Here is a 230,686-nt window from a genome sequence, read left to right as displayed (position 1 = left end):
CTACCCTTTGTTTATTTAGAATATTCTAAAATTTATAAATATTCGTATTGTTTTTGATTATACTCATAAATTATAATTAAATAAAATTAAAGATTTTAATGTGTAAGTAAGTAATATTAATATTAAAAAAGGGGGACGGCCATGAACATTGAACAATTGCTATATATTATTGAGGTCTCAAAGCATAGTTCTCTGACTATAGCCGCACAGAATCTTCATGTGACCCAATCCACAATTAGTCAATCCATTACCAGCTTAGAAAAGGAGTTAGGAATTAAAATTCTTAATCGCTCCCGTGGACACGGTGCTGTACCAACAGATGAAGGTAGAATCATTCTAAAACTCGCCTACGAAGTACTGAAAAAAATTGAAGAAATTAAAGAGACAGCCAACTCATTCAATTCCTTGGATGTGGGAGAACTAAGATTATCTTCTTTACCCGGATTGACGACGTTTCTGGTAAAAGCTATAGCCGCTTTTAGACAAGAATATCCACATGTGAATGTGGAGGTGTCTGAAAAAAGTGGATCTGCTGTGATTGAAGATATTCGACAGCATAAGACCGACATCGGACTAATTACATATTCAACCGATTTGAACATAAACATGGAAGGAATTGCTTTTGAAACCCTATTTGAAGGGAAACAAAAAGTATATGTTTCTAAGCATTCTCCCTTAGCGTATCTTGGTACAATAGCTCCGCATGATATACTTGATCAAACTCTCGTTACATATAACGGTGAATTTATGCAATATTTTGTTCAAGATTTCTTTAACAAATATAAGCCCTTAAAAATCCTATTTACGTCAAATAATATGGACGGAGTTCTCCAAGCCATCATTGAAAGTTTAGCTATTACATTTGCTCCTGATTTCGTAATGAAAAATTATCCCCCTGTCATCAATGGTGATATCATTCCGATTGATTTGATAAATCATAGGACTGTAAATATTTCTTTAGGGTTGGTTCGATCAGAGAATAAACATTTATCCACTTTTGCCAACAAATATATTCATTATCTAAAATCTATAATTGTTAAGAGTTAAGAACGAAAAAAGAGAAGCATCTTCGTCACATGTGAACGTCGGGCTTCTCTTTTTTTACGAATCTATCTTTTAAAATTTGGTCACATCTACAGGCTCAATTCCTTCAGCCGCGCAGTGGTCATGGTATTTTTTCAGGAATGACTCCCAATTATCTCTGGCAATAATTTCTCCATTCTCACCTAAATAGTCTAATGTTCCTTCAACAATATTCAATGTAATAACTTCTTCATCCCCTACAGCCTGAGGTGTATGTGAGGATCCAGCCGGCTCATAAACGACATCACCAGCTTTGGAGACCCAAGGATCCTCAAGATATCTCCAAGTACCTTGGACGGTATAAACAATGACCGTACCAGGATGAAAATGAGCGGGAAGTTGCATAGCCGCAGGAACTTTTAATAACGTAACCGTTTGTCCTGTCACTGGATTGGCTTTAAGCAATTTAAATTTCGCATCTCCAAAATAAGGAATCCAAGGCAAATCGTCCGGACAAATATTATTGGCATGGAATGCCGTTACCTCTTTTACACTTTTTACGTTACTCACTTATATCCCCTCTTTCATTTTTTTGAAATCCGCATATTGATAACGTTTACAATAATAAGTTAATTGAATATTGAGAATTTATTATTTTCAGTATATTTATAATTACTAATTAAGTAAAATTATTATTTTTAATATTTAATTAAGTATTATTAATTTACGCCATCAACTTGACGGTTACTTAGCGCCAAGTCCCCCATCAAGAGTCAATATTTGTCCTGTACAATAATCAGAAGCTGCTGAAGCAAAATAAAGAACTGCTCCTACTAAATCATTGTCTCTACCTAACCTCCTTACTGGAACTTGGGAGGCGATGATTGGGCCAGCCTTGTGTACAAGTGTTCCCGGTATTTCTGGGTTATTCATTCCAGTAGTGAAAACTCCAGGAGCAATAGAATTCACATGCACTCCATGGCGCCCCCACTTAACTGCAAGATCCTTTGTTAAAGTCATAACTGCCCCCTTACTTGTCGTATATCCTACAGAATCTACAGCTTCTGGGTCAGTACCTTTAAAGCCGATTGAAGAAGAAATGTTAATAATTTTTCCATATTCGTTGTCTATCATATGTTTTCCTACAGCCTGGCACATCAAAAATGTACCTGTTACATTTGTATCGAGCATAGCTTGCCATTGTTTTAAAGGCATGTCCGTAGCGGGTGTTTCAAAAACCGTTCCGCTACTGTTAACTAAAATTTCGATTTTCCCAAAATGGGAGACCGCTTTCTCCACAGCTTGAGCGACAGATTCAGGAACTGTTACATCCAATGAAATAGCAAGCGCTTGTCTCCCTAACGCTTCGATTTCTTTCACAACTTCTTCACAAACCTCCATACGACGTGAACAAACTACGACGTTTGCACCAGCCTCAGCCAATGCCAGTGCCATTACACGCCCTAACCCGCTACCGCCTCCCGTAACCATTGCTGTCTGTCCTGCTAAATCAAACAATTGTTTAGATGACATTCTTGCTTCCTCCAATTTAAATAATATTCTTAATTTTTAAAATATATCATGTTATTAATTATATTTATAAGTTATAGTTAAATAAAATTAATAATTTTAATGTGTAAGTAAGTATTACTAATATTCAAAAATGGTTACAGTCATGGATATTGAACAATTACTATAAATATGGATGGAGTTCTGCAAGTGATTATTGGAAATTTAGCTATTACATTTGCTTCTAATTCGTAATGAAAAATTATCCTCCTATCCTCAATGGTGGTATTATTCCGTTTGATTTGGTGATTCATAAGCTCTTAAATATATAGGTTGATTTAATCAGAGAATTCTTTGATTTTTTACTATCTGCGAAGCTCCCGATTTTGTTATATAAACTATTTACTTCATTTTCTACTTCAATATGATCATCAAAGTAAGTCTCGGACATCCTCTCTTGACAATTCCAGCACTCACTACGATTTCGCTCCATAATGGCTAGTTCTTCATGACAATTTACACAACGATCCATTTATGCAACCTCCTTTTCATATTTACTTATTTCTTTCCTTCATCAATCCACTCAACAATGATTTTTAAATACTCAATTGCTCCTCTGCTTTTATTGTTGTGTGACTTTGCTTTGCGGGACGTACAGCGATCCAAAACAATAATCCGATAACGAACATACCCAAAGAAGTTACTTGAAACCCATAACGATATCCCATTGCCTCAGTCGCTGCATATTGGATAAAATACCCGAATACGAGCGGGGCAATAATACTTGTTGAGCTTGCAAGAGCAACATAGGTCCCTTGTGCTTTTCCGATGTTTTTGGGAGAAAAAAAGTCCATTAATATTGCAGGTGCGAGTGAAAGAATGACATAGGCGAAACCTGGAGCAAGGGTGAAGAGCAGGATGGATATAGCAGTTGAATTTACAGTATTCGCTAGATATACACAAAGAGCGGATAGCACCATCATGAAACCAGAAAGGTTTATTCGAGCTTTACGAATATCTCCAGTTTTGCGATAAAGCCGATCTGATAGCATAGAAAATCCAATTTGGCTAATGGCAGCGAAAAGAAAAGGTAAAGATACGGCTAGTTTTAATGTTTGATCATTAAAATGTTGAATTTTCGTAAAGTATGCCGGAAACCATATCGCTTGAACGGACAATAACCAATAGGCGCAACCTCCACACAAAACGATAAAAACAAAATTTTTAGACAGAAGATGTGGAAGAAACTGACGCCAAGAAACTTTAGAGAGGGTTGATGAATGCTTCTCCTCTTGATGAAGTGAAGGCACCCCAATTTCTTCTGGACTTTCTTTACCGAAAATAACCCATAAAACGAGTACAATAAATCCAACAAGCCCCATGGCTATAAAAGCAGATCTCCATCCATATCGGTCGATCAATGAGATTAATAATGGGGAAGCAATTGCAGGCCCGATTGTTGCTCCAAAGAGAACAGCACCAAAGCCTATCCCATGTCTATGTTTTGGGAACCATTTTCCTATTATTGCCGTTGATAGAGCTGGAGCTGGACCTTCGCCTGCTCCTAAGATCATTCTTGTAAACACTAGCATAGATAAACTGGAAACAAAAGGTGTAGCAAATTGAACAGTCAACCATACTACCGACATCCAAGTTAACATTTTTTTGGTGTTTTTAGAATCAGCCATGCCGCCAAGAATGATAGAAGAAAAGGTAAAGAACCAAAAGAAGGAGCTTCCCACCAATCCCCATTGTGAAGGACTTAAATGCAATTCTTTCATTACGGAAACGGAAGCCAAACCAATGACAATTTTATCAACTTGGTTGATCATACCAGAAGCAACTAGAAATAATAATATAATCCAAGAATATTTTGGGGTATTCAATATAAAAATCTCCCCTTACTTTTTACTATTTAAGGAAAACCATTATTTACATTCTGAAAGGTACTCCCCATCACATGAACGAATTGTTTCTCTTATGAAACGATTTTTAAAGATAAATCCCCAAGGTTTGAGCCCGTAGCTATACTCCTGATATTTATTAAATTCGTTATCTAATGTTTTCTACAATACCACCAGCTGTTTTTCCACGTACGGGAATACCGCCGCGACCCGCTTTACCTGTTTTCTCATCAATAAACATCGCAAAATCAGGTGCGATTTCTCGGCCATTTGGCATCGTGAGCCATAATCTAAGTAAATGACGTTTGCGTTACCGGAATACCTAGATGAAGTCCGAGACCCCAGTAAATGATGCTCGCTTCTTCATCTGTATATTTTTCCAATAGTAATCCACGAATTAATAGGAATTCCTTTCCATCCCCTAACTCTCCGATAAAATAAGTAATTTCCTCAGAAAGATCCGGAATCGGAAAGTCCTCCTTATTTAAATGAGGTGCTTGTAAATCCTTTTGTTTAACAAAATATAAAGCGCTTTCAAGAAATGCTATCGTTTTCTCGGACAAGTAATAAAACCATGAATCACCTTTAGCTAGATTAATACCTTTCCATGCTACTGGTCCTTTAATTTTCTCCTTTAAAATGAACGGCATAGATACGCCTCTTTCGTTTTCTAATGCAATTTTTAAATTTCCCCTATTGTTTTCTTGGGTAACTCTTTTAAAAATTCCACTTGTCTAGGAAGCTTGTACTTTACCAGCTTATCATGATAGAAACAGTCATTTATGACCAAGTTTTGATGAGATAATATCGCAAACTTTTCTTTATTGGTTATTCCTTATGTGTATAGAATTACTGCAAGTCTTTCTAAGAATGAATATCCCTTCATAAACAGGATAGTTTGTTTCCTAGTAAAAGAGCGATTCCATCTCCCTTCCCAATTTCTTTGTTAAATAAGTTATTACATAATTAAATGATGTCCCCCCTTTTTACTTACATGGAAGTACTTTGAATAACAACTACTGTGATTACATTAATTGTTATTTAATTCATTATATTAATAATTTTCAGTTAAATAAAATTAAAGATTTTAATGTGTAAGTAAGTATTATTAATATTCAAAAAGGATTACAACATATTATTAAATTTACAAAACATAGTTCTCTGGCTACAATAGCATGGAATCTTCAGTTGGCTCCATTCACGATCTGCCAGCTTAGAAAAGAAATTAAGACTAAAGTTTTTTAATCACTCACGGGGACACGGTGCTCTAGCAACCGATGGAAGGTAGAATCATTCTAATACTTGCCTTTGAGGTACTAAGAAAGCTTGAGGAAACAAAAGACACAGCCAACTTGTTCAATTCCACGAAAGTAGGGGAACCAAAGATAGCTTCTTCTCCCGGATTGATGACATTGCTGGTAAAAGTCATATTCGCTTTTACACATGATTATCCCTATGTCAATCTGTAATTGTCATGTATCTCCTCTCCTTCTATCAACAAACAAGCATAGGAGTGAGCCGCTCTCTTGAGGAACCTATTCGATTATACAAGAAAAATAAAAAACTGATACATTTTACTAAGGTTCTATTTTATTTACAAAGTAGTTTTTTCTATTTTATATTAGTAGTACTTAATTACAAATTAAAATCTTTAATTTTATTTAATTATAATTTATCAGTAGAATTAAAAGTATAAATGAGTTAATATTCCAAAAAATCACTTTCGAGTTTGGTCTTTTACGGTTAAATCGAAACAGGAGGTTGAACTATGGACTTAAAGTTATCTGGAAAAAAAGCACTTATTGTTGGAGGAAGCCGCGGGATTGGTAAAGCTACTGCTCGCCAATTGGCTCTGGAAGGTGTAGATTGCACGATTTGCTCAAGAAATGAATCCTCACTCAAAATCGCTGCTGAGGAATTAGCTCAAGAAACAAACAGAAATATCTATCCAATTGTCGCAGATACCACTGATCCTGACTCTATCCTAAATTTAGTTGAAAAATCAGCAGCAGCAATGGGAAGCATTGATATTTTGATCAACAGTGGAGCCCGTGTTGGCGGCTTTGAGCCAGAGGATTTTAATAGTATTAAAGATGAACTTATTTTGAAAGATTTTGAAGAAAAGTATATGGGCTATTTTCGTTGTATGCGAGCTGTAGCTCCTTATATGATAGAAAATAATTGGGGACGTATTATAAATATAAGTGGTCTGGCTGCTAGAATTGGCGGTAATTATTTTAGTTCCGGTCCCCGTAATGCATCTGTTGTCCATTTAACAAAATCAGCATCATTGGAATTAGGAAAGCATGGAATTAACGTCAATGCTGTTTATCCAGGGATTGTTGATACGGAAATGTTTAGAAACCGCGTCACTAACGAAGATGCTGTGCGTCAGATGGCAGGACTCAATGCACTCGGCCGCTTAATTACAGTAGAAGAAATTGCTAATGTCATTACCTTCCTAGCTTCACCTTTGGCGGCATCGATTACTGGTGATGTCATTTCAGTAACCGGCGGAATTGGAGAAACCGTTTTTTACTAAAAAGCTAGGATTGATATTGTAACTGTATCTTAGATTACCAATAATAGTGTATTTAAAAAACGGGCCTCGCTAAAAGCTGAGGCTCGTTTTTTATAACTTTTTAATCTACATCTACCCTATTGTATATTTAGCAGCATTCAAGAACTTGTCAATCTTAGAAATAGTTGATTCAATGTTCTTAGAGAAAATAGCCATATGTGCAAAAAAGCCGTGGATCATACCAAGTTCACATACATATTCAACTTGCACACCAAACTTTTTCAATCGTTCGGCATAAGCCATTCCTTCATCTCGAAGCACATCATTTTCTGCTGTGATTACGAGTGCTGGCGGGAGACCGCTTAAATCTTCAGCAACTAAAGGAGCAGCGTATTCATTATACCTGTCCTCATCATTCCTTAAATAATGATCACGGAACCAAATCAGCTGTTCGCGATCCAGACCAAAACCTTTTACAAATGTTTGATGGGATTCCGTATTAAACTCAAGATTTGTCGCAGGGCAGATTAAGACCTGTGCAGCGATGTCGGGACCTTTTCTGTCTCTCGCCATCATAGTTACTACTGTCGCTAGATTTCCACCTGAGCTATCCCCTCCGACTGCCAATCTCGTAACATCTCCGTTAAAGGAGGTCCCTTTTTCATAAGCCCATTCCAATGCCGCATATGCGTCTTCGACTTGAGTCGGGAACTTATACTCTGGAGCAAGACGATAGTTTACAGAGACAACAATACTAGCCGTTCTATTTGCTATCATTCGGCAACTTGCATCCATCACTTCAATGTCTCCTAGAACCCATCCTCCACCATGGTAGTAAATAAATATCGGGAAGGGCCCTTGCCCCTCCGGTATGTATACCCTACATTTGATTTCTTCGTCTTTGCTTACCGGTATCATCAAGTTCTCTACCGTTGAAACCGGATCTAATTTTACAGCAGGGCGCGGTGCCTTCGAAAGTAGCTCTCTTACTGTCTTAGGGTCCATTTTATGAATAGGCGGCATCTGATTAAATACTTGTAAATATTTTTCTGCTTGCGGATCTAAATTTGTCATGAAACATCATCCTCACTTCCATTTATTTTAAAATTAACTCGGATATTTCCTAAACCTTTATTCCGATCCTGAAACGCTCACATTCACTTCATCATAAAAAACATACAATGGTGATTTTATTCACCTTATTTCGATGAATAAAATCACCATACAACTTGATATAAGAGATATTAGTGATTAACATTGCCGCCAGCTTTTTATCTAATTACAGGTGCTCCTCCGATATAAAACTCGAAATCTGGGGCAATTTTTCGGCCATTTGGCATCATGAGCCACAATCTTAATAAATGACGTTTGCGGTCATCTTCTTCATAATCTTCAAATAATGTACGTGAATGAAAAACCGCATAATTATTAACGAATTGCATATCCCCTGGTTCCATCATCATATCAATATGAAAGTTTTTATCATGAGTAAGGGAATCTACAAAATCAAACGCTTCGATTTCTTCTTTTGACAAACAGATACCTGTTTTCATTTGTGCTGATTCGACATATTGGCGCATATATCTGCAGCTCAATTTACCATCGTAATAGCTAAAGATTGGTGATTGAACTACCGGAGATTGACCTTGTGCTTCTTCTCCACGAAGGTCATGGGCAAATGGACGAAAAAGAATTTCAAGGTACTCTGGATTCTTCTCCAGAATTTCATTATAGATAGACATTGCACTAGCGATACTGCTTAAACCACCAGATTTCGCTTTGCGAAGACATAGTAATCCGACCACATCAGCAAGATCTGTGTGATAGTCAAGATGCACATTCGTTTGGTAACCTCTTACTTTTGTATTATCATTAAAGTCTTTACCTATGTTTTTGATATGCCCTAAGAGGTCCCCAGTTTTACTTTGGATGATCGGCAGTCCCAAGTGAAGTCCGAGACCCCAGTAAATGCTGCTTGCTTCTTCGTCAGTATACCGTTCCATTGGCAATCCGCGAATCAATAGAAACCCTCTCCCATTCTCCAGTTCGTCGACAAAGTATTTGATTTCGTCAGCGAGATCAGGAATCGGGAAATCCTCCTTTTTAAAATCTGGTGCTTTTAATCCCTTTTGTTGAACATGTAATAATGCCTTATCAAGAGCAGCAATCGTTTTTTCAGACAAATAATAAATCCATGAATCATCTTTAGCTAGTTCAATGCCTTTCCATGCTGAACGCCCTTGAATTTTTTGCTTTATAATAACTGACATAAATCTTCCTCCTTTATTCATTTGGTTATTTTCTTACTTGATATGACCGAATTTTTTAGCGTTAAGAATGAAGAAAAGCGAAACATCTTAATCGCTCTTGGACCCGAACCTCTCGCTACCTCCCAAAACATTAATAGCGTTTACATAAATATTATGACTGAATATTTTGAATTTTCTTTTCTTTAGTATACTTATAATTATAAATGAAATAAAATTGTTATTTTTAATTTATAATTAAGTTGTATTAATATAGCGTCATTCAATCTCACAAACTAGCCCTTTCAAAAAACTAAGTAATAGATACATTGACCAAATCTATTAACATAGTTATGGCCATCCTACCTCAATTTGGTATATTCACTAACTAAGAAGATCCTTCATTGAAGTTATAACCGCCCTCTGATTTGCTGTATATTTTTAAATACTCACTTGTTCCTCTGCTTTTATTGTTGTGTTGCTTTGCTTTGCGGGGCGAACAACGATCCAAAATAATAATCCGATAACGAACATACCCAAAGCAGTTACTTGAAACCCATAATGATATCCGATTGCCTCAGTCGCTGCATATTGGATGAAATACCCGAATACGAGTGGGGCAATAATACTTGTTGAACTTGAAAGAGCAATGAACGTCCCTTGTGCTTTTCCGATGTTTTTGGGAGAAAAAAAATCTATCAATATTGCGGGTGCGAGTGAAAGAATGACATAGGCAAAACCTGGAGCTAGGGTGAAGAACAGGATGGATATAGCACTTGAATTCACGGCATTTGCCAAATATACACAAAAAGCAGATAGCACCATCATGGAACCGGCAAGATTTATTCGTGCTTTACGAATATCCTCAGTTTTGCGATAAATCCGATCTGATAGCATAGAAAATCCAATTTGGCTAATGGCAGCGAAAAGAAATGGTAACGACACGGCTAGTTTTAATGTTTGACCATTAAAATGCTGAACTTTAGTAAAGTATGCTGGAAACCATATCGCTTGAACGGACAATAACCAATAAGCACAACCTCCGCATAAAACGGTAAAAACAAAATTTTTAGACAACAGATGCGGAAGAAACTGACGCCAAGAAACTTTAGAGAGAGTTGATGAATGTTGCTCCTCTTGATGAAATGAAGGCAACCCGATTTCTTTTGGACTTTCTTTACCGAAAATGACCCATAACACTAGCACAATAAGTCCAACAATCCCCATAGCTATAAAAGCAGATCTCCATCCATATCGATCAATCATAGAGATTAATAATGGTCAAGCAATCGCTGATCCGCCTGTTGTTCCTAACAGAACAGCACCAAAACCTATACCATGTCTATGTTTCGGGAACCATTTTCCCATGATAGCCGTTGATAGAGCTGGAGCTGGACCTTCGCCTGCTCCCAAGATCATTCTTGTAAACACTAGCAGGGACAGACTAGAAACAAAAGGTGTGAGAAATTGAACAATCAACCATGTAAGTGACATCCAAGTTAACATTTTTTTCGTGTTTTTGGAATCGGCCATACCACCAAGAATAATAGAGGAAAAGGTAAAGAACCAAAAGAAGGAGCTTCCCACCAATCCCCATTGTGAAGGACTTAAATGTAACTCTTTCATTAGGGGAACGGAAACCAAACCAATAACAATTTTATCAACTTGGTTAATCATACCTGAAGCAACTAGAAATAATAATATAATCCAAGAATATTTTGGAGTGCTCAACGTATAAATCCCCCTTATTTTTACCATCAAGGGAAAACCTTTTCCCGACATCTGAAAAGGTGTCCCTATCATATTAATCAATTGGTGTTCTTATGAAACGGTTTATAAAGGTAAGTCTTGCGGATTTAAACCCAATTACTTCAAGTTTTCTACAATACCGCCAGATGTTTTTCCACGGACGGGAATACCGCCGCGACCCGCTTTACCTGTTTTCTCATCAATAAACATCGCGAAATCAGTTGCAATTTCTCGGCCATTTGGCATCGTGAGCCACAATCTTAATAAATGACGTTTGCGTTCCGGCTCTTCATAGTCTTCGTATTGAGTACGGGAGTGAAGGACAGTATAATTATTGACGAATTGCATATCACCTGGCTCCAACATCATATTAAAATGCATGTTTTCATCATGAAGGAGCGAATCCAGTATGTCTAACGCTTCAATTTCAACTTTTGACAAATGGATACCTGTTTTCGCTTGTGCTGATTCTATAAATGTACGGACATATCTGCAGCTCAATTTACCATCATAATAACTAAAAATTGGTGATGTAAATACTGGAGATTCACCTGGTGCTTCCTCACCACGACGATCAAAGATGAATGGACGACAGAGAATTCCAAGATACTCTGGATACTTCTCAAGAATTTCATTATAAACAGCCATTGAACTTACGATACTACTAAACCCCCCAGATTTTCCTTTTCGAAGGCTTAATAATCCGACGACATCAGATCCATCTGCGTGAAAAGGAAGATGGAGTTTCGTTTGGTAACCGCGTACATTTGAATTCTCTAAGCTAAGACCCTGATCAATGACGTGCCCTAAGAGGTCACCATTTGCGTTTTGCGATACTGGAATACCCATGTGAAGTCCGAGGCCCCAGTAAATGATGCTCGCTTCTTCATCCGTATACCTTTCCATTGGTAATCCACGAATTAATAAGAACCCCCTCCCATTCTCTAGCTCTTCAACAAAGTAAGCGATTTCATCAGAAAGATCAGAAATTGGGAAGTCCTCCTTGTTAAAATTAGGTGCTTGTAAACCCTTTTGTTTAACATAAAATAAAGCATTTTCAAGAGATACGATCGTTTTCGCAGACAAATAATAAACCCATGAATCATCTTTAGCTAGATCAATACCTTTCCACGCTACTGGTCCTTGAACTTTTTCCTTTAAAATGGACGACATACATAATCCTCCTTCAACAATATAGTTAGTTAGTTTCTTACTTAACTTCAATCAATTGTCTTAACTCTCTGCGCAAGATTTTCCCTGTTGCATTTTTAGGTAACTCTTTAGAAAATTCCACTTGTCTAGGAAGCTTGTACTTCACCAGCTTACCCTGACAGAATTGAATAATGTCATTCATAGTGATTTGTTCATCCTTAACTACGACATAAGCTTTTACGTTTTCTCCGTATTCTCCATTGGAAACTCCGATTACGGCTGCCTCTACAACAGCTGGATGTTGATACAGAACTTCCTCCACTTCACGAGGATATACATTGTATCCACCAACAATAATCATATCCTTCTTTCGATCAACGATGTAGATGTATCCTTCTTCATCCATTGTTGCTAGATCACCAGTGTAAAACCATCCATCTATAAAGGCAGCTGCTGTAGCTTCCGGCATCCCCAAATATCCAATCATTACATTTGGCCCTTGAACTACTAATTCTCCGACTTCTCCTCTCGGCAATTCTTTTCCTTCCTCATTGACAATTTTACTCTTGACTCCTGGTATATCTAGACCGATAGATCCTGGCTTGCGGGTTCCATTTAAAGGATTAATAGCAACGAGAGGCGAAGTTTCCGAAAGCCCATACCCTTCCAAGATAAAAACGTTATACTTGTTTTCAAATTTTTGTAGCAGCTCGACTGGAATCGAAGCACCTCCAGAAATACACAAGCGAATGGATGAGAAATCTTCCGCAGTGGATTTAGGAATTTGAAAGATAAAGTTGTACATCGTAGGAACTCCAGCAAACACTGTTGCCTTGTTTTCTCGAATGGTACGGACCACATCAAGAGGGCTGAATTTAGGTATGATCAGGACAGTTGCCCCGCAAGCAATTGGCGCATTCAGGCAAATAGTCATACAAAAAACATGAAACATTGGTAGAACAGATACTACACAATCTTTATCATGGAGTTCAATTAATTCTGAAATGGCATCTGCATTCGAAGCCAAATTCCGATGCGATAACATAGCACCCTTTGGTTTCCCTGTTGTTCCTGATGTGTATAGAATGACTGCAGGATCTTCCTGATCAATAAAAGGACTTAGGCAAACATCATTGCTTGTTTCCATCAGTTGCTCCCATTCCCGATCCTCGGCATCTGTATAAATGACTAGCTTTAGATTTTTCAATTGTCCCTTTACTTCTGATAACTTCGGTTCTACAGATACGTGAGCAATAACCGCTTTAACCTGACTATCCTCTAAAGTGTAATTGATTTCCTCTTTGGTATACATAGGATTCATCGGAACAACAAATGCACCTAGTCGTAAAATGCCATAGTACGTAATGAGAAATTCAGGGCTATTTCCTAATAAAAGGGCCACTCCATCTCCCTTCCCGATTCCTCGGGCAGACAAACCAGCAGCTAATCGATCCACTTGCTGATTTAGTTCTGTATAAGTAACACTTTTATCCCTATAGATATAAGCGATACTATCTGGGAAATTACTTGCACTTCTTTTCAAATTTTCGTCTAAATTATAACTCATTAAATGATTCCCCCCCCTTTTTACTCACGTAGAAGTATTCAAACAGCTACTATTGTGAATATTCAAAATATTATTACAATAAGTATACTCATAAATAATAATTAAATAAAATTAAAGATTTTAATTTGTAAGTAAATATTACTAATATTCAAAAAGGGATGCAGCCATGATGTTGGGAGTCCTTCAGCATATGTGATATGTGGGAAAAATTAAAAGATCATCCTGTATATACTGAAGGGCATATGAAGATTAAAAACGTTATTAGTTGATATAAGAACTATTTTTGACTCTTAAATAACATTTTTCGAAGTTTGTTTAATGCCCCAAAAAACAAAATAGAAAACCAAAAAATCAAGTAATAAACCTAATATTCCAAAACTAAATCGTATTTCTCCGTAATATCCCAACCACTGAGCTGGAATGCCAAATAAAAAATGGGATCCTTCAATTCGAATCCCGATTTAAAGAATGAAAGAAAAAATGATAGTTGTAATGAGACTAAGAAGATATAACACTCTTTTTTCATTTAACAATTTCATATTCTCTCCATGCTGTTAGCTTTTTTACAATTTTACAGATTTTAATCGCAAGGAATATTAAGTATTGATAAAATGCAGGCTTAAATGATTATTCCGACTATAATACTGTTATAACCAGCGTTATTTTTTTCATTATTCCAAAAGGTTAAATGCCATCGACAACTTTTCAGAAAAAATTCTTTAACTCCGCCACTACCGGAAGTTATCTACATATTCACACAGAAAATCGTCTAGTGTGCGGGGCTTTCTACCAAGCAAATGCTTCACAGTGTCAATAGGTTTTTCCGGCAGCGTCACCGACATAGCCTGAATTTCCACAATATGATTTGCGAGCCAAGGAGGCATATGTTCATGTTCGATTAGATTGCGTCGTAATACTTGAGAATCCATGTTAACATAGCGAATTGACCTCCCTAGCAGAACGGATAGTTTACTTGCAATCTGTGGATAGCTGAATACCTCAGAACCGGTAAGTGTGTATACTTTGCCAGTTAACCTACTGTTAGTCAAAGCTTCGGCAGCAACATCTGCAATATCTCGGCAATCAATGAAGTTACATGCGATATCATCCATGGAACCATAGAAAACATCTTGGGCTATAATCGTCGGTGCAAAGCGCAGTAAGTTTTGCATAAACGCATACGGGCGTAACACCGTATGCTTAATACCCGATTTAAACAAAATTCTCTCAATTTCATGATGCCAACCTGCTACTGCCACTGGAGCATTTCGGTCAAAAACTGGACTGGATATCTTTACGATGTGCTCTATTCCGACTTCCGTGGCAATATGAATAATAGAAGTCTCTAATTCAATTTGTCTTGGACTGTTGGACATCGCCAGGAAGAGCTGGCTTGCTCCTGTAAACGCACGGCGCAGCGATTCAGGATCAGTTGCATCAGCCCATGCGATTTCAATAAGTGACTGGTCTAAATCGCCAATCTGCATAAATACCTTCTCAGGATCCCTGCTCAGCGCTCGAACAGGAACACCAAAATTAACTAAACGTTTCAAAAGTGCTCTACCAATTGTACCCGATGCCCCAATAATGACAATCATTTTCTATCCTCTCCTTTGAATGCAAAAATTTTTTTAACATTAAGACGCCATTGCCATGTTATAATTGTGCTCGCAATCATTGCAGATATCGGAAAATCAATCCATACCCGATCGAACCAAATAAAGTGATTAAACGGCTCTAGTAAACAGGATGCCGACCACGCAGCGAACAGTCCAAACATAGTCCCTATTAAAGCAAAAATCCCCACAACAACTAAGTGATTTGCACCGATGATCCAGCGATTATGAATCCATCGGCTTCGTAACCAAAGGCCAAGCATCCAGGCTACTATGGCTGATGTCCCTCCAATCGTTGTTAGTGCTCCAATCTGTAGACCCTTGTCGGCAGTAATCAATCCCCCAACCCCTGCCATGATGGCAGGGGCAACATAAGCCATCAACACTTCACGCCACAATACAAAAGGCTTTACATTGGAACCCACATTCGTAATAGCATATACACCTTCTGTTTTATCCGGATATTTCATGTTCCTCATATATTCACCTCCTTTCTTTTTTTGAAATCATTTAGCAATCTATTCATATCATATAATTAGGAACCTAACTATATGAAGGTGAAAATAGGCTAGCTTTACTAGCCCTTTCTAGCTGTTGTTCATAAGTTTTTTCTATTCGTCTAGTTCATCCGTAAGTGCTGAGATGCCTTCTGTCACTCGGCCAAGCAGGTCAAGAAATACACTGCGCTCCTCGATACTAAGTAAGCCGACCATAGCTTCTAGCCTTGCGAAATGCTCTGGAGCCATTTCACGAAGCTTCTTCGCTCCTTGCTCTGTTAAAATGACCGATTTTTGACGCCCATCTTTTGAGCTAGGTCGACGGGATACGAGGCCATCTCGCTCAAGGGTATCAATTAGACCTGTCACTGTAGCACGTGTCACACCTAAATGTTCAGCTAATTGCGAAGGTAATGCTTCTCCTTCGTTATCTTCAAGGTCTGCCAGTAAACGATAGCGTCCTGTTGATAAACCAAATCTGGAGAAATGAATCTCCGTAGCATGTCCAAGCTTAGTTCCTGCTGCCATTAGCCTAACTGCAACGAGAACAGCTTGGGCGTCAATATCTAAATTATAACGATCAATTTGACGCTTAGATTGTATAAGTGTAGGAACCGCATCATTGTAATTTATTATTTTAGTATCGGAACCAGCAGGCGGATCAATATAAACATCTTCCGTTTTTTCCGAATCTTTCATATTGCTCATGTATGTACCTTCTTTCTTCTTTTAAATCATTAAGCAGTTACTTTCAGTACATATAATTAGCGGGCTAATTATATGGTGATGAAAATGGGCTAGCTTTACTAGCCCGCATTATAATCATATATATAGTATGGCACCTAATCATTTTTTATGTCAACAAGTTTTATTAACATATTTTCAATTTTAAAATGTTCAGTCTCGAATGATTCCATGACTTGATCCTAGCATTACTTCTTTCCCATTTTGATTGCGATATACTGACTTTATTTCTACCCTTTTAAAACCTTCCATTTGTTCAACATTTGTAAGAGTTATTTCGCATGTAATGGTATCTCCAGTAAAAACAGGTCGAATAAATTCAGTTACCATTTCTCTTGCGATGTAATTTACATCACCACCAATTTTCGTTCCTATACTTGCAGTTAATAAACCTTGTACCATTAAACGACCTTTTTCATCATACTCAATATGATGCCTACCTTGGTCACCTGAAAAACTTCCGAACTGTAAAACATCTTCTTTAGTAAAAGTTCTTTCCCATGTAAAAACGTCACCTGTTTTAATAATCATATTCCCCTCCTTATTTTTGAATATTCTGTATTTTTATTTTAGCACAAAAATGAATGAATGACCATTCGTTTTTAATAGTTTCACTACATTGCATACATTAATTTAATAAGAAAAAATCCTGCATGAAACAGGATTTTTAATCATTTCTTTTACGAATTATTAATCTTTATTCAAAAGCCACAATGTTTTCTTCTACTCTATTTAACCACTCGTTTATTAATGAATGGAATAAAACATCCTGCTCAATCTGCAAGTTATGTCCTGCCTTATCTAAAACAGCAAAAGTAGCTCGAGGGAATTTATCAAGAATCTTCCAGGCGTCCTTGTATCCTGTTACTGAATCCTGTTTGCCCAATAAAAAGAGACTTGGTTTTTCATACAGGGATAGCTGATTATCTACATCAAATGAAAAAGCATATTGCTTCTGTATTTTTGTTAAAAATGCCTCATCTGCTATTTTAATCCCCGATATAATCTCTTCAAGATAACGTTGCCAATTATTTTCGTTAAGCTCTACAAAATTCAAGCTGAAATTCTCACATTCCTCCGTACTTAACTGAGATAAAAACTTTTCATCTCGGTAAATGACAGTATGCAGAGGAAGCTGTCTCTTGTTTATATCCGGAATAATCATAGGACAAATAAATGCTGCGCCATCTATTTTTTCTTTTCTTTTGGATATAACTCCTCTTGTTATGTATCCACCATATGATTCACCTGCAATTAAGAAAGACTCGTTTGGAATAATCGTATCGATGAATTTTAAAACAAGATCTAACATTCCATCTGAGTTTTGAATAGATTCGTTCCCCTTCGTTTGTCCCATTCCTGGTAAATCAATATAAATTCGTTTCCAACCTTTTCTTTGTACAAAAACAGGTTCCATGCATCCTAACATTAGTCTATGATCAGGAGAAAAACCATGAAGCATGATAATTGGTTTTCCGGAACCATACATCTCATAATGAACTTTTACATCCCCTATTACGCATTCCATAATAATCCACTCCGAATTTTCAGTATTTTTAATACTATAATAGAATAAAAGTTCTAACTTTCAAAATATTAGGCTCATACTTCTTATTATTAGTTAAAGAACATTTTTATCTCTTTACATCTCGCATGTAGTTTGCATAATGTATTTATATAGTATACGTTTCTTATTAACTACTTGCAAAAACGTTTCTAAAAGCTGTTTTATTTCTTCTATAGAACATCCTTGACTAGACACCTCATACATACCATTAGCTTTCGTGCTATATTTGTGATCATAATTTTCAAAGTGCCCATAATAAAGTGAATGAAAATATAGAAACGAACTGTTTTTATACATCCCAATGTCTATATTTATTTACCTCACTCTTTTTTCTAAATGTATCTTCTAAGTCAATATCGAGTTTGTTAGCAAGATCAAAAAGATTCCACACCACATCGTATATTTCAAAACCTAACTGTTCCTTTAGTTCATTAATATTATCAGAATCCGGCTTGGAAGAGATTTTTAAGACTTCTTGAGCGACCTCTCCAATTTCTGTAACCAAAAATAAGGTTCTTTCTTCAATCGTTGAGTTCTCAAAACCTTTATTTTTACTAAACTCTCTAACCTCTCTTTGTAATGCAGATATTTTCACTTTGCCAACCCTCCCTATTTTGAAACTATTCAAAATCTGTTTTGGAATTTAACTGTTCTTCTTGTACTAGCTAATAATAGAACATTTATTGTAAATTGAATCCTCAACATCTTATTACTCTTCTTCAAATAACTTCAACTCTTTCTCCACAAACTCCATTAACTCTTTAATCGTTTGCGACGAAAAATCAAAACGAATGCCTGCTGCTTCATACACTTCTTTTACTGATCTTGTACTTCCTAAAGATAGCGCCTTTTTATAATTAATTAAAGCTTGTTTTCGATTCTCTTTATATTGTTTATACATCTGTAAGGCACCTATTTGTGCAATTGCGTACTCAATATAGTAAAAAGGAACTTCAAAAATATGTAAAATAGACAACCATTTTGTCGCTAACCAGTTTTCATAACCTTCCCAGCTCACAAAGTTAGAGTCATATGTTCTTGCAAGTTCTTGAAACTTTTCCTTTCTTTCCACATGCGTATGATTTGGATTTTCATACATCCAATGCTGAAATTGATCAACTACGATAATAATAGGTAAATACTCTACCATTAACCTAAGCTGCTCACGCTTTGCCCTGTTAAAATCAGCTTTATTTGTATAGAATGTATCCCAATACTCCATTGTCAGGAGTTCCATTGTTGTACTCGCCAATTCTGCTGATTCCATCGGTACATTTCGATATTGTTGAATTTCGATATCTTTTATAAGCTCATTATGAATGCAATGACCCATTTCATGTAAAAGCACCACTACATCATCTTGGGTGTTGCAACAATTCATAAAAATAAATGATTGTTTAGAAGTAGGTAAGTATTCACAAAAACCACCTGGAGCTTTCCCTTTACGGCTCTCTAAATCTAAGTGATTATTCTCATTCATCTCCTGCAGTAATGCTGAAAAACGCGGATCAACATTTTCTAAAATATGAAAACTTCCTTTTACTAGCTCGTCTACACTTTGTACCGGCTGTAACGGTTTCTCATTTGTCGGAACAGCTCTTACATCCCAAGGTCTAAAAGTATTTACTCCCAAAGTTTTTTGTTGTTTTTCTTGAAATTTCTTCTGTAACGGGATAACATACTGACGCATTGCTTCTGCTAATTCAAAACAGTCTGCTGCTGTATAATCAAAGCGTTCATATTTTTTAAACATGTAGTCACGATAATTTTGTAAACCTACATTTCGAGATTTTTGATGTCGCAACGCAATTAACTTATCCATAATGAGTTGCAGATCCTCTTCTACCGATAATACGCTTTCTTGAATAAGAGTCATCGCATTTTTTCTAACAGTACGCTCAGAATCTTGAAGATACACCTGCATGTCGCTTAACGGCTTTTCTTCTCCTTCCCACATTACTGTTAAGTTACCTGTAATCTAGAAATACTTTGTTACTAACTCATCCTCTTCAATTTCTAAAGCTATATTTTTCTCATTGAACAAACTAATCGCATTTTCTATTTTTTTATTCAGTAAACCGAAATATTCAGGATCTAGTTGCAAACGAAATGGAGATTCATAGTATTTATTATCTATTAAGCTTTTGTAGTGTTTCACTAATGGCTGCATATGTTTTTGATCAAAATCATATGCTTCTTTCACTTGTTGGTTATAAGTGTTGCATTGAAATTGAATATAATGTTGTTTTAGTTGTTCATCCACTTCATCTAACAATCTAGACTGATGCCGCAACCAATCCTCAAGTTCCTTGCTACTTTGAATTTGTGCTTGTAGCAACTCTTCAAATTGCGATTGTAACACTCTCAAATCACTAATAACGAAATATTCAGTATTATCCATGTGCAAGACGCCCTTTCATACAATATTCTTCGCAACAAGTTTCAAATGCTCGGCAGGAATAATTTGTTTCACTGTTTCCTGTAAATCCTCTGCCATCACTTCTTCAATATGTTCCAAAGCTACTTCTAATATACTGCATTCCATTGTTTCAATATTAAGTAAAGAATAATGGTCATTTTTCTTAATCACTAAATATCTATGATTTTCTGTCACTAGCAAAGCACCCAACTGAATTCCTAGTACTCTGTTATCTTCAAAATTCATGTACAATCCTCCCATCTATAAGTATTTTACAATAAAAGGATATTGGAAGATACAAAAAATAAATAGATGTTTTACTACTACTAATTATCCTAAATAAAAAACACCTCTCATTTCGAGAGGTGTTTACTATTAAGATACTAAATCTTCTCCAATAATTTTTACTTCTGTTTCTAATTCTACGTTAAATTTAGATTTGACCGCTTCCTGCACATATCGGATAAGTTTTATATAATCACTCGCTGTAGCTTCTTCTATATTCACCATAAATCCAGCATGCTTAGTGGATACTTGGGCACCTCCTATTTGTTTTCCTTGTAAGCCACTATCTTGAATTAACTTCCCAGCAAACATACCTGGAGGGCGTTTAAAAACACTGCCACAAGAAGGATATTCTAATGGTTGTTTTGATTCGCGCAAAAATGTCAATTCATCCATTTTTTCTTTGATTTTATTGTATTCACCTTCTTGTAAATCAAATGTCGCTTCTAACACAAGATATCCTTTTCTAGAAATGGCACTGCTTCTGTATTCTAATTCTAAATCATTTGGATTTAAATTAAGAATTTCACCATCTCTAGTTAAAACTAATACACTTTCAATAACATGTGATACTTCGCCACCATATGCTCCCGCATTCATATATACTGCTCCGCCAACTGTTCCTGGAATGCCACAAGCAAACTCTAATCCAGTTAGATGATTTTTCAATGCAAATCTAGAAGTATCAATAATAGTTGCTCCGCTTTGAACAATTATCTTATTATCTTTCAATGCGATATTAGTTAATTTAGTTAAATTCAGAACAATCCCTCTAATACCGCCATCTTTAATAATTAAGTTTGAACCATTACCTAAAATAGTAAAATCAATATTATTTTGATTTGCATATTTTATTACATCTTGTACCTCTTGATACGTAGTAGGTAAAACAAAATAATCCGCATTTCCACCCGTTTTAGTGAAAGTGTATCGTTTTAACGGTTCATCTTTTTTAACTTTATTATCATCTAATATGTTCAATAAGTCGTTGTATACTTTATCCATTTTCATAACCTCTTTACTAAGAATCTTTCCTAGTCCATTATAATGTATTTAGTTTCAAAAAAACACAATAATAAAAACTACCTATTTATAAAATAGATAGTTTTCACTTTGTTGAAAAAGTCATTTGTCAACAAATAAACGACTTTTTCTATAAACTTCACTTCTCTAAATTTTGGTTTTCACTGGTCAAAAGTTACTTATTTTTGAATAAAACACCATGTTTTATCCTGAAAAATCATTTAAATTTACAACAAAATTGTTAAAAATTCACTTGACGGATTTGTTTTTCAACAGTATGAAAAACAGCAACATTTAATGTTGCTGTTTTTGGGGATTTATAACTTACCAAGTATCAGCATGGCTATATTGAATAATTTGAGTTGCTTGTTCTGATTGTGAAGGGAATGTTAATCCGAAAGATAAAATTGCAAAAAGAGATAGTCCCATTATAATTCCTGTAAGTCTTTTCATTATTTTAACGCTCCTTTTTCAAAAGTTTTTTCTTTAGCTTGGTGACTAAGATAAAAGTATTCACTTGCCTTATAATGATTATCTTCCTCATAAAACTTAATTGCTAATTTTTCAGTGTATTCTTGGGTATAGTTGAATAACTTTTCTTTATCAAAATACGGAATCACTTTAAGGATGGTTTCCTCAAGAATTTCAGCTGTTACACCTTTATTCATTAGTTCTAAAATTGAAAAATGATATTGATACTCTTGGTTTTCTATTTGTCTACAAATTGTTAGTCCTCTTTTAATTAGTTCTTCAGCAATGTTTAATTCTCCTAGCTTAAAGTGTTCTCTTGCTTCGAGAAAAATAGCTTTAAAGTGATTAGGAATCTTATGAGTAACTTCGGATAAATGGCGAATAGCCAATGTAGATAAATTTTGACTGGCATATAAAAATCCTAAATTACTACGTACTCTTAAAACCAATAAATCTTCATTTTGTTTGCGTAAGATATTTATTGCTGAATTAAAGCTTTCTTCTGCTTGTGGGAACTGTTTTATATCAACACACGCTGCACCAAAAATGTTATCACAAGCTGCTGTATTATTTTCATAACCAGCCTGTTTAGAAAAGATTTCTCTAGCTTTCATTACATGTTTAATTGCTTCTAATGGTTGGTAAGTATGAAGATAAAAATTAGCGATACGATAATTAAATTCAGCCTTCTCAAGCTCATCTAGTACATGTTTTAGTAAAGCTTCAGCTTTTTCATAATAATCTCTAGCTTCATTATTATTTGTTAGAATTGTTGCGTGTATAGCTTTAAAGAAATGATAATAATAGGATAGGGAGTCATCTGTTTGGTTATATAATGAGTCGATTCGTTCAAAGCTTGCCGGAGTAATACTCATACTATCAACTAATACTTTGAAGCGGAAATCAAGAAGTGAGTAATAAAATAATAAATTTGTATCTTCTTTAAGATCTCTCATCAATTCATCAATTTCTATTTTTAATTGTTGTGCTTTTTGGGTATGTTGAGCACGAATTTCTTGATACCAGGTATTTAATAAGTTTGTAAGCTTCTCATTTCCTATAAGCTTGATATTCATAATATCCCCCTTTTCTTCTTTTGTATATTCATATTATCAGAAAAATAACAAAATAAGGTGGTAATCTAATTTTATAAAAAATTATCTGAATATTCAATGTTTAATAGAGGTGAATATTAGTTCTTAGAACAGCAATTTCAATAATTCCATATTTCGAGGATTTTCTTTTTAAAATTGATAAGTTCATACCAAAAACGCTATTCTTTCCTATAATTCTACAGAAAGAATAGCGTTTTTTTCATTTGATGAAAGTTTGTTTTATTAGCTTGATAGCGGTGTGGCGGAACCCCATACTCTATCCCTTCACTTCATCATGCTACTTTTAAAAGTTGTTCCTCTATCTTTCAAAAGGCCTTTATTCTTTACTAGTTCATAACTCTTATCTCTCCTAAATTAGCTGTTAAATTAAATTTATAAAGTTGTTCTCCTGATAATACAGCATCTATTGCACACTTTCTAACCCCGCGTTTGTTTATTTGGACATTAGCCTTTGGTGGAATCTTAATATAAGCACCAGCTGCACCACATGAACAGTTCAAATCTCCACCTATCTCATTCATTTCCAAATTAATCTTCCCTGAAATAGACTTAACATTAGTATGCTGAATTTTTCTTAATAAACGTATATCTGCAGGACGACTCCCAATCTTTAAATCTAAAGAATCACATAAGACATCATTTACAACCAACTTTGCAGTCTTCGTGTTAACTTGTATTTTTTTACCTTGAAGGCCCTCAAGAGTCAGTTCACCAAGATCTTGATTAATAGCTAGGTATTCCATCATCTCTTCTGGAATACCTATATCTAAATAAACTGATTTTGGAAATCCAATCATAAGAATTGGAGTAATGCGAACTTCTTGTTTTAGAATTAGTCGATTCGCTAGTTGTTCTATCTCTATCCCCTTACAATGTCGTCCTAATGATCCATTAATAACTAATTTTGTTCCTTTTATTGCATGACAAAAAACAATTCCTCCTTTAATTTGAATTTCTATTTTAGTTCTTTCATTTAGCTCAACTGTTTCCTGATAGTTACTCATTGATCTCCCTCCTAAATTAATCTATTTCCATCCGATTCACTCTCTGCATCAATTCAAGAGAAACTAAGATTCCAATAGCAGCAATTATTACTAATATAATGACACTTAACATAGGATTATCATAACCAGATGCCACAGTATTCCCTAAAAGTGCAATTAAGCCGAAAGAAGAAATAATTGTAATAGGAACTGATTTTTTAATAAAACCTATTCTCATAGCAATGAGGGCTACCATACTTGTTATAAAAGCAGTAATTACTATCATTAACAATGTAGAAAAAATATCTTCCTGTGAAAGAGTATCTGGAACAATAGGAGAAACTTTTTCTGTTAAACTAAAAATAATGATAGGTATGGCACTGCAAATAATCATAGCCACCGTAGTAAAACCACTTACAATAAGTAATTTTACAAGTAAAACTTTCTTCCGATTGACAGGATAAGAAAATAACAATGTCATTTGTTTTCCTTTATATTCTTCAATAATAAAGCGAGTATACATTACAGATGATATAGTTGAAAATACAATCATCCCCATTAAGATAGTAAATTTGTGGATATTAGCATGATTCTGAAATTGAATCTCATTTGTTTGTTGTGCAACAAATGCAACAAAATAGATAAACGCAAGCAAACCAATACTCGAAATAACACTTGCTAAAATAAACGTATTTATTTTATTTTTTCCAATTTCAAGTTGGATTAAATTAAGCATGTACTTTCCCTCCTGACATAATTTTGAAGAAATATGCTTCTAACCCCTTCGGAGATTTTTTCTTTACTTCTTCTAGAAGCGCTTCCTCTACCACTATCCCATTTACAATGACTCCAATTGAATCTACAATGTGTTCCAGTTCACTAAGGATATGACTTGAAATAAGAATGGTCATCCCATAATTTTCAGATAGATCCTTAAATAACACCCTCATTTCTTGAATCCCAAGTGGGTCTAATCCATTTACTGGTTCATCCAAAATTAAAAGTTTAGGTTTATGAATGAATGCACGTGCTATGGCTAATCTTTGTCGCATTCCTAATGAAAATTTAGAAACTGGTTGATCACCTGTTTGAACAAGGCCTACCATTTTTAATACTTTAGAAATCTCCAATCCTTCAGCATTCATATAAGCCAAATGAAATTTCAAATTCTCAGTTGCTGATAAATTCTCATAAAATACAGGAACTTCAATTAAAGTTCCTATACTTTTTAGTATCAAATCGCGCTTTTTCGTTACGTCCATTCCAAAAATTTCAACCTTCCCAGATGTAGGAAGCAATAAGCCTGATAAAATTTTAAATACTGTCGTTTTACCTGCACCATTGGCACCTAAAAATCCATAAACAGTATTAGCTGTTACCGTCATCGTACTTCCTTTAATGACCTCTGAACCATCAAATACTTTTACCAAGTTGTGTGTTTTTACGGCAACATTATTCATTAATACCACCCAGTTCTATATTTGGATAATGATTCATAAGTTCTTTTATTAATTGATCACTTACAATATCAACCCCTAACTGTCTCATCATATGTTGCAAAAACTTTATCCGATTAATCGTTTCTGATTTTTTACGATTAAATAGGATTGGGTTCGTCCAAACATCCATCAAAAGCATAAAAACTTCTGCACATTCATTGGGATATTCCGTTGTAATGGAACCATCTGCTATCCCTTGTTTCATGATTTCTGTAAATATTAACGCTTCTTTATTTACACTTGCTTTTATTCCTTGCACAATAAACTGTGGATTTTTTATTTGGTAATTCAAAATATCATCAATAGAGTGAATGTTTTTATCTGATGCAATTCTTTCTAAAATTTTTGTTAACTTATCCCTACTATTTACTGAATCAATACTATTAACTAATTGCTCCAACATCTCGTAAGTATAATTAAACTGCCGTTCCATGACTGCTTCTAATATATCTTCTTTCGATTTAAAATGATGAAAAATAGCTCCTCTTGACATTCCAAGAGAATCAACAATATCTTGTATGCTCGTTTTATCAAAACCTTTTTCACTAAACAGTGTTGTGGCTACTGTTAGGATTTTTTCAATTGTTTGCTTTGAATCTTTACTTCTCATTTAAAAACCCTCTTTCATTATAAATACCGGACATCGGTATGTTAAGATTAACATTACAATATTTGTATGTCAACATGATATATTAACGAATAGTCTAAATTTTTCAACACAGGGTCTCGCCCTAACACCATTAAGTTAAGAAATTCATTATTTCCTAAGACAACAAATGAACTGGATTCCATAGACAACTATGAAGCGATAAAATTTTCGTTTTGGGGATACTTCAAAATCTTAGCTTGATGAGTATATGGTGCTACCCCTTAAAGAAACAGTAAAATGAAAAATATCGGTTCCTTAGGGTAGAGGGAACCGATTTATTTGTGTCTAAATTGTGTCCAAACGTACAATTTTCCCTAAATGGTGTTATTAGATCATGCCCATCAACTTAAGAATTTTCACTACCCCTAAGTACAAAAAAACGTTATTCTTTCTAAAGGCTCTGGTGCAAAAAATCTAAGAAGCTTGGACATACTGATATTATCAATCTATAAAGGATATGTATCCGTATGAAAAAGCCAACTATCCTGTTTGGGATACCACCGTTAGCAATCAAGCTAAAAAGAGCCAAATGTGGTAACTTCAATATTTTGTTGATTTAAGTGATATTAATAATTTGCCTATAGATAAACTATTAAATTTATATTCGTAGCTTTTGGTTTGCCCCAAAAAGAAGTAATTACAGAAAAAGCATTTGTAATGACGCCTCCTATGTGAATCGTAATTTTTGTACCGGTACAGTTAAACGAAATGTACGTTGTTACAGTGCCCCTTAAAATTTACAATCAGTATATATTATTTAAACTTATAAATTTTTAAGGGGTGCTAAATATGACAAGTTTACAAGATCAGCTTTTCGCAAGATTAAATCTAAAAAAACGTAATGAAGTAACGTTTGAAGAATTACCTACTATACTTTTTTCGTTTGCGCATACTATACCATTTGAGAATTTAGATGTTATAGCACGTAATACGAATCAAATCTCTCTGGAAAACTTACGAGAGAAAATTTTAACTAGTTCCCGTGGTGGACTTTGCTACGAATTAAATACTCTTTTTTACTATTTCTTAAAAGACTGTGGTTATGATGTACAACTGGCATTAGGTACGGTTTATAAAAATGATATAAATGCATGGGCACTTGAGGATGGCCATATAACAATTATTTTAATCTTTGATAATGTACAGTATTTAATTGATGTAGGTATAGCTTCGTTAGTACCTCTTGTTCCCGTACCTTTTACTGGTGAGTCTGTTTCTTCAAAAAATGGTTCGTACCGGGTGAGACGAAAAGATACGAGTAAAGGAAATTATGTTTTAGAAAGAATAGATGCTGATGGAGAATGGAAAGTTTGTCATGCTTTTTATAAACATATTATTGATGAGATAGTAGTAAACGATGTTCAAAGAAGAGTGATAGAAGATGAGAAGTCTATTTTTAATAAAGGACCAATTGCAGTAAAGTTGACGAACTCTGGTCATATTTCATTAACGAATACAAGTTTAACTGAAATTATTCATGGGGAAAAAACTAAGCGTGAAATTACAGAAGATCAATATAGAGAGTTTTTATATACTTTATTTGCTATTAAGTTATGAATAAACAAATAGCCGGTTCTTATTCAGAAGCGGCTATTTTTATTATTTTTGGTGTAAATGGTTTTGGTCTAATATGTTTTGGAAACTGCGGTATAGTTAATGTTTTTAATGTTTCCGCAGCTTCTTCATATGTATGAAAAATTGGTTCTTTTCCATCATCTCCTTGTAAAACTAGCCCTTCATCTCGGATTACATATGGCATAAAACCACCCCTTCTATTAAAGAATTATGTTCTTTTGCAGCAGAATGCTACGATTTAAAGTTTGATTTTCTTAATACATATAATACACTAGAACAGTATGAACAAGTATGTACAATGAATTTTGAATGTAAAGGAAGATTATTATGTCAGTTATTGATAAATTGAAACTTAATAAGTATACAAATATGGTCGTTATTAACGAACCAAGTGATTATGACATTTTTACAGGTAAAGAAACTGCATTCTGGGGTACAGACCCATGCCCATCAACTTAAGAATTTTCTCTACCCCAAAGTGTAAAAAAACGCCATCCTTTCCTATGTTGTGACCCCTATTTGTGATACGGTTTTTCGTAACAGGACAGACAGTCAATTTTCCAATTTCGTCCTACTTCTGCTTCTCTCCGACCAACCCATAGAAAAACAATTCCATCAATTGATCCATATTTCTCGTTATGCGTTCTTGATTCGACGCTTCCCAATGCCGACCCAGCTCATTTTTGTACATCGTGAAGTACAGCATAGTAATATCTTCTGTTTGATCTCTATGAATGTAACCCTCTTGCTTTCCAATCGTGACAAACTTCATAAAAAATTGCATGACCTTCTGCTCATTATAGCTCTCCAGCCTTTGCATCAACCCACTCACCTCAGAGAATGGGGATTTCTGAAACTTATCCGATAAAATTTGTAAATTTTTAGCTTCTAGCAGCATAATTTCCTTCGTCTTTTCAGGAAAGGAACACGCTGAATTCAGAATCTTCTCATACTGCTCCAACTGTTTGTCCATCCAATTTATAAGCATATCGGCATAGAGCTGTTCTTTTGTTCCAAAGTAGTTATAAATGGTAGCGGGAGAAACATTCGCATTTTGAGCGATTTCATTCACGCTTACCTTTTGAAAACCATATTTGGAGAACAATTCAAATGAGGAGCTGTATATTTGCTCAATTTTGTTCTGTTTTCGTCTTTCGAATCCGTTCATATGCTCCACCTCACTTGTAGTGTAGCTCAAGTTTTAGAGTAATTCAATAAAAGGAGTACAAATCTATTGAAATCTCAATTTTAAATATTTATAATAATTTTGTAGTAAAATAGTATATTTACTATATATCTTTTTTTATTCAACACGATGTTCGCAAACATTAACTTATGATGGGAGTGTGCTTGTATGAAACAAATTCGGATTCCTTCATTTTTACATGATGTGTTCGGTGAAAAACAAAGTATTGGGTCTATTCTAGCCATACTGTTTTTCGGTGGATTGCTAACCATTGCGTTATATTTGAGATTCCCTGAACTCACAGACAACTTGCCGATTTGGCGCAGTGCCCTGGCATTATTGTTGATATTCGATATTTTTTCTGGATGCGTAGCCAACTTTACAGCTTCAACCAGCAACTTTTATGCAGCACGCAAAACAAATCGAATCGTATTCATTGCGATACACTTTCATATCATTCTTGTTGCGCTTCTCTTACATACAGATATTTGGTATTCGATCGGGGTTTGGGCTTATACGATTGCAGGAGCATTTATCGTGAATGCTCTGATTGGGAAGCATTCACAACGATTTATTGCAGGCTTGCTCCTGTCTGTTGGTCTTGGCTGGATACCGATGCTGCCAAATATACAGCCCTATATGTTGATCATCTGCTTATTATTTATGCTTAAAGTGTTATTTAGCTTTGCCGTTGATCATTATGAGAAAACAAGCAACAACACAGGTGAAAAAGCATGAGTGCTCCGTATCGAATATCCAAGCTCACCAAACGGGAGAAGCCCTTATTCGTATCACTCATGAGCAAGGCATTTGCCAAAGACCCCTTATTCCTGCATGTATTTGGTGATTCGGAGATTGATAGAAAAGCAAGAAATAGCGTGACAGCTTTTGTGTCCTTTATGTTTGATAAAAACTTTATGCTCAATGAAGAGGTGTGGGGCTTGTATGAAAATAAAAACTTGCTTGGCGTATACACCGTTGAAAAACCGCAACCTAGCAGGCTTCAAAATATAACAGGAGGAGCATTACTAATCGGGAGGTTGATTCCATTGTTTTTTCAACTGTCTGGAAAAACTTTAGGTCTCCTCAATTCCTATATGCGAGTGACAAGATCATTTGCTCCTAAAATGGCGCATCACTACCTTATCATGATTGGAGTAAACCCGGAGAACCAGGGCAAGGGAATCGGTAAGGCTCTGCTGCAACACCTATTGCATACGGTACATACGGATAATAAATCGCAGGGAGTCGCACTGGACACGGAAAATGCTGAAAATGTAAGTTTGTACCGGAGATTCGGATTTGCTCTAAGCGGAGAAACACAAATTGACATGGTACCCGTGTATTGCATGTTCTATCAGAAAAAGAGCTCGGGCAATAGAGATTCTGAGATTTCGAATTATTTATGAAGTGGTTTTGAATTTCATACTAGGGGTCACCTTACATGCCCATCAACTCAAGAGATTTTAATACCTTCAAACACAAAAAAAAGTTATCCTTTCTAAACAAGCTAAATTAGAAAGGATGACGTTTTCTTATGAATCTCTCGATTCAAGATGAACTACTACCATTTGCAGAAGCATTACAACGATATGTTACACCTATATTTTTAGAAGAACTTGCAAGAGAAATCGGATTTATAAAGCGAAAACGTAAGTTTTCTGGCTCAGACTTAGCTACAATTTGTATTTGGATCAGTCAACGAGTAGCAAGTGATCCCTTAGTACGATTATGTAGTAGGCTTCATGCAGCTACTGGTACTTTACTCAGCCCTGAGGGCTTAAATAAACGTTTAAATGCTAAAGCAGTTTTGTTTTTACAACATATTTTTTCTTTACTGTTACAACAAAAAGTATGTGAACAAACGCAATTTTCTAATCATCTCTTCTCTTATTTTGGGCGAATTCGTATCCTAGATGCTACCTTATTCCAAGTGCCAAATGCTTTAGAGAATATATATCCAGGCTCTGGAGGGTGTGCCCAAACAGCTGGAATCAAAATTCAATTAGAATATGATCTGCACAGTGGGGAATTTCTTAACTTTCAAGTTGGACCAGGAAAAAATAATGACAAAACTTTTGGTACAGAATGCTTAGATACCTTACGACCAGGGGATTTATGTATTCGTGATTTGGGTTATTTTTCATTGGAAGACTTAGATCAAATGGATCAACGAGGTACATACCATATTTCTCGTTTAAAATTGAATACGAATGTATATGTGAAAAATCCAAACCCAGAATGCTTTAAAAACGGTGCAATTAAGAAACAATCAGAATACATACAAATAGATGTGAAACAAATTTTAAATCAACTACAGCCTGGAGAAACATTTGAATTAAAACATGCTTATATCGGTGATAAACAACAGCTGTTTGCACGTGTTATTTTTAACCGACTAACAGAAAAGCAACTTCAAAAACGACAAGCAAAAATCGCGGAAAAAGAAAAATCCAAAAATAGAACGTACTCAGAGAAAAGTAAAGTTGTAGCGGGATTAAACATGTACGTGACGAATACACCTTGGGAATGGGTTCCGATGGAACAGGTACATGAGTTATATACTTTGCGTTGGCAAATAGAGATTGTCTTTAAAACGTGGAAATCACTCTTCAAAATAGATCATTATCGTAATGTAAAACAAGAACGATTAGAGTGCCAACTATATGGAAAGCTAATCACTATTTTCCTGTGCTCCTCTACTATGTTTAAAATGCGTCAACTTCTTTTACAAAAGAAGAAAAGAGAATTAAGCGAATATAAGGCAATAGGGATGATCCAAGATTATTTATATCTTCTGTATCAAGCTATACAGAAAAACACCCAAGAAATAACAAAGATTCTAATCCGCCTATTCCACCTACTACAGAAAAACGGGCGAAAATCTCATCGATATGAGAAGAAAACAGTCTTTGATATTATGGGTGTTATCTATGAGTATAGTGGATTTAGAAAACAAAAGAAAGTTGCATAACCTTTAAAAATAATACCTACCTAGGTTTATTTGGCATGCTCATTTTTAAGGATAAAAAGTGTTTTAAGGGTTTTTTAGTTTATTTGAACGAAAGTTCATTTTGTTTCCGTTCTTAAGTTGATGGGCATGTGTTATTAGATCATTTTTAATTAATCTAAGAAAGCAATAAAAGCAATAACAACTAGTAAAACACCACTAATGAGTGTTCCAAATTGCCCAAGTGTAAATTTTCCAATCTTCACATTAGCTACTTTTTCACCTAATATAACTCCCGTCCACACAGTTATAAAACTAACTTAACACTTTATTTGTCATAGTCTTAATTCCAATTTGTTTCGCAATTGAAATAGCTGTATTGGGATGGTCCCCAGTAATCATTGCAGGCTTCACACCTAATCTATAGACTTCAAGAATACTCTTTTCTACCTCTGGTTTTGGTGGATCAATCTTTCCTACTAACCCACCAAAGATTAATTCCTGCTCTTCTAGTTTGTCAGCATCCCAATTAATAGGGCGATACGCTAAGGCTAATACGCGTAGAGCACTATTTCCAAACTCCGTATTTCTTTGCATGATTCTACTCTTTTGTTCATCATTTATTGGATACACACAGCCATTTTCTTGGTAAAATTTACAACGATCTAGTATTGTTTCTACAGATCTTTTTGAAAACATGGCATATGATGATTGAATTAACGAACGCTGAAGCATGCTCAAAGATAATAGAGTTTAGTATTGAACAAGACATTAGATCCTTTAATTAGCATTTATATCCCCAGCAAAAAAAGCGGTTTCGTAACCGCTTTTTTTAATTTTAAGATGGAGTGTATAACTCAATATATTCTAATCAAGCATATGTACAGCAGGCAGCTTCTTATTATCAAGAACAAATTTCTTTTCATCCACACTTGGGATATTAATGTACATTATATACTGAACTCCATTTCTCAGATTCGTAGTATAGATACCGTTTCTAAAACATTCATTACCAAATAGTTAAAATACCATAAGTGAAATTTTTACACGTTTATTTCTTTTAAAGAATGCAGTAAAAATGCAACCATGTATTCGCATGCTTTCTCACAAGCTAACATCTTAAATACTTTTTGTTCTTCTATTGTTTTATCATTCGCTTGATCTGAAGCAGCTTTTAAACAAAGAAATGGCTTTCCATTCACATGACAAACGTAGGAAAATGCAGCAATTTCTTGATCTACTGCAAGTGCTCCGTAAACGGTTTGAAGCAATTCTCTCGTTTCTGAACTACGAATACGTTGATCGCCTGAAATGAATGTACCATAATGAGAAGTATAAACTAGTTGTAACTTTTTCATTTCTTTTATCAAATGGCTTGGAGGTTGAATACACGCTGTTCTTCCTGTATATAAATCAAATGGGTCCGTTCCAGTTCCCGCTCCTGTTACATCATGTTGCATAACTTTAGTGGCGACAACAATATCACCATTTTTCACTTTGTTTGATAAACTTCCACAAATCCCTGTCATAAATAGCTGTTCTGGTTGAAATTCACTAATAAGAAGCTGAACACAACTTGCACATTGGACCTTACCAACTCCGGTTATGACAGAAATCAATTCAGTCCCGTTCATATTATGAAAATGAAATTCCCAAGCCGCGCGTTCTTCTTTACGATAGCTTGGATAATATTTATGTAGATAAGTAAGCTCTGGTTCCCATGCTGCAACAATTGCAATTCGCTTCATAGATAGAATTCCTTTCCTTATATTTTTTTCTTATATGTAGTACATATCTCAGCATAAGCAAACTAAGTTTAGTTGACAATAACATGATTATGTATCCTATTTTTTTTATAATACAATACGAATTAGTATTGTATTGCAGATTTTGATTTTAATAATATCGTGTAAAAGATTTGTAATATATACACAATCATTTACTTCGCTCTTTGTAACTAATCCCCTTCTTTTTTCGTTACGGCTTATTCATAAATGTCAATTTGCAGGTAGGAGAGTTATCGTAAAATTAGTAAACATTACATTTTTATTTTGAACGCATTTGCAAAGAAAAGGCAAACTTCATTATTTTTTGTATTTAGTAAATTCAACTGTTTCACATAGTAAATCAGTTCAACATAGTACAACTTTTTCATGGAAGAAATAAAAAAAGCCTTGAATGACACTATGATAGGAGTGAGTCATCCAAGGGTGTGAAAAAAATACCCAATTTGAATAATAACAATTAATATTATCCATGTATGGTAAAGCGGCTTTCGTAAATATAAACTGCGAAAAAGTTATCTTTGGAAAGAGGATTTGTCCAATGAAAAAGTAAATACTTTGTACAAAATTTAGTAATTTTAGTGTTTGATTAAGCCAAAGCGTACTTTACTCATTTACTAAATATTATAGACATATCATCAGTGCGTATCTTCCAAATCATATGATCACATCCCTCACCCCAATAATCCTTCAGCAAATAATCAGGCTCTCCAAATTTCTTCTTCCATATCTTCTGTGCATTTGTATATCCACTATCTAAACAAAATTCTTTAATATCTCTATTCAACAGGGTGAGAAACATTACATTTAAAAGTAATGTTCCTATACCACGCCTTTGATATTCTGGAAGTACAAATACAGTTCCTACCTCATATAACTCTTTCAATGCTCTATCCGTGCAAATGTTAATCAATTCACTAACTGGACCATATTCAATTGTACCGATAACTTTATTACAATTTGTATCCACAGCTATCAAAAAATATCGATTGCTCCCATTGCTATCAAAGTCACATTTCAAGTATTGTTTCTTACTTTCAATCTCTCTTTCTATATCATCAACCAACTCCGATAAACCTTCTCTAGCAAATGTATCTTTAATGGTTGTACTAAAAAATTGGTATAGTTCTTCAATATCCTCAATTCGCGGTCTTCTTATTTCAACGCTATACACCTAAAATCACTCCTTGATTCTTTAAAAGATTTTTAGTAATTAATCTATCATTTTTTTATGTTACCAATTCGGAGACTAGTATCAATTCATACAACTTTTTCTTTAAAATACCTAAAACTTCCTTTTAAAATTGAAATAAACATCCTAAAAACATGAATGAATGATTCTTAACGCTTTCCTTTTTAACATTTTTGTTTTTGAAAAAAAGAAAATAATTCTTTTATTACGTTACGTGAAATTTTAAATATGAATCTAAAATAGGGAGAGTGTTTATGTAAATGTGGTGTAAAATAAAGTAAATATGGCTATTTTAGTGAGGACCGTAAACATATGTCAACGGTCCTGCTTTTTAATAGGCACTAAATTTTCTTGAACTGCCATTTTGGCAGCTAGAGCCCTGTTTTCGACGTTCAGTTTAGAATAGATAATAGATATATAGTTTTTAATTGTGCCTACTGAAAGAAACAAAGTTTCAGCGATGGCTTTGTTTGTTAGTCCTTTAGATAGATAGTATAGAACATCTATTTCCCTATCACTCAATTTATATGGGTTATTGTATGTTTGCTCTTGTTCCGTTGTACTTTTTATGGAGTGAAATATTGTTTTTGCTATTTCTTGAGGAACAAGGGTGCCGCCATGATGAACAAGTTCAATCCCCTTTATCAAAAATTGTGGATCAACAGCTTTTAAAATATACCCTTCCGCTCCTGCTTGTAGTGCATTTGATACATAATGCACTTCTTGAAAGGTTGTTAAAATAATTACCTTCATAAAAGGATATTTTCCCTTCAAAATCCTAGTAGCTTCTACACCATCCATAATCGGCATTTGGATGTCCATCAAAACAATATCAGGATTCATCTTCGCACATATTTCCAACGCTTCTTGCCCATTGCTGGCCATTCCGATAATTTCTATATTTGCCATGCTTTCCAAGACAATTTTTAAGCTTTTTTGGATAAGTACTTGATCTTCAACTATACAAACTTTGATTTTAGTCATAAAACAGATTGCTCCTTTATGAAAGGAATTTTGCAAATAAGGATAGTACCAGAAAACCTTTTAGAACTTACTTCTAAAAAACCATGCAAAGAAGCCACTCTTTCTTTCATAGAAGTTAACCCGAAGCCATACGTAAGGGAATCGTCCCCTTCACCATCATCTTTTACACAAAGTTCAAGAGCATTTTCAGTACAATGTATCATTATATCAATATTTTTTGCTTTCCCATGATTAACTGCATTTGTTAAAGATTCCTGCAAACACCGGAGAAGTGTATGCTTAGCGATTACACTAAGTGCTCGTTCTTTTCCGTGTATGTGAAAGCTTACAATGGTACTAGTATGTTTCGAAAACTCAGTCATCATCTGCTGCAGTAACTCAGTGACATTCTTATATTCTTCAGGAACGGACATTTGATGAATGCTATTTCGCACACTCTCTAAACCAGATCTGGCCACGTTTACCAAATCCTTTACATACAATTCTGCTTCTTTCGGACTGGATTTGATTAGAAAAGGAAGTGCATCCATTCCAGTAATAACTGTTGTAAATGTATGTCCGACTGTATCATGCATATCTCTTGCCATTCGATTGCGTTCTTCTTTAATCGTTAATTGCTCGATCTGATTCGAATATTGCTCTAGTATTTTGTTTTTCTCATGAATTGAATCTAATAATTTTTTCATTTCTTCATTTTTTTCACTTAATTTCCCTAAGGCAAATCCCAGCCCATAAAAAATAATATATGCAATTACATATCCATCCATGATTTCTTTAGAGTCATTCCCTGTAATTATAGCTAAGACTGGAAATATTACCAAAAGGGCCGGAGCAGTCCAAAGGTGTGTTGTTCCTCTACTTATATATCCGATTGTCACTGCGTAAAGTGCCCAAGAGCGGTAAGCTTCAGTGAAAAAAAAGAAAAGACCCACTGCCAAAATAAAATCTGTAATCATATAAGCAGTAGGTTGATATTTTCCAGGTCTATAAAAATAAAAAGGAACTAAATAAGGAATTAATAGTATAAAAAATACCATTCCTTTAGGCACTTCATCGTCTGAATAATTGAGTGAAGTCGTATTCATAAAAATACTAAAAAACCAAATGGTGCGTATAAAAAAAATAAATATAAAATACCAATTCCAAAGTTTCAAACGTAACATGCCGGTTCACCCTCTTTTAAGAAGTATAATTTCCTTTATTTTCCCATCAGGTATTATCGGCAGTCAAACTCTATTTTAAATATGCTGGGATAGATTCGTATTTTGACGTGCTATGTTTCCCTTTTTCAGAATCCAAAAACATACCACCCCGTAAAGACCTACAACAATTATTCCACTTTCGCCTCCAAGATATTGGGCAACATTTGATTCAGAATGAGTGAATTGCTCTAATATCAAATTGAAATACACATTATGGACACTATGCATAATCGTAGCAGGCCATACACTGCCCGTAGTTATTCTCACATATCCAAAGAAAATGCCGCCAAACATAGTCATCACTACAAAAAGAGGCACAATTATAAATGGATTTCCTTCTGTCAAATAATTTCCTGCAAAAATAATTGGGAAATGAAAAATTGCATGAATGAAACCAGAAAGCCATAATGCATTCTTTGTACCTACACTTTGTAACTTAGGAAGCAAATATCCGCGCCAACCGATTTCTTCGCCCAATGCGCTGGTAATAGTATACAATACAAATACAACAAGGAGCTTTATTAAAACAAACCATAGCGGAGCGCCATCGAGGTCTTCTGGTTTTACAATAGAAGCATAAGGAGTTAACCAAAACAATATATAACTGGTTGTTAGCACAATGAGTGGGATACATATCGCAAATCTCCATTTACTAAATCCAGCCTTATGAATGCCGAGTTCCTTCCATCCCTTTTTCGTAAAAGCATCTCTTGTAACTATTAACATAATTACAACAGCTATAAGAGGTGAAAACATATATACCTCCGCTCTAACATGAAACACCAATCCCATAACAGACGCTATTATTAAAACTAATATCGTAAACATTCCTGCCTTCCCAAGATCACTTATTTTTTTAAACATCCCTATACACTCCTTTGTTTTTTCTACGACAACATCATAAGAAAAAAAGTACCGGAGCAATAGTGACCTTTGGCTAAGAAAAAGTCATAAAATAAAATTTTCATTATCATATATTTTTCACGTTTTGTTAGCAAAATCGGTAGCCTTGTTTTGAACAATTTTACTTCTCTTATTTCAACAAAAACGCCCCATTTTAACGTATACACTTAAAATGGGGCGTTTTCATGAAGAATTACACTTCATGAAGCTGCGATTCTTTATAATGTTTTTCGACTCTATTTAAAGTAATATCACGCTCTTTATCCCATACCGAATGCCACTCAAATGTTCCAGGCTCAAAGAATAGCGGAAACCTTTTTCTGAACCAATCTTGCATCGGTAAATTGAGCGCATCTTCTATATTCACCCAGACTAAATCTCCCTCAGGCGGTTCTTCAAGTAATTTTCCTTCAAAAGATGTTGCCAAATAATTAAAAACCATATAACGTAACTTCGTGTTTGGTTCACAAAACTCGGATATCCCTTTAAAAATAATGTCTTTTATAATTAACCCGGTTTCTTCACGTACTTCTCGAATCGCCCCGTCTACAATACTTTCCGGAAAGTCGACTTTTCCACCTGGAGCAATGTACCCTGGAAACCCCAAACGATCTGGACGATTAATTAACAAAACTTTGTCTCCATCTTGCACCATGCACATCGTTAACATTTTACATTCGAAATCATTCATCAAAAAACTCCTTCTCTTATGTAGATTCGTTGCTAGAGAATACTTTTTGTTTCTTACCTAAATTTTTATTAAGGATATCCTTTATTATTTTTTTCGCGCTAAATACAACGCAACAAACTGTGGTTTTTCAATGATGCCACCATGTTTTTCGATTACGTTATGAATACTATGAAACAATTTTTCTTTTATATCTTTTTGAAGTAGACGATGTACTGACTGTGTATGTATTAATGCAATATAATCATCACTTGTATACGTATCAGTCCACGTATATGTTTTCACAATTAAATCTTGGAACAAATTATGTTTCATTGTAAGACTTTTTCGTTCTTCAATTAGCTCTTCTGGCGTTGGTAACTTGTTAGGGTGTAAATGCGGGGCATATTTTTCATAGCAAGCTCCAATCTCTCGAAAAACATCTGTATTGGGTTGTATGTGATATGTCCAAAAAAATGCCATCGTCCCATGATTTCGTAACAAACTCGCCACTTTCGGATAACCAATTTCAGGATTAATAAAATGAAATGCAGTTGCGGAGAATGCAAGCGAATATTCATTATGCTGGGGAATCCATTCTTCAAAAGCACCTTGATACACTTGAACGTCTTTTTCATATTTGAATTTATCAGCTGTAAATTGAGCTAATTTCTCTCCAAGCTCAACACAATCAATACATTTATATCCTAATTGAACAAACCCTGCCGTCCCTTTTCCTGTACCGCAGCCAACTTCAAGAACAGGAGAGTCTTTTTTAATTTTCGAATAATTAATAATATCAGCGAATAGTTCTCCTGGATATGTCGGCCGTATTTTTTCATATTCGTAGACAATATCATCAAAGGTATATTTTCTTTCTTCTAAATGGCGATTCATCTCTTCGTCCCCCATAACTTTTTTACCTTGAACAATTCAATTTTCCATATAGACTTATCTGTAATTATACCAATATTGGAGTGAAAATTCGTTACCTTCATCCTCTCATATTATAATAATATTTTCTACAAAATATTGTATATGATGAAAGTAGCAACTTATCATCGGGATATTTATCGTTAAATAGAAAAACCTGCCACGAATCGAATTCGGCAGGTTTTTCTATTTATTCTTGGTCAGAAACAAATACCCTATGAGACGCAAAGAAGTTTGTCAAATCTCTTCCCGTTGATTTCTCCATAATTTGAATAAAATCTTTTGTTGTACTCACACCAAATTTCTTTTCTTTAAAGTAATCTTTCATCGCTTTGTAAAAGGCTTCATCTCCAAGTTCAAGACGAAGATCATTAACTGTTCTTGAACCGTAACCATAAATCATACTATAATATGCTCCAATTCCGCCTTCTGCAGCACGTTCAGCAAATGTTGAAACAGGATATGAAAGATGATAGTCTCCGACAGGTTCCGCTTTTAGTTGATCAAGTTCATTGCTATAGAGCGCAGCTGCAAAGCTAGCAAATGATTCGTCTAGCCATGGTTCATCGTGCTCGTTATTTCCAATAATGCCGTAAAACCATTGATGCCCAATTTCATGTGCAGTAACATGCTTGACCCATTCTTGAGAACGATTACCAGCGATACTAATCATCGTTAATTGAGGATATTCCATTCCGCCAAACCAACCTTCCATGCCAACGATATCTAATTCTGGCCATGGATACTCTCCAAAACGGTCACTGAACAGCTTGATGCTCTCAACTCCTGCCTCAACCATCGAATCAGCATATTTTGCCTGTTCATCTGTATAATACACATTAATTTTTACATTCTTTACTTTCGTTTGTTTTACTTTGTAAGTTGGATCCATTTCTATTGCAAAATCGCGAACTTGTTTAGCTTTATAATGATGTGTTGCTAAATTCCCTGAATTAACTGGTTGACCTACTTCCGTTCCTGTCGCTGCAATGACCTGGGCTTTATCAGTCGTAAGTGTTACATCAAAATCTCCAGTTAAAGAATAAAAAGATTCTCCATATGGAAAATAAGCATCTACATTCCAGCCCTCTTTATCGTAAACTGCTAGAATAGGAAACCAGTTCCCAAGTGAAACCGTGCTTTTATTCCATCCAAAACGATCTTGTTGTTCCGGAACTTGAACTACAAAATCCATCGATACAGTAGATTTTTGATCATTTGGAACTTGAACAGATGAAATATGTAATGCAGTACTATCCACGGTAAATTTTGCTGTTTTCCCATTTACTTTTACATTAGAAACAGACATACTTCCGCCATTTTCTTTAGATGTTTCTGCGTTTCCCCATAAGTTAAAATAAAGTTCGTTCAACTGCGTACGAGTATTGTTCGTAAAGGTGACAGTCATTTCTCCTTTAATAGTGTGATTGGTAGAATCATAGTAAATGTTCATTTTATAGTTTGGATTGGTTGGACCGAATATATCTTGTCCTTGCTTATTCATGAGTTGTGACTGGAATGGTGTTTTCAGCTGAACAGGAGATGTAACTGCCGGATGGTAGGCTCCTTTTACAGAATAATCCGTTTCTGCAGCACTTACAGTAAATCCAGAAGGACATAATATCCCAGTTACAAGTGTCGAAGCTGTTACCCATTTTGCAGTCTGTTTTACAAAACTCTTCATAAAAATCCCTCCACTTCCATTTTTCACCACATAAATTCGCTATAAATAGTGAAAATCCCTTCAATTTTTATTTAAAATCACTAGAGAAAGTTATCGAGGGGATTTTTAGCACTTTTAAAATCTTTAAAGTGTTTAAGATTCAGAGAAAAAAGGCGGTCTCTTACTTTCGTAAGAAATCCGCCTTTTGCTCATTCTATTACTTTGTACATCTTTTATACTCTAATAATTTCTTTGCCTTTTTCACCATAACTTATATCACCAACATATCCCCCATTCTTTGGATATGTTGGTCTTATATTTTCGTATTCTTCGACAATGTCATCAAAAGCATATTTTCTATCTTCAAAATTCACATCTATTTTTTTATTCCACCGCTTTCTTTTAAAGCTTCTAATTCAGCTATTATTTCATCTACAATAGTTGAAATATCTTTCTTTTCCTGCTTCGCCTGTATTAGTTTATTTGTCTCATACCATTTTCGACCGATAGCAATGCCTATAGGACAATCTTGCTCCCACGTTTGTAATAATCTTTCTACAGAATGACCTCTCCGTAATACAAAATCTGTCTTCAGAACAAATTGTACGATTTCAAGTTCTTTATGTGGGCCTGCAACATTCATATTTTTCCCTTGTAAATAAGCATTTCCATCTTTTAAATCGGTTGCTCCGACCAACCTATCTCTTGCAGCAAAGTGAATATTTCTAATCCCAGACATGACAATAGCACCAAAACATAACGGACATGGTTCCATCGTAGAATACAATTCATATTCCTTTCGCATTGCATTTGTTTCTAAATTGTTTATTTTTAATATCGCGTTAATTTCCGCGTGAGCAATTTTGTTATTACATATTTCATTCGGCATTGCTTTCGTCTCGTAAACTGTATTTCTCCCTTTTGAAATGATATTTTCACTACCATCTACAATAACGGCACCAATTGGAAATGAACCGTTACAATACGATAACCATGCTTGATTGAAACACTCTTTCCATGGCTTAGATAATGAATTCCACATATTATGCTTCACTCTTTCTTTATAAATTTTTGGTATGTTGCTTTAAACTTTAATGAAATTTATATTATTTCATCTCAAATAAGAGAAAGCACTTGTTTATATAAATCATCTTTCTCACCTTGAGGTATTCCTTCTATTAACCTTGCTGCCATAATCGGTAGAAACCACGATTCTATATCTTTCCACGTACCTTTTGATAAAGTTAAATATTCTTTTACATACTCCTCACAAAATGCATGGCGCAGCCTTATAATACCTTGCTTTACTGATTCTGATATACTTGCTGGTAGATAAGCATATTTTAATATAATTACAGTACGTGCAACATCAGCAAATGGATTGCCATAGCCTGTCGTCATCCAATCGATAACAATCGGTCCCTGCTCTGACATTAAAATATTATCAGGATGAAAATCCATATGACATACTGCTTGGTCCATTGGTAATGTTGACATATACGCCGCGATCTTTTCTTTTTGCTCAAGTGTAAATCGATTGCAACGATTTACATGTGAAATTAAAATTTTACGTGTATCCGAAAGTGTACTAGATTCCACGCTATGAATATGAAAATGCAATTCAGCAAATCTTTTTGCTTCTTTCCCTACATTCATAGGATCTTTAGCCAGTTGTTCGGTTAAAGTTACACCATCAATTTTTTCATAAATAATACCCGTTCTATTTTGATAAGATACCTTATTTCCTACTTTAGGAACTGGTAATCCAAGATTTTGAATTTCTTGGCTTACAAGAAACTCTTTTTCAATAAGGGATTCATGAATACTGTCATGAAACAGTTTTATAATTTCTTTTTCGTTCCACAAATAAATCTCTGCTGTAATTCCTTCACCTATTTTTTTCTTCACCGATTCTTCCTACCTTCATTATTTTTCCAACCCCTTCTATTTATTTCCTTTCCATAGACTATTTTCCCTTCTTTATTCGACAAAATTTTCTTCATACATAATGATTGTTGCTACAAAATGAAGTAACACGACTGGAGTTTTACAATTTCAACAGGAGAAAAAAGAAAAATTCTGTTTAAATTAATAGCGGATTTTTGTTCAGTTTAAAAAATGTTTTCTTTTATCTAATGATTCGAAATAAATTTTGTAGGATTTTCTCCTTTTCTGTCGAATTTGTTTGATATAAGGAGGGACACGATATGTTTATCAAAGACTTTTTTATTAATCTTTTTATTTTTGCTTTCCTAGTTAGTTCAACTATATTCATCCAAGTGTTTGTAATTAAATCCAATCAGTTCTTTGAAAAAATTTATGGGGCAATCATTGCTGTTATTTTAATGGCCTTTTCTTTTAAATACATGGGGTTTTACTATGATCTTCGAGTTGTCCCTCTCATTTTTTCATTTGTTTACTTTGGTCGTACTGCCGGTTGGATTACGTTACTTAGCATTTTTGTAATGCGTATTATTTATATGGACGGATATTGTGGACCGTATATCATTGCATTATTAGGAACAGGTATTATATTTACTATTTTTAAAACATATTTGAAAAACTTGCATCCATTTAAAGCTAGCTTTCTTTATCTAATTTGCTATATAGCTATGATTCGATTGGTAGGCGAATTCTTCATTCCTTCTGTAATATCTAATATTCTTTACATTCAAAGCTTACTATTTATAAGTTTAGGTCTTTTAATCGGACTTTTTCTGATGGAAGCGTATCAAAAATTATATTCGTTAACACAAGAATTATTTAGAATGAATCAAAAATTAGAAAAATCGAAGCAAGAACTTAAAGATACTGTTCATGAACTGCAAGGAGGGATTTTTAAATTTATTAAAGTAGATACGCATTTTATACATACGATGTGTGACGGACAATTTTATTATCAAAATGGATTTTATTCTGAACAAGTGGTAGGAAAAAGTTTACGTACTATAGATTCTTCCATTATTCCTCCCCATCTCGTTCCTCAATTACTGAAGTATTATATACAAGCATGGGAAGGGAATGAAGTTATATTTGAAATTCCCTGGCCAGATAATGAAACCATTGCTCTAATCGCACTTAGGCCAATTAAGCGAAATGGAAAAGTGATTGAAGTTGTTGGCTCTGCAATTGATATTACAGAGAGAAAAAAAGTGGAGAGCGAATTACAAGAGACCAAAGAATTACTGGAGTCATTTGTAAATAACAACATAGATGCCATTATTATCGCTGATCGAGAAGGGCATATTTTACAAGCGAATAAAGCTTATGAAACGATATTTGGTTGGTCAATACAAGAAGCGATCGGTAAAAAACTTCCTTGTGTACCCGATTTCTTACTGGATGAATCGATAGGAATCGTTCAAAATATTCTGTCTGGAAAATCTACAATGACTAGATTAGAGACCATTAGGCAACGAAAAAATGGGGATTTAATTGATATAAGCATGACAATTTCACCCATTCTAGATGTAAGAGGAAACATAATGGCTCTCTCTGCGATATGTAGGGACATTTCTGAAAGAAAACAAGCAGAAAAAGAACGACATCAATTATATCAACAATTGCAAGAAAGTGAATTAAAATATCGCGTACTATTTGAACAGGCAGCGGATGCGGTATACGTAGTAGAATTGGATAAAAATCGAACCCCCACTCGATTCATGGAAGTAAATGCGATCGGATGTGAAAGGTTTCATTTAAGTAGAGATGAAATTGTTAGTACACCATTTTCTGATCTTGTTTCTACGGATTCCCCCCTTATAAAAAGATTAATAGAAAAAATCAAAAAAGGGGAAGATTCTTTTACTTTGCAAGACGAATATGTTTTTCCTACAGGAAAGAAAATAACGACTGAATTTAGTATTCGTGTATTCAAGTTGAATGGAAAAGAAGTTTTCTTAAGTATTTCTCGAGATATTACCGAACGAATCAAGACGGAAGAATTATTAAGGAAATCTGAAAAGCTTGCTGTTGTAGGTCAATTAGCTACAGCAATTGCTCATGAAATCAAAAATCCATTAACTGCAATGAAAGGATTTACCCAATTATTAAAAACAGGGGAAAATAAAACGAATCATCTCTATATAGATATAGTATCATCAGAAATTGATCGAATTGAAAGCATTACGAATGAATTTATGGCAATCGCCAAACCTCAGGCAGTGAAAATTCAGCCTAATGATATAAGTATGTTAATGAATCAAGTTGTCATGCTACTAGAGCCCCAAGCACTCATGAATAATGTACAAATGAAAACAGAAGTTATGTCTACTATTCCAATGATACATTGTGAAGGGAATCAATTAAAACAAGTATTCATTAATATCTTAAAAAACGCCATTGAATCGATGCCAACGGGAGGCGAAATTGTCATTCAAATTGATAGAGATGATAATAATCAAATCAATATTCGATTTATTGATCAAGGATGTGGGATCCCGCAAGATCGTATACCATACCTTGGTGAACCTTTTTATAGCATTAAAGAAGATGGGATTGGCTTAGGATTAATGATTTGTTACAAAATTATTGAAATGCATCAAGGAAAGATATGGATTAAAAGTGAAGTGAATAAAGGAACAACGATAGATGTTACTCTCCCTATCTGTAAATTATAAAACAAATGTTGTTACATTTTAAAATGGATATAAAATTATCTTAGATTGATAGGCATGTTGTGTTACCCCCTGCTCATCAATCTAAGATGTTGAAGTGTCCCAAAACGAAAATTTTATCTCTCCATCGTTGTCTGTGAGAATCGAGCTTATTTTTTCGTTTTGTGGAACAATGAATTTCTTAACTTGAGAGTAATAGGATCCTGCCAACATTTTGAGATTAAGATAATTAACATTTGTTAACACTATCCCACTTATCAATAGCAAAAAAAGGTGGCTCCTTACTTTCATAAGAAGTCCGCCTTTTTCTCATTCTATTACATTATACATTCCTTTATAATTTTACACTTTCTTTTCCGTTTTCAGCATAACTCATATCACCAACGGATTCGACTTTATATTCTCCATCCTTATAGAGAATTTTAGTTACACTTGCATTTTCTAATCCAAGCTTTGTTTTACTACTATCAAGCATGTCTACTAATGTCATGATCGCAATTCCATGAGATATAACTAAAACGTTACCTCCACCATTTTTGGCAGTCTCTTCACTAATTTTATCAATTTCTTTTTTTATACGAATTGAAAAGGTTTTCCAATCTTCAGTGTAGCCTTGGAATAAAGTTTGATTAAATTAACTTAATAAACCTTGATAAAAGAGCAAATAAAAAAAGCGTGGTTCGAAAAAAGATTGTTCAAAACACGCTTTTTCTATATTCAATTGAATCATCCTTTTATAAAAAAGTTTGATAATTTTTGTGATCATTCCTCCATTAAAGCGCCCGATAACGTAATAAACACTATACTTTTAGATTTCTTTAATTGAGGGTGAGAATAAACTCCTCCATCTCTTCGCCACGTGCATTAGAAAACCCACTGTCCTCACCAGTAATCACGAAGCCACATTTTTCTAGAACCTTAAGAGATCCGGAATTGTCTTTTGCAGCCCGAGTATAAAGGGGGCGTATTGAAATTTGTTTTAAAAACTCCCATAACGCTTTAGTTGCGATTCCTTTTCCCCAATATTCCTTTTCAATCCAATAGCTTACTTCTAGTTCACCAAACTGTTCAAAGCATGAAACGTGTCCAACAACGATATCTTCGAAAATGATCGTTTGCTTAATAATGTCCTCATTCGTGAGGATTTTATTCCAGTGTGTTAAAAAACTGTCCCAATCATTTGGATCTTTACCTGTAAAGGCTGCCATATAGTTTGCTTCACGGTCCTGTTGGTGTTTGAAAAAAATAGGAAGGTCATCTTCAATCACATTCCGAAGCATTATTCTACTCATCAAACTTCCCCCTTATGTCTACTTTATTTTGGCAAAGTGTGTTTCTGTTTTTAATCAACATATTATTTAAACTGCTAAATTTCATTTGGCTTTTACTCAACAATCTGGCCCGATTGTTGAACAAAGAAATACTCTACAAAATAGATTTTTTTATCAAACTTTTTTACAAATTATCATTCTTTATTATAAATGATCAAACTTTTTTATAAATCATCGAACTTTATTTTAAATCCACATTCAGCCTGCTTCGTATGGTCTGCTGCTGCAATGAAATTAACAATTTTCTCAATAGATAACTCCATTGACTATAATAACTCCATATAACTAATCATAGCTGTGGCGTTGAACTTAAGTCGGGGTGTTTTGAATAAAGTGAAACTTCCATCAGTGTTTTTTTCATCTCCTATTGATGGAAAGCTCTCACCATCGGGCTTTTACGGACAGTTATCCCTCACCTATTTTCTTCGCTTTTCTTTGAATCTTGAGGCGGGAGTTTTACTGTCCGTTAATGCGGGATAAAGTCTTGACATTGGTAAAAAAGTTGCGATGCTCTCCCCTCTTTGGTTATGATTACCAATGAAATGCGTTTATGTCCAAAGAAGGAGAACACCTGCAGTTGAAAAATGGCTTGTATTTAAAAACACAAATAAAAATTTAATTACTATAAAATTAATTAGAAATTTATTTTTATATCGTATCCTTTCAATATAACTTGAAAGGAGAATCCCATGAGAAAATTATGTAAAGTATTAAAGAATATATTTGTTATATTAATTGCCGTTATCTTACTCGTATCAGTATCTGTTTTTATTTACCATAACTATCAATTAAGCAAAGAAGCAGCATTAATTAAGAATGAAGGAACATTAATTAATTTTAATAACAAAAAAATTAATGTATATAATGAAGGAAGCGGTGAGGATACATATGTATTTATGTCTGGCTCTGGGATAGCTGCCCCTGTTTATGAATTGAAAGGATTATATAGCAAGTTTTCAAAAGAAAACAAGATTGCTGTAATTGAAAGAGCAGGTTATGGGTACAGTGATGTTTTTCACGATGACAGAGATATTGATACAATATTAGAACAAACTAGAAAAGCGCTAATTCAAAGCGGAAATAAACCTCCGTATATTTTAGTGCCACACTCTATATCAGGTATAGAAGCGATTTACTGGGCGCAAAAATACCCAAATGAAGTAAAGGCAATTATTGCTTTAGATATTGGTTTACCTCAGCAGTACGTATCTTATAAAATGAATCTATTAGATTCATTAAAAGTAAGAGGAATAAATATTTTAACTAAAATAGGCGTACATCGTCTTGTTCCTTCTGCTACTTATAATCCCGAAGTGATTCGGCAATCTTTTTTAACTAAACAGGAAAAAGAAGTTTATAAAGCGCTAGCATATAAACAACTTTTTAATGATGATATGGAGAAAGAGCTTTTACAGAGTTACACTAATAGTAAAAAATCAGTTAACTTACCGATACCAAAAGAAACACCTATTTTATTTATAGATGCGGTTACTAATCAATATAAAAACTCAAAATATACAAAACAAAAAAATAAAGATTATAAGGAATTTGCAGACCAATTATTCATAGCAGATGTAATAAAAATAAAAGGTACGCACAGTATTTATTTATACGCTCCTGATGAGATATATAATCTTGCTATGGATTTTATCAATAAAAAAGTAGGGAAAAATTAAGAGATTTTTATTTTAAAAATGAAAGGCCTAAGTGATGAAAGGATATAACATTTTAATTGTTGAAGATGATTTAATAATTGGAGATTTATTGCAAAAAATCTTGCGACGCGAAGAGTATAATGTTTGTTGGAGAAAAGAAGGAAAAGATATTCTTGATATAATCAATGAAATAGATTTAGTCATAATGGATATTATGTTGCCAGGTGAAGATGGCTATCAAATTACAAAGAAAATAAAAAATCTTGGATTAAATATTCCAGTTATTTTTCTATCCGCTCGAAATGATATTGATAGTAAACTCCAAGGCTTGACAATCGGTGAGGATTATATGATAAAGCCTTTTGATCCTAGAGAGTTGTTACTAAGGATGCAGAAAATGCTAGATAATCAATACGGTACTTTTACGCAAATCAAACATTTATATATTGACGCAAAACATAAAAAGGTTTTCAATAACAGTTTGTATAATGAAGTTGTTTTTACAGCGATTGAGCGTAAAATATTCTTCTATTTATATGAAAATAGAGATAGAATTTTAACGAAAGAACATTTCTTTGACTATTTATGGCAACTTGAAGACAGAAATCCAAATATCATGAATGTACACATAAAAAAAATCAGAACAAAAATCAATGATAAAATGAGTGAGATTATTCAAAATATATATGGAGAAGGGTATAGATTAAATACCTATATAAAGAAATGAAATTAAAGAAGAAATACCAATTATTATTATTTTCCGCTGTTATAAGCGTACCGTTTTTATTACTATTGATTAGTATCTTTATGTCAGTAATTTATGATAGGGCCTTTAAAATAAAAAATAACGGCATTCCTTTTCATGAATCTTTTGCATATCCTACAATGCTAGTCGTATTTTTTTTATCACTTTTGTTATTAGCCTTTTTATTTTCGAAATCAATTAACTCACTATTAAATAAAATAAATATATTGAATAAAACTATTCGAAATTTAGCTAGTGATAAAAAAATCCCAAGTAAATTAGACGTTAAAAGTGATAATGAAATAGGAGAACTAATTAGGTCAGTAAATTTATTAATTGAAAGAACTACATATCGAGAATTAGAACTTAAGCAACAAGAGAAAATGAAAAAGGAACTTTTAAATAAATTAAGACATGATATTAATACACCTTTAACAGCCGTGAGGTTACAATTATTTTACTTAGAAGATCAATACAATGATCAAGCACCCATACTAGAATCTTTATATCAACAAATACAACATATTGCTGAATTAACCAATGAATTTAATTTACACTCCACTGATACGTTAGAGAATTCTTATATTTTAAATGATGAAGTGAATATACATGATTTATTAGAAACCATGGTTAAAAGGTGGGATTATTTGTATAGTATTCATGATATTGAATTAATATATAATCCACTAAATAAAGATTTGATATGGACTAGTAACGATTTGTGGATCCAAAGGTTATTTGATAATATTTTCCAAAATACATTAAAACATTCAAAAGCTAAAACACTTGAGGTAACCATTGAAAATAGTGTTGTATCTATTAGAGATAATGGAATTGGTTTCGATATTAACAGTAAAAGTGCAGGGCTAGGATTAAAAATAATTGCGGATATATCTAGAATGCTCAATTTAAAATATACTTTACAATCAAATAAAAATGGAACTATATTTTCTTTTACAACAATCGAAAAAAATATATAAAGCACACTTTTCATTACTATTTTGCGATACAATATAGACTGAGTTTAAATACCTCCCATTTGAAATGTTTGGTCAAACTTTTTATATTTAGTTGATTTACCAAGTTTCCCCTTCTTTGAAACATACGCAAAATAAGTCTTGCAACCTTGATAAATACCATGTAACAATAAAAAGAGCGAAAACCTACATTACCAATACAGGTTTTCGCTCTTTTTTATAAACAATCAAACTTTATTCTAAAGCTACAGCAGCTATCGCGATTTTTCCAGCAGCTGTTTTTATTAAGAAAACATGTAAGCAATTAATGCTCTGTTAAGCTAGATACAGGAACCTCTTGTTCATTATTTGGTTGGTTAAGAGGATAAATTCTAGCTGTTTCATTATTTTCATCTACATTTTGAATGTAGATTTGCACTCCGTTATACGTTACATTAGCCATAACTGGTGAAGCAGCAATTTCTTGTGCACGTTGTTTGTTCATAATCATAACCTCCTTTTTTTGTTTAACAATTTTAATATTGACTTCAACTCCGTCAAATATTCTTGTGAATTCATATTAAGTAAACAAAAAATAATGCGACTTTTTTATAAACAGATCAACTTTGTTTCAGACTGACAACTAATAATCACATACTAAAAAGCAAACTCCTTCATATAGGGAGTTTGCTTTTTAAAATTACAGTTGTTTTTGAGATTGTAGCCCTTGAATATAAGTTACAACCTCAGGATTCACAAGCGAAGATAAATCTCCAAGTTCTTTCCCTAAATACGCGGCTTTAATAACGCGGCGCATCACTTTCGAGTTACGTGTTTTCGGTAAATCTTCAACAACATGAATATCTTTCGGACACAATGCTTTCCCGATATGAGAGTTTACTAGACTCATTAATTCTTTTTTCAGTTCTGGTGTAAACGAAGTGCCCTCGCGTAACACAACAAAGCAATGACACACTTCACCTTTCACTTCATCTGGAACTCCAATTGCTCCAGCTTCCACGACATCATGATGTTTTACAAGAATCGATTCATACTCCGCAGGTCCAATACGTTTTCCTGCAATATTTAACGTATCGTCCGAACGACCTGTAATGATGTATTGTTCTCCATCATATAATACCCAGTCACCATGTACCCACTTGTTTTCAAAACGGGACCAGTATGTGCTTACATAACGATCATCTTCTTCCCAGAAGCTTTTCGTCATACCAACCCACGGCTTTTCTAGACATAATTCTCCGACCTCATTTTGAACTGGTGCACCATTTTCATCTAATACAACAGAGGCCATTCCTGGCAGCGATGCATTAAAACTAATTGGTGCAATCGGTTTAATAAGGACGTTTCCAAAAATACCGCCAGAAATTTCAGTACCACCAGAATAGTTACAAATTGGTACTTTCCCCTTACAAACTGTTTCAAAGAGCCACATCCATGGATCTGGATTCCATGGTTCTCCCGTGGATCCAATTACTTCTAAACTTTGCAGTGAATGCTCCTCTACCCATGAATCACCTTTTGCCATTAATGAACGAATTAATGTTGGTGAAATACCAAGGTGTGTTACTTTATAACGATCAACCATTTCCCATAGACGATCTGCTTCTGGATAATCAGGCACACCTTCATACATAACCATTGTTGCTCCGTTAATAAGAGAACCAAATAGTAGAAACGGCCCCATCATCCATCCCATATCAGTAATCCATAGTACACGATCACCTTGCTTCACATTCATACCAAAACTAGCATCAAATGCTGCTTTTAATGGAAATCCTGCATGCGTATGCACTGTTCCTTTCGGCTTACCTGTTGTACCGGATGTATAAATAAGCATAAGCGGGTCATCGCTTTTCATCTCTTCTGCATGCGTAAATGGCTTGTCTTTTTCAAGAACATTCCATGAAATATCATAATCATGCGATGCAAATTCGTTCCCCGCATGACGGACAATCACTACTTTTTCAACACTTGGGCAATGCTCACATGCTTTATCCACTTCATCTTTTAAAGAAACTGTTTTACCACGGCGTGCAAATCCGTCTGCCGTAATAATCATTTTTGATCCTGCTGCTTGTACACGCGTCATAACCGCATCTGAAGCAAACCCAGAAAAAATAGGAGAAATAATTGCACCAATTTTCATCACAGCTAACATTGCAACCACTGTTTCTGGTATCATCGGCATGTAAATTGTTACACGATCCCCTTTTTCAATTCCTAAATGCTTTAGACCATTTGCAACGCGGCTTACCCAATGATCTAACTCTTCATATGTAAAAGATTTTGATGTTCCATTTTCTCCTTCCCAAATGAGAGCCTTTTGTGTTTTCGTATCATCTTCTGCAATCCAGCGAGACAGTGCAGATTCTACGACATTACAAGTTCCATCCACATACCACTGCGCAAATGGAATACCGTTTGCCAAATCTAACACTTCAGTATACGGACGCATCCATTGGTAGCCTACCGCTCGCTCTGCTTCTCCCCAAAACCATGCTGTATCTTCGATAGACTTTTTATAAAATGTTTCATAATCATCATAGCCCAGTGATTGCATCCACTGATATAAGCGTGTTTTTGCTTTATATTCGTCTGTTGGAAACCAAACTGCTTGCTTCACTATTTTTCCCCTCCTTATTTTTTGAAAAAGAAAGCCCTTCAAAAGGGCTATTTATCTTGCTCACATAGGCAAACAAAGCATTGCCTATTACGAACTTGATTCAATCTATTTACCAGTAATGGAAAGTAAGAGACTTCCACTAATGGAAGCTCCATTTATCCCGCATTAACGGGCAGTAAAAGCCCGATTGGTTCAACTAACCCTCCGTGGGAAAAATTTCACTTTACACTGGGTAAACTGGATGTTTTCGATCCGTAAATACTTGATATTTACTCATATACATTTCAAAACGTTGCTTCAATTCCGCGCGTAATTGATTCGGATGAACAATACCATCAATCACCATTTCTGATGCAAGACGATAAATATCAATATCTTGCTTGTACTCTTCACGTTTTTGAGCAATAAAGCTTGGACGCTCTTCTTCTGGAAGTGCTGCAATTTTATTTGCATATACTGCGTTTACCGCTGCTTCTGGACCCATTACTGCAATTGAAGCTGTCGGAAGTGCAAGGCAGCAATCAGGTTCAAATGCAGGACCTGCCATCGCATATAAACCAGCACCGTATGCTTTTCGTACAACGATAGAAATTTTCGGCACAGTTGCTTCACTCATAGCAGAAATCATTTTTGCACCATGACGGATAATACCAGCACGCTCTACTTTTGTACCAATCATAAAGCCTGGTACATCAGCTAAGAATAAAAGCGGAATGTGATACGCATCGCATAATGTAATAAATTTCGCTGCTTTATCAGCAGAATCGTGGAACAATACGCCGCCTTTCATACGAGGCTGGTTCGCAATAATTCCAACTGGCATACCGTTAATACGTGCAAGGCCAGTGATAAGTTCTTGTGCAAATAATTTTTTCACTTCAAAGAGAGAGTCTTCATCAATAATACGTTTAATTAAATCAAGCATATTAAAAGGTGCATTTTGATTTTCTGGGATAATTTGTTCTAATGTTTTTTCAAATTCTTTCGGTTCTTGAGGTGCTGTCATTGGAGCTTTTTCTAAGTAGTTACTTGGAAAGTAAGAAATATATTGACGCGCTTTTGAAATTGCATCTTCTTCTGTTTTGCATAATACATCTCCGCAACCAGATACAGAGCAATGCATACGTGCGCCGCCCATTTCTTCTAATGTTACTTTTTCACCGATTACCATCTCAGCCATACGAGGTGAACCAAGATACATGGAGGCATTTCCTTCAACCATCATAACAACGTCACAGAAAGCAGGAATATATGCACCACCAGCAGCCGATGGACCAAATAGTAAACAAATTTGCGGTACTTTTCCGGATAATTTTACTTGGTTATAGAAAATGCGCCCTGCGCCGCGTCTTCCTGGGAACATTTCAACTTGGTCAGTAATACGTGCACCAGCAGAGTCCACAAGATAAAAAAGCGGTACACGTAATTTTTCAGCTGTTTCTTGAATACGTAAAATCTTTTCTACTGTTCGTGAGCCCCATGATCCTGCCTTTACAGTAGAGTCATTTGCCATTACACAAACAGTGCGTCCATTTACTTTACCAGTTGCAGTAACAACTCCATCAGCAGGCAAGCCTTCTTGTTCACAGTTCGCAAATAATGCATCTTCTACGTACTCACCGTTATCAAACAAAAGCGCTAAACGATCACGAACAAACAGTTTTCCTTTTGCTGTATTTTGCTCATGATATTTCGGTGCACCGCCTTGCTTTATCGTTTCTACGCGTTCTTCTAATGTACGAGATTGTTGTTTTTGATCTAGCATGTTTATTCCCCCTTATAAATCGGCTTCCGTTTTTCGCGAAATGCTTGTAATCCTTCTAAGCGATCTCTCGTATGAATAACTCCTTCATACGCTTGCTTTTCCATTTGTAAACCAGTCTGTAAATCTACTTGCATACCGTTTGTAATTGCTTCTTTCGCAAGACGAACAGCAATTGGACCGTTCTTTGCAATTTGTTTTGCAATTTCAATCGCTTTTTCTTCAAGTTCTTCAGCAGGAACTACATGTTCAACAAGTCCATACTCCTGTGCTTCTGCAGCTGAAATACGCCTTGCCGTATAAATTAATTCTTTTGCACGTCCAATTCCAATTAAACGCGGAAGACGCTGCGTACCACCAGCTCCTGGAATAATCGCAAGCGAAGTTTCTGTTAAGCCAAGACTTGCTGTTTCAGAAGCGATGCGAATATCACAAGCAAGACTTAATTCTGTACCGCCGCCAAGCGCAATTCCATTTATGGCTGCAATAACAGGTTGTGATAATTGTTCTACCATATCCATTGTTGAACGAATCATCCCAACTGCATGCCGCACTTGTTCTTCGTTCATATTCGCGCGTTCTTTTAAATCTGCTCCTGCACAAAATGCTTTTGCACCTGCACCCGTAATCATTACGACACGGACATCATTTTCTTCGTTAATACGACTAAGTGTCTCTTGTAATTCTTCTAAAAGAGCAAGTGATAAAGCATTTGCTTGTCGTTCACGATTTAATGTTACTTTCACAATATGAGGCGTTACGTATTCAACTGAAATATTTTGCAGCTGTAACATGGGATCACCTACTCACTGTTTTATGTTGCAAAGCACGGTATACATGGCTTGGAATCTGCATATCGAGTTTGCTTTGAATAAAATTCGTTGCCTGTAATAACTTTTCTTCATTTACATTTGTCTGCACGCCCATTTTATGAAGCATGTGAACTAAATCATTTGTTGCGACATTTCCAGACGCACCTGGTGCATACGGACATCCGCCAAGACCACCGCATGAGCTGTCAAAAGTTGTGATACCACATTCTAATGACTTTACAACATTGGCAAGTGCCATGCCGTACGTATTATGAAAGTGCATTGCAAATTTAGAAGAATCATATTTTTTGAGCAAATGCTCTAGCACACTTTCCACTTGTGCTGGATTTGCCACCCCAATCGTATCTCCAAGCGATACTTCATAAATACCGTACGAAAACAATTTGTTACAAAGTTCATCAACGGCATGAACGCTTATTTCACCCTCATACGGACAACCAAACACAGTAGATACGTAACCACGTACCGTTTTCCCAGCAAATAGCGATTGTTTCGTTATATCTTCAATAACAGAAAGTGCTTCATCAATTGATTTATTAATATTATTCTTATTATGCGTTTCACTGGCAGATAAAAAAACGTTCACCTCATCTACATCTTGCAAAAGCGCCCGTTCCAAACCATTTTGATTTGGAACGAGAGCTGCATATGTAACATGTGGTTTCCGCTCAAGCATTGTAAACACATCTTGTGCATCTGCTAAAGCCGGAATCCATTTAGGGTGAACGAAAGATGAAACTTCAATATAAGAAAGACCTGCGTCTGCCAACATATGAATCCATTTCACTTTATCTTTTGAGCCAACAATTTTCTTTTCATTTTGCAAACCATCACGCGGTCCAACTTCTTTAATAGAAGCAAAAGAAGGTAGTTTCAATCGATTACACCCCGTTTCTAATTATTCAATTTCTACTAATACATCTCCCTCATTAACAAAATCGCCTTCTTGCACAAGAATCTTCATAACTGTTCCAGATTCTTCTGCAGCGATTGGAATTTCCATTTTCATAGATTCTAAAATGACGACATCCTGATCTTCCTCTACTGTATCTCCTACACCCACTACAATTTTCCAAACGTTTCCTGCCATCGATGCATACACTTTTGTCATCATTATTTCCTCCTTTAAATTTCGTAACCTTTATTTTTTCACAAGCTGTTTCGTGACAAAGCTTGTTGTGTAAATACCACTTTGAAATACTTCATCTTCTAACACTTGCAGAAGCATTGGCGTATTTGTTTTAATACCTTCCACTTTCAATTCTTCTAATGCTACTTGCAGTTTTTGAATTGCATCTTCACGCGTTTCACCATGTGCAATTATTTTTGCAATCATCGGATCATAAAACGGTGTAATTGTTACACCATCTTCTAAGAAATGATCGACGCGAACTGATGTCGGAAGAGAAAGAGACTTGATTTTCCCCGGTGATGGGAAAAATGTTTTTGGATCTTCCGCATAAATACGAGCTTCAATGGCATGACCACTACGCTTTACTTCGTCCTGCGTAAACGAAAGCGTTTCGCCTGATGCGATGCGAAGTTGTTGCTCGACTAAATCAAGACCTGTAATTTCTTCTGTTACTGGATGCTCTACTTGTAATCTCGTATTCATTTCTAAGAAATAGAAATTTTTCTCATCATCCACAAGAAATTCAATTGTCCCTGCATTCGCATATCCAAGTGCTTTCGCAGCTTTTACCGCAACTTCTCCCATCGCCTTGCGCGTTTCTTCATCTAAAAATGGAGATGGCGCTTCTTCGATTACTTTTTGATTACGGCGCTGCACAGAGCATTCACGTTCCCACAAATACACTGTATTCCCCTGTTTATCAGCAAGTACTTGAATCTCAATATGATGCGCATTTGTAATCAATCGTTCCATATACATTTCTCCGTTTCCGAAGAAATTTTTTGCACGCGTTTGATTACTTTCAAATGCTTGAGTGAGCGCTTGTTCAGTTTCAATCACTTGCATACCAATACCTCCGCCGCCAGCGGATGCTTTTAACATAAGTGGATAACCAATTTGACTTGCAATTTCTTTCGCTTCTTCAACTGTTGGAATGCTAGTTGAAATACCAGGTACAATTGGAACTTCAGCTTCTAGCATTGCTTTACGGGACTCAATTTTACTTCCCATCTTCGCAATAACATCTTTAGAAGGACCAATAAAGACAATTCCTTCTTCTTCGCAGCGTGCTGCAAATGTTGGATTTTCTGATAGCAATCCATAACCTGGATGAATTGCCTCCACATTTGTTTCTTTTGCAATTTCAATGATCTTTTCGAGATTTAAATAACTTTCTTGGACGCGTGGACCACCAACAAGGTATGCTTCATTTGCCATTTTCACATGAAGTGCAAACTCATCAGCCTCTGAATATATCGCAACTGTACGAATCCCAAGTTTTTGACACGTTTTTATAATACGAACAGCAATTTCACCACGGTTAGCAATTAATATTTTTTGAAACATAGTGAACCCTCCTATTAACGACATCCTAAATGTCTTGAAATAACGAGACGTTGAATTTCAGAAGTACCTTCACCAATTTCTAGTAACTTTGCATCACGAATATGACGCTCTACTTCATACTCACGCATGTATCCATAACCACCATGAATTTGAACCGCTTGATTTGATACACGACTTGCTGTTTCAGATGCAAAAAGCTTTGCCATCGCAGCTTCTTTTCCAAATGGCTTATCATTATCTTTTAACCAAGCAGCTTTATGTACCATATTGCGTGCTAATTCAATTTCTGTTGCCATATCTGCCAATTTAAATTGAATTGCTTGGAAGTTTGATAGAGAACGACCAAATTGCTTACGCTCCTTTGCGTATTGCAATGCACGCTCAAATGCAGATTGAGCAATCCCTACTGCTAATGAAGCGATAGAAATACGGCCGCCATCTAACGTATATAAAAATTGTTTAAAGCCTTTATTTACATCCCCAAGGATATTTTCCTTTGGTACACGAACGCCATCTAAAACAATTTCACATGTATTTGAAGCACGAACGCCCATTTTGTCGTACGGACTAGAAATTGTTAATCCTTCGCTATTTGTCGGTACGATAAAAGCAGAAATGCGTTTCTTACCGCTTTCCTCAACGCCGTTGACAGCGGTTACAATAATCGTATTTGCATACTCAGCATTTGTAATCCAGCACTTCTCGCCGCTAATTACATATTCCTCACCATCTAATATCGCTTTCGTTTGTGTACCACCAGCATCAGATCCAGCGTTTGGCTCTGTTAATCCAAATGCACCAAGTGTTTTACCAGATGCCATTGGAACTAAATATTTTTGTTTTTGTTCTTCTGTACCAAAATAATAAATAGGAGATGCGCCCAGTGAGATTGTTGCAGCATAACTTAATCCTGTACCACCGCAAGCACGGCCAATTTCTTCAACTGCTAATGCATACGATAACGTATCGCCGCCAGAACCACCGTATTCTTCAGGGAATGGGATTCCTAACAAACCAAGTTCGCCCATCTTTTGAAACGTTTCATATGGGAATTCTGCCGTTTTGTCGTAATACACCGCTTTTGGAGCAATTTCCTTTTCAGCAAAGTCGCGTACCATTTCTTTGATCATTTGTTTTTCTCTAGTAAGAGTAAATTCCATTTGTCACACCCCTAATCGAATTCGCTATTTCGACAGCGTGCGCATATATAGTACAAATGTTGCATCGAAAAAAGAATAAACAGTAGTGAGATAATTGCTATAATTCTGTCATAATTCAATTGTAAAACAGAATCTGTACTAATGCACAAAAAAATTCCTACATTGTTCTACAACAACATAGGAATTAAAAGGTCGAATTATGTAGTTTTTTGTTTAATAATCTCTACCTTTTCCAGAATCTGTGATATCCACTAAAACTTCCGGATATGGTTCAAAATATGTTTGTTTTAGTAAATATGTTTCTTCAAACCGAAGTGCCCACGATTTTAAAATAGTGAGAATACTACTTAATGGTATTTTCTTTTCTGCATACTTACTAAGTAAAGAAAGAAAATGAGCCTTCTCTTCTTTCTTCAATTTATTTTTAAAATAGCCAAAAATATGCTGACATACGTTTATATTTGATGTATAACGCGGTGTACGCTTTAACAACTCATACAATGTTTTTTCATAATTTGCAAATACTTCATCAATCGGACATTTTGCCTGATTAGCAATGATACGCCCTAATTCTTTTTGCTTCGTTTGATTGTACGCCATGAATAAGTATTTATAATCGGATTGAAATTCAACTAAGGCCTTCATGCTTTTCTTCTTTTTTAATGTTTTAAAATGAGCAATCGTAAATAACTGCGTAAAGAAATGTTCACGAATGATGAAATTCGACAATCTTCCTTCTTCCTCAATTGCTAAATGTGAAAAGGTAGCTAATACTGCACTGCCAAATAAACCCGCACCCTTTCCTTTTGTTGGTGCTTTTCCTACCCCAGCATATATTTTCACATCACGAGTTCCGCAACTTGGAGACCTATTTTTCAAAATAAAACCATCTATATCCGGTAGAGAAGATAAAAATACATCTGAAAACTGCTGCATTTTATCCGTTAAATCGGCACCTGTTGATGGCTGAACTAATTTTTGCGTCCCATCTTGTTCGACAATACGAATGGTTTCCCTTGGAACACCGAGGCCAATTTCTACCTCTGGACAAATGGGAATGAATTCTACATATGGCTGTAAATTCTGTACTGTTGTATCAGAAATCTTGTCACCGTTATAACGACATGCTTCAAATTCTAAACATTTACTTACGACAACTGTTGGTTTTGCGAATTGCCTCATATGCTTACCTCCGAGGTGTTAGCCCGTATAAAATGAATTGAACCGTAGATTCAATCTCAGCCTCATCATCCCACTTTTCTTCTGGTAGTAATAAAAAGCGAGTTAAAATCAAACCAATAACAGGTGATAAGGTAAACCGTAATACTGCTGGTGTTGGAAGTTCAATGATTTGTCCTTGCTCCTGAAAATGATGAACTATTTTTTCAAAACGAGAGTAAATTTCTTTTGCTAATAACTGCTGAATTTCATCTTTCAATTCAGGGTGAAACGGTACTTCTTGAATTAAAATTTTCAGCATTGGAAAGTGTTTTCTTGCAAATTCAAAACGATTCCGAATGACAGTACGTAAAAAATTCTCATATGAATCATACGTATTTTCAAATATTTCTTTCGCAAAAGTTTGCACAAAAAACGGTGCAGCAAATTTCGTCAAAGTCGGCATCACAACGGCAAACAATAAATCTTTTTTCGTTTTATAGTAGCGGAAGATCGTTCCTTCCGCTACACCTGCACGCTTCGCAATTTCACTCGTTGAAGTTGCCGAATATCCCTTTTCACTAAACATATCCACTGCCGCTTCTAAAATGCGCATTTGCCGTTCATTGCGCTTATCCGTCCCAGTGGCGGCAATTAATTCCTCTAACCAATCCTCTTTCATGATAAGCTCCTTTTTTATTTCCATTATATTCTTCTATGCTTCTTCAAAGCAAATACGTTACCTACTGTAAACACAAGCGCAAATAATAATAAGACTCCAAGATCGGCAGCAATTTCGCTAAACCCTTGATTTCGAATCATAACTTGCCGCATCGCATCTGCACCGTATGTTAATGGAAATAGCTTTCCAAGAAGTTGTAACCACTTATTCATAGACTCAATCGGAAATAAACCCGAAAAGAAAATTTGCGGCACAATGACCAATGGAATAAATTGAATCATTTGAAATTCATTGTTTGCATACGCTGATAAAAATGTTCCAAGTGTTAGTGCTGTTAATGAAAGCATACATGTAATAAGTAACGTGAGCCAAGGTGAACCTGCAACATATAAATCAAGAATATACACAGAGAAACTAACAATGAGTACGGATTGTAAAAACGCAAAGATACCGAATCCAATGATATAACCCGCAACAATTTCCCAGCGTCGAATTGGGGTCGATAATAATCGTTCCAAAGTCCCGCTTAAACGTTCTCGAACGAATGAAACCCCTGATAAAATAAAGACAAAGAAAAATGTAAAGAAACCAATTAATACCGGACCTAATCCATCAAACATTGTAAAATCAGCTGATCCATGTAAATAAGAAACATCAGGATTCATAGTCGTCGGTTCTTTTTTCTCCAAACTTTTTTGCAAAACTTGCATGACAGCACGATTTTTCGATGAATCGCTACCTTCTAACGTTATTTTCATCTTGCCATAATCTACAGTAACTATCGCATCAATTGCTTGATGTTCTAATTCACTACGTGCTTTTTCCTTATCATACTCATAAAAAGAAGCATCTTGCTTTTTCATTGATTCTACAATTGGTGCTGGTACATCAACTAAAGCAATATGAGGCTTGTAATCTTTTTGTGTGAATACAAGTGAAAGAAGCCAAAGAAGCAGCATCGGTGCTCCAAACATAAGCGCAAGCGACCTTTTATCTCGGAAAAACTGACGAATAATGCGGATAACAACTCCAAATACTCTCATCACTCCACCGCTCCTTCCAGTAAAAAGACATCCTCAATACGTCCAGATGTTGTTCGCTCTTTTAATTCAACTGGGGAACCCATTGCGATTAACTTTCCTTCACGAATTAAACCAAGCCGTTCACAAAACTCTGCTTCATCCATAATGTGCGTTGTAACAATAATTGTCGTTCCTTGTTTTTTCAGCTCATAAAACTTATCCCAAATTGATTTTCGAAGAACAGGATCAATTCCAACAGTCGGTTCATCTAAAATAAGAAGCTTAGGTTCATGCAACAGTGACATAGCAAGTGATAAACGTTTCTTCATTCCACCTGAAAAATGCTGTACTTGCTTTTTTGCATCCTCGGATAACTGAACAAGCTCAAAAACTTCAGAAATGCGCTCCTTCTTTTGCTTTCCTTTTAATCCGTACATTGTCGCAATAAAATCAGCATTTTCATAAGCAGATAGTTCATCATACAATGCATCAGCTTGTGCCATATACCCAATTTGTTTCATTCCATCCAAATTTGGCATAACCGTTTGCAGTGCAGTTACTTCTCCTGCCGTTGCTTCGCTAATACCAGCAATCATTTTAATAAGTGTCGTCTTTCCCGAACCAGAAGGGCCGACTAAACCAAAAATTTCAGCTTCTCCGACAGAAAATGAAATATCTTGAATCACTTGTTTCTTTCCAAAGTACTTGGAAACACCTTTAAGCAATACTGCCTCATTTGTTGGAGACATATACTTTCCTCCTCTTCATATTTATGAGTGAGTACTCACTTTTATTTTAAACTAATGTTAATCTATGTCAAACTATTCTTTTTGTTGTTAGTTATAAACACTGTTTCCTATTAATTTCTTATTATTTCCCATAATAAAATTTATATATATAAAGAAACACGCCCTTCCTCCCTTAGCCATAAAAACAGTATGAGTGGATAACGGACAGTTACCTGCAAAAAACAACGTAATTTTTATATTGATTTAATGGTTCTGCACGAGGTAAAATTTGTAAAACCAAGATCATTAGGAGGAAGGTAGAGTGTCAAATGAAGTAAAGAGTTACCTTGACTATCCGATGGTAAAAATTCCAGAGGGAGAAATAGAATTAAGAGACGATAGAATAAAAAGTAAATGGAAAGCTGAAATAAGGCCGTTTCGTCTTGCCCGGTATCCTGTAACTATGGATCTATACTATGCTATTACAAATAAATCGCCTAATTCTTTTGACGGAGAGCTAAAACCGGTTGTGAATATTTCTTGGAATGATGCAATTTCATTTTGTAATCTACTTTCACAGAAAGCTGGATTGAAAGAGTGTTATTCTATAAGTAATGTTGGTGAAAACATAATTTGTGATTGGGAATCAGACGGCTATCGACTTCCTTCAGAAGCAGAGTGGCAATATGCATGTAAAGCAGGGACCACTGGTTATAGATACGGAGAGCTTGATAAAATTTCCTGGTATAATGAAAATTCAGGCGGCGCAATCCATGAAGTAGGAAAAAAGGAACCGAATGCTTGGGGTCTGTATGATATGTTAGGTAATGTGTGGGAATGGTGTTGGGATTTATATGATGAACAAGTGTACGGCTCCTACCGAATTTTTCGAGGAGGCAGCTGGGCTGAGGAGGCCAGAGGGTGTGGAGCTTCGTGTCGTCGTCGTAGCCATCCGTCATTTTTTATAGACGACCTTGGATTCCGTCTTGCCCAGTCTTTTTAACTTCTACAAACAAGTCAATTTCCGAAATTTTACAACTCAACTAACGGAGCGCTAATTTTAACATCTAAAAAAGCCATTGGAATTCGTAAACATAATTCCAATGGCTTTTTCACTTTACTACGTTTCACAGTAAATTCATGAAAAATTATGATTAACTACGTTTTTGTCTCTTATTTGATGAAGGTACTTTCATGGAACCTGTTTCTTGCGTAGTAGTTCCTTGCCCTTCAACTTGTGAAGAACCAAGGCCTGTTCTGGAAGGATCCTGTTTCGTTTTTCGACCCACTTTGCTCACCTCCAACGTTACTTTTTGCTTAGATCTTAGAAACTATGCAGGACAAAGTAAAAAACCCTCTTCCCTTTTAATAAACTGCTTTTTATAGTTTCTAACAGGAAAATCATGAACATTGGTTGTATATATAAAGTGAAACTTCCATCAGTGGGGGTTTTCTTCATCCCCCACTGATGGAAAGCTCTCACCAATCGGACGCATGCCAGCAGTTATCTCCCATCTATCTTCTTTGTTTTCTCAGAACCTTGAGGTGGGAGTCTTACTGCCCTAAAGTAGCGGGATAAAGTAAGCAATCCCTTTATAACGTGAAATCAAATGAAATCGGAGGAATTCTTAATGAAACATCCAGCATTACAAGCGTATGATTATCATGTATGGGCAAACAGAAGAATATTTGCACACTTAAAAACATTGCCAAAAGATATTTGGTCTACAGAGGTACAAAGTGTATTTCCCTCTATTTCACAAACATTTGTGCATATGTATATTACTGATACAATTTGGTTAGGTACTTTATTAGGCAAACCTTTTGATGAAGTGAAGACATCAGCAATACATCTTTCAGAAAAAATAAAAGGAACAAGCATGGAAGAAATGGAACAGTTATTTTTAAATTCTTCCAAAGACTATCAAACATTTTTCGCTCGTCAAGAAAACTTAGATACAGCCGTTTCTCCTGAACACCCTCATTTTGGACGGCTAGAAACGACTGTTTTTGAATTGATACAGCATGTTGTGAATCATGGAACATATCATCGCGGAAATATAACAGCTATGTTAAGACAGTTAGGTTTTACAGGGATTTCAACTGATTATATTTTTTATTTGTATGCAATGAGTGGATCAAAGAAATAATGTTTATTTTGACCTTTTCATAAGTAAAAATATTATAAGAGGAGATTTTCAACAAATATTCCTAAAACATCAAAAAGAGATAATCCCTTAAAAATTCACATCATGTTAAGGAGGAATAAAAATGGACTCTAAACAGAAAGACTATAATGTTGAATATCAATGTCCTAAAGGAATTGTGTATTACAGAAAAATACAAACGAGTGATATAGAAGAAGCAAAACAACAAATATTAGCTCAACAGCCCGACATGAAAATTAGAGCTGTTAGCCTTATTGATCCCGAATAAACAACAATAGCTAGAGTTGAGTTAGATAACTGCTACGTATTTTTTTGCTTCGTTCACATAACTGATGTTAGCGGAAGTTAATATATTATTTTTCCATTTGCCTTATAAACGCAGATATGTTTCCTAAACAACAAGAACCTTGAGGATTATTTACCTCGCATCCACAACAATTTGCTTTTATATGCATTGATATCTCTTGTATCGCTTGGCTTTTTCCCGTTTGTTTTATTTCTTCATGAATGCGTGCTCGTGTCCAAGTCAACTACCCAGCACTTAAACGCTAACGCGTTTTGAAGTGGGGGCTTGCAAAAAGCCCTGGTTGTCTAGCCTTAGTCTTTTATAGACTCCGTTCGTAGGTTGATACCCAAGAATGATTCCCTAGTTCTTGGCTCTATGGTGGCTCTGTAACAATTCTGATTGGGAAGGAACGGTCAACCACAAGCCTTCTTGCACGAGAAGTTGCCAACACCTACAAACATTGGCGAAGGGAAACAAACTCTTAGGAGGGACAAAACATGCGTGTATTTGTCAAGAATTTACGAGGAGAACCACTCATGCCTTGCAGTCCTCGTAAGGCACGGATTCTTCTCAAACAAGGAAAAGCAAAGATTGTAGGATACACACCATTTACCATTCAACTCCAATACACTACTGGAGAAACAGCACAACCTATTACAATCGGCATTGACAGTGGCGCAAAGTATGTAGGCGTTGCAATTACCACAGAAGAAAAAGTACTTGCAAAAGGAACCATTGCGTTACGTCAAGATGTCAAAGAGAATCTAACCCTCAGAGCTACACTACGTAGAAGTCGAAGACAACGTAAAACCCGCTACCGAAAAACACGTTTTCTGAACCGAAAAAAGAAAGAAGGCTGGCTCCCGCCATCCATTCAAAGTCGAATCGACAATGTCATTCATTGGATAGAGAAATTTAAATTCCTCTTACCATCTCCAAAAGTCATTGTCGAAGTAGGAAAATTTGATGTGCAAAAACTAAAAAAACCTGACATACAAGGAATCGAATATCAACAAGGAGATGCCTTTGGCTTTTGGAATATAAGATATTACGTATTTGCGAGAGATAACTATACGTGTCAAATTTGCAAGAAAAAAGGTGATATCTTGCATACGCATCATATCATCGAACGATGCAACGGTGGCTCTGATATGGCAGATAACCTTGTAACGGTACATGAAGAATGTCATGAAAAGTTACATCAAGGTAAGATCAAACATAGTTTCCAAAAGCCGAAACAATATAAAGAAGCAGCCTTTATGAATATACTTCGTTTGCAAATCATGAGACGTTTAGATTGTGAGATTACGTATGGCAGTTACACAACACCGATACGAAAAAAGTTGCGTTTACCAAAAACACATGTAAATGATGCCATTGCGATTACAAATCCAAAACGGTTACAAGAATATGACTCAAGTGGTGAATTTCGCATCAAGCAATTTAGAAAGAAAAAGCGTTCTCTCCATGAAGCGACTGCAAGAAAAGGAAGGAAAACGAAAAATACAAATGCAAATCCAAATAAGAAAAATACATCACATGTAGATGAAATCTATTTAGGTGATAAGGTGAAAGGATTTGGACAAATAGGATTCGTAACGGGGTTTACAGGGAAAATGGTATACGTACAAGATATCGATGGACACTATATACAAAATCCGACTAAATCCTATAAGCAAGTGAGAATATCGGACTTAGAATGTATCCAACATAATAATAATTGGTTGTTTTTACAAGTGAGTTAGGCTGCGCCTAACCAAAATTCATCCCCACCTTACCGCTAGGTTACTGTGAAGTGACCCCGTAAAGTTAGACAGGTTATTTCGTTATGCGGCGGTTAAGGTCTGAATTCGGTATCGCACTAGACTCAGACCTTTTAATTTCGCCTTAATTCGTTTGTGATTGTAGTAATCTATATAGTTCGCTAGTTCTTTCTTAAATTGTTCTACACTTTCAAATTCCTTCAAATATAGAAATTCAGATTTCATAATGCCAAAGAAATTTTCCATGACAGCGTTGTCGTAACAATTGCCTTTACGCGACATACTTTGCTTAATGCCACGCTCTTTTAGCGCATATCTATATTCTTTCATTTGATAGTGCCAACCTTGATCTGAATGGATAAGAAGCTCGTCATCTTCTGAAAGTCGCTCAAACGATTGTTCTAACATCTCTCATACAAGTGAATAGGTTGGCCTTGAACCAATTGTGTACGTAATAATTTTACCATTATACAAATCTAAAATTGGTAATAAATATAGCTTTTCACCAAATAATTTAAACTCCGTAATATCCGTTACCCATTTTTCATTTGGTTTTTCTGCCTTGAAATTTCGATCTAAGACATTTGATGCAATCTTGCCGACTGTACCTTTGTACGAACGGTATTTCTTCATACGCACCAGACATTTTAAACCCAATTCCTTCATAATCCGTTGCACCTTTTTATGGTTTACTCGTTGGCCTCGATTTCCGAGTTCATCTCGAATACGGCGGTATCCATAACGCCCTTCATGCTCATCATAAATCGATTGAATTAAGGTTTTCAGTTCCGCATCTTGGTCTGGTTTCTCAGCGTTTTTCACCCAGTAATAGTACGTGCTACGTGGGATATCTGCGAGTTGTAGGAGTGCTTTCACCGGGAATTCAGTCCTTAGTTCATAGACTACTTGTGCTTTGTCTTGTTTTGTGATTTTTCCTTGTTTTGAACTAGGGCATTCAACTTTTTTAAATACGCATTCTCCATACTAAACGCTCTAATTCGGCTTGTAGTGCCTCAAAAGATCCTTCAGCTGGTGCTGTTTTTTTCGCTTGTTTATTTGTTCCTTTTTTCATAGATAGACGCCCCTTTTCTTTTGGTTCTAGGGCGTCAATTCCACCAGATTCAAACTGTTTTTTCCAAGTTCGAATCATCTTCGTTGTAGAAAGGTTGAAAATCGCAGTTGTTTCTCGGATCGACGTCCCATGTTCGCTCATGTAATTCAGTACGTCTAGTTTATACTGCATAGAATACGTTGTATAGCTTTTTATAAAAGCTTTTACTCCATGATATTCATATCGTTTAATCAAAAGTAGTAAATCACTTTTATCCATGCCCATTGTCTTGGCAATCGCCTTACATGATTCGTTTCCATCTACATAACGCTGAACAGCAGCTAATTTTTCTGACTCAGAGAATTTCTGCATATAAAAAGCACCCCAATTGTTAGACTGTGTCTAACAATTGGGGTGCACTTCACTGCCTGTTACGCGCTTGTAGATGGGGACTCCTTTCGGAAATATATTAAAACAGTAACAAATAGGCACATCTTCCTCTATATCTTTTTGAAAAACAGGAACCTTAAGATCGTTTTTAATAAATACTTGCTGTTCTTTATTAAAGTACACTACGTCACATTCTTGCTCTGAACAAAAATAGTATGTTTTATCTGACTCCAATCAAGCCAAGGCATTAGCATCCAGCAAGCTTTTTAAGGTAATCAATTTAACTTGTATTCCTTTCGTTTTGGATAAAGGACAAACAACATCGTTAGTTGCATTTTTCGAAGCACTGCAGCAGTCTCCCATTTTACATGGAACCCCCTTTTACAAAATTTCACCACCAAACCAAAGTGTATATTCGTATCTATCAAATATGATACTTTAGAAAACCTTTGGACAAGTAAGTGATTTTCCATTGTCTTTGGATGTAATACTAAGTATATATGGTACAGCGACATGTGACCAAGCTTCAGGTGTTGGAGAATTTGATACATATTCTGATGCACACAAATGCAGCATCGGAGTATTGATGCTACCACCTGGATCCATTGAAACTACTGCCATTTCTTTTGGTAATTCTAATGCCATTGATTGAGTCAAACCCTCTATAGCAAACTTGGAAGCACAGTAAGGTGCAAGTTTAGCTTCGCCGGACCTTCCCCAACTAGAGCTAATGTTGATTATGACACCTCGTTTATTATGAATCATAGCTGGAACAAATGACCGTATCACATTGACTACTCCATTCACATTGATATTCATAACATTTGCAAATTCTTCTGAAGAAATAGTCCAAAGCGTTGCATTTTTATTAACGATGGAAGCATTATTGATAAGTAAATCTGGTGCGCCGTATCGCTGAAGAATATATTCTCCCCAATCCCTAACAGCCTTATCGTCCGAAACATCAACAGATTGAAAGTCATGTTTGCTATCAAATTGACTCCTAATTTGTTCTATTTTGCTTTTGGAACGGCCACATCCAACAATCAACCAACCTAGTTCAAAAAAACGGTCAATTAATGACCGACCTAAACCTTGCGTTACTCCAGTGATTACCACAAGTTTTTTATTATTTTCTCTATCCAATTGGTTTCTCTCTCCCTTCTAACATTTTGATTCTTAAATTCATTTTATATTTTTTCAATTATAGATGCTTGCTACATATTGACTAAATTTTTTACAACTTTAGTAGTAGATTGTATATTTATATAAACTAACTTGAATTCCATAAACAAAATAAGTTTTATTTTAAATCGATACCTTTTTTAAGGTAGAAAAAACAAAAGAGATGCTTTAAAGATATAAGCATCTCTCTTAACCTATAACATATTTAAATCAATGATTTCGTTTCGCGTAATACTTCAATAAAATACTCCCAGTTATTCACAACAGAAGGAATACTTACATGCTCATCTGGTGTATGAACATGAAACATATCTGGTCCAAGTGAAATTGCATCTAGTCCTGGGATTTTTTCCATAAATACACCGCACTCAATTCCCGCATGAACTGCAAAAATCTCTGCATCTGTACCGTACTTTTCTTTATGAACTTTTTCAAATAAGCTGCGAATTGAGGAGTTGGGATTATATGGCCACTCTGGGTACTCAGACTCTTTTTCAAACTGAGCTCCTACCAATTCTGCAATATGCTTAATTTCATTTACAATATGTTGTTTTAAACTTTTCACAGAACTTCTTACTTCGTTTCTTAATTTAATTTCATTATGTAACGTTTCAACAACGCCTAAGTTTGTAGAACTTTCCACTAGTCCTTTTATATCCATGCTCATGCTTTGAATGCCATTAGGGATTAAGAATAATGAAGAAATAAGCTGCTTTTGCGTTTTTTGTGCGAATACATTTTCAACTGTTTCTTCTAATTTCGTAAGTGAAACATATATATCTGGGTCCACAGCACGTAGTTCTTCTTGCAAAATGCCTGTCCACTCTTCTATTTTCTCTTCTACCTTTTGCACATCGCTTGCAGAAAGTAAAATCGTTGCTGCACTTTCACGCGGGATTGCATTTGTTTTTAATCCGCCATAAACTTCATTGATAAAAAATGAAATCTCATTCGATAAATCATGAAGGATTCTACCTAAAATTTTATTGGCATTTCCTCTTTCTTTATCAATTTCCATGCCAGAATGTCCACCTTTTAATCCCCCAACAAAAAGGCGATAAGGTAATACGTTAACTGGTGTTTCTTCCCAAACAATAGGAATTGTTTCAACTGCTTTCGCGCCTCCAGCACTACTTACTAACAATTTATGATCTTCTTCTGAATCAAGGTTTATAAAGATTTTACCGCTAAAATGGCTAGGGTCTACTGCAAAAGCGCCACCCATCGTTGTCTCTTCTTCTGTCGTAATAACCACTTCAAGAGCAGGATGTGGAATATCAGTTGCATCTAATAAGGATAATGCATATGCAACTGCAATCCCATTATCCGCACCTAACGTTGTATGATTTGCATACAGCATATCCTCGACAATTCGTAATTGAATTGGATCTTTTTCAAAATCATGGATGGTCGATTGATTCTTCTCACACACCATGTCCATGTGACCTTGAATAATAATCGTTGGCACATTCTCATATCCAGCTGTTGCTGGCTTCTTTATAATGACATTTAATGCATGATCCTGCACAACTTCTAAATTTCTATCTTGTGCAAACTTTACTAAATAATCACTAATCTCTTTCTCATTACCAGATCCTCTTGGAATCTTTGAAATTTCTGCAAAATGATGAAATACAGGATGCATAACTAATTCCTCTAAATTCGTATACATATGCTTCTCCTCTTTTCCATTAAAATAAAATTAAGTTTTGATTTTACCTACACCTTGTTACTATGTAACAAGGTGTAGGTTTATATAAGTATTGTATCATTTTCAAATGATATATAGCCTGTTTGTACCTCTTACATAGATCATAATTTCGTCAATTAACGCTTAAAATTCATACACTTTTAATATTTATACACTTCCTAGCAACACAATCCCTCTATTCCATCAACAAGAGCCTCAAAAATTACTTTATTCAACATACTACTAAAAACACTCACAATATAACTCATCTAAAAAAACAAAAATGGATGTACCTTATGACACATCCATTTTAATAACATGAAATTTTCTATTCATTTTTATGAAAGTGTTATATGCTTCGGAATTTCGCCTTCTGGTACTTCTCCATCCATGCTCAAATAATAATGTCTAATCGGTTTTAAATTATGATCTAATTCATACACAAGCGGAATGCTCGTAGGGATATTTAATGTCACTACGCCATCATCAGATAGATTATCGAAATACTTTACAAGTGAGCGAATTGTATTGCCATGTGATGAAATGATTACTTTCTCGCCCTTTTTCAATACTGGTACAATTTCTTCGTGCCAATACGTAAGCACTCGTTTTCCTGTATCTTCTAGACACTCTGTAAGAGGAAATTCATCTTCTTTGAGATATTTATATCTGGGATCTGAAACTTCATAACGCGGATCGTCTTTCGTAAGTGCTGGCGGTCTGACATTTGTACTTCTGCGCCATATATGTACTTGTTCTTCCCCATATTTTTTAATCGTTTCATCCTTATTTAAGCCTTGCAGTGCACCATAATGCCTTTCATTTAAATGCCATGTTTTATAAACAGGTACCCAAGCGAGATCCATCTCATGAAGAATAATCCATAACGTTCGAATTGCTCGTTTTAACACAGAAGTGTATGCTACGTCAAACGTATAACCATTCGCCTTTAAAATTTGTCCTGCCTCTCTTGCTTCCTGTAATCCTTTATCAGACATATCAACATCCGTCCATCCAGTAAACCTATTTTCCAAATTCCATACACTTTGACCGTGACGAAGAAGTACAATTTTAATCATGACGAATTATCCTCCTAAATAATAAAAATTTTTAACCTTACAATTGTAATCATGCTGTTTCTTTTCATTACTCCTATGATGTGCTATTACAAGATTTGTTCTATTTATGTTGTATAAATCATGTAAATGTTATCCCGATTTCGATTTAGATAATTCTTCATTAAATCCCCACACTTGTTATTATATCGGTCATTATTTTTACGCACATAAAAAAACATGAGTCCTCTATTTAAAGAATACTCATGTTAGATAATTGCTATATTTTCAACTTATCTTCCGCGATTTTTCTGTCCCGGCTTTGCGCTGCGCTTCTTCTTGCTTGGTTGACCAAAACGAGATTTCTCTGTTTTCGGTCCTTCTTTTCTATCAGGACGCCCAAATTGACCAGATTGCTTCTTCTCTTTAAACTGTTTCTTTTCTTTTGGCTTTTGCGATCTTTGTTCCTTTTTCTCAGGCTCTTGTTTGTTAGGTAGTTCTACTACTTGTCGTTGCAAAGATGCGTTAATTCCTTTTTCAATTTGCTGTAAATACATTTTATCTTTTGGCGCAACTAATGTAATCGCAAGGCCACTTCCGCCAGCACGTCCCGTTCGTCCGATGCGGTGAATGTAACTTTCTACATCTTCTGGGATGTCGTAATTAAATACATGTGTAACACCTTCTACATCAAGTCCTCTTGCTGCTACGTCTGTTGCGATTAAATATTGGCTTTCAGCATCACGAAAACGCTTCATAACACGCTCGCGTTTTGCTTGTGATAAATCACCGTGAAGTTCATCACAGTTATAGCCGTATCCTTTCAGCGCTTCATACAATTTTGTAACTCTGCGTTTCGTACGGCAGAAAATAACTGCTAAAAACGGTTGGTCTCGTTCCATAAGTTGACGCAGTGTATCTTGTTTTGCTCGGTCCGTCGTTTCAACGACGCGCTGTTTAATATTATTTACTGTAACCTCTGCACTTTGAATTTTTATAATTTCAGGTTTTCTCATATAACGCTTTGCAAGCGATTGAATTTGCTTGGCCATCGTTGCAGAAAACAACATCGTTTGTCTCTCTACAGGTGTTTGTTCAATAATTTCTTCTACCTCTGGTAAAAAACCAAAATGCAACATTTGATCTGCTTCATCTAAAACAAGCATAGATACATGTGATAATTCCATTGTCCCGCGGCGTAAATGGTCTAATAATCGGCCAGGTGTCGCCACAACAATATGTGTATTACCTTGTAACTTCTTCATTTGCTGTGAAACATCTTGCCCGCCATAAACAGCAAGCACATGAATATCCTTTACATGCACAGTCATTTTTTCAATTTCGTTTGTGATTTGCAGCGCTAATTCTCGCGTTGGCGCTACAATTAACGCCTGTACATGACTAGACTGTGGATTTATTTTTTCTAGTATCGGCAAAATAAATGCTAATGTTTTTCCAGTTCCTGTTTTCGCTTGTCCAATAATATCTTTTCCTGCTAGAACTACTGGGATTGCTTTTTCTTGAATTGGCGTTGATTCCGCAATTCCATTTTCTCTTAATGTATCATTTAACGTAGTGCTAATTCCTAATTCTAAAAAACTTTTCAAATCGATCACTTCTTTTCACTATTTTTCATATCAAATATTGATTGTACCATTTATTTAGCTAAATATGAAAAACAAAAACGTGATGTTATTGTATTTATTCAAAATAAGATTACATTTACTCTATTTTTAGTATGTAAAACAATCCCTCTCTTCAAAACGTGTTAACGTTTAAGTGAGGGATTGCTGGTAATTGAATTATATTTCCGTTTACTTTTTTCTCATTTCTTTTTGTATTTTTCTTAATGCTTTTTTAGAACCTCGATCTATATCATGTTGTAGCTTTCTCTCTTTATAACTTACAAACAACGTATTTAAATCATAGCCTTCTGGATACAACTCTGCTGCTTTCAATTCCAGAATAACGCGTTTATAATTCACTTCAATAAACTCTTCTTTGTATAGTACTACAATATTATTGAAACTATCTTTTTTCTTATATACAATACCAAAATCATTGTGATCTAATAACTTTACTTTGTCTCCAATCTCATACTCATAAGTTTCTTTCGTTTTCACGACATTCATTTCAGGCTTCTTTATTTTATTTTCTTTTACTAGCTCTAAGCTATAATCTTTATTTTCCATATAACACTGTGCTCGCTCCAAAACATGTTCCCGTAAATTCATCTTTCTAGAAATCCAAAGTGCGTTACTATCTCCAGATTCCCCAATCATCAACTTATACATCGGCTCTAATGTTTCATGATTAAATTCCATAGCCGCATTCATGAAATCACTGTGAATTTCTGAGAATCGTTTAATTTCACCATAATGAGTCGTAGCAACTGTTATACACCCCATATGATAAAACTCTTCTAAAATGGCAATTGCAAGTGCAGCACCTTCATTCGGTTCTGTACCACTGCCAATTTCATCAAATAATAACAACGTATTATTGTTAGATATTCTCATAATTTCTGAAATATTTTTCATATGTGAAGAAAAAGTACTTAAAGCATTTTCAATACTTTGATTATCACCTATATCTACAAAAATAGAATCAAAAAGGGCAATTTCAGTCTCTTCATCACCATGAATATGAAACCCTGACATTGTTGCTAACGATAATAATCCAATTGTTTTCAAGACAATTGTTTTTCCTCCAGCATTTGGTCCTGTAATGACTAAACTACGATATTCTTTTCCAATCTCAAAGTTTAATGGAACAATCTTACCTTGTAAAAGAGGATGTTTACATTCAACTAGTTTTATATATCCATGACTATTTAATTTCGGTGCTATACCGTCAATACTCTTACTAAATTTAGCTTTCGCGAAAATCATATCATATTGACTTATAAGCTCAATATTAATTTTTATATCACTAACATTCTCAAAAATCATTCCTGATAAAGTCGCTAATATTTGATACTCCTCTATCGCCTCTTCCGCTTTTAAACTCGCTAACTCACCGCTTAATTTTGAAATAACAGCAGGTTCCATAAATACCGTTGAACCTTTAGAAGAAACCTCTACAATTGTTCCTGAAACTTGATTTTTATAAGAAGCCTTAATAGGAACAGTATATCGATCATCTTTTTTACTAATAAAGAATTCTTGAATATACTCCTTGTTTGCACTACTTTTTAAAAATTTATTTAATCGATCTCCAATCTTTCCTTCTGTTGTTTCGATATGATTTCGAATTCGCTTTAATTCTTTACTTGCAGCAGAATCAACTCGATTCCCTTTAATAGAAAAGTGAATCTCTTCCTCAATATTTTGGAACTCTGACATAGAGTATGCGTAAGAACTTAAAACAGGCGCAAAAAATGCTTTACCTAGCATAAACCCCTTAATTTTTCTACACCCTCTTAAAAAATCTGATACGTTCACTAATTCAGCTGGTTCCAAAATTATCCCTTTTTCAAGCTTACCAATTATGTTCTCTATATTGGAAATTCCTACTAATGGAACATGACTTTCTGTATTTAATATTAATTTTGCTTCAGTTGTTTCATTTAAGCGATTCTTCACTACTTTCATGTTTGAGCTTGGCTGCAATTTATCTAATAATTGTTTTCCTAATCCACTTACACAATATAATTTTACAATTTCTTTTAATTCGTTATACTGCAATTTTTCAAATGTCATTGTATTCATTTTGTTCTCCTCACTATGATTTAATGATTGAATCATGTATGAAGATACCTAATAATAAGATTTCAATAAGTTTTTTAAAAGTAAAACTTCTCTTAGTGAGGATAGTTCGCCATTCATACCGAAGAACTCTTCCTCCTCAAAAGTAATGAGATAAAAATAAAAAAGCTGCGGGGATACCACAGCTTTACAGACATTTACAAGACAAGTGTAGAAACAAATATCTATCATTAAACAAACCTTTTGCAAAATAAAGGTCTAGGTTTTTAATAATAAATACCGCTACATGCTTTATAAATTGTTGTAGGTATCTTCATAGGTAACTTAAATAAATCCATAAACAAATAAGGGGTATATATTTCTAAAAAATACCCTTCATCATTGGATTTACTTAATTAAATTTTTTGCCTATTTAGATACTACTCCACTCACAAAAAGCACCTCGTCTAATTTATTTTTTTATTCTTATTGAAATCTAAATTATGGAATTATTATACTATATGTGCAAAATCAAGTAAAGGTACATAAAATTACCTATAAAGCAAATTCACCTCAATGAAGATTCTCATTTCGAAAAACAATTTTCTTATTTTGTTGTAAGTTGTACTTCAAACTCTATAATAGATTCCTCGTTTTCACCTATTCTTTCCACTGTAATTTTATCAATAGTGAATCGCATAGTACCTCGAAGTGGATGAAGATTTTTTATAACGTGAAAAGCTTCTTCTTTATCACCTTTTTTCCTACTGTAACATGAGGAATATAGGGAATTTCTCTTCGAAGAAACGGTTGAAGAAAATCTGTATATAACTTATTATGTAGCTCAATTATATTTTCTTTTCCTTCTTCTATAAGTAAAAATAAGTACTCATCCCCATTAGTTACAGCTGAATTTAATGTAATATGAAAAGTGTTCATGCTACTTATGATTGTTTCTATATGTTTTTTTAGACACTCGTTTGGCACTTCGCTCACAAAAGGAAATACTAGCGTAATATGAGGTGAAATTAGGCCAAATAAAGGATCATGTTTTCTTCTTACCGCTTCAATTTCTTCTAAATCATTATTACTCAAGAAAAGTAAAATGTTTCTCTCCATCGTAATTACACTTTCTTTCTGAAAAGAGCCGTCCAAAGAAATGATTCTCCAAACACCTCATTCGGTTGCTTAAATTCTTTCATTTTACGCAGTTCAATTACTTCAAAATCTTGAAAAACATCACGTAGTTTTTCTTCTGAATACGCAATTCCTCCCTGTAAGCTCCAGCCTCGATATACATCCCAATCTGATATTTCCGAGCCATTTTTTTCATCTAATTCTCCTGCAGCAAAGCATGTTAAACCGAAATACCCGTTCGGTTTTAACGCTCGCTTGACTAACTCCACATAATGTATTCTTCGATGAGGGGGGATATGATGTAAACAGCCAGAATCATATACGAAATCATATTGGTTCTCGGCCTGCAAATCAAAGATAGACTTACAGATAAAATGAACTGGCACGCCTTGTTCAGCCGCTCTTTCTTCTCCCCATTTAATCCCTTCTTCTGATAAATCAACTGCTTCTACTTCACATCCTATTTTTGCTAAATACAAAGCATTACGCCCCGGACCACAACCCAGCTCTAACACGTTTCCTTTCTGAATAATATTTCTATCAAAATAAGAAACTAAATTTTCATCCGGCACATTAGCAAAGAAAGGTACTTCTTTATCCCGATCAGAATAGAAATGATTCCAAAACGGCTCAGGTGATCTTAATAGAGAGTCTAACATAGTAATTACATCGTCCATACTATGTAAAGTTTCATTTTTCATTAGTGAATTTCACCTCTTATAAATTATAGTTACAATAAAATTATACCAAATATTAACTGTAATTATTTTCTACTTTTTAAATAGTTTTAAGATTCCAAATAAATAGTTACACAACTGTGAGAATAAACATTAACCAATTGTTTAGAAATATAAAATGAAACTTCCATCAGTGGGCCGATCTTTCTCTGTATACCATAACAAGATATTTCTTTATATCTATTCATGTAATTACAGTTATTATTACGGTATATGAAATTTTTAATTTTTAATCCCAAATTAAAGAAGCGAGCATTGATATATCAATGCTCGCTTCTTTAATTCTTAAATTTCTCTTTCGCTGCACGCATCTTCACTTGTAAGTCATAATCGACAGCGTTACGAATATTACGTTCTACCGCTTCCATTTCTTTTTGAAATCCTTTTAGATAGACAGCAAGTTCTTCTTCTTTTTCAGAACGCTGCGCTGTTGGAATTTGTGCAATGAGTGACAACATATCTACTAAGTCTTTCATTAAAAAAGTCTCAAGTTTATGTTGCTGTTCAAACATACGATTTTCTTGATAATACGGAATCGCATGTAAAACAGAAATTGTCACATCATCAATACTTTTTTGCAACGACGGATTTACTGAACGTTTGTACATTTCTATACCTTTTAATGCATCTGGATAACGATCATAAAAGTATAGTTTGTAAAACGAGAAATCTTTCGGCTTTGATGGTTGCTGAGATTCCTGTTTCAAGAATTCTTTTACCTTCATCGTTGTCATTTCCATATCTTCACTTGTAACTTGCTTTGTTGTTTTTACATTGTAATGTAGTTTTTTCTGTTTTTCCTTTGGCAACATTGAAAAAACCTGTTCCTTTGTGCGCTGATTAGCTGTGCAAAAAAGAACTGTAAATGCTTTTTGACTACTGCTTCCTTCCGTACGGATCCAGCGGTAAAACAACGGATGTTGTGTAAATTCTTGTAAAAATGGTACTGTGCTGTGTGATAAGCGCTCCATTGATTCTGTCGCTCGTTTATACGGTTTTGTCCATGATATATAAAGCTTTCGTCCAAAGTAAGCAAGTAAAATTACTGCGGTAAGTCCTAACAAAAGAACAATACCTATCAGTATCAAAACAAATTGAAAGAAATCCACGATTTCACCTCCTCTATTGCAGCTTATTTAGTTGGACGTTGAATGAGCTTCTTTTTCATTTCATCGTTGAACGAGTCTAGTTCTTTTACAAACATTTTACTGGATTCGATAATTCGCTCTGTTGATTTTTCAGACGCTTCAATCGCTGCAAAGACGTTTTGGAATGATTCACGAAGTTTCTCCATGCCGATTGCTGGATTTTCTAACAACTTAGTTGTTTCTTCTGTATTTTGTTTTAACGCTTGTGAGTTACTTAATATCATAGATTCAATTGCTTCGTTTGTCGCATTTACTGCGTCAATTGTTTTCCTTTGGTTCGTTAATGCCAGTTGAATAGCCGCAGATACGGTTACAACATTTTGTGTCATTGTGATTGCATTTCGAATTGCTTCTGTTAATTTCTCATTATTTTTTTTAATAATATCAACAGAGGCAATGGATTGCAGTAAGACACTCTTTGCTTGTTGCATGTTACGTGTACGTACAAGAATTTTTTCTAACGCATCGTTAATTAACGGTACATCTTTTTGCCGCTCTGGATTTTGTTTCTCTACTTCCAACATGTCCGCAAGCTTCTTACCTAAATATACTTGTTTATCAAGCGCATGAATCTTTTGCTCGGATTGTTCTTTTAACATTTCTAAGCCGACGCTGTCTTCTCGTAAATTATCACGTCCAACTAATAGTGACTTAATAATCTCTTCGATTTGTTTATCAATGGATTGATATTTATGAACATACGTTTCCATCGGATTTTTCTTAAATACTTTGTACATAATTCGTTTCATACCAGTTGCATTTAATGAATTCGGATCTAATTCTGAAACAACTTTACGTAAATCAAGCAATGTTTTAGGAATATCTTCATTTTTCCCATTCATCATCGCTGTTACTGGACGTTTTAATGCTGTTAATGTTTGTCCTGCATCACGTTGTTCTTTATCTCCTAAATCAGCAAGTTGTGCCAATACTTTTGAAAGGTCTGCATTATGCTCACTATTCAACTTTTGTACATACAAATCTGCTTCTTTATTTAGTTCAACTAAATCGTCCTCTTTAATGACTGTATCAACGACTACTTCTATATTGTCTTCTACTGATAAGGTTTCCTTCTTTTGCAATTCCGTCAACAAAATCGCTCCTTTATATGCATACACTTATAATTATGGTTAGGGTACCATATCTTTAAACGGTCTATATTGCATTCATTCCCCGTTTTATATTATAAGTATACCTACAGTATTTTTGATTGTCCTCAGACTTAAGACTGAGAAACATCCATTCTTAAGTCGGATTCTTAAGTTTACAAGCTAATAATTCTCCTTGTATGCTCTTTTCAACTATTTTTCCTCATTACATAAGCACCCATCTTAAAAGGTAGTAACACTGTTTCAAAGTTTCCCTCCTCTTCAACTAAATCAAAAAAATTCTGTAATTCTTCCGCATGCGAAGTTGCATTGTCAATGACGATGATTCCTTTAGGGATTAAAATACGTTTTAGATCTTCCCACCACCACATATATTGCGTTCGTTCTGCATCTAAAAAAATAAAATCATATGACTTGTCTAGCTGTTCTGATAAAAATGCACCAGCTTCTTGGTTATGGATATGAATATAGTTTGTGAGGTTTGCTTTCTGGAAGTTTTCAATTGCTTGTGCAACTCGTTTCGATGAGAGCTCAACTGTTGTAACAGTTCCCTTTGTTTCCTCTGCAGCATTGGCAAGCCATAACGTAGAAAATCCATTCGATGTTCCAATTTCTAATATGTGTTTTGCTTCGCACATTTTCACCAAAATAGATAAAAATTGCCCCATTTCTTTGGACACGTTGCGCAATCTTTCTTCTCTCGTTTCTTTTGTGCAATCATGTTCTAATCCGAATGCTTCAAGGTTTTGTAGTAACTTTTCTACTTCTATTCTCATGCATAATCCCCCTTATATACGCTGCATATGGATGATACTGAAAATGATATGTAGATCTATTTACAATTATATACCATTAGAAAGGCTTTTTCCTGTACAAAGGCGAACTATTATTTCATTAAGTAAAAAATAGACAAATGAAGGTGAATTTGTGAAGGAGCAACGATTATCGATTTTGCATTTGCGGTAAACATAGGAATGGCAATATATATGTCTTCAGCAAAAATGAATGGCATTGAAACGTCAATTATGATAACTCTTTCACATTTAGATATTGTTGAAATAATTATTGATTTTCATAATATTCAGCTTGAAGAAAAATGGTTGAATTTTGCTAATACTTCTAAAGCACAGATGGCAATTCATAAAGAATTGCATAGGGAATAACCTTTTTTCATATAGTTAAACCTGCATAAGATTATAAATTTTGAGCAACTAAAAGCACTAGTTGAGCAAAAAAAGAAACAATTACTTGGTATACAAAAATTACCCAGCCCAAAAAAGGAGCTGGGTTCTATCATTCTAAAACGTAAATACACAAAAATCTTACTTAATGATTCACCAAATATAATTTTATGTAAAATTAACATCCGAAATTTGTTATACTATATATCGTAATTTTCATATATATGAGGCTAATTATGGCAACAAAAGAAAGAAATAAACAAGAAAAGAAAAAACGTTTCGGCTGCGGCTGTTTTGGATGCCTTGGTATTATTATTCTATTATTAATTTTAATAGGTTCTTGCTCCAATCGTTCCAAGGATGATAGCAAAGAAAAAGTAAAAGAAACAACAACTACTAAAGAAGAAACACGTAAACAAGATGAATTGAAAAAGCAACAGGAAGCAGAACAAAAGAAACTAGAGGAAGAACAACGTAAGAAAGAAGAAGCAAAACGACAAGAAGAACTCAAAAAACAAGAAGAGGCTAAAAAGCAAGAAGAACAAGCTTCACAACAAACACAAGCTCAATCAGAACAAAACACTCAAACTAACTACAACTTTAAAAGTTGTAAAGAAGCCAAAGCAGCTGGTTTCTCAAATATTAAAAAGGGCGACCCAGCGTACTCACCTAAACTTGATCGAGACGGTGATGGAATTGCTTGTGATAAATAATTAACTAAAAATGCCGGCTTCTTTACGGAGTCGGCATTTTCATTACTTTTTGTAACTGTTATAATCTGTTTATTAAAGTAGCAAATAGGTCAATGCTTGCCAGATAGTACAATGTTTCTAATATTGGTTTAATTATTTATTAAATACTTCTGTAAATGAATTTATTTTCTCTTTTCCTTTATCCAACACTCATATTAATCCCTCATGCGTTTCCTAATATCCGATGCTACTTTAGTAGGATCATCAATTTCAAAAACAACATACTTATATTTTTCGTGACCCTCTAATTCAATCATTACGAGAGGTACTCTATTTTCATAGGAAAGAAAGTACCATACATCAGCATATTTAAAACTTCCTTCAAAGATATTAAGAGAAGAAACAGATGTTCCAGGCATCCGAAGCATCCATTGCGGAGCATCAAAATAATCAACATATACACTTTTAATAGTATAAAATGGCATTTTTAAGGATAGTTTCAACGCAAAAAAACCAGTTACTCCATTCAACTTCAAAACTACACCTTCATCATCAAAGTGTACTTCTCTTCCCATGTTCTCCCTCCTAGCTTTTTCATGCTGTATCCACCACCTAAATTATACCATGTCCATTCCGAGAATGTTCAAAGATACTATCAGAATCTAAATTTAAATCGATACTCTAAACTTCGTATATGAAACCATTTTCGTATATACATTCGTACTTTTGAACGATATAAACAGCAAAGAAAAAACATATGATACTATTAAAATCTACGATTTATAAGGAGTGAACTATTATGTCACTTAGCGAAATGATTAAAAAAGAGCTTCTTAGTTGGAACGGTGTAACTGAGAAGCCGCATCGATACGGTGGGGTTGAATTTAATTATAAAAATAAAGAATTAGGTCATGTTCACGGAGACACATTAGCTGATTTGCCATTTCCAAAATCAATAAGAGATGAGATTTTAAAGCAAGGATTAGCTCAGCCTCATCATATTTTGCCCAATTCTGGATGGGTTAGTTATTACATGAAAAGCGAAGATGACCTTCCTTTACTCATTCACCTCTTCCGTTTACAGTACGACAGAATCGTAAAAAAATTAGATAACAACCAAATGTAATTTTGTTTATGCCTAAAAAGTATTTTTCATTTCCAGTTACTAAAAATCGTAAAACATACCAAAAAAGACTTAACATTACAGAAGCAAAAGTATTAGATAAAGTGAAACTTCCCTCAGTGATTTTTTCTTCATCTTCCACTGAGGGTTAGTTAAACCAATCGCGCTCTTACTACCCTGTTAGTGCGGGAGAAAAAATCAACGATGCAGCCTTATTCGAAATACATAGCAACCGGTGAAATGATATAATTATTTGCTGTTACCAATCCAAATCCCCCTAGCAAATTTGTAGGAAATCCTAAAAATTCATTTAAAATTTCGTTTGGCTGCTTATCTACTAAATTCGAATAGTCAAGGGCATTCATTTCTTTCTTATTAATTTTTTTTGTTATTTTTCCAATAAGGGTAATTTCGACTGATGTGTCTCCTGATCCGTATTTAAAAGCCAGTTCTCCTATGCTTTCTCTTAAATAACTGTCCTTAACTGGTATTAAACAATTATTCATCTTTATAAACGAGCTAAATGGTATAGCCTCTTTAATGTATACCAACATATCTTTAATTGAATGAATCTTATTCTTTTGAACACCCACCATATTGTCGTAAGTTTTTTCTAGTTCATTCAAAAAAACAGCCCTTTGCTCTAGTGTTAATGTTTGTTCAAGGATATTTTGTACTTCTACATTTTTTGCTTCTTCTAGTTTATTAAAAAGAAACTTAATAAATTTATCATTTATCATTTTTTGAACAACATCAAAATTTATTGGTTGAAAGCTTGATGTGAATTTAATATAAGAACCTAGAGTCACTTCCTCGCTGTCCTTCTTTTCATTAAAATTAACTAAAGAAGACTTTTTAAGAAGGTAATGTTCAAATTGATTCAGAGCACTATATTGCTGCCCTAGCGTATTTTCTTTTGCCTCCATTCTTTGTTCTTGAACCTCTGTACTTTTAGTACCTGTTGATTCATTATTTATTTGTGTAATAAAAGAATATATAAAGTCCTTATCTAAATATATCAACTCTTTCAAAAATAGTTCCTCCCAAAATATTTATTTATTAAATTATTATAGTATTTTTTTCGTACGCATAGATATAAAATTATGAATTAAAATTACTATGTTTTAACAACAAGCCTTACGGATGCTATCATTTACAGGTATCAATATATTCGTCAACAAAAGTACCTTTTTAAAATTCTCATACTAATGTAAAGCGAAAAACATCGTAAAATTGTAAAAGGTATATTAGCTCTAACTAATATACCTTGATATCTACCTATCGTCTATTCTTCCTCGCTAATTATAAAGCGCAATAAGTCTTCTTCTTGATCAAATCCCCCTGCTTCAACAAAACCAAAACTTTTATATAATTGACGAGCAGCATAGTTTTCTTTATGAACTGTTAAGCGAATTTCTTTGCACTGCGTATATTGCTTTATGATCCAATTCACCATCTCTCGTAGCGCAGCTCGACCGTAACCTTTACCTTGATGCTTTTCATCAATGATAAAGCCATTGATCCAATACATATCATTAGTATTCTCTACATAAGCATGCATCACAAAACCTATCATTCCCCGCTCTTCTTCATAAATTGCAAAGGGCAGATAATTTACATTATCACCATCTGGTTTAATATACACCTTAGCCAGCGATACTGCTACAGTAGGAACAAAATGATTTTGAACATCTTTTACTTTTAATTTTAGAGCCTCTTGCCAATTCTCTCTCGTCACTGCTCCCAATTGCACTTTCATCTTATTCCCCCATCTTTAATTTAATTCTATATTTCTCTACTTCTTAAAGTTCTCCTTCTTATATGTGTGCATCTCATCACTCAGTAAGCTACAGTAAATTATTTATCCTGTATATTACATGTATTACCAAATAAACCGCATACTAAGTATAAATTTATTTAGAATAAAGTGAGGCCCATTACATGATGAAAACTCCTAAAGCTATTATTGTTATTTTTGGCGCAACAGGCGATTTAGCAAAGCGTAAATTGTTTCCTTCTATTTATAGATTGTATCGTAACGGGAATATTTCCGAAGACTTCGCTGTTGTTGGTGTTGCAAGAAGACCCTGGTCTAATGAAACATTTCGTGAAAATGTCAGACAATCTGTTAACCACTTTCCAGATGATGATGGAAGTCGGGATACATTTGCTTCCCATTTCTATTACCATCCTTTTGATGTAACAAACATATCTTCTTATCAAGAGCTTAAAAGTTTGTTAAGCACTCTGGATGAAAATTATAATACGAGTGGAAACCGCATTTTTTATTTAGCAATGGCACCTGATTTTTTCGGTACAATTGCTACAAATTTAAAATCAGAAGGATTAACTTCTACTGAAGGATGGATTCGTCTAGTTATTGAAAAGCCGTTTGGCCATGACTACGAATCAGCCGAAGAACTAAACAATCAGCTTCGCCAAGCATTTACAGAAGAACAGATTTATCGAATTGACCATTATTTAGGAAAAGAAATGATTCAAAATATTAAAGTCATCCGCTTTGCTAATGCTATTTTCGAACCACTTTGGAACAATCAATATATCGCTAACGTTCAAATTACTTCAAGTGAAACATTAGGAGTTGAGGATCGTGGACGTTATTACGAGTCTTCGGGTGCTCTCCGTGATATGGTACAAAATCATATGCTGCAAATGGTTGCACTTCTTGCAATGGAGCCGCCCATTAAATTAACAGCAGATGAGATTCGAAGCGAGAAAATAAAAATTTTTCGTGCTTTAAAACCTCTTTCTGAAGACGAAGTCGAACAATATTTTGTTCGCGGACAGTACGGACCCGGTATCGTAAATGAAGAAAATGTGATTAGCTACAGAGAAGAAAATGCAGTAGATCCAGCATCAAATACAGAAACATTTGTCTCTGCTAAGCTAATGATTGAAAACTTTAGATGGTCAGGGATTCCTATTTATATTCGAACAGGTAAACGTATGCAAGAGAAGTCGACTGAAATTGTCATACAATTTAAGGACTTACCAATGAACCTATATTTTAATAAAGAAAAAAAGACTCACCCTAACTTACTAATTATTCATATCCAACCCGATGAAGGAATTACACTGCATTTAAATGCCCAACAAACAAATAGCAGTGTTATATCAACACCAATTAGATTAAGCTATTGCAATAACTGTGCAGATAAAATGAACACACCCGAGGCATATGAAGTTCTCCTATATGATTGTATGCGCGGTGACTCAACCAATTTTGCACATTGGGAGGAAGTGGCTCTTTCTTGGAAATTTGTTGATGTTATCTCAAATGTTTGGGAAAATAAAAAAGCTGAAGAATTCCCTAACTATGAATCTGGATCCATGGGTCCTAAGGAATCTGATGCTTTATTAGAAAAAGATGGTTTCCATTGGTGGCCAACTATAACAACTCGCTTCAAAGAAGGGGACGATTATGAAAGCGTATAGTATAAAGCGCCTATTTTAGAAAGGATGACAGTTTACAAAAACAAACCTGAAAAACAGCCGAAATTTTGAGATTAACCTAAAGTTTCGATTTAACAGCAGTTGAATATAGAATTACAAAAGCCGAGTTAGAAACCTTGTAAATTGGATAGAAGCAAAAATCGTTACAACAAAAAACACTCATCAATTATAATTCGATGAGTGTTTTTTACTTGACTGCTCTAATGCAATTTTCCAGCGCTCAACTTGCCGATCCAAATACCAATTCTTCTGCTCATCAGCAGGACGTTTAAAAAGTAAGTTTATTTCAGGAACAATGTATGCACCGTATCGTTTTTCCAACTCTCTACAAATCGTTGTTTTTCCGACGGCACTAGCACCTTCTAAACATAGAATCGGCATCGTTTTCACCTACCATACTTTGAATCATTATATATGTACTATTATTGTAAACGCAGCAACAAAGTCGGTATTTTCCAACTATTCTAAACAAAAAAATTAAAATTCTGCTAAGATTGGAAACTTACACTCATTAATTTCAATAGGAATTTCGCCTCTTACCATAAAATACTTATTTGATTCATATAATTTTAATTTGAAATCTTCGACTCCTAATTGATCTGGAGAAAAATAAAAATCTATCGTATGAAATGCTTCCGGAATTACTGCACATAATTCATCTAAAACAGGCATAAATTCACTTATTACTCCGTATAACTTCAACACACCATCTACAACTTCGTATATAAGTATAGCTTTAATTTCTTCCGAAAAGTAAAGCTTATCGTTCCACTTTTGATCGTACATATGTAAATAAAAAGAAGATTGATAGTGCAGCGGTGCAAAAGCTCGCGAAAGACATTCTTTGTTTTCAAATACATCTTTTATAAGCTGCAAATCTTCTGCATCAAAAAAATCTAATTTTCGAATTGCTGATAACTGTAGTTCATTCTTTTCATACTGCATAGTTGATATGTATTCTTTCACTATTTGAAAACCAAATGATGTATACAGTTCTGGTGTTTCTGTAAATAAGAATGAATATGTATACTCTTCATCGATGCTTTTCAATGCTTCACAAAACAATTGCTTCATCAATCCTTTATTACGATAATCAGGATGTGTCATGACAGACTGAATACCAGCTGCTTTTATACGCTCTCCCCCAACCATCATTGGCATTGAAAACATAGATACATTTGCAATTGCTTTATCTTCTTCAAATAAAGTAAACGGAGAGTATGTTTCATCCCAAAACCCCTTTTTATAAAAATCTTGTAATGTATGTACTGGAATGTGAAATACTCGTTCGAACAACCCATATAATTGTTCTCTTCGTTCATTTTCAAACGCATAATTAACACAAATTGTAAGATTATCCATGTTGTTCCTCCACTTACAAATCACTACTTATATTCCCCTTATTTTTTAACATAAAATGTAAGAAGTGACATAAAGATTAAATTTTATCTTACATTATATTATCATAAATTTTAAAAAAAAGTTTATGTTCACAAAAATATAATTTCTATATGAAAAGTGGAATAAAAGGATATTTCTATATATTTATATTTAACTTTTAGGTTATCATTTCCAACAAATTCTTACTTCCATATTTAATACAGGCCCTTCATACTATTCTTCTTAATTAATAAAAAACAAAAAAACAAATTTTTCTGATTTTCATACTCACTAATCTTTGTTAAAATCTTACAATAACCCTTAAGATATTTCATTGATATTCTATTAGAAAGGAAATGTACATATATGTATCACTATGTAACAGACATTTAGTAACTTCACTTCATGTCGTGGACCTCCTCTTATATATTACAGCTATTAATATATAACTAAGGAGGAATTACAATGAAGGACACTTTTTACAATTTCATTAAACAGGCTGCTAAACCTTTTCATGGATGGAACTTCTCGTTTTTAGCAGATACTGGAAGACTAAGTGCAGAGCCTCTGCCGTGGAGTTATGCAGCAAATGTATTACACTATATACCAAAAGTAGATAACATGCTAGATATGGGGACTGGCGGCGGTGAGTTTTTATCTTTGTTAACCCCTCTTCCGGCTAGAACTGTAGCAACAGAAGGCTACCCACCAAATATAGCTTTAGCAAAAGCAAAATTAGAGCCTTTAGGTGTCTCTGTTTATCCTGTCGAAGATGATACATGTTTACCTTTCTCAGATAACCAATTTGATTTAATTATTAATAAACATGAATCATCTTCTGAGACAGAAATAAAAAGAATTTTAAAGCTAAACGGCATTTTTATCACACAACAGGTGGGTGGATTAGATAATTTAGAATTAAATCACCTGCTTCATGCAAATACCGAAAGTGAATATAGTAATTGGAACATGCAGTACGCCTCTTCACAACTAAAACAAGCGGGCTTTCAAATTCTTAAGCAACAAGAAGCATTCCCGTATCAACGCTTTTACGACATCGGAAGCATTGTGTATTATTTAAAAGCAGTTCCATGGCAAATCCCTAATTTTTCAGTATCAAAATATGAAGATCGCTTACTTTGGACTCATAACTCCATTCAACAAAATGGGTATATTGAAGTAAAAGCACATCGATTCTATTTCGTAGCTTCCTTATAATGCATCCACCTCCCTAAGCAAGTTAATCTTGCATGGGGAGGCCATTTGTTAAGACAGCTAAAAATGTTACCATCACTTGCAATATTTCTCATTTCGTTGTAAAATGAAACTGTAGAATACAATACGCAAGCAAATCCACTTCACATATTATCAAGCATCAATAGGGATGATATGCGTTCCTTATGGGTTTTTGATAATATGTGAATTTTTATTTTCTTAGAAATAAGACGGATCATATTACATTTATTTTTTCATTTTTAGGAGGCATTTACCATGACATTAACAGGTAAAGTAAAATGGTTTAACAGCGAAAAAGGTTTCGGATTCATCGAAGTTGCAGACGGAAACGACGTATTCGTTCACTTCTCAGCTATCACTGGCGATGGCTTCAAAACTCTTGACGAAGGTCAAGAAGTTAGCTTCGAAGTTGAAGAAGGTAACCGCGGACCTCAAGCTAAAAACGTTGTAAAGCTATAATTTAGACAATAAAAAGGTTGTTAACACGAACGGTTAACAACCTTTTTACTTATATAAACAAATATTTCACATAAAAGGAGTGATCTCATGTATCGTAACAAAAAGAATGACGTTGCAGAAGTAGCACCAGAAGAAATCCCAGTTTGGGAATGTGAGTCAGAAGAGTGCTTAGGATGGATGCGAAAGAATTTCGCATTTGAAGAACATCCGAAATGTCCTTTATGTGGAAGTGAAATGAAAAGCGGAGAACGTTTATTGCCTCGATTGGGATAAACCATTGGTTGCCCTTGCAGGATGTTCTCTGCAAGGCTTTTTCTTCCATCTCCCCTAATGATGATTCAAATGATTTCCAGGCATACATAATTGCTAACAACTATTGAGCTCTTTTCCTCCCTTATTATCACCAGCATAAATACATAACATTTCTAACTATATGAATCATCGAGTATTTTCTATTTTCCCCTTATACTTCATTACAACAAAAAAGCAAAGCAGTAAATAAACTGCTTTGCTTTTTTGTTGCGCTTACCTTTATGTGAGTCTTTTTCCTACACAGTACTTCCATCCCCCTTCTATATCGTATCATTGCGGATTATTGTACTTGAATAAGCTCACTTCTCCATACCTTCTATTCATTTGTATATTTTACCTATTTTATCAAAAAATAAAGTGAAACTTCCATCAGTGGGGGGTTCTTCATCCCACTGATGGTTAGTTGAAGCAATCGGGCGCATGCCAGCAGTTATCCCCCACCTAGCTTCTTCGCTTTATCTGAATCTCCAGGTGGGGGGTCTTACTGCCCGTTAATGCGGGATAAATTTAGTTTTAGAATAAAGGAGTGAGCATATTGTTTCGAAAAACAGCCGGTGAAGTACTAGTCGATTTACTAATCGAATGGGGTGTTGATCACGTATATGGCATGCCGGGTGATTCTATTAATTCTATTATCGAGCCCCTTCGTAAAGCACAAGATAAAATTAAGTTCATTCAAGTCCGTCACGAAGAAGCCGGTGCTTTAGCAGCTGCTTCTTATGCAAAATTAACTGGAAAACTCGGCGTATGTATGGCAATCGCAGGACCAGGTGCAATTCATTTACTAAATGGATTGTATGATGCCAAATTAGATCAAGCACCTGTCCTCGCTATCACCGGTCAAATTGAGTCTGATTTAATTGGAACTGGTTTTTTCCAAGAAGTAAATTTAGAAAGAATGTTTGATGATGTCGCAGTTTATAACCAGCGAATTATGTCAGCTGAACAATTGCCTGCTGTTGTAAATCAAGCAATTCGCATGGCTTATACAAAAAAAGGCGTGTCAGTTCTTACAATTCCGGATGACATTCAAAAATTTGAGGTAGATGCAAAAGCACGGATTACTACTTCTTCTTTTACGATGCCAGAATTATTTCCGCAAAAGCATGATTTAGAAAAAGCAACGGCTGCATTAAATAAAGCAGAAAAGCCCGTTATTCTAGCAGGAAAAGGCGCAAAAGATGCAAGGGAATCTTTGCTTGCTTTTGCGGAACATATTGGAGCTCCTATTGTGTTAACACTTCCAGCTAAGGGAATTATTCCAGATGAGCATCCGCTTTGTATTGGTGGTTTAGGTTTAATTGGAACGAAACCTTCATATGAAGCAATGAAAAATGCTGATACACTCATTATGGTCGGTACTTCTTACCCATTCACAGGATTTTTACCAGACAAAGCAAAAACAATTCATATCGACACAGATCCCGCACAAATCGGAAAGCGTTATCCAACTGATATTGGTCTTGCTGGTAATGCTGATAAAACCTTAACATGGCTCACACAAAATATTAAAAAACATACTGATTGCTCTTTCTTAGAACATCACCAAGAACTGATGAAGAAATGGGAAGAAAAACTGCACAATCAAGAAAACGACACTTCTATTCCAATTAAACCACAAAGAGTAATGCATGCTGTGCAGCAAGTCGCACACGATGATGCTATTTTATCAGTAGATGTAGGCAATGTAACAGTTTGGACAGCGCGCCATTTCCGTATGACAAATCAACGCTTTATTTTGTCGAGCTGGTTAGCAACACTTGGCTGTGGTCTTCCCGGTGCAATTGCTGGGCAGATTGCGTATCCAAATAAACAAGTTTTCGCAATTTGCGGAGATGGTGGATTTGGTATGACGATGAACGACTTTGTAACAGCTGTGAAATACAACCTTCCAATCATTGTAGTCGTATTAAACAACCATAAAATCGCCATGATTAAATTTGAACAAGAAGTAATGGGAAATATTGAATTTGGTACAGAACTTACAAATCCAAACTTCGCGAAATATGCTGAAGCATGTGGTGGAATCGGTTACCGGGTGGAAAAAATCGAGGAATTAATGCCTGCTTTTGAAAAAGCTGTAAAGCAAAATAAACCATGTATTATTGACATTATCGTTGATGTCAATGAAGCCCCTATGCCGGCAAAAATTACATTCGCACAGGCAGCTGGCTATACAAAGCACATGCTAAAAGAATTATTTGAAGAAGGAAAAATTGATTTACCTCCTCTGTAAAAATACAAATATAAAACAGCGGTTTATTTTTCAATAACCGCTGTTTTATATAAAAATATCGATATCTATCCTGTTATCTCATTAAAAAGTCACCAAAAATGGTTGTTTCTTTTCATCTAAACAATGTAAAATACGCTCTTTGAAATTTGTCCATGTTACCATTTGTAATGCTTCTTCAATAGGAAAATACCCTACATCTAAGCTTTCACTACTTGTTGAAAATTGTCCCCCGACTGGCTTTCCTAAGAACAAATGGTTACAAATACATTGTGAAACATTTTGATATACTCCGCAATATTTTATAATCTCAATGTCGATTCCAGTCTCTTCTTTCGCTTCTCTAATAGCACCTATTGGAATTGCTTCTCCTTCTTCCACTTGACCACCAGGGATTTCCCAGCCTCGCTTTGGACTTTTTAAAAGTAAAATTTCTTTTTTATCATTTAACACGACCGTTGCAGCCGTTACAATATGTTTCGGATATGGCATACATCCCCCTCCTTTGTATAAAGTTCAACTTCCATCACTGGCCAGTGATGGAAGTTGAACCAATCAGTAATCCCGCGAATAGCGGGATAAATTAATGAATTTTATACACAGTGAATAGGCAATACAGACCAAGAATTGACAAGTGTAACTTGTTTCCCCTCTATATGTAACAATTGTTCAGATGGGTTTGCTGTATGATGTAATTGAGGGAATATTTCTTTCACATAATGTTGGTGAGCTGCTGCATCTTTCCATAAAGACAGAACAATATAACGATTCGCAGAAAGGGATCTTCCAACAACTCCTCCCATCATTCCTTCTGCGCTTAGCATACCTGGATTCCAAACAGTTTCTTGCATATGTAAAAATTGCTTTTCATGTCCTTGCTTCACATCACATATTGCTACTCGTAAGAAGGAACTATGCGCCAGTGCTTCTACAAATGAAGTATCCGTTATATCAAATAAAGATTGATACAGTTCTGTTTCACATAATGTATATGTATCTTTTTGATTGCTATCATAAAAAATAGTATCATGTGTTTCATTCATAAACCTTTGATACGCTCGCATATTTTCCCAGCATCCTACAATATACGCCTCCGATTCATTCCATCCCCCGATTTGTCCATGAAACCCCTCTAATTCTTTCAACTCGCCCCATTGCTCTTGAGCAGTTGAAAATCGTTCCTTTTTTTCTTCGTCAACTTTACAATTAATAGACTTAATTAACATACTCGTATCCCCCTTATTTTCTCCAAAACTTTCATACAGCTCTCTCTTCATTGACATCACTAAAATCTTATATTTTTATTTTAAATAAATTAGATGAAAAAATCAAAATTATAAGAATAATAAAATCACAAAAAACAATACATTATATAAAAAAACAAGGGTCAAAATCCCCTTGTTTTTTCTGCTTAATCAAATGTAAGTTCTATTTGAATAATCTCTGATCGACTCCCAAGTCTTAAAGGTGGTCCCCAAAATCCAAATCCCGAGGAAACAATCGCATGAAATAAGTTTTTTTGTACATATCCCCAATCTAATTCGTACATTCTTCTTGTAATGATATGATTCGGTGCCATTTGTCCTCTATGAGTGTGTCCAGACAATAATACATCAACACCTGATGCTTCAGCTTGCTTTAATTCAAATGGCTGATGATCCATTGCAATGATTGGAAAACTCTTATCTACAGTGCTCATTAACTCCTCAAAACTTTTACGATTTCGATCCGTCTTATCTCTTCTTCCTACAATATAAAAAGAATCTTCAATTTTAACAACTTCATCTAATAATATATTTACATCAATCTTATCCATTTCTTGCAGAAACTCTGGAATAGCACCGCCGTAATATTCGTGATTTCCTAGCACCCCATAGATGCCAAGCGGAGCATGCATTTGTTTCATCACTTGTCCCATATTCTTTTTTATAAAATATTCTGGATGATCGTCAATAATATCTCCCGGCAAAAGTATGATATCCGGTTTCATATCGTTTACATGATCAACCAATCTTTGAAGGTGCGACAAGCCGGACAGTTTACCGAAGTGCATATCTGAAGCCATCGCAATTCGAAGTGTCTTACGATTATTAACTTTTTTAGATACGTGAATCTCGTATTTTCGAACGATTGGACTATACGCATTAAATGTTCCATAGGCAAAAATAAGAACAAAAATAAGAAGAACGATTATTCCAGTCCAAAATATAGATTGTTCTTTCGGAATAGAGAACCAATCTAAAATGAATACTGTTACATCCGCTATTGGTAATAGTATGACTGCATATTGTATGACTGCAAACCAATAAGAACCGATTGTTCTAAGAGGTGAATCAAATTTAATCAATCGATCTAGAATATACGCATATGAAAATAATCCAACTATAATCCCATAATATCCCCAAGATTGAACGTGAAAAGTCGTATGAACCCAAACCCAGCCATTCCACCCAATGTAAATCATTAACAGCGTATATAGCATAAATAAAATGAAAATATTTAATACATTTCCCGTTTTCAAAGTATCCCCCTCTTCTATATGTTTCATTATAACCGTTCATTTACGAATCCTTACATACTATATTGAATTAACAGTTATATGTAATGAGAATTTTATTTTGACATAAATACTTTTATAATTCCACTGATACGCAGCAAAATAAAAAAGAGACTAATTCAAAATGTTTTATGAATCAATCTCTTTTTTATTTTCATTTACAATTTCATATTTTATCTGGATGGATAAGCATCCGAACTAAAATAACGTTCTTTTATAATTTGACGATGATGAAGCTCATGACCAGCAATAATGTTTGCCAATGCACGAACCGTGACTTCAGAATTGTTCGCAATTCCCCTTTGTAACCAAGCTTCTTTATCTAAACTTTTAAGCAAATGCACAGTAGATTGACGAACAACTGTTAAGTTCTCAAGAAGATCTTGCATAGATTGCTTATCAAATGCAGCTCTAAGAACATACATATCATCATTATATCCAGGAAGCTCCGCTGTCTCGCCTCTCGCTATAGAAAGCAGACGATAACCCATAATACGTTCAGTATCCGCAATATGACCGATTACTTCTTTTATACTCCATTTATTAGGAGCGTATCGAAAATGTCCTTCACTTTCAGAAATATCCTTCAATAAAAGGTTCGTCTCTTTCATTTGCCCTTCTAAAATATGTACGATATCTCCCTCAGGTAATAAGTTTATGTATGTTGCATAATATGGGTTATATTCATTTGCTTCTGGTCTCTTTTGCATTTTTACCATCCTTTTTATTTTATCTTTATACATACACCTTATCATAAAATATTATCATATTAATCCGAAAAATTTAAATTCTAAAACAAAAGATCCCTATCCTTCTTTTCTTAATATTCTCTTTGTTACAATCGCTATTACTATCATTATGAAACTTACAAATAATATAGGTAAGTAAATTTTTATACTGAAGGTTTCAAAAATAAATCCATATATGACCTGCCCTATAGGTGCCATACATTGCGCAACCGCTGTAATAATTGCCATAACTTTTCCTAAATTTTCATCAGGTGTTTTCTTTTGCACAATAGTAATGACAAAGATAGAAATAATGGTCATTACTATTGCAATAAGGATTGCACACAAGATAAAGAGAATAAATGACGAGTAGTATCCAAATCTAAGAACAAGGGGCATAACGGAGACAGCCATCGGTATAATCAATAAAGCAATAATAAGTAACCACTGGTATATTGTGTTCATTTTCATCTTTTTTGCAAAGAAACCAATAGATAAAGCCCCTAAAATTGTAGCAAACTCTATAAGTCCCATCCCGATACCATACAATGTATCGCCGCTTTGCATCGTTACCCGCAAAATGATGGGACCACCTACTACAAAAAGTGGTGTAAGAATTAAGTTGAGAATTGCTGCCAGAATCATAGATTTCAATATATAAGGCGCTCTAATAGCAAAAATAAACCCAACTTTCATGTCTTTTATAATTGTTGGTACAATATGTGCGTCGATATCTCTTTTCGTAAATGGGATTTTAATAAACATTTCTAATATTGCTGATAAAAAGAAAGCAATACAGCTCATGAAAACAAGAGTTTTTAACCCTACCATACTATATAGAACTCCTCCTAAAACAGGAGCTGCCACACTTGACAATGCTTGAACACCATTTACAATTCCATTGGCCTGTTCTAACCTTTTTTCCGCAACGAGCAGCGGAATACTCGCCATAACAACGGGAGAATACATCGCACTAATAATCGCTAACAAAATCATGACAATACCAATCAATATCACAGAAGTATTGCCGATGGACAGTAACAAAAGAAAGCCGAAAATAATAATACTACTTAACATATCATATATGACCATTAAATTGCGTCGATTAAACCGATCAGCGATAGCACCACCAAGAGGAGATAACAAAAGAGGCACACTGGATATAGCATATAAAGTAGCATAAATATCTGCACGACCTGTTATATCCAAGACATAAAGCGATAAAGCAAAGCGTAAAAGGGTGGAACCTAAGATAGATACAATTTGTCCGATTACCATAAGGTTAAAATCTTTAGCAGAAGACTTTATGCTCGCACTGTTTTCCATCGTATACACACCTTTCAATAGAACGCTAGACCGACTGTCGGTCTAATAAATTTATAAAACAATTTATGCTATGACTGCCTCAGCAAAATAGCTAACATGTAATCAAAGGTACCTTTTTCAGCTCCAAGAGTGGTCTCCATCATGTTGATGAACGCCTTTGCCCTTTGCATTGCTTCGTGAGGCTGCCATTGAAACAATCCTTCATCAAATATGATTTGTGCAGACGCAATTAAAAATTCTATTGTTTCTCTGGGATATACAGTCACAAAAACCCCTTCCTTGATCCCCTGTTCAATTACCTCTGTTAAAACAGGTGTTAAATGCACAATAGCTTGCACTAAACTTTTTTGATGCATCTCTGCATTATTTGGTTGATGGAATTGTTCAATCATTTTTTCTTTATTCTCACCCGCTTTTGGCATTTGAGCCATTAAAATTTGAAACAACTTATCAATTACAGGGATATTTGGATTTGAAGCAATCTTTTTTGCTGATGCTACATCCGTATTTACAATTCTCAAAATAATAGCATCCATCACTTCCTCCTTTGATTTGAAATAATGATACAATGTTCCTTTTGCAATACCAATTTCTCGTAAAATGTCATTCACGGTGGTTTTCATATATCCTTTAGAAACGAACAGCCTTTCTGCAGTATCTAGAATTTCATTTCTACGATCTTCATATTCCTTTACAATCCTCATAAAGAAACTCCTTTCATCTAGACCGACTGTCAGTCTAATATAAATATATGTGTCTTCTATAAAAAAGTTTCATTCTTAGCTATAAAATTTATTGCACATCACAAACAGTCGATTACCCTTCCTTTTTCAATTCTTTGACTGGTCATTCCATAACCCTATGGTTGATTTGAATGTGCAAGTGTTGTTTACATAGATAAATAAATTCGGAAAAATCATCCAAATTCCTTTTTCATGTATGATTTTTATAGAAGGGTTCTCGTATGTACAGCTCGATTCCCTTGTTCTTGGTGAATAGCAAAGCCATCAAGAACATAAAAAAGACTCTGCAATTTTGCAGAGTCCAAAGTTGAAAAGTATAAACCTATTTAATCTGATTAAAAACCAAAGACGGAACGAGTATTACTAAGAAAATAAAACACGTACCGTCTCTGAAAAATTAGATAACGTATCGAAATACGTGACCAAAATTGTGACCGCTGATTAAAATCAGGCACTCTATCTATTTCACAACAAACCTAGTCTTACTACATCCATCTTTCTGCTTCCTTACTTCCAGCACTGCTGGCATTGCGTTCTTCAATTCTTGAACATGTGAAATAACCCCGATAAAACGTCCTGATTTTTGTAAGTCTATCAATGCATCTACCGCTTTTGTTAACGATTCTTCATCTAATGAACCAAAGCCTTCATCAATGAACATCGTTTCAATTGAAATACCGCCTTCGTATGATTGGATGATATCAGCCATACCGAGCGCCAAGCATAGTGATGCATTAAATTTTTCGCCGCCGGACAATGTTTTTACATCACGCGTTTGTCCTGTGTATGCATCATACACGTCTAAGCCTAAACCGCTTTGACGATTTCGTTTTTCTACGCGTTCACTTCGTTTTAAATAAAACTGTCCGTTTGATAGTTTACGAAGTCGTTCATTGGCTACTTGAACAATTTGCTCCAAATATTCTATTAAAATGTAACGCTCAAACGAAATGCGACTTTCATTGTCACCTTTCATGACTTCATATAAATCAACGAGCTCTTGGAATGCCGCTTCTTCTTCATGAATTTGTTCATCAATGCGGCGAATATTTTCATGAAGATCAGAAATATATTCATTAGCACTTTTTGTACGCTGACGTTGCTCTTTTATAATATCAAGCTGAATTTCTAGTTCCTTCAACTGTTCTTCTAGTTGCGTTAACTCTGTCCATTCTTTTCCTTGTAATTGCTCTGTTAATTCTTCAATTTGTTTTGTTAATACTTCGAGCGTCCCGTAATACGATTGAATATGGTGTTGCAAGTCCTTTCGCTCTACTTCTGACAATTTAGCCTCTGTGTATGCTTGCTGACTCACAAAACCACTTGCTTCAAGTTCTGTCATAAAACGTGCATACTTTTCTTCTTTGTTCTCATTTCCTTGTGTATATTGTTGCTGCGCTGCTTTATACGCTTCTTCAACACGAATTTTTTCACTCATGCAACGCTGAAATTCCTCTTGTGCTCTTTGCCATGTTTCGTGCAAACGACGAAGTAAAGAAGCTTTTTCTTCATACGCTTGTTGCCACGCTTCTAATGTCTGCATCTCTGCTGGAATCTTTTCTTTGTCATTTTCATACGATGTTCGAAGTTGAATCGATTCCATTTCAGAGCGATGCAATTTTTCTTCTACATTACGTTTAGTTGCTTGCAATATATCTAATTGTTCTTCTAGCTTCTGAAGCTGCGGTAATAATTGTTTACGTTCTTCTTCACTTGCTTTTAATTCATTTACTTCTGCAGCTAACTGTTTTCCTTGTTGAATTAACGTTTGATATGCATCTGCTAACTCTGATACAGAGTACCCACGAGCTTGTACTTCTTTACATAATTCTTCATATTGAGCTTTATAAAAATTATATTTTTCTTCTATTTGAACGTGCTGCTTTTCAGCTTGTGCTTTTTGTTCACGAAAAATATTTAACTGTTCTTCATCAATAGACAATTCTTGTTCAGTCGCTTTGTTTGGGTGAGAAGTACTACCACAAACAGGACATGGCTTGCCATCATGTAAATGAATTGCTAACTGACCAGCCTGTTCGCTTAACCATGATTTCTCTAGTGTTTCATATGCTTGCTGAGCAGCATTCATATGTTCTAAAGCACCTTTTCTTTCCCTCTCATACTTTTGTACTTCTTGCCATACTTGATATGCATCTTTTAATACTTTTGCATCTTCACGCATGCGACTTAACTGCTCTACTTTTGCTATATATTGCTCAAACGCTTGTTCGATCTGTTTTAACTTACTTGAAAGCTGCTGCTTTTGTGTGCTGCTGAATTCTTGCTGCTTCTCTAATTTACTTTTCTCAACCTTAAACTGCTCCATTTGTTTTTCTGAGGCAGCTAATTTTATTTTTTTATCCGCAAATGTGGCGATAACCTCTTTTAATTCTTCTAATCTTTGTACAGTTCGTTTCGCTTCTTCGCGAACTTCTTCATTGTTTTTTTCTTGTTCGTACTGCTGCTCCGCACGCTCATAGGCTAATACAAGTTGTTCTTGTTTTACAGCGATTTGTTTCATATAGTGCTGGGCTTGCTGAGCACTTTGAACCGCTTCGTTATACCACTGCTCAAACGGCAATAATCGGCTTGCTTGCTCGGCTTGTTTGAATTGCTTCTCTTTTCCTTCAATAGAAGAACGTTCCTGTTGCAATGAGTCGTAACGATTTTGTTTTGTTTGCAAATCTTGCAACCTATCATTTAAAGCCTTCGCTTCATGATATCCTGTTTCCGCTTCTTTAAATTGCTTTATCTGTATGGATTCTTGTTTTTCTAATTGCTTTTCTTGTTTTTCATAAAAAGCGATTTCTTGTTGAAGCGCTTCTACTACTTGATGTGTATTCACATGTTCTTGATTTGCTAATATTTCAAGCAGCGCACCGTCCCGCACCGGAAGTTTGAAAACGTTGCGAAAATACAATTCTCGTTCTTTTTGCTTTTCTTGCAGCACATCTTTCCATTCTTTACGCTTTTGATCTAATAACTCTCGCATTAATTTATATCGATCCGTTTTAAAAATACGGCGTAAAATTTCTTCTTTATTTTCTGTTTCAGATGTTAATAGTTTACGAAATTCACCTTGTGGAAGCATCACAATTTGACTAAATTGATGCTTACTCAGACCAATTAAATCTTCCATTTTTTTGTTTACATCTGTCACATGGAAACGATCTACACAAGGGATTTGCTCGTCATTAACGACTTCATAAAATTCAATCGCATGACCTGTAATCGTTTTGTTACCTTGCTTTTTATGACCAAGTTGCCTTTTTATACAATACGTTTTTGCCTTTAATTGAAATAGTAATTCAACGCTTGTATATACGTTATCATCAGCAAATTGACTACGAAGCATACTTGTATCATTTCGTTCTTCTCCACTCGCTTCTCCGTACAACGCATAACAAATTGCATCAAAAATCGTTGTTTTTCCTGCACCTGTATTTCCAGAAATCGCAAAGATTCGATGTTCACCTAATTCTTCAAAATCAATCGTTTCCTGCTGCTTATATGGACCAAATGCTGTCATAATAAGTTTGATAGGTCTCATGCTCTCTCACCCTCTCGCTCATGAACTGTCTTTAATACTTCTAAGAAGAGACGTTCTTTTTCTACTGATAACTCAGTCCCTTTCATTTCTTTATAAAAAGCTTTCACAAGAGAAAGGTCATCCATTTTATGACGCGAAACGACTGTAGCATTTTCATTGGCTGACTCTTTTCTTGGAATAACACGCTCTACATGCATCGCATTTGGATAAACCGAACGAATCTTTTCCATCGGCTGCAGTACAGGGTTTTCATCTAATAATTTCACAAATACGTAGTCTTCACAAACAGGATGCTGCATCAATTCATCAATTTTCGCTTCAACTGTTCTCATTCTACGTTGCGGCGTTAATAACCGTTTCTCAATTGTTATTTCTCCTGCTTCATTTAATTCAACAATGTAATATCCTTTTTTGTGATGCTCTTCCGAAATCGAATACGCGAGCGGTGAACCTGCATAACGAATTGTTTCATTACGTACGTAATGCGCTTGGTGTAAATGACCAAGCGCTGTATAATGAAAATCATCAAAATAATGACTGTTTACATATTCTGCTCCGCCAATTGATAATGGTCTCTCAGCATCACTTGTATTTTCTTCCGCTTCCCCGGACGATGTTACGAAAGCATGTCCGATAAAAACATGACGCGCCTCTTTATCCATACTTTCCGATAACTCATTCATAAAAATACGCATTGCATCATCATGACTACGAATATCATCATTTTTCATCACATGACGGACAATGCTCGGATCCACATATGGAACTAAATGAAAATGCACTTCTCCGTATTGATCATTCATTACAACAGGCTCATATGGATATTGAAATTGTCCAATTATATGCAGCCCTTGCTTCTTCATTAAGCCACTCCCAAAATGAATACGATCTGGACTATCATGATTCCCGGCTATCGCAAGTACTGGTGTCTGTAATTCAATCACAATTTTTTGTAATACTTCATTTAATAAATCTACCGCTTCTGTTGGCGGAATTGCACGATCGTATAGATCTCCTGCAATAATCACGGCATCTGGTTTTTCTTCTTCAACAGCTTGTACGAATTGTTCTAATACATAACGCTGATCTTCTGTCATATAAACACCGTGAACAAGCTTTCCTAAATGCCAATCGGCTGTATGAAAAAATTTCATTTTTTCCTTCCTTTCTTTTTATTAATTCACCGAATGAAGTGAAATAAGCTGATATAAAAGGGTTGTCTTTCCTTCTTCCCATTCCACTTTCTTCACAACTGCACTTCCAATAAGTTCTTGTCCTGCTTTATACACTGGCAATATTTCATCAACTACAAATAAATGATATCCATCTAACATTAACTGAAAGATATTATCTTCCATATGTACTCGCTTCTCTGTTTCGTTTACAATAATCTTTGTATGCATCTCAAATTTCATGCGAAAACACCCCTTTTTTATGTCTCTATTTTAATAGTATAGCGGGCATTACTGATTGACAAGAGAATCAATAAGAAAGGTATGACTTCCCTAATGAAAATCTCCTCCACTAACAACATAATAACTGCAATATATCTCCAACTTTTCATTTGTAGTATGAGAAAAGTAAGAAAAGAATATGAAAACTCCCGCCACTTATCCCATTCGAATCTTCTAGTGAGAGTTTTTCTATATACCATCTTTGGCAGACACCTTTGAAACTGCTTTTTCCAATACGTTATAGGAACCCATTTACATCTCTAATAGCATGATAGACGCAAATAATGTTGTTGATAATTTTGTTAAAATTTTGATTCCTAATACGGTATGTGAAATTAATTATTTGTTAAAAATAAAAATGCCGTTCACGGCACTTTTATTTTTGTAAATAATCCTTCATTACAAAGTATAAAACAACAAATAATAATACTGTTGTCAAAAGCCAAGAAAGAATCGCAATGTAATCATTTTGATTTACTGCAAAACTAATCGCAATTGTTAAGATAAAGACCGGGAATACAAATCGGACTTTATCTTGTATAGTATCATGCTGTGTATCTTCTTGGTGAAAATAGAAAGTTAAACCAATCATAAGAGAAGATAAAATAATGACCGATACTAACAAAGGCCCTGACATTCCGATCTCCCCTTTCTTTCCTTTCTTTGGGCACATTAGACATTCTATACTTATGATAAATAAAACTTATAAGTGAACCTAGTACATAGGACATAATAACAACAAAATAAAAAACCTAAATATAGAAAATATACTATACATATTTATTAAAACCTTTATTCTAAAAAATTACAAATTATATATTTAATAACAATTTTTCAAAACAATATTAATTTATCGTTAGAAGTTGTATATTCCTTTTTCTTTAATGAAAATCCTTCAAAAATAACTCGTCAAAATATGCCAGGTTTTCGTTTCATAAAGTGAAACTTTCATCAGTGGGGGTCTTACTGCCCATAAATGCGGGATAAATTCTCATACTTTCCTTCCTTGCATACTTTTGATTGTTTGTCACTTTTTTATTTTAAAAGATATATTCTTTCAGTCTAAAAACTTTAGCAGGATGATATACAAAACCCGAAAGAACGTATTACTATTGAACATCTCTTTTACTTTCTACAGTATACTCATTTGCTCTTCATTTTAAAACAAAAAAAGACATATAAAATAGCAGGATTCAAGAAATAAAACAAGAAATTTATATACAAAAGCCGAGCTCTTTTTACACCCTTAGACATCGATTTTCCTTGTATAATCATTACATAATATGCTCACTCTGTTTCCTTACAAAATGTCTATTTGTTTAGACGTTTAAACACTTTGTGTTCAATTCCTCCTTGTTAACGTATAACATTTGAATTGGCACAATTCTTGCAAAAAAACAGATGATCAAAAAGGAGGATGTAGATAATGGAAACTAAATTTGCAAATGTAAAAAAACAAAACTTTATTACCATAGTAGAGATAAATAATGCCCCGGCAAATGCCTTATCATCTGCGTGCATAGCTGAATTACGATCTATCTTTTCAATGCTTGCTGAAGATGACGAAACAAGAGCTATTATTCTAACTGGTGCTGGACGTTTTTTCGTAGCAGGTGCCGATATTAAAGAATTTGTTTCGGCACTGGGAGACCAAGAGAAAGGATTAGCAATGGCAACAGCAGGACAGGCACTTTGTGACGAAATAGAAGCCATGAAGAAGCCGGTTATTGCTGCCATAAACGGTCCTGCTCTTGGTGGTGGATTAGAGCTAGCTATGGGATGTCATTTTAGAATTACATCAGATAATGCTATCCTTGGTTTACCAGAATTAAAACTTGGATTACTCCCAACCTTTGGCGGTACGCAACGCCTTAGCAGAATAACAAATATGGCAACAGCTTTAGACTTAATTTTAACGAGTAAACAAGTAAGCGGAAAAGAAGCGGCCGAGCTCGGTCTCGTTCAATTAGTCGTTTCCCAAGAGGAACTGTTACAAACCGCTCTCCTAATTGCTCAATCATACTTAGATGGAAAAAGCATGACTAGCATCACTCGTGCGATAGAATGTATTACACAAGGATATAACGAAAATATGGTTGAAGGCTTGAAAAGAGAGCGCGAAAAATTCTCTGAGTTATTTGTAACTGATGATGCTAAAGAGGGCATTCAAGCTTTCGTAGAGAAGCGAAAACCTAATTTTAGACATTCATAAAAGGAGGACATATTATGACTGATCAAGTTCTATTTTCGATTCACGCAAATGGCGTAGCTACTATTACATTAAATCGCCCAAAAGCATTAAATTCAATCTCATATGAAATGATAGGACCTATTACACAAAAACTAAAAGAATGGGAATCTGATGATCAAATTCATCTTGTCATTATAAAAGGCGCAGGTACGAAAGGACTTTGTGCTGGAGGTGACATTAAAACTCTTTACGAAGCGCGTTTACATGAATCTGCCATGCAAAAAGCAGAACAATTTTTTGAAGATGAATTCCAATTAGATATGCTTGTTTATAAATTTTCTAAACCCATTGTCGCATGTTTAGATGGCTTTGTTATGGGCGGAGGCGTTGGACTCACTTACGGAGCTAGTCATAGAATTGTTACTGAGCGAACAAAATGGGCTATGCCAGAAATGAATATTGGTTTTTTCCCTGATGTCGGATCTGCTTATTTCTTAAATAAAGCGCCAGGGCATACAGGGGGTTATTTAGCATTAACAGCTTCTGTCATTAAAGCTCCTGATGTACTATATATAAATGCTGCAGACTTTTACATGACAAGTGATAATTTGAATACTTTTCTTAATCATATCGAACAAATTGATTGGCATGCAAAAGACATACATACAGCATTAACACAGCTAATCGATGACTATTCTGAGCTTCCTGCTAATGAAAGTGAACTGTCATCATTCCAAACAGAGATTAATAAGCACTTTTCTTATCATACTGTTGAAGAGATTATTCATTCTTTAGAAAAAGATGGGACCCATTTTGCAACTCAAACAAAAGAAATAATGTTGTCAAAATCCCCATTCTCCTTAAAAATAACCTTAAAACAATTTATTGATGGAGAAGAGAAGACATTAGAAGAATGCTTTGCTACTGATCTTGTGCTCGCTAAAAACTTTCTGAGACATGAAGACTTTTTCGAGGGAATACGCTCGGTTGTTATAGATAAGGACCAAAATCCGCAATATAAATATAAACATTTAGAAGATGTTTCAGAAGAGATTGTAAATAACTTCTTCAATCTTCTAAGAAGCTAATTATACAAAATAAAGCTTATGTTATTAAAAAAAGTGTCCAATATCATGGACACTTTTTTTACATTTTTCTTAAAACCAGCGCTCTGTTACTACTTTTTTACGTGTATAAAATTGTACACCATCTTTTCCATTTGTACCTAAGTCACCGTAGAAAGAAGCTTTATTTCCTGCAAATGCGAAAAATGCCATTGGAGCTGGAACGTTTACGTTTACACCAATCATCCCTGCATCGATATTATCACGAAATGTTTGTGCGTGTTTACCACTAGACGTATAAATGACTGCACCATTTGCAAATTTTGATTGGTTTGTAAGCTTAATTCCTTCTTCTAAATCCTTTACTCTCACAATGCTTAATACTGGAGCAAAAATTTCATCTTGCCAAATTTTCATATCTTGATTCACACCATCAAAGATTGTTGCTCCAACGAAATAACCTTCCCCAACTTCTTCATTAATTTTACGGCCATCTACTAATAAAGTAGCTCCATCTGCTATACCGCTATTAATATAGCCTAGTACACGCTCTTTATGAGATTCACGAATTAATGGACCTACATAATTTTCTTCATGGAAACCATCACCGACTTTTAATTTACGCGTTTCTGATACAAGTACATCAATGAATTCATCAGCAATCTCATCCACTACCGCTACAACAGAGCATGCCATGCAGCGTTCTCCACTGCTCGCAAATGCAGAACCAATGACACCTTGTACTGTCTTTTCAATATCGCAGTCCGGCATAACAATTGCATGATTTTTCGCTCCTGCAAGTGCTTGTACTCGTTTTCCATATTTTGTTCCTGTTTCGTATACATAGCGTGCAACTGGCTCAGATCCAACAAATGAAACAGCTTGAATATCTTTATTTTCTAAAATGCTATTTACAACATCTTTTCCACCTTGTACTAGGTTTAAAACCCCTTTCGGGAAGCCCGCTTCATAGAATAATTCTACTAGTCTTTCTGCTAAAAGCGGCGTTCTTTCAGATGTTTTTAATACAAATGTATTACCGCAAGCGATTGCTAATGGGAACATCCATAGTGGAATCATCATCGGGAAGTTGAACGGTGTAATACCAGCAACAACTCCAATTGGGTACCTCCAAATTGAACCATCAATTCCACCTGCAATATTTGGAAGTGCTTGCCCCATCATTAAATTTGGTGTTGATGTTGCCAGCTCTACAGCTTCAATCCCTCGCTGCACTTCGCCAGTTGCATCTTTTAATGTTTTACCATTTTCTAATGTAATGATTTTTGCAAGCTCATCTTTGTTTTCTTGTAAAAGTTGTAAATATTTATATAGCTGTCTTGAGCGATTTGGAACTGGTACTTTAGACCATGTTTCATATGCTACCTTTGCAGCTTCAACAGCACGATCCACATCTTCTTTTGGAGAAAGTGGAACATAAGCAATTATTTTCCCAGTCGCAGGATTCGGAACTGCTTCCACTTCTGTGCCAGTAGATTCTACCCATTCACCATTAATATGATTTTTCACGCGTTTAATTTCTGTTGTAATCATTGTATTCGCTCCTTTTTATTTTTTATATTTGCTAGTATTCATTGTTATTTATGACTAGAGATTAATTGTTCACTTACCTTTTGATATAAAGCAGCCATATCTTTTTCACCATATCCCGCTTTACCAGCTTCATCATACAAATTCAAAAGCATTTCACTCACTGGTAAGTGAAGCTCACCTTCTTTTGCTAAATCAACTGCAAATCCTAAGTCTTTCTTTAGTAGATTTACAGTAAATCCTGGTTCATAGTTTTCTGGCGCAATAAAGCTTTTATAATTGCGCTCATAAATTCTACTTTGTCCATAACTCACATTTAAAATATCAAACATTTTATCTAAATCCATATTGTTCTTCTTTGCTAATGTCAAAGCTTCACTAACACCTGCTGTATAAAAACCAATTAATAAGTTATTAATCAATTTTACAGTTGTACCACTATCAATTTGCTCACTCACATGAAATATATTTGCTCCCAATACTTCCATCACTGGTAAACCTTTTTCATATACTTCTTTTGGTCCACCAACCATAAAAGTTAATGTGCGGGTTTCCGCTCCAATTACTCCACCACTAACCGGCGCTGCCAAGAAATCGACTTTTTTATCCTTCGCAGCATCTGCAAGCTTTTTATTTAGTTGCGGAGCTACTGTGCTTGTATCAATTAAAACAACATTCGAATGACTATTCTCAATTAAACCTTCTTCTCCAAAATAAACAGCTTCAACAGCTCGCGGTGACGGTAAACTTGTAAAAATCAAATCGCATGTTTCTGCTAATTTTCCAATTGATAAACCGATGATTCCCCCTTCTTTCTCGAAGGAAGCTTCAGCATCTTTATTTAAATCGACTCCATATACCGTATAATTTGATTTGACTAAATTTTTAGACATTGGAAGACCCATATTACCTAAACCGATAAAACCAATCTTTCTCATACTGCTCTCCTCCTATTTAAACAATATATTTCCCGCGATTTATAATCGTTTTTGCAATTTCTCTCTTTTTCGTAAACAAGTTCGTGTATAGAGGTACTGACAGTTGACGAATTTCATCTAGAATGGCATTTCTAGTTTGCTCTTCTTGCACCGCTGCAGAAAGAAGAACAATTGCTGCTGATTCTACTTTTCGATATCCTTCTTCACAAAGCACATCCGTTATAAACTGTTTTGTACGTTCTTTTTCTTCACCATTTTTACTTATCGCTTTCCTTGTACGTAAAAATGCCGATTCCATTACATATACATCTTTCAACATGTCTGCTAACACGCGTGAATATTCTTGTTCTTGTTCGATTTTTAATTCAGGAGTTCGAGATAGCGTTTTCAAAGATTGCTTCAATAATTGTTTCGATAATAAAATATAACGATGATTTCGTTCTACATTTTCAAATGTGTCTTCATCTACTTGGTTCCCTAGTTGTTTCGTTTGTTTCATCAACATTTTCGCAACTGTTAAGCGGTTAATTTCATTCGTTCCTTCAAATATACGGCTAATTCTAGCATCACGATATAATCGTTCTACTTCATATTCCTGCATATAACCATAACCACCATGAATTTGTACCGCTTCATCTACAATATTTCCAAGTGTTTCTGAAGCATTCACTTTGTTGATCGCACACTCCATTGCAAATTGAGACATTTTCTGCATAATACCTTCATCACTCTCATGAATTGCTTCATCAATTACGCCTGCTGTTCGATAAGCTGCGCTCTCTGCACCGTATGTAGCGATAATCATATTTGCAATTTTCTCTTGAATCATCGTGAAATCAACTAATTCTGTTTGAAACTGTTTTCGTTCTTTTCCGTATTGAACAGATAGGCCAATCGCTTGCTTTGCTGTTCCAATATTTCCGAAAGCAAGTTTCAATCTAGCAAAATTGAGAATATTAAGAGCTACGTGATGTCCCTTTCCTACTTCCCCTAGTACATTTTCAGCAGGAATGACGACATCCTCTAAAATCAATGTCGCAGTTGAAGAACCTTTAATACCCATTTTCTTTTCTTCTAGGCCAATCGAAACGCCTTCACATGTTCTTTCGACAATAAATGCTGTCATTCCTTTATTTGTCTTTGCAAAAACAACATATACGTCAGCCATATGAGCATTTGTAATCCATTGTTTTTCACCATTTAATGTCCAAGCTGTTCCTTCTTCATTTAAGACAGCACTTGTTTTTGCACTTAATGCATCAGATCCAGCATTAGGTTCTGTTAAAGCATAAGCTCCAATCCATTCACCTGATGCAATTTTAGATAAGTATTTTTCCTTCTGCTCTTTTGTTCCGTAATATATATATGGCAGCGTTCCTACTCCAGCATGAATATTAAAAGAAACACTAAAGGCTCCTGCATATCCCATCTTTTCCGCCACAAGCCCAGAAACTGCTTTCCCTAATTCAAATCCACCATACTCTTCTGGAACCTCTATACTCAACAATCCAAGTTCTCCAGCCTTTTCAAACAACCTGCGGGAAACTTGATAATTGTGCTGCTCGATATTTTCAATTTGAGGAACAATTTCCTGTTTCACAAATTGTTCTGTTGTTTTTGCGATTAAATCTTCATCACTTGAAAAATCCTCAGGTGTAAAAAAGGTTGTATTAAGCTCCTGATTCAGCGAAAAAAATTCGTCCCATTGCAACTTTGTTTTCTCCATCCGTATCCCCCTATCATTTCGGTCTTCATTTTATTTATAAGCAAAATCTATGCCAATCTAAAAACTTGATAGAACAAGGGCAAAATGAAAAGAAAACGTAAAACCGTCTAGACAGTTTTACACTTGATATAATAATTGTTTAGATTTTGAATCTTGACAATTTATTATAAAGGGTCGCCCTAGAAATCCCTAGCATTGCCGCTGCTTTTGACTTATTTCCTTTTGCTTCTTTTAAAACGCGTTCAATTAATCCTTTTTCTTCCTCTTCACGCACCACTTTCATCGCTTCTTGTTTTGCTGGTAAAGACTGAATCATAGGTACTAATTTCTTTTGCTCTATATCCCGATAATAGAATTCTTCCGGTAAATCCTTAGCCCGTATATGTGCATCATCTGATAGTGCAAACAGCCTTTCTAACACATTGATTAATTCCCTGACATTACCCGGCCAATTATAATGGAACATAAGGCGTAATACCTCTTTATCAAGTGTCTTTTCTTCGGCACCATACATTTGACATAACTTTTGTAAATGTTCTTCGACAATGAGTGGTATATCTTGTTTTCGAAAGCGAAGCGGTGGAATATGAATCGGAATAACATGAAGACGATGATATAAATCCTCCCTAAAGGTTCCTTCTCTAACCATTTGTTTTAAATCTTTATTTGTCGCTGCGATTAGCCTGAAATCAACAGGAATTGGATGTGTACTACCTATTCTTTCTATTTCCCTTTCTTGTAAAACACGTAAAATTTTCACTTGTGTTAATAGGGACATATCGCCAATCTCGTCTAAAAATAATGTTCCATGATTTGCAAGTTCAAACTTCCCTGCCTTCCCATTCTTTTTCGCACCTGTAAAAGCACCTTCTGCATAACCAAACAATTCAGATTCTAGTAAATTATCAGGAATAGCAGCACAGTTCACACTAATAAATGGACCATTTTTTGTTATACCGGTATCATGTATAGCACGTGCAAATTGCTCTTTACCAACACCGCTTTCCCCAGTAATTAATACGGATGCTTTGGATCCAGCTGCTTTTCGAGCCATTTTTTTCGTTTCAGAAATTGTTTGGCTTTCTCCAAGAATATCTTCAAATCGAATCTGCTTCTTTTTCGGTTTAGAAAACGTTGGTTTGATTGTCCTATCCTTTTGATCAAATCGTTCTAGTATTTTATAAATATCTGAAATCCCCTCATGAATAAGCATCCCTACAGCACCTATCACTCTTCCATGCTTCCAAATCGGCATCCGGTGCACAACTAGATTTTGTCCTTGCAGACGGTGTACTTGATTTCTTTCTGGTACTCCTGTTTTTAATACAACTGGAAGCCGTGTATTCTCAATTACATTTTCAGCGCGCTGCCCAATTGCTTCTTCTTTCGTTACACCAACAAAGCGACTGTACGTTTCATTAAACATTTGGATAATTCCATTTTCATCTACAATTGCGATTCCTTCATATGCAGTATCAAAGCAAAGTTTAAACCACTCAATCGTTTGATGTGCACATTCGATTTCTTGAACTAAACCTTGGTGAAACGCTAATAATTCCTTGTTACTGACCACTCCTTTGAGCTCTCTGTTTTCCTCACAAGTAACGTAAAGTGGGATATTCTCCAACTCGCTTAAAGAAAACTCTTCCCGTACCTTATAGAAAGAATGCCTCAGTATAGTAACAATTGGTTCATTCCACTCTGAGTGATTCTCTAACCACTTTACACAATCAATTAGTTTCACAACTCCAATCACATGATTATTTTCTAAAACAGGGAGTTCTGTACTCTCTGATTCAGCTAGTAGTCGTAATGCTTCTCGAATCGTATTATCTTTTTTCAAAATATACGGGTCCTGCTTCATCCAGTTTCGAACAAAGTCATATTTTGCAGCCATCATAACTTGATTTCCCCTCCTCTAGAATGTCTATTCCTCTCTTTTACTATCTGTACACACGCTAGTTTCTTTCTATAAAGGAACTAATATTATGATAAAGTGGAACTACACAAATGAAGATTTTGTTTCTTCTTCGTTCAAAAACTTTTATCAATCTCATTTTTACCATCCGTTAATATGACAAAAAAGCGATGATTCATTTCACATCAAGCAGGTGTTTTTGCTAAAAATGTGTATCATCGCTTTCTTATTTTATCTCGCTATTTTGGGACAGTAAGACTCCCATCTTCCACGATTTAAAGAAGAGCGAGGAAGATAGATGGGTGACAACTGCTGGCATGCGCCCGATTGCTTTAACATATCCAGCAATGAGGGAGATGCCCCCTCTACTGCTGGAAGTTTCACTTTATCTATTGCCCCTCAGATAAGATTGTTTTTGCAATTCCTTTATCTAATTCTTCAAAATCATGATACGAAATCGTTTCATATAATTCACTTCTTGTTTGCATATCAGAAAGCCCTTCTTTTTGCGATCCTTCTTCTTTTATAAGATGAAAAATACGCTCATAAGCCTTTGCTGCTACGCGAAGAGACGTCACTGGATATATGACCATTTGATAACCGATATTAGCAAACTCTTCAGCAGTATAATACGGTGTTTTTCCAAATTCGGTCATATTAGCAAGTAAAGGTACTGTTACTTTCTTTGTAAATAAACGAAACTCTTCCTCTGACTGTAAAGCTTCTGGGAAAATAGCATCTGCACCTGCTTCTATGTAAGCAATTGCTCTCTCAATCGATGCATCTAATCCTTCAACTGCACGAGCATCCGTACGAGCTACAACAACCATCGATGGCGCTACTTCTTTTATCACTTTAATTTTTTGTTGCATTTCTTCAATGGAAACAAGTTTTTTCCCATTGAGATGTCCACACTTTTTAGGGAGCTGCTGATCTTCAATTTGAACAGCGGCTACATTTGCTTCCACCATCTCTACAGCAGTTCTCGCTACATTTAACACTCCACCAAATCCTGTATCAATATCGACAAGAAGAGGTAAATCCGTTGCTCTAACAAGATCTCTTGCTCTTTCAGCTACTTCAGTAGATGTTACAATGCCTAAATCTGGTAAACCCTTACTTGCTGTATAAGCAGCTCCTGATAAATAAAGAGCTGAAAATCCAGTATTTTTTGCAACAAGAGCAGCCATCGCATCATGTGCACCAGGAATTTGCAAGATTTCAGGTGCTTCTACTAAAGTTCGGAATCGATTGGCAAGTTCTTCTTGTGTTGACTGTTTATTTACAACCCAAGCCATTCTTATTCCCCCTATACTTAAATTAAGAAAAGATCTACAAATTCATTTACATTCATATTTTCTAATTTTTCTTCATTCAAACAAGCTTCATGAATTTTTTCTTGTTGTTTATTAGAATAATGAACAGCCATATTTGCAGAGAACTTTTGAACAACCTTTGGAATCGCTTCGTCTCTACGGAAACGGTGACCTAATGGATATTCACATTCTACGTTTTCTGTTACTGTACCATCTTTAAAATGAATTTGAACAGCGTTGGCGATTGAGCGCTTGTTCGGATCAAGGTAATCTAAACTGTATTGTTTATTTTCAACAACAACCATCTTATTTCGTAATTCATCTACGCGAGGGTCAGAAGCTACTTCATCCTCATAATCATCTGCAACAATGTCACCTTTTAATAAACCGATTGCAGTAATGTATTGCAAGCAATGATCGCGGTCAGCTGGGTTATTTAACGGACCCTCTTTATCAATAATACGAACTGCTGATTCATGTGTCGTAATTGTAATACGGTCAATTTCATCTAATCGTTCTTTCACTTCTGGATGTAATTTCACTGCACATTCTGCAGCTGTTTGAGCATGGAATTCTGCTGGATATGATACTTTAAACAATACATTTTCCATTACATAAGAATCTAAAGGTCTTGCTAATTTTAGTTCTTGCTTGTTAAACAATACATCTTGGAATCCCCATCCTGGTGCAGATAATGCTGTTGGGTAACCCATTTCACCTTTTAATGCAGTAAGTGCAAGATGAACACCACGGCTTGTTGCATCCCCAGCTGCCCATGACTTACGTGAACCCGTATTTGGAGCATGACGATATGTACGAAGACTAGAGTTATCAATCCATGCATGAGACAATGCATTAAAGATTTCTTCACGCGTGCCACCAAGCATTTTAGTAACAACTGCTGTTGTCGCTACTTTTACGTATAACACATGGTCAAGACCAACGCGGTTTAAACTATTTTCTAATGCAAGTACACCTTGGATTTCATGTGCTTTAATCATCATTTCAAGTACATCTCGTACTTTTAATGGTTCTTTTCCTTCTGAAATACGAACGCGGCTTACATAATCTGCAACAGCTAAAATACCACCTAAATTATCAGACGGATGTCCCCATTCTGCTGCAAGCCATGTATCGTTATAATCTAACCAACGAATCATACATCCGATATTAAAGGCACCGCGTACTGGATCAAGTACAAATGATGTTCCCGGTACACGTGTACCATTTGGCACAATTGTTCCTGGTACAACTGGTCCTAGTAATTTCGTACACTCTGGATATTGCAGTGCTAGAATTCCACATCCAAGCGTATCAAGTAACACATAGCGTGCCGTACTGAATGCTTCTGAGCTTGTCACCTCTTTATTTAGTACATAATCCGTAATTTCTTCTAAAATTGCATCTTTTTGTTTAATTTCATTTGTTTTAATCACGCTATCCTTCCCTTTCTGTCGACAATTCGTTATTATTAAGAATGGGTGTCGGTCAAACACCCACCTGGCGGGCGGCCTTAACAACTCCCCAGTTGTTTTTATTTGCTAAGCACATGTCGCTCGCCAATATAATTTACACGTGGGCGGAACAATCGATTATTTGTATGTTGCTCAATCACATGCGCACATAAGCCTACCGTTCTTGAACTGAAAAAGATTGGTGTGTACAGTTGAATTGGAATACCTAACATCCAATAGACTGGAGCAGCATAATAATCTAAGTTTGGATAGATTCCTTTTTCCTTCTCCATAATCTTTTCTCCAGCTTCACACATTTCATATAATGTATAATCGCCTTTCACATCACATAACTGTTTTAATGCTTCCTTCATCATGAGTGCTCTTGGATCTATCTTCTTCATGTAGACGCGATGTCCAAATCCCATAATTTTTTCTTTGTTATACAGTTTCTTTTGCAGTAATTCTTCAAATTTCTCAACAGTACCCGCTTCAAGCAGCATGTACATTACTGCCTCATTGGCACCTCCATGTAAATTACCTTTTAAAGAAGCAACCGCTCCGGTTAAAGCACCGTATAAATCTGATTGTGTAGACGCAATTACTCTAGCCGTAAAAGTAGAATTAGGCATCTCGTGTTCACTATACAGAACAAGTGATTTATCAAATATTTTTTCTTCTAATGCAGAAGGTTTCTTACCCGTAAGCATATGGAAGAAGTTCGCACTATAAGATAACTCTTGCATTGGTTCGATTGGTTCTTCATTATTCAAAATTCGATAACTGTTAGCTACTATATTCGGCACTTTACTTAACAATTTATAAGCACGTTTTTTATTAACATCCAATGAGCGATCATCAATTTCATTGTCATAGCCAGAGAGCGCAGAAATTCCCGTGCGTAACCCGTCCATCGGATGCGTTTGTTTTGGCAATGCTTTTAAAACATCAAAAACACCAGTAGGAACTTCATATTCATGCTTTAGCGTTTCTTCTAATGCCGCTTTTTCATCCGAATTAGGAAGTTTCTCCTCTAATAAAAGATGAACAATATCTAAATAACTTTTTGTTTTAGATAACTCAATCAAGTCATACCCTTGAATAACGATTTCTCCTTTTTTTGTATCAAGAAAAGAAATCTTTGTCTCTGCTGCAACTACCCCATCAAGTCCTGGAAAATAATTATTTTCAGCTCCCATTTTACCTTCCTCCCATCCAAATAGATCTTCGTTTACATTTCTGTAAGCCTTTCCAAGATTGCACAAATATATTTCCCACAATATTCTCCTCTAGCTATTTCATCCACTAATAAAGAATACGCGGTAAGCAGCGTACAAGGTTTTTCTATGTTTAGATTGTTCATAATAATAGTTTTGAAAGAGTTGAGAAATCTGGCACATGTTCCAAACAAAGAACTTCCTATAGCTCCATACTTATTAATCAATTTCGAAAATAAAAAAGCAACTTCCCAAGAAGCTGTTACTATACGAAGAGATACTAAAAAATACAGTTTCTACCTTCGCACTTAACACCTCCTATCCACATAGGCTATGATGTGTACTAAAACGGGCAAGGGCCTAACAAATACAGCTACTGGACAGCCTAACTCCCCTTTTAAAAAGCTAGAACAACCATTGTATCTCTACCCGTTTTATATCTCTTTCATTTTCTACTCAAATATATCAGACTTTTTGAACAATTACAATTTATTTTATATTATTAATTTTCTTATATTTTATCAATTTGTTTTATTAATATATTTTTCATTTTCATTTAACTTCTGGCTTTCTAATAATGAATTGCAGCTTTCGTCAATGGATAGATACCTCCTTTCATATCATGATTTTCAATAAAAAAAGATAGCTACACGCTATCCTTTTTACATATTTATATCGTATTAACGGGCAGTAAGACACCTACCTCAAAGTTGGAGCAACCCAAAGAAGGTAGGTGGAAGATAACTACCAATAAAGCCCGACTGGACGGGACTTCCATCAGTGGCGGATGTCCCCCACTGATGGAAGTTTCACTTTATACTTGTAAATTCTACTTCAACCATGACCCGACAATCGGATATTGAAAAGGTCGATCTTTTATCGCACGAATGATACCGATGATTGGAGTAATTAAGGCCATTAATCCAAAAATAATTAAGAACGGAATTCCAATTAATATCCAAGAAAAAAATACTGAAATAGCAATTAATACACCTATTACAAAATGAAATATAACTGCCTGTAATGATAAACTTTTAATTTCTCGATCGGAACTAACAAGAAATATAATAAACGGAACTAATACAGGTGCAAACCAAGTACTAGCATGAATGAATATTTTCAGTCCTTTATGCTCCATTTAAAAATTACTCCTTCTCATTTATTTTTCCTTATTATGTAATATTTTACAGTATATCCTATTCGATGTGAATGAATCTTAAGACTGATTTATATTCATTCAAAAGTTGGATAATTTTATTAGCTTTTATTAGCACTATTTTGATTGCTACGAGACCAGACAATGACTGGGATAAGCAGTAGTGAAAGGATAGCTCCGGCAAATGAAAGGGTTGCGTAACTAGAATGAGCGACGACCATGCCAGATAGCGCCCCCCCAGATGCCCCCGCCAAAGCGATTAATACATCAACAGATCCTTGCGTCTTTGCGCGAACGGTTGGAGTAGTTGCATCCACAATGAGCGCAGTACCGCTAATCAAACCAAAGTTCCAACCAAGCCCAAGCAAAGCGAGAGCGATGATGAGTACTAACATAGAATCAGTAGGTGCAACGGCGGCAAGAACACCAGCAGCAAGTAGAGTGATACCAGAAGCGATTGCCATCGCAGTACGTCCAATCTTATCTACGAGGATACCAGTCAAAAGAGATGGTAGGTACATTGCACCGATATGAAAACCAATTACCAGTCCTACCTCTTTCAAGCCATGTCCATGATGCCCCATATGTACAGGTGTCATTGTCATAATTGAAACCATGACAATCTGAGTTAAGACCATGATTGTGGCACCAACAACAATTTCTCGCTTTTTTATTGCTAGTTTACTAGAACTCTCATCTAAATGAGTACTCTCGTTCGTTCCCTGCACATCTGCAATTGCTTTCGCAACAACGAGAGGGTCTGGGCGAAGTAGAGCTAGAAGGACCAAACCAGCAAGGATATAAGCTGCAGCTGCCAAAATGAACGGACCGGCTAGTGCAGGGACTTTAATCATTATTGCAAATCGACCCATTACATCAACTAAATTTGGCCCTGCGACGGCACCTAAGGTGGTTGATACCATTGCAATACTGATTGCTGTTGCTCGCTGTGTAGAATTTGCTAAATCTGTACCTGCATAGCGAGCTTGTAAATTTGTAGCAGTTCCAGCACCATAGATGAGTAATGAAGAAAAAAGAAGTACAAGATTATTAGTTAATGCTGAAATCACTACTCCGATTGCGCCGATACCGCCAGCCAAAAATCCTGCCGCGAGTCCTAAACGTCGTCCAAAACGCTGAGAGAGTCGCCCTACAAGTAGCGCTGCCCCAGCAGAACCTAAAGTGAACAACGCAGACGGAACCCCTGCAAAACTATCTGTACCTAGCATGTCTTGTGCAAGAAGTGCTCCGACGGTTACACCTGCTGCAAGTCCCGCACCACCGAAAATTTGTGAAATAACAACGATGATCAACGTCCTTCGATATAACTGTCGCTGTTTTTCTGGAGAATCAATGTAACTTTGTAACCAAGCCGGTTGGTTTTCTAAAGCTTTTGAATCATCAACTTTTTGTAACATCACTCAGTCCACCTTTCATAGGAACTGACTTTGCATATTGTATAAACCAATTGTTAAAGTCTTCTTTCCGATAAGATCTCAATACGAATCTCTCATTTTCAGAACACAAGCTAAATTCTCTCAAATTAATTCTCCTAACCTCACATTATTTACACTTATTCACTAAACAAAAAGTTCTGATAATAACAATTTATCATATTACTTCACTACCCACTAATATTCATTTCACTTTAATCAATTTTTCAGCTATTTTGTGTCTCCTTTACATTTAACATTCTAAAAAACGCTCCAATTTTGTTCCTTGTTTTAAATGTAAAGATACACAGACTGCTGCACAATGAAATAAATAGACTCATATCATACTCCATATACCTAGACATATTCCGAAGCAGAAAGGTGGGAAAACAATGACATCTTATATAGATTACACCTCCCCTTCTATCCAATTCACTCAAGATGTAAGTAAAAGTAATTTTTTCACAAAGGATGCGCAAAATTATATAAACGTGTTAGGGATTCAACAATTAAATACATTAGATAATACATCTTTACTAGACATTTTTTTAAGCATGGATAATGTTATAGAGCCTCATGTACACCAAAATGCCGCTGAACTCGTTTATTGTATTTCTGGTGCAGCTGTCGTTTCCTTACTTAACCCATTTACGAATCAAATTCTTAATTTCCCTATAAAGCCGGGTCAAGTTACTAATGTACCGCAAGGTTGGTGGCATTATGAAATTGCCACTGTAGACAATACACACTTATTAGCCGTTTTTAATGCTCCTACTCCAGAAGTTATTTTTGGATCAGATATTTTAAGATTAACTCCATCCAACGTAATGGCTCATACTTATTGTCTCAATGAACAGCAATGGAAACAGGCGGTAGCTCCTATTCAATCTACTACTGTAATTGGCCCTCCAAAAGACTGTAATCAAAATCGAAATACAATACAGCATATACCCAATCAAAATCAAACACATACACAACATCCATCTTATTATTACCAACAACAAATTCCATTTCATCCATATTGGGGGTATTAATATAGAAAACTATTTTTAAAATCCATTAATAATATAGATATTTACAAACACTCCATACTTAACTGTTAGTTTTCCAATTTCTTTATACTTTATATAAGGACAATAATGTCAGTAAAAAAAGCTGCCTCTCATGAGCCAGCTTTTCTCATTATATATGTGAAATCCACATTCCATACCTCGAATACATTGCTTGCAACTTCGCAAATGTCTCATCACACCATGTCTTTGAATTAAAATCACCAACTGCAATGCGATGATTCCCATCATCTAGACACTGTACCCAAACACCATAACCAGGTAATACTTCTTTAATTTTTTTCACTACATCTGCAGTCCACTTAATAGAATCAAAATCCCCTACATAAATACGATAGGACTCCCTGCCTATAAACCATTCTAACGGCTTGTCCCCTGTTAATAGGTTCACATCAACTTTCCCAATCCCTTCAACATAACCATTATCACTGTATTGCCACAAGTCACTCGCATAATCAGGTTTTACCTGTGGTGTTCCGTCATTTGTTCCATAACGAGGTAACCATATGAAATCTGCATTCACATTTTGCAATCCGTAAGATCCATACATATAGTGCGATACATATAAACCTACTTTCCATCCAGCCTCCTTACATGTATCAATAAAGGTTTGTGACGCTTCTGCTAGATTAGCAGCTCCACAATTCGTTAAAGTGTCTTCCTCGACATCTAGGACTAGAAATTCAGCATTAGGGCTTACACGGTTCATAAAGTCTTTCGCCTCTACAATGGCATCTGCCGCGGTTACATAGCATCCGTAAGCATAAGCTGCATGGGGAATACCTCGTGCTTCTAAATGTTCCACATGGTCTGTATATATATCGTCTACTTTTCTGGAACCATACTGCACACGGCAGATTGCTAAGTCAATGTGCTGAGCAGCTAAATCCCAATTTATATTTTCATTCCATTTTGAAATATCTATGATATATCCCATGATTTATTTTCTCCTTGTGGATTATTGTATTCGATAGCTTGTCTCATGATCTGTATAAACGCTTAGAACAACAACAAATCCTTCTTGTTTTATTATTATCTCAGTACATCCCGCTTAATTTTGTTCTTCTTTTTTCATCAGAACACATCATACTTTATAAGCTGTTCCATTCAATATATATCTCCTCCCCTCACACTACCTTTCTACTTCAATTACATTTCTTTATATATATAAAACACTATGCTATAATTTGGTGAAACAATATTGCATTTTCTTTTAAATTCTTCACCTAGTAAACGTAATTCTTCTTGTGTAACATTAGTAAGTTTAGACATAAAATGGGTCATCCTTCCATGCAGTATGCATGGAAGGATGACCCATTTCGTTAAATTTTATTTATTTCTTTAACTTGATGGCTATAACCCGTTTTATAGATGCCTTTTTAATTCCATTACTTATATACATTAAGTATTACTGTAAAACGCTGATTTCCATGAGGTACAACTTGATGAATCTCAACGTATTGTGCTTCAAACTCACGACGAGTATTCTCATTCAATTTTAACAAAGCTTGAGTCAACGTTTCTCCTTCATGAAGTTCTAACTCATCATAACCTTGTTGTTTAATCATCCATCCCGCTCCTTTCACCAATTTAATTTACATTTTGCAAATGTTGAATTCATCAGAACGAATGGAAATGTTGCAAGTCATTTCCAAGATAGTGATTTTACATTTTTTAAACATAACATTAGTGTAACTATGCTCAATAAGATGCAAAACAGTATGACGAATACGATTATTATCACACTCGCCGTACTGGAATATGTCTTAATTTATTTTAATTAACTTCAATAATTCAAGTAAGGGAATCTTCCCCTCCGTTCAAACTAACTTTGTATTAAAAGGATTATTTTGTTTAAAAAAGCCAACTTTTTCATTGACAATAGACACGCACTTTTTAACTCCATACCACATAATGTAATGTAAATTCGCCGTGAAATTTACAACTTTTGCTCTCATTGTTTGTTTCCTCATCAAAAGGAGGAATATAGTATGGGTTTTGATGGTGGTCATAGAGGCTTCTTTGGCGGATTCGCCTTACTAATTGTGTTATTTATCTTATTAATCATAATCGGTTGCGCTTGTTGGGGCGGCGGATATGGTGGCGGATACGGATACTGCTAAGAGAAGGCACTCAATTCGAGTGTCTTTATTTATTTGTCCAGTACTTTCCACTCACTTCACTACAAAATGAAATTTTTATTTTAATCCCTTCGCAATTCCATAAATATGCAGTCGAACCCTTTCAGAGAATGAATCATATAGTGATTTAAGCAATCCCTGATAAAGTAGGTGAAAATATGCCATCTGTTGTTGGGAACTTAGTCGTTCAAAATAGTAACGGTTCTTTTAACTTAGGAGACTTCTATAATGTATCTCCGAAAGAAAATACGAAAGCTTATAATGGATCCGGTTCATCTAACGTTGCTTTTGTTCTTAATACCTTTAACGGTGTAAGCGGTACGAATACATTTGATTCAGATGTAGCTGATCAAAATCAAATTGGAACAGTCTAAAATTATTTATCCTTTTCTCTCCACTGTATAACATTTCAAATCCCGTTTATACTACAGCTAATTTTAGCGAAGCGACACCATATTTTTTTGTAGAGCAGTTATCTTTTGCTAGCTGCTCTTTTTATTGAACTTGTACCACTTTCGTTTTCCTTCATTACGATAATCCTCAAACGGATCAAATTTTACTGACATGAATAAGTTTCCATTAAACAGCTATTATTTTTTATTATTATTTACTATAAATTGTATTCAGTTCCATACGGAATCGTTGAAAAAGATATTCCATATTGTGTAACATGCATTGGGTAAAAATATTGCACCGGATAGTAAGGTTGCATACTTTGTTGCATTTGTTGCATTTGTTGCGCCTGTTGCTGTGCTTGTATTGCTTGTTGAACAGCTTGAATTGTACTTTGCGCTCCACTAGACGTTACACTAGCACCATACCCAGCAGGAGTTCTCATTTGGTTGTTAAGATAAGAATAAAACATTATTATTCAACTCACTTTCGTATAAGTTACTACAAAATATGTTATGAAGATTAATTTCGGAAAGTGTTAAGTAAAACGAATCATCTAATTCGTTTCCTTCCTACCAAATAACGCTTTTGTTATAAAAGTTTCACTAATTTTTTATCCGCACTTTCATTTAACAACGAGGGCTTAATCTTTCCCATTAGTAAATCTCCGTTTCTTTAAACAAGTTATTTTATATATTCCAAAGGTCACTATTTATATCACTGTTATATTTATATTCAATCTTTTCTTTTCCACACTTTTCACACTTATAAAAACTAGCTGTCCCTATCTGCCCTGTTTTAAAATTTTCACTATCTTCAGTTTTAATGAATTTATATTTGTGTATACATTTAGGTTCTCTTACTTTATTCATCCATTTTCCTAACATAAAGTAATCCTCTCCTTTAAAAAGTATTCCACCTGCATTTACATATTTAGAATATCCTACAAAAGATTTCCAATCAACGAACGCGTTTTCTTACTCTCTTTGCATCATATTTGACCCATGGTGTACAAAAGTGTTATTTTGTTAAGTTTTAAATATACTCGAAACAAAATTCGTTTGATGATATAACGTTTTAAATTGGAATAGAATTACTATTAAGTTAAAAAGAAAGGAGCTAACGAAAATGAATAAATGGATAATCGCTCTTATCTACTCTTTCCTCTTCACAATCCACTGTTATTTTTCAATTAAAATATTACTTCTGTCAGCTATTAATGCCACTACATTTCCTAATCCTCATTTTTTCTATAGTACATTTGTATTAATATGTGGAATTTGAATATTAGCATTTGGAATTAGAAAATATATCTCTACTTCTACAAAAGATGAAAAAGAGCGCCAGAAGCTTAAAATCATATTTTCTATCTTTTCAGCTTTATCTGGATTTACTACAATAATGATATTTTTTATTTGAGCCTAATTTTTAATTATTTTTACAATCTTCACCTTCCTCCTGAATAAATTTCAATATTCCATTCATTAATAAACGATTAATTTCTACTTATGAAATAACATTACAAGCCCCGAAAGCACTTTGTGAAAAAATACAAGAGGAAAAGAAACATTATACTTTGATTTAGTGCGTCTTATCTTTTACAGGAATCCCTACCATTTCAAAAGTTTGACACATTTGGAGAAAAAGCTTATAAAGAAAAGTGAAGTCCCTAATATCCGCTGCCACGATCTTCGGCATACTCATGCGACTTTAATGGTAAAACAAGGTATTCATTTGAAAACTGTAAGCGAGCGATTAGGAAACAAAAGAATAGGTATTACAATGGATACTTATTCTCATGTAGTTCCAGGACTTCAAGAAACCGCGGTGGACCAATCTGCAAACGAATTATTCGGAAATAAAACAGTTCGTTAGAAGTTTTGACTTTCCGACAAAATTACCACCTAAAAAACAACAAATTATAATTATGAAAAAGGAGTCAAAAACATGAAAGAAATCAAATCTGAACAAGAGTTTCGCGATCTTATCGCAAAGGAAAACCCAGTAGTAGTAAAGTTCTTTACAACATGGTGCCCAGATTGTGTACGTATGGATAACTTTATCGATGACGTAATGGAAGAGTTCAATAAATTTGAATGGTATTCTATTAATAAAGATGAGTTCCCAAGCATTGCTGAAGAATATCAAGTAATGGGAATCCCAAGTTTATTAGTGTATCAAAATGGTGAAAAACTTGGTCATTTACATAGTGCGAATGCAAAGACAGAAGAACAAGTTACTGAGTTTTTAGAAGTATATTAAAATAATATGAATAACACACAAGAAGCTCAACAAGTTTGGAATTAATACCGGACTGAATAAGTCTAAATTTAAACAGCCTACTGTATATATGCAGTAGGCTGTTTTCTTATATTTTGATTTTCTTAAGTTACTAATTTCTTCATGAATTGTTTCTTTCGATAATCAGTTGGTGTTAAACCTGTTTTCTTTTTAAAAAATGCTATGAAATAAGTTGAGTTTGGTATACCTATCTCCATTCCAATATCTGTTTAGATAAAGTGAAACTTCCATCAGTGGGGGTTTTCTTTATCCCCTACCTATTTTCTTCACTTCTCTCTCAATCTTGAGATAGGAGTCTTACTTCCCTTTAATGCGGGATAAATTTTTCTTTTTCCATCTCTCTATTTCAGTTATAGCCCCCTATTCCTTTAATCATTTAAAGATAAACCCTTACTTTTACTTGTAGTTTTAGTTGTAGCGATATAAACACCTATCAATACCATAACCATTCCTATTATTTGTTTCCAAGTTATTGTAGAACCATATAATAAAACAGAAATTAATGTTGTAACAATTGGAGTAAGATTTAAATAAATACTTGCTTTACTAGCTCCAATTTGTTCGACACCTTTATTAAAAATAATGTATCCAACAAGTGTACCGCATATAATCATGTAAAATATCTCGACCCATCCTTGCATTGAAAAATTTAAAACCTTTCCCCATCCCCCTTCAAACAGAGAACTAATCGCAAGGAAAACAGAACCCATTACTGTCATAATTGTAGTTGCGAATAATGGAGATACATCTTTCATCACCAATTTTCCAACTAAACCATAAAGAACTCCACATGTTAATGCCGCAATAAATAATAAATCTCCTATATTGAATGATAAAGAAAGAAACGTATCTAATGATCCTTTTGTAATAACAAAAACAACTCCTACTAATGATAAAACTAAACTAATGCCCACTTTACTATTCCATGTTTCGTTTAAAAATAAAATTGCTCCTAGTGTAACAAATACTGGCATCGTTGCAATAATTAAAGAACCATTAATTGCAGAAGTATAATTAAGCCCTAAAAAGAAAAACGCATTATATCCAAAGATACCAGTCAATGATACAAGTAATAAACCTTTCCATCGTTTTTTTAAAGCCTTTATATCCCATTCAGATTTAATCGTAACATAAATCATTAAAACGACTCCTGCAATTGCAAATCGAAGCGTCGCTGCAACAAGTGCTGGTATTTCTGTAACTACATGCTCAGCTGTAGAAAACGACCCACCCCAAAATAAAGGTACTAGTAACATTAACCAATACATACTGTTTGATTTATTTTTACTCTCCACCTATTAATCCTCCCCAATTTATTTTTCACTTTTCGACCATCATGTTAACAAGTTTAAACTTATAAACATGATGGTCGAAAAAATTAGTCACCACCTTCAATTGTTAAAATTAATTCTTTAATATGTTTCACAAACTCAGCTGTACTTAAAGAATAAAAAGTTTCTTTACCATTCTTACTAGAAATAATTAAACCTGCCTGTTTTAATATTTTTAAGTGATGAGATACAGCTGGTCGTGAAATATTCATTTTTTCTGTTAACTGATTTACATTGAGACTACCTTTTTCAAGTAAAATCATAACAACTTGTTGACGATTAATATCTCCCAAAGCTTGAAATATAGGAGTTGCTAATCTGAATTTTTCTAATATAACTTCCCTATTCTTGCATTCGTAAAGTTCCATAATCTACATCCTTAAAGTAATAATATATTTAAATGCGTACCACCATCTTATTTTAATTACGCGCTATCACAATTTGAATTTTATTCCAAAAGAAATAATTTGTAAATACTTTTTTCTATTCATTCAAAAAATGTAACTTTTATATGATTTTTTCAGCTAAAGTGAAATGAGCGAAATTTTTTTGCCTTCACGAAACAATGTTCTCTCTTCCTTAAAAAGCTAAAAGTACTCAACAATGTTTGTATAGACCCACACGGCTTTCATTTGATACGCTTATATGTAGAGATTCCTTGAAAGAAAGGTGAGTGAAAGGCATGGAGTCACTTTCTAACAAAGCTGCTGATAGAGGAGCAATGCTCAGCATTGTTGCATATATTTTTTTGTCAACTATTAAAATTACAATAAGCTACATAGCTGTTTCTAGCGCATTACGTGCAGATGGTCTAAATAATTTAACTGATATTGGAGCATCACTAGCTGTTTTAATTGGATTAAAAATTTCCCGAAAGCCTCGCGATCTCGATCACCCATATGGTCATTCACGGGCTGAACAAATCGCTTCACTCGTCGCGTCATTTATCATGATGACTGTCGGGTTAGAAGTTATTGTGAATGCTGTTCAATCTTTTTTCAAAGAAGGACAAACGACACCTAGTTTACTTGCAGCTTGGGTTGATTTATTTTGCGCTGCTGTCATGTATAGCGTATACATATATAATCGTAACATTGCAAAACAAACAAAAAGTAAATCTCTGGAAGCTGCAGCGAAAGATAATTTATCTGATGTTCTCGTAAGTCTTGGGGCAGTTGTTGGTATTTTTGGTTCACAGTTTCAGATGCCACTTCTTGATCCAATTGCGGCACTTATCGTTGGTATCATTATTTGTAAAACTGCATGGGATATTTTTAAAGAAGCATCACATATGCTAACAGATGGTATTGATCCAGATAAAATGGAAAAATACGTTGAAACGGTAAAAACAGTTGCAGGCGTTGAACACATTGTGGATATTCGAGCACGAATGTATGGAAATCAAACTTATGTTGACATCACAATTGAAGTAAATGCACACATGGATGTAAGTGAAAGTCATCGTATTACCGATGAAATTGAAGAAAAGTTGCAACACAATCACAATATTTGGTACACACATATTCATGTGGAACCAATGTAAAAAGAACCTATGCTCACATAGGTTCTTTTTGCATAAAGTGAAGCTTCCATCATTACCTTCTGCAATTACTTACTATCTCGATACAGAAGATTTACTATCCACTGAATGCGGGATAAATGTTTGATGAAACATAATACACAAAATAAGCCAACTTCCTCCAGCAGCCCAACCTGCTAAAATATCAGACGGATAATGTACACCTAGATATATACGACTGATAGAAATTGAAAAAATAAGAAAACAAGTAATAAAAATAATTAATATTTTTTGATGCAATTGTATACGATGTTCAGTAATCGTAATGTATGCAATAAACCCAAGAAATGCAACAGCATTCATCGAATGTCCACTCGGAAAACTGTAACCTGTCGCAGTAACAAGTTGTGATATATCAGGCCGTGGTCTTTCATACCATAGTTTTAACATATAGTTCATATGGCGTGAACCGTAAAAGTTTATCATTAACAAGATCGCTGTCATGTATCGTCTTCGAATCAAGAAATACATAAGCAGAATAAACAATACAGGAAAATATACCTTTTTTGATCCAATATAGGACATCCATATAAAGTAAGAAGTAAGATATTCATTACGAAAGCCTTGTATATAATTACTCACTGCATGATCAATCTGATCAATGAAAGGTGTTTGATAAGAAAAAGACAACACGATAAAGCAAATGAGCAAAACAAATAGTAACGTATATAAATGTCGATATCTCTTCATCTGCATAACCTCACTATATAGAAATGGAGGGGATATTTTATTTTCCCTCTCCATTTCTTTTTTATGCATGCATTATCGAGAAATATAATTGTTAATTTTTTGCTGCATTACCGGAATATCTTCACGTTTCACTGTGAAACGTAAAACTTTTTCGTTCATATCTAAAGCTTCAGCAAATAATCCAGCAAGACCTCGTGCTTTACGGTCTACTTCCATCATAATTTCTAGACTATCGTATGAGCGCGGTATGATAAGGAGCTCTAATTCATCAAGCTTTCCGTAATATTGTCCGGATACAGGAACAAATTCAAACTCTTGTGCAAATGGTACGTGATCACGCAAACGAAATGGAAGTTCTTCACATTCCGCTTGGCGAAGACGAAATCCAAGATTTTGGACTGCATCTAATACACTTTTTAACAATATATTGGGGAGTACTTGAATATAATCACGGTCACTCGGATCAATGCTGCGTTTAATATCCAAACCAGTATGCACCCAAACGGTTTTCATCCCAAATGTTAATGGTACTTCAATCGGCATTGGAAAAGAAAAGGGGATTTCTCGTTTTTCATTTATTCCAATTGTAATTGGAGTTGTTAAACGAACTTTCTTTAAATCATATGTTGAACTCATTTTTTTATCATCCACTTCACGAATATATGTCGTAGATAATGTTAAATAAATACTATCAATTTCTTGTTCTACCGATCCACCAGTAATATGTACAACCCCTGTAATTTCTTCCCCAATGAGCCATTCCTCTTGTGTTAATACAGTATCAACTTTTGCACTACCAATGCCAATGCTTGCTAAAAACTTTTGGAACATGTATTCCCCATCCTTTCAATTATACAACGCACATCTTCTATTAGCTCTTGTACATTTTCATAATATGGCTCTTTCATTTGCAGCATCCTCATGATTACATCACAACTATTTACTGATAATGTTAATTCTTTATACCAAGGCTGTTCTTCTTTTGAAGATTCATAACTAGAATACAACAAAAACAAAACAAAATGACCTAAGGCATAAAAATCACTACGATACTGAATTTCACGCATATATGCTTGTTCACCTTTATAATAATGAGCGCGCTCATCACTTTCACCAATAAATCGAGCTAATCCAAAATCAATGATAGATATATCATCATCTCTCATTAAAATGTTAGGAATTCGTAAATCACGATGAACGATACCTTGACTATGAAAATATGAAACCACATGAAGCACCTTATACAAAATAAGAAAAGTTTCTTTCTCCGTATATACTTCTCCATCTCGAAAAATAAAATCCTCAAATGTTTTCCCACACATTTCCTCCATCACAAAAAATGGTTCTTTTCTCCATATAAAACTATGAAAGAAACGAGGAATTGCATGGTGCTCTAATTGCTGTAAAATGGTTTGCTCATATGCGAACGATTTCCTTCCTGATGCATACCTCTGCTTACTTTTCCGAAGCTGTTTTAATACTTTTTTCTCACTAGACAGCATATCAGTAACAAGATATGTAAAACCATAACTTCCCATACCGAGAATACGCTTAATTTGATACCGCTGTGCAACGACGGTATCAATGGGCAGCGGTCGATCAAACCATGTCAATATTTTACGAAAAATCATCAGCTACTAGAGAAAAAACTGCGGCTTTTATGCTTTCTTTTGTAATGGTGATGCCCATATTCATGAGATGGACGACGCTTATGATAATCGCTGCTAGAATAAGAACGATGTCTATGACGATAATCACTACTGGAGTAAGAGCGATACTTTTGCTTATTTCCTAGCAAAGAATCAATAATTTTTTTAAACATCTCTTCACCTCTTTAGAAAGTTTTCACTTTTATTATACCAAATACAACACGATATAGTTATTGCTGTCTTAAAAGTGAAACTTCCATCAGTAGGGGATTTTCTTCCTCCCCCTACTAATGGTTAGTTGAACTAATCAAGCTTTTACGGGCAGTTATCCTCCACCTATCTTCTTCACTTCTCTCAGAATCTTAAGGTGGGGATATTACTGCTCACGAATAGCGGGATAAACATGGACAAGCCATGTACGATATAAAAAACGACGAGTCTATCCCGTCGTTACTTTCATTCATCATCTTCGTCAAATATTTCATCAATCATACATTTCTCTAACAAATAATCGAATGCAATATCCGCAAGATCTTCAATTTCTTCGCGCTTTGGTACATACCCTCTCACAATTAATTGCTCATAAAAAAATTCCGCAATTTCTTCCGTATCAATCACGACTTCTATTTCCTTCATGAGCATCACCCCTTTAATTCTGTTTTATGAAGAAAAATAGAAATTATGTATAAGAATAGAAAAACATTTTTCTTTTTATACTAGATATGTAGGTTATATGCAGAGAAACTTTTGCATAGGATGTAGTACAAGCTATATAAAGGAGGAAAACACAATGAAATATGAAGAAGAAATGATGCATGCAAAAGGAGAGTTCATACATGAGGACGAATGGGCGGACAAGCTTATTTCTATATTTATTATCTTTTTAACAATTGTAGGCATACCATATACAGCTTATATTTTCTTTCAATTCCTTCTCTCTTTCTAGATTATTTTTTCTCAGATAATTTGATTAAATAGTTACGTACAACTTCCATCACGATCTTATATTCTTCATCTTGAAATGTTTCATATAATGTTCTGTAATCATTAAAAATATCTAATAAACCGTCGATAATTTCTTTTCGATTCGTTTTGATACTTACTTTTTTCGAGTTATTAATAGATTTTAATTTACCTAGATCAAGCTTATTCATTCCCGCCTTATCTTGTTTTATCTTCTTTAAAATTGCATTTGCTGTTTGTGCATTCGCAATAAGCGTCAAATCTGATTCATCTGCTTCTAGCCACTCGCCATCAGTAATACGTGATAATTCATAAATTGTGTCTTCCCAAGCATCATTTTTGTAACGCCATACTTCCGTCCGGTATCCGACAACGCGAAATACATCTTTTTCATAGCCTGTTACTTGAACAAGATCGCCAAATGTAAATTTATAGCGTAGTTCAATCCATTCTGATTCGCCATCTTTCATCTCTTGTTCTGTCACAAGCTGCAATGTATGTTCAACATAAAAACCATCGTGATTGTTTACTTCATATACATAAACACCGTCTAGCATTTTTATATTTGTAACCTTACCGACCGTACCATATAACGTAATCACGACTATATCTCCTATATTATATTTGGGCTGCTTTTTTCTCATCATTTCTCTCTCCTTTTTAAGTCGTGATTTTAAGTATGTGACGCTAACAGTATATGCGGCTCACTACGAAAACGCTTATCACATGAGTTTGTATAATTGAATATTTTTTTATAAAGTGAAACTTTCATCAGTGGGGGTCTTACTGCCCGTTAATTGGGGATAAAAAAATACACTCCGCTATTGGAGTGTACATAACACAACTTGAAAATGATTAGTGATAAAATGGCCTACGAATAGACACTTCACTCTATCGTTCTTGCATATATAATTCCCATGCACAATCAAAAATGGTCATACTTTCCAATGAACCGCTCAGCTCTAAATATGAACTAATCTCATCGTAATCCTCCGACTGTTTTGGAAAACTATGATCTTCATACATTGTTTCTGCCAAGTCTGATAGTTTATCTTTCAGTAAAGAAGCACGATGCTTCATCATATAGTGATAAAATGACTTTTTCAACAATATTCCCTGCCTTTCTAACTTGGCTACATTATACAAGGCAAATAAGAAAAAAACCAGCATAAAAATGCTGGTTAAAAATCAAAATAATTTCGCTTTAATAAACGTGGACGCTCCATAAGCTCTGTATATGTGAATTGTTTTGGCAAATCTTTCGTATAAATCAAAAAGAGCTGATCTTCAATTTCTTTCACGATATCCTCTGATTGATACTGCATTCCACAATTTGGACATGCGATACAAGGTGTTTCTTGAATTGTAACTGTTTGTGTTCCATCTGGTAATTCCCAGTACACAGTGTTTACACTCTCAGTTGCTTCCTCACCTTCACACCACATACACCTCATACTGCATCTCCCTCAGTTTTTGTGCTCTCATTTAGTTTTGCCATTTGCGATTGATATTTTTTATCCTTCAACTGGTCACGCTTGTCACGTTTATCTTTTAATGAAGCATGTTCTGTATTTGTTTCGTAATCTTTTCGGCGATTCATACGCTGTAAGCCTTCTGGTACAAGATTAAACTTCTTATCGCTCATCAGTCCTGCGATTCCAACATCAGAACGCTTTTCTTCGTAAGTTGGATAAATTTCTTTAAAGTACCCTTCTGCTCTGCCTGCTACATAATTCTCTGGCTCTGGATACGTTGTAATTACACCTTCAAAGTTACGAAGAACAACTTTATCAGCGCTTTGTGAAATAATGTAGTTTGGCTGAACTGCAATTTTACCGCCGCCGCCCGGCGCATCTACAACAAATGTTGGCACTGCATAACCAGACGTATGTCCACGTAATCCTTCAATAATTTCAAGACCTTTGGAAACTGGTGCACGGAAATGGCCAATTCCTTCTGATAAGTCACATTGATAAATATAGTAAGGACGCACGCGAATTTTTACTAAATCATGCATCAATTTTTTCATAATCGGTACGCTATCATTAATACCTGCTAAAATAACAGCTTGGTTACCAAGTGGTACACCTGCATTTGCAAGCATTTCACAAGCAAGTTTTGATTCTTCCGTGATCTCAATAGAAGTATTAAAATGTGTATTTAACCAAACTGGATGATATTTCTTAAGAATATTGCAAAGATTTTCTGTAATACGCTGTGGAAACACAACAGGAGCTCTCGTTCCAATACGTATAATTTCCACATGCGGAATTTCACGTAAGTTCTTTAAAATGTACTCTAAAATATTATCGTTAATAAGAAGGCCATCACCGCCAGAAATTAAGACGTCGCGAACTTGCGGCGTTTCGCGAATATATGCAATTGCATCGTCTAATTGTTTCTTTGGAACACCCATTCCAATTTGTCCACTAAAACGACGGCGTGTACAATAGCGACAATACATAGAACATTGGTTTGTTACTAAGAAAAGAACACGGTCTGGATAACGATGTGTTAATCCAGGAACTGGTGAATCTTCATCTTCATGGAGCGGATCTTCTAAATCGTACTTCGTTTTATACAATTCCTCTGAAATCGGTACAGATTGCATACGAATCGGACAACGCGGATCATCTGGATTCATAAGAGATGCATAGTACGGTGTAATGTTTAATGGAATTGTTTTTGTTGAAATTTTAACACCTTCTTCTTCTTCCGGTGTTAAATTGATTACTTTCTTTAAATCATCTAATGTTTTAATTGTATTTGTTAATTGCCAAATCCAATCATTCCATTGTTCCTCTGTAACATCTTTCCATAATTCAATCTCTTTCCAATGACGATTTGGTTTATATACGTCGTGTAACATTGCAATTCCCCCTTTTTTTCAAACGCTCGCTATTTATTAAAGCAATTATCATGCCAACTATAACTATTAGATCTAAATTTCTATTTATCTCTACTAGTACAACCTTTGCTATTACACGTTTCTTTACTATAAAAATATCGTTTTATACAGAAACTAAACAAAATAATTAACAGAAAAAAATGAATTTTCTTTTACTTTCTATATATGTAATTGCTTTTTTATTGGTGCAAACGCACAAAAGCTGCCAATTATTCGGCAGCTTTCGCATTTTTATTTAGTTTATACTGTAAAGTTTGTCTTGGAATGCCTAACAACTTTGCAGCTTGCAGAACATTTCCTTTCGTTTCTAACATTGCTTGTTCAATCAATTCTTTTTCCGTTTCATGAAGCGCCTCTCGGAGTGGTAATATCGGCTTTTTCTGTGGATTCGGCACTTGTCGAAACGAACGCGGTAAACAAGATAACGTTAATGTTTTCCCTTCTGCAACAATGACCGCATGTTCCATCATATGCTTTAATTCACGCACATTACCTGGCCAATGATACTGAAGCAATTGCTTTTTCACATCTTCATTCATATCAATCACATGCTTTTTATATTCCTCGTTATAAGCCTTCAAAAAGTGCGGGACTAACAATAAAAGATCTTCTTTTCGCTCGCGAAGCGGTGGAATAAATAAAGAAAACACATTTAATCGATAATATAAATCCGTACGAATTTTATTTTCCCGAAGGCACTCATCTGGCGGTTGATTCATTGCTGTAATAACACGTACATCAACCTTTCTTGTTTTGTTATCACCGATGCGGCGAATGACACCATCTTCCAATACTCGCAGCATTTTTGCTTGTAAATCTAAAGGCATCGAATTTAATTCATCTAAAAATAACGTACCACCATCCGCTAGCTCAAATAAACCTGCACGTTCTATGGCACCTGTATAACTACCTTTTGTTGTTCCAAACAGTAAACTTTCAAGTAATGATTCCGGCAAAGCAGCGCAGTTTTGAGCGATAAATGGATTATTTCTTCTTTTCGAAGCTTCATGTATCGCTTGTACAAATAACTCTTTTCCCGTTCCCGTTTCACCGTAAATGAGTACGTTCGCATTAGTGGTAGCAACCTTGTGTGCAAGCTGTTTCGTCTGCAAAAAGCGCTTATCATTCGTAATAATCGTATCAAATGCTACATGCCTCTGCTGTGTTTTTTTCGCTGGTGATCGCCTCATTTTCGACTGCAAATCAGCAATACTTTCCGTCAGCTTTTGAATAGTAGAGTAATCTTTTGCAATCTCAACAGCGCCAGCAATGCGCCCTTCTATAAAAATAGGAAGCGTTGTATTTACCGTATAAACGTCTTTCCCACTTTGATTTTGATATCGCTGCACTTGATGCTGGATTGGCTTTTTTATTTGCAGTACCTTTAGCAATGTACTCGTTTCTGGCGTTAGCGAAGGAAACGCTTCTAATAAATGCTTACCAAGTACATCTTCTACATTTGATCCGTCATGTTTTGCTGCTACTGTGTTATAAAAAATCGTAACCCCATTTTCATCCACTGCATGAATAGCTTCATCAATACTACTTAAAATTGCTTCAATCACTTCTTGTGTTGAAATCGCCAGCAACGCATTTCCCTCCTTCGCTAAAAAATCAGCAATTATCGTGCCGAATTTTTAGCACCTAACGGTAAAATGAAACTCCCATCAGCAAGGGCTGTTCATCCCCAACTTATGGAAGTTGAATAAATTGATTCTTTACGAACCTTTATTTTTATTCTGTAATGTCTATTAAATACGGGATAAAGTGAAACTTCCCTCAGTGGGGGGCTTTTTCATCCCCCACTGAGGGTTAGTTGAACCAATCGGGCTTTTACGGGCAGTTATCCCCCACCTTTCTTCCTCGTTTTTCTTTGAATCTTGAGGTGGGGGGATCTTACTGCCCGTTAATGCGGGATAAAGTGAAACCTCCCTCAGTAAGGGGCTTATTGCCCGTTACTGTGGGATAGATCTTTTACCCAAACGTTCATATCCTCTAATTTATCGAAAATATAACAGTTATTCGCCAATCTGCCTGTATACGTATATCCAAGCTGATAAAACGCTGCATTCATACCAAAAGAAAGCGACCGTGCAATTGTATACGAACAAAAAATAGATCTATCTCGCAGCTCTTCTTCTAACTTCATAAGTAAGCTTTTCATGAATCCATGCTTTCGATACTCTGGTAATGTTGCGCAATTCGTCAACTCCGCGTTTCCTTCTTTTACATTCATTTCTGCTGAAGCTGTGCTAATAATCATTCCTTCCATTTCATACACATAATAAATCGTATCTTCCTTCATCGTTTTCACGATATAGTCTGCTTCGTTCAAAGGTGTTGGGTAAATCTCAAATACTTTTCCAAATACGTCCGCAAGCTGCTGTGCATCTTGTTCTGTCGCTTTTCGCAAAACAAACTGTGCTGGTATTTCCTTTTCTATTACTTTTTTTGCAATTACACCACTTATAATTTCATCTTCCTTCACCCACTGCACACTATTACGGCGTTCATCATCCCGATATTTCACCATAAAAAATGCATCATGCCCTTGGAAGTATTGAGGAATACTAGCTTCAAGCATAAAGCCAAGAGAGAGCCACGCAGGAACGTGCTCTCTTTTTCCTTTTATAATTAATTTAGTGAAAGAATGAGAGTTTGCGAGTTCTTCCACTTTACGCATTACTTGCTCGACATTTCCTTTATAATGATCAACACGAATACGTTTATTAAAATAATCTAACGAGCATTCTAATGTATAGTACTTCGTCTGTTCTACAAATTCTTCATAATATTTCATTCGTCCACCTCGCACCAGTCTAGTAATGTACATGCGATAATCTTTGCCGCCGCAATCATTTTGTCAATTTCAATATATTCATTTGGATAATGGGCAACTTTCGTTTCACCTGGACCAAACACGATAGTTGGAATATTAGCAATTTGTGTAAATAAACCACCATCTGTTCCCCATGGCGATGCCTCAACAATCGGTTCTGTGTCTTCAATATGCATAAAATTGTCCTTCAGCGTTGTAATAAGTGGATGCTTTTCCTCTAATTCGCCCGGAACCCAACGTGCGCCAAACCATTCTATTTCTACTGGGTGTTCTATAAACCATGGATCTACCTTACTTAATTGTCCTACCCAATTTTCAAATTCTATTTTTGCTTCCTCCATACTTTCATTCGGCGCAACACCATATCTGCCTTCTAAAGTAATAAAATCGGGCACAGAACTCGGCCAACTGCCACCTTCAATTTTCCCGATATTAATCGGAATTGGAATTGGAATTCCTTTATATAACGGATCTGTAATTCTTTCATTTCGTTTTTCTTCTAGCTTTCTCATATGCTCTACAACAAGCATACTTTTCTCAATGGCACTCACACCTTCATAACGCGTACCACCATGAGCAGCTTTCCCTTTTACGAATAAACGAAACCACATTGAACCTTGTTGTTTCGGAAAAAATTTCATGTTTGTCGGCTCTGGGATAATTACACCATCCGCCTCGTAACCTCGTAAAATTGCCGCAAGCGTACCTGCGCCGCCGCTTTCTTCTTCTATTACACTTTGAAAATATACATCTCCTTTTAAACGGATTCCCGTTTCTATAATGGCTTCCATCGCCAGCATGAGCGCAACATTACCGCCTTTCATATCTGTTGTGCCACGCCCATATATACGATTCCCAACTTTTTCTCCTGCATATGGATGATGATCCCACTGGTTTAAATCTCCTTCAGGCACAACATCGATATGCCCATTTAAAATCATTGACTTTCCGCCGCCGCTTCCCTTTAATGTCGCCACAATATTCGGACTATCAGTAAAGTTTGTACGCGGTGAAACGAAATATGGATGATCTTTCATTTTCGTAAATGAAGGCTCCCAAATATCCAAATCTAAACCAAGTTCACGCAACTTTTCAATCACAACCGCCTGCGCGCCGCTTTCATCCCCGCTCGTACTTTTCTCTTGGATTAAACGCTTTAATAATTTCACGCTCATATTTTCATTAATTTCAATATATTCACACACTTGTTTTTTATATTGCTCCAATTGTTACATCTCCTTTCATTCAATTACTAGTAAAGATGGACTCACATGAAAAGCAGCTTCTGTGCATTTTTTTACATCTTCTACTGTGTACGGACTCATCAATTCTTGCAGCACTAAGCCGTCCGGTGTTACTTCCATTACTGCCATGTCTGTAATAATTACATCAACACATCGTTTTGACGTGAGCGGAAGTGTACACTCTGAAACAATTTTCGCATTCCCATATTTATCAATGTGATTCATCACAACGACAACACGCTTTGCCTTTTGTGCTAAATCCATCGCCCCGCCAATACCTGGTACACGCTTACCTGGTACAATCCAGTTTGCTAAATCTCCGTTTTCACTTACTTGCAATGACCCAAGAATTGTAATATCAAGCAATCCTTTTCGAATCATCCCAAATGCCATGCTGCTATCAAAATAACTAGCCCCGGCAATAATCGATGTTGGTAATCCGGCCGCATTACATAAATTTTCATCCTCTTCGCCCTTTACTGGTGTCGGCCCCATACCAACAATGCCATTTTCCGCATGAAACATAACATGCATATCGTCTGGCAAATGGTTCGGAACAAGAGACGGAATACCAATCCCTAAATTAACAATCATTCCATTTTGAATTTCCTTTGCAGCGCGCTTTGCAATTTTATTGCGAACCTCTACTCCCATGCCCATTTCCAATTCACTCCTCCCGATGGAACAATATAATCAACAAATACACCAGGCGTTATAATCTCTTCTGGATCCAGTTCCCCAAGCGGAACAATTTCTTCAGCCTCTACAATTGTAATATCCCCAGCCATTGCAACGTGTGGATTCATATTGCGTGCGCTTTTATCAAACACAAGATTACCAAAAGGGTCTGCTTGTTTCGCAAACACAATGGACACTTCTGCCGTTAATGCTGTCTCAATTAAATATGTCTTCCCATTTATTTCAACAGTTCGTTTCCCTTCTTCTACAATCGTATCCATCCCAACATCAACAAGAACACCACCAAGCCCGACACCGCCAGCTCGAATTCGTTCTGCTAATGTACCTTGAGGAGAAAACTCAATATGCAATCTTCCTTCATTTAATTGCCGTCCTGCATTTGGATTTGAACCGATATGCGACGTAATTAACGACTTTACACGCTCATTTGTCACAAGGCGGCCAATTCCCACATCAGGAAAACCAGTATCATTACCGATTAGATGTAAATCTGTAATTCCTTTATCTAAAATCGCTTGAATTAAAGAGGGAGGAGATCCAATACCTCCAAACCCTCCAAACATAAGTGTCATCTCATCATGAAAATATGGCATAACATCTTGTATTGTTTTTAATTTCCCAAATGTATTTGTAATAGTTGTCATACGACACTATGCCCTCCTTTTTGAGCCATTTCCTCTACACTTTTCGCAAAAATATGAAGTAATTCATCAAGCTCTTCATATGTAGTAGTAAGCGGCGGCGCAACTAACAATGCGCTATCTTCCTTACCTGCTTGTCCTGATACAGCTTGATATAATAAAAGTCCATTTTTCGCCGCAACCGAAATAAGTTCAGATGATTTTGTAAACGATTGCAATTCTACTCCAATCAGCAAACCTTTCCCGCGTACATCAGCAATAATTGTCGATTCTTGCTGCACTTTTTGCAGGCCGTTGATTAAATACTCGCCTTTTTCAGCAGCAGCTTCTGGTAAACGATGCTTCTCCGTATATTCAATCACCGCTAAAGCTGTCGCAGCGGAAAGTGGATTTGCACTTAATGTATGCCCACTCATTACAGAACGAGAACCGCGCAAAATTGGTTCCATCACGCGATCACTTACCATAGTTGCTGCCATCGGTGTATAACCAGCTCCTAATCCTTTTCCTAGCGTCATAATATCCGGCTGAACACCCCAATGTTCCATCGCAAACCATGCACCAGTTCGGCCAAGCCCTGTCATGACTTCATCAGCAATAAATAAAATATCATAATGCTCACAAATGTCCTTAATCACCTTATAATAATCCTTCGGTGGTACAATTGCTCCCCCAGCTGCACCGATAATTGGCTCAGCAATAAATGCCGCAATATGCTCCGCCCCAATACGTTCAATTGCTCTCTCTAACTCTGTTGCACATGCAAGTTGACATGTCGGATACACCTTTTGTACTGGACAGCGGAAACAATATGGTGCTGGCAATGTCGGATAATCTTCCAAAATGGAAACAAAGCGTTGCCTACGCAGCGGATGTCCAGACAATGATAATGCTCCCATCGTAATTCCGTGATAACTCATCCAGCGTGACAAAATTTTATTTTTCCCTTGAATACCGCGCTCTTGAAAATGTTGAATCGCAATCTTCATTGCCGTTTCATTTGCCTCTGTACCGCTATTAACGAAAAAGCTCCAATTTAAATCCCCCATATTTAAATCGCTCAGCTTCTTCGCAAGCTTCTCTGCCGGCTCACTCGTGAACTGTGAACGATATACAAATGCAATCTCCTCTGCTTGTTGCTTAATAACTTCAGCAATCTCTTTTACGCCATGTCCGATACTTGCCGTAATTGCCCCTGACGAACCATCAAAATATTTATTGCCGTTTTGATCATATAAATATACACCTTCCCCATGTGAAATCATCGGATAAGGTTGACCAACAAGTGGTTTAATTAAGTAATCGCGCATGACGCTTCCCCCGTTTCTTCGACTCATATGTAAATATGAAGAAAATTGACTTTTCTCTCATAAAAAAAGAACTCTCTGCCTATGCAGTGAATCTATTAAAAAGCCATTATTATAGAATATAAAAATAAGTGCATAAAAATGAAATAGAAAGAAATTTCAGAAACAACTGAGCGGAAGTCAACAATATTCTCTCTACATCCCCCTCCTTACACAAACACAACCAGCAACTAAAAAATCCCTCTTACTCCTCTCTTCTAAAATAACCTTCGAAGTAAAAACATGTTGTTAATGTGTAAACTTCGACAACCCTCTAATAAATCTCCTTCCTTCTTCGTCACTTTATCTCGTATACTTTCAAATAAATTTAGACAAAATTCAACAAGGGAAAATTTTCTATTTACCAATCAGCTCCTCTCACTTCTTTCATTCTTAAAATAGAAACCGTATTGCTTCTTAGTACAAAACGAAAGAGAGCCCTATAGCAAAGAACAACAGGTTAGTATAACAATCAAATTTAATTCCCTAACTTGAGAAGTGAAACTTCGATGGTGAGGGATTTCTTCACTTGTCTCTCAATCTTAAGGTGGGACGAATAACGGGATAAATTTATTTCTTCTACCTTTCCAACGCCTATAAGTGCTAAATTACATACTATGTTCTAACTCTTATAAATAGCTAACTATCAGTGATTTCCATCCTATATTATATTTTTAATAGACATGTCATTTCATTCAGTTGATGAATTACTCCTAAAAAAAAAACGATCTTATTCTATACAATAAGATCGTTTTTCTTCTATTATATATATTACCCCACTACAACTTCTTCTCTTTTTTCTGTTTTATTCGTTAAATGTTCTACAATATGACGAGCGATGTGAACACCGCATGCGCTTGCTTGCGCTAGTCCGCGTGTTACGCCAGCACCGTCTCCACCTAAGTATAAGCCGGAAATTTCAGATTCAAAATGCTCGGTTAGTTTCGGTCTTGCGGAGTAAAATTTCGCTTCTACGCCGTAAAATAATGTATGTTCAGATGCAATACCTGGTGTGACGTGATTCAATGCTTCTGTCATTTCAATTAAACTTTTCATTGTATTGTATGGTAACACAAGACCTAAGTCACCTGGTACTGCTTCTTTTAATGTCGGCTCAAGGAAACCTTCTTGAATACGCTTCGGTGTAGAACGACGACCTTTTAAAATGTCTCCGTACTTTTGTACCGTAACTCCGCCCATTGAAATACGGTTTGCTAGACGTGATACTTCATGTGCGTATTCGTTCGGCTGATCGAATGGCTCTGAAAATTGATGTGATACTAAAAGCGCAAAGTTCGTGTTATTACTGCCAAGCGCAGGATCTTTGTATGCATGACCATTCGCTGTCATAATTCCAGAGTGGTTTTCAACAACAACGTGACCAGACGGGTTACTACAAAATGTACGTACTCGCGTTCCGACAGATGTATTGAATACGAATTTCCCTTCATAAAGATGCTTGTTGATTTCCTCCATCACAATGTTTGAAGTTTCAACGCGAACACCAATATCAACTTGGTTCGTGATCATTTTTAAACGGCGCTTTTTCATAATTTTTGTTAACCAAACAGATCCATCACGCCCTGGTACAATTACTACTTTTTTCGCAGATAGCATTGTTCCGTCTTTTAAAACAATGCCGCGTACGACATGTTCATTCTCTACTTTTTCAGTTACAATGTCGTCTACTTCTATTTTAAATTTCATATGGATTTTCTCTTTTAAATATTCGAAAATGCTTTTTAAAATTTCTAAGTTTTGTTCAGTACCTAAGTGGCGAACTTGTGCACGCAATAGTTTTAATCCAGCTGCGTAAGCGCGTTTTTCGATATCACGAACTTCATCTGTTAATGGATCTGTAATTGAAGTAGTTGCACCGTGTGCTAAGTTAATTTCATCCACATATTTGATTAAATCCATTACAGTCGATGCAGATAAATAATCTGTCATCCAACCACCGAATTCACTTGTAATGTTAAATTTCCCATCTGAATATGCTCCTGCACCGCCAAAACCATTTGTGATTGAGCATGCTGGTAAACATCCTGCATGATCTTTCTTTCCAGCAGCAGGTGGACACTTCGTTATTTTCTTCTGAAGAATCGGACAATTACGACGATAAATATCATGTCCTTTATCAATTAACAGCACTTTTGCATCTGGCATTTTAACAATTGTTTCATAGCAAGTAAAAATGCCAGCAGGACCTGCACCTACAACAATTACATCATAGTTCGTATTCATGTATTCATTCCCCCATTGCATTCCTTAGAAAATCCTTACTAAAAGTACCATGTTCTATTTGGAATGTCAACGAATTTAACGAATTATTTACAGATAAATTAACTTTAATGTTCGTGAAAATGATGTTTTCTCTTTGGATTTTGGTTAAATAAGGATATTACAAAAGAAAGAACCGATTAATATGTAATTAATCGGTTCACCATGACGCTCTTTCTAAATAACTAGAAGCGCACGCAAGTAGCTCCAATGATAATTAGTAAAATAAATAACACAACAACGATCGCAAAGCCATAACCACAGCCTCCACAGCCATAACCGCCGTAGCCAAATCCACCGCCGTAGCCACAGCCATAACCTCCACCATAACCCCACATAGTTTTTCACTCCTTACATCTATTTAAAATAGTTTACATTGACAAAATATGTAGGACAAACCTCATTTTGTATGTGTGTTTGCCTAGAAATAAAAAAAATCTCCAGCTTAGCTAGAGGTTTCATCTCCTGCAAGATGAATATTTACAGGACTATGGTTGAATTCCTCAGGTCTAATAATACATATATATATTAATTTAAGAATGTAAAATTACTGGTAAAGATAAAGTGAAACTTCCATCAGTGGGGTTTTTCTCATCTCTCCACCTATCTTCTTCGCCTCTCTCTCAATCTTGAGGTGGATCCTTACTACCCAAGAATTGCCGGATAATACAGAGACAACATTTATAACGGTAAAAGAAAAATCGCAGTTAAAGCTTTCATAAATCATTTATTTCCAAAAACTTGATGTTACAAATGCTAATTTTGTACAAAAATATTCGTTATCATTTACCATAAAAAATCAATTGTAACAGAACTTTTTTATCATCAATAGTTATCAAGTACTTATGACATTTGTACATGCATATAGTTGTAATAATGATACTAGAGGGGGGAAAATAAATGAATCCGTCTGAAGTAGAAAAGTATGCGCAGCAAGCTGCAATGTATGAGCAACTTGCCTGTTATTACAAATATATAAATCCACAAAAATATATGGAATTATATTTGAAACACTATAAAGCTATGAAACAATTTGTACAGGCTTACGAGCAAAGCAGGATATCACTACCACATTCAAGCGAACAATCGTTACCATCTCATGTTCGAATCTTGCACGCTTCTCCTGACGCATCCACTGTTGATATTGTCATAAATGGTCAAAAAGTGGTGAAAAACATTTCGTTTAAGCAACATAGTCCATACCTTTCACTTATACAAGGACAATACCGTATTGATATCATACCTGCCGGTGATGAAACTCCAATCTTTTCAGCTCTCATTCCCATAATGGGGAACCATGTATATACTCTTGCGGCAGCTGGTACTGTTGATAAACTTCAACTGTTACCTCTCATTGACAATACACCTTTACCATACGGTCAAGCAAAAATACGATTCGTCCATTTATCTCCTGATACCCCCGAAGTAGATGTAGCTTTAAAAGATGGAGAAAAACTGTTCGAAAAGGTTGCATTTAAACAGGCAACAGATTACTTGCAAGTAAGTCCCGGTGTAGCAGATATAGAAGTATCAGTTACGGGAACTAAAAACGTTGTATTAACAATTCCCGAAGTGAAAATTGAGGCAAATAAAATTTATACAATTGTTGCACTTGGTTATGCAAATAAATCACCAAAATTGGAGAGTTTATTTTTGACAAATTAAATTTTTCAAAAACATATAATCATTTCTAATTTTATAAAGCAGCCTCTAGTATGTACAATCTGGTTATTTTATTATTTAACAAATGTTGGAAACTAAATAGAAAAAGTATTCAATTTAATTTATAATTTTATGATAATCCATATATTTCCGGGGGGGGGGTGCTCATGACTCATTTTGAAGAAAATTTAAAAAAGCACGCACAATTAGTTATACAAATGGGGCTCAATATTCAAGAAGGACAAACTTAAATAAAGTGAAACTTCCATCAGTGGAAAGTTTCTTCACCTCTCACTGATGGTTAGCTGAACCAATCGGGCTTTTACGAGCAGTTGCCCCCCACCAACCTTCCTCGCTTCTCTCTGCTCTGATTCTTGAGGTGAAGGTCTTACTGCCCATGAATAACGGGATAAAGCTGACATAAAAAAATATCAACTCATTTTGTACACTTCACATTTTGATATGACAACATTCCTTTTAACAAAAACACACCGTTCTTATTTTGAACGGTGTATTTTTAACTTTAACAAACTAACGCACTATTGCATTTCTTGAAACAAATAAACGGTACAATTATCCACAGCTCTACTATAATACATTTCACTTTATTTTATATCGATTTTTCAAAAGAAATATGAAATTCTGTCCATTCTTCTGTTGACTTACATGTAATAGATCCTTTATGTTTTTCCACAATTTGCTTACAAACAAATAAGCCAATTCCAGTTCCTAACTTTTTTGTCGTTACAAATGGTTCAAATATTGTTTCAATATTTTTTGGAGGAATCATCGGGCCATTATTTTTAATAAAAATATGTATTAGTTCTTCATCTTCACACACATCAATAACAATTCTCTTACTTTCTACCACTCCTTCAAGAGCGTCAATAGAGTTCATTAAAATATTTAAAAACACTTGCCTAACTTCACTTCGATACCCGATAAATGGTATTGGATACGGCAGATTTTTCTCAATAGAAACATTTACATTCACTAAGCTCGGATATAAGAACTGGATAATATCATGAAATAAATCATTCAGCCAAAACCGCTCTGCTTCATTCCAAATTTCTTTTTTAGAAACAAGTAAAAATTGAGAAATTCTAAAATTTAATTGGTCAAGCTCATGCGAAATAATATCTAAGTACGGAAGATGGGGTTGATCTGATTGTAACAGTTTTACAAATCCCATAATAGAAGTTAGCGGATTGCGAAACTCATGAACGAAACTTGCTGACATTTGTCCCAAAATTGTCAATCTCTCTTTATGTGTTTCGTTAATAAATTGTTGCTTTTCTTCTAAATTTTTCGAGATAATTTCTGAGTATTTCAAAACTGTATAATAGATTAGGCGGTCAAAACAAGTATGTATTTTTGCCATGATTGGTTTCAATTCACGAGCACTCACATCTAATTCACACATTGCCTCAAACAATTCATTTCGCCCTATATTCGCATTATAGACAAAGTCTCCAATATTTGCATCTGCCCCCGCGCGCTCAATGGCGATTTTCTCACATAACGTCCTAATATGTTCAACTTCTTTCTCTTTCATAATGAGTTCCATCATTAATGCTAGTAAATTTTCCCCGTTTTCAATAATTTCGTCTTTAAACGGATCGTTTTCTGAAATAATAATTTTGTTTTTCCAGTTCTCTACGAATTGTTGACTATTCTTTTTTAAGTACATACAAAACATTTTACTAATATCCTTATCGATTGGAAAAACCCCCATTCCCTCCATCTCCATACGAAAAACACCCTATATATTTTGAATATTAACACAAAAAACGAATTTCGTTAAGAGAGTAATGTCACATTTTGTTATTTAATGTTGATAAAATTTTAAAATATAGTACGTGAAATTATATTTTTGCATCCTTTTCATTTCTTTCGTACAATAGAAATAGGAAAGGTGTGAAAAAAATGGGAAATAAAAATGTGGAAGATTATCTTCAAGAAGGCATTCATGGACAAAAACAAAATAAACCTGAAGAACGAAATATGTTTTTAAGCACATTGCGTGAGCGCGTAGAAATCGCATTAACAATTGGGCAAGTGATGCAAACAAACGTATATACAGCAGTAAAAGAAAGTATGGGTTCTTCTCAAGGGTTAACATTGTATGTGAACGGTAGCATCGCTTACCCACATTTATCTAAATACATTAAATTAGCAAACGAAAAACAAGTACCGTTTACAATTGTACAAAATAAAGATACAAACACACCAATCGGCCTTGTACTCGCGCATGATACAGCGGTTGAGAAAGAGCATATTTATGTAGAAGATGAGATTTATAAGCAAGAGATAAAGTGAAACTTCCTTCTGGGAACATTTTTTTCCCAGAACGTTAGTTGAACCAATCAGGCTTTTACGAGCAGTTATCCCCCACCTATTTTCTTCGATTCTCTCTCAATCTTGAGGTGGGGGATCTTACTGCCCGTTAATTCGGGATGAACTAACAAAAATAAACCTGACTATAAGTCGGGTTTATTTTTCGTATTGATGTGAAATTTTTTTACGAATGAGACGGCAATTCATCCCCACCTTAAACTGAGCTATGCCCCGCGCATTTTGAAGATGGGGTTTTCTTGCCCATTTTCCGATAAATAAAAAACCTTACCATATGGGCAAGGTTATGAGCTTACTTGTTCTTGAAGAGACACATGTTGTTCTGTTACTTCTACAGGCTGCGGTGCAATCTGCTTCGTCACTTCGATTTGTTTAATGTAATGACCATCTAACTCAACAATACGAAACTTATAATTTTCAATGTCCACAATATCACCTTGTTCAATTTCAAGATGTTCTGTTAAAATCCAACCACCAATTGTATCAACGTCTTCATCGTTAATTGAAAGCCCTAATAATGCATTGACTTCACTAACAAGTACTTTTCCTTCTAAAATTATTTTCGTTTCGCTAATGCGCTGAATCTCCGGCTTTTCATCCGTATCAAATTCATCTTGTATGTCACCAACGATTTCTTCTAATATATCTTCAACTGTTACAAGCCCAGATGTTCCGCCGTATTCATCCACTAAAATTGCCATATGTGTGCGTTCACGCTGCATTTTCACAAACAAATCATGAATAGCAATTGATTCAATAATTTGGATAATCGGACGAGCATACTGTGCAACAGTTTCTTTATTTGCACCATCATGTTTCACAAAATCTGTAAAAATATCCTTAAAATTCACAAAACCAATAACATGATCTTTATCGCCGTCAATGATAGGATACCTTGTATACTTCTCATTTGACATCAATTTCATTGCTTCCGTAACAGATTGCTCTTTTTCTAAAATTACCATCTCTGTACGTGGAACCATTATTTCTTTCGCAAGTCGATCATCAAATTCGAAAATCTTATTTACATATTTATATTCCGATTGATTAATTTCACCATTTTTATAACTCTCTGATACGAGCATACGTAACTCTTCTTCTGAGTGTGCTACCTCATGCTTATGCATTGGTTTTAACCCAAACATTCTTGTAACAATACGTGCCGAACCATTTAATGTCCAAATAAATGGATACGCTAGTCGATAGAAAAGGATAAGCGGCCTTGCAACTGCTAAACTAATTCCTTCTGCCTTTTGAATTGCCAATGTTTTTGGAGCTAACTCACCTACTACGACGTGAAAAAAAGTAATAAACATTAAAGCTAGAGAAACAGATAAGACGGATCCCAACGAGGGAGGCACTTCCAATCTTGCAAAAATCGGATCAAGCACACGTGTAACTGTCGGCTCTCCTAACCATCCAAGGCTGAGTGCTGTCACTGTAATTCCTAACTGACACGCTGATAAATACTCGTCTAAGTTTGTAATGACTGTTTTCGTCGCCGTTGCACGTTTATTTCCTTCTGCAATTAAATAATCGATGCGTGAGCTCCTAACTTTGACAATTGCATATTCAGACGCAACGAAGAAAGCAGTTAAGGCAATTAAAACAATGACCATACTTATACTAAATATGTCCAAATACATTTCCTTACTCACTTTGTAAGTAAGGAAGCCACCTCCTAATGGTTTTATTCTAAAGAAAGGACTTCTCTAACAATCTTACAAGTTTCTACACTAGCAATCACCTTTTATACATTATATGCATACATAAAAAAGATATTTACGTTTATGATAACGAAACTTATACTCTCCGTCAAATAAGAGAAACAGCTGAAATTAGACAACTTTTGTTCATTTTCGAGATGTTTCCTTTCTTACAAATTTATTTTTGTGAATAAGCACTTTCTTTGCCGATTTCCCACTTCTTTTGTCAAGCATGCAGGGAACGAACAAGCTATCACGAAACCTTCTAACAACAAGGTATGGGAGGGGTTATTGTGGAATATAAAACGCCGATGATCGCCAAAAAACTAGGTACAAGTCCAAAAGCTGTCATCCGTCTTGCACAGCAAATTGGATTAGAATTAAAAAAGAATAAATTTGGACACTATGTTTTTTACGAACAAGATTTACAACAAATGCTTGAATTTCAACGCTCTGTATCGAACCAAGAGCATGAATCATCTTCTTATCATGCTGCTCAAGCAGCACCATCCAATGAAATGCAGCAATTTATAACACAATTAAAAGACATTTCCTTACGCTTGGATCGACTAGAAGAAAAATTACAAGAAAAAGCAGATGATGTTGTGAATTATCAATTGTTACAACACCGTAATGAAATGGAAGAAATGCACGCAAAAATTGAGCAATTGGAAATGGCACTTAAACGAAAAGAATCAATTTATATTGCACCAGAAGTAGCAGCAGCAAAACAGGAGGAAAAACCGAAGCGTCGTAAAATGCTTTTAAGCATTTTTGGATTTTAATATATCATAATAAAACAAAGACGATGTTCTTCATGAACATCGTCTTTGTTTATTACGATAGCATAGCTTTCATATCTTCTTCTGCTGTTGTAATTAGTTTTAAGCGAAATGCATCTTGCAACACTTGCAGTACACCCGGTGATATAAATTCCGGCGCTTTTGGACCAATGCGAATATCTTGAATACCGAGGCTAAATAACCCAAGTAATATCGCTACAGCTTTTTGCTCAAACCAGGACAGCACAATACTGACTGGCAGCTCATTCATTTCACATTGGAACGCTTCTGCTAAAGCTACTGCAATTTTTACTGTTGAAATCGAATTATTACATTGCCCCAAATCAATATAACGCGGTATATTCGTTTCTGGTACAACACCATAATCTACATCATTAAAACGAAATTTCCCGCAAGATGTCGTTAAAATAACTGTTTCTGCTGGTAATGATGTTGCTAATTCACGGTAATATTCTCCACCTTTTCCCGGCGCATCACAGCCAGCAATTACAAAGAAACGTTGAATTTTACCAGCGTTCACAGCATCAATAATTTCTGGTGCCAGCGATAATACCGTCTCATGATGAAATCCTGTTATTAATTGTTCTTCTGATTCCATTTGTGCATCTGGAAGTTTCAATGCCGTTTCAATAAGCGGTGTAAAATCATCATTTTCAATTTTACGTACCCCTTCTAATCCTGCAACGTCATAGGAAAAGAAGCGATCTGCATATGTGCCTTTAATTGGCATAACACAATTTGTCGTTGCTAATATTGCTCCTGGGAATTTTTCGAATAAACGACGCTGATCGTACCAAGCCTTTCCGATGTTCCCTTTTAAATGTGCATATTTTTTCAACTGTGGATAACCGTGTGCTGGTAGCATTTCAGAATGTGTATAAATATTGATATTTTTTCCTTCTGTTTGCTTTAGTAACTCTTCTAGAGCATATAAATTATGCCCTGTAACAATAATCGCTTTTCCAGAGGCACGATTTTGTGTAATTTGTACTGGTTCCGGCACTCCAAAATGTTCAGTATGTGCCTTATCAAGTAGTTCCATCACGCGAATAGCAGCTTTTCCAACTTTCATTGCCATATCTAAATGTTCTTGTTCATTAAAGTTTGAATTTGTTAACGTCATATATAGAGCTTCATGTGTTACTGCATCTACAAACGGATCTGTGTACCCTAGTTGCGCTGCATGGGTACGATATGCAGCAATTCCTTTTAAAGCAAACACAATAATATCTTGTAAGCTTGCAATTGTTTCGTCTTTACCACAAACTCCAATTACTTTACATCCGCCGGTAGGCGTTTGTTCACATTGATGACAAAACATCATTCCCATCCCCTCTCTAGCAATCTTTACAATGTAAGCGTAATACAAGTCGCTATTGGAAGGTGTGATGATAATCACATAGAATGATGCAATTTTGTGACACTATTCATCTTGTTAACATAATTTTTTTACTGTTCTCTTGAATCAAAGCTTGTGCATGTGCATTTCCTTGAATCACATCACGAAACTCTTTTAAAGAATACATATGAGTTAATCCTTTCATAACATGAATGCGAACCGGTACACCTTGCAGTTTATCATTAATAGCGAACGAATCATCAATTGGTTCAATTGGAAACCCTAATGAACGTAAGTACATATACATACGCTTTGTTACAACCGCAATATACCACTCTGCTTTTACTTCTAAAGCATGTATAAATAAAATCGTCGCAAGTTGTTTAAATTGTCCACGACCGCGAGATGTTTTTGCAATACTTAATTTTCCAATTTCGTACACGTTTTTTAAACCTTGTATATATTCATTTTCAGAAAACGGGTAAAAAAACTCGGAATTTGATTGCTCAGGTGTTGTATAACTTATACATTCGACAGTTCCGATATAATGATTTTCTTCTACTAATAAAAATCTTGAAGGTGTTAAATTTCGTTCTACAAACATTAAGTTTCGTTCTTCACAAAAATCTCCCCATAATTGTTCGAACCAAAAATGGTCTTCCTTTGTTTGAACACGTTGGAACATACTCCACCGCCTTTCTCATCACCCTTTACTTTTTTGTTAGCGCTTTCACCATCTATCATATAAAAAGGAAACATGCTATGCAAGAAAAACTATTTCTTTATTTATAGTTTCCATATATGAATCATGATTCCTGTATTGCTTTTATATTTATATAAAAGATTTACAAAAAACATGACAACATCTACAAAAAGGAAACATGTTACATATAGGGAATCATATACTCACCTTAAGGTTCAGAGGAAGCAAAAAATAAGTGGAGATAAAGTCCCCCACTAATAAAATGAAACTTCCATCAGTGGGAGGGGTTTCATCCTCCCCTGATAGAAAACTCTCACCAATCGGGCGCATGCCACCAGCTATCCCTCACCTATCTTCTGTAGAAAAGCGGAAGCGGCTCACCCAGAATCGCAGGACGCCCGCGAATGGCGGGATAAAAGTTTCACTTTATTTCCTTATCTCCGCTAACCAATGCTGAAAAATATTTACTAGTTCTTTTTTCCCTGCCAGCCTCTCTTCTCCCTTTTTCGTTTTATACGGATACAATTGTAAAAATACACCACAACCTGCTTCAATTTTTTTCGCATGCATATTGCTCCCTGGATATACACATATGACTTCATAAATCGCACGGCGATGAAATAATCGTTTTCCATTCTGCTCTTCTACATATTTAATTGACCAATATTTGTACATCTGTTCGGTTGCTTTCGTATTTCCAACTGGTTGAAAAATGTTATACATCGGACTATATTTCACTTCAATAATTATAGATGATTGATATTCGTATGCGGTTTCTCCTCTTTTATAACAATCAATACGGATATCCGGCTTTTTTGTGTCTTCTCCATTATAAAAATGACTGTTTTTACTGAGCGCAATAAGCGGATGTGTTTCAATTAAATCATTAAATGCCACATGCAACTGCAAATCTTTATTGTCTAACACAATTGTTGTTCCATCTTGTAAACCGTCTAAATAAAAATAAGATTGAATTTGCTCTGCAATTGACAAGTAATCAATAAAACCAATTTCTTGAAGAATTGCAATAACAGTAAAATACGCATAGTACTCATAGATTAAAAATGTCGGCTTATAAACAAATAAAAACGATGGTTCTAATTCATTGCGATGCGGTGAAAATTCAAGCTGATGTAATAATTGATGATATACAGGAGGTAGCGAATGCGTTGTAAGCGTGGCTTCTTCCCGAACCCCTCTCCAAAACGGTGTGTATAGAAGATATGAAAAATATGTGAGTGTACTTTGCAAAATTGTATAGAGCACTTTATACTCTTGAATTTTCATTGCCATTTTACGTAGGTCAGTGTCTTTTAACAAATGAATGTTGCGATATTTTTGTTTGTCTCGTTCGGTCACAGATCCATTTCGTTCAATTGTTTGTAAAATGGTATGCACTGCTTTTTTCTCTTCTCTCCGCGTTTGTTGTTCACTCTCTAGTTTCTGAATCGTTTCGCGTAAAAATGAATCAATTTCTAATAGCTTGTTATAAAATTGCTTCGTTTTATATTTTACATAGTCATTTTCTTTACAATGCTTTTGCTCCCTAAAGCAGCGATTATACCATTTTGCATACGGCTTTTTCTCACGTGTAATGATGCTTCTTCTTGTAGGCTTTCTCTCTCTCATCTCCCATATATACTCTTGTTCGAAATTTGTTTTTTGCTGAACTTCATAATATAACTGCTTTACTTTTTTCATTTTTTGCGGCAGCGTACGGAGCATGCGCATATATGAATAATCTTCAATATCTGTAAACGTAACAAACGTCTTTTTATAATACCCACGATCTAAAATAATTCCACCTAGCACAGACTTTACATATTGTTGAATTAACTCTAGCTGATCATCAAAAAAGTTTTTCGGAACAATTTGAAATGCTCCATAAAATAGTTCTTCTCCAACCTGCACTTCAAAATGATATACACCACAGCGCCATGGATATAAATAGTCTGTTTTACCATGCTCATACAGTAAAGCAGTACGTTGCCGTCCATGGAGTTCATATTTCCATTCCATATGTTGCTTTTGTCCTTCATATACTTTATTCCAAATAAACGTAACCTTTATTGAATTTTGTGATTGTATATGTAACCGTAGCGGTTTTAATTCTTGAATTTTGTACACACACGAAGAAATTGAAATTGGCGAAGCACAAAGTTGATTCAATACAACATGCTCCCCCTTCTCTTCTGCACCTACTATTATTTTCAGTACAAAAGGAAGCCTCTCTCCTGTCTCTATAATTTCTGTTTCATACGCACTCTCATTTAACATATCCGTACAGCTCCAATTCCCGCCGTTTTTGCTTCATATACATTAGAGAATGTTCAAAAGTTGATACACGATTTGCAAGTGCTGATTGCAGCAATTGTACAAGAGACATCTCTTTTTTTCCCTCTTCACGAAGCAATGCACCAATTGTTGCTTCTGTACCACGTAACTTCGTTAAAATACGTTGTTTTATTTGAAGGTCAAATGCTTCTTCACGACTTATTAACAAAGATTGGCCTTCATCACATGGAATATTTTTTAAATAAGATGCAATTGCTGACGCAACGCGAAATGAAATTCCTTTTGAAGTATCGTGAAGAAATAACAGTTGATGCATTTTATCTAATAACTCCAACTCTTCATCTGTAAATACATCGAGCATTGCCTTACGATGAACCCAGTTCATTCGAAATTCTGATGCGGAAACAGAAAATGCAAACGGGAGATGTAACGTTTTTCGCTCCACCATGGTCATCTCACAAAATGGAATTTTTTGAAGTAATACAACGTTTACACGATCTAATAAACGGTCAGATAGCTCCTTTGTTGTTTCATCAAAATTAACTGTACCAATAAAAATGATATTATCACTAATTTCAATTTGTGATGGTATATCCTGTTCTGTTTCATTACAAGCTGCATACAAAGATAAAATACGATTTTTCCGATCTAACTGCAGGAGAGATAAAAAAGGAGTAAACCAATGCTCAATATACGACATATTCATTTCATCAAATACAATCATATATAATTGATTTGGATTTTCAGCGGCATCTAAAAGTGTTCGTACAAGTTTTGTTTCACTTTCCATATACGTTCCATTTGAATGTAGATAACCGAGTACATCATGAGGTTCTTGATAGGATGGTGACACCGGAATCCAAATAAGATTTTTTCCAAATGTTAATCCGAGTGCTTCCGCATAGGTTTGCACAAATTGTGACTTCCCAATACCAGGCATACCCCCTACTATTGTTAATAGATTTGTCTTTACACAAATATGAAAATTGTAAATATCGCTCTCATCAATATATAATTCTTTTTCTGCGATAATTTGCTTTACATACTGTAAAAATGAATGTTCACGTTCATTCCATTCATTTTCTTTCTCTTGTTTACCTATATCGATAATTTCAACTTGTTTTCCACTCTCTTTTACTTGTTTTTCTAACTGTTCATACACTTCTGTTCGAACAAAAAACAAACTATTCTCGACATTCATCTCGGCATATTGCATCCAATCGTCTACATCAAGGTAACGAACATCCCTCCTCTGCTCCCGATACATAATGGCACTATACGAAGGCTTCAAAAATATATTCCCATATATCCGTCCTTCATACCATAACAACTCTGGCGTACCGAAATCATGCGGGAATTTTGGTATCAAAAATGAAACATATCCTTTTCCAAGTTTTCTTTCCAATGCTTCTCTCGCTTTTGGAGCTGATAGTTTAGGAGAAGGAATCATTTTATAGGAATTTGCTATTTCACGTTCTTCTGCACGTATTAATTCCACATATAAAGCGCCTCCTGTATAAGAAAGACGAAATAACAACAATTGTTTTTCTCGTTTTCCTTCTTTTATAGTTGCAAAAAATTTTTCATTTTGTTTATTTTTATATAAACCCTCAAATATATAAGAACGTTCTCCAAAAGCAGCTTCAATAATGTTTGGAATCGGTGAAAGACAAACAACAAAAAACGAGCCTTTCTTCCCCTTCTGCTCTTCTACAAATTTCCCAACAAAACGCATATGCTGTAATCTTTTTACAAAGCTTGGATGAAGAGCTTTCTCTAGTTTCATCTCGCTCACCTTCTTTTTTCGATGCTTTTATCATTGTATGAACAATAAAAGCAAACTAGAAACAAAAAACCTGACGCTTATCGTCAGGTTAAATGAGAACCTTGTTTTTCTTGAAAAATTGCATTGTGGGCAATCTTCATTTTTGCTAATACATAACGTAATGTATCTTCTGCATTCTCGTCTCCTTGTATATGCATATTGGCTAAAACTTCTACAGAACACGCTAAATTCTCTACCGCTCCGCGCAGTTCGGGATGTCGATTAAAGAACGATTCTTGCACTAATAATTTCTGAACGTCTTTTGCTAACTCTACAATACGCAACAATTTTTCCTTCTCTTCCATAACAATCCCCTCCTACACACCTTATAAACTAAATATTCTGTAAATTGAAATAAATCCCTGCTATTTCTTTTAAAGTTGATACATAAGAAATCACGCAGAAGAAATGATTTCCTTTTAGATAAACCAAATTCACCAATAAAAAAGGATTTATGCTCTCACTTTAGCATAAATCCTTTTTTGGATTGATATATTTACATTCCAATCTTTCCAGTAGCTAACATGTAAATAGATGCACATGCTGCGAGTAAAATGACAATCATCACATATTGTTCAGCACGGGTAAAACAACGATTTCCTTGTTCTTTTCTTGCAGCGACATACACGATAAGTCCAATCCCATATACTAAAGAAACAAGTAATAGGTTTTTCAATCCAGCTGCATACACAAGCCAGAAACCATATACTGATGCCATAATAGCAAGTATCCCATCTTTCAATCTATTTCCTTCATATGCTTTTGTAATTACTAATTTCAACTGATATAGTGCTGAAAATACATATGGAAGTAAAATCGATGTCGATGCAATAAAATACATGATCTGATATGTGGATGCTGAAAATAACACAATAATAAATATTGTTTGGGCAACACAGTTTGAAATCCATAATGCCATATGCGGTGTATGATTTTTATTCGTTTTTGTAAATACCTTTGGAAATACACCGTCTTTTCCGGCCACGTGAGAAATTTCTGAAACGAGTAAAAACCAGCCGATTAATGTACCGATAAGAGAAACGATTAATCCTAAGTTAATAACCAATGCTCCCCATGAACCAACGACATGTTCAAGTACATGTCCCATTGACGGCGTTTCAAGTGCTGCTAGTTCCTCTCGTGACATCGCCCCTAGCGATAAAACAGAAATAAGAATATAAATACTCATTACTAGCAGTAAACCAAATACAGTTGCTTTTCCAACATCACGACTACGTTTCGCTCGTCCTGATAAAACGACGGCTCCTTCTACGCCAATAAATACCCAAAGCGTAACGAGCATCGTGTTCTTCACTTGTCCAAATACAGAAGATAATGAGACTGTTCCTTTTCCCCAAAAGTCATGCGTAAATATATCCCAACGAAACGCCGTAATCATAATTACAATAAATAGCACAATTGGAACAAGCTTACCAATTGTCGCAATAAAATTCATAATAGAGGCTTCACGAATTCCAAGTAAAATAAGAAAATGAAGCGTCCACAATACGAGTGATGCACCAATGATAGCCGGAACATTATTACCGCCTTTAAAAATTGGGAAAAAATATGCTAATGTGTTAAATAACATCATAATTGTTGCAACGTTGCCTAATATTCCAGCAATCCAATATCCCCATGCGCTGTTAAATCCAATATATTCCCCAAATCCAGCGCGTGCATAACTATAAATACCACCCTCAAGTTCAGGCTTTCGATATGCCAACGATTGATATACGAGGGTAAGCGGAATCATTCCTAGCCCTGTAATACACCAACCAATTAAAATGGAACCGCTGTTGGCTCCTGTTGCTAAATCGTGCGGTAAACTAAATGCCCCGCCTCCAACCATTGTTCCTACTACAAGTGCGATTAATGGAAAAAATCCTAATTTCTTTTCTATTGGTATCACCCCATCTGCAATTTCTTGATGTGTTCTTTCCGTTCTAACAGGCATTCATATTATGAGTCATTTATATATCAAATACGTACCCTGAAAATGACGAACTGTTTCATTTTATATTCTTTCAGAAAAACATTACTTATTCTAAAAGAAAACGAACAAAAATGGAATACTTTTTCGAAAAAAAGTATAAGTATGCACAAAAAAAGTCGTTTATTTTTGTATAAACGACTTTTCAAAGGTTATATTTGTAAATTATGTCTATTTCAACAGTCCTTCTTTTTGTAAAAATTCATGTGCTACGTTCTCTGCTGCTTTCCCTTCTACATTCACTTCATAATTCATTTTACGCATTTCTTCATCAGTAATTTTCCCAGCAAGTTTGTTTAGTGATTTTTCAATCTCTGGATATTTTTTTAACGTCTCTTCGCGTAATAATGGTGCTCCTTGATAGGGCGGAAATAACCCTCTATCATCTTCTAGTACTTGTAGACCATATTGCTGTAATTCGCTGTCTGTTGAATAAGCATCAATGACATTTACATCACCAGATTGAACCGCACTATAACGCAATTTCGGTTCCATTGTTTTTAAATTCGGAAACTGTATATTATATAGCTTTTGTATTCCTTTATATCCGTCTTCTCTATCTGCAAATTCAAGTGTAAATCCAGCTTTCATTTGAGAAGAGACGTTTTTCAAATTAGAAATAGTCTTTATGTTATACTGCTCCGCGATTTGTTTTGGCACCGCTAATGCGTATGTATTGTTATATTTCATTGGTTTTAACAGCTTCATATTATATTTCTGCTCCATGCCATTTCGCGCCTGTTCGTATACTTCTTGACGATCTGTACTTTTTGGTTCTTCTTTTACGAAAGTTGATAATGCTGTTCCTGAAAATTCCGGATAAATATCAATTTCTCCAGATTTTAATGCTTCAAATACAAAAGATGTTTTTCCAAAACCTGGTTTTGTTTCTACTTTTAAATCGGTATCCTGTTCAATTAATTGTTTATACATCTGAATTAAAATTTCCGGTTCTGAACCAAGCTTACCAGCAATTATGATATCTTTCTTCTGTGTACTCCAAAGAAAAGGTGCGATTATGATTACAACTACAGCAACTGATGCAACAGCTATTCGCCTTGGTGAATATCCTGCATGCTCAATCATGCGTAGCACTCCATCAAAGAACAATGCTAATAGTGCAGCTGGAATAGCACCTAACAAAATAAGAGCGTGATCATTTCGATCAATTCCAAGCAAGATAAGCCTTCCTAATCCCCCGCCTCCAATTAAAGCAGCTAATGTCGCCGTACCAACAATTAGTACCATTGCTGTCCGAATCCCTGCCATAATAAAAGGCCAAGCAAGTGGTATTTCTACTTTCCATAATCGTCGCCAGCCGTTCATACCCATCGCTCTTGCTGCCTCAATAAGAGATGGATCTAGTTTGCGAATACCTGTATATGTATTTCTTAAAATAGGAAGCAATGCATAAGTAACAAGAGCGATTATAGCTGGAACCTTTCCGATACCAACTAATGGAATTAATAACCCAAGAAGCGCTAAGGAAGGAATGGTTTGCATCACAGCAGAAGTACCAATAATCCATTCAGCAATGCGTTCTCGTCTTGTTAACAAAATTCCAAGCGGAACCGCGATAAGAACTGCGAAAAATAAAGCAATCAACGAAATTTGCAAATGTTCCAAAAGAGCACTTAACAGTTCCTGTTTACGCTCTTGCATCGTCTGTAATAATGCTGACACTGTCTATCCCCTTTCTTTCATTTGATTTACTATGAACGATATGTTGACTTGTTAATGTACCAATATATGTACCATTTTGTTCGATTGGTATTTCTTTTTCATGTTTTAAACGAAGTAAAGCATCTTGCAAGGTAACTTCAGTCGAAAGTGGAGTACCATCAACTCGTTTCCCTTCTTGTGCCAATATGGATACTTTATCCTCTACTTTTCTATTATCATACCAAGTTGATAATCTTGGCTTCCCAATAAATTCTTCTACAAATGCATTTGCGGGATTTTGTAAAATCACTTCTGGCGTATCAAGTTGGACAACTCTTCCATCTTTCATTATACAAATGCGATCGCCAAGCGATAACGCTTCTTGCATATCATGTGTTACGAAGACAATTGTTTTTTGAATCTTTCTTTGCAAGGCTACTAAATCACGTTGCAACTGCTCACGGCTTAAAGGGTCAAGTGCACTAAATGGCTCATCCATTAAAACAATTTTCGGATTAGCTGCAAGTGCCCGCACAACACCAACACGCTGCTTTTGACCGCCAGATAATTCATTTGGCATACGTCCCCTATATATATTAGGATCTAAACCAACCATTTCTAATAATTCATCGACACGCTTTTTAATTTTCGCTTTACTCCATTTGCGCATTTCTGGTACAACCGCAATATTTTCTGAAATTGTCATATGCGGAAATAATGCAATTTGTTGTAATACATAGCCAATATCCCATCGTAATTCATGAATGTTATAATCCCGAATGTTCTTTCCATCAATAAAAATGTCGCCTTCTGTTGTTTCAATTAATCGATTAATCATTTTCATTGTTGTTGTTTTCCCGCACCCACTCGGGCCAATCAAAACAAAAAATTCCCCTTTACGAATCTCTAACTGTAGAGAGTCTACTGCCTTCGTTCCATCATCAAATGTTTTTGAAACGCGTTCAAATTGAATCACATACACAACTCCTTTTTCATTCTCTCTTCCATTCTCACGGAAATTTAATCTTTTTTCAAATGATTTGTGTTTTCAAAATAAAAAAGAGCTCTATTTTGAGCTCTAATGATCCACTAAAATTGTTTTCATAATAGCAGCATATTCACGTATATATGCCTTTTTCTTCGAACGCTTTGGCGTTGATGCAGCAAGTGATTCCATCCTTATCCCTAAACGATTTGCAATAATTTTTGTTCGGTATAAATGATAAGTGTTGCTTACTACAACGGCATGCTTCACATCATATAAATCAATAGAAAACTTTATATTTTCATATGTACTTGTAGAACGATCTTCGAGTAAAATTCGTTCTTTTTCAATACCGTTTTCCATTAAATAACGGCACATACTAAGTGCTTCTGGAATATCCTCATCGTCTCCTTGCCCACCAGATACAACTACTTTTACTTTTGGATGCAAATGTAAATAACCGAGCGCTACGTCTAATCGATTTTGTAGTGCTAATGATGGTTTATCCCCAATTAATCTTGCGCCTAAAACTAAAACATATGGCGCTGTATGACTTACTTTTTCATTGGCAGTTTTCTTAATGCGGTATGTCATATACACAACGTATAATGGCGGCAATAACAATAGTAATAATAAAAACCATTTATTCATATAGCAGTTCTCTCCCTTTCTCCTTTATTATATAAAAGAAAGGGATTATGCAGAAGTACTTTATCTTGTGGTACACACTTGATTTCAAAAAAATCCCCACGTTCTTCCTATTAACTCTTACCCACATGGAACGCCATTTTTTTAGATATTCCACAATGTTCACATGAGTTAAAAAACACCACCAAAATAATGATATTTTTTGTCCAACTGGGAGTAACAGAAAGAATTGCTTAGCAAAGTTTAGGTAGCTAATAGAAGGGAGTGGCTTAAAAATGCTAATTTTTCTCCATAACCATTTTTCAAGGGTATCCCCTTAAAGATCAGATCCATCTTTCAGGAACATTCGTGTTATTCAGGACTATTTCTGGCTGCGCTGCATCTCCTGCATCTCCATATAACTGCGCATCTGTCGCATATATTCGGGTGCGTCCATCGGGTTCCCGGCGATCATTTCAATGATACAAAGTCTTTCGGCACGTTCCTTTTCAGCTTGGGTTATAGCTTGATCAAGCTCTCCATAGGTCCGGACCGTAACGGTAAACGCGTTGCCTCCAAAGACTTCAGCCAGCTTGGTATAAGACCATCGAGGGATTTGGTTGTACTTTTGATTCTCTGTTTTGACATTCAAATATTTCTCGATTGTATAACCATCGTTGTTCAAGACAAAGATTATGGGCCTGCAGCCGTAATAGAGCATGGAACTGATCTCCTGGGCTGTTAGTTGCAAGGAGCCGTCACCTGTAAACAGCAACACTCGACGTTCCGGTGCGGCGATAATGGCACCGAACGCTGAGGGGGTTGCGTAACCGATGGATCCCCATCCTCCTTGCCCAATATATGTTACATTGCTCGGCAGTCTCACCTCAGCCATTCCATTGTAGAACGTCCCTGTCTCGGCAATCACAATATCACCTTCTTTCAGCATGCGCTGAAAAAGAGGATAATAGCCGGCCGCCATTAGAGGCTCTTCGGCACTAGCTGTGACTTGATCGTAAGGGAATAACAAATTTCCTGCCAAACCTTGACCTATGTAACCCACCTTCTGCACTGCAAGCAGCATGTCGGCTGCAAAAACATTCGGATATTCCGCCTCAGCGACCTTGACCATGTCCGGTTGAATATTGACAGTCACCAGCGGGTTCAGCTTTGCGGTAAAATTCGCAGTGTTGGTGTCCGCCCATAACATGCCGACCGCAATGATACAGTCTGCATTTTCCACCGTACTTTGGACTTCAGAACTTCCGAAAGAACCTAGGTACATTCCGATATAATTTGGATGGGTTTCGTCGAATGCCCCCTTCCCAAACATCATCGTCACAACAGGCACATTCATAGCGTCAGCCAGCCGTCGAACTGCTGTCTGAAGGCCAAAGCGCATTGTTTTGGCATCCACCAGGATAACTGGCCTGTGAGCACGCTCTAGCAGCCGACGGACGTGATTCGCCGCAGCTTGAAGGGTTTTTAGGTTGGACGTTGGACGCGGCGGCATCGGCTCTTTTCGGGCATTGATCGGCTTGGTCACTATATCATCAGCCACAACCAGGTATACCGGCTTTTTCTTTTCCTTAGCAATGCGAATCGCAGCCGGAATTTCAATCTTGGCGTTTTCCGGCGTAAGCACCGCGATATAAACCGTAATTTGCTCATACACCTTGCGGAAGACATCAAAATTCCCATCCATTAGGGTGTGGTGCATCAGCTTGTGCTCCTTTTGATCCTTCTCAGGAGGCGCACCCACAATGTGAATGATTGGCACATGCTCGCTGTTGGCTCCCGCTATCGCATTGCAGGCGCTGAGCTCCCCGACCCCGAAGGTCGTAATAAGAGCGGACATGCCTTTGATTCTTGCGTAGCCATCCGCAGCATAACCTGAGTTTAGTTCGTTCCTTCCATTTATAAACCGGATGCCATTATACCGCTCCAGAGCATCAAGCAGTGTAAAATTATAGTCCCCTGCGACGCCGAAAATTTCGGTAATGCCCTCCATCTTCAAGCAATCGAACAAATACTGGCCAACTGTTTTTTGAGCCGTTCGGCTTGTCGAGCCAGAGCCGCCCTCCGCCATCATGTTATCCATCTCTCACTCACTCCTTATCCATTTCTTGGGCTTGTTCTGTGTAATAAGCACCCTTTTAATAGTTCCCTTTCATTGAACAGGTTATCCGGCATACAGAGCGATGAGCGATCTTCTGTGCGTTATATCCTTTCATTATTTTGTTCAAGTAATGGCAAAAGTAAGGCGTTGACGAAATGATATTATAAAAAAAAAGATAGTAGGGATGATCAATCCTTACTATCTTTACTGTTAATATTTATATGTCTTTAAATTAAATCCTCGCTATTTTTCTAGCCTTGACGCTGCCCTGCATTTTGGGCATTGCGTGCTTTCTTTGAAGAAGTATGATCTTGCGTTTGATTTCCTTTATGCTTAGCAGAACCTAATGCTTTTGTTTTTCCCATATGATTTCACACCTTTTTTAGAATGTTACATCTATATGATGTGTATTAGATTCGCCACTATACAACCGTTTTATTGGTAATATCAACTCGTTCTTGTCGCTGCACTTTCACATACAAAAATCCCATACTCGCCGCGCCAATTAATAATATGCTCAGTGCATAAAACGGAACCATAACACCAATTTGGGACACAAATGTTGTAAAAACAAGAAGAAGAATGACGCGTACACCTGTACCAACAAACCGAAATAGACTATCAACACGTCCGATTACTTCGTTTGGAACTTGTTCCATCATGAGCACATTGCGTGCAACACGTGTACCAGCGTTTCCAATCGCCATAAAAATAGCAAGGCCATATAATAAAAAGACTGATGGTTTTATAATCATTACGGTAATTGAAATTGTATAAATGAACATCGTTACTACAATTGACACTTCTGTTTTTACATATTTCATAAGAATGGGAATACCAATTCCTGCAAGCATTGCACCGATACCGTACATCATTCCTTCCGTACCATATACGGATCCACTTTCCTTTAATACATCCGAAATGTACACAGGCATTAAATAATTTGTCATCATAACACCGATAAACGGCATATATGTCGCAAATAGAAACCAAAATAATTTCTTTCTTTTCTTCATAAAATGAACGCCTTCAAAAATTTGCTTTGTGAATGGTTGTTTTCCGCTTTCTGTACTCTGTCTTGTATAAGGAATAAATAACAATAATATAAACGCGCCTACATATGCTAACATATTGATGAATAAAATCCATTTTACAGCAACAATTGTAATCATAAAACTTGCAACTGCACCAGCGATAACTTGTGTCAATTGTCCTTGTATTTCCATCGTTCCACTTAATGATTTATAATGCTCCGGTGCAAATACTTCTTGATTAAAGGCGAAAATGTTCGGATAAAATACTAAATAATAAAATGAACCTATTATATACAGCACAATGTAATGTATTGTTTCATAGGAATGACCTGTAAATCCCCAACATACCATAATACCGACCGCAATTGCTCCAATGGCTTCATTCACTAAGAGTAGCGTTTTACGAGAAAAACGATCAATACAATGTCCAATAAACGGTGTACACAAAAACATGACAAGTGTAGATATAATTGAAATATAGCCAAACATTGTATTTCCACCTGGTGATGTTACAAGTAGCCATGAAATCGTAATCATCGTAATGCCGGAGCCAATGGCCGATAAGCTATTGGCTCCAAGAATATAGTACAACCGAGAATCACGGTAAAGAGATGACATATTAATCAGCTCCTAACTGTTTTTTCAGTTCTGGAAAGATGCTCATATATCCTCTCAATTCTTTTAATAAATCCGCAATAAGTGGTTTTGCATCTTCACCTAGTTCTTCGTTCTCTACATGAAGACTATCAATGACAACTTGTTTCGGAATGACATTTGCATATACACCTCTTGCAACAATGCGCATACTATTTAATGCATTTATACCGCCTTTACCGCCGCCTGCAACTGCAAGAAGTCCAACCGGTTTATGCATAAACTCGCTACTTCCAAGAAAATCAAATGCATTTTTCAAAGCACCGCTCATTGCATTATGATACTCAGGTGTGCATAGTACAACACCATCCGCTTCTTTGACAAGCTGCTTTAACTTTGTTACTGCTTGTAATTCATATTGAGAATTTTCTCCGTTATATAATGGGAGTGCCTCAACAGCTAAATCATATAATTCTCCATTATAAGTCTGTGCAATATGCTTTGCAATGACACGAGTTTTACCAGATTTACGTGGTGTACCGTTAATTACAACTAGTTTCATGATTATTTCTCTCCCTTATTTGAATTTCTATGTTTATCTTATCAGAAAATTCCCTCTTATAAACCGTAAAAAAGACGGAAAGCGATTGAGAAAATAGTATGAAAAAATAAAACAGAAACTCATACTTTCGTATGAGTTTCTGTTTTATTTCAATTACCCCTTCTTATACAACACCATGTTTTACCGCATACAGGGCTGCTTGCGTTCGATCATCTACATTTAATTTAGCAAGAACATTTGAAACATGTGTTTTTACAGTTTGTTCTGTAATATGTAATTCTGCAGCAATTTCCTTATTACTTCTTCCTTTAGCGATTTCACGCAGCACTTCTTTTTCCCGCTTCGTTAGCATAGATAAACTATCTTGTTTTATCTCAACTGTTGCTTGGCGTCCTAATAAAGCAGGCGTTACTTTCGGATGGAAATTAGCATTCCCTTGATAAACTGCAATAATGGAAGCTACAAGTTGATCCGGTTGTACTTCTTTTAATTGATATCCATCTGCACCTGCTTCGAGTGCTGGAAGAACATAATCTTGTTCTGAAAAACTGCTTAACATAAGTATTTTAATAGATGGATCATATTGTTTCATGCGCTTCGTTGCTTCGATTCCATCCATTTTCGGCATCGACACATCCATTAATACGACATCAGGTCGTTTTTGTTGAATAAATTGCAATGCCTCTTCTCCATCTCCCACTTCACCAATAATGTCAAACTCTTCTTTTGTCTTTAAAAAGAAAACAAGACCTCTTCGTACAATGTGATGATCCTCTACAAGTAACAGTCTAATTTTCAATGAAATTCCCCTTTCAAATGGGTAATTGAATCCCAATTTTCGTTCCTTCTCCCGGTTTCGTTTGAATATGAAACTTCCCTTTCATTAACTCAATACGCTCTTGCATATTTTTCAAACCAAGCGCAGAATCTCTTACTTTTTCTTTCATAAATCCTACTCCGTTATCCTCGATTTGAAACTTCAACATATTGTTTTCAATTTTTAAATGTACAAATACTTTTTCGCAAGATGCGTGTTTTTTACAATTATGGAGCGCTTCTTGGCTAACACGCCATAGCATTTCTTCTATTTCATCGCTTATCGAAATAACTCCATCAATTCGCATCGTTACATGGATACCAAGTAAATTCCCATAATTCTGAATTGCTTCAGCAAGACCTTTTTCTAACCCCTCAGGTCGTAATTGCCAAATTAATAATGTCATCTCTTGCAGTGCCTCTTGTGATAACTCTCCTATGTACCTCAACATCTCTTGTAGTTCTTTATCCTTCGTCATATCAATCGTTCCTCTAGCCGTTAACATAATTGAAAAGAGAAGCTGTTTGACAGAATCATGTAAATCACGTGCTAGTCGATTTCTTTCTGCCACTACTACGTATTTTTGTTCTTTCTCAACCAACCTAATACGTTGAATCGTTGTCCCAATTTGAAGAGCAATCGCTTCTAACAAAGCTAATTCTTCTTCTGAAAAATGCGTTTTATGAGGAGAAGCGACATTTAATAATCCAAACTTTTCCTCTCCTGCTTGAAGCGGAATCGTCGCATGATGAGTAATACTCTCTGTTTCTCCCCATTCAAATTCAACCGCATCTTCAATTCGCTTACATTCAATAATATTTGTTGCTTTTTGCAAACGTCCAGCAACAAATCGATCAATACACCAACAATCTCCTTCACACATTGGTTTCTTTTCTTCCCATATAAGTGCTGGTGGCAAATTTGTATCCACAAGCATTCGATGTGTTCCTTTTTCATCAATAAAAAAAATCCATCCTGTTTGCAAATTCATAACTTGCAATAGCGTATGTAGTACTTTTTCTAACATTTTCTGCAAATCAGTCGCTTCATTTAATAACTCGGCAATTTCTTTTAACGCTTGTAATCGATGCATTTGTTTTTTATTTTCATTCATGTTCCATCACCATTTCTTATTATAACATCAAGAAAATTTCAAACACTAAAAATAAACAAAAACTTCTATAATAAAGGAATTCAAAAAAGTATGGAGAATAACAAAAAAGGGAATTTATACCACAAAAAATTTTTCAACATTAAAACAAGAGAAGAAAGGTGTTAAGAATTTGAATGTATTGAACAAATTAATTGAACAAGCTAAAAATCCACAAGGTTTTGTCGGATCATCTATGCTATGCATTATGAATGTGGCTCATACCAGTATGACAAAATGGGCTTTAAGCAACATTGAAATTAATGAACATGCGAACGTGCTCGATATAGGTTGCGGCGGAGGAAAAACAATACATACTCTCTCGAAAATGAATCCTTACGGAAAAATATACGGCATAGATTATTCGGAACAGGCAGTAGAAAACTCTATCAAAACAAATAAAAAAGATGTGGATTCAGGAAAAGTTCTTATAAAACAAGCAAGTGTATCTTCTATGCCTTTTTCAAATCACTTTTTTGATATGATTACTGCATTTCAAACACATTATTTTTGGCCAGATTTAGAGAATGATGTAAAAGAAATATTTCGTGTGTTAAAACCAAATGGCTATTTTATCATCGTGGCTGAGCTCTATAAAATAAAGTATCATATGACATACTTTAAAACAAAAGAAGATATAGAAAAATTACTAAAAGAAACTGGGTATAACAACGTGGTATTTCATGAATATAGAGGATCGATTTGTATAGTTGCAAGAAAATAGCAAAACCGCCAGAATCCTTATTTTTCTGGCGGTTTTGTCCTCTTACTTTACTTCAGCTTGTAAACAAGACTTTAAGTGCTGTAATGCAAATTTATGCCCTTGGTCATTAAATGACGCAACTGCCTTTTCGTATACGGCAATACGAAATCCCTTGTTATAAGCATCTACTGCTGTATGTAACACACAAATATCTGTGCAAACACCAACAAGATGCACTTCTTGTATCCCTCTTTCACGAAGCTTAATTTCTAAGTCCGTTCCAACAAAAGCGCTGTACCGTGTTTTATCCATGTAGTATACATTTTCATTATTTTTGTATTTTTCGTATACATTTTGCAATTCACCGTATAAATCTCTTCCTTTTGTTTCTGCTATATTATGCGGTGGAAATAATCTAGTCTCTGGATGATAAGAATCATTTTCTACATGTTTATCAACGGCAAACACAACATAATCTCCAGTTTCAATATGCTGCTTCGTTATTTCTACAATATACTCTTCTATAACTTGCGCTGGTTTTCCACATGTTAGTGCCCCCTCTTCTGCTACAAAGTCATATGTATAATCAATATTAATAAGTGCTCGTTTCATCTTTTCTCTTCCTTTCGTTTCACATTAAACAATAGAAAACGTGTTATAACGACGACTTATTACAGATTCGACATATGTTATAACAATCCCTATGAAAACAAAAAAAACCTGCTTCTAGAGCAGATTTCTTTTACTGTGCTGGTTTATTTTCAAACTTCGCCTGGGCAAAGTTAATTACTTTTCCATTTGGATCATTATTTTCATACTGGATTGCTGTTACGGTATGAATACCTGGTTGTAATGTCTTTTCTTTTAATGCAATTATCGTTTGTGTTAGTTCGATTACTTGATGCGTTTCTTCAAATTGTTTATCAACATATACAAACACTTCTTTATCCTGTTGGAAATTTGCAAGTTCGATTTCTACTTGTTGAATAATCGTATCTTTTTTGATAAATACTGCAGGCACATTCCCATTTTCTGATGTACCATCTGGCGTAGTAACTTTCACTTTTCCTTCACCAACTGAAGTGATCCCTTCTGGGAATGAAGATTTACTTTCTTGCTGTGCATGAACAGTTTGTTCTTGCCGCGTTTCTTCCTTTACCTTCTTTTCTTTTGTTACTCCGCAGCCCACTAACAACATAACAGATAATCCAGTGATTATGAATTTTTTCAAAATCCATTCCCCCTGTATCTTAATGTTAATTTATTATATAAAAATAATTTTTGAATATATGCATCTATTTGAAACACTTTCTTAAACAAAGCATGTTACTTTACACAACTTACTGTACCATACTTATCCCTCTATTATCATCATTATTTCCACAAGAAATTTTTAGTAAATCCTTTTCAGTATTCTTTACAGCCTCTTAATTATATATTTCCTTCATTTCTACATGAAAAATAATCTTAGTCCATACAACTAAGATTATTTCAACGTTTATCTCTATTAATAGAAGTCTTACTTTATTTAATAAATTTTGTAATTTCCGCTACCTCTTTTCGAGCTAACTTTTTCGGCTGATCCTTTGGATGGCCTAATGAGATAACCATATTAATTTGTTTATCAGATCCAATTTGTAAATAGCTTCTTAGCTCCTCCTGTGCTAATAACACCGGTCCTGTCATTGGACATGTACCAAGACCACGAGCATGGGCTGCGAGCATTAAGTTTTGTGCAGCTAAACAGCTGCTTTTAATTCCTTCTTCTTCCCAAATAGACTCTGGAACAAATTCAATCGGATCAAAAATCTTTTCACGAAACTTAGACTGATATGGCGTTGCTAAACAAATGATTAAAACAGGCGCATCTGAAAAAGCTGTTGCGTATGGTCCAAAAGAACGAGTCAATAACTTCCCTGCTTTTTCTTCCCCTTTTTCTATTGCCTCTACTGCTCGTTTATGTAATGCATTCCATGTCATTTCTTCTATGTCTTTGATTTTGTCACGATTCATAATAACGACAAATTCCCACGTTTGTGAATTTGTATCACTCGGTGCATATCTCGCACAATCAATAATTTCTTCGATATCTTCCACAGAAACGTCTTGCTCTGTAAATTTACGAACGCTACGGCGTCCATGAATAACCTCTTTGAATGCTTGATAATCCATATAATTCAAAATCCCCTTTTATAACGTTTTCAAAATCCATACCAGTCTGATTATATCATATAACAAAAAAAGCTGGACATTTTCCAGCCTTTTAAGTATTTATTAACTTTTAACACATAATAAAAACCATTTTTATTTTATCCCGCTATTCGCGGGCAGTACCCCCCACTGATGGAAACTTCACTTTATGTTAGCAGTATAAACACTTTCTTTATACGCTGCCTGCAACTTTCTTATAACTTTTTGTTCTTCCGTTTGGTACCAATCTTCTCCAATTTGCGTTACTGGTACAATTTCAATAGGCGTAGCTGTAAAAAAACACTCCTCCGCTTCATATACTTCTTGAAGGTAAAAATAGCGTTCTTCTACAGGAATATTCAACTGCTTTGCTAAGGAAATTACGTGATGACGTGTAATTCCATACAAAATAAATTGATTCGCAGGATGTGTAATAAGGGTTCCATTTTTCACGATAAAGAAATTAGAATGACACCCCTCTGTTACAATGCCATTACGAACTAAAATTGCTTCATAATAGCCTTCTTTTGCAATTTTATTTTTAATCATGATATTAGGAAGTAAATTAAGAGATTTAATATGACAACGATGCCAACGTATATCTTCAGCTACTGTCGCTTTAATTCCATTTTCTATAAGCGAAGTTGGCCTCGGAAATGGTACGATATTTGCATAATATGTAGGCTGGAGATTTAGTTCGAACAAATGATTTCTAGGTTGCACACCTCTCGAAATTTGAATATATACATTTCCATCTTCTTTAAATTGATTCTTTTCAATCAATTGTTGCAGTTGAGAAATAAGTTCTTCTTTTGTAAATGGCGATTCTAATTCAATTTCTTCCATAGATCTGAAGAAACGATCTAAATGGAGATCTAATAAATGAGGCTTCCCATCATATAAACGAAATACTTCATATACCCCATCCCCAAACTGTAACCCTCTCTCTTCTAATGAAATCATTGGTTCTTTCTCTTTCGTATTCACAATGCTTCCATTAAATAAAATCCAATCTTTATGATTACTTTCCATACCATTTTTCCTCCTCTTGATACAGATATTTCTATTGTACAACCTAAATCGTTTGAAAAGAATCAATTTTCAATCCATTTGAATACAAAATAAAATATTCTCTACATATACTGTTATTCTTAGGGGATTTATGGAGTAAATTGAAACTTTCATCAGTGTCACCTCCCATTGATGGAAAGCTTTCACCAATCAGGCGCACACCAGCAGTTATCTGCCCGCGAATAACGGGATAAAATTACAGTAACTTGAACTACTCCTACCTTAAACGCTAACATAATCTACAGGAGGACTTGCTCATCACACATATATATACATAAAATATTAGACGCGAACCGTTTAAGGTATCTAATTCTCACAGTTTTTTATCTCCTAAAAAGGGGGGATTAGCTTGGGGTTTCTCGAAGGATATAATAGTTTCAGCGGGGCATTTTCGCCTTTAATTGTACGCTCTATTCATTCTTATAGTCAGAATTGGAAGCAGCGATTTCACAGGAAACAGCGCCAAAATCTACGAATGAATAAAAGAAGACGTTATTATCTCAAACAATTATCATAACGGAAAGCCTCTTTATACATTGAAAAAGTATAGTTTTCTACTCACAAAAACTAGGGATCCCTGTAAAATACATGGAACCCTAGTTTTTTAGTACACATCCCATTTTAAAGATTTATTTGACAGAATTAAGATAAAGTGAAACTTCCATCAGTGTTTTTTTCATCCCCCACCTATCTGCTTAAGAAAAGCGGAAGCGGCTCGCTCAGAATCGTAGGACGTTGGAGCACCCGACAGAGAGGCGCTTTTTGCCTCGTCCGAGGAGCCGAAACGACCAGAGATTCTAGCAGCTAAAGCTGGACAATGTTTCACTTTGAATCTTGAGACGGGGGTCTTACTGCCCACGAATAGTGGGATAAAAAAAGAATCCATAAGGCATGGATTCTTTCCTTCTAACTAACTTAATATGGAGTGTATTCAATATAAGATGGATCGTAATAAATCCACTGACTTTCTCCAAGATCAAGCCAGCCATTTTGGTATTGGTATACTACATATGATTCCGGTGCATTTAACTTCCGAATAATCGAATCACTCGTTGATGGCCCTGTTCGTAAATTGATGTTTGTTCCGCGAGTTTTAGCTACACCAATTGGGCTCCCATCTTGATTTCTATACCTCATATACTGAATATAAGACGGGTCATAATAAATCCATTCATTTGCTCCAAGACCTAACCAACCATTATTCTCTTGATAAACAACATACGATTCTGGTGCATTTAACTTCCGAATAACCGAGTAACTCGTTGAAGGTCCTGTTCGCAAATTTACATTCTTCCCAAGAATATTTGCTACACCAATTGTCTGTGGATTTGGTTCTGGCGTTGGAGGATTCGGATTCTCTTTTGCAGGCAACCCCATAATATTCACAATACCACGTGTGTAGGCTTGACATATATCTTCAATAAATTGTTGATTCTTTAGTAAATTTGCATCAAATGTTGTGTCAATAAATGCAGTTTCTGTTAAGAGAGCGTCCATCTTTGTTTCTCTTAATACTGCATAATTCGCCATTTTAGCACCGCGGTCCTTTAACCCATACTGATTTAAAACGGAGCGTACTGCTTCATGCATTTTCGCTTGTTTTCCTGCTGCAGAACTAACGCTTGGAAGACCGTTATAAATATAGTCTTCATAGCCTGTCCCCCCACCGCTATTAATATGAAATGAAATGAAAAAATCCGCATTATATGAATTAGCGATATTTGCTCGTTGTGATAATGCTACGTATACATCACTTTCACGTGTCATTTCAATGTCCACATAATAGTTCGCTAGTAAAATATCACAAACACGCTGTGCAATTTGTAACGTAAGGGTTTTTTCTACTAAGCCATTTCCAACAGCACCGGAATCATATCCACCATGTCCTGCATCAATGACAAGTTTCATCAATCATTCCCTTTCTTTTCTCTTCATTAAAAACACATATTATTGTGCTTGTCTTATTTTATTCATAAAATTGATAGAATGTGACAATGATAAAGTGAAACTTCCATCAGTAAGACTTTTCTTCATCCCCCACCTATCTTCTCAACCTTGAGGTGAAGATCTTACTGCCCGCAAATAGCAGGATAAACAAAAACCGCCTTATGAAAGACGGTTCCCATCATCTCGTTTCAACCAATTTAAAATAAAAATATAAGTCTGATAGTGGATATATCTCATACAAAATAGACAGAATAGAATTCCCATACCAATACCGCTATACAGTAACCCTAATTTCAAAAAAATTGCAATTGGTGGTGGGAAAAGAGTGACTTTTTGCAAAGTATATAATGCAAGAAACAATATTGAAAACAAAGGGAAATATCGCCACTCATATGGTGTTCGCTTCTTGTTCAATATATTTTTCATAAATAATTGAAATAACTCTGCAAATAAAAAACAGCTTAGAACTATAATAAGCGCTAGTGTCATTCCCATACACTTCCCACCTTATTTTATAATGTACTGATAAAATAACACATCTTGCCACTCATTAAACTTATAGCCAACCTCTCGAAAACATCCTACATATGTAAATCCCATCTGTTCATGCAACGTCACACTTATGTCATTCCCCTTTGTAATACCGGCAATAATAGTGTGGTGCCCTGCTTCTTCAGCCAATTGAAGTATGCGACCTAGCAATTTCTTCGCAATACCTTTCCCACGCGCTTGCTTTCCCACATAAACTGAAATTTCTACCGTCTGCTTATATGCCTCTTTTTCCCGAAATGGTGATAAAGAGCAATACCCAAGTACGATACTATCTTCTTCAGCAACGATGACTGGGTACATTTCATTATGTGCATCAAACCACACATTCATTTCTGTTAATGATTTCTCTTGCAAATCAAATGTAGCGGTTGTATGTACAATTGCATCATTATAAATATGTAAAATAGCTCTTACATCATCTCTATATGCGCTCCGAATTTCCATTTCTTCGTCTCCCCCATTACAATTGCTTTATATAAACATGATTATGTTGTTGAAAACCAACTTGTTCAAAAAACGCTATCACTCTTTCATTCTTATCTATAAGTGTGATTTCAATCTCTTTCACGTGGTCTCTTTTGATGATTTCTTCAAACGTGTAATAAACATTTGTTCCATACCCGTATCCTTCATAATCATGATGAATGAGAAGATGCGATAAAATCGCTTTACTTTGTTGCACAGTGTAATCAATAATACCTATGTATGTATCGTCTGCTTTTATACAATACGCTACATCTTGAGCTGGTAGATCATGAGAAGAAAACATTTCTTCTATTACTAAACTTGTTTCATTGGTAACTTTTTCAAACGTTAACATAACTATTTCACCTTCATTCTTATTATTATTGTATCAAGTAGGACAAGTATTTATGAAAAAAACCTTAAGATAACAATGTTATCTTAAGGTTTTCTATTTATACTAAGCTATAAGCACGCTTTGTTTCTTCATGGAACACATTTGTATCATATTTATGCTCAACAAAAATTTGATGCCATACCATAAATGCAAGTACTGTCCAAATTTTACGGCTGTAATCACCTTTATCTGCACAATGTGCTTCTAACAAGTTTAATACGTACTGCTTGTCGATTAAATGCTCTGTTTTGCTTTCTTTAATGATATTTACAGCCCAATCATGCATTTCATCTTTTAACCAGTGACGAATTGGTACTGGGAATCCTAGTTTCTTACGATCTAATACGTGATCCGGTACAATACCGCGTACAGCTTCACGTAAAATTGCTTTTGTTGTACCGTTTGCAATCTTTAATTCTGTTGGAATTTTAGATGCAACATCAAACACTTCTTTATCTAAAAATGGTACACGAAGTTCTAATGAATGTGCCATTGTCATTTTATCAGCTTTTAATAAAATGTCACCGCGCAGCCATGTGAACATGTCAATGTATTGCATTTTGCTTACATCATCGTAATTCTTAATGTCATCATACAATGGCTTCGTAATATCCATGTAATTTACACTCTCATTGTAGTGCTTCATAAGCGCTGCTTTCTCTTCTTCACGGAAAATTTTCGCATTTCCATAGTAACGTTCTTCAATTGGTGTGCATCCACGCTCTAAGAAGCTCTTTCCTTTGAATCCTTCTTTTAACGCACCACTTAACGCTTTTAGCACACGCTTTCCTGGACTAGGAATGTAAGAGAACATTTTTAAAGAATTTGGCTCACGATAAATGTTATATCCACCAAACAGCTCGTCTGATCCTTCACCAGAAAGAACAACCGTCACATGCTTACGCGCTTCTTTCGCAACGAAATACAACGGTACAGCTGCTGGGTCCGCTAACGGATCATCCATATGCCACATGATTTTTGGAAATTCATTCATAAATTCTTGCGGTGTTACAAATACGCTATAATTTTTCACACCTAATTTTTCTGCTGTCTCTTTCGCTACATCAACTTCACTAAAGCCACGGCGCTCAAAACCAACAGAGAATGTCAACAGATTTGGATTCATTTCTTTCGCAATAGATGCGATAATCGATGAATCAATACCACCAGATAAGAATGAACCTACTGGTACATCACTACGCATATGCATTTTTACAGAATCATATAATACATCACGAATTGCTTGAATATGCTCTTCTTTCGTTGCATCAGATGCATTGAAATATGGTTGCCAATAACGGCGAATTTCCATCTCTTTACCAAGCTCTTTTACAAAGTAATGACCCGGCTCAATTTTGTTAATATCCACTGTTAATGTTTCAGGCTCCGGAGCATATTGATACGTAAAGTAATGTTGTAGAGAAGCTGGGTTTACCCCTTTATCTTCCATCACATGTAAGATACTTTTCTTTTCAGATGCAAAGAACGTTGTATCTCCATGCTGTGCAACGTAAAGTGGCTTAATACCGAAATGATCACGCGCACCGAAAAGTTTTTTCTCTTCGCGATCCCAAATCATAAATGCAAACATACCACGAAGGTAATCTACACATTTTTCTTTCATATGAGCATACAATGCAATGATTACTTCTGTATCAGATTGCGTCGCAAATGTTGCACCTTTTTCAAGAAGCATTTCACGAAGCTCTACATAGTTATAAATTTCACCATTAAAAATAATTACATAACGATCATTTTCATACGTTAACGGCTGATGTCCTGCCTCTAAGTCAATAATACTTAAACGGCGGAAGCCAAATTGTACATGTTCATCACGGAAGTATCCTTCATCGTCTGGACCACGGTGAAAGATAATCGTATTCATATTTTCAAATTGATGTTTTTCTTCTGCCGAAAACTCTCTAGGGTTTTCACATAAACATCCTACAAAACCACACATACTTTCTTACCCTCTTTCGGTTTTCATTCTTTTTCTATACTACTAACCCTATTTATACTAGCATAATCATAACAATATGGCGACAAAAAGTACAAAAAAACCGCTCCTATTCTTATCTTATCCTTTATCAACTTTCAATTTCTTACACAACTGAAAAAAAACACACTCACATTTAGGCATTTTGGTCATATGATATTTCAGATTTATCTTTAGGAGGAGAAATTATGAGTGATGAACAAAAACCTTCACGTCCGCCATTTCGAAGTTACTTAAAGCAAATTGATGACTTTTTCGAACAATCTCCGCTTCGTGATGTTATTGCAGATATGAATCACTTTTTCCAAAAAGGAAATCGTTTATTAACATTTCCTGTTGATTTATTTGAAGCAGGAGAAGACCTTGTTATAAAAGCTGAACTTCCTGGTGTTCAAAAACAACAGATTCAAATTGAAATACAGGGTGAATACTTAAAAATTTCCGTAAAAGAAGATGTTTTAGAAGAAGAAATAAAAGAATCACATAATTATTATCGCCGCGAACGCGCAGTGTCAGAAGCTTCCCGCATGATTAAACTACCTTATACGATTAATAAAAAACAAGCGAAAGCTTCTTATCAAGATGGAATTTTAGAAATTCGTGCACCAAAACTTCCGCAGCAACATGATATTTTATCGATTGAATAAAAAAGGATGCTCATTCGCATCCTTTTTTACTGTGTTAAACGCTTAATATCACGAAGTATATCATCATACGGTGTATTCGTAATACCGCTATATTTCTTCAAAACTTTCCCATTTTGATCTACTAAATAAAATGATGTCCCATGAACAACTTGATCTGTATTTTCAGGTTTGTCAACAAGCATTTGGAAATTTTTCTTTGCAAACTTTTCAATGTCATCTTGCGTATATCCAGTTAACAAATTCCAGTTCTTCGTATCATCTGTGAACTTTTGTGCGAACGCTTTTAAATTTTCGGGCTTATCTACCTCCGGATCAACACTGAACGATACAAACTGAACATCTAGTTTTTTTTCTTTTGCTAACTTTTGTAATTTCGCCATATTAGCCGTCAGTGGCGGGCATACTGTTTGACAGTGTGTAAATACGAAATCCGCTACCCACACTTTTCCTTTTAAATCTTTCGTGCCAAACTTTTCACCATTTTGATTTATGTATTGAAAACTTTCAACATCCCAATTTAATGGATCTCGAAGTTTTGATCCTGAACTGCATCCAGCTAAGACTAGTAAGCAAAGAGCAGTAAAAATACCAATCCATTTTTGATATTTCTTCATTCTAGAACACCCTTCTCTCTTTCAAAATATAACATTTCTTCTATTCCTATGCTAACGAACAGTAAGAGTCCAAATCGCAAGATATTTCCATCAACACAAGGACAATCCTACTAATGAAAATTTCACTTTATTGTAACAAAAGTAAACACTACAGGAGAAGTGTTTACTTCACTTGTTCACTAAATCGTACTAATTTTTCAATAGCTTCTTCTTTATGAAATGTGCTAAACCATCTATAATCTTCGTCATCTAAAATACGATAATGTTGACTGACAATATTTTGCTGTAAGCAAAAAGGTCCCTTTTTCTCAATTTCCTTCCACCATACATGTCCACCCATCGTTTTTTCTTTTTTATATTCAATATGCTGATGAGAAATTGTTTGGACAACTTCAATTGCAGATCCCCCAAACGCAGTTTGTAACACTTCGCTGTCTTGAAACAACGCACATACCGCAACAACAGTCGTCCACGAAGGTGAAATGCGTTCTTTTTCAATTTGAACAATCGTCTTTTTGGAAAGACCTAAAATCTCTGCCATTTCTTCTTGTGTATAATTATGTTCTGTTCGAATCAGCTTCATTCTTTTCGCGACTTTCAATATCACTTGGTCTTTATTCATATGAACACCTCTTCTTGCTTTGTAAAGATTACCTCGTTGTAATTTTACACTTTTTTAATAATTAGTCAATTTCATTGACTTCTTTCCTTAACAACACTTCAATACAATAGTACTAATAGATTTCATGTGGGGTGATGTTCATGTGTGGAAAGCGTTATGAAAACATGGATAATATTAGTACAAAAAAACCGATAAGAGAATTTTTACGGTGGAGAAAAGAACGCAACCAAAAGAAGAAAGACTTTTCTTTCGTTATAGAACAATCGCCTGTAAAACAAGCAGCATTTTTACGTGCAAATAAATATAAAACAACCGTTACATGGGTTGGCCACTCGACATTCCTTATTCAAACAAATGGACTCAATATTTTAACTGATCCTGTATGGTCTAAAAAAGTTAAAGTTGTGCCACGACTTACAGATCCTGGACTGATTCTTGAAGAACTACCGCCCATTGATGTGGTACTTATTTCTCACGGTCACTACGATCACCTTGATTTTCCAACGCTTCGTCAACTAAAATCGGATGTACTATATTTAGTGCCAAGCGGTTTAAAAAAGTTATTTTTACGAAAGAAATTTTTCCATGTTGAAGAATATAACTGGTGGGAACATACAGTAATTGATAATGTACATTTGCACTTCGTTCCAGCTCAGCATTGGACGAGAAGAACATTATTTGATATGAACTCCTCTCATTGGGGAGGATGGATCATTGACAATAAAACAACTGAAGAAACGATTTATTTTTGCGGTGATAGCGGATATTTTCGGGGTTTTAAAGAAATCGGAGAACGTTTTACTATTGATATTGCTCTCATGCCAATTGGAGCCTATGAGCCCGAATGGTTTATGAAGATATCACATATTTCTCCAGAAGAAGCAGTGCAAGCGTTTTTAGATATAAAAGCAAAACATTTTATCCCCATGCATTACGGTACATTTTCGCTCGCAGATGAAACGCCAAAGGAGGCGATTACAAGACTTCGTAATAATTGGAATTTACGAATGCTCCCTTGGGAACAATTGCACGTTTTATTTCTTGGGCAAACATATATTGCTACTTCGCCTTCCGTACAAGAAGAAAAAGTAAAAAGAGAAAGTATGCATATATAATATTACAAACTCAATACATGATTAGTATCAGCATTTATACGGTACGCATTATTCATTTTGTACGGCACGAAAAGAGCTACTTGAATATAATCAAGTAGCTCTTTTCTATTCTGCAAAATAAGAGAATCCAATCGCCCCAACACCTGTATGTGTACTAATAACAGGTGTTGTAAAGAAAATTTCTGATTGTGTAAATCCACTAATCTTTTCAACTGCTTCTTTCATCTTCTGCGCTAGCGGTAATGCTTTTGCATGTGGAATCGCAACTGCTTTTACTGTTTTACCAGCTATATCTTCTTCAAATATTTTCGCTAATGTTTTTACGACTTGTCCTTGACTACGTACCTTAGTAATCGGATTGAGGACCCCGTCTTCAACACTAGCAATCGGCTTAATATTTAATAAAGATCCAATCATTGCTTTTCCTTTACCAATACGACCGCCTTTTACAAGGTTTTCTAACGTATCAACAACAACGAATAGACGCGTGTTTTTTCTAACTTCTTCAACACGTTTTAAAATATCTTCTAAAGAACGTCCTTCTTGCGCCATTTTCGCTGCCTCAATTACTTGATATCCTAAAGCATGAGTAATCAATAAAGAATCTACTACCGTTACTTTTGTATTTGTCATTGTTGCAGCACTGCCTGCTGTTGCAACTGATCCACTTAGTCCATTTGTTAAATGAATCGAAAGAACTTCGCTGCCGTCCTCGCCTAAACGATCATACAATTCTACAAATGAACCAACTGCTGGCTGAGATGTTTTTGGTAACTCTTCCGATTTTTCCATTTCTTCAATAAACTCATCTGGTTGTAAATCTACACGATCTAAATAAGTTTGTCCGTTCACAGAAATTGATAATGGGATAACGTGAATATCATATTTCTCAATCACATCTTGTGATAAATCCGCCGTTGAGTCTGTAACAATTTTAATTTTTGGCATGTTTTACTTCTTCCCTTTCCACTACGCTCTCCCTGTTATTATACTAGTATTCCCACTGCTTTCAACAGTTTAAGGTAATTTTCCGACAAAATTCTCGCTTTTTGTGGCTAAAAATGTAAGGCAGAGCACTTTTGCTCTGCCTTACATTTTTTCTATGCATTTTTTTCTAACGTATTTGTTTCATATACATTTGAATAATCATTCCATTTTAAACAATTTCGCAAATATTCCCGAAATGAGTACGAAAATCTTGGTTGTTTTTGTTTTTGAATTTTGGAGATAAAGAGCTGAAGACGCGACTGAATTTGAAACGCTAATGGGTGCTGTGTTTGGAGCACAGGAATTTCGACCACCTTTACGCATTTTCCTGTTGGATGAGTAAAATAAAAACTCTTCATAATCACGATATCAATCCTCTTTTTTTTGGATTTATAATGTTAGTATAAACCGACAAAGACAAAAAGTTTGTCTAAATTTTGGAGAAGCAATAATTTTTTTCTTCTTTATATTGTATACGCTTACATGAATAGTATAACAAAGAAATAAAAAAAGTGCCTGTTATAAAGAGGCACTTTTCGATCCAAAATCATTTTCACGACTTTGTTTACGCTTATACACAATTTTCGACAGAATGATACTAATTTCATATATACATATAAGAGGTACCGCTACTAAACTATGAGATAAAAAATCAGGTGGCGATATACATGATGCTATAATAATTAACATAACATATGCATATCTCCTTATACGTTGCAGCAAGGATGGCGTTAAAAAGCCTATACTTGTTAAGAACATAACAACAATGGGTAATTCAAATATAACTGCAAATGGTACCGTTAAATTTAATACAAAATAAAAATATTTCTCAGTTGTAAACATCGTATTAAACATCTCATTTCCAAGCTGCGTTAAAAAGTGAAATAAAAACGGCATTACAATAAAATATCCGAAACATAGGCCTGCAATAAATAATATAAATAGTACAGGAATATACATTAAAGTCATTTTTTGTTCCTTCGGATGCAAACCCGGCTTTACAAATAACCATAATTGAACTGCAGCTATTGGTATTGTACAAACAATTGCAAAGAGCGAAGCAATGGAAAAGAAAATCCATAATACATCACTTGGACCTAAAACTGTCAATTTCATTGTTAAATCTTTCACCAGAAAAAAATAAATATCTTTTGCGTATACAAATCCTATAATTAAGAAAAAAACAAATGATAGGACGGTAATAATTAAACGCTTTCGCAATTCACTAATATGCTCTATAACACTCATTTCTCGATCATCCATTTTTTTCACCACTCTTTTTTCATCAGATAAAAAAAGATGCAAGAGAGATTCCCGCCTTACATCTTTTCTAAATTATACATATATTATTTACGTTCTTTATCTTGAAAAGCATCATCTGTTAATTCTTTTGTTGATTTCTTAAATTCTTTTAAAGTTTCTCCTAAAGCTCGTCCAATTTCAGGTAATTTTTTGGGACCAAATAAAATAAGTACGGCTACTAAAATTAAAATTAAGCCTGGAAAACCAATATTTGAAAACATATTTCCATCCCCCTTATAAGTAGATTGAATGGTTCTACTATCCCTTAATTTCATTTTGTCAAAAAAGTTTGTAAACGTCAATGTATCCGCTGTCTTTTGTCAAAAAAATTTGAAAATATAAATTTTATACAATTTTCATTTCCTATTCCTTTTGTATATGATATGGTGAAAGAAACTATATTCCTCATTTTATTACATGAGAAAGGAGTCGAAACATGGCTCAAAAGATGACTCGAATGACTCAGTTTGTTAAAGAAGAAATCGCAAATGCAATTACACATGGCATCGGTGCCATTTTAAGTATTCCTGCGTTAATTATTTTAATTATTCACGCATCAAAGCACGGAACTGCATCAGCAATTGTTGGATTTACTGTATATGGTGTGAGCATGTTTTTACTATATGTATGTTCAACGCTATTACATAGCATTCATCATCCAAAGGTAGAGAAGTTATTCACTATTTTAGATCATTCTGCCATCTATTTATTAATTGCTGGCACATATACACCATTTTTACTCGTTACACTGCGCGGACCACTGGGCTGGACATTACTCGCGATCATTTGGACATTAGCAATTGCTGGAATCGTCTTTAAAATCTTTTTTGTACGTCGTTTTATTAAATTATCAACTTTGTTTTACGTCATTATGGGCTGGCTCATGATCGTTGCCATTAAGCCGTTATATGAAAGCTTAACAGGGCATGGCTTTTCCTTATTATTAGCCGGTGGAATTTTATACTCTGTCGGCGCTATCTTCTTCTTATGGGAAAAGCTCCCATTCAATCATGCAATTTGGCACGTATTTGTATTAGGCGGAAGTGCGATGATGTTTTTCTGCGTTTTATTTTATGTATTGCCTGTAGCGTAAAAAAGTCTCAGCTATAAAGCTGAGACTTTTTTACTTATTTAGCTGACCCGCAATAATATCTTGCGTATATTTCGTTAATTCTTTAATATCCATATTTTGATATTGTTCTGCTGTAATTGGTTTCGAAATTGTGACTGTTGCATGCGCTGGTTTCATTCGATTACCGTTTGCTTCAAACATTTTATAAGTCCCGTCCACTGTTACTGGTAAAATCGCTACACCTGATTTGACAGCAAGATGGAAACTACCAACTTTAAATTCTCCCATTCCAGCACCCTTACTACGAGTTCCTTCTGGAAAAATAATGATAGAATGTCCTTGCTTTAACAACTCAATTCCATCTTTAATAGCTTGTAAAGATTGACGACGATCCTTACGATCCATAAATACACAGTTCATCAATTCCATCCATGTGGATACAAGTGGAAACCTTTTAATTTCTACTTTCGAAACAAATCCAATTGGCTTATTTAAATAGCCCATTAAAACAGGAATATCCATATCACTTTGATGATTACTTACTACTAGCACTGGCTTATCCTGTGGTACATTTTCAAGTCCATTCACTTGTACTGTTGATCCAGCTACATGAATCATCTTCTTACCAAACCAATTTGTTGTTTTAAACACCAGACGATCTTTTTCTTGCGGCGATAGTGTATGTAACTTTCGTTTTATACGCCACATTCTTGGCGTAATACCAATTACTATTAAAATTAAGTAAAAAATCTTAAAAACCGTTTGAATCATATAGAACCCCCACATATTGTAATTCCGTACTTCATTATACTAGACAAACGAAGGAAAAAGAAGAAAAAATGTCCAAACGACAAGCGTTTGGACATTTTTTATAATATGATAGATTAGAATTGTTTTGCTAATTCACGTGCTTTTTCAATTGCTTGTTCTTTAATTTCAGGTGCCTGTGCAGGATTTGCACTCATACCTTCTACTGCAATATATTCTACTTCCGTTACACCCATGAAATTTAACATCGCTTTTAAGTGGTTACGGCCAAAGTCCACTCCTGCGTATGGTCCTTCAGAGTAAACGCCGCCTGTTGCTTGGATATGGAGCGCTTTTTTGCCTTCTAATAAACCAACTGGACCATTTTCAGTATATTTAAATGTTTTACCTGCAATTGATAAGTTATCTAAGTATGCTTTTACAACTGGTGGATAGCTCAAGTTCCACATTGGTGTTACAAATACGTATTTATCTGCATGCATAAATGTTTCTAAGTTCCCACTCATAGCTGCAATTTTTTGTTGTTGGCTTTCACTTAATGTTTCAAAGCCTTCTCCTGCCCCAAGTTTCCCCCAAGCAGCAAGCACTTCACCATCAATTGCGGGTACGTTTGTATGGAATAAATCAATTGTTATAACGTCATCTTGTGGATTCGCTTGTTTGTAAGCATCAATAAATGCTTCTCCTACTGCCATGCCAAATGATACTTCTGCTGGATTTGGATTTGCTGTAATAAATAGTACTTTTGTCATATTGATTTCTCTCCCTTTTTTCTCTTCATTAATATCTTTAATTCAAGATTTTGTTATTGAAAAGTAAATTACTTACCTTACATAAGTAATGATATATAATTAACGTTTATCTGTCAATAAAAATAGTTGCTTTTTTTTCGTAAGTAAATAACTACATTGTGCAAAACTTTCATCGGTTAAAGAAATCCATAACCAAGTTACGGAAAGTTATCAACAATTAGAAGCATATCGGCAGTTATTTCCCGCTCTTCTTTGGTTTCTCATCATCTTCAAGTAGGAATATCAAAAAAATGAGCTATCTCACTTTTGAATGAGATAGCTTATTGTCCATCACTTTTGAAACACATGTTTAACTTTCTCAGCCGGAATACTACTTCCACCTCTACCTTTTACATCTTCAATCATCATTGCCACAACCATATTTGGAGAATTTGCATCAAATGCAACAAACCACCCTAACTCTTTACCATCCGCTTCTTTTGATTCTTTTAATTCCGCTGTTCCTGTTTTTCCAGCAAGCGTAATACCATCTAATTTTGCAATCTTACCTGTTCCTTCTGGGTCATTCACAACTTTTATTAAAGCGTCTTTCAAAATAGCACTGTTCTCTTTTGATACCACATTTTCTTTCCACGCCTTTACCTGCTTTTCATCTTTTAAAAGGTGTGGAGATGGAATATTCCCCTCATTTACAATTGGCGCATAAGATAATGCAACGTGAAGAGGTGACATTAAAACTTCACCTTGACCATACCCTGTATCAGCAAGTTGAATATCATTTTTTATACCATCTTTTGCAATTTGCGAAGTTGCAAATCCATATTCAATCGGTAACTTTTCACCAAATCCAAATTTCTTCGCTTCTTCTATAAACTTATCTTTACCAACTTTTAATGCTTCCTGCGCAAAATAAATGTTATCAGAATACATCATTGCTTTTTCAAAATCAACTGGATTGACATCTTTGACACGCGTTACATAATAGTTACCCCAAGAAGAATCTTTTGCCCATTTTACACCATCAATTTTAAGAGATTCTTTTGGATTTAGTACTTTTGTTTCTAAACCAATTGCGCCTGTAATTGACTTAAAGACGGAGCCAGGTGCGTATACTTGGGTAAACCGATTTGTCATCGGCTTTTTCGGATCATTATTCCAAGCATCTCGCTCTGCTTTTGCTGACTCTCTTATCATAGCGTTTGGATTGTATGATGGACTACTTACAAGCGCTAATGTTTCTCCTGTTTGTGGATGCATTGCTGCACTTGAACCCGCTTCGCCCTTCATTTCTGCATAAATTTTTTGTTGCAAGTTCCCATCAATCGTAAGTGTAATATTTTCGCCATCCTTCGCTTCTTTTTTAGAAAGTTCTTTTAATTCTTTTCCTTTTGCATCGGCAATATAAACACGTCCGCCTTTTTCACCGCGGAGTTTATCTTCAAAAACACTTTCCAGACCTGTTCTTCCAATAGGATCATCAGCTTTATATCCTTTGTCCGCTAATTTCTTTAAATCCTCTGCATTCACCTTCCCCATATAGCCAGTTAAATGTGCCGCAGCTTCTCCTAAAGGATATGTCCGAACATTTACTGTACGCGTCGCTACACCGGGCATAGATATGTAATCATTTTCATTTGCACCTTCTGGCAAAATAGAAAGCGGAACATAGTAGCCTGGTTGTACCCATTTCGCTGTTAATTTCTTTTCGATATCTTCAACCGACATATTTAATAATTTTGCTAATGTTTCTTTTGTTTGTTGAGCTGATTCACCTAATTTCCCAGGCACAACTCCAACTTCTGAAGCTTTCCCATTCGTTGCTAATCCGCTTCCATTCCTGTCATAAATTTCACCGCGCTTTGGCGAAAATGATTGAACAAGTACTTTATCATCTTGTTTCATAGTTGGAAAAATAAATGATGGATTCCAATCAACTTTCCAGATGTCCTTATCTCCATCCTTTTCTTTCACAAGTTTTGCATCATTTTCAAACGTAATCTTCCCGCCGATTGTATCCATGCTTACTTTAAAAGGTACATTCGCATTATTTTTCTCATCTTTTTTTTCTTCTTTTTTCGTTACTGCTTCTACCTTTAAATTTTTCACCGCAATTCCTGTATAAACATTTTCATATTTCTTTACAAAATCTTCTTTTGTAATCGACTGCTTTGCCTCTTTCGATAACTGTTCATACATTTTATCAAACTTTTGTTCATTCCATGCTTTTGCATATGTATCCATCGCTTGCTCTGGCTTCTCTTCTTTCCCACAGCCTACTATAAATAGCATTGAAAAAATAAAAAGTATTCCACATAGTTTTTTCACTTCTTCTCCTCCTTTACGCCTCGATGTTATTATAATATAAAACTCCAATTTTACAAAAATATCCCAATATAAAGAGCGATGCAATATGCATCGCTCTTTATATTATTCCTTCTATAAATCTTATTTTCTTCTTTTAATAAGATTGTGAACAAATAGAAGAAGTTATATCATTATTTCGTTTAGAAAAGATACGATTCACTATTTACCTAAAGATAAAAAAGCTTAGTATGTGTCACATACCAAGCTTCTTTATCTTTATTTTCGTTTACCATACACATGATAAGCATATGTATATGGATTTTTCTCATCTGTAACGCCTTGTTCTACAGATATTTCTTCCCACTCATCATAATTAATTTCCGGGAAGAATGTGTCGCCTTCAAATACTTCTTCAATTTTCGTAATATACAAGCGATCTGCAAACGGAAGAACTTCTTTAAAAATCTCTGCACCGCCAATCACAAAAATTTCTTCATTCAGTTGCTCGTCCATTTTCTGCACATCATCAATAGAATGGATGACTTCACAGCCTTCCCTTTCATAATTTTTGTTACGGGTTAAAATAATGTTTGTTCTCCCAGGTAAAGGTCTTCCAATAGATTCAAACGTTTTTCTTCCCATAATCATTGGATGTCCCATTGTTACTTTTTTAAAATATGCCAAATCTGCCGGAAGATGCCAAGGTAATTGGTTGTCCTTACCGATTAGACGATTTTTATCCATTGCTACAAGTAATGAAATCATATATATCCCCCTATCTTCGTTTACACAGCTACCGGTGCTTTAATTGCTGGATGCGGATCGTATCCTTCTAACATAAGATCATTCATTTCAAAATCAAAGATAGATTTCACATCTGGATTTAGCTTTAACGTTGGGAACGGACGCGGTTCACGTGCTAATTGTTTTTCCACTTGTTCAAAATGGTTTGTGTAAATATGTGCATCACCAATTGTATGAACAAACTCACCCACCTCTAAACCACACTCATGGGCAATTAAATGTGTTAATAACGAATAACTAGCTATATTAAACGGAATACCGAGAAAAATATCACCGCTGCGTTGATATAGTTGACAAGATAGCTTCCCATCTGCCACATAAAATTGGAATAGTGTATGACAAGGTGGCAGTGCCATACTTGGTACATCTTCTGGATTCCATGCAGACACGATTAAACGGCGGGAATCTGGGTTTTTCTTGATCATATCAATTACATCTTGCAATTGATCAAGCGTTTCTCCAGCAGTCGTTTTCCATGCACGCCACTGTTTCCCGTATACTTCTCCTAAATTACCGTAACGCTTCGCAAATTCATCATCTTCTAATACCTTTGTTTTAAACAATTCCATTTGCTCTTCGTATTGCTTATTAAAGTCTTCATCTTGCTGAGAACGCAGTCCAAAGTCTGTCATATCTGGCCCTGTATACGTATCGCTCTCTATCCAATTTTTAAACGCCCACTCGTTCCAAATATTATTATTATGCTGCAGCAAGTAACGAATGTTTGTGTCACCTTTCATAAACCAAAGAAGTTCGCTCGCTACTAAACGAAACGGCACACGTTTTGTCGTAAATAACGGAAAACCTTGACTTAAATCAAAGCGCATTTGATACCCAAATACAGATACTGTTCCTGTACCAGTGCGATCTTCTTTTCTCGTACCGTTTTCCATAACGTGACGGCACATATTTAAATATTCATACTCTGCGTGTTTCATCAAGTAACCTTCTTTCACAATTGCTTTATGTAACATTATTTTTTCCTATATGGAGTTTATCATATATGCCTTTGAATTTCACACGACCTTTTTTGTAAAAAACTCTTTCATATAGTATACACGCGCAAAAACTCGGTATTAAAAATTTTTTCATCTTCAAAATCTGACATACTTTTGTCAACATTCCCCACAAAAAGAAAAAGGGTTTTCCTATCTTCTTCAAGAAACTATAGTGCGGAAGTAAATAATATATGAGTGGAGGTTTTACTATGCAAAAAATTGAAATGCCTCTTACAAGTAAATTACATTCGAAAATCCAAAACATGCTGAAAGATTTAAATGTCCCTGGAGCTGCAGTTGCTATCGTAAAAAACGGAGAAGTAGTCTTCTCAGAAGGTTATGGGTTCCGTGATACAAAAAATAAAAAACCAGTTACTCAAAAAACGTTATTTGCTATTGGTTCATCAACAAAAGCATTTGGTACACTTTCTTTAAGTTTACTCGCACAGCAGCAAAAATTTAATTGGGATACACCTGTACAAACGTATATTCCAACTTTTTCACTTCATGATCCGCTAGCAAGCGCACAAACAACAGCTCGTGACCTAGCATCCCACCGCACCGGTGTCAGTCGCCACGATTTATTATGGTACGCAGCCGCTTTAAGTAGAAAAGATATTGCCGAAAACATTCGCCACTTAGAACTAGATGCACCATTTCGCTCGGTATTTTTATATAACAACCTAATGTATGCCACGATTAGTTATATTACTGAAAACATTACAAATCAAACATGGGAACAATATGTAACAGAACATATTTTAGAACCTCTCCATATGGAACGCACAAATTTTTCAGTTAATACTTCACAAAAATCAGATGACCACGCACTTCCCTATAGCGAGAAAGATGGGAACATAACAGAAGTACCTTTCTGCAACCTTGATACCATTGGCGCTGCTGGATGTATGAACTCAAATATAGAAGATATGGCAAAATGGGTATTACTTCATTTAAATAAAGGAAAAGTTGGTGAACATGAACTACTTGCACAAGATCTGCTCCAACAAATGTATACACCGCATATCCCAATTCCAGATGAGCCAATGTTCGCTCTGCCGGAATGCCCATTAAACAACTACGGTCTCGGCTGGTTTATTAGTGCCTATCGTGGACATAAAGAAATCCATCACGGCGGGAATATCGACGGATTCACATCTCTCGTTTCTTTTATGCCAGAACATAATATTGGTCTTGTCGTGTTAACGAATTCCGGTAAAACGTTACTTCCTTCTTACCTTGCGCATCAAATTTATGATGAATTGCTTGGATTAGAACCAATTGATTGGCATAAACGTGCTGTAGAAGATACAGCAAAGCTTAAAGAAATAATGAAAGAAATGAACAAACCGCTACCACAAGTAAAGGAAACTGTTCTTTCACATCCATTAAAAGATTATATCGGAACGTTTGAACACCCTGCATACGGAACAATAGAAATACACAAACGAAATGAAACTTTATACTTAAAATTTGCCTCATTTGATATTGAAATGAACCATCATCACTATGATATGTTCAGTACAAAATGGAATGTTTTCCAAATGGAAATGAACATATTAGTTTCTTATGAGATGAATACAGCAGGTGTACTAAACGAGCTTAAACTGCACCTACCAGCAACGTTAAGTACCAAGCCACTGCTGTTCACCAAAATAGAAAAATAGAATTTTCATTAGTCAAAAAAACGCAGGGACTTCAAAACCCTGCGTTTTTTATTAAAAGTTTTTCTTCTTTAACTATATACCTGTTAGCTTAAGTACATTTCTTCATAATCCCTTCTCTACATTAACATATAATATATCCAGTTTCATTCCCGTAAAAAGAACTCAAAACAGTCATTTATGGAACTCAATTTATTTCTAGTAGAACTGACTAAAATACACTTAAAGACCAGTTCCAAAACTCATTACCAAAAACAAAGAACCTTAATAAGCACCAAATAACATTTATGGAACATTCTTAACGTACGACAAAATCAAGGTTTTTAACTGAAGAATTCCTTAGCGTACGAAATTCGCGTTTTGTTGGTGCTACCCCATCGCCATCAAGTTAAGAAATACATTCTTCTCCAAAACGAAAAAAATGAACTAAATTTCTATGGACAACTATGAAAGGATGAAATTTTCGTTTTGGGGATACTTCAAAATCTTAGCTTGATAGGCATGGGGTCTCGCCCCATGCCCATCAAGCTAAGATTATATAAGTTTAATTTCATGTGAAATCCTTTCTTTTTTCTAAAGATCCAGTGTAAGTTCTTTAAAGACCTGCATACCAAATAAACCCTATCGGGTTTCAATTTTTTGGATTACGCTACATGATCGTGAGACATAGAAAAGTTGTATACGACACCTAAGATATCAAAAACTGTTTTCTTCTCATACCGATGAGATTTTCGCCCGTTTTTCTGTAGGAGATTGAACAGACGAAACAATATCTTTGTTAATTCTTGGATGTCTTTTTGTAAAGATTGATAAATAAGTGGAAAATAATCCTTTATGATATAAGTTGCTTTATATTCGCTTAATTCTCGTTTCTTCTTGATGAGGAGTAATTGGCGCATTTGAAACATGGTGGAGGAACAAAGAAGGATGCTAATTAGTTGTCCATATAAATGACACTCTAGCCGTTCTAATTTCACAGAATTACAGTGATGAATACGAAAAAATGATTTCCACGTTTTAAAGATAAGTTCAATTTGCCATCGTAAAGAGTAGAAATCGTATACTTGTTCCTTTGGCAGGTATTCCAAAGGAATATTTGTAATGTAAAAGTTAATTGCACTAAGCCGTTTACTTCGTTCTTTATAGGTAATTTGCTTTTTATGTTCTTTAGATGCTAAATCCTTTTGTCTACGTTTCATTTGCGTTTCAGTTAATTTGTACAGAATTAGTCTTGCAGGAAGTTTTTGATACATTCCAATATAAATCTCAGGAATTTCATATGTTTCACCTGACTGTAATTGGTAAATGAATTGCTCCATATCTAATTGAATGTATTCAGATTGCTTTTTTATTGTTCCATTTTGAAAGTATTCAGGTTCCATATTCCTTTGATATATACGAGTATTGAGTTTTAATCTTGAAATAAAATAAGCACCACACTCGCTTATGGTGTGTAGATCTTTTAAGTCAAAGTATCCTAAATCCCGTATACATACATCGTTCGGTTGAAGAGACGTTAAACAAGTAGAACCATACGTTTTATCATTGTGTTTTCCCGATCCGACATGAACATGCAGAAACTGACCACTTAGTAAATCGTATTCTAGTTGAATCTTTACGCCAGCATTTTGACCACTACCACCTGAACCTTGATATGTAGAAGTGAATTTATCTGGAATCTGAAAATGTGTAGAATCTAATACACGAATACGCCGAAAATAGTTTGTATACAAAGTTGGAATCTTGCTAGAAGAACAAAATTGTTGATGAAGTAAATGTGCTAAGAGTTGTTGTAAAAACTGAACAGCCTGAGAATTAAAACGTTGATTGAGTCCTTCTGGACTCATAGAAATGCCTGTATTAGCTTCTAATCGACTACATAGTTGTGTCAATGAAGTATGAGCTATGTTTTGGCTTAACCAAACACATAGAGCTACTAAGTCCTGTGCACGATATTTGCTTCTTCGCTGAACAAATCCGATTTTTCTAGCTAATCGCTCTAAAGCATGGGGTGACATATACCGTTGCAATTCTTCGGAAAACAATTTTAATTCATCAGAAATCGATAAATTCATATCAAAAACGCCATCCTTTCTGTATATTTCTACAAAAAGAATAGCGTTTTTGGAGGAACATGGATACAAATTTATCTTGGTTTTAAGAAAATATATTATTACATCATAAAAACTAAACAAGACAAAATTAATTTTCAAACGTCTTTTTTAATAAAACCCTCAGACTATTATTTATTTGTATAACACTTACAAATAAAATATATCCTATTGATGCACCTAACATATTTATAGCTATCCGTCCCACATTAAAGACATCTGATAAAGTTAATACGTGTAAAACTTCCCAAACAATAAAGGTCATAATATACCACTTACAAGCTTTCTTATAGTTGGTTATTTTATTAAAAAATACTGGAATAAAGAATCCGAATGGGATCAAAAATATTATATGTTGTAAGACCATTAGCCAATATGTTGAGTTGCCCCATGGTCCTGGATGTGAAATAAAGTCCTTAATTTCCCAAAGGGATATTCCAAAGAATTGTAACAAAGTACCTACATCAGATATATGTAAAAATTGTGTCCAAAATTCCATCGGATGATAGACAAGTCCGCCGCCTGTTAAATTACGAAGAGAGTCAAATGTAGATACTGAAATAAAGCTTCCTATAAAAACAACGAAACACATAATTATGTAGGGAATACACAAAATTTTTGATAGTATCTTTAACGGTTTAGGAAATTCGTATACTGATTGATGAATTTCCAGACCAATTGTTTGTGATTCTCCAAAACTTTGAATTGCTTTATCGATTGCTTCTTTTTCAGTCATACCTTGCGCTATATATTCTTCTTTCAAGCTGGTCAAATGATCATAAATTTCTAGGTATAACTCATTATGTTCAATATTATTAAGTTCTGAAAAGGATAAAATAGACCTGATATACTCGTCAAACTCACTCATAAATAACTCCTTTCTGACACGCCTGAATTAGTGATGTTACACGTTCCCAAGCATTAACTTTTTTCTGCAATTCCTTTTTCCCCTTATCTGTAATAGTATAAAATTTTCTTTTCATACCACTCTCAGATTCATTCCAATAGGATTGAAGAAACTCTTTTTTTTCTAATCGCTTTAAAGCAGGATACAAAGTACCCTGCCCCATGCTATACAAATCTTCACTTTCCTGTTTTAGACTTTGAGCTATTTCATATCCATATGTATCATGTTTTGCAATGATAGAAAGTAATAAAATATCTATACTTCCTTTTAAAATTTCTTTATCCACTATTATCACCCCATATACATCGTATAACAATATATGTCGCAATGCAACATATATAATAAGACGCCCCATAATCAGCAACTTAAGAAATAGATGATTACTCAATCCAAAAAATAATCTTTATTTTCGTTATGGGGGTACTTCAAAATGTTAGCTTGATAGCCATGGGGCGGGACCCCATATTGAATTATGTTCTTTCAGTATAATCGGAAACAGTTCCCACAATTCCTCAAGTGACATTTCTGATAAACTCTTACCCACGATACATTCCTCCATTTTACTTAGTAAGTCGCTTTTATCAATCTTTTTTATAAATTATCGGACTTTATTTTGGGGTACAGCCGAGATACGTGTAAAAATAGGTCATAGACTTACTTTTTGGGGACACTTCAAAATATTAGCTTGATAGCGATGTGACGTGACCCCTTATATGCTTAAAATAGGGTTCCATGACCCCTGTCCCCCCCTTATATTTCCAACAACGTATATCAATTTAGAATTTCAAATTATTAAACGATTGATCTAGCAATTCTAAATCCGATATCATCTATATAAAAATCAGGCATACTCTTTCGACGACAAGTAGCTCCACATCCGCGTTCTTCTTCTGCCCAACTTCCTCCGCGGATTATTCTGTAATTACCAAATGTCTCTTCATCGTATAAGTCCCAGCACCACTCCCAAATATTACCGATCATGTCGTGCAAGCCCCAATCATTAGGCTTTTTCTTACCAACTTCGTGCACTCGTTCGTTAGAATTATCTTTATACCAAGCGATTTCATCAATTTCACCATACCGATATCCTTTTGATTTTGCCTTACATGCATATTGCCATTCAGCATCTGTCGGTAAACGAAAACCATTAGTATTATAATTACAAATAACTGATTTACTTTCATTATCAAAATCATAAAACTTGTCATAACCCAGCGCATCAGATAGTAAATTACAAAAATTCACTGCATCTATCCATGAAACATTTACAACTGGTTTTCGAGCCTCAGTTTTTGTTAAAAATTTCTTCCCCATAATAATCGCATAAAGTTCTTCTGTCACCGTATATTTGGCAAGATAGAATGGCTTAATCTCAACATTCCAAATAACTTCCTTTAAATTTTTTCTAATACCCGGCATTCCAAATTTATAGTTTGAACTAATCCATTTTTGTTCGTTTCGAAAATCTCGTAGCCGGATTTCTCCTTCAGGAATATACACCATTAAATCTTTTAAGTAGTCATTTAAGTTAGCTAACATTGTCCCCTCCCAGGTCTTGAATTAATGTTATTAGACACAACTTTCATATTAAGACATATTTTAAGGATTATTGTTTAAGTATTTCTTCACAATTCCATACTGACATTAACATAAATATCCAATTTTGTTTAGGAATCTTATTCAAGAATATGGCACTTTAGTTGAGGAAGGGTACCATAAACGGTTTATATCGGTACATCAAAGAAAGCGAAAAAATACAAGATCAACCAAGTTTCCATCGTAAAATATAAGAGTTGGGATGAGAGGGACTCGATGAATAATCCTTTCCTCTCCCCCCTCTCACTCACGTATAAAAACAGAACCTTTTGTCTTACTACTGATAATGTTACGTTATGTTAACCGAGCATGTATAGGATATACAAGAATAAAAGGTGTTCCTTACTTTTATCGAGAATATACTTATGTTCTTGATTTGTTAATTAAAAGGGAGCGTTAATGATGAAATTCAATCAATTATTTTTATTTATTATTGGGGCATTTGTATGTAGTTTAGTATTTAATTTTGTTATAGGTAAATTTGAATGGAATATTTTTTTCTTTTTGACACTAGGAGCAATTTCAGGTTATCAAATTGGTAAAAATGAAGTCAAAAATAAGTAAACAATATAAATTAAACTACCAATAACGATAATTATGTGTACATAAAAGCCCTCCAGATCACTTAAACTGGAAGGCTTTTAATAGTTTCCTAAATACATTGACTCCCGATAATGTGTAACAAGAAGCATAAGATGGCCGTTTTGGCCAACCTATGCTTCTTTTAGTTTACGGCCAACTTATGCTTCCTACAATAAACTTTAAAATTACTCGCGAAATCACATAAAATGCAAAGATATGCTTCAGTAAAGTTTCTTTGCACCAAAAAAAGCTGCTAAATATAAGCCACTTTTTTTATCTATTTGTTCCTATCGTTTTTACCTTTGACGAATATCAATCCACCAACGATCTTCCGCATTCATATTTTCAGTGCCACCAACCCCTCTGTAATGGAAAGCATCAAGGAAGATTGAATCCAATTTATCCTCATCTACAAAATAACCTAAGTTAATCTTCATCGTTTGTCCGGGTGGGATACTGCCAATATTGTAAAAGCTTTTTCCGTTTCCGTGAGGTTCTAGATAATCAACTTCGCCCGTCATAGTACTTTTTTCGTCAATTCCATCTTCCTTAGCATAGTTCCATGCATTATTTTCAGATTTAAGCACTTTTATGGATGGCTGCATATAGATTTCTTCTGTTGCCTGTGTACCAATATTTTTCACTGTTGTTGTCAGGTAGACAAATTTAGGAGTAACTAATTGTGACTTTACTAATTCGTCAATTGAATCTTTACCATTTCCAACTTTATATACATCCCGTTTGTACGGTATCAATTTATTCGTCTGATCTAAAGCTTTATTCTTGCTTAGAACTTCTAGTCCCAAATTATTAAAGTTCTCTTGTTTAAAATCTTTAATTGAATCAAAGACTTCAACTTTTTCTACAACATATTCAAGTTTGCTGTTACCTATGCCGTTATCTATGGTTACTGGAAGCATTTGACCTACATTAAATAGTCGTTTTCCATTTTTTTCAAAGGAATAACGCTAGGTTTTGTTGGTTTATCCGCTTTGCTAAAATGATCTTTATCATAATCTGCTGTATCTGATGCCTTTTCTTTTGATGTTGGCTCAAGTGAAATGTTCCCTAAGACCTTCATCATTTGTTCTTCATTTACATCGGCTCCAATAAAACTTTCTAACATAATCCCCTCTTCCTCAAAAAAGAGAAAGACCTCTCTGTCAAACGGCAAATTGTTGTTTCCGGTGTCTCTATGGACAATCACTGCTTTCCTGCCATTTATCTCTTTTTCTTCGTAGCTTTTTGAGTACAGAGTTTGAAAATTTGAATTTTTCCCCACTCTCCAAAGAATAAATGAAAACCCACCCTTTGCGTAGTTATCTTTAAATGAATATTTCATAGCAGTGTCATCGTTTGCTGCCATATTTTCTGGTAAATAGCCGACTTTCAACTTATACCAATTGTCAATCTTTTTCGGGTCCTTATTTGTCACTGAAACATTTACTTCATAATTATGTTTTTGGACAATCATATCATAGACTTTTACTGCGCCAAAAACGGTTGTCGGCATGCCAATCAATAAGCAGGCAGCAGCGATTAAAATACGATTCCTTTTCCGCTTGACCTGTGGTTGCCCGCCTTTCATCTTAATTTCTTCCATAAACAATTTCTTTTTGTGCGTGTATGTATCTGAAAATTCATGTTGTTCATCCAGTTTATCAAAATCATCTAAAGCAATTTTTTCAGCAAGGTCATACATTTCTTTGGAGTTCTTTGAATTCGTCATTTTGTATACCTCCTATCATATTTTGTACTCGTTTTCGAGCGCGTTCAAATTGCTTGCGGACATTGACCTCAGTTATCCCCATTAGATTTGAAATTTCCTGATAAGTTAAGTTATAGAAGATTTTGTACTTAAAAACCTGTCTGTTAGACTCATTTAACTCTTTTAGCAATGTATCAATTTGAGCCTCAGACATGAAACGCTGTTCCCACTCTTCAATATTTTCATCTGCTACTTCTGACGATTCTCTTTGATATTCCTCTAAGAATATTTCATGTCGTTTATTTTTCCGGTAGCTATCAATCGCTTTATTTTTCGCAATTCTCAAAATGTAACATTTAAGCTCTTGAGTGTTCAAGTTACGAAGATTTTCTAGATTCTTGTAAAGAGTAATAAACGTCTCTTGAACTGCATCTTCAGCCTGCTGAATGTTATGTAAAATAGAATAAGCTACATAATAAATTTTTTGTTCATACAACTCGTATAGTTCTTCCATCTTTTCATAATCTTTGTTTGTAACTTTCATGTAATCCCTCCTCTCACTCTATATAACGAATGGGCGGCTATACTTTGTGACACTTCCTCCAGCTATTAGAAAGCAAGTTGTATCCTACATAATAAATTAAAAATAAATATATAATAATATAATGATTTTAAAACGATCCATTACATTTAACTATATAACTCCGCTAGTTTTTATAATAAGGATTAATAAATATTCCATTTAGAAAAATCAGTAGTTTACATAAATATTTAAGTGTCCATATTTGTATTGGTTAGGACAGAAACAATATAAAATTCTTCAAAAAGAACATAATTTAATTGAACAGGATGAATGGATTAATAGAAGTATAGGAGAACTACTGAAAATAGTACCATATGTAATTCCACCTACAAGAGAACTAGTGTGTTCTATTGTTGTGGGAAACATAAGAAAGTTTTTTCAAGGGAATCAAAAAGAATTTTGCTTAGTAACAGGCATACATCCCTGCTAATAGGTATTTTTATTTACTGTTTTGTGAAATTCACGGTCAGCTTATGGGTTAATAATTAACTTACGGACAATTTATGCTTCCAAATGCGGCCAACTTATAGGTAAAGTGACATAATGTTACGTTATGTTAACCGAGCATGTATAGAATATACAAATAAAAAGCCCAAACAGATTGCTTCTTCTAAATGATATAATTAAAAAAATTTAGAATTTAGGAGGAAAGCTTTGAAAAAATTTCGAGGAAAGAAACGCTATTTTCGTCAATTATGGAAAAAAACAAACATACATACTTGTAATATTTTACTTGATAATGAGGCGTGGTTCGATTTTTGGCATACTCATCTTGATTTTTTGGGATTTGGTAATAATCGTCTGAAATTTAGAAGAGAACATATAAAAGCCCATATAACTCTTTATAACAACTTATTAACAGAACTCGAAACACTAGATAAATCATATCAATCTTGGGTATGTATTCAGGTACACGATGCTGGACAAGATGCAGTTTATATTCACACACCAAACCCTAGCAGCAACAATTATCCTTACAAGAATTGCGAAATAAATTGGGATTGTGCTGTTCCTAATATGTTCAAGGACATTGTAGACTTAGATAAGCAAAATATTGGTTTTTTAAGTTCTGAATATGGAAAGATGTACTATATTCAATCAAAGTTTCATGGAGATCGACTCTAGAAACTAGTCAAATTTGATAATATGAAAAAAGAACTTCCGCTAACGAGAATTATGTAAATGAGCTGTCCATATGGACAGCTCATTTTACTTTTTGCTCAGCGTGTTTTTTTCCAAAATGCTGGCGAGACCCCATCGCTATCAAGCTAATATTTTGAAGTACCCCCAAAATGAAAATTTCCTTTTTCTACAGTTAGTTATTTGGAGAAGTCAGCTTTTTTTCGTTTTTGGGGTGTTTACTTTTCTTAAGTTGATGGATGTGGGGGAGTACCCCTTATACTACTGATACCTTTTGGCAACCAAAAATTCAATAAAAGGCAAAGTTATCATTGATAATCCTAATAATAACAATAAAAAAATGTTTGTTGTCCCATTTAAAAATTTATCAGCAACTACAGCTCCTAAAATAAAAAAAGTAAGAATGAAATAACTTACTTTTGAGCTTTTTTCTGTAATTCTTTGTCCGAGTTCTTCCTCTTGTAATATTCCATCTTTTTCTTCTTTTGTTCCCCAAGTAATAGATGAGAAAAACATCATTACTAAACAACCAATAGTAATGACTTCATTGAACCCAACATCTTTCCCTACTATAATCTTATAAATTGTAAAACCTATTACAATCAAAGTACTTATCCCAAATATGATAGAACCAATTTTTCGAGTCCTCATTACTATACATTCCCTTCATTTATAAATAAAATATCAACTCTAATTTCTAATGTTTTTGCAATATCGAAAGCTAATTGTAAACTAGGATCATATTTATTATTTTCAATGGCATTAATTGTTTGTCTACTTACATTACATAAATCCGCCAATTTTCCCTGAGAAATTTTTTTAATTTCTCTATACTCCTTAATTCGATTACGCATTGGATTTCCACCTTTATTGCAAGTTATGTAAAAAACCTTTTACATACTAAAAATTGTAAAAAAACCAATCTAATTGTCAAATACTTTTTACACATCTTCTGGAGAATTTTATTTCTTAGATTCGATAAAAAAGTCCTATAAACGACCGTTTATAGGACTTTTTTACTTCTATCCAAATAGGGGTCACCATACATCTCCATCAAGCTAACAAAACAAAATACCCCCTAAAATGAAAAAATTTGATTAAAACTCACATAAAGTTCTTTAATCGAAAAGGAATAAATCGATGCAACTTTTTTTGTAAACGATACATCCTTTTATAAACAGTACGATTTTATTTCAAAGGTACAATTCGTTTTCATAGTTCACATAAAGTTCAAAATTATAATCTTTAACTGGTAATATTTGTTATATAATAAAATTATTAAGACAGTTCTCCTTAGGTTAGTATGTCTGATGAGATTGTTTGTGTAGCTCTATGATTTACCCTACCCTAAAAAGAACTTGTAGTGATTTCTACAAGTTCTTTTTGTATTTCTGGTTAAACATGGATGAAATAGTATGTAATTCTGTGACGTGTTTGATAGGCATGGGAGAGCAACACAATCCATTGAATTTCCACCTCTCTAATTTTTGATTCTTTCTTCATACTGTTTGGCAAGTTTATAAAATGAAGAACGTTTGATGCCATACTTTTTCATCGCCCCTACTGCAGTAATCGAACCGGATTTCCATTCCTTATAAGCTTCAATAAATGCTTCTGTTATTTCGACAGGAGGACGCCCTAAGTGTTTTCCTTGTTTTCTAGCAAGAGCAATTCCTTCAGCTTGACGTTGTTTAATATCAATGCGCTCTTTTTCTGCAAAGGCTGATAATATTGTAAGGGTTGCTTTTTGAATTGCGCTCTGAATAACATCATTTGTACTTTCTCCAGTGTAATTGACGTTAATGTATGGTTCCTTTATAAATTGTAAATTTATTCTATGTTTTTCATAGTATCTAAATTCTTCTAATGTATCATTCATATTTCTTCCAAGTCTTGTCAACGAGTCAAACACAATCGTGTCTCCTGTACGAGCAAAACGTTTTAGCATTTGATAATTCTCTCGCTCCATATTTTTTCCAGATTCTTTATCAATGAAAATATCCCGATCCTCTATTCCTAAATCCTTCATATTCTGAATTTGTCGTTCTTCATTCTGATCTTTACTTGAAACTCGTACATATCCCAATTTTTTATGTTTCATATGCTACACCTCACTGTTAATTTTACCAAACACGTCCGTAAAGGTATATGGAAAATACGGATGTCTGTAAAGTGAGAAATAGACATTTATAGATGTGGTTTTTTATAGTTTTCTATATATCTGTAAAAGTATACTTTTACGGATGATTTGCGAGGACTCACATACAACGACTAATATGTTTTACAAACTAGTTGTTGTATGATAAAGTATATTTAACTAGTATGTTTTACAAACTAGTTGTTGTATAGTACAGTTCATTTAACTAATATGTTTTACAAACTAGTGAGGTGAGTAAATGAAGGAGACGCAATTATTAAAAGGTGTACTTGAGGGTTGTGTGCTATCTATTATTAAACAACAACAAGTATACGGTTATGAACTTGTACAAATAATGCGTAATTATGGGTTTACAACAATAGTAGGTGGAACGATTTATCCTCTACTACAAAAGTTAGAAAAACAAGGATTAATTAAAAGTAAGGAGCTTGCTTCACCTGATGGGCCGAATAGGAAATACCTCTTTATTACACATGAAGGAGAAGAACAACTAGAGGGTTTTGAAGAACAATGGAGTTCAATGATTGTAAAAGTGAATCGAATTTTGCAAAAAGTGGAGAGTGAATCGGATGAAAAATAATACCGCTAAACAATTAGTGGAGCAAAATAACAAGCTTAGAGAACAGCTATCCCCAGAAAATAAAATATATTATGAAGATATTTTACTGTATATGCGTACATTCGGTTTTTTCTATGAAGAATTAGAAACAGAACAACATTTAATGGTGATATTACAAGATATTTTAGAAGCACAAAAGCATGGTGAATCGGCAGAAGAGTACTTAGGTAAAAATCCGAAAGAGGTTGTCGATCAACTGACAAAGCAATTTGATAAACCTTCATGGAAATCGATTTTTAAAATTAGTGGTTTAATTTTTTTAATTAGTATGTTTTACGATATTATAGGTAGTTTTACAGCTCCATCATTACAAATAAATGGATTTGTTATATTGTTGAATGGAATATTCTCCGTTGCATTCGTTTATGGTGTTTTTAAATTGTTACACCTGAGTATTTATATGAAAACACAATTACCAAGGTTAATTAAATTTTTCGTAGTATGGATAATAGCAATGATTCCGTTTGGGGTATTTATCCTCATTCGACTTTTTACACCAAAACAAGGAATTTTAAAAATTGGTACCCCATTTGATTGGATTGCCATTCTTGTTATTTTAATCGTGTCTATCGTTTATGTTTTATTCAAGAAGAAACGTGAATTCTTTGGGGGTCTTACTTACGTTGTCACTTTAGGAATATTCGGTTTATTGTTAAGGATACCACAAACGAAAGAATTAGTTCAGGGTGGTAAAAACCAAACTTTTGTCATTCTTTGCATTATGTTGCCTATTGCGCTCTCTGTACTAGTCAACTGGTTACAACTTCGAAAAATAGAAAATGAAAATTAATTATGAATAAAATAAAAATTGAACATTTACAATAAAAATGTATCATTTTAACAACCTTTAAATGAATGACAATACTTCAAATTAATTCTTTAGAATTTTATTATAATCATTAATTGAAGCAGTTATGTTAACACTTCTTGATGGATTGATAGGAATTGGACTGGGTTATGGTGGTACATATATTGTTTCCACGTTTGCAAAGTGGCCACCACTCGTTTCTTGGGGAGTTGTCGCTGGAAGCGTATTGTTCTCTATGACGTTAGGTATTATTTTCGGATTAATTCCAGCGAACAAAGTGCTTCAATTAGATCCAATTGAAGCACTTTGTTATGAGTGAGTAAAGAGCCTTTTCGTTTTGAAAGGCTCTTTAGTGTTAGGTGAACAAAATGTAGTAATAATTTAGATGAAATTTCATGTTATAAGGGGTCACCATATCACACAACGATTGAAGAACTTAGAAATGCTTAAATTCGACTTGCAAGATGGTAAGCAAGACGATTTTTGCATATAAAAACAGTTTCATTATGTGAAAACGAAACTGTTTTTAGGAGTGCCTTTATCTGCTTGTTCCATTAAAGCTCCCGTTTGTTGAATTAACTTTGAGTTCATACATTTATCCCTTAATTTCTTTATCTGTAGGCAAAACGATTGCAGCTATTATATAAATTAACAATGTTATTCCGCTAGTAAAAAAGGCTGACAATGCAATTACTATTCGAAGGATACTAACATCAATTCTATACTTATCGCTTAAGCCACCTAATACACCTGATATTTGTTTATCTTGAGTGGACTTATATAATTTTTTCATCTAAACACCCCAAACGAATTGAATATTTGTACTCTTAAAAATTAGTTCAACCTTTGGAAGGGATTTAACATTTATTCAACTAACCCGCCCTTTAATTGAATAACGCCTTTCATCTAAATTTTAACATGAAATTCCATAATTCTTCTATTTTTTATTTGAAAACCACAATATTTTAGAAAACAGGCTTTCGTTTTCTTAATTCATTATACCCATATGGGTATAATGAATTAAGAAAACGAAAGAGGGGCACGGCAACGATTCCTTCTTTTTGGGGCCACTCATGATTGTAATTTAGTCGAAATATCACTTAAACACACATGTTACAACAAATAATAGGAATACATTTTGAAAGAAGGTTAACCAAAATGTATTCCTTTATGCTAATACTTATCGAAACATAGATATATATAATAGACGTTTAAATGAATACAATCCAAATTAGGATTTTGTACATCGCCCAAGCCCCATCTTGTTTAATAGCTTGCTTCATGATTTTTTCTTTTTTTTGTAGAAATAATATATCCCTAAACAAATACCTATGACAACACAACCGATAATCGTTACTGTAATATACAGTGGGTCTTTATTTATCTCACTTGGGATTACCCTTTCTAAGATTGGGCCTATAAACATCCAAAATGCTGCAAAAATCGTGATCCACGATTTTGTATACAACGCAAACATAATAAAAATCAGAATGCAAACAGCCGCAATAGGCATACGGCAACCATTCTTTACTTTTGGAGCCACTCAAAAAAATGTACTAAATAAGCCTACTTTTTTAGTTTTTTGTATTCGGTAAAGTGAAATTAAAGTTAGAAATTACGTGTTCGGTAAAGAAAACTACTGACTTTTTATTGAATAACTATACCGAATTCATATTCGGTATAGCAAAACACCTTAAAAGCTATGAAAATTGCCGAGTGGCTCATAAAAGAAGAATGGTTGCCGTACCCCCGGTTCGCTATCAACTCCCTTAGTTCTTGATTAGATCCATGACATCTCGTCTCATGGTTTGCTGAGCCTCTTCGGTTGGTTTCCCCATACGAACTAGCATTTGAATGACTTTTCCATTTGGCGCATATTTCTTATGGATTTTCGTATACGGTTCCTTCATTTCCGGATACTCTTCCAACACTTGACTTGGCGGCTGCATCACAAAGCCCATATTATGTGCTTCCAATATGAGACGACTATAGAGCATACCTGCTTTTACCTGATTACTGCGGCTATTATCTTTCGTAATAATCATGGCATAGGTTGGTGTATGTTCCACGGCAACCTGTGTGGACTTCACAAACAAATCAGCTGATGCTTTTTCATTGTTAATGGAAGGAAACATGGTGATCATTCCTTGCATCACATGTTTCTTTAATCCTGTAATTCTTTCCCCTTCCAATGAAAATCCATATCTGTACTTGTTCTTTTCATACTCATTCGCTCGAAAAATATTTGCGGATTCTTCATTAATTCGATGTACAGCAGACTCAATTCTAGCCCCTTCCATAGCATATTGACCAAGTCTATCTAAATTCTCTTGATCTTGAAAAATCTCTAATGACACATCTTTTACATCAGAGATACCTTGTAGCTTATTTACTTGGGCTTTCGTTAATGGGGTTGTCTCATAGGCCCCTCTGTTTGTATCTGGAAGAAATATGTATGGATAAAGTTCATTATTTATTGGTTCCACTTTTGTTAGGGAAATTTTCGCAACTGGTTTTGTATCCATGCTTTCTTTTAGGCTCGCTTCATCATAATTGCCGTTTGGAAAAAGAACGATGTCTGTGTGATAGCCTAATTGATCACCTGCATCTTTCACATATTCTAAAAAAGCCCCTTGTGTCACCATTGTTTGACGAGCTAAAGGATCCACTTGAGCAACTAACCTGCTTGAATCGGCATACAGGTAAAAGACATTCGCGTCTTCTTGATCCAGACGTACAATCCAAGGCTGCATGTTATGTCCATTCGCAGCTAGTAAACCATGGGCAGCGAGGCGTACTCTTATATCCTTAAATTGTTGTGAATAGGTAGTCTTCCATGGATCTAAATAACGTGAAGTTGAAAAAATGCCACTTTTTATCATTAAAACAGAGAAAATCCCTATAATAATAACGGCAAAAGTTAAGAAAAACATAGTCATCTTCTTTAACCCTTTCTTTTTCATTTTTCATTACTCCCTTCCTTAACTTCTATAGAAGTAAGTAGTAATTCAAACGCTTCAGGTATTAGCTCTTCGGAATTTCTATGGTGATAATGCTTGATATAATTAGCTTTCTTCTTTGCTACATTAAAGACTCCAATGGTAGATGACCATAAAATTAAAGCTGTATTTAAAAGGTCCAAGTCTTTACGTATGGAACCTTCCTCCACTCCTTGTTGTAATATTGTCATCAAAAGCCTGATTTTTCAAATCAAAATATCAAAGGTGTACTTTTTGACATAGCTAAAAATGTAGAATTATTCATTTCAAAAATACAACCATACTGGGCAATAACATCTAAAATACCCAAATCACTCTTCGTTTATTTCACTTTCATTAAGATATTGATAATTGGATGTATCTGTTCATGACATACCTGATATGTTTTCAATGTCCCTTGGTTAATGCTTCTCACAATACGAGCTCTTTTCAATTTTGCAAGGTGTTGAGACGTATTAGATTGGGGAGTTTTTAATATATGACATAGCTCGGTCACATTACAACCACCTCTTCGTATCAGTTCCTGAAGTAATTGAAGTCGGACAGGGTGTGCAATATGTCTAAGTACATCCGCTTGTTCTTCATATATATGAAAATCATTCATTGTGGTTTATCCTCCATATATTTTATCTTTCCTCTATTATACCTAATATATTTATATAGGAGCATTGGATGTATGAATTTTCAGAAATAAAAACTGCTATCAATCAAACGTTTGTTTAAGATATTTTGATATGATACGTGTGAATCGGGAAGAGCATACATACGTTCAGCTAACTTCCAAATTTAATATACTAAAAGGCGTACCGCCCACATTTTAACGAAAATATACGCTAAGCAATTTTCGACATAAAAAAACGTTGATTTTACTACTCTAAGCAAAGCATTCAATCTCAAAAAAGTACGTTTAAGGAACTTTATGTATTTCTAATAAAATTGATAGAAATACAATCAAAAATCAGTTCCAAAACTCATTACCAAAAAAAAGCACCATAAAAAGTATTAAATATCGTTTATGGAACACTCTAAACGTACGGTAAAACCAAGTTTTTTACCTTAAAAATTCCTTAGCGTACGAAATTCGCGTTTTGTTGGCGGGATCCCTTGTTGGAATAATTGGTAAAATAACGGATTCCTTTCGAGATTATAAAAACTACTTTAGGAGGGTTAAAAATGCAAATTCCAATTAAGAAAACGCTTGATAAAATTCCAGGTGGTATGATGGTTGTTCCACTTTTTTTAGGAGTATTAACGAATACCTTTTTCCCGCAACTTTTAAAAATTGGAAGTTTTACAACGGCATTATTTAGTAAAGAAGCATCATCTACCATTTTGGCATGTTTCATGTTTTTAATTGGTTCACAAATTAATTTTAAATTAGCACCAAAGGCAATAAAAAAAGGTGCAATATTATTAACAGGAAAATTTATAGTGGGTGCTGGTATAGGTTTAACTGTAGCAGCGATTTTTGGGCCTACCGGAGTACTAGGATTATCACCATTAGCCATCCTTGCAGCGTTATTAAATGCTAATGGTGGATTATATGCATCTCTTGCTTCATCGTATGGTGACGAAACTGATGTAGGCGCATATGCTTTATTTTCTTTAAAAGATGGTCCATTTTTTACATTAGTTGCATTAGGTGCATCCGGACTTGCCACAATTCCTTTTCAAACACTTGTAGGAGTATTAATTCCAATCGTAATAGGAATGATTTTAGGAAATATTGATCCTGATATGAGAAAGTTCCTTGGAAGCAGTAAATTATTATTAATCCCATTCTTCTCATTCCCATTAGGTGCAGGAATGAATCTTTCAACTATTATAAAAGCGGGAGGTCCTGGCATATTACTAGGATTAATAGCCGCATTCACTGGGATTGGAGCTTACTTACTTTTGAAGTTATTTAAAGAAAATCCTATCGTTGGTTTAGCAACAGGGTCAACAGCAGGGAACGCTGTAGCTACACCAACTGTTGTTGCAGCAGCAGATCCATCCTTAGCTCACATAGCACCAGGAGCTACTGCACAAGTTGCAGCTGCATGTGTAATATCTGCAATAGTCTGTCCAATTATCGTTAATTATGCATTTAAAATGTCCGAAAAGAAAAAAGCTAAAAAACCAATTGCAGGGGCAGCATGACAATAAAGTAAAAATCTACTGTTATCCTAGCCATCATGCTGCTGAAGCTTTTAAGCCAATTTGAAAAAGAAACAAAGACAAAGCAGTCAGCGGTTTCACTGTCTGCTTTGTTTAGTTACAAAAAAGGGTCATTAAGTTAAAAAAACTAGTGGGATAAGGAAAATTTTATTAACATGGTTACGGTATTGTCGGAATAGCTATTTTAAGATAGAGGGGTCACCATACATGCCCATCAACTTAAGAAAAGTAAACATCCCAAAAACGAAAAAAGAGCTGACTTCTCCAAATAACTAACTGTAGAAAAAGGAAATGTTCATTTTGGGGGTACTTCAAAATATTAGCTGCTACCCCATCGCTATCAAGCTAAGCTCATACAACGTCAATTATAGTAGAGGTATCGCCAGCATTTTGGAAAAAAACCACGCTAAGCAAAAAAACAACTAGCCCCTCTTGTGGAGGGCTAGTTGACGTAAAATTCGTTATCAGAAGTTAAACTAAAATCTAGGAATTGTTAGGTACTAACCTAAAAGATTTGTTGCATAACCTATACCTTTTTTATCTGAGGGAATAGGTGCTCCAGTCATCCAAAACTTGTAGCAAACTAAATCTCCATGACCACTAAATCTAGAAGAATCGAATAATACCCAAGGATTATAGGTACGCATGTTTCTCCATGGAACTCCGTCATTAATACTGAAAATTGGGTTTCCTGGAAATTTAATCCAGTTAATTCCATCTATAGATGATGCACAACCAATGCCCTCATGTGAACTATTAATTCCACCACTGTACCACATTTTAAAATTATTAGGTGATAAACGAAGGACAACTGCATGTTCTGTGGCATAATTTTCATCCCATTGACCAGGAGTACCATGTGGCAATACGGCCAAGGGACCTGCTGCCTTACTCCATGTAATACCATCGCCAGAAACCGCTAACGCTATTTGTTCGGTTGCTCCATCTGTAATGTTGTAGTACATTACATAGCGACTATTAAATGGATTGTTAGGGTCTGAACCTATATTTTCTGAAAAGTATAGAATATCTGCGGGTCCGTAACTTCCCCTATTATAAGCACTTGCATCCAACAATGGTGAACTAGGGTTTTGTAGAAGTGTGGTATCTTCTGTCCAGTTAATTCCATCTGTAGAGTTTGCAGTTCGGATCATACAAACTTGAGATGAGGAACACTCTGTAATATAAAGATGGGCTGAATCCCAATACCAAATTCTATAAGGTGCACCTATTCCAAACCCTGCAGAGTCAAATAATACACGAGAATGGCGAGCCGTTGATATCAGACCGGTTATATTCGAATCAAAAGTCCAATTGATTCCATCCGAAGAGGTTGCTAAAGCAATTCCTCCTGTACTTGCATAGTCATACCACATTTTATAAAACGCAAATGATCCAAAGGGAATAAACCCTGTTGAACTGTAACGTACGGTTTGATAGTAAGCATCTGTAGGTGGATTGTACACTGGATTGTTTGGACTTTCCGACCATTGACAAGATGGCATGCCACAGGGTGGTAGGGGTCCCGTTGGTCCTGTTGGTCCTGTCGGTCCTGGAATCGGAGGAAACGTGACAGGAAACGCACAAGGAGAGCAAGGATCGAAGCGTCTATTGTTTGAAGGCAAGAATACTCAATCTCCTTTCTTTTGTAAGATGTACTATATTACATGTAAAACGAGTCTTTTTTTCTTGTATGCTTGTCCATGTTTGAACAAAATTCATGATGAATATCCTATACACGTCAAGTTAACATAACGTATCATTATAAAAAGTTGGATATCGTTAGTAATCCTTTTATACCAATGGATTCTCTCATTCTCCGATATTATAAAATATACAAGATTTTATACATTTCCGTGATGGTACGGTTTTTCGGGTTCCCGTTTGTTACTGGATTGGCCGAAAAACTGTATAAAATCCTATATACTCTTAGCGTTATTAAAATTACTTATTTTTATGTCAAAAACTGTTTAGCGTGTTTTTTTCAAAAATGTTGGCGATACTCCATTTATAAAAATTTATCTCATGTTTTGTGAAATTCTAAGTTGATGAGCATGTTGTGAACCTTAGATTGTTATTTCAATTTGATTTCCTTCTGGATCACTTACTACACTTTCATAGTACCCATCGCCAGTAAGACGAGGTTCACTTAATATAAGATAGCCAGCTTCTCTTAATGTTTTCGTTAATTGATTTACATTATTTTTGCTTCCGACAGAAAAAGCTAAATGAGCATATCCAGTAACTTCATTTTTAGGTTTATTCTTTACTCCTTTCTTTCGCATAATTTCTATACGTGTCCCCGTTTCAAATGTAATAAAATAAGATTCAAATTGTTTTGTTTCATTACGGTATAAATTATTAGCTTTACCTTTGAAATATTTAGTATAAAATGTGCGCATTAATTCTAAATCATTTACCCAAATAGCTATATGTTCAATCTTCATTATCTTCACCTTTCAATTCAAAGTCTGATTTTGATTTTCTTATATAAAGAAGGAAATCAAAAAATGCCATGAGCGGAAATTTAAATTTCTAATCCAAAAGAATTGTTCGTTTTTTACACTTGGGGGTAAGCAACTTTCTTAACTTGATGGATATGGCTACCCCTACTTAACAGTTTTCTTATTGATATAATCTTGTTCTTCTTGAGCAGTTGCAAGTCTAATAGCTTTTCCAAGTTGTCCACCTTGCCATTCCCATACTTGATTATGGACGTCAACGCAATTAGAAAAATCTCCGGACTTCCACTTGTTCAATACTTGAATATAAAAATCGTAATGATGAAGTTGATCTTTGTTTGACTCAACTAACTTTATTACAGCTTCAATGTTTTCAGGAGTCATCGGAATGTATCCCCAACGTTCATCAGCAATAACTTTTTGGTGAGTCATTTCATGGAGACGACTTTCAATATCCGTGTCTGTTGCGTATTGGTAGTTTTGTTCTTTAGCACTTTTATTTGGAGCCATCTGATATTCTTGAGATTGATTAGACGATTGAGAAACAGATTTTGCTTCAACTTTCTCAACTTTTTCTTCCTTAGGTTTAGAAGAAGCTTGTTTAGGTTTTGCATCCAAATTGTTGACATACGAGACTATTCCAAAAGTCACCGTGGCAGAAAGAACAAGAGTGATAGAAGTCCATTTTAAGATTTTCTTAGCGTTTGCCATTGGTATAATTTCCTCCAGTTTTTAGACTAGTAGTTCGCAATTCATGTGGACGATTATCCAGCAGATGATTGAAAGAATGATTGAAACAAAATGGACATGACCTCTGTCAGAGGTCATCTTTTATTTACATCACCATATTCGGCGCATACACAACTTCTAATATGTAGCCGTTTGGGTCATAAAAATCGACTGTATAATATCCTTCTGAATACTCTTTCACTTCTATCGGTCCACGAATGATTGTGGCACGAACGTTATGTAAAAAATGTGCTACCTCATCAACTACAGAACGATTCATTGCTTGATAACAAATATGCCTTGGGCCTAACATTCGTACAAGTTCTACACCAATCTCTTTAAAATATATTTCTGTTTTCCCTGTACTAAAAGCTGTTTCATTGAGTTGTTTCCAGCCAATAATAAAAAATAATTCCCGATAAAATTTCATAGATTCCTCTAAGTTCGCTACCCAAAATTCAATATGGTGAATACCAGGCTCATACGTTTTTTCCGACATACTCCCCTTGCTCCCTTTCCCATTTCACATTATTTTGAATTCACAACACTTACAATTTCTTTCGGTATATTCACAATGTAATTCGGAGATTCATCCCGCACCGTTTCTATCACATCATAGCCCCAGCTTACCCAAATTACTTCTACACCAATTTTTTTACAAGATACAATGTCTCGAAGTTCATCTCCTACATAAATCACATCGGAATTTTTTAGTTTATTTGCTTTTAAAAATTTCTTTATCACTTTGTCTTTTCCAAAAATATTATTAGAGCAAAAAACATCATGAATAAAATCAATTTCATTATGACGTAAAAACTCTCGAATGTGCTCCTCAGCATTCGAGGATACAATAACAATTTCATAGCCGCTCTCTTTCAACGTCTGCAAAACATCTCTTATTCCATCGAACAAAGTAAGAGTTGAGATCGATGGTTGATATAATTTATAAAACTCTAATGCTATCATAGGGATTTTATACAGAGGCACGTGAAGCAATTTACACCTCTCAGGAATTGATAACTTCCGCAATGCTTCAACATCCTCTTCTCTTACCTGTTTAAAACGGTATTTCTCTGCTATTTCATTGAAAATAGGAATAAAGATATCTTTAGAATCTACTAACGTACCATCAAAATCAAAAATAATATATTTATTCATTACGAATGCTCCTTGTTATCATTACTTTTATATTCTTTATACTTATGAATTCTCTTTCAAATTGACATTACCTTTTATTTACTTTTTCTTCATATCAAAAAAAGAACAAGGCATATATCCTTGTTCTCCTTTTCCTATGAAAGCCATTGCGGCGGTGTATTTGTATTCCAATAAATATCCCCAAGCTCATGGTGTGCTGTAAAATCATCTTCATAACGATGATAATGAAAATTAAAATAATAGCCGTCTTGCGGCGGATGATCTCGTCTCACGTGAAAACGCAGTATGTCATCTCCGGTTTTTGTATCATAAACATGAAAAATTTTTTCATGGCTTCCACCCGCTGGCTTTTGCGAAATAGCTAAAGACTGTAATGAATCTTCTGGTGTAGTCTTTGAAAGTTCTGCTATTGCCACCTCTATTTTCGGCAATATCACATCTTTAAACTCATCACCAATAACTGGGCCAATTTTCGATCCGAATTTCTCCATTGATTGCCGTTCTGCTTCTTGCATCGCATAAGAGAGAAATACCTCTGAACTTATCTCGTTTTGCTTTTCATCCAATGTATACGACGTTTGCTCTAACTTTTGTTGTCTTGTAGGCTTGTCCGCTTTTGCATTATCAAGTAGCACAGAAGGAGGTGTTACTAATCCAAATGTAAATATAGTAATTAACGTGACGAGCGTCTTTTTCATCCAATTTGGCATTTTCCATACCTCCCTTTCTTTGCTTATGTTTTTATAACTGTTTCTTCCATTATACAAAATGATGCCAATTTTTGCACTTTACAAATTTATTAACGTTAACATTATTTATAAAAATTTGAATATGGAATAGTAAGATTTCATACAATAAGTATTATTCTTTGGTTTTACTAGGAGGTTTTTCTTTTGAATCTCGATCTTCTCTTTTCAGGTGTAAGCATTGTTGTTCTCATCTATTTTATGTATGTGTCCATTACAGATTAACAAAAAGAGCTATACAGCTCTTTTTTTGTTAAGTATAAAGTTCAACTAACTATTAGCAGAGATTTTTCTTCATTCTCCATTGATGGAAAACCCAACCAATCGGGCTCTTACATACATTTATATTCCGCCTACTTTTTTTGCTTTTTCAGTATCTTGATAAAAGAGTCTTAACGCCCGTTTGTTCGGGACAAATAAAATCCACACTGTTATTAAGATTGCAACTCCCGCACAAATTCCAGCAGCCATGACATAAAATTGCGCTAGTACAACAATACCGTATACAAATAAAGCTGGTATAAACAAATATCCCTTCGCCTTCTGTGAAAGCCATAGTTTCTTTCCTTCTGAACAATATAACTGTAAAAATAGTTTTCCAGAAAAAACTTTCCATATGTCACTTGAATAACGAAATATTGCAAATGAAGCAAACAAAATAACGATTGCAGCAATCCACCATGGTGCAATCCAAATCGCATTTGCACTAACAAAGACAATGCGAATGTAAAAACCACCTGCATCACCCGAACGAAAATATTCCTTTAAAAATGCTTCAATGATTCTAGAATCATTGCTATTTCCTATCAATATACGTTTAGAACGCGGAAATAGCCACGGCTTCGCTGCATTTGTAGGTTTTTGTACCTGACCTCCAAGTGCCATAATTTGTGTTGTCCATCTCATTTCTTCTCCTTTTTCTTTTTCAATTTCTTTAAAGAAGAAGCGATGGTAATGCATTTTTTCTTTTACTAAAAAAATACTTATGATAAAGAGAAGTAAAAAGAACAAAACTGTATAAAAAGACTGTTGTAATATATATTTACATGTTAGTCCGATATATATAATCCCTACAAAAAAGAGAATATTTTTTATAATTATTACTTGCCACTGTTTATGGAATCGAACATCAATATAGCGTTGCAACAAGGCAAATGTGAAACGAAAACAAGTCAAAAACACGAAACAGAAAAAAGCTTGCACACCAGTTCCATTTAAACTTTTCAAAAAGATTGGTAAACATAGAAGTGTTATAAGTGCACTTGTGAAACAAATACGACAAAAAGAATAGACCATTCCATATTTTATCATTTGTTTAATATGATTTAGAAATTTAATGAAAAACAAACTATCTGCTTGTTCTAAAAACGAGCGTACACTTCTGGAAAATGTCGCTACATAAAATATAAGAAATCCGGCAGAGCAATATAATACATCTTCAGATGTCAGTCCATGCTTCCAAAGTGAAACATAATAGATCCAGCTAAAGACAAGTGCTGGAACAATTAAGTATAATGCAATCGTCCAATCGACAACGGATCGCACTGCCCTCCACTTTCGTTTTACCTCATGAAACAACCTTTTATAAAATAGTTTTCTAATCATGTTGTTCCCGCCTTACAATTACGTCAAAGCAATCTAATAATGTGCCTTCTGGTATATTAGCAAGTGTTTGAATGTTATGTAGATCTCCATTTGCAAATAATGTTCCTTCTGAAATTAATAAGAAACGCTCACATATTCTTTCTGCTGTATCTAGCACATGCGTGCACAGTAAAATACCAGCACCGCGTTCCTTTTCCTTATATAAAAAGTTAAGAAAATCACGAGTCGCTGTCGGATCTAATCCAATAAATGGTTCGTCAATAATATAAAAGTCGGGTTCTGTTAAAAAAGCTAAAATAAGCATCGATTTTTGTTTCATTCCTTTTGAAAACTTCGATAAATATTCATGCTTATGCTTGTCCATCCGAAATGTACGTAACAACTCTTCCGCTTGTATTTCCCAGCTTCCTGATTCAACATCCCTGGCAGCCATTAATAGTTCAATATGTTCCCATAATGTTAAGTAATCATAATACGTCGGATGTTCAGGTACATATGCATACGGATTCTTTTTATCTCCAAACGAAACCTCCCCTTCCATATGCGCCAATAACCCAAGAATTGATTTTATTGTTGTACTCTTTCCTGCTCCGTTTGCACCAATTAAAGCAACTAGTTCACCTTGTTCAATTGAAAAAGCAATATTATGAATCGTTTGTTCTCCAGCTTCGTATCCAGCCGATTTTATGTTAACTTGCAGCACATGTACCCCTCTCTCCCTACATAAAATTACAATAAATACCTATGAAAATAATAACATATTTTTCTATAAAAATACTTTTCAATCTAAAACACAGCAAAGATATAATTCATATGCAGGAAAACAATGTTAATAGTAGAATCCTTTATATTCTGAGTTCAAAAAATTTATTGTTATTCCATGCACACCTTTTTATAAAACATTTCTAGCAAACGACGTGAAAGGACAATACTATGATAAATAAACGAAGCATCGAAGCTATTTTCATCGACCGTGACGGTACAATCGGCGGCGATACAACGATTCATTATCCTGGGGAATTTCAGTTATTTTCATTTACTAAGATAGTTCTAGATAAGCTAAAAGAACAAAATATACAACTATTTTCTTTTACAAACCAACCTGGTATTGCTGATGGCAAAGCAACAAAAGAAGATTTTATTGAGGAATTAGAAGCATTCGGTTTTGACGACATATATCTTTGCCCGCACCGGCAAAGTGATGGCTGTACATGTCGTAAACCGGAAACAGGAATGCTTCTTCAAGCAGCGGAAAAACATAATCTCGATTTAACAAAATGTGTTGTAATCGGTGATCGCTGGAGTGATATCGTTGCAGGTATAAAAGTTGGTGCAACAACGATTTTAGTACAAACAGGTGCTGGATATGACGCTCTGCATACATATCGTCATAAATGGGCGAACATGGAAGCTAATTATATTGCAGAAAATTTAGAGGACGCTATTTCTTGGCTCTTTACACATCCTATATCAAAATAAAAACAGCAATGCCATTTAAAACGGCATTGCTGTTTAATTACTCTATTCGCCCTTGCATACCTCAACGATAAAATACTAAAACTATTTCTCTATGAAAAGCTTGTCCGTACATATTCATATGTTATGAGACTGAATCATTATATGCTTGGTTATGTATCACTAGTTATATATGGATTTTTACAAATTTAATTCATAATGAAAATAACGACTATCTCTTATATAACCGTTTTCTGCATATAAACGCTGCGCTGTTACATTATCAACCTCAGTTTGAAGTTTTAGCCCTTTTGCTCCCGTCTCCAATGCAAATTGCTCCGCTGCTTTTAGTAATTGTTTCCCTACCCCAGATCCTCTCACATCTTTTTGCACAAATAAATCATTTAAAATCCACAACTCTTTCATAGAAATGGACGAAAAAGAAGGATATAACTGTGTAAACCCTACATACTTCCCATCTTCTACTGCTACAAAAATAATTGATTCTTTTCGCTCTAAACGTTCACGTAAAAATTGTTCTGCTTCTTCTTTATTAGAATCTTGTCTATAAAACATACGATACTCATTAAATAATGTTGCTACTCCTTGTAAGTCTTCCATAGATGCTTGATATATTCTCATTTCTCTTCGCTTCCTTTCCAATAGTTCTTCATTAAATCCGTTGCCCAATCTGGCTGCTTGATTTCTTCTCTTGGCAAAAACTCTTTCATAACTGGCTTCATATCTAAAATAGGGGTACCATCAATCGCATCTAACCCTTGCACAACTAATTTCTTTCCTTCTCTACGTACTACTTTTACAATCGTAGCACCTAATTTATTCGGACGATTTTTCCCTCGCTGTGCAAAAATGCCAACTTTCGGATACTCTTCATTATTTCGAGGATGTCTTGCCGTGTACTGAATGTTGTCATCTGTTACTCTATCAAAATAAAAAATAACTTCGATATGTGAAAATTGTTCAATCTCTTGTAAACTCTCTTCTTTATATGCATCCGTCAATTCAATAACAGACTCGATTTCTCCCCACAAATCATCTTCCACAGCAATTCGTTCATTATGTACAAAAGCGATCGGTTGTAACGAAAACATCGTATCCCCCCTTTTTGTAACCCCTTACATTATAATATATTTTCTGAATACTTTCCAGGAATAACACTTAAGTTTACATAATAATATTATGTAAAGAAAGAAGAGAAAGAACATAACTTTCTCTTCTTTCTAAATATTATATTAGACCTGTTAAACTATACGTGCCAATTACAACAAATACCGCTACAGTTTTAATAATTGTAAGTGCAAAAATATCCCGATACGATTGTTTATGAGTTAATCCCGTTACTGCCAGTAATGTAATAACTGCCCCATTATGCGGTAATGTATCCATTCCCCCTGATGCCATTGCAATAATACGGTGCATGACTTCTAATGGAATATGAAATTGCTCTGCAGCTGCAATATATTTATCAGACATTGCACTTAATGCTATTCCCATTCCCCCAGAAGCCGATCCTGTAATACCTGCAAGCACATTTGTCGTAACTGCCCCATTAACAAGTGGATTCGTAAAAGTTGTTGAAATACTATCACGAATCACCCCAAATCCTGGAAGCGCTGCAATCACACCACCAAATCCATACTCTGCACCTGTATTCATTGCCGCTAGTAATGCTCCCCCAATACTTGCATTTAACCCAGTTTGAAAGTCTACAAATACACGCTTCCAATTTAAAAGAATTGTTGTTACGATGCCAATTACAAGTGCTAATTCTACTGACCACACGCCAAGTACTCCAGACAATTCTACTTTCCCAAAACTTTTTAAACCAATGGATGCAAAATCAAAACCATTTGGATACCATTTTGGAATAGCAATTGTAAAAAATTTATTCATCACACCTACTAAAATAAGCGGAACAAAGGCGAGCACTTGACGAAGCGGTGTAATATCAACCGTTTGAATTGGCGGTTTTACACTTTGTTCTGCTTCGATGGCTGCCGCCATTTCAGTATTTCCATCTTTAAACCCATAATATCCCTCGCCCTGCGCTTCTGCCTTACGACGGCGTCTTTCCAAATACACCATACCGACTATGAAAACAAAAATAGCTCCCGTAATTCCTAAGAAAGGACCGGCATAAATATCTGTCTTAAAAAATGTTGTCGGAATAACATTTTGAATTTGCGGCGTTCCTGGAAGTGCATCCATTGTAAAAGTAAGCACTCCAAGTGCAATTGTACCAGGAATGAGACGTTTCGGAATATTTGCCTCACGAAACAAATTAGCTGCAAACGGAAATATAGCAAATGCCACAACAAATACACTGACGCCACTATATGTTAAAATAGCTCCCATTAATACAATTGCAAGTATCGTTCGTTTCACACCAACAATTTGGATAATTGTCTTTGCGATAGATTCTGCGATTCCTGACATTTCAACTATTTTTCCGAAAATCGCTCCTAGTAAAAATACAGGGAAATATAATTTAATAAAGCCAACCATTTTCTCCATAAAAATATTTGAGAAAAAAGGCAAAACGTAAGTCGGTTCTGTTAACAAAACAGCAAACAGAGCACAAATCGGTGCGAATAAAATGACAGAAAACCCACGATATGCCACAAACATTAGCATACTAAGTGCTAATAAAATGATTACTAATTCCATATGTTCCTCCTTTGTAATTTCCAAGGAAATATTTATAGAATTTTCAGTTTATTAACCTTGGATTGGTTTTATATTTTCACACAATTTCTTCGCAATCTATAAAGTTATAATCGTAACAAATTCGATATAATTCTATCACTTCTCCATACGAAGGAATGCGAGGATTGTTACTTGGACTCCCACTTGCAAGTGCATCTTTCGCCATCTTTGCTATAACCATTTCAAACTTATCTTTATCTATCCCATATTCTCTCATATTTGGAATACGTAAATCTGTGCAAAGATGCTTTATTTCATTAACAGTAAGATGTGTAAACCCTTCATCTGATAGCGCTTTCAAATCTGATCTGATTGTACGCCCAATATCCGAGAGACGTTTCACTGTATACTCTTTCGTAAACTCTAATACCGCTGGAAGTAACATTGCATTTGATAAACCATGAGGAACATGAAACATTGCTCCAATAGGACGGGACATTCCATGAACTAATGTTACAGACGCATTTGTAAAAGCAATTCCAGCTTGCATTGACGCAAGCATCATTTGCTCTCTAGCTTCTATATTCTGGCCATCTTCATAAGCAATACGAAGGTATTTCATAATCTTTTCAATTGCTGAAAGTGCAAATATATCAGTAAGAGGTTGTGACAATCGAGAAATATATGCCTCTATCGCATGACATAACGCATCTATTCCTGTTGCAGCTGTTACATGAGGTGGAGTAGACACTGTTAATAATGGATCTACAATAGCTACTTGAGGTATAAAACTTGGGTGCTTAATCATCATTTTTACATCTGTGCTTGTATTTGTAATAACAGTCGCACTCGTAACTTCAGATCCTGTTCCGGCAGTCGTTGGAATAACAATAAGAGATAGAGGTACCTTTGTTATCGGATATTGATTACCAACGTATTCTCCAATATTCCCTCCGTTTGTTGCGATAACAGCAACGGCCTTTGCAACATCAATACAACTTCCTCCGCCAAGTCCTATAACAAGATCACATTCATTCTCATAACAAGCAGCTAATGCTCGTAATACGTGCTCATCTGTCGGTTCAGTATTCACATCAACAAAAGTCACAACTTCTATTTTTTTAGCCGTTAACATTTTCCTGCACCTGTCTACATAGCCAAGCTCATTCATAATAGAATCGCTTATTATCAATGCTTTCTTGCCATACTGAATTGCCTTTTCTCCTAGTTTTTCTAACGCATTTGTTCCATATAAGACTGTCTCAGGTACTCTAAATTCTGAAATTCCTTGCAAATATACCCCTCCTTCTTTTTTCATCCGTATACTAGCTTCGTTAGAAATAACAGTTTACATAACAAGCTACTTTTACAATTCCACTTCGCAACTAAAATTCCTCTTTTAAATGCCAAATATAGTCATTTTTTATAACATCCATATACAAAAAAAGACAAGGTGACCACCTTATCTTTCTAAACAAATTTTATCAATCTATTTTTTCTAATACATAAACACACTTCTTTATATGTTCTACTTCTTCAATAATATGAGTAGCTCCCGCTGCCACTAATTCTTCTTTACTACCATATCCATACATTACTCCAATAGAATCAATCCCAACTTGCTGCGCTCCAATTATATCATGCTCTCGATCGCCTACCATAACCACATGACCTTTCTCTAAATCGTGATATGTATGTAAAATATGCTGAATAATGTCCGTTTTTGCAATACGTGTCCCATCTAAATTACTACCGACAATCTCTTCAAAATAATGCGCAAGATGGAAGTGTTCTAAAATTTGTTTTGCAAATATAGTCGGTTTAGATGTTGCCACAAATAAGCGTTTACCTGCATTCTTTAAATCATCTAAAACACTAGGAATGTATTTGTATACGTGATTCTCAAACATCCCCTTATCTTGAAAATATTCACGATAATATGTTACTGCTTCGGTTACTTGTTTTTCATTCATTCTATATATACTAGCAAATGAATGTTGAATCGGCGGACCGATAAAAGATAATAATTTTTTATCATCTTGTTCATCAATCCCCATTTTTCTCAGGGCATATATGACCGAATTTACAATCCCTTCTTTCGGATCTGTTAATGTGCCATCTAAATCGAATAAAAAAGTTGTATACATTTATTCCCCTCCGCTCACTTTACTTTATATGATATGAACCAAAAACATGTATTCATATGAATCTCTAAATCAGTTGCAAATGGTTCGAAAATAGCTGTAAGTTCTTCCTTCGAATAATAATTTTTTATAATTTCATATTGCTGGCCATCTGCTAATGAACGGATTTTATATGTATTTTCATCATTAATCTTAGAAATAAGTGTTCCGCCAATTTCTTCGTTATACATATTATCTGCCATACATACAATAGATCCTTTTTCTAAAACTACATGAAATTGTTCTAAAAAAGAGAAAATATTTTCTTTCGGTATATGGGAAAACCAAAAGTTTGCATAAGCCCCATCGAATGTTTTTGTTAATTGATTCAATTTATATGCATTCCCCTGTACAAAGGAAACTTTAGATGACAAAAGTTGTTTTTCTTTCGCTATAGTAAGTACTTCTTCTGAGTAATCAATCGCAGTAATGTGCTGAGCCGTTTCAGCAACATATTGCGTCCAATATCCTGTACCACAAGCAACCTCGAGTACATTCTTCCCAGCAAGCTTTTCTTTCAAAACATTTTTTATTTCTATTAATTCTGCCTGTCTAATAGGGTCTTCTCGAAAATATACCTCTTCATAAATTCTCGCTCGATTACTGTAATATGTTTTCATTGCCATCCCCCTTATCATTCCAGCCACAACCTTTACCATTTTACAAAACAATCATTCAAATGTAAATATTCCAATAATAAACAAACCACAAGTTACCATCTAACAAAAAAATCAATATGTACAAAATTTTTCTTATCATGTATGATTAGATTTATTTTCCAATTTGTAATAGATGGTGAATACATATGACGACAAAATTAATTTTCATTATGCTTTTTACAATGATTATCCATGCTGTGGAAACGAGCTCCTATAGCATTCGCTTAGCTGGAGTTCGATTAAAAAAGATTACGGTAGCACTAGCAATCATAGGAATTGTATTACTTGTTTCCAGAACATCGAACCTTCTGCAAGCGGTTATGCTTGGTAGAATTGTAGACAGAGCTCGAATACATGGTGATATCGATATGGAAGCTACAATACGCCTTATATTATTAGCAGCTTCCATAGGCACATTACTTGCACTATTTTTGTATCCAACGCTTACAAAATTATTTGGATATGTCATTCAGCAATTTGAAATAGAAGGATCATTCATCCGGATGATGAAAACAAATAATGTGCAAAAACTGCGCTATACAAAAAAATATATTAGATTTCCAAAACTAGAAATGATTCATCGTTTGCGAATTGGCGGTATTCCAAAACGTATTATGCTCATTAATATGATTGCAACAGCAATTTATACCGCTGGCGTACTTGCTGCCTTGTATGCTTCCGTATTAAATCCAACTTATGCTACTACTGCTACTACTGCATCTGGCCTTATTAATGGATTTGCTACCATTCTACTTACAGTATTGCTAGATCCGCGAATTGCCTTACTAACCGAACAAGCTCTCCAAAAAGAAAACGGTGCGGAAACAATGGGAAAAATGTATGGATGGTTAATGATTTCTAGATTTTTAGGAACATTACTTGCCCAAGTGCTTTTTGTACCAGGAGCTCATTGGATACTGTGGATTATTTCAATTACGAATTGAAAATAGCGTGGTAAAAAAGTTCTTATTATTTATGAGAACCTTTTTTATCACGCTATTTTTAACCTTTTATGTTCAGCACTTAAAACCCGCCGCGAATTGTTTTGTTTCTTTATTGATAAGGAATTATTATTTATAAGTTTTCCTACGGTCTTTTACATTCTTTTTCATACCATCTTTTAATCCCCTTCTTACTACCTCTAAATATATGGTAATTTATCGAAGTTGTTTAATGTTTAAAACCACATACACATATAACCCCGTTTCGGTTTCAGAACGGGGTTATAAAATTGTTTAACTTTTGATACAGATTACTTCATTGCACTAAAAATATATAACAATAAAATCTTTTAAATCTAAGGATTATTTAAGAATCGCGTCCATTTGTTTAGGAAAGGAAATCTTGTACATTGATTTAATATATCGACTTGGTTAAAAGCAAACTAAAATGATGTTTTATAAACAAAGCAATTGAGGATCTTATTCAGTTTAAGGAGTACTATTAGAATTTTTGACCAACCAAGGTTTTATTAATGACAGAACCGTTGCAGGTTGCATGGCTTTGATGTGATCCATGCCTTCTCCTTCCAAAATTTCTACATCCCATCCTAAGTGTTCTAGCACTTGTTTATTTTTTTGCAGTGTACCGCCAATATCAACTGTTACACTTCCAAAGTTTTCTCCATAAATAATAATGTCTTTTTCACCAGCAAACGCTAGCCTTGGAATAGCTAGTTTGTGTTGAATTTCTCGATCATCAAATTCCTTTAAATTCTTATATAACGTTACAAACTGTTTGGTTTGATTCGTGTTAATTTTCACCTTTATGTTATCCCAATCAATCTTTTCTGGACTTTTAGTCTTATCCTGCTCATTAAAGACAAGGGAATCTTGGTTATTCCATGCCTGTTCATATGTCTTATTAGTTACAATCAACATTTCTTTGTATGGCCCATCCATTGGCGGAAAACCACCCATTATTAAGCTTTCTAATCTATTTGTCCTAATTGCTAATTGTAGTCCAACTAAAGCTAACCAAGAGTATCCATAATAGCTAAATTTCTTAACATTCATCTCGTCAGCAATTAATAATAGATCTTTTACTATGTTTTCAGATGTTAGATTCTCTGGATTCGGGTGTTTCAAACGATGTCCTTCATAATCAAAATATAAAACCTGAAACTTGTTTTGCAGTCCCTCGACAAAGTGTTTTCCAAATTCAGGGTCTAATCCCCACAGCTTTAAGTTTTCAGCTTCTTCGCCAAAAACGGAGTCTTTAGCTACTGGCAGCATGATTGTTTTAAAATTCGGATTACCAACTAAGCCAACTTTTAATTCTGATTGATCCGTAAGTTTTATGAAACTCTCCATTTCTATCACTCCCAAATTGTTTATACTAATATCATATAACATTCATGCAATCTTTCGGATTTGCGCTATTTTTTCTTGATATATTAGAAATTCATTACAAATATGTTATTGTAGCACTTGAAGGTTTTACTTTAAATAAGGAGTTAAAAATGGAGAGATATACGCCTAAACAAATTGCAAATTCCTTAAATGTTAGTACAACAACTTTGAGAAGATACGAAAAACAAAATCTCATTCCTGATGTACCAAGAACGGAAAGTAATCATCGATTCTATACATCCATACACTTTCAAGCATTTACTACAATTAGGACTTTATTAAAAGGGTATGAGATACCCATTGTCTATGAAGTCATGAGAATGATTAAAAACGAAAGCTTTGAAAAAGCTCTTTGGTTAGTAAATGAACAACAATTTCATATACAGCTGGAAAAACAAAGGGTGGAAGAAATACTGGCAATGATTCAAAGTGCTAATTTTACGAAATATAAAAATGGAAAATTAAAGGAGTTTATGAGTATTGGGGAGGCTGCAGAAATAGCAGGCGTAAATGCTTCGGCTATTCGCCATTGGGAATATGAAGGGTTAGTCCATTCGGAAAGAAATAAAGAAAACGGCTATAGAATGTTTACGATAACAGAACTACGTAAAATACTGGTCATCAGCAGTTTGAGAAAAACCGTTTATTATATTGAAAATATGAAGCAGCTTTTAAATGAATTAAACACACAAAACTATAATAAAATCGAACGTTCCTTTCAACTGGCTTTGGAAAATCTAAATGATCAACTATTGTTTCAATTTAAAGGAATCGCAGAGCTGATGAAATATATAAGCTTTTACCAAGAAATGAACACTTAAAAAAGAGGTAAGCATCGACTTACCCCTTTTTCATTACTAATCAAAACTTATATTACGGTACTAACCGCGTACAGTCTCTTGGAAATGCACTTGCTTCACGAACATTCGATAAGTTTAAAAATTTATATACAAGCCGTTCTAATCCAATAGCAAACCCTCCATGCGGCGGACATCCATAGCGAAACGTATCAATATATGATTGGAAGTTTTCTACGTTTAATTCCTTTTCTCCGAAAGAACGAACTAACATATCATAATTATGAATGCGCTGCGCACCTGATGTGATTTCTAATCCTTTATACAACAAATCAAAAGAGTCTGTTACAGAAGGATTCTCTTTATTTGGCATCGTATACATGGGACGTATTTCTTTCGGATAATGAGTAATAAAGACAAAGTCACTGTTATATGTCTCTTTTACATACTTTCCAAGCAATTTTTCTCCTTCTGAATCCAAGTCACCTATTGGAGATTCTTTTCGATACTCTTTTTGTAAAATGTCTTGCGCTTCCGTAACCGTTAATTTCAGAATCTTTGTAATAACTGGTATGTCAATTTGAAGCAACTGTAATTCCTTTACACAATATTGTTGAACTTTTTCAAACATATACCGAAGTACATCCGTTTCAAGCTGCATCACTTCATAAAAATCTTCAATAAATGCAAGCTCTACGTCTAATGAAATATATTCGTTTAAATGACGAGATGAATTGTGATGTTCAGCTCGGTACACCGGTGCCACTTCAAAAACACGTTCTAATCCACCTGCAACCATCATTTGCTTATAAAATTGTGGTGATTGTGCTAAATATGCTTCTTTCTCAAAATAATGAAGCTGAAATACGTTAGCTCCACCTTCTGCTCCTTGTGAGACAATTTTCGGCGTGAAAATTCTTGTAAAATCGTTTTGAAGTAAATATTCACTAAAGGCATGGGCAAGCATTGATTTAATTGTAAAAATTGCTTGCACTCGTTCATGCCGAAGTGATAGCGTTCGAGAATGTAACATTTGATCTAAACCAACTTGCAGTTTCTTTTTATTCACTTCAAATGGAACCTGTTCTGCAGTGTTTAGAAGCTGTACATCCTCAACTAATAGTTCTACTCCAAGTTCCGTTTTATCTGTTGCAATCACTTTTCCTGTAACTTGCACAACACTTTCTACTTCTACCTTATATCCAGCCCATTCTTTTTCAAGGACACATTGCATGACACCTGTTCGATCACGGAGTAATAAAAAACTTATATTTCCTAGATGACGAATTTTCTTTACCCATCCTTTTAACACAACTGTTTCATGCGGTGTACATTCGCTGATAAGCGACCGCTTCGTTTGTTGACTCATATATTCCGCCTCCTATTTTAAATTGTATGATTGTATGTTTATTATTATCGTTGTCATCGTCGTCCACAGCCGCTCACCTCCTTCAAAGAATACAAAAATCCGCCCCTATATAAGGGACGGATTTCACCGCGGTACCACCCAAATTGTCACATTGACCACTTTTCGCCTGATAACGGTAGGTGCCGTTTACTTTTACTAGTTGTTCACGTTCAAAATAACGCTCACAGGTGTCTTTCCATCACGCTGCACCGCAATCTTCTCAGCTCACGATTGCTCTCTGTAGATCAGGTCACGATGTACTTTTCCTGCTCATCGCTTTTTTTATTTACGGAATATTCTATCCTTTTAACTTACAAAATGCAAGTTGTTTTTTTTGAATATTTTTTTAACTCACTGAACTAAGCTTGATCAACACTTTCTTATTTCCTACTTGAATTTGTTCTGCATTTTGTAATAATTCATTAAATAGCAATTGTTTCATGAGTAAATTTTCTTGCAACAACGCTTTATACTCTGTTAATACACGTTGCAGTTCATCATCACCCTGAATTTCAATATTTACACGCAAGTTCACAGGTAAATTTAGTTGTTTTCGATATTCCTGCACAGCGCGAATAAATTCTCGCGCCATTCCCTCCTGCAGCAATTCATCCGTTACATTCGTGTCAATCATGACAGTATATAATCCGTTCGTAGTATCAGCAAATCCTGCTTTCGGCACTTTTTCAACAAACACATCATCTAATGTTACAGTGACAGATTCTCCAGACAGCAATTGACATGTTGCTTGTTCACTGTTTATAAACGCAGTTACTTCTTCACTAGATAAGTTTTGCAGCCAATTATTTACCGTATTGATTTGCTTTCCGAATTTCGGTCCTGCTTGTTTAAAGTTTAGTTTTAACTGATATGACATATAACCGGCTTCGCTATGTTCGACCGTAACTTCTTTCACATTTAGTTCATCCATTACAATCTCTTTATAAGAATCCCAATCCATTTCTTGCTTCTTATGCTCAAATACAACAAGTTTTGCTAATGGCTGTTTTACTTTTAATGTATGTTGATTGCGAATACTGCGTCCGAGCTCCACTACTTGCAAAATAGCTGCCATCTCTTTTTCAAGCTGCGTATTGATAAGCGTTTCTTCAAATGCTGGATAATCTGCTAAATGGACACTGCTTCCTTCCAAATTCAAATGAATATCCTCTGCTAAAAACGGCGTAAACGGTGCAACCAACTTACTGGTTGTAACAAGTACTTCATGAAGCGTATCATATGCCGCTGCTTTTTCAGCATCCATACCAGATGCCCAAAAACGACTACGTGAACGTCTTACATACCAGTTACTTACCTCTTCAACTAATGATGCTATTTCACGAGCAGCCGTTGTAAATTGATATTCTTCTAAAGAACATCTTACTTTCTGAATCGTACTATGCAATCTTGATACTACCCATTCATCCAGCTTTGTCTTCTTTATGCTATACTTCTGTTTTGGATTGTATTCATCTAACTCTGCGTACAGTACATAAAAGCCATATACGTTTAACAATGTATCTACTAGCTTCGATTTTGCTTCCTGTACAGTTCGTTCTGAAAATCGTTTCGGATTCCACGGCGCACTATCTACAAGAAGTGCCCACCGCAACGCATCTGCTCCAAATTTCTCTACTAAATCTACTGGGTCTAACGCATTCCCTTTACTTTTTGACATCTTTTGACCATTTTCATCTAACACATGTCCAAGTGATAATACACGCTTATATGGTGCTCTGCCAGTGTACAGCGTAGACACCGCAAGTAAGCTATAAAACCAACCGCGCGTCTGATCAATTCCTTCAGCAATGACATCTGCTGGAAATTGTTCTTCAAATAACTCTTTATTTTCAAATGGATAATGATACTGTGCGAACGGCATCGAACCGCTATCAAACCAAACGTCAATAACTTCTGGCGTACGTTTCATCGTTTCACCGCATTTCGAACATTTTACTTTTACTTCATCTACATATGGCTTATGCAGTTCAATATTTCCATCTACAGCACTAGTTGCATAATTTCTTAACTCCTCAATGCTTTTCGGTGAAAATTGATGATTACACCCTTCGCACTCCCATACATTAAGCGGCGTACCCCAATATCGTTTTCGACTGATATTCCAATCAACCATATTTTCTAAAAAGTTCCCAAACCGTCCATGTTGAATATGCCCTGGGTGCCATGCAACTTCATTATTATTTTGTAAAAACTGCTCTTTTAAAGCAGTTGTTCGAATAAACCAACTCTCATTTGCGTAATACAATAGCGGTGAATCACAGCGCCAACAATGTGGATAACTATGCTCATACTTCTCCTTATGATAAAGAAGACCATGTTCAGCTAAATAGCGAACAATATCAACGTCACACTCTTTTACAAATTTTCCTTGTAAAAAAGGAACATCAGATGTATATTCTCCTTTCTCATTCACAACATTTACAAATGATAAACCATGTTCTTGGACAACTTTATAATCATCTTCCCCGTAAGCAGGCGCGATATGCACAATTCCTGTACCACTATGTGCGGTGACAAAATCAGCACTTACAATACAATGACCATTTGTCACCTCTGTAAACTGAAATGGTGGTACATAAGAAAGTCCTGTTAATTCGCTTCCCTTGTGAACAGATAACACTTTATATTCTTGCAGCAGTACCTCTTTCGCTAACTCTTTCGCAACAATATAAACGTTTTCTCTCTGCTGCGCTCGAACATATTCCATCTCTGGATGAACCGCTAACGCTACATTAGCCGGAAGCGTCCACGGAGTTGTTGTCCATCCAAGAACATACTCGTTTTCCCGATTTGCAAGCTGAAATTTAACAGTTGCACTTAAATCCTTCACTGTTTTATATCCTTGCGCTACCTCATGTGAGCTTAATGATGTTTGACAACTTGGGCAATAAGGAGAAACGCGGTGACCTTTATATAACAACCCTTTTTCGTGAATCGTTCCAAGAATATGCCAAACACTTTCGATATAAGAATTGTCTAGCGTGATATACGGCGCATTCATGTCAACCCAATAACCGATACTCTCTGTAAATTCACGCCACTGCTTTTCATACGTAAATACACTCTCTTTACATTTTGCAAGAAAGGCTTCTACACCGTACTTTTCAATATCATGTTTGCCAGAAATACCAAGCTGTTTTTCAACTCCTAGTTCTACTGGTAATCCATGTGTATCCCAACCAGCCTTACGTAACACTTTGTATCCCGTCATCGTTTTATACCTTGCGACCAAATCCTTAATTGTCCGTCCTAGCGCATGACCGACATGCGGAAGACCATTTGCAGTCGGTGGTCCTTCATAAAAAACGAAAGATTGTGCACCTTCACGATTTCGAATCGATTGCATAAAGGTATCCTGTTCATTCCATTGCTTACGAATTCGCGCTTCTCTCCTTACAGCTAATTCTTTCACATCTACCTTCTTCATCTACAATCACTCCTTATGAAATAATTAAAAGTACACAAAAAACCCGTCCCTATCTTTAGGGACGGGTTTACCCGCGCTACCACCCTACTTCTATTGATTAACCGTTCAATCAATAGCACTCAGCAACGTACAATCATACGCGTTCCTTGTAACGGTAGACAACCGTTCGAACTTACTATGTTCAGTTCGACTCCTCGGAGATGATTTTCAAATATACACCGAACACCGGCTTTCAGCAAAGTACCGGCTCTCTGGGGAACAGCGATATATTTTACTCGTTCTCGTCATCAGATTTGTATACTTTTATTAACAGTTATTGTATTCCAATAGAACATTAATTGTCAACTAATTCAGAATTTTAACTCGATCTATATTTAATTGTTACCTTTACTACCCTTTTTTATTCCGCATCTATTGGAACGTAGCATGAATATCAGAATATCGCATGGTTAAACTACTGAAAGAACTAAAACGTTTACTATCAAGAAAACATTGTACGATTCATACTTACAGTACTATATCTTAAAACGAAATGGTGGTGTTTTTATGGCAGATTTTTTAGAACCAATCGATTATGAAACAGGTACAGCAATTCAAACTTTTAACATCATCGAAACAAATGTTACTCCTGATGGATATGAAGTTCTATTGAATATTGACTTAGACAGTGGTTACGAATTAGAAAAAGTAAAAATGAAAATTACCTTTGAAGAATTAGCAGGATACGAAACAACTGATATTCATGAAGGAGTAAAATATGCTTTAGGATTTTTTCATGAATGATCACACCGACATAAAAACCTTCAGTATACTGAAGGTTTTTATGTAAAACTTAGCATTGTCGTTTTAAACAAACAGGTTTCCCATTTTGTAAGTTTTAAACCGGCTTTATCGAACGCTTGAAATAGTATATGGAAGTTTATTCTTTTAAAATTTTTGTTGTTAGTTATACACTCTAGTAGCTTGTTTTTGCCAATGTACATGTAAAACATCCGATATTCCTCCTGCAAAGTTTTATATAACCAAAGCTGCTTCATTGACCTGTTTACCCTCATGGCTTGACGTTGTTTCTTATCAAGATAGCTTATATATCTTTTCTTTACTTTCGTATGCATGGATGAAACTTGTATACATTGCCGTTTGATACGAAAGTATATATCTATAACATCAAGATTGCCCGCTTTTTTTTGCTTAAGTACGCATGAAGCA

Annotated in this window: 224 protein-coding genes, 10 pseudogenes and 2 other annotated features (1 of these 236 running past the window's edge); of the genes and pseudogenes, 51 read left to right on the top strand and 183 right to left on the bottom strand. The window is 35.1% G+C overall.

The window, feature by feature from the left end:
• Positions 1-141: 141 nt before the first annotated feature.
• Complete coding sequence (locus AB1284_RS09615) at positions 142-1,047, top strand: LysR family transcriptional regulator (protein WP_429749850.1); 906 nt, start codon at positions 142-144, stop codon at positions 1,045-1,047.
• Between the two features lie 69 nt (positions 1,048-1,116).
• Here the strand turns inward: AB1284_RS09615 and AB1284_RS09610 are convergent, their stop codons facing one another.
• The 6 genes from AB1284_RS09610 to AB1284_RS09585 all read right to left on the bottom strand — a co-directional run bounded on the left by AB1284_RS09610 (position 1,117) and on the right by AB1284_RS09585 (position 5,086).
• On the bottom strand, positions 1,117-1,593 hold the full coding sequence (locus tag AB1284_RS09610) for a 2,4'-dihydroxyacetophenone dioxygenase family protein (RefSeq protein WP_429749852.1): 477 nt from the start codon (positions 1,591-1,593) through the stop codon (positions 1,117-1,119).
• Positions 1,594-1,767: 174 nt separating this feature from the next.
• Entirely contained in the window at positions 1,768-2,556 is a 789-nt protein-coding gene (locus AB1284_RS09605; RefSeq protein WP_429749854.1) for an SDR family NAD(P)-dependent oxidoreductase, read from the bottom strand.
• Positions 2,557-2,842: 286 nt separating this feature from the next.
• Positions 2,843-3,064 (bottom strand): hypothetical protein, encoded by a 222-nt coding sequence (locus tag AB1284_RS09600; protein WP_429749856.1) that lies wholly within the window; start codon positions 3,062-3,064, stop codon positions 2,843-2,845.
• A gap of 64 nt (positions 3,065-3,128) precedes the next feature.
• Positions 3,129-4,418, bottom strand: coding sequence for an MFS transporter (locus tag AB1284_RS09595; RefSeq protein ID WP_429749858.1), 1,290 nt, complete (start codon positions 4,416-4,418; stop codon positions 3,129-3,131).
• Positions 4,419-4,584: 166 nt separating this feature from the next.
• Positions 4,585-4,713 (bottom strand): hypothetical protein, encoded by a 129-nt coding sequence (locus AB1284_RS09590; RefSeq protein WP_429749860.1) that lies wholly within the window; start codon positions 4,711-4,713, stop codon positions 4,585-4,587.
• A gap of 13 nt (positions 4,714-4,726) precedes the next feature.
• Positions 4,727-5,086 carry a hypothetical protein gene (locus tag AB1284_RS09585; RefSeq protein ID WP_429749862.1) on the bottom strand — a complete coding sequence of 120 codons (360 nt, stop codon included), beginning with the start codon at positions 5,084-5,086 and terminating at the stop codon, positions 4,727-4,729.
• A 1,118-nt stretch (positions 5,087-6,204) separates the two neighbouring features.
• Here AB1284_RS09585 and AB1284_RS09580 point away from each other — a divergent pair.
• Positions 6,205-6,978 (top strand): SDR family NAD(P)-dependent oxidoreductase, encoded by a 774-nt coding sequence (locus AB1284_RS09580; protein ID WP_429749864.1) that lies wholly within the window; start codon positions 6,205-6,207, stop codon positions 6,976-6,978.
• Between the two features lie 111 nt (positions 6,979-7,089).
• Here AB1284_RS09580 and AB1284_RS09575 read toward each other — a convergent pair whose 3' ends face one another.
• The 20 genes and pseudogenes from AB1284_RS09575 to AB1284_RS09480 all read right to left on the bottom strand — a co-directional run bounded on the left by AB1284_RS09575 (position 7,090) and on the right by AB1284_RS09480 (position 26,500).
• Positions 7,090-8,031: an alpha/beta hydrolase gene (locus AB1284_RS09575; protein ID WP_429749866.1), complete on the bottom strand. Its 942-nt coding sequence runs from the start codon at positions 8,029-8,031 to the stop codon at positions 7,090-7,092.
• Positions 8,032-8,228: 197 nt separating this feature from the next.
• On the bottom strand, positions 8,229-9,227 hold the full coding sequence (locus AB1284_RS09570) for a TauD/TfdA family dioxygenase (RefSeq protein ID WP_429749867.1): 999 nt from the start codon (positions 9,225-9,227) through the stop codon (positions 8,229-8,231).
• Positions 9,228-9,644: 417 nt separating this feature from the next.
• Positions 9,645-10,880, bottom strand: a pseudogene (locus AB1284_RS09565) (MFS transporter).
• Positions 10,881-11,069: 189 nt separating this feature from the next.
• On the bottom strand, positions 11,070-12,125 hold the full coding sequence (locus AB1284_RS09560) for a TauD/TfdA family dioxygenase (protein WP_429749869.1): 1,056 nt from the start codon (positions 12,123-12,125) through the stop codon (positions 11,070-11,072).
• Between the two features lie 37 nt (positions 12,126-12,162).
• A complete protein-coding gene (locus AB1284_RS09555; protein WP_429749870.1) occupies positions 12,163-13,671 on the bottom strand; it encodes a long-chain-fatty-acid--CoA ligase in 1,509 nt (502 codons plus the stop codon).
• Between the two features lie 731 nt (positions 13,672-14,402).
• A complete protein-coding gene (locus tag AB1284_RS09550; protein ID WP_429749872.1) occupies positions 14,403-15,269 on the bottom strand; it encodes an SDR family oxidoreductase in 867 nt (288 codons plus the stop codon).
• Positions 15,266-15,766, bottom strand: coding sequence for a hypothetical protein (locus tag AB1284_RS09545; protein ID WP_429749873.1), 501 nt, complete (start codon positions 15,764-15,766; stop codon positions 15,266-15,268). The genes AB1284_RS09550 and AB1284_RS09545 overlap by 4 nt, the downstream gene beginning before the upstream one ends.
• Positions 15,767-15,898: 132 nt before the next feature.
• Positions 15,899-16,483: a MarR family winged helix-turn-helix transcriptional regulator gene (locus tag AB1284_RS09540; RefSeq protein ID WP_429754309.1), complete on the bottom strand. Its 585-nt coding sequence runs from the start codon at positions 16,481-16,483 to the stop codon at positions 15,899-15,901.
• A 198-nt stretch (positions 16,484-16,681) separates the two neighbouring features.
• Positions 16,682-17,059 carry an FAS1-like dehydratase domain-containing protein gene (locus AB1284_RS09535; RefSeq protein WP_336480581.1) on the bottom strand — a complete coding sequence of 126 codons (378 nt, stop codon included), beginning with the start codon at positions 17,057-17,059 and terminating at the stop codon, positions 16,682-16,684.
• 166 nt (positions 17,060-17,225) lie between these two features.
• Positions 17,226-18,059 carry an alpha/beta fold hydrolase gene (locus AB1284_RS09530; RefSeq protein ID WP_429754310.1) on the bottom strand — a complete coding sequence of 278 codons (834 nt, stop codon included), beginning with the start codon at positions 18,057-18,059 and terminating at the stop codon, positions 17,226-17,228.
• Positions 18,060-18,384: 325 nt separating this feature from the next.
• Positions 18,385-18,690 (bottom strand): MazG nucleotide pyrophosphohydrolase domain-containing protein, encoded by a 306-nt coding sequence (locus AB1284_RS09525; protein WP_429749874.1) that lies wholly within the window; start codon positions 18,688-18,690, stop codon positions 18,385-18,387.
• A gap of 114 nt (positions 18,691-18,804) precedes the next feature.
• Positions 18,805-20,496, bottom strand: a pseudogene (locus AB1284_RS09520) (M3 family oligoendopeptidase).
• A gap of 15 nt (positions 20,497-20,511) precedes the next feature.
• The gene (locus AB1284_RS09515) at positions 20,512-20,760 is read right to left on the bottom strand and encodes a hypothetical protein (RefSeq protein WP_336480577.1); all 249 of its coding nucleotides are present in this window, start codon (positions 20,758-20,760) and stop codon (positions 20,512-20,514) included.
• A gap of 129 nt (positions 20,761-20,889) precedes the next feature.
• Positions 20,890-21,810, bottom strand: coding sequence for a UDP-N-acetylmuramate dehydrogenase (gene murB, locus AB1284_RS09510; RefSeq protein ID WP_429749876.1), 921 nt, complete (start codon positions 21,808-21,810; stop codon positions 20,890-20,892).
• 336 nt (positions 21,811-22,146) lie between these two features.
• On the bottom strand, positions 22,147-22,275 hold the full coding sequence (locus AB1284_RS09505; RefSeq protein ID WP_429749878.1) for a Phr family secreted Rap phosphatase inhibitor: 129 nt from the start codon (positions 22,273-22,275) through the stop codon (positions 22,147-22,149).
• A complete protein-coding gene (locus AB1284_RS09500; RefSeq protein ID WP_429749880.1) occupies positions 22,275-23,369 on the bottom strand; it encodes a hypothetical protein in 1,095 nt (364 codons plus the stop codon). The genes AB1284_RS09505 and AB1284_RS09500 overlap by 1 nt, the downstream gene beginning before the upstream one ends.
• A 365-nt stretch (positions 23,370-23,734) precedes the next feature.
• Complete coding sequence (locus tag AB1284_RS09495; RefSeq protein ID WP_429749881.1) at positions 23,735-24,412, bottom strand: hypothetical protein; 678 nt, start codon at positions 24,410-24,412, stop codon at positions 23,735-23,737.
• A gap of 16 nt (positions 24,413-24,428) precedes the next feature.
• Positions 24,429-25,127, bottom strand: coding sequence for an ABC transporter permease (locus tag AB1284_RS09490; protein WP_429749883.1), 699 nt, complete (start codon positions 25,125-25,127; stop codon positions 24,429-24,431).
• On the bottom strand, positions 25,120-25,851 hold the full coding sequence (locus AB1284_RS09485) for an ABC transporter ATP-binding protein (protein ID WP_429749884.1): 732 nt from the start codon (positions 25,849-25,851) through the stop codon (positions 25,120-25,122). Before AB1284_RS09485 ends, AB1284_RS09490 begins: the two co-directional genes overlap by 8 nt.
• Positions 25,844-26,500 carry a TetR/AcrR family transcriptional regulator gene (locus AB1284_RS09480; protein WP_265960221.1) on the bottom strand — a complete coding sequence of 219 codons (657 nt, stop codon included), beginning with the start codon at positions 26,498-26,500 and terminating at the stop codon, positions 25,844-25,846. The genes AB1284_RS09485 and AB1284_RS09480 overlap by 8 nt, the downstream gene beginning before the upstream one ends.
• Before the next feature lie 520 nt (positions 26,501-27,020).
• Here AB1284_RS09480 and AB1284_RS09475 point away from each other — a divergent pair.
• Positions 27,021-27,149, top strand: a pseudogene (locus tag AB1284_RS09475) (MepB family protein); the annotation flags it as partial.
• A gap of 179 nt (positions 27,150-27,328) precedes the next feature.
• On the top strand, positions 27,329-28,096 hold the full coding sequence (locus tag AB1284_RS09470; RefSeq protein ID WP_377884144.1) for an arylamine N-acetyltransferase family protein: 768 nt from the start codon (positions 27,329-27,331) through the stop codon (positions 28,094-28,096).
• Positions 28,097-28,115: 19 nt separating this feature from the next.
• Here AB1284_RS09470 and AB1284_RS09465 read toward each other — a convergent pair whose 3' ends face one another.
• Positions 28,116-28,298 (bottom strand): hypothetical protein, encoded by a 183-nt coding sequence (locus tag AB1284_RS09465; protein WP_377884145.1) that lies wholly within the window; start codon positions 28,296-28,298, stop codon positions 28,116-28,118.
• A gap of 143 nt (positions 28,299-28,441) precedes the next feature.
• Between AB1284_RS09465 and AB1284_RS09460 the strand changes: the two genes are divergently transcribed.
• Positions 28,442-28,573 (top strand): hypothetical protein, encoded by a 132-nt coding sequence (locus AB1284_RS09460; protein WP_429754453.1) that lies wholly within the window; start codon positions 28,442-28,444, stop codon positions 28,571-28,573.
• 112 nt (positions 28,574-28,685) lie between these two features.
• On the opposite strand, the gene AB1284_RS09455 is transcribed toward AB1284_RS09460, so the two are convergent.
• Entirely contained in the window at positions 28,686-29,282 is a 597-nt protein-coding gene (locus AB1284_RS09455; protein WP_429749887.1) for a TetR/AcrR family transcriptional regulator, read from the bottom strand.
• Positions 29,283-29,468: 186 nt separating this feature from the next.
• Here AB1284_RS09455 and AB1284_RS09450 point away from each other — a divergent pair, with 186 nt between their 5' ends.
• From AB1284_RS09450 to AB1284_RS09440, 3 genes are all read left to right on the top strand, one after another.
• Entirely contained in the window at positions 29,469-30,038 is a 570-nt protein-coding gene (locus tag AB1284_RS09450; RefSeq protein ID WP_241819031.1) for a hypothetical protein, read from the top strand.
• A complete protein-coding gene (locus AB1284_RS09445; RefSeq protein WP_429749889.1) occupies positions 30,035-30,709 on the top strand; it encodes a GNAT family N-acetyltransferase in 675 nt (224 codons plus the stop codon). Before AB1284_RS09450 ends, AB1284_RS09445 begins: the two co-directional genes overlap by 4 nt.
• A gap of 128 nt (positions 30,710-30,837) precedes the next feature.
• A complete protein-coding gene (locus AB1284_RS09440; RefSeq protein WP_429749891.1) occupies positions 30,838-32,274 on the top strand; it encodes an IS4 family transposase in 1,437 nt (478 codons plus the stop codon).
• Positions 32,275-32,423: 149 nt separating this feature from the next.
• On the opposite strand, the pseudogene AB1284_RS09435 reads toward AB1284_RS09440, so the two are convergent.
• The 13 genes and pseudogenes from AB1284_RS09435 to AB1284_RS09375 all read right to left on the bottom strand — a co-directional run.
• Positions 32,424-32,567 (bottom strand): annotated as a pseudogene (locus tag AB1284_RS09435) (sporulation membrane protein YtaF); the annotation flags it as partial.
• The gene (locus AB1284_RS09430) at positions 32,566-32,847 is read right to left on the bottom strand and encodes a hypothetical protein (protein ID WP_429749893.1); all 282 of its coding nucleotides are present in this window, start codon (positions 32,845-32,847) and stop codon (positions 32,566-32,568) included. The pseudogene AB1284_RS09435 and the gene AB1284_RS09430, both read right to left, overlap by 2 nt.
• A gap of 446 nt (positions 32,848-33,293) precedes the next feature.
• Positions 33,294-33,998 carry a 5'-methylthioadenosine/S-adenosylhomocysteine nucleosidase gene (gene mtnN / locus AB1284_RS09425; protein ID WP_429749895.1) on the bottom strand — a complete coding sequence of 235 codons (705 nt, stop codon included), beginning with the start codon at positions 33,996-33,998 and terminating at the stop codon, positions 33,294-33,296.
• Positions 33,999-34,644: 646 nt separating this feature from the next.
• Positions 34,645-35,208 carry an N-acetyltransferase family protein gene (locus AB1284_RS09420; RefSeq protein ID WP_429749897.1) on the bottom strand — a complete coding sequence of 188 codons (564 nt, stop codon included), beginning with the start codon at positions 35,206-35,208 and terminating at the stop codon, positions 34,645-34,647.
• A gap of 333 nt (positions 35,209-35,541) precedes the next feature.
• Positions 35,542-36,210: a response regulator transcription factor gene (locus AB1284_RS09415; RefSeq protein ID WP_429749899.1), complete on the bottom strand. Its 669-nt coding sequence runs from the start codon at positions 36,208-36,210 to the stop codon at positions 35,542-35,544.
• Positions 36,207-37,373 carry a sensor histidine kinase gene (locus tag AB1284_RS09410; protein WP_429749901.1) on the bottom strand — a complete coding sequence of 389 codons (1,167 nt, stop codon included), beginning with the start codon at positions 37,371-37,373 and terminating at the stop codon, positions 36,207-36,209. Before AB1284_RS09410 ends, AB1284_RS09415 begins: the two co-directional genes overlap by 4 nt.
• Before the next feature lie 75 nt (positions 37,374-37,448).
• Positions 37,449-38,276 carry a CPBP family glutamic-type intramembrane protease gene (locus AB1284_RS09405; RefSeq protein WP_429749903.1) on the bottom strand — a complete coding sequence of 276 codons (828 nt, stop codon included), beginning with the start codon at positions 38,274-38,276 and terminating at the stop codon, positions 37,449-37,451.
• Positions 38,277-38,508: 232 nt separating this feature from the next.
• The gene (locus AB1284_RS09400) at positions 38,509-39,006 is read right to left on the bottom strand and encodes an 8-oxo-dGTP diphosphatase (RefSeq protein ID WP_429749905.1); all 498 of its coding nucleotides are present in this window, start codon (positions 39,004-39,006) and stop codon (positions 38,509-38,511) included.
• Positions 39,007-39,090: 84 nt separating this feature from the next.
• Positions 39,091-39,879, bottom strand: coding sequence for a methyltransferase domain-containing protein (locus tag AB1284_RS09395; protein WP_429749906.1), 789 nt, complete (start codon positions 39,877-39,879; stop codon positions 39,091-39,093).
• A 226-nt stretch (positions 39,880-40,105) separates the two neighbouring features.
• Positions 40,106-41,599, bottom strand: a complete 1,494-nt coding sequence (locus AB1284_RS09390; RefSeq protein WP_429749908.1) for a M1 family metallopeptidase — start codon at positions 41,597-41,599, stop codon at positions 40,106-40,108.
• A 212-nt stretch (positions 41,600-41,811) separates the two neighbouring features.
• Positions 41,812-41,952, bottom strand: a complete 141-nt coding sequence (locus AB1284_RS09385; RefSeq protein ID WP_429749910.1) for a hypothetical protein — start codon at positions 41,950-41,952, stop codon at positions 41,812-41,814.
• 2 nt (positions 41,953-41,954) lie between these two features.
• A complete protein-coding gene (locus AB1284_RS09380; RefSeq protein WP_429749912.1) occupies positions 41,955-42,620 on the bottom strand; it encodes a nucleoside deaminase in 666 nt (221 codons plus the stop codon).
• A 74-nt stretch (positions 42,621-42,694) separates the two neighbouring features.
• Positions 42,695-43,486, bottom strand: a complete 792-nt coding sequence (locus AB1284_RS09375; protein WP_429749914.1) for a phosphotransferase family protein — start codon at positions 43,484-43,486, stop codon at positions 42,695-42,697.
• 299 nt (positions 43,487-43,785) lie between these two features.
• Here AB1284_RS09375 and AB1284_RS09370 point away from each other — a divergent pair, with 299 nt between their 5' ends.
• A complete protein-coding gene (locus tag AB1284_RS09370; protein WP_429749916.1) occupies positions 43,786-46,197 on the top strand; it encodes a PAS domain S-box protein in 2,412 nt (803 codons plus the stop codon).
• A 331-nt stretch (positions 46,198-46,528) separates the two neighbouring features.
• On the opposite strand, the pseudogene AB1284_RS09365 reads toward AB1284_RS09370, so the two are convergent.
• Positions 46,529-46,798 (bottom strand): annotated as a pseudogene (locus AB1284_RS09365) (histidine phosphatase family protein); the annotation flags it as partial.
• A gap of 214 nt (positions 46,799-47,012) precedes the next feature.
• Positions 47,013-47,486, bottom strand: coding sequence for a GNAT family N-acetyltransferase (locus tag AB1284_RS09360; RefSeq protein ID WP_429749918.1), 474 nt, complete (start codon positions 47,484-47,486; stop codon positions 47,013-47,015).
• A 728-nt stretch (positions 47,487-48,214) separates the two neighbouring features.
• Here AB1284_RS09360 and AB1284_RS09355 point away from each other — a divergent pair.
• Genes AB1284_RS09355 through AB1284_RS09345 form a run of 3 tightly spaced genes read left to right on the top strand, consistent with a single transcriptional unit; the run spans position 48,215 to position 50,905 of the window.
• Positions 48,215-49,201, top strand: coding sequence for an alpha/beta fold hydrolase (locus AB1284_RS09355; RefSeq protein ID WP_429749920.1), 987 nt, complete (start codon positions 48,215-48,217; stop codon positions 49,199-49,201).
• 34 nt (positions 49,202-49,235) lie between these two features.
• Positions 49,236-49,907 (top strand): response regulator transcription factor, encoded by a 672-nt coding sequence (locus AB1284_RS09350; protein ID WP_429749922.1) that lies wholly within the window; start codon positions 49,236-49,238, stop codon positions 49,905-49,907.
• Positions 49,904-50,905, top strand: a complete 1,002-nt coding sequence (locus AB1284_RS09345; RefSeq protein ID WP_429749924.1) for a sensor histidine kinase — start codon at positions 49,904-49,906, stop codon at positions 50,903-50,905. The genes AB1284_RS09350 and AB1284_RS09345 overlap by 4 nt, the downstream gene beginning before the upstream one ends.
• Before the next feature lie 301 nt (positions 50,906-51,206).
• Here AB1284_RS09345 and AB1284_RS09340 read toward each other — a convergent pair whose 3' ends face one another.
• From AB1284_RS09340 to AB1284_RS09285, 12 genes are all read right to left on the bottom strand, one after another.
• Positions 51,207-51,386: a small acid-soluble spore protein H gene (locus tag AB1284_RS09340; RefSeq protein WP_429749925.1), complete on the bottom strand. Its 180-nt coding sequence runs from the start codon at positions 51,384-51,386 to the stop codon at positions 51,207-51,209.
• A gap of 195 nt (positions 51,387-51,581) precedes the next feature.
• Positions 51,582-53,525 (bottom strand): AMP-binding protein, encoded by a 1,944-nt coding sequence (locus AB1284_RS09335; RefSeq protein ID WP_429749926.1) that lies wholly within the window; start codon positions 53,523-53,525, stop codon positions 51,582-51,584.
• A gap of 223 nt (positions 53,526-53,748) precedes the next feature.
• Positions 53,749-55,290: an acyl-CoA carboxylase subunit beta gene (locus AB1284_RS09330; protein ID WP_336480563.1), complete on the bottom strand. Its 1,542-nt coding sequence runs from the start codon at positions 55,288-55,290 to the stop codon at positions 53,749-53,751.
• 2 nt (positions 55,291-55,292) lie between these two features.
• A complete protein-coding gene (locus tag AB1284_RS09325) occupies positions 55,293-56,081 on the bottom strand; it encodes an enoyl-CoA hydratase (RefSeq protein WP_429749927.1) in 789 nt (262 codons plus the stop codon).
• Between the two features lie 4 nt (positions 56,082-56,085).
• Complete coding sequence (locus AB1284_RS09320) at positions 56,086-56,997, bottom strand: hydroxymethylglutaryl-CoA lyase (RefSeq protein WP_429749928.1); 912 nt, start codon at positions 56,995-56,997, stop codon at positions 56,086-56,088.
• Positions 56,998-57,018: 21 nt separating this feature from the next.
• Positions 57,019-57,234 (bottom strand): acetyl-CoA carboxylase biotin carboxyl carrier protein subunit, encoded by a 216-nt coding sequence (locus tag AB1284_RS09315; RefSeq protein ID WP_429749929.1) that lies wholly within the window; start codon positions 57,232-57,234, stop codon positions 57,019-57,021.
• 27 nt (positions 57,235-57,261) lie between these two features.
• On the bottom strand, positions 57,262-58,599 hold the full coding sequence (locus AB1284_RS09310) for an acetyl-CoA carboxylase biotin carboxylase subunit (protein WP_429749930.1): 1,338 nt from the start codon (positions 58,597-58,599) through the stop codon (positions 57,262-57,264).
• Between the two features lie 14 nt (positions 58,600-58,613).
• A complete protein-coding gene (locus AB1284_RS09305) occupies positions 58,614-59,759 on the bottom strand; it encodes an acyl-CoA dehydrogenase (RefSeq protein ID WP_429749931.1) in 1,146 nt (381 codons plus the stop codon).
• Positions 59,760-59,972: 213 nt separating this feature from the next.
• Positions 59,973-60,941, bottom strand: coding sequence for a YbgA family protein (locus tag AB1284_RS09300; protein ID WP_429749933.1), 969 nt, complete (start codon positions 60,939-60,941; stop codon positions 59,973-59,975).
• A gap of 4 nt (positions 60,942-60,945) precedes the next feature.
• Complete coding sequence (locus AB1284_RS09295) at positions 60,946-61,599, bottom strand: TetR/AcrR family transcriptional regulator (protein WP_429749935.1); 654 nt, start codon at positions 61,597-61,599, stop codon at positions 60,946-60,948.
• Between the two features lie 23 nt (positions 61,600-61,622).
• Positions 61,623-62,642: an ABC transporter permease gene (locus AB1284_RS09290; protein ID WP_429749937.1), complete on the bottom strand. Its 1,020-nt coding sequence runs from the start codon at positions 62,640-62,642 to the stop codon at positions 61,623-61,625.
• Positions 62,642-63,370 carry an ABC transporter ATP-binding protein gene (locus AB1284_RS09285; protein ID WP_429749938.1) on the bottom strand — a complete coding sequence of 243 codons (729 nt, stop codon included), beginning with the start codon at positions 63,368-63,370 and terminating at the stop codon, positions 62,642-62,644. The genes AB1284_RS09290 and AB1284_RS09285 overlap by 1 nt, the downstream gene beginning before the upstream one ends.
• A 337-nt stretch (positions 63,371-63,707) precedes the next feature.
• Between AB1284_RS09285 and AB1284_RS09280 the strand changes: the two genes are divergently transcribed.
• Complete coding sequence (locus AB1284_RS09280; protein WP_429754311.1) at positions 63,708-64,352, top strand: formylglycine-generating enzyme family protein; 645 nt, start codon at positions 63,708-63,710, stop codon at positions 64,350-64,352.
• 151 nt (positions 64,353-64,503) lie between these two features.
• On the opposite strand, the gene AB1284_RS09275 is transcribed toward AB1284_RS09280, so the two are convergent.
• The gene (locus tag AB1284_RS09275) at positions 64,504-64,638 is read right to left on the bottom strand and encodes a YuzL family protein (protein WP_429749940.1); all 135 of its coding nucleotides are present in this window, start codon (positions 64,636-64,638) and stop codon (positions 64,504-64,506) included.
• Between the two features lie 342 nt (positions 64,639-64,980).
• Between AB1284_RS09275 and AB1284_RS09270 the strand changes: the two genes are divergently transcribed.
• The 3 genes from AB1284_RS09270 (at position 64,981) to iscB (ending at position 67,548) form a co-directional block, all read left to right on the top strand.
• Positions 64,981-65,499, top strand: a complete 519-nt coding sequence (locus AB1284_RS09270) for a DinB family protein (RefSeq protein WP_429749941.1) — start codon at positions 64,981-64,983, stop codon at positions 65,497-65,499.
• A 121-nt stretch (positions 65,500-65,620) separates the two neighbouring features.
• Complete coding sequence (locus AB1284_RS09265; protein ID WP_429749943.1) at positions 65,621-65,785, top strand: hypothetical protein; 165 nt, start codon at positions 65,621-65,623, stop codon at positions 65,783-65,785.
• A 515-nt stretch (positions 65,786-66,300) separates the two neighbouring features.
• On the top strand, positions 66,301-67,548 hold the full coding sequence (iscB, locus tag AB1284_RS09260; RefSeq protein WP_429749945.1) for an RNA-guided endonuclease IscB: 1,248 nt from the start codon (positions 66,301-66,303) through the stop codon (positions 67,546-67,548).
• Positions 67,549-67,629: 81 nt separating this feature from the next.
• Here iscB and AB1284_RS09255 read toward each other — a convergent pair.
• From AB1284_RS09255 to AB1284_RS09200, 12 genes and pseudogenes are all read right to left on the bottom strand, one after another.
• A pseudogene (locus tag AB1284_RS09255) lies at positions 67,630-68,989 on the bottom strand (IS3 family transposase).
• 30 nt (positions 68,990-69,019) lie between these two features.
• Complete coding sequence (locus AB1284_RS09250) at positions 69,020-69,241, bottom strand: hypothetical protein (RefSeq protein ID WP_429749946.1); 222 nt, start codon at positions 69,239-69,241, stop codon at positions 69,020-69,022.
• A gap of 204 nt (positions 69,242-69,445) precedes the next feature.
• On the bottom strand, positions 69,446-70,153 hold the full coding sequence (locus AB1284_RS09245) for an SDR family oxidoreductase (protein ID WP_429749948.1): 708 nt from the start codon (positions 70,151-70,153) through the stop codon (positions 69,446-69,448).
• Between the two features lie 244 nt (positions 70,154-70,397).
• Entirely contained in the window at positions 70,398-71,864 is a 1,467-nt protein-coding gene (locus AB1284_RS09240) for an aminoacyl-histidine dipeptidase (RefSeq protein WP_429749950.1), read from the bottom strand.
• A gap of 356 nt (positions 71,865-72,220) precedes the next feature.
• Entirely contained in the window at positions 72,221-72,961 is a 741-nt protein-coding gene (gpmA, locus tag AB1284_RS09235; protein ID WP_429749952.1) for a 2,3-diphosphoglycerate-dependent phosphoglycerate mutase, read from the bottom strand.
• Positions 72,962-73,230: 269 nt separating this feature from the next.
• Positions 73,231-74,553, bottom strand: a complete 1,323-nt coding sequence (locus tag AB1284_RS09230) for a DEAD/DEAH box helicase (protein ID WP_429749953.1) — start codon at positions 74,551-74,553, stop codon at positions 73,231-73,233.
• A 198-nt stretch (positions 74,554-74,751) separates the two neighbouring features.
• Positions 74,752-76,647 (bottom strand): endonuclease MutS2, encoded by a 1,896-nt coding sequence (locus AB1284_RS09225; RefSeq protein WP_429749954.1) that lies wholly within the window; start codon positions 76,645-76,647, stop codon positions 74,752-74,754.
• 583 nt (positions 76,648-77,230) lie between these two features.
• Positions 77,231-77,742, bottom strand: a pseudogene (locus AB1284_RS09220) (2'-5' RNA ligase family protein).
• A 5-nt stretch (positions 77,743-77,747) separates the two neighbouring features.
• On the bottom strand, positions 77,748-78,461 hold the full coding sequence (locus AB1284_RS09215) for an SAM-dependent methyltransferase (protein ID WP_429749955.1): 714 nt from the start codon (positions 78,459-78,461) through the stop codon (positions 77,748-77,750).
• A 314-nt stretch (positions 78,462-78,775) separates the two neighbouring features.
• A complete protein-coding gene (locus AB1284_RS09210; RefSeq protein ID WP_429749956.1) occupies positions 78,776-79,606 on the bottom strand; it encodes a DUF3974 domain-containing protein in 831 nt (276 codons plus the stop codon).
• Positions 79,607-79,629: 23 nt separating this feature from the next.
• Positions 79,630-80,736, bottom strand: coding sequence for a toxic anion resistance protein (locus AB1284_RS09205; protein ID WP_429749957.1), 1,107 nt, complete (start codon positions 80,734-80,736; stop codon positions 79,630-79,632).
• 206 nt (positions 80,737-80,942) lie between these two features.
• Positions 80,943-81,530 (bottom strand): O-methyltransferase, encoded by a 588-nt coding sequence (locus tag AB1284_RS09200; protein WP_429749958.1) that lies wholly within the window; start codon positions 81,528-81,530, stop codon positions 80,943-80,945.
• 210 nt (positions 81,531-81,740) lie between these two features.
• Here AB1284_RS09200 and AB1284_RS09195 point away from each other — a divergent pair, with 210 nt between their 5' ends.
• A complete protein-coding gene (locus AB1284_RS09195) occupies positions 81,741-81,917 on the top strand; it encodes a hypothetical protein (RefSeq protein ID WP_429749959.1) in 177 nt (58 codons plus the stop codon).
• Positions 81,918-82,171: 254 nt separating this feature from the next.
• Positions 82,172-82,648 (top strand): excalibur calcium-binding domain-containing protein, encoded by a 477-nt coding sequence (locus tag AB1284_RS09190; protein WP_429749961.1) that lies wholly within the window; start codon positions 82,172-82,174, stop codon positions 82,646-82,648.
• Positions 82,649-82,842: 194 nt separating this feature from the next.
• Here AB1284_RS09190 and AB1284_RS09185 read toward each other — a convergent pair whose 3' ends face one another.
• Positions 82,843-83,202 (bottom strand): hypothetical protein, encoded by a 360-nt coding sequence (locus AB1284_RS09185; protein WP_429749962.1) that lies wholly within the window; start codon positions 83,200-83,202, stop codon positions 82,843-82,845.
• A 224-nt stretch (positions 83,203-83,426) separates the two neighbouring features.
• On the opposite strand from AB1284_RS09185, the gene AB1284_RS09180 reads away from it, so the two are divergent.
• Complete coding sequence (locus tag AB1284_RS09180) at positions 83,427-83,753, top strand: luciferase family protein (protein ID WP_429749964.1); 327 nt, start codon at positions 83,427-83,429, stop codon at positions 83,751-83,753.
• Positions 83,754-83,962: 209 nt separating this feature from the next.
• Here AB1284_RS09180 and AB1284_RS09175 read toward each other — a convergent pair whose 3' ends face one another.
• The gene (locus AB1284_RS09175; RefSeq protein ID WP_429749966.1) at positions 83,963-84,781 is read right to left on the bottom strand and encodes a DUF6414 family protein; all 819 of its coding nucleotides are present in this window, start codon (positions 84,779-84,781) and stop codon (positions 83,963-83,965) included.
• Between the two features lie 254 nt (positions 84,782-85,035).
• Positions 85,036-85,509, bottom strand: coding sequence for a GNAT family N-acetyltransferase (locus tag AB1284_RS09170; RefSeq protein ID WP_429749968.1), 474 nt, complete (start codon positions 85,507-85,509; stop codon positions 85,036-85,038).
• A 182-nt stretch (positions 85,510-85,691) separates the two neighbouring features.
• On the opposite strand from AB1284_RS09170, the gene zwf reads away from it, so the two are divergent.
• On the top strand, positions 85,692-87,206 hold the full coding sequence (zwf, locus tag AB1284_RS09165) for a glucose-6-phosphate dehydrogenase (protein ID WP_429749970.1): 1,515 nt from the start codon (positions 85,692-85,694) through the stop codon (positions 87,204-87,206).
• Positions 87,207-87,410: 204 nt separating this feature from the next.
• On the opposite strand, the pseudogene AB1284_RS09160 reads toward zwf, so the two are convergent.
• Together AB1284_RS09160 and AB1284_RS09155 are read right to left on the bottom strand one after the other, a co-directional pair.
• Positions 87,411-87,605 (bottom strand): annotated as a pseudogene (locus AB1284_RS09160) (chloramphenicol acetyltransferase); the annotation flags it as partial.
• 96 nt (positions 87,606-87,701) lie between these two features.
• Complete coding sequence (locus AB1284_RS09155; RefSeq protein WP_429749972.1) at positions 87,702-88,586, bottom strand: GNAT family N-acetyltransferase; 885 nt, start codon at positions 88,584-88,586, stop codon at positions 87,702-87,704.
• Positions 88,587-89,069: 483 nt separating this feature from the next.
• On the opposite strand from AB1284_RS09155, the gene AB1284_RS09150 reads away from it, so the two are divergent.
• The 4 genes from AB1284_RS09150 (at position 89,070) to AB1284_RS09135 (ending at position 92,847) form a co-directional block, all read left to right on the top strand.
• On the top strand, positions 89,070-89,822 hold the full coding sequence (locus tag AB1284_RS09150) for a class I SAM-dependent methyltransferase (RefSeq protein WP_429749973.1): 753 nt from the start codon (positions 89,070-89,072) through the stop codon (positions 89,820-89,822).
• Between the two features lie 273 nt (positions 89,823-90,095).
• Complete coding sequence (cspD, locus tag AB1284_RS09145) at positions 90,096-90,299, top strand: cold-shock protein CspD (protein WP_090911503.1); 204 nt, start codon at positions 90,096-90,098, stop codon at positions 90,297-90,299.
• A gap of 87 nt (positions 90,300-90,386) precedes the next feature.
• The gene (locus AB1284_RS09140; RefSeq protein WP_020061359.1) at positions 90,387-90,572 is read left to right on the top strand and encodes a cold-shock protein; all 186 of its coding nucleotides are present in this window, start codon (positions 90,387-90,389) and stop codon (positions 90,570-90,572) included.
• A gap of 574 nt (positions 90,573-91,146) precedes the next feature.
• Positions 91,147-92,847 (top strand): pyruvate oxidase, encoded by a 1,701-nt coding sequence (locus AB1284_RS09135; protein WP_429749975.1) that lies wholly within the window; start codon positions 91,147-91,149, stop codon positions 92,845-92,847.
• Between the two features lie 81 nt (positions 92,848-92,928).
• Here AB1284_RS09135 and AB1284_RS09130 read toward each other — a convergent pair whose 3' ends face one another.
• The 10 genes from AB1284_RS09130 to AB1284_RS09085 all read right to left on the bottom strand — a co-directional run bounded on the left by AB1284_RS09130 (position 92,929) and on the right by AB1284_RS09085 (position 103,839).
• Positions 92,929-93,336 carry an NUDIX hydrolase gene (locus AB1284_RS09130; protein WP_336480527.1) on the bottom strand — a complete coding sequence of 136 codons (408 nt, stop codon included), beginning with the start codon at positions 93,334-93,336 and terminating at the stop codon, positions 92,929-92,931.
• 101 nt (positions 93,337-93,437) lie between these two features.
• The gene (locus AB1284_RS09125; protein WP_429749977.1) at positions 93,438-94,070 is read right to left on the bottom strand and encodes a YdbC family protein; all 633 of its coding nucleotides are present in this window, start codon (positions 94,068-94,070) and stop codon (positions 93,438-93,440) included.
• A 185-nt stretch (positions 94,071-94,255) separates the two neighbouring features.
• A complete protein-coding gene (locus AB1284_RS09120; protein WP_429754312.1) occupies positions 94,256-95,326 on the bottom strand; it encodes a metallophosphoesterase in 1,071 nt (356 codons plus the stop codon).
• A gap of 248 nt (positions 95,327-95,574) precedes the next feature.
• Positions 95,575-96,111, bottom strand: coding sequence for a DinB family protein (locus tag AB1284_RS09115; protein WP_429749978.1), 537 nt, complete (start codon positions 96,109-96,111; stop codon positions 95,575-95,577).
• A 96-nt stretch (positions 96,112-96,207) separates the two neighbouring features.
• Positions 96,208-97,455 carry an MFS transporter gene (locus tag AB1284_RS09110; protein ID WP_429749980.1) on the bottom strand — a complete coding sequence of 416 codons (1,248 nt, stop codon included), beginning with the start codon at positions 97,453-97,455 and terminating at the stop codon, positions 96,208-96,210.
• A gap of 68 nt (positions 97,456-97,523) precedes the next feature.
• Positions 97,524-98,159, bottom strand: a complete 636-nt coding sequence (locus AB1284_RS09105) for a TetR/AcrR family transcriptional regulator (RefSeq protein WP_429749981.1) — start codon at positions 98,157-98,159, stop codon at positions 97,524-97,526.
• 499 nt (positions 98,160-98,658) lie between these two features.
• Positions 98,659-101,748 carry an AAA family ATPase gene (locus AB1284_RS09100; RefSeq protein WP_429749983.1) on the bottom strand — a complete coding sequence of 1,030 codons (3,090 nt, stop codon included), beginning with the start codon at positions 101,746-101,748 and terminating at the stop codon, positions 98,659-98,661.
• Positions 101,745-102,902 carry an exonuclease SbcCD subunit D gene (locus tag AB1284_RS09095; RefSeq protein WP_429749984.1) on the bottom strand — a complete coding sequence of 386 codons (1,158 nt, stop codon included), beginning with the start codon at positions 102,900-102,902 and terminating at the stop codon, positions 101,745-101,747. The genes AB1284_RS09100 and AB1284_RS09095 overlap by 4 nt, the downstream gene beginning before the upstream one ends.
• Before the next feature lie 21 nt (positions 102,903-102,923).
• Positions 102,924-103,163: a DUF2584 family protein gene (locus AB1284_RS09090; protein ID WP_429749986.1), complete on the bottom strand. Its 240-nt coding sequence runs from the start codon at positions 103,161-103,163 to the stop codon at positions 102,924-102,926.
• A 415-nt stretch (positions 103,164-103,578) separates the two neighbouring features.
• On the bottom strand, positions 103,579-103,839 hold the full coding sequence (locus AB1284_RS09085; RefSeq protein WP_429749988.1) for a hypothetical protein: 261 nt from the start codon (positions 103,837-103,839) through the stop codon (positions 103,579-103,581).
• Between the two features lie 789 nt (positions 103,840-104,628).
• On the opposite strand from AB1284_RS09085, the gene AB1284_RS09080 reads away from it, so the two are divergent.
• Positions 104,629-105,414 (top strand): enoyl-CoA hydratase-related protein, encoded by a 786-nt coding sequence (locus tag AB1284_RS09080; protein WP_429749989.1) that lies wholly within the window; start codon positions 104,629-104,631, stop codon positions 105,412-105,414.
• Positions 105,415-105,428: 14 nt separating this feature from the next.
• A complete protein-coding gene (locus AB1284_RS09075) occupies positions 105,429-106,481 on the top strand; it encodes an enoyl-CoA hydratase/isomerase family protein (protein ID WP_429749991.1) in 1,053 nt (350 codons plus the stop codon).
• A gap of 69 nt (positions 106,482-106,550) precedes the next feature.
• Here the strand turns inward: AB1284_RS09075 and AB1284_RS09070 are convergent, their stop codons facing one another.
• The 9 genes from AB1284_RS09070 to AB1284_RS09030 form a co-directional block, all read right to left on the bottom strand.
• The gene (locus AB1284_RS09070; RefSeq protein WP_429749993.1) at positions 106,551-108,011 is read right to left on the bottom strand and encodes a CoA-acylating methylmalonate-semialdehyde dehydrogenase; all 1,461 of its coding nucleotides are present in this window, start codon (positions 108,009-108,011) and stop codon (positions 106,551-106,553) included.
• A 44-nt stretch (positions 108,012-108,055) separates the two neighbouring features.
• Complete coding sequence (locus tag AB1284_RS09065; RefSeq protein ID WP_429749995.1) at positions 108,056-108,946, bottom strand: NAD(P)-dependent oxidoreductase; 891 nt, start codon at positions 108,944-108,946, stop codon at positions 108,056-108,058.
• Positions 108,947-108,962: 16 nt separating this feature from the next.
• Positions 108,963-110,672, bottom strand: coding sequence for an acyl-CoA dehydrogenase family protein (locus tag AB1284_RS09060; protein ID WP_429749997.1), 1,710 nt, complete (start codon positions 110,670-110,672; stop codon positions 108,963-108,965).
• 139 nt (positions 110,673-110,811) lie between these two features.
• Positions 110,812-112,572: a sigma 54-interacting transcriptional regulator gene (locus AB1284_RS09055; protein WP_429749999.1), complete on the bottom strand. Its 1,761-nt coding sequence runs from the start codon at positions 112,570-112,572 to the stop codon at positions 110,812-110,814.
• 407 nt (positions 112,573-112,979) lie between these two features.
• Entirely contained in the window at positions 112,980-113,888 is a 909-nt protein-coding gene (gene prpB / locus AB1284_RS09050) for a methylisocitrate lyase (protein WP_429750001.1), read from the bottom strand.
• Positions 113,889-113,905: 17 nt separating this feature from the next.
• Entirely contained in the window at positions 113,906-115,342 is a 1,437-nt protein-coding gene (gene prpD / locus AB1284_RS09045; protein WP_429750002.1) for a 2-methylcitrate dehydratase, read from the bottom strand.
• A 98-nt stretch (positions 115,343-115,440) separates the two neighbouring features.
• Positions 115,441-116,559 carry a citrate synthase gene (gene mmgD, locus AB1284_RS09040; RefSeq protein ID WP_429750004.1) on the bottom strand — a complete coding sequence of 373 codons (1,119 nt, stop codon included), beginning with the start codon at positions 116,557-116,559 and terminating at the stop codon, positions 115,441-115,443.
• An 847-nt stretch (positions 116,560-117,406) separates the two neighbouring features.
• Positions 117,407-117,715, bottom strand: coding sequence for a DUF4870 domain-containing protein (locus AB1284_RS09035; RefSeq protein ID WP_429750006.1), 309 nt, complete (start codon positions 117,713-117,715; stop codon positions 117,407-117,409).
• Between the two features lie 119 nt (positions 117,716-117,834).
• Positions 117,835-119,151 (bottom strand): MFS transporter, encoded by a 1,317-nt coding sequence (locus tag AB1284_RS09030; RefSeq protein ID WP_429750007.1) that lies wholly within the window; start codon positions 119,149-119,151, stop codon positions 117,835-117,837.
• A 407-nt stretch (positions 119,152-119,558) separates the two neighbouring features.
• Between AB1284_RS09030 and AB1284_RS09025 the strand changes: the two genes are divergently transcribed.
• Entirely contained in the window at positions 119,559-120,200 is a 642-nt protein-coding gene (locus tag AB1284_RS09025; protein ID WP_429750009.1) for a cupin domain-containing protein, read from the top strand.
• 148 nt (positions 120,201-120,348) lie between these two features.
• Here the strand turns inward: AB1284_RS09025 and AB1284_RS09020 are convergent, their stop codons facing one another.
• The gene (locus AB1284_RS09020) at positions 120,349-121,173 is read right to left on the bottom strand and encodes a GH25 family lysozyme (protein ID WP_429750011.1); all 825 of its coding nucleotides are present in this window, start codon (positions 121,171-121,173) and stop codon (positions 120,349-120,351) included.
• 451 nt (positions 121,174-121,624) lie between these two features.
• Positions 121,625-121,804 (bottom strand): hypothetical protein, encoded by a 180-nt coding sequence (locus AB1284_RS09015; RefSeq protein WP_429750012.1) that lies wholly within the window; start codon positions 121,802-121,804, stop codon positions 121,625-121,627.
• A 423-nt stretch (positions 121,805-122,227) separates the two neighbouring features.
• Between AB1284_RS09015 and AB1284_RS09010 the strand changes: the two genes are divergently transcribed.
• Together AB1284_RS09010 and AB1284_RS09005 are read left to right on the top strand one after the other, a co-directional pair.
• Complete coding sequence (locus tag AB1284_RS09010) at positions 122,228-122,359, top strand: YjcZ family sporulation protein (protein ID WP_429750014.1); 132 nt, start codon at positions 122,228-122,230, stop codon at positions 122,357-122,359.
• 176 nt (positions 122,360-122,535) lie between these two features.
• The gene (locus AB1284_RS09005) at positions 122,536-122,751 is read left to right on the top strand and encodes a spore germination protein (protein ID WP_035434858.1); all 216 of its coding nucleotides are present in this window, start codon (positions 122,536-122,538) and stop codon (positions 122,749-122,751) included.
• Positions 122,752-122,987: 236 nt separating this feature from the next.
• On the opposite strand, the gene AB1284_RS09000 is transcribed toward AB1284_RS09005, so the two are convergent.
• Complete coding sequence (locus tag AB1284_RS09000; protein WP_429750015.1) at positions 122,988-123,242, bottom strand: DUF3947 family protein; 255 nt, start codon at positions 123,240-123,242, stop codon at positions 122,988-122,990.
• Positions 123,243-123,459: 217 nt separating this feature from the next.
• Positions 123,460-123,657 (bottom strand): hypothetical protein, encoded by a 198-nt coding sequence (locus AB1284_RS08995; protein WP_429750017.1) that lies wholly within the window; start codon positions 123,655-123,657, stop codon positions 123,460-123,462.
• 697 nt (positions 123,658-124,354) lie between these two features.
• On the opposite strand from AB1284_RS08995, the gene AB1284_RS08990 reads away from it, so the two are divergent.
• Both AB1284_RS08990 and AB1284_RS08985 read left to right on the top strand, forming a co-directional pair.
• Positions 124,355-124,645, top strand: coding sequence for a tyrosine-type recombinase/integrase (locus AB1284_RS08990; protein ID WP_429750019.1), 291 nt, complete (start codon positions 124,355-124,357; stop codon positions 124,643-124,645).
• 72 nt (positions 124,646-124,717) lie between these two features.
• Entirely contained in the window at positions 124,718-125,032 is a 315-nt protein-coding gene (locus tag AB1284_RS08985; protein WP_098307302.1) for a thioredoxin family protein, read from the top strand.
• 122 nt (positions 125,033-125,154) lie between these two features.
• Here AB1284_RS08985 and AB1284_RS08980 read toward each other — a convergent pair whose 3' ends face one another.
• The 3 genes from AB1284_RS08980 to AB1284_RS08970 form a co-directional block, all read right to left on the bottom strand.
• The gene (locus AB1284_RS08980; protein WP_429750021.1) at positions 125,155-125,268 is read right to left on the bottom strand and encodes a hypothetical protein; all 114 of its coding nucleotides are present in this window, start codon (positions 125,266-125,268) and stop codon (positions 125,155-125,157) included.
• Between the two features lie 171 nt (positions 125,269-125,439).
• Positions 125,440-126,339: a DMT family transporter gene (locus tag AB1284_RS08975; RefSeq protein ID WP_429754313.1), complete on the bottom strand. Its 900-nt coding sequence runs from the start codon at positions 126,337-126,339 to the stop codon at positions 125,440-125,442.
• A gap of 110 nt (positions 126,340-126,449) precedes the next feature.
• Positions 126,450-126,770, bottom strand: a complete 321-nt coding sequence (locus tag AB1284_RS08970; RefSeq protein WP_429750023.1) for an ArsR/SmtB family transcription factor — start codon at positions 126,768-126,770, stop codon at positions 126,450-126,452.
• Between the two features lie 314 nt (positions 126,771-127,084).
• Here AB1284_RS08970 and AB1284_RS08965 point away from each other — a divergent pair, with 314 nt between their 5' ends.
• The gene (locus AB1284_RS08965) at positions 127,085-127,945 is read left to right on the top strand and encodes a cation diffusion facilitator family transporter (RefSeq protein WP_429750025.1); all 861 of its coding nucleotides are present in this window, start codon (positions 127,085-127,087) and stop codon (positions 127,943-127,945) included.
• A gap of 72 nt (positions 127,946-128,017) precedes the next feature.
• Here the strand turns inward: AB1284_RS08965 and AB1284_RS08960 are convergent, their stop codons facing one another.
• From AB1284_RS08960 to AB1284_RS08940, 5 genes are all read right to left on the bottom strand, one after another.
• Entirely contained in the window at positions 128,018-128,671 is a 654-nt protein-coding gene (locus tag AB1284_RS08960; RefSeq protein WP_429750027.1) for a phosphatase PAP2 family protein, read from the bottom strand.
• A 72-nt stretch (positions 128,672-128,743) separates the two neighbouring features.
• A complete protein-coding gene (locus AB1284_RS08955) occupies positions 128,744-129,502 on the bottom strand; it encodes a sporulation protein (RefSeq protein ID WP_429750029.1) in 759 nt (252 codons plus the stop codon).
• Entirely contained in the window at positions 129,484-130,302 is an 819-nt protein-coding gene (locus AB1284_RS08950; protein WP_429750031.1) for a serine/threonine protein kinase, read from the bottom strand. The genes AB1284_RS08955 and AB1284_RS08950 overlap by 19 nt, the downstream gene beginning before the upstream one ends.
• Positions 130,302-130,493: a hypothetical protein gene (locus tag AB1284_RS08945; RefSeq protein WP_429750033.1), complete on the bottom strand. Its 192-nt coding sequence runs from the start codon at positions 130,491-130,493 to the stop codon at positions 130,302-130,304. The genes AB1284_RS08950 and AB1284_RS08945 overlap by 1 nt, the downstream gene beginning before the upstream one ends.
• 283 nt (positions 130,494-130,776) lie before the next feature.
• Positions 130,777-130,956 carry a YozD family protein gene (locus AB1284_RS08940; RefSeq protein WP_098307290.1) on the bottom strand — a complete coding sequence of 60 codons (180 nt, stop codon included), beginning with the start codon at positions 130,954-130,956 and terminating at the stop codon, positions 130,777-130,779.
• A gap of 154 nt (positions 130,957-131,110) precedes the next feature.
• Between AB1284_RS08940 and AB1284_RS08935 the strand changes: the two genes are divergently transcribed.
• Positions 131,111-131,266, top strand: coding sequence for a DUF3930 family protein (locus tag AB1284_RS08935; RefSeq protein WP_429750035.1), 156 nt, complete (start codon positions 131,111-131,113; stop codon positions 131,264-131,266).
• Position 131,267: 1 nt separating this feature from the next.
• Here the strand turns inward: AB1284_RS08935 and AB1284_RS08930 are convergent, their stop codons facing one another.
• The 12 genes from AB1284_RS08930 to AB1284_RS08875 all read right to left on the bottom strand — a co-directional run bounded on the left by AB1284_RS08930 (position 131,268) and on the right by AB1284_RS08875 (position 143,578).
• The gene (locus tag AB1284_RS08930) at positions 131,268-131,930 is read right to left on the bottom strand and encodes a hypothetical protein (protein WP_429750037.1); all 663 of its coding nucleotides are present in this window, start codon (positions 131,928-131,930) and stop codon (positions 131,268-131,270) included.
• Between the two features lie 244 nt (positions 131,931-132,174).
• Positions 132,175-132,390: a YozE family protein gene (locus tag AB1284_RS08925; protein ID WP_429750039.1), complete on the bottom strand. Its 216-nt coding sequence runs from the start codon at positions 132,388-132,390 to the stop codon at positions 132,175-132,177.
• Positions 132,391-132,464: 74 nt separating this feature from the next.
• Positions 132,465-132,737: a YokU family protein gene (locus AB1284_RS08920; RefSeq protein WP_429750041.1), complete on the bottom strand. Its 273-nt coding sequence runs from the start codon at positions 132,735-132,737 to the stop codon at positions 132,465-132,467.
• Positions 132,734-134,152 carry a lysine 2,3-aminomutase gene (ablA, locus tag AB1284_RS08915; protein ID WP_429750043.1) on the bottom strand — a complete coding sequence of 473 codons (1,419 nt, stop codon included), beginning with the start codon at positions 134,150-134,152 and terminating at the stop codon, positions 132,734-132,736. The genes AB1284_RS08920 and ablA overlap by 4 nt, the downstream gene beginning before the upstream one ends.
• A 248-nt stretch (positions 134,153-134,400) precedes the next feature.
• Positions 134,401-135,780: a sigma-54 interaction domain-containing protein gene (locus AB1284_RS08910; protein WP_429750045.1), complete on the bottom strand. Its 1,380-nt coding sequence runs from the start codon at positions 135,778-135,780 to the stop codon at positions 134,401-134,403.
• A gap of 356 nt (positions 135,781-136,136) precedes the next feature.
• The gene (ablB, locus tag AB1284_RS08905; RefSeq protein ID WP_429750047.1) at positions 136,137-136,991 is read right to left on the bottom strand and encodes a putative beta-lysine N-acetyltransferase; all 855 of its coding nucleotides are present in this window, start codon (positions 136,989-136,991) and stop codon (positions 136,137-136,139) included.
• Positions 136,988-138,256, bottom strand: a complete 1,269-nt coding sequence (locus tag AB1284_RS08900) for a peptidase (RefSeq protein ID WP_429750048.1) — start codon at positions 138,254-138,256, stop codon at positions 136,988-136,990. The genes ablB and AB1284_RS08900 overlap by 4 nt, the downstream gene beginning before the upstream one ends.
• A 15-nt stretch (positions 138,257-138,271) precedes the next feature.
• Positions 138,272-138,934 (bottom strand): CoA transferase subunit B, encoded by a 663-nt coding sequence (locus AB1284_RS08895; protein ID WP_429754314.1) that lies wholly within the window; start codon positions 138,932-138,934, stop codon positions 138,272-138,274.
• Positions 138,919-139,617 (bottom strand): 3-oxoacid CoA-transferase subunit A, encoded by a 699-nt coding sequence (locus AB1284_RS08890; RefSeq protein WP_429750050.1) that lies wholly within the window; start codon positions 139,615-139,617, stop codon positions 138,919-138,921. The genes AB1284_RS08895 and AB1284_RS08890 overlap by 16 nt, the downstream gene beginning before the upstream one ends.
• Positions 139,614-140,924 carry an aspartate aminotransferase family protein gene (locus AB1284_RS08885; RefSeq protein ID WP_429750052.1) on the bottom strand — a complete coding sequence of 437 codons (1,311 nt, stop codon included), beginning with the start codon at positions 140,922-140,924 and terminating at the stop codon, positions 139,614-139,616. The genes AB1284_RS08890 and AB1284_RS08885 overlap by 4 nt, the downstream gene beginning before the upstream one ends.
• An 807-nt stretch (positions 140,925-141,731) precedes the next feature.
• Positions 141,732-143,204: an NAD(P)/FAD-dependent oxidoreductase gene (locus AB1284_RS08880; protein ID WP_429750053.1), complete on the bottom strand. Its 1,473-nt coding sequence runs from the start codon at positions 143,202-143,204 to the stop codon at positions 141,732-141,734.
• 221 nt (positions 143,205-143,425) lie between these two features.
• Positions 143,426-143,578, bottom strand: coding sequence for a YjcZ family sporulation protein (locus AB1284_RS08875; protein WP_429750055.1), 153 nt, complete (start codon positions 143,576-143,578; stop codon positions 143,426-143,428).
• Positions 143,579-144,140: 562 nt separating this feature from the next.
• On the opposite strand from AB1284_RS08875, the gene AB1284_RS08870 reads away from it, so the two are divergent.
• Positions 144,141-144,905, top strand: coding sequence for a DUF4397 domain-containing protein (locus tag AB1284_RS08870; protein WP_429750057.1), 765 nt, complete (start codon positions 144,141-144,143; stop codon positions 144,903-144,905).
• A gap of 607 nt (positions 144,906-145,512) precedes the next feature.
• On the opposite strand, the gene AB1284_RS08865 is transcribed toward AB1284_RS08870, so the two are convergent.
• Positions 145,513-146,652, bottom strand: a complete 1,140-nt coding sequence (locus AB1284_RS08865) for a BA2291 family sporulation histidine kinase (RefSeq protein WP_429750059.1) — start codon at positions 146,650-146,652, stop codon at positions 145,513-145,515.
• Positions 146,653-146,828: 176 nt separating this feature from the next.
• Here AB1284_RS08865 and AB1284_RS08860 point away from each other — a divergent pair, with 176 nt between their 5' ends.
• Complete coding sequence (locus AB1284_RS08860; RefSeq protein ID WP_429750061.1) at positions 146,829-147,221, top strand: YueI family protein; 393 nt, start codon at positions 146,829-146,831, stop codon at positions 147,219-147,221.
• 320 nt (positions 147,222-147,541) lie between these two features.
• Here AB1284_RS08860 and AB1284_RS08855 read toward each other — a convergent pair whose 3' ends face one another.
• Positions 147,542-148,897, bottom strand: coding sequence for a hemolysin family protein (locus AB1284_RS08855; protein ID WP_429750063.1), 1,356 nt, complete (start codon positions 148,895-148,897; stop codon positions 147,542-147,544).
• A gap of 359 nt (positions 148,898-149,256) precedes the next feature.
• Between AB1284_RS08855 and AB1284_RS08850 the strand changes: the two genes are divergently transcribed.
• Positions 149,257-149,748 (top strand): chromosome segregation protein, encoded by a 492-nt coding sequence (locus AB1284_RS08850; protein WP_429750065.1) that lies wholly within the window; start codon positions 149,257-149,259, stop codon positions 149,746-149,748.
• Positions 149,749-149,800: 52 nt separating this feature from the next.
• Here the strand turns inward: AB1284_RS08850 and hcp are convergent, their stop codons facing one another.
• From hcp to AB1284_RS08780, 14 genes are all read right to left on the bottom strand, one after another.
• The gene (gene hcp / locus AB1284_RS08845) at positions 149,801-151,087 is read right to left on the bottom strand and encodes a hydroxylamine reductase (RefSeq protein WP_429750067.1); all 1,287 of its coding nucleotides are present in this window, start codon (positions 151,085-151,087) and stop codon (positions 149,801-149,803) included.
• 106 nt (positions 151,088-151,193) lie between these two features.
• Positions 151,194-151,790, bottom strand: a complete 597-nt coding sequence (locus AB1284_RS08840) for a hypothetical protein (RefSeq protein ID WP_429750069.1) — start codon at positions 151,788-151,790, stop codon at positions 151,194-151,196.
• Positions 151,791-152,234: 444 nt separating this feature from the next.
• Positions 152,235-154,085 carry a hypothetical protein gene (locus AB1284_RS08835; protein ID WP_429750071.1) on the bottom strand — a complete coding sequence of 617 codons (1,851 nt, stop codon included), beginning with the start codon at positions 154,083-154,085 and terminating at the stop codon, positions 152,235-152,237.
• Positions 154,075-155,889: an AAA family ATPase gene (locus AB1284_RS08830; RefSeq protein WP_429750073.1), complete on the bottom strand. Its 1,815-nt coding sequence runs from the start codon at positions 155,887-155,889 to the stop codon at positions 154,075-154,077. Before AB1284_RS08830 ends, AB1284_RS08835 begins: the two co-directional genes overlap by 11 nt.
• Before the next feature lie 83 nt (positions 155,890-155,972).
• Entirely contained in the window at positions 155,973-156,233 is a 261-nt protein-coding gene (locus AB1284_RS08825; RefSeq protein WP_429750074.1) for a LemA domain protein, read from the bottom strand.
• 191 nt (positions 156,234-156,424) lie between these two features.
• The gene (gene arcD / locus AB1284_RS08820) at positions 156,425-157,852 is read right to left on the bottom strand and encodes an arginine-ornithine antiporter (protein WP_429754315.1); all 1,428 of its coding nucleotides are present in this window, start codon (positions 157,850-157,852) and stop codon (positions 156,425-156,427) included.
• A 240-nt stretch (positions 157,853-158,092) separates the two neighbouring features.
• On the bottom strand, positions 158,093-159,583 hold the full coding sequence (locus AB1284_RS08815; RefSeq protein WP_429754316.1) for an ABC transporter permease/substrate-binding protein: 1,491 nt from the start codon (positions 159,581-159,583) through the stop codon (positions 158,093-158,095).
• On the bottom strand, positions 159,570-160,559 hold the full coding sequence (locus AB1284_RS08810) for an ABC transporter ATP-binding protein (protein ID WP_429750076.1): 990 nt from the start codon (positions 160,557-160,559) through the stop codon (positions 159,570-159,572). Before AB1284_RS08810 ends, AB1284_RS08815 begins: the two co-directional genes overlap by 14 nt.
• A 102-nt stretch (positions 160,560-160,661) precedes the next feature.
• The gene (locus AB1284_RS08805; protein WP_429750078.1) at positions 160,662-161,219 is read right to left on the bottom strand and encodes a YdcF family protein; all 558 of its coding nucleotides are present in this window, start codon (positions 161,217-161,219) and stop codon (positions 160,662-160,664) included.
• 358 nt (positions 161,220-161,577) lie between these two features.
• Positions 161,578-163,296, bottom strand: a complete 1,719-nt coding sequence (locus AB1284_RS08800; RefSeq protein ID WP_429750080.1) for an alpha-keto acid decarboxylase family protein — start codon at positions 163,294-163,296, stop codon at positions 161,578-161,580.
• Positions 163,297-163,736: 440 nt separating this feature from the next.
• Positions 163,737-164,966 carry an MFS transporter gene (locus AB1284_RS08795; protein ID WP_429750082.1) on the bottom strand — a complete coding sequence of 410 codons (1,230 nt, stop codon included), beginning with the start codon at positions 164,964-164,966 and terminating at the stop codon, positions 163,737-163,739.
• A gap of 1 nt (position 164,967) precedes the next feature.
• Positions 164,968-165,504 carry an NADPH-dependent FMN reductase gene (locus AB1284_RS08790; protein ID WP_429750083.1) on the bottom strand — a complete coding sequence of 179 codons (537 nt, stop codon included), beginning with the start codon at positions 165,502-165,504 and terminating at the stop codon, positions 164,968-164,970.
• Between the two features lie 163 nt (positions 165,505-165,667).
• Positions 165,668-166,303: a response regulator gene (locus tag AB1284_RS08785; RefSeq protein ID WP_429750085.1), complete on the bottom strand. Its 636-nt coding sequence runs from the start codon at positions 166,301-166,303 to the stop codon at positions 165,668-165,670.
• Between the two features lie 13 nt (positions 166,304-166,316).
• Positions 166,317-167,435: a histidine kinase gene (locus AB1284_RS08780; RefSeq protein ID WP_429750087.1), complete on the bottom strand. Its 1,119-nt coding sequence runs from the start codon at positions 167,433-167,435 to the stop codon at positions 166,317-166,319.
• Positions 167,436-167,604: 169 nt separating this feature from the next.
• Between AB1284_RS08780 and AB1284_RS08775 the strand changes: the two genes are divergently transcribed.
• Complete coding sequence (locus AB1284_RS08775) at positions 167,605-168,195, top strand: class I SAM-dependent methyltransferase (protein ID WP_429750089.1); 591 nt, start codon at positions 167,605-167,607, stop codon at positions 168,193-168,195.
• A gap of 42 nt (positions 168,196-168,237) precedes the next feature.
• Here the strand turns inward: AB1284_RS08775 and AB1284_RS08770 are convergent, their stop codons facing one another.
• The 9 genes from AB1284_RS08770 to asnB all read right to left on the bottom strand — a co-directional run bounded on the left by AB1284_RS08770 (position 168,238) and on the right by asnB (position 176,753).
• Positions 168,238-168,786: a cysteine hydrolase family protein gene (locus AB1284_RS08770; protein WP_429750091.1), complete on the bottom strand. Its 549-nt coding sequence runs from the start codon at positions 168,784-168,786 to the stop codon at positions 168,238-168,240.
• Positions 168,787-168,916: 130 nt separating this feature from the next.
• Complete coding sequence (locus AB1284_RS08765) at positions 168,917-169,405, bottom strand: hypothetical protein (protein ID WP_429750092.1); 489 nt, start codon at positions 169,403-169,405, stop codon at positions 168,917-168,919.
• Positions 169,406-169,698: 293 nt separating this feature from the next.
• Positions 169,699-170,346: a nitroreductase family protein gene (locus AB1284_RS08760; protein WP_429750094.1), complete on the bottom strand. Its 648-nt coding sequence runs from the start codon at positions 170,344-170,346 to the stop codon at positions 169,699-169,701.
• Positions 170,347-170,526: 180 nt separating this feature from the next.
• Entirely contained in the window at positions 170,527-171,396 is an 870-nt protein-coding gene (gene dat / locus AB1284_RS08755) for a D-amino-acid transaminase (RefSeq protein ID WP_429750096.1), read from the bottom strand.
• A 954-nt stretch (positions 171,397-172,350) separates the two neighbouring features.
• Positions 172,351-173,343: an N-acetylmuramoyl-L-alanine amidase gene (locus AB1284_RS08750; protein WP_429750098.1), complete on the bottom strand. Its 993-nt coding sequence runs from the start codon at positions 173,341-173,343 to the stop codon at positions 172,351-172,353.
• A gap of 198 nt (positions 173,344-173,541) precedes the next feature.
• On the bottom strand, positions 173,542-173,877 hold the full coding sequence (locus tag AB1284_RS08745; RefSeq protein WP_429750100.1) for a hypothetical protein: 336 nt from the start codon (positions 173,875-173,877) through the stop codon (positions 173,542-173,544).
• Positions 173,878-173,889: 12 nt separating this feature from the next.
• Positions 173,890-174,378: an N-acetyltransferase family protein gene (locus AB1284_RS08740; protein ID WP_429750101.1), complete on the bottom strand. Its 489-nt coding sequence runs from the start codon at positions 174,376-174,378 to the stop codon at positions 173,890-173,892.
• A gap of 16 nt (positions 174,379-174,394) precedes the next feature.
• A complete protein-coding gene (locus tag AB1284_RS08735; RefSeq protein WP_429750103.1) occupies positions 174,395-174,754 on the bottom strand; it encodes a GNAT family N-acetyltransferase in 360 nt (119 codons plus the stop codon).
• 97 nt (positions 174,755-174,851) lie between these two features.
• The gene (asnB, locus tag AB1284_RS08730) at positions 174,852-176,753 is read right to left on the bottom strand and encodes an asparagine synthase (glutamine-hydrolyzing) (protein ID WP_429750105.1); all 1,902 of its coding nucleotides are present in this window, start codon (positions 176,751-176,753) and stop codon (positions 174,852-174,854) included.
• 224 nt (positions 176,754-176,977) lie between these two features.
• Here asnB and AB1284_RS08725 point away from each other — a divergent pair, with 224 nt between their 5' ends.
• Positions 176,978-177,436: an Hsp20/alpha crystallin family protein gene (locus tag AB1284_RS08725; RefSeq protein ID WP_429750106.1), complete on the top strand. Its 459-nt coding sequence runs from the start codon at positions 176,978-176,980 to the stop codon at positions 177,434-177,436.
• Positions 177,437-177,462: 26 nt separating this feature from the next.
• Here the strand turns inward: AB1284_RS08725 and AB1284_RS08720 are convergent, their stop codons facing one another.
• Both AB1284_RS08720 and AB1284_RS08715 read right to left on the bottom strand, forming a co-directional pair.
• A complete protein-coding gene (locus AB1284_RS08720; protein ID WP_429750108.1) occupies positions 177,463-178,050 on the bottom strand; it encodes an SCO family protein in 588 nt (195 codons plus the stop codon).
• Positions 178,051-178,213: 163 nt separating this feature from the next.
• Positions 178,214-178,672, bottom strand: coding sequence for a helix-turn-helix transcriptional regulator (locus AB1284_RS08715; RefSeq protein ID WP_429750110.1), 459 nt, complete (start codon positions 178,670-178,672; stop codon positions 178,214-178,216).
• A 134-nt stretch (positions 178,673-178,806) separates the two neighbouring features.
• Here AB1284_RS08715 and AB1284_RS08710 point away from each other — a divergent pair, with 134 nt between their 5' ends.
• Positions 178,807-179,787 (top strand): MBL fold metallo-hydrolase, encoded by a 981-nt coding sequence (locus AB1284_RS08710; protein ID WP_429750112.1) that lies wholly within the window; start codon positions 178,807-178,809, stop codon positions 179,785-179,787.
• Between the two features lie 105 nt (positions 179,788-179,892).
• On the opposite strand, the gene AB1284_RS08705 is transcribed toward AB1284_RS08710, so the two are convergent.
• The 4 genes from AB1284_RS08705 to AB1284_RS08690 all read right to left on the bottom strand — a co-directional run bounded on the left by AB1284_RS08705 (position 179,893) and on the right by AB1284_RS08690 (position 182,297).
• A complete protein-coding gene (locus AB1284_RS08705; protein WP_429750113.1) occupies positions 179,893-180,735 on the bottom strand; it encodes a DegV family protein in 843 nt (280 codons plus the stop codon).
• Between the two features lie 152 nt (positions 180,736-180,887).
• Positions 180,888-181,139 (bottom strand): DUF2535 family protein, encoded by a 252-nt coding sequence (locus tag AB1284_RS08700; protein ID WP_429750115.1) that lies wholly within the window; start codon positions 181,137-181,139, stop codon positions 180,888-180,890.
• Between the two features lie 154 nt (positions 181,140-181,293).
• A complete protein-coding gene (gene tatC, locus AB1284_RS08695) occupies positions 181,294-182,037 on the bottom strand; it encodes a twin-arginine translocase subunit TatC (RefSeq protein WP_429750117.1) in 744 nt (247 codons plus the stop codon).
• An 83-nt stretch (positions 182,038-182,120) separates the two neighbouring features.
• Positions 182,121-182,297 (bottom strand): twin-arginine translocase TatA/TatE family subunit, encoded by a 177-nt coding sequence (locus tag AB1284_RS08690; protein WP_098307191.1) that lies wholly within the window; start codon positions 182,295-182,297, stop codon positions 182,121-182,123.
• Between the two features lie 215 nt (positions 182,298-182,512).
• Between AB1284_RS08690 and trhA the strand changes: the two genes are divergently transcribed.
• Complete coding sequence (gene trhA / locus AB1284_RS08685; RefSeq protein WP_429750119.1) at positions 182,513-183,169, top strand: PAQR family membrane homeostasis protein TrhA; 657 nt, start codon at positions 182,513-182,515, stop codon at positions 183,167-183,169.
• A gap of 30 nt (positions 183,170-183,199) precedes the next feature.
• On the opposite strand, the gene AB1284_RS08680 is transcribed toward trhA, so the two are convergent.
• From AB1284_RS08680 to AB1284_RS08660, 5 genes are all read right to left on the bottom strand, one after another.
• Complete coding sequence (locus AB1284_RS08680) at positions 183,200-183,919, bottom strand: lysophospholipid acyltransferase family protein (protein ID WP_429750121.1); 720 nt, start codon at positions 183,917-183,919, stop codon at positions 183,200-183,202.
• Positions 183,920-184,032: 113 nt separating this feature from the next.
• Positions 184,033-184,668, bottom strand: a complete 636-nt coding sequence (locus AB1284_RS08675) for an FMN-dependent NADH-azoreductase (protein ID WP_429750123.1) — start codon at positions 184,666-184,668, stop codon at positions 184,033-184,035.
• Between the two features lie 330 nt (positions 184,669-184,998).
• The gene (locus tag AB1284_RS08670; RefSeq protein ID WP_429750125.1) at positions 184,999-186,993 is read right to left on the bottom strand and encodes a penicillin-binding transpeptidase domain-containing protein; all 1,995 of its coding nucleotides are present in this window, start codon (positions 186,991-186,993) and stop codon (positions 184,999-185,001) included.
• 255 nt (positions 186,994-187,248) lie between these two features.
• Entirely contained in the window at positions 187,249-187,737 is a 489-nt protein-coding gene (locus AB1284_RS08665) for a dihydrofolate reductase (protein ID WP_429750126.1), read from the bottom strand.
• A gap of 20 nt (positions 187,738-187,757) precedes the next feature.
• The gene (locus AB1284_RS08660) at positions 187,758-188,714 is read right to left on the bottom strand and encodes a thymidylate synthase (RefSeq protein ID WP_429750128.1); all 957 of its coding nucleotides are present in this window, start codon (positions 188,712-188,714) and stop codon (positions 187,758-187,760) included.
• A 269-nt stretch (positions 188,715-188,983) separates the two neighbouring features.
• Between AB1284_RS08660 and AB1284_RS08655 the strand changes: the two genes are divergently transcribed.
• Positions 188,984-190,441 carry a serine hydrolase gene (locus AB1284_RS08655; RefSeq protein WP_429750129.1) on the top strand — a complete coding sequence of 486 codons (1,458 nt, stop codon included), beginning with the start codon at positions 188,984-188,986 and terminating at the stop codon, positions 190,439-190,441.
• Positions 190,442-191,082: 641 nt separating this feature from the next.
• On the opposite strand, the gene AB1284_RS08650 is transcribed toward AB1284_RS08655, so the two are convergent.
• The 4 genes from AB1284_RS08650 to AB1284_RS08635 all read right to left on the bottom strand — a co-directional run bounded on the left by AB1284_RS08650 (position 191,083) and on the right by AB1284_RS08635 (position 194,995).
• On the bottom strand, positions 191,083-192,513 hold the full coding sequence (locus AB1284_RS08650) for an IS4 family transposase (RefSeq protein ID WP_429748852.1): 1,431 nt from the start codon (positions 192,511-192,513) through the stop codon (positions 191,083-191,085).
• A gap of 127 nt (positions 192,514-192,640) precedes the next feature.
• Positions 192,641-193,417, bottom strand: a complete 777-nt coding sequence (locus AB1284_RS08645) for a permease prefix domain 1-containing protein (protein ID WP_429748853.1) — start codon at positions 193,415-193,417, stop codon at positions 192,641-192,643.
• Entirely contained in the window at positions 193,410-193,742 is a 333-nt protein-coding gene (locus AB1284_RS08640) for a PadR family transcriptional regulator (RefSeq protein ID WP_251226439.1), read from the bottom strand. The genes AB1284_RS08645 and AB1284_RS08640 overlap by 8 nt, the downstream gene beginning before the upstream one ends.
• 506 nt (positions 193,743-194,248) lie before the next feature.
• A complete protein-coding gene (locus tag AB1284_RS08635) occupies positions 194,249-194,995 on the bottom strand; it encodes a formylglycine-generating enzyme family protein (RefSeq protein ID WP_377882340.1) in 747 nt (248 codons plus the stop codon).
• A 459-nt stretch (positions 194,996-195,454) separates the two neighbouring features.
• On the opposite strand from AB1284_RS08635, the gene AB1284_RS08630 reads away from it, so the two are divergent.
• Positions 195,455-195,616 (top strand): D-alanyl-D-alanine carboxypeptidase, encoded by a 162-nt coding sequence (locus AB1284_RS08630; RefSeq protein ID WP_429750131.1) that lies wholly within the window; start codon positions 195,455-195,457, stop codon positions 195,614-195,616.
• Between the two features lie 314 nt (positions 195,617-195,930).
• On the opposite strand, the pseudogene AB1284_RS08625 reads toward AB1284_RS08630, so the two are convergent.
• Together AB1284_RS08625 and AB1284_RS08620 are read right to left on the bottom strand one after the other, a co-directional pair.
• Positions 195,931-197,363, bottom strand: a pseudogene (locus AB1284_RS08625) (anti-sigma factor).
• A complete protein-coding gene (locus AB1284_RS08620) occupies positions 197,329-197,886 on the bottom strand; it encodes an RNA polymerase sigma factor (RefSeq protein WP_429750133.1) in 558 nt (185 codons plus the stop codon). The pseudogene AB1284_RS08625 and the gene AB1284_RS08620 overlap by 35 nt, the downstream one beginning before the upstream one ends.
• Before the next feature lie 693 nt (positions 197,887-198,579).
• On the opposite strand from AB1284_RS08620, the gene AB1284_RS08615 reads away from it, so the two are divergent.
• Complete coding sequence (locus AB1284_RS08615) at positions 198,580-199,050, top strand: hypothetical protein (protein ID WP_429750135.1); 471 nt, start codon at positions 198,580-198,582, stop codon at positions 199,048-199,050.
• Positions 199,051-199,326: 276 nt separating this feature from the next.
• Here the strand turns inward: AB1284_RS08615 and AB1284_RS08610 are convergent, their stop codons facing one another.
• The 3 genes from AB1284_RS08610 to AB1284_RS08600 form a co-directional block, all read right to left on the bottom strand.
• On the bottom strand, positions 199,327-199,716 hold the full coding sequence (locus AB1284_RS08610) for a hypothetical protein (protein ID WP_429750136.1): 390 nt from the start codon (positions 199,714-199,716) through the stop codon (positions 199,327-199,329).
• A 2-nt stretch (positions 199,717-199,718) separates the two neighbouring features.
• Positions 199,719-199,919, bottom strand: a complete 201-nt coding sequence (locus tag AB1284_RS08605; protein WP_377883003.1) for a helix-turn-helix transcriptional regulator — start codon at positions 199,917-199,919, stop codon at positions 199,719-199,721.
• 626 nt (positions 199,920-200,545) lie between these two features.
• Entirely contained in the window at positions 200,546-201,166 is a 621-nt protein-coding gene (locus AB1284_RS08600; protein WP_429750138.1) for a recombinase family protein, read from the bottom strand.
• 295 nt (positions 201,167-201,461) lie between these two features.
• On the opposite strand from AB1284_RS08600, the gene AB1284_RS08595 reads away from it, so the two are divergent.
• The 3 genes and pseudogenes from AB1284_RS08595 to AB1284_RS08585 all read left to right on the top strand — a co-directional run.
• Positions 201,462-201,803, top strand: coding sequence for a PadR family transcriptional regulator (locus tag AB1284_RS08595; protein ID WP_377880068.1), 342 nt, complete (start codon positions 201,462-201,464; stop codon positions 201,801-201,803).
• The gene (locus tag AB1284_RS08590) at positions 201,793-202,632 is read left to right on the top strand and encodes a DUF1129 domain-containing protein (protein ID WP_429750140.1); all 840 of its coding nucleotides are present in this window, start codon (positions 201,793-201,795) and stop codon (positions 202,630-202,632) included. The genes AB1284_RS08595 and AB1284_RS08590 overlap by 11 nt, the downstream gene beginning before the upstream one ends.
• Before the next feature lie 109 nt (positions 202,633-202,741).
• Positions 202,742-202,969, top strand: a pseudogene (locus AB1284_RS08585) (ABC transporter permease); the annotation flags it as partial.
• A gap of 276 nt (positions 202,970-203,245) precedes the next feature.
• Here the strand turns inward: AB1284_RS08585 and AB1284_RS08580 are convergent.
• The 4 genes from AB1284_RS08580 to AB1284_RS08565 all read right to left on the bottom strand — a co-directional run bounded on the left by AB1284_RS08580 (position 203,246) and on the right by AB1284_RS08565 (position 206,253).
• A complete protein-coding gene (locus tag AB1284_RS08580; protein ID WP_377880070.1) occupies positions 203,246-203,443 on the bottom strand; it encodes a PspC domain-containing protein in 198 nt (65 codons plus the stop codon).
• 976 nt (positions 203,444-204,419) lie between these two features.
• The gene (locus tag AB1284_RS08575) at positions 204,420-205,613 is read right to left on the bottom strand and encodes an Acg family FMN-binding oxidoreductase (RefSeq protein WP_429750142.1); all 1,194 of its coding nucleotides are present in this window, start codon (positions 205,611-205,613) and stop codon (positions 204,420-204,422) included.
• A complete protein-coding gene (locus tag AB1284_RS08570) occupies positions 205,610-205,840 on the bottom strand; it encodes a hypothetical protein (RefSeq protein ID WP_429750144.1) in 231 nt (76 codons plus the stop codon). Before AB1284_RS08570 ends, AB1284_RS08575 begins: the two co-directional genes overlap by 4 nt.
• A gap of 131 nt (positions 205,841-205,971) precedes the next feature.
• Positions 205,972-206,253 carry an ArsR/SmtB family transcription factor gene (locus AB1284_RS08565; protein WP_429750146.1) on the bottom strand — a complete coding sequence of 94 codons (282 nt, stop codon included), beginning with the start codon at positions 206,251-206,253 and terminating at the stop codon, positions 205,972-205,974.
• 569 nt (positions 206,254-206,822) lie between these two features.
• Between AB1284_RS08565 and AB1284_RS08560 the strand changes: the two genes are divergently transcribed.
• The gene (locus AB1284_RS08560) at positions 206,823-207,791 is read left to right on the top strand and encodes a 2-keto-3-deoxygluconate permease (RefSeq protein WP_429750148.1); all 969 of its coding nucleotides are present in this window, start codon (positions 206,823-206,825) and stop codon (positions 207,789-207,791) included.
• A gap of 518 nt (positions 207,792-208,309) precedes the next feature.
• Here AB1284_RS08560 and AB1284_RS08555 read toward each other — a convergent pair.
• The 8 genes from AB1284_RS08555 to AB1284_RS08520 all read right to left on the bottom strand — a co-directional run bounded on the left by AB1284_RS08555 (position 208,310) and on the right by AB1284_RS08520 (position 215,212).
• Positions 208,310-209,434 carry a hypothetical protein gene (locus AB1284_RS08555; protein ID WP_429750150.1) on the bottom strand — a complete coding sequence of 375 codons (1,125 nt, stop codon included), beginning with the start codon at positions 209,432-209,434 and terminating at the stop codon, positions 208,310-208,312.
• Positions 209,435-209,875: 441 nt separating this feature from the next.
• The gene (locus AB1284_RS08550) at positions 209,876-210,256 is read right to left on the bottom strand and encodes a VOC family protein (protein WP_429750151.1); all 381 of its coding nucleotides are present in this window, start codon (positions 210,254-210,256) and stop codon (positions 209,876-209,878) included.
• 162 nt (positions 210,257-210,418) lie between these two features.
• On the bottom strand, positions 210,419-210,982 hold the full coding sequence (locus AB1284_RS08545) for a DUF6241 domain-containing protein (RefSeq protein WP_429750153.1): 564 nt from the start codon (positions 210,980-210,982) through the stop codon (positions 210,419-210,421).
• Between the two features lie 124 nt (positions 210,983-211,106).
• The gene (locus tag AB1284_RS08540) at positions 211,107-211,499 is read right to left on the bottom strand and encodes a VOC family protein (RefSeq protein WP_429750155.1); all 393 of its coding nucleotides are present in this window, start codon (positions 211,497-211,499) and stop codon (positions 211,107-211,109) included.
• Positions 211,500-211,528: 29 nt separating this feature from the next.
• A complete protein-coding gene (locus AB1284_RS08535; protein ID WP_429750157.1) occupies positions 211,529-212,158 on the bottom strand; it encodes an HAD-IB family phosphatase in 630 nt (209 codons plus the stop codon).
• Positions 212,159-212,292: 134 nt separating this feature from the next.
• Complete coding sequence (locus tag AB1284_RS08530) at positions 212,293-212,868, bottom strand: YpjP family protein (protein ID WP_429750159.1); 576 nt, start codon at positions 212,866-212,868, stop codon at positions 212,293-212,295.
• A 378-nt stretch (positions 212,869-213,246) separates the two neighbouring features.
• Positions 213,247-214,509 carry an ABC transporter permease gene (locus AB1284_RS08525; protein ID WP_429750161.1) on the bottom strand — a complete coding sequence of 421 codons (1,263 nt, stop codon included), beginning with the start codon at positions 214,507-214,509 and terminating at the stop codon, positions 213,247-213,249.
• Positions 214,502-215,212 (bottom strand): ABC transporter ATP-binding protein, encoded by a 711-nt coding sequence (locus AB1284_RS08520; protein WP_429750163.1) that lies wholly within the window; start codon positions 215,210-215,212, stop codon positions 214,502-214,504. Before AB1284_RS08520 ends, AB1284_RS08525 begins: the two co-directional genes overlap by 8 nt.
• Before the next feature lie 230 nt (positions 215,213-215,442).
• Between AB1284_RS08520 and AB1284_RS08515 the strand changes: the two genes are divergently transcribed.
• On the top strand, positions 215,443-215,988 hold the full coding sequence (locus AB1284_RS08515) for an HAD-IIIA family hydrolase (protein ID WP_429750165.1): 546 nt from the start codon (positions 215,443-215,445) through the stop codon (positions 215,986-215,988).
• 177 nt (positions 215,989-216,165) lie between these two features.
• Here the strand turns inward: AB1284_RS08515 and AB1284_RS08510 are convergent, their stop codons facing one another.
• From AB1284_RS08510 to AB1284_RS08485, 6 genes are all read right to left on the bottom strand, one after another.
• Positions 216,166-216,606, bottom strand: a complete 441-nt coding sequence (locus tag AB1284_RS08510; protein WP_429750167.1) for an N-acetyltransferase family protein — start codon at positions 216,604-216,606, stop codon at positions 216,166-216,168.
• Complete coding sequence (gene tsaA, locus AB1284_RS08505; RefSeq protein ID WP_429750169.1) at positions 216,603-217,076, bottom strand: tRNA (N6-threonylcarbamoyladenosine(37)-N6)-methyltransferase TrmO; 474 nt, start codon at positions 217,074-217,076, stop codon at positions 216,603-216,605. Before tsaA ends, AB1284_RS08510 begins: the two co-directional genes overlap by 4 nt.
• A 136-nt stretch (positions 217,077-217,212) precedes the next feature.
• The gene (locus AB1284_RS08500) at positions 217,213-218,652 is read right to left on the bottom strand and encodes a GntP family permease (RefSeq protein ID WP_429750171.1); all 1,440 of its coding nucleotides are present in this window, start codon (positions 218,650-218,652) and stop codon (positions 217,213-217,215) included.
• A gap of 76 nt (positions 218,653-218,728) precedes the next feature.
• Positions 218,729-219,925, bottom strand: a complete 1,197-nt coding sequence (locus AB1284_RS08495; RefSeq protein WP_429750173.1) for an iron-containing alcohol dehydrogenase — start codon at positions 219,923-219,925, stop codon at positions 218,729-218,731.
• A 190-nt stretch (positions 219,926-220,115) separates the two neighbouring features.
• Complete coding sequence (locus AB1284_RS08490; protein ID WP_429750174.1) at positions 220,116-220,778, bottom strand: HAD family hydrolase; 663 nt, start codon at positions 220,776-220,778, stop codon at positions 220,116-220,118.
• A 14-nt stretch (positions 220,779-220,792) separates the two neighbouring features.
• On the bottom strand, positions 220,793-221,434 hold the full coding sequence (locus AB1284_RS08485; protein ID WP_429750176.1) for a class I SAM-dependent methyltransferase: 642 nt from the start codon (positions 221,432-221,434) through the stop codon (positions 220,793-220,795).
• 185 nt (positions 221,435-221,619) lie between these two features.
• Here AB1284_RS08485 and AB1284_RS08480 point away from each other — a divergent pair, with 185 nt between their 5' ends.
• Positions 221,620-222,417, top strand: coding sequence for a lipid II flippase family protein (locus tag AB1284_RS08480; protein WP_429750178.1), 798 nt, complete (start codon positions 221,620-221,622; stop codon positions 222,415-222,417).
• Positions 222,418-222,903: 486 nt separating this feature from the next.
• On the opposite strand, the gene AB1284_RS08475 is transcribed toward AB1284_RS08480, so the two are convergent.
• A complete protein-coding gene (locus tag AB1284_RS08475) occupies positions 222,904-223,785 on the bottom strand; it encodes an alpha/beta fold hydrolase (protein WP_429750180.1) in 882 nt (293 codons plus the stop codon).
• Between the two features lie 149 nt (positions 223,786-223,934).
• Here AB1284_RS08475 and AB1284_RS08470 point away from each other — a divergent pair, with 149 nt between their 5' ends.
• Complete coding sequence (locus tag AB1284_RS08470) at positions 223,935-224,645, top strand: MerR family transcriptional regulator (RefSeq protein WP_429750182.1); 711 nt, start codon at positions 223,935-223,937, stop codon at positions 224,643-224,645.
• Positions 224,646-224,697: 52 nt separating this feature from the next.
• On the opposite strand, the gene aspS is transcribed toward AB1284_RS08470, so the two are convergent.
• Both aspS and ileS read right to left on the bottom strand, forming a co-directional pair.
• Positions 224,698-225,990, bottom strand: a complete 1,293-nt coding sequence (gene aspS / locus AB1284_RS08465) for an aspartate--tRNA(Asn) ligase (RefSeq protein WP_429750184.1) — start codon at positions 225,988-225,990, stop codon at positions 224,698-224,700.
• Positions 225,991-226,099: 109 nt separating this feature from the next.
• Positions 226,100-226,312 (bottom strand) — a binding site (T-box leader).
• A gap of 63 nt (positions 226,313-226,375) precedes the next feature.
• Entirely contained in the window at positions 226,376-229,477 is a 3,102-nt protein-coding gene (gene ileS / locus AB1284_RS08460) for an isoleucine--tRNA ligase (RefSeq protein WP_429750186.1), read from the bottom strand.
• Between the two features lie 54 nt (positions 229,478-229,531).
• Positions 229,532-229,774 (bottom strand) — a binding site (T-box leader).
• 249 nt (positions 229,775-230,023) lie between these two features.
• Here ileS and AB1284_RS08455 point away from each other — a divergent pair.
• Positions 230,024-230,260: a hypothetical protein gene (locus tag AB1284_RS08455; RefSeq protein WP_429750187.1), complete on the top strand. Its 237-nt coding sequence runs from the start codon at positions 230,024-230,026 to the stop codon at positions 230,258-230,260.
• Positions 230,261-230,298: 38 nt separating this feature from the next.
• Here AB1284_RS08455 and AB1284_RS08450 read toward each other — a convergent pair whose 3' ends face one another.
• Positions 230,299-230,686, bottom strand: the 3' portion of a protein-coding gene (locus tag AB1284_RS08450) for a nucleoside-diphosphate kinase (protein WP_429750188.1). The gene runs 470 nt beyond the window's last position; 388 of the gene's 858 nt are visible here — the last part of the coding sequence; the start codon falls outside the window, past its right edge — the gene reads right to left on this strand; its stop codon occupies positions 230,299-230,301.

The sequence above is a fragment of the Bacillus sp. S2(2024) genome, assembly GCF_050474045.1.
Lineage (GTDB): Bacteria > Bacillota > Bacilli > Bacillales > Bacillaceae_G > Bacillus_A > Bacillus_A yunxiaonensis.
This window is presented reverse-complemented; position numbering and strand designations above follow the sequence as displayed.

Excerpts from the sequence above, each read along its gene's own strand:
- AB1284_RS08545 (WP_429750153.1), bottom strand. The coding sequence starts at position 210,982 with ATGGCAAACGCTAAGAAAATCTTAAAATGGACTTCTATCACTCTTGTT.
- AB1284_RS09555 (WP_429749870.1), bottom strand. The coding sequence starts at position 13,671 with ATGAGTTATAATTTAGACGAAAATTTGAAAAGAAGTGCAAGTAATTTC.
- AB1284_RS08660 (WP_429750128.1), bottom strand. The coding sequence starts at position 188,714 with ATGAAACACGCAGAGTATGAATATTTAAATATGTGCCGTCACGTTATG.
- iscB (WP_429749945.1), top strand. The coding sequence starts at position 66,301 with ATGCGTGTATTTGTCAAGAATTTACGAGGAGAACCACTCATGCCTTGC.
- asnB (WP_429750105.1), bottom strand. The coding sequence starts at position 176,753 with ATGTGTGGTTTTGTAGGATGTTTATGTGAAAACCCTAGAGAGTTTTCG.
- AB1284_RS09325 (WP_429749927.1), bottom strand. The coding sequence starts at position 56,081 with ATGTTACAGCTGCAAAATATTTCAGTTGAATACGTAACGCCTCATATT.
- AB1284_RS09110 (WP_429749980.1), bottom strand. The coding sequence starts at position 97,455 with ATGGAAAACAGTGCGAGCATAAAGTCTTCTGCTAAAGATTTTAACCTT.
- AB1284_RS08550 (WP_429750151.1), bottom strand. The coding sequence starts at position 210,256 with ATGAAGATTGAACATATAGCTATTTGGGTAAATGATTTAGAATTAATG.
- AB1284_RS08575 (WP_429750142.1), bottom strand. The coding sequence starts at position 205,613 with ATGAAAAAGAAAGGGTTAAAGAAGATGACTATGTTTTTCTTAACTTTT.
- AB1284_RS08475 (WP_429750180.1), bottom strand. The coding sequence starts at position 223,785 with ATGGAGAGTTTCATAAAACTTACGGATCAATCAGAATTAAAAGTTGGC.
- AB1284_RS09075 (WP_429749991.1), top strand. The coding sequence starts at position 105,429 with ATGACTGATCAAGTTCTATTTTCGATTCACGCAAATGGCGTAGCTACT.
- AB1284_RS08570 (WP_429750144.1), bottom strand. The coding sequence starts at position 205,840 with ATGACAATATTACAACAAGGAGTGGAGGAAGGTTCCATACGTAAAGAC.
- gpmA (WP_429749952.1), bottom strand. The coding sequence starts at position 72,961 with ATGATTAAAATTGTACTTCTTCGTCACGGTCAAAGTGTATGGAATTTG.
- AB1284_RS09200 (WP_429749958.1), bottom strand. The coding sequence starts at position 81,530 with ATGAGAATAGAAGTAGAAAAGTTACTACAAAACCTTGAAGCATTCGGA.
- AB1284_RS09035 (WP_429750006.1), bottom strand. The coding sequence starts at position 117,715 with ATGGAGCATAAAGGACTGAAAATATTCATTCATGCTAGTACTTGGTTT.
- AB1284_RS09305 (WP_429749931.1), bottom strand. The coding sequence starts at position 59,759 with ATGGAATTTACTCTTACTAGAGAAAAACAAATGATCAAAGAAATGGTA.
- AB1284_RS09415 (WP_429749899.1), bottom strand. The coding sequence starts at position 36,210 with ATGACTAAAATCAAAGTTTGTATAGTTGAAGATCAAGTACTTATCCAA.
- ileS (WP_429750186.1), bottom strand. The coding sequence starts at position 229,477 with ATGAAGAAGGTAGATGTGAAAGAATTAGCTGTAAGGAGAGAAGCGCGA.
- AB1284_RS08745 (WP_429750100.1), bottom strand. The coding sequence starts at position 173,877 with ATGGGAATGACACTAGCGCTTATTATAGTTCTAAGCTGTTTTTTATTT.
- AB1284_RS08565 (WP_429750146.1), bottom strand. The coding sequence starts at position 206,253 with ATGAATGATTTTCATATATATGAAGAACAAGCGGATGTACTTAGACAT.
- AB1284_RS08875 (WP_429750055.1), bottom strand. The coding sequence starts at position 143,578 with ATGTGGGGTTATGGTGGAGGTTATGGCTGTGGCTACGGCGGTGGATTT.
- ablB (WP_429750047.1), bottom strand. The coding sequence starts at position 136,991 with ATGAAATATTATGAAGAATTTGTAGAACAGACGAAGTACTATACATTA.
- AB1284_RS08995 (WP_429750017.1), bottom strand. The coding sequence starts at position 123,657 with ATGTTAGGAAAATGGATGAATAAAGTAAGAGAACCTAAATGTATACAC.
- AB1284_RS08690 (WP_098307191.1), bottom strand. The coding sequence starts at position 182,297 with ATGTTTTCAAATATTGGTTTTCCAGGCTTAATTTTAATTTTAGTAGCC.
- AB1284_RS08710 (WP_429750112.1), top strand. The coding sequence starts at position 178,807 with ATGTTCATGTGTGGAAAGCGTTATGAAAACATGGATAATATTAGTACA.
- AB1284_RS09090 (WP_429749986.1), bottom strand. The coding sequence starts at position 103,163 with ATGAAATTTGAGATGCATACAAAGATTATTGTAAACGAAACAGAGAAG.
- AB1284_RS09370 (WP_429749916.1), top strand. The coding sequence starts at position 43,786 with ATGTTTATCAAAGACTTTTTTATTAATCTTTTTATTTTTGCTTTCCTA.
- AB1284_RS08935 (WP_429750035.1), top strand. The coding sequence starts at position 131,111 with ATGAAATATGAAGAAGAAATGATGCATGCAAAAGGAGAGTTCATACAT.
- hcp (WP_429750067.1), bottom strand. The coding sequence starts at position 151,087 with ATGTTTTGTCATCAATGTGAACAAACGCCTACCGGCGGATGTAAAGTA.
- AB1284_RS09170 (WP_429749968.1), bottom strand. The coding sequence starts at position 85,509 with ATGAAAGTGCAATTGGGAGCAGTGACGAGAGAGAATTGGCAAGAGGCT.
- AB1284_RS09280 (WP_429754311.1), top strand. The coding sequence starts at position 63,708 with ATGGTAAAAATTCCAGAGGGAGAAATAGAATTAAGAGACGATAGAATA.
- AB1284_RS09345 (WP_429749924.1), top strand. The coding sequence starts at position 49,904 with ATGAAATTAAAGAAGAAATACCAATTATTATTATTTTCCGCTGTTATA.
- AB1284_RS08795 (WP_429750082.1), bottom strand. The coding sequence starts at position 164,966 with ATGTCATCTCTTTACCGTGATTCTCGGTTGTACTATATTCTTGGAGCC.
- AB1284_RS08940 (WP_098307290.1), bottom strand. The coding sequence starts at position 130,956 with ATGAAGGAAATAGAAGTCGTGATTGATACGGAAGAAATTGCGGAATTT.
- AB1284_RS09300 (WP_429749933.1), bottom strand. The coding sequence starts at position 60,941 with ATGAGGCAATTCGCAAAACCAACAGTTGTCGTAAGTAAATGTTTAGAA.
- AB1284_RS08880 (WP_429750053.1), bottom strand. The coding sequence starts at position 143,204 with ATGAATACGAACTATGATGTAATTGTTGTAGGTGCAGGTCCTGCTGGC.
- AB1284_RS09225 (WP_429749954.1), bottom strand. The coding sequence starts at position 76,647 with ATGAATACAATGACATTTGAAAAATTGCAGTATAACGAATTAAAAGAA.
- AB1284_RS09005 (WP_035434858.1), top strand. The coding sequence starts at position 122,536 with ATGCCATCTGTTGTTGGGAACTTAGTCGTTCAAAATAGTAACGGTTCT.
- AB1284_RS09020 (WP_429750011.1), bottom strand. The coding sequence starts at position 121,173 with ATGGGATATATCATAGATATTTCAAAATGGAATGAAAATATAAATTGG.
- AB1284_RS08840 (WP_429750069.1), bottom strand. The coding sequence starts at position 151,790 with ATGTTCCAACGTGTTCAAACAAAGGAAGACCATTTTTGGTTCGAACAA.
- dat (WP_429750096.1), bottom strand. The coding sequence starts at position 171,396 with ATGGAAAGTAATCATAAAGATTGGATTTTATTTAATGGAAGCATTGTG.
- AB1284_RS08650 (WP_429748852.1), bottom strand. The coding sequence starts at position 192,513 with ATGAATTTATCGATTTCTGATGAATTAAAATTGTTTTCCGAAGAATTG.
- AB1284_RS09500 (WP_429749880.1), bottom strand. The coding sequence starts at position 23,369 with ATGAATATCAAGCTTATAGGAAATGAGAAGCTTACAAACTTATTAAAT.
- AB1284_RS09535 (WP_336480581.1), bottom strand. The coding sequence starts at position 17,059 with ATGATTATTAAAACAGGTGACGTTTTTACATGGGAAAGAACTTTTACT.
- aspS (WP_429750184.1), bottom strand. The coding sequence starts at position 225,990 with ATGAGTCAACAAACGAAGCGGTCGCTTATCAGCGAATGTACACCGCAT.
- AB1284_RS09480 (WP_265960221.1), bottom strand. The coding sequence starts at position 26,500 with ATGAGAAGTAAAGATTCAAAGCAAACAATTGAAAAAATCCTAACAGTA.
- AB1284_RS09615 (WP_429749850.1), top strand. The coding sequence starts at position 142 with ATGAACATTGAACAATTGCTATATATTATTGAGGTCTCAAAGCATAGT.
- AB1284_RS08885 (WP_429750052.1), bottom strand. The coding sequence starts at position 140,924 with ATGCGCGATTACTTAATTAAACCACTTGTTGGTCAACCTTATCCGATG.
- AB1284_RS09285 (WP_429749938.1), bottom strand. The coding sequence starts at position 63,370 with ATGTCTCCAACAAATGAGGCAGTATTGCTTAAAGGTGTTTCCAAGTAC.
- AB1284_RS08540 (WP_429750155.1), bottom strand. The coding sequence starts at position 211,499 with ATGTCGGAAAAAACGTATGAGCCTGGTATTCACCATATTGAATTTTGG.
- AB1284_RS08975 (WP_429754313.1), bottom strand. The coding sequence starts at position 126,339 with ATGTATTGGTTAATGTTACTAGTACCTTTATTTTGGGGTGGGTCGTTT.
- AB1284_RS09505 (WP_429749878.1), bottom strand. The coding sequence starts at position 22,275 with ATGAAAAGACTTACAGGAATTATAATGGGACTATCTCTTTTTGCAATT.
- AB1284_RS09465 (WP_377884145.1), bottom strand. The coding sequence starts at position 28,298 with ATGCCATATGTAATCCGAGATGAAGGGCTAGTTTTACAAGGAGATGAT.
- AB1284_RS08860 (WP_429750061.1), top strand. The coding sequence starts at position 146,829 with ATGGGAAATAAAAATGTGGAAGATTATCTTCAAGAAGGCATTCATGGA.
- AB1284_RS09125 (WP_429749977.1), bottom strand. The coding sequence starts at position 94,070 with ATGTTAATTAAGTCTATTAATTGTAAAGTTGACGAAGAAAAAAAGGAA.
- AB1284_RS08525 (WP_429750161.1), bottom strand. The coding sequence starts at position 214,509 with ATGATTAGAAAACTATTTTATAAAAGGTTGTTTCATGAGGTAAAACGA.
- AB1284_RS08510 (WP_429750167.1), bottom strand. The coding sequence starts at position 216,606 with ATGAGAATATATCAAGCATCTATGGAAGACTTACAAGGAGTAGCAACA.
- AB1284_RS09085 (WP_429749988.1), bottom strand. The coding sequence starts at position 103,839 with ATGTCAGGGCCTTTGTTAGTATCGGTCATTATTTTATCTTCTCTTATG.
- AB1284_RS09580 (WP_429749864.1), top strand. The coding sequence starts at position 6,205 with ATGGACTTAAAGTTATCTGGAAAAAAAGCACTTATTGTTGGAGGAAGC.
- AB1284_RS09010 (WP_429750014.1), top strand. The coding sequence starts at position 122,228 with ATGGGTTTTGATGGTGGTCATAGAGGCTTCTTTGGCGGATTCGCCTTA.
- AB1284_RS09065 (WP_429749995.1), bottom strand. The coding sequence starts at position 108,946 with ATGAGAAAGATTGGTTTTATCGGTTTAGGTAATATGGGTCTTCCAATG.
- AB1284_RS08760 (WP_429750094.1), bottom strand. The coding sequence starts at position 170,346 with ATGGATTATCAAGCATTCAAAGAGGTTATTCATGGACGCCGTAGCGTT.
- AB1284_RS08680 (WP_429750121.1), bottom strand. The coding sequence starts at position 183,919 with ATGATTCAAACGGTTTTTAAGATTTTTTACTTAATTTTAATAGTAATT.
- AB1284_RS08960 (WP_429750027.1), bottom strand. The coding sequence starts at position 128,671 with ATGAAGAGATATCGACATTTATATACGTTACTATTTGTTTTGCTCATT.
- AB1284_RS08955 (WP_429750029.1), bottom strand. The coding sequence starts at position 129,502 with ATGTTCCAAAAGTTTTTAGCAAGCATTGGCATTGGTAGTGCAAAAGTT.
- AB1284_RS09030 (WP_429750007.1), bottom strand. The coding sequence starts at position 119,151 with ATGTTACAAAAAGTTGATGATTCAAAAGCTTTAGAAAACCAACCGGCT.
- AB1284_RS08890 (WP_429750050.1), bottom strand. The coding sequence starts at position 139,617 with ATGACAACTATTACAAATACATTTGGGAAATTAAAAACAATACAAGAT.
- AB1284_RS09440 (WP_429749891.1), top strand. The coding sequence starts at position 30,838 with ATGAATCTCTCGATTCAAGATGAACTACTACCATTTGCAGAAGCATTA.
- AB1284_RS09355 (WP_429749920.1), top strand. The coding sequence starts at position 48,215 with ATGAGAAAATTATGTAAAGTATTAAAGAATATATTTGTTATATTAATT.
- AB1284_RS09195 (WP_429749959.1), top strand. The coding sequence starts at position 81,741 with ATGTCTTCAGCAAAAATGAATGGCATTGAAACGTCAATTATGATAACT.
- AB1284_RS09330 (WP_336480563.1), bottom strand. The coding sequence starts at position 55,290 with ATGCTAGATCAAAAACAACAATCTCGTACATTAGAAGAACGCGTAGAA.
- AB1284_RS08715 (WP_429750110.1), bottom strand. The coding sequence starts at position 178,672 with ATGAATAAAGACCAAGTGATATTGAAAGTCGCGAAAAGAATGAAGCTG.
- AB1284_RS09315 (WP_429749929.1), bottom strand. The coding sequence starts at position 57,234 with ATGATGACAAAAGTGTATGCATCGATGGCAGGAAACGTTTGGAAAATT.
- AB1284_RS09185 (WP_429749962.1), bottom strand. The coding sequence starts at position 83,202 with ATGGGAAGAGAAGTACACTTTGATGATGAAGGTGTAGTTTTGAAGTTG.
- AB1284_RS08720 (WP_429750108.1), bottom strand. The coding sequence starts at position 178,050 with ATGAAGAAATATCAAAAATGGATTGGTATTTTTACTGCTCTTTGCTTA.
- AB1284_RS08805 (WP_429750078.1), bottom strand. The coding sequence starts at position 161,219 with ATGAATAAATGGTTTTTATTATTACTATTGTTATTGCCGCCATTATAC.
- AB1284_RS08635 (WP_377882340.1), bottom strand. The coding sequence starts at position 194,995 with ATGTTAGCTAACTTAAATGACTACTTAAAAGATTTAATGGTGTATATT.
- AB1284_RS09515 (WP_336480577.1), bottom strand. The coding sequence starts at position 20,760 with ATGAATTTTGAAGATAACAGAGTACTAGGAATTCAGTTGGGTGCTTTG.
- AB1284_RS09190 (WP_429749961.1), top strand. The coding sequence starts at position 82,172 with ATGGCAACAAAAGAAAGAAATAAACAAGAAAAGAAAAAACGTTTCGGC.
- AB1284_RS09360 (WP_429749918.1), bottom strand. The coding sequence starts at position 47,486 with ATGAGTAGAATAATGCTTCGGAATGTGATTGAAGATGACCTTCCTATT.
- AB1284_RS09470 (WP_377884144.1), top strand. The coding sequence starts at position 27,329 with ATGACAAGTTTACAAGATCAGCTTTTCGCAAGATTAAATCTAAAAAAA.
- AB1284_RS09270 (WP_429749941.1), top strand. The coding sequence starts at position 64,981 with ATGAAACATCCAGCATTACAAGCGTATGATTATCATGTATGGGCAAAC.
- AB1284_RS09560 (WP_429749869.1), bottom strand. The coding sequence starts at position 12,125 with ATGTCGTCCATTTTAAAGGAAAAAGTTCAAGGACCAGTAGCGTGGAAA.
- AB1284_RS09395 (WP_429749906.1), bottom strand. The coding sequence starts at position 39,879 with ATGAATCGCCATTTAGAAGAAAGAAAATATACCTTTGATGATATTGTC.
- AB1284_RS09400 (WP_429749905.1), bottom strand. The coding sequence starts at position 39,006 with ATGAATGATTTCGAATGTAAAATGTTAACGATGTGCATGGTGCAAGAT.
- AB1284_RS09100 (WP_429749983.1), bottom strand. The coding sequence starts at position 101,748 with ATGAGACCTATCAAACTTATTATGACAGCATTTGGTCCATATAAGCAG.
- AB1284_RS08835 (WP_429750071.1), bottom strand. The coding sequence starts at position 154,085 with ATGTTAAATGAGAGTGCGTATGAAACAGAAATTATAGAGACAGGAGAG.
- AB1284_RS08930 (WP_429750037.1), bottom strand. The coding sequence starts at position 131,930 with ATGATGAGAAAAAAGCAGCCCAAATATAATATAGGAGATATAGTCGTG.
- AB1284_RS08780 (WP_429750087.1), bottom strand. The coding sequence starts at position 167,435 with ATGAATGAAAATAAAAAACAAATGCATCGATTACAAGCGTTAAAAGAA.
- AB1284_RS09290 (WP_429749937.1), bottom strand. The coding sequence starts at position 62,642 with ATGAGAGTATTTGGAGTTGTTATCCGCATTATTCGTCAGTTTTTCCGA.
- AB1284_RS08560 (WP_429750148.1), top strand. The coding sequence starts at position 206,823 with ATGCAAATTCCAATTAAGAAAACGCTTGATAAAATTCCAGGTGGTATG.
- AB1284_RS08815 (WP_429754316.1), bottom strand. The coding sequence starts at position 159,583 with ATGCAAGAGCGTAAACAGGAACTGTTAAGTGCTCTTTTGGAACATTTG.
- AB1284_RS09295 (WP_429749935.1), bottom strand. The coding sequence starts at position 61,599 with ATGAAAGAGGATTGGTTAGAGGAATTAATTGCCGCCACTGGGACGGAT.
- murB (WP_429749876.1), bottom strand. The coding sequence starts at position 21,810 with ATGAAAATGGATAAAGTATACAACGACTTATTGAACATATTAGATGAT.
- AB1284_RS08825 (WP_429750074.1), bottom strand. The coding sequence starts at position 156,233 with ATGGAAGAGAAGGAAAAATTGTTGCGTATTGTAGAGTTAGCAAAAGAC.
- AB1284_RS09590 (WP_429749860.1), bottom strand. The coding sequence starts at position 4,713 with ATGCCAAATGGCCGAGAAATCGCACCTGATTTTGCGATGTTTATTGAT.
- AB1284_RS08530 (WP_429750159.1), bottom strand. The coding sequence starts at position 212,868 with ATGCCAAATTGGATGAAAAAGACGCTCGTCACGTTAATTACTATATTT.
- AB1284_RS09215 (WP_429749955.1), bottom strand. The coding sequence starts at position 78,461 with ATGAAAAATGAAACTTTACATAGTATGGACGATGTAATTACTATGTTA.
- mtnN (WP_429749895.1), bottom strand. The coding sequence starts at position 33,998 with ATGAAGCGAATTGCAATTGTTGCAGCATGGGAACCAGAGCTTACTTAT.
- AB1284_RS08980 (WP_429750021.1), bottom strand. The coding sequence starts at position 125,268 with ATGGAGATAGGTATACCAAACTCAACTTATTTCATAGCATTTTTTAAA.
- AB1284_RS08595 (WP_377880068.1), top strand. The coding sequence starts at position 201,462 with ATGAAGGAGACGCAATTATTAAAAGGTGTACTTGAGGGTTGTGTGCTA.
- AB1284_RS09115 (WP_429749978.1), bottom strand. The coding sequence starts at position 96,111 with ATGCAAAAGAGACCAGAAGCAAATGAATATAACCCATATTATGCAACA.
- AB1284_RS09460 (WP_429754453.1), top strand. The coding sequence starts at position 28,442 with ATGTCAGTTATTGATAAATTGAAACTTAATAAGTATACAAATATGGTC.
- AB1284_RS08770 (WP_429750091.1), bottom strand. The coding sequence starts at position 168,786 with ATGAAACGAGCACTTATTAATATTGATTATACATATGACTTTGTAGCA.
- AB1284_RS09455 (WP_429749887.1), bottom strand. The coding sequence starts at position 29,282 with ATGAACGGATTCGAAAGACGAAAACAGAACAAAATTGAGCAAATATAC.
- AB1284_RS09095 (WP_429749984.1), bottom strand. The coding sequence starts at position 102,902 with ATGAAATTTTTTCATACAGCCGATTGGCATTTAGGAAAGCTTGTTCAC.
- AB1284_RS08470 (WP_429750182.1), top strand. The coding sequence starts at position 223,935 with ATGGAGAGATATACGCCTAAACAAATTGCAAATTCCTTAAATGTTAGT.
- AB1284_RS09240 (WP_429749950.1), bottom strand. The coding sequence starts at position 71,864 with ATGTATACGAATTTAGAGGAATTAGTTATGCATCCTGTATTTCATCAT.
- AB1284_RS09605 (WP_429749854.1), bottom strand. The coding sequence starts at position 2,556 with ATGTCATCTAAACAATTGTTTGATTTAGCAGGACAGACAGCAATGGTT.
- AB1284_RS09340 (WP_429749925.1), bottom strand. The coding sequence starts at position 51,386 with ATGAACAAACAACGTGCACAAGAAATTGCTGCTTCACCAGTTATGGCT.
- AB1284_RS09025 (WP_429750009.1), top strand. The coding sequence starts at position 119,559 with ATGACATCTTATATAGATTACACCTCCCCTTCTATCCAATTCACTCAA.
- AB1284_RS08870 (WP_429750057.1), top strand. The coding sequence starts at position 144,141 with ATGAATCCGTCTGAAGTAGAAAAGTATGCGCAGCAAGCTGCAATGTAT.
- AB1284_RS08830 (WP_429750073.1), bottom strand. The coding sequence starts at position 155,889 with ATGAAACTAGAGAAAGCTCTTCATCCAAGCTTTGTAAAAAGATTACAG.
- prpB (WP_429750001.1), bottom strand. The coding sequence starts at position 113,888 with ATGGCTTGGGTTGTAAATAAACAGTCAACACAAGAAGAACTTGCCAAT.
- AB1284_RS09070 (WP_429749993.1), bottom strand. The coding sequence starts at position 108,011 with ATGATTACAACAGAAATTAAACGCGTGAAAAATCATATTAATGGTGAA.
- tsaA (WP_429750169.1), bottom strand. The coding sequence starts at position 217,076 with ATGTTTTCGTTACAACCGATCGCTTTTGTACATAATGAACGAATTGCT.
- AB1284_RS09380 (WP_429749912.1), bottom strand. The coding sequence starts at position 42,620 with ATGTGGAATTCATTATCTAAGCCATGGAAAGAGTGTTTCAATCAAGCA.
- AB1284_RS08740 (WP_429750101.1), bottom strand. The coding sequence starts at position 174,378 with ATGGAAATTCGGAGCGCATATAGAGATGATGTAAGAGCTATTTTACAT.
- AB1284_RS09150 (WP_429749973.1), top strand. The coding sequence starts at position 89,070 with ATGAAGGACACTTTTTACAATTTCATTAAACAGGCTGCTAAACCTTTT.
- trhA (WP_429750119.1), top strand. The coding sequence starts at position 182,513 with ATGGCTCAAAAGATGACTCGAATGACTCAGTTTGTTAAAGAAGAAATC.
- AB1284_RS09575 (WP_429749866.1), bottom strand. The coding sequence starts at position 8,031 with ATGACAAATTTAGATCCGCAAGCAGAAAAATATTTACAAGTATTTAAT.
- AB1284_RS08895 (WP_429754314.1), bottom strand. The coding sequence starts at position 138,934 with ATGGGCATGGGAGTAGAGGTTCGCAATAAAATTGCAAAGCGCGCTGCA.
- AB1284_RS09445 (WP_429749889.1), top strand. The coding sequence starts at position 30,035 with ATGAGTGCTCCGTATCGAATATCCAAGCTCACCAAACGGGAGAAGCCC.
- AB1284_RS09055 (WP_429749999.1), bottom strand. The coding sequence starts at position 112,572 with ATGATGGCTGCAAAATATGACTTTGTTCGAAACTGGATGAAGCAGGAC.
- AB1284_RS09060 (WP_429749997.1), bottom strand. The coding sequence starts at position 110,672 with ATGGAGAAAACAAAGTTGCAATGGGACGAATTTTTTTCGCTGAATCAG.
- AB1284_RS08970 (WP_429750023.1), bottom strand. The coding sequence starts at position 126,770 with ATGGAACTTTACGAATGCAAGAATAGGGAAGTTATATTAGAAAAATTC.
- AB1284_RS09140 (WP_020061359.1), top strand. The coding sequence starts at position 90,387 with ATGTATCGTAACAAAAAGAATGACGTTGCAGAAGTAGCACCAGAAGAA.
- AB1284_RS09570 (WP_429749867.1), bottom strand. The coding sequence starts at position 9,227 with ATGTCAGTTATTATAAAGCAAAAAATTCAAGGGCGTTCAGCATGGAAA.
- AB1284_RS09310 (WP_429749930.1), bottom strand. The coding sequence starts at position 58,599 with ATGTTTCAAAAAATATTAATTGCTAACCGTGGTGAAATTGCTGTTCGT.
- AB1284_RS08455 (WP_429750187.1), top strand. The coding sequence starts at position 230,024 with ATGGCAGATTTTTTAGAACCAATCGATTATGAAACAGGTACAGCAATT.
- AB1284_RS08535 (WP_429750157.1), bottom strand. The coding sequence starts at position 212,158 with ATGAATAAATATATTATTTTTGATTTTGATGGTACGTTAGTAGATTCT.
- AB1284_RS08655 (WP_429750129.1), top strand. The coding sequence starts at position 188,984 with ATGCAAAAAATTGAAATGCCTCTTACAAGTAAATTACATTCGAAAATC.
- AB1284_RS08675 (WP_429750123.1), bottom strand. The coding sequence starts at position 184,668 with ATGACAAAAGTACTATTTATTACAGCAAATCCAAATCCAGCAGAAGTA.
- AB1284_RS08985 (WP_098307302.1), top strand. The coding sequence starts at position 124,718 with ATGAAAGAAATCAAATCTGAACAAGAGTTTCGCGATCTTATCGCAAAG.
- AB1284_RS09585 (WP_429749862.1), bottom strand. The coding sequence starts at position 5,086 with ATGCCGTTCATTTTAAAGGAGAAAATTAAAGGACCAGTAGCATGGAAA.
- AB1284_RS09155 (WP_429749972.1), bottom strand. The coding sequence starts at position 88,586 with ATGGATAATCTTACAATTTGTGTTAATTATGCGTTTGAAAATGAACGA.
- AB1284_RS08665 (WP_429750126.1), bottom strand. The coding sequence starts at position 187,737 with ATGATTTCATTACTTGTAGCAATGGATAAAAATCGTCTAATCGGTAAG.
- AB1284_RS08735 (WP_429750103.1), bottom strand. The coding sequence starts at position 174,754 with ATGTTAACGTTTGAAAAAGTTACCAATGAAACAAGTTTAGTAATAGAA.
- AB1284_RS09430 (WP_429749893.1), bottom strand. The coding sequence starts at position 32,847 with ATGCAAAGAAATACGGAGTTTGGAAATAGTGCTCTACGCGTATTAGCC.
- AB1284_RS08480 (WP_429750178.1), top strand. The coding sequence starts at position 221,620 with ATGACGACAAAATTAATTTTCATTATGCTTTTTACAATGATTATCCAT.
- cspD (WP_090911503.1), top strand. The coding sequence starts at position 90,096 with ATGACATTAACAGGTAAAGTAAAATGGTTTAACAGCGAAAAAGGTTTC.
- AB1284_RS09120 (WP_429754312.1), bottom strand. The coding sequence starts at position 95,326 with ATGCTATATACGCTGTTAATGATTTACATTGGGTGGAATGGCTGGGTT.
- tatC (WP_429750117.1), bottom strand. The coding sequence starts at position 182,037 with ATGGATGATCGAGAAATGAGTGTTATAGAGCATATTAGTGAATTGCGA.
- AB1284_RS09545 (WP_429749873.1), bottom strand. The coding sequence starts at position 15,766 with ATGAGGAACATGAAATATCCGGATAAAACAGAAGGTGTATATGCTATT.
- ablA (WP_429750043.1), bottom strand. The coding sequence starts at position 134,152 with ATGTTACACGACGTATATAAACCAAATCGTCATTGGAAAGAGATTGAA.
- AB1284_RS09105 (WP_429749981.1), bottom strand. The coding sequence starts at position 98,159 with ATGAGGATTGTAAAGGAATATGAAGATCGTAGAAATGAAATTCTAGAT.
- AB1284_RS08705 (WP_429750113.1), bottom strand. The coding sequence starts at position 180,735 with ATGCCAAAAATTAAAATTGTTACAGACTCAACGGCGGATTTATCACAA.
- AB1284_RS09015 (WP_429750012.1), bottom strand. The coding sequence starts at position 121,804 with ATGATTAAACAACAAGGTTATGATGAGTTAGAACTTCATGAAGGAGAA.
- AB1284_RS08945 (WP_429750033.1), bottom strand. The coding sequence starts at position 130,493 with ATGTTTAAAAAAATTATTGATTCTTTGCTAGGAAATAAGCAAAAGTAT.
- AB1284_RS08920 (WP_429750041.1), bottom strand. The coding sequence starts at position 132,737 with ATGAGGTGTATGTGGTGTGAAGGTGAGGAAGCAACTGAGAGTGTAAAC.
- AB1284_RS08750 (WP_429750098.1), bottom strand. The coding sequence starts at position 173,343 with ATGAAACTTGTCATTGATGCAGGACATGGTGGATATGATTCCGGTGCT.
- AB1284_RS09600 (WP_429749856.1), bottom strand. The coding sequence starts at position 3,064 with ATGGATCGTTGTGTAAATTGTCATGAAGAACTAGCCATTATGGAGCGA.
- AB1284_RS08490 (WP_429750174.1), bottom strand. The coding sequence starts at position 220,778 with ATGTATACAACTTTTTTATTCGATTTAGATGGCACATTAACAGATCCG.
- AB1284_RS09265 (WP_429749943.1), top strand. The coding sequence starts at position 65,621 with ATGGACTCTAAACAGAAAGACTATAATGTTGAATATCAATGTCCTAAA.
- mmgD (WP_429750004.1), bottom strand. The coding sequence starts at position 116,559 with ATGGGAGCTGAAAATAATTATTTTCCAGGACTTGATGGGGTAGTTGCA.
- AB1284_RS09000 (WP_429750015.1), bottom strand. The coding sequence starts at position 123,242 with ATGTTTTATTCTTATCTTAACAACCAAATGAGAACTCCTGCTGGGTAT.
- AB1284_RS09495 (WP_429749881.1), bottom strand. The coding sequence starts at position 24,412 with ATGAGTAACTATCAGGAAACAGTTGAGCTAAATGAAAGAACTAAAATA.
- AB1284_RS09180 (WP_429749964.1), top strand. The coding sequence starts at position 83,427 with ATGTCACTTAGCGAAATGATTAAAAAAGAGCTTCTTAGTTGGAACGGT.
- AB1284_RS08865 (WP_429750059.1), bottom strand. The coding sequence starts at position 146,652 with ATGGAGATGGAGGGAATGGGGGTTTTTCCAATCGATAAGGATATTAGT.
- AB1284_RS08950 (WP_429750031.1), bottom strand. The coding sequence starts at position 130,302 with ATGATTTTTCGTAAAATATTGACATGGTTTGATCGACCGCTGCCCATT.
- AB1284_RS08500 (WP_429750171.1), bottom strand. The coding sequence starts at position 218,652 with ATGGAATTAGTAATCATTTTATTAGCACTTAGTATGCTAATGTTTGTG.
- AB1284_RS08620 (WP_429750133.1), bottom strand. The coding sequence starts at position 197,886 with ATGAAAGTTACAAACAAAGATTATGAAAAGATGGAAGAACTATACGAG.
- AB1284_RS09080 (WP_429749989.1), top strand. The coding sequence starts at position 104,629 with ATGGAAACTAAATTTGCAAATGTAAAAAAACAAAACTTTATTACCATA.
- zwf (WP_429749970.1), top strand. The coding sequence starts at position 85,692 with ATGATGAAAACTCCTAAAGCTATTATTGTTATTTTTGGCGCAACAGGC.
- AB1284_RS09450 (WP_241819031.1), top strand. The coding sequence starts at position 29,469 with ATGAAACAAATTCGGATTCCTTCATTTTTACATGATGTGTTCGGTGAA.
- AB1284_RS08605 (WP_377883003.1), bottom strand. The coding sequence starts at position 199,919 with ATGCGTAATCGAATTAAGGAGTATAGAGAAATTAAAAAAATTTCTCAG.
- AB1284_RS08515 (WP_429750165.1), top strand. The coding sequence starts at position 215,443 with ATGATAAATAAACGAAGCATCGAAGCTATTTTCATCGACCGTGACGGT.
- AB1284_RS08725 (WP_429750106.1), top strand. The coding sequence starts at position 176,978 with ATGAGTGATGAACAAAAACCTTCACGTCCGCCATTTCGAAGTTACTTA.
- AB1284_RS09405 (WP_429749903.1), bottom strand. The coding sequence starts at position 38,276 with ATGTTTAAAAAAATAAGTGATCTTGGGAAGGCAGGAATGTTTACGATA.
- AB1284_RS09410 (WP_429749901.1), bottom strand. The coding sequence starts at position 37,373 with ATGTTACGTTTGAAACTTTGGAATTGGTATTTTATATTTATTTTTTTT.
- AB1284_RS09540 (WP_429754309.1), bottom strand. The coding sequence starts at position 16,483 with ATGAAAGATTCGGAAAAAACGGAAGATGTTTATATTGATCCGCCTGCT.
- AB1284_RS08580 (WP_377880070.1), bottom strand. The coding sequence starts at position 203,443 with ATGAAAAAATTATATAAGTCCACTCAAGATAAACAAATATCAGGTGTA.
- AB1284_RS09390 (WP_429749908.1), bottom strand. The coding sequence starts at position 41,599 with ATGAAGAGTTTTGTAAAACAGACTGCAAAATGGGTAACAGCTTCGACA.
- AB1284_RS08485 (WP_429750176.1), bottom strand. The coding sequence starts at position 221,434 with ATGAAAACATATTACAGTAATCGAGCGAGAATTTATGAAGAGGTATAT.
- AB1284_RS08630 (WP_429750131.1), top strand. The coding sequence starts at position 195,455 with ATGAAATTCAATCAATTATTTTTATTTATTATTGGGGCATTTGTATGT.
- AB1284_RS09550 (WP_429749872.1), bottom strand. The coding sequence starts at position 15,269 with ATGATTGTCATTATTGGGGCATCGGGTACAATTGGTAGAGCACTTTTG.
- AB1284_RS08800 (WP_429750080.1), bottom strand. The coding sequence starts at position 163,296 with ATGGATAACATGATGGCGGAGGGCGGCTCTGGCTCGACAAGCCGAACG.
- AB1284_RS08610 (WP_429750136.1), bottom strand. The coding sequence starts at position 199,716 with ATGAGGACTCGAAAAATTGGTTCTATCATATTTGGGATAAGTACTTTG.
- AB1284_RS09350 (WP_429749922.1), top strand. The coding sequence starts at position 49,236 with ATGAAAGGATATAACATTTTAATTGTTGAAGATGATTTAATAATTGGA.
- AB1284_RS09130 (WP_336480527.1), bottom strand. The coding sequence starts at position 93,336 with ATGCCATATCCGAAACATATTGTAACGGCTGCAACGGTCGTGTTAAAT.
- AB1284_RS08600 (WP_429750138.1), bottom strand. The coding sequence starts at position 201,166 with ATGAAACATAAAAAATTGGGATATGTACGAGTTTCAAGTAAAGATCAG.
- AB1284_RS09485 (WP_429749884.1), bottom strand. The coding sequence starts at position 25,851 with ATGAATAATGTTGCCGTAAAAACACACAACTTGGTAAAAGTATTTGAT.
- AB1284_RS08645 (WP_429748853.1), bottom strand. The coding sequence starts at position 193,417 with ATGAGTGAGTTTGACGAGTATATCAGGTCTATTTTATCCTTTTCAGAA.
- AB1284_RS09490 (WP_429749883.1), bottom strand. The coding sequence starts at position 25,127 with ATGCTTAATTTAATCCAACTTGAAATTGGAAAAAATAAAATAAATACG.
- AB1284_RS08965 (WP_429750025.1), top strand. The coding sequence starts at position 127,085 with ATGGAGTCACTTTCTAACAAAGCTGCTGATAGAGGAGCAATGCTCAGC.
- AB1284_RS08790 (WP_429750083.1), bottom strand. The coding sequence starts at position 165,504 with ATGAAACTAGTTGTAATTAACGGTACACCACGTAAATCTGGTAAAACT.
- AB1284_RS08590 (WP_429750140.1), top strand. The coding sequence starts at position 201,793 with ATGAAAAATAATACCGCTAAACAATTAGTGGAGCAAAATAACAAGCTT.